The sequence below is a fragment of the Glycocaulis albus genome (genome assembly GCF_014639075.1).
Classification (GTDB): Bacteria; Pseudomonadota; Alphaproteobacteria; order Caulobacterales; family Maricaulaceae; genus Glycocaulis; species Glycocaulis albus.
In genome coordinates, this window is the sequence record NZ_BMFS01000003.1 from 56,851 (window position 1) to 283,852 (window position 227,002).

At 64.1% G+C, this 227,002-nt stretch carries 220 protein-coding genes and 3 tRNA genes (2 of these 223 running past the window's edge); 122 read left to right on the forward strand and 101 right to left on the reverse strand.

From position 1 onward, the window contains the following. Together IEV75_RS04245 and IEV75_RS04250 are read right to left on the reverse strand one after the other, a co-directional pair. On the reverse strand, positions 1-442 hold the beginning of the coding sequence (locus tag IEV75_RS04245; protein WP_188451316.1) for a serine hydrolase domain-containing protein. Its footprint begins 1,556 nt before the window's first position; the window shows 442 of its 1,998 coding nt (coding positions 1-442); the start codon lies at positions 440-442; its stop codon lies off the left edge, out of view. Positions 443-464: 22 nt separating this feature from the next. Further along, a complete protein-coding gene (locus tag IEV75_RS04250) occupies positions 465-2,675 on the reverse strand; it encodes a TonB-dependent receptor (RefSeq protein ID WP_188451317.1) in 2,211 nt (736 codons plus the stop codon). Between the two features lie 311 nt (positions 2,676-2,986). Here IEV75_RS04250 and IEV75_RS04255 point away from each other — a divergent pair, with 311 nt between their 5' ends. After that, entirely contained in the window at positions 2,987-3,631 is a 645-nt protein-coding gene (locus IEV75_RS04255) for a helix-turn-helix domain-containing protein (protein WP_188451318.1), read from the forward strand. A 72-nt stretch (positions 3,632-3,703) separates the two neighbouring features. On the opposite strand, the gene IEV75_RS04260 is transcribed toward IEV75_RS04255, so the two are convergent. Next, positions 3,704-3,793, reverse strand: a tRNA-Ser gene (locus IEV75_RS04260). Between the two features lie 314 nt (positions 3,794-4,107). Between IEV75_RS04260 and IEV75_RS04265 the strand changes: the two genes are divergently transcribed. The 12 genes from IEV75_RS04265 (at position 4,108) to IEV75_RS04320 (ending at position 13,832) form a co-directional block, all read left to right on the forward strand. Further along, entirely contained in the window at positions 4,108-4,779 is a 672-nt protein-coding gene (locus tag IEV75_RS04265) for a 50S ribosomal protein L21 (protein WP_188451319.1), read from the forward strand. 46 nt (positions 4,780-4,825) lie between these two features. After that, positions 4,826-5,095 (forward strand): 50S ribosomal protein L27, encoded by a 270-nt coding sequence (gene rpmA, locus IEV75_RS04270; RefSeq protein WP_188451320.1) that lies wholly within the window; start codon positions 4,826-4,828, stop codon positions 5,093-5,095. A gap of 157 nt (positions 5,096-5,252) precedes the next feature. Next, positions 5,253-5,813, forward strand: a complete 561-nt coding sequence (locus tag IEV75_RS04275) for a GNAT family N-acetyltransferase (RefSeq protein ID WP_188451321.1) — start codon at positions 5,253-5,255, stop codon at positions 5,811-5,813. A gap of 39 nt (positions 5,814-5,852) precedes the next feature. After that, complete coding sequence (gene obgE / locus IEV75_RS04280; RefSeq protein WP_188451322.1) at positions 5,853-6,911, forward strand: GTPase ObgE; 1,059 nt, start codon at positions 5,853-5,855, stop codon at positions 6,909-6,911. Further along, positions 6,908-7,528: a nicotinate-nucleotide adenylyltransferase gene (locus IEV75_RS04285; protein ID WP_188451323.1), complete on the forward strand. Its 621-nt coding sequence runs from the start codon at positions 6,908-6,910 to the stop codon at positions 7,526-7,528. Before obgE ends, IEV75_RS04285 begins: the two co-directional genes overlap by 4 nt. A gap of 38 nt (positions 7,529-7,566) precedes the next feature. Further along, on the forward strand, positions 7,567-8,583 hold the full coding sequence (gene egtD / locus IEV75_RS04290; protein ID WP_188451324.1) for an L-histidine N(alpha)-methyltransferase: 1,017 nt from the start codon (positions 7,567-7,569) through the stop codon (positions 8,581-8,583). Positions 8,584-8,625: 42 nt separating this feature from the next. Then, the gene (gene rsfS, locus IEV75_RS13945; protein WP_188451514.1) at positions 8,626-9,027 is read left to right on the forward strand and encodes a ribosome silencing factor; all 402 of its coding nucleotides are present in this window, start codon (positions 8,626-8,628) and stop codon (positions 9,025-9,027) included. A gap of 7 nt (positions 9,028-9,034) precedes the next feature. After that, positions 9,035-9,502: a 23S rRNA (pseudouridine(1915)-N(3))-methyltransferase RlmH gene (locus tag IEV75_RS04300; RefSeq protein WP_188451325.1), complete on the forward strand. Its 468-nt coding sequence runs from the start codon at positions 9,035-9,037 to the stop codon at positions 9,500-9,502. Between the two features lie 11 nt (positions 9,503-9,513). Beyond that, on the forward strand, positions 9,514-10,725 hold the full coding sequence (locus tag IEV75_RS04305; protein ID WP_188451326.1) for a murein hydrolase activator EnvC family protein: 1,212 nt from the start codon (positions 9,514-9,516) through the stop codon (positions 10,723-10,725). A gap of 15 nt (positions 10,726-10,740) precedes the next feature. Next, positions 10,741-12,036 carry a S41 family peptidase gene (locus IEV75_RS04310; RefSeq protein WP_188451327.1) on the forward strand — a complete coding sequence of 432 codons (1,296 nt, stop codon included), beginning with the start codon at positions 10,741-10,743 and terminating at the stop codon, positions 12,034-12,036. 141 nt (positions 12,037-12,177) lie between these two features. Continuing rightward, a complete protein-coding gene (locus tag IEV75_RS04315; protein WP_188451328.1) occupies positions 12,178-13,338 on the forward strand; it encodes a divergent polysaccharide deacetylase family protein in 1,161 nt (386 codons plus the stop codon). Beyond that, positions 13,335-13,832 carry an RNA pyrophosphohydrolase gene (locus tag IEV75_RS04320; protein ID WP_188451329.1) on the forward strand — a complete coding sequence of 166 codons (498 nt, stop codon included), beginning with the start codon at positions 13,335-13,337 and terminating at the stop codon, positions 13,830-13,832. Before IEV75_RS04315 ends, IEV75_RS04320 begins: the two co-directional genes overlap by 4 nt. Before the next feature lie 59 nt (positions 13,833-13,891). Here the strand turns inward: IEV75_RS04320 and IEV75_RS04325 are convergent, their stop codons facing one another. From IEV75_RS04325 to IEV75_RS04370, 10 genes are all read right to left on the reverse strand, one after another. Beyond that, on the reverse strand, positions 13,892-14,299 hold the full coding sequence (locus IEV75_RS04325; RefSeq protein WP_188451330.1) for a F0F1 ATP synthase subunit epsilon: 408 nt from the start codon (positions 14,297-14,299) through the stop codon (positions 13,892-13,894). A gap of 67 nt (positions 14,300-14,366) precedes the next feature. After that, complete coding sequence (locus IEV75_RS04330) at positions 14,367-15,221, reverse strand: hypothetical protein (RefSeq protein WP_188451331.1); 855 nt, start codon at positions 15,219-15,221, stop codon at positions 14,367-14,369. 121 nt (positions 15,222-15,342) lie between these two features. After that, positions 15,343-16,782: a F0F1 ATP synthase subunit beta gene (atpD, locus tag IEV75_RS04335; protein WP_188451332.1), complete on the reverse strand. Its 1,440-nt coding sequence runs from the start codon at positions 16,780-16,782 to the stop codon at positions 15,343-15,345. A 76-nt stretch (positions 16,783-16,858) separates the two neighbouring features. Beyond that, the gene (locus IEV75_RS04340) at positions 16,859-17,743 is read right to left on the reverse strand and encodes a F0F1 ATP synthase subunit gamma (protein ID WP_188451333.1); all 885 of its coding nucleotides are present in this window, start codon (positions 17,741-17,743) and stop codon (positions 16,859-16,861) included. Positions 17,744-17,772: 29 nt separating this feature from the next. Continuing rightward, positions 17,773-17,919, reverse strand: a complete 147-nt coding sequence (locus tag IEV75_RS04345; RefSeq protein WP_188451334.1) for a hypothetical protein — start codon at positions 17,917-17,919, stop codon at positions 17,773-17,775. Between the two features lie 49 nt (positions 17,920-17,968). After that, the gene (gene atpA / locus IEV75_RS04350; protein ID WP_188451335.1) at positions 17,969-19,504 is read right to left on the reverse strand and encodes a F0F1 ATP synthase subunit alpha; all 1,536 of its coding nucleotides are present in this window, start codon (positions 19,502-19,504) and stop codon (positions 17,969-17,971) included. An 8-nt stretch (positions 19,505-19,512) separates the two neighbouring features. Continuing rightward, positions 19,513-20,073 (reverse strand): F0F1 ATP synthase subunit delta, encoded by a 561-nt coding sequence (locus IEV75_RS04355; protein ID WP_233351742.1) that lies wholly within the window; start codon positions 20,071-20,073, stop codon positions 19,513-19,515. A gap of 201 nt (positions 20,074-20,274) precedes the next feature. Further along, a complete protein-coding gene (locus tag IEV75_RS04360) occupies positions 20,275-20,571 on the reverse strand; it encodes a type II toxin-antitoxin system RelE/ParE family toxin (RefSeq protein ID WP_188451336.1) in 297 nt (98 codons plus the stop codon). Continuing rightward, a complete protein-coding gene (locus IEV75_RS04365; protein WP_188451337.1) occupies positions 20,564-20,818 on the reverse strand; it encodes a type II toxin-antitoxin system ParD family antitoxin in 255 nt (84 codons plus the stop codon). The genes IEV75_RS04360 and IEV75_RS04365 overlap by 8 nt, the downstream gene beginning before the upstream one ends. Positions 20,819-20,882: 64 nt before the next feature. Further along, positions 20,883-23,072, reverse strand: coding sequence for a primosomal protein N' (locus tag IEV75_RS04370; protein ID WP_188451338.1), 2,190 nt, complete (start codon positions 23,070-23,072; stop codon positions 20,883-20,885). Between the two features lie 138 nt (positions 23,073-23,210). On the opposite strand from IEV75_RS04370, the gene IEV75_RS04375 reads away from it, so the two are divergent. The 4 genes from IEV75_RS04375 (at position 23,211) to IEV75_RS04390 (ending at position 26,068) form a co-directional block, all read left to right on the forward strand. Further along, positions 23,211-23,903, forward strand: coding sequence for a DUF484 family protein (locus tag IEV75_RS04375; RefSeq protein ID WP_188451339.1), 693 nt, complete (start codon positions 23,211-23,213; stop codon positions 23,901-23,903). Beyond that, positions 23,900-24,832, forward strand: a complete 933-nt coding sequence (locus IEV75_RS04380; RefSeq protein WP_188451340.1) for a tyrosine recombinase XerC — start codon at positions 23,900-23,902, stop codon at positions 24,830-24,832. The genes IEV75_RS04375 and IEV75_RS04380 overlap by 4 nt, the downstream gene beginning before the upstream one ends. A 305-nt stretch (positions 24,833-25,137) precedes the next feature. Further along, positions 25,138-25,767 (forward strand): hypothetical protein, encoded by a 630-nt coding sequence (locus tag IEV75_RS04385; RefSeq protein ID WP_188451341.1) that lies wholly within the window; start codon positions 25,138-25,140, stop codon positions 25,765-25,767. 4 nt (positions 25,768-25,771) lie between these two features. Next, entirely contained in the window at positions 25,772-26,068 is a 297-nt protein-coding gene (locus IEV75_RS04390; RefSeq protein ID WP_188451342.1) for a winged helix-turn-helix domain-containing protein, read from the forward strand. Here IEV75_RS04390 and IEV75_RS04395 read toward each other — a convergent pair whose 3' ends face one another. Then, positions 26,069-27,586, reverse strand: a complete 1,518-nt coding sequence (locus IEV75_RS04395) for an SLC13 family permease (protein WP_188451343.1) — start codon at positions 27,584-27,586, stop codon at positions 26,069-26,071. 102 nt (positions 27,587-27,688) lie between these two features. Further along, complete coding sequence (locus tag IEV75_RS04400; protein ID WP_188451344.1) at positions 27,689-27,925, reverse strand: zinc-finger domain-containing protein; 237 nt, start codon at positions 27,923-27,925, stop codon at positions 27,689-27,691. A 145-nt stretch (positions 27,926-28,070) separates the two neighbouring features. Between IEV75_RS04400 and IEV75_RS04405 the strand changes: the two genes are divergently transcribed. The 4 genes from IEV75_RS04405 (at position 28,071) to IEV75_RS04420 (ending at position 30,427) form a co-directional block, all read left to right on the forward strand. Then, the gene (locus IEV75_RS04405) at positions 28,071-29,051 is read left to right on the forward strand and encodes an ABC transporter ATP-binding protein (RefSeq protein ID WP_188451345.1); all 981 of its coding nucleotides are present in this window, start codon (positions 28,071-28,073) and stop codon (positions 29,049-29,051) included. A 43-nt stretch (positions 29,052-29,094) separates the two neighbouring features. Continuing rightward, positions 29,095-29,445, forward strand: coding sequence for a hypothetical protein (locus tag IEV75_RS04410; protein ID WP_188451346.1), 351 nt, complete (start codon positions 29,095-29,097; stop codon positions 29,443-29,445). A gap of 119 nt (positions 29,446-29,564) precedes the next feature. After that, the gene (locus IEV75_RS04415; protein WP_188451347.1) at positions 29,565-29,810 is read left to right on the forward strand and encodes a helix-turn-helix transcriptional regulator; all 246 of its coding nucleotides are present in this window, start codon (positions 29,565-29,567) and stop codon (positions 29,808-29,810) included. Then, a complete protein-coding gene (locus IEV75_RS04420; RefSeq protein WP_188451348.1) occupies positions 29,810-30,427 on the forward strand; it encodes a hypothetical protein in 618 nt (205 codons plus the stop codon). Before IEV75_RS04415 ends, IEV75_RS04420 begins: the two co-directional genes overlap by 1 nt. On the opposite strand, the gene IEV75_RS04425 is transcribed toward IEV75_RS04420, so the two are convergent. Further along, positions 30,424-32,472: a potassium/proton antiporter gene (locus tag IEV75_RS04425; RefSeq protein ID WP_188451349.1), complete on the reverse strand. Its 2,049-nt coding sequence runs from the start codon at positions 32,470-32,472 to the stop codon at positions 30,424-30,426. The two genes, IEV75_RS04420 and IEV75_RS04425, sit on opposite strands and share 4 nt — an antisense overlap. A gap of 117 nt (positions 32,473-32,589) precedes the next feature. Here IEV75_RS04425 and IEV75_RS04430 point away from each other — a divergent pair. The 3 genes from IEV75_RS04430 to IEV75_RS04440 all read left to right on the forward strand — a co-directional run bounded on the left by IEV75_RS04430 (position 32,590) and on the right by IEV75_RS04440 (position 33,763). Beyond that, positions 32,590-32,666, forward strand: a tRNA-Arg gene (locus IEV75_RS04430). 84 nt (positions 32,667-32,750) lie between these two features. Continuing rightward, complete coding sequence (locus tag IEV75_RS04435) at positions 32,751-33,095, forward strand: DUF6481 family protein (protein ID WP_188451350.1); 345 nt, start codon at positions 32,751-32,753, stop codon at positions 33,093-33,095. Continuing rightward, positions 33,092-33,763 carry a spermidine synthase gene (locus tag IEV75_RS04440; RefSeq protein ID WP_188451351.1) on the forward strand — a complete coding sequence of 224 codons (672 nt, stop codon included), beginning with the start codon at positions 33,092-33,094 and terminating at the stop codon, positions 33,761-33,763. The genes IEV75_RS04435 and IEV75_RS04440 overlap by 4 nt, the downstream gene beginning before the upstream one ends. Positions 33,764-33,806: 43 nt before the next feature. Here IEV75_RS04440 and IEV75_RS04445 read toward each other — a convergent pair whose 3' ends face one another. Then, the gene (locus tag IEV75_RS04445; protein WP_188451352.1) at positions 33,807-36,323 is read right to left on the reverse strand and encodes a PAS domain-containing hybrid sensor histidine kinase/response regulator; all 2,517 of its coding nucleotides are present in this window, start codon (positions 36,321-36,323) and stop codon (positions 33,807-33,809) included. A gap of 249 nt (positions 36,324-36,572) precedes the next feature. On the opposite strand from IEV75_RS04445, the gene IEV75_RS04450 reads away from it, so the two are divergent. Next, entirely contained in the window at positions 36,573-38,726 is a 2,154-nt protein-coding gene (locus IEV75_RS04450) for an AGE family epimerase/isomerase (RefSeq protein ID WP_188451353.1), read from the forward strand. Positions 38,727-38,735: 9 nt separating this feature from the next. Here IEV75_RS04450 and IEV75_RS04455 read toward each other — a convergent pair whose 3' ends face one another. Continuing rightward, positions 38,736-40,040: a UDP-glucose dehydrogenase family protein gene (locus IEV75_RS04455; RefSeq protein ID WP_188451354.1), complete on the reverse strand. Its 1,305-nt coding sequence runs from the start codon at positions 40,038-40,040 to the stop codon at positions 38,736-38,738. Positions 40,041-40,336: 296 nt separating this feature from the next. Between IEV75_RS04455 and IEV75_RS04460 the strand changes: the two genes are divergently transcribed. The 4 genes from IEV75_RS04460 to pgeF all read left to right on the forward strand — a co-directional run bounded on the left by IEV75_RS04460 (position 40,337) and on the right by pgeF (position 43,779). Continuing rightward, positions 40,337-40,576, forward strand: a complete 240-nt coding sequence (locus IEV75_RS04460) for a hypothetical protein (protein ID WP_188451355.1) — start codon at positions 40,337-40,339, stop codon at positions 40,574-40,576. Positions 40,577-40,640: 64 nt separating this feature from the next. Next, positions 40,641-41,549: an alpha/beta hydrolase gene (locus IEV75_RS04465; protein WP_188451356.1), complete on the forward strand. Its 909-nt coding sequence runs from the start codon at positions 40,641-40,643 to the stop codon at positions 41,547-41,549. Beyond that, positions 41,549-42,997 carry a protein adenylyltransferase SelO family protein gene (locus tag IEV75_RS04470; RefSeq protein WP_188451357.1) on the forward strand — a complete coding sequence of 483 codons (1,449 nt, stop codon included), beginning with the start codon at positions 41,549-41,551 and terminating at the stop codon, positions 42,995-42,997. The genes IEV75_RS04465 and IEV75_RS04470 overlap by 1 nt, the downstream gene beginning before the upstream one ends. Beyond that, the gene (pgeF, locus tag IEV75_RS04475; RefSeq protein WP_188451358.1) at positions 42,994-43,779 is read left to right on the forward strand and encodes a peptidoglycan editing factor PgeF; all 786 of its coding nucleotides are present in this window, start codon (positions 42,994-42,996) and stop codon (positions 43,777-43,779) included. The genes IEV75_RS04470 and pgeF overlap by 4 nt, the downstream gene beginning before the upstream one ends. 16 nt (positions 43,780-43,795) lie before the next feature. On the opposite strand, the gene IEV75_RS04480 is transcribed toward pgeF, so the two are convergent. The 6 genes from IEV75_RS04480 to IEV75_RS04505 form a co-directional block, all read right to left on the reverse strand. Next, positions 43,796-44,098, reverse strand: a complete 303-nt coding sequence (locus IEV75_RS04480; protein WP_188451359.1) for a HigA family addiction module antitoxin — start codon at positions 44,096-44,098, stop codon at positions 43,796-43,798. A 24-nt stretch (positions 44,099-44,122) separates the two neighbouring features. Further along, positions 44,123-44,449 (reverse strand): type II toxin-antitoxin system RelE/ParE family toxin, encoded by a 327-nt coding sequence (locus IEV75_RS14035; RefSeq protein WP_373290509.1) that lies wholly within the window; start codon positions 44,447-44,449, stop codon positions 44,123-44,125. Positions 44,450-44,496: 47 nt separating this feature from the next. Continuing rightward, complete coding sequence (gene xth, locus IEV75_RS04490; protein ID WP_188451360.1) at positions 44,497-45,306, reverse strand: exodeoxyribonuclease III; 810 nt, start codon at positions 45,304-45,306, stop codon at positions 44,497-44,499. Positions 45,307-45,331: 25 nt separating this feature from the next. Next, positions 45,332-45,946: a hypothetical protein gene (locus IEV75_RS04495; RefSeq protein ID WP_188451361.1), complete on the reverse strand. Its 615-nt coding sequence runs from the start codon at positions 45,944-45,946 to the stop codon at positions 45,332-45,334. 328 nt (positions 45,947-46,274) lie between these two features. Next, positions 46,275-48,371 carry a putative bifunctional diguanylate cyclase/phosphodiesterase gene (locus IEV75_RS04500; RefSeq protein ID WP_188451362.1) on the reverse strand — a complete coding sequence of 699 codons (2,097 nt, stop codon included), beginning with the start codon at positions 48,369-48,371 and terminating at the stop codon, positions 46,275-46,277. A gap of 145 nt (positions 48,372-48,516) precedes the next feature. Then, positions 48,517-49,527, reverse strand: coding sequence for an adenosine kinase (locus IEV75_RS04505; RefSeq protein ID WP_188451363.1), 1,011 nt, complete (start codon positions 49,525-49,527; stop codon positions 48,517-48,519). 163 nt (positions 49,528-49,690) lie between these two features. Here IEV75_RS04505 and IEV75_RS04510 point away from each other — a divergent pair, with 163 nt between their 5' ends. Further along, complete coding sequence (locus IEV75_RS04510) at positions 49,691-50,587, forward strand: ATP-grasp domain-containing protein (protein ID WP_188451364.1); 897 nt, start codon at positions 49,691-49,693, stop codon at positions 50,585-50,587. Here IEV75_RS04510 and IEV75_RS04515 read toward each other — a convergent pair. After that, entirely contained in the window at positions 50,584-51,171 is a 588-nt protein-coding gene (locus IEV75_RS04515) for a hypothetical protein (protein ID WP_188451365.1), read from the reverse strand. The two genes, IEV75_RS04510 and IEV75_RS04515, sit on opposite strands and share 4 nt — an antisense overlap. A gap of 55 nt (positions 51,172-51,226) precedes the next feature. On the opposite strand from IEV75_RS04515, the gene IEV75_RS04520 reads away from it, so the two are divergent. From IEV75_RS04520 to IEV75_RS04590, 15 genes are all read left to right on the forward strand, one after another. Further along, positions 51,227-51,700, forward strand: coding sequence for a universal stress protein (locus tag IEV75_RS04520; RefSeq protein WP_188451366.1), 474 nt, complete (start codon positions 51,227-51,229; stop codon positions 51,698-51,700). Between the two features lie 107 nt (positions 51,701-51,807). After that, on the forward strand, positions 51,808-52,368 hold the full coding sequence (locus tag IEV75_RS14040; protein WP_188451367.1) for a NifU family protein: 561 nt from the start codon (positions 51,808-51,810) through the stop codon (positions 52,366-52,368). Between the two features lie 255 nt (positions 52,369-52,623). Then, positions 52,624-53,250: a malonic semialdehyde reductase gene (locus IEV75_RS04530; RefSeq protein WP_188451368.1), complete on the forward strand. Its 627-nt coding sequence runs from the start codon at positions 52,624-52,626 to the stop codon at positions 53,248-53,250. 7 nt (positions 53,251-53,257) lie between these two features. Continuing rightward, complete coding sequence (gene tsaB / locus IEV75_RS04535; protein WP_188451369.1) at positions 53,258-53,914, forward strand: tRNA (adenosine(37)-N6)-threonylcarbamoyltransferase complex dimerization subunit type 1 TsaB; 657 nt, start codon at positions 53,258-53,260, stop codon at positions 53,912-53,914. Next, the gene (locus tag IEV75_RS04540; RefSeq protein ID WP_233351744.1) at positions 53,911-54,354 is read left to right on the forward strand and encodes a GNAT family N-acetyltransferase; all 444 of its coding nucleotides are present in this window, start codon (positions 53,911-53,913) and stop codon (positions 54,352-54,354) included. Before tsaB ends, IEV75_RS04540 begins: the two co-directional genes overlap by 4 nt. A gap of 81 nt (positions 54,355-54,435) precedes the next feature. Beyond that, the gene (locus IEV75_RS04545) at positions 54,436-54,858 is read left to right on the forward strand and encodes a Fur family transcriptional regulator (RefSeq protein WP_127565191.1); all 423 of its coding nucleotides are present in this window, start codon (positions 54,436-54,438) and stop codon (positions 54,856-54,858) included. A 12-nt stretch (positions 54,859-54,870) separates the two neighbouring features. Next, positions 54,871-56,265, forward strand: coding sequence for a tRNA (N6-isopentenyl adenosine(37)-C2)-methylthiotransferase MiaB (miaB, locus tag IEV75_RS04550; RefSeq protein WP_188451370.1), 1,395 nt, complete (start codon positions 54,871-54,873; stop codon positions 56,263-56,265). Beyond that, positions 56,262-57,260 (forward strand): PhoH family protein, encoded by a 999-nt coding sequence (locus tag IEV75_RS04555; RefSeq protein WP_188451371.1) that lies wholly within the window; start codon positions 56,262-56,264, stop codon positions 57,258-57,260. Before miaB ends, IEV75_RS04555 begins: the two co-directional genes overlap by 4 nt. Further along, a complete protein-coding gene (ybeY, locus tag IEV75_RS04560; RefSeq protein ID WP_188451372.1) occupies positions 57,250-57,714 on the forward strand; it encodes an rRNA maturation RNase YbeY in 465 nt (154 codons plus the stop codon). Before IEV75_RS04555 ends, ybeY begins: the two co-directional genes overlap by 11 nt. Further along, positions 57,711-58,622 (forward strand): hemolysin family protein, encoded by a 912-nt coding sequence (locus IEV75_RS04565; RefSeq protein ID WP_233351745.1) that lies wholly within the window; start codon positions 57,711-57,713, stop codon positions 58,620-58,622. The genes ybeY and IEV75_RS04565 overlap by 4 nt, the downstream gene beginning before the upstream one ends. Continuing rightward, on the forward strand, positions 58,622-60,268 hold the full coding sequence (gene lnt, locus IEV75_RS04570) for an apolipoprotein N-acyltransferase (RefSeq protein ID WP_188451373.1): 1,647 nt from the start codon (positions 58,622-58,624) through the stop codon (positions 60,266-60,268). Before IEV75_RS04565 ends, lnt begins: the two co-directional genes overlap by 1 nt. Before the next feature lie 61 nt (positions 60,269-60,329). Next, on the forward strand, positions 60,330-60,749 hold the full coding sequence (locus IEV75_RS04575) for a helix-turn-helix domain-containing protein (RefSeq protein ID WP_188451374.1): 420 nt from the start codon (positions 60,330-60,332) through the stop codon (positions 60,747-60,749). 73 nt (positions 60,750-60,822) lie between these two features. Next, positions 60,823-62,007: a methionine adenosyltransferase gene (metK, locus tag IEV75_RS04580; RefSeq protein ID WP_217980271.1), complete on the forward strand. Its 1,185-nt coding sequence runs from the start codon at positions 60,823-60,825 to the stop codon at positions 62,005-62,007. A gap of 4 nt (positions 62,008-62,011) precedes the next feature. Beyond that, a complete protein-coding gene (gene trmB / locus IEV75_RS04585) occupies positions 62,012-62,701 on the forward strand; it encodes a tRNA (guanosine(46)-N7)-methyltransferase TrmB (protein ID WP_188451375.1) in 690 nt (229 codons plus the stop codon). Between the two features lie 219 nt (positions 62,702-62,920). Further along, positions 62,921-63,691 carry a Bax inhibitor-1/YccA family protein gene (locus IEV75_RS04590; protein WP_188451376.1) on the forward strand — a complete coding sequence of 257 codons (771 nt, stop codon included), beginning with the start codon at positions 62,921-62,923 and terminating at the stop codon, positions 63,689-63,691. A 76-nt stretch (positions 63,692-63,767) separates the two neighbouring features. On the opposite strand, the gene IEV75_RS04595 is transcribed toward IEV75_RS04590, so the two are convergent. Continuing rightward, positions 63,768-64,094, reverse strand: coding sequence for a DUF2794 domain-containing protein (locus IEV75_RS04595; RefSeq protein WP_188451377.1), 327 nt, complete (start codon positions 64,092-64,094; stop codon positions 63,768-63,770). Positions 64,095-64,427: 333 nt separating this feature from the next. Here IEV75_RS04595 and IEV75_RS04600 point away from each other — a divergent pair, with 333 nt between their 5' ends. From IEV75_RS04600 to IEV75_RS04615, 4 genes are read left to right on the forward strand one after another with little or no spacing between them, the layout of a single operon-like run. Further along, positions 64,428-65,195: an ABC transporter ATP-binding protein gene (locus tag IEV75_RS04600; protein ID WP_188451378.1), complete on the forward strand. Its 768-nt coding sequence runs from the start codon at positions 64,428-64,430 to the stop codon at positions 65,193-65,195. Further along, positions 65,192-65,932, forward strand: a complete 741-nt coding sequence (locus IEV75_RS04605; protein WP_188451379.1) for an ABC transporter permease — start codon at positions 65,192-65,194, stop codon at positions 65,930-65,932. Before IEV75_RS04600 ends, IEV75_RS04605 begins: the two co-directional genes overlap by 4 nt. Then, positions 65,929-67,767 (forward strand): Gldg family protein, encoded by a 1,839-nt coding sequence (locus tag IEV75_RS04610; protein WP_188451380.1) that lies wholly within the window; start codon positions 65,929-65,931, stop codon positions 67,765-67,767. The genes IEV75_RS04605 and IEV75_RS04610 overlap by 4 nt, the downstream gene beginning before the upstream one ends. Continuing rightward, entirely contained in the window at positions 67,764-68,801 is a 1,038-nt protein-coding gene (locus IEV75_RS04615; RefSeq protein WP_188451381.1) for a DUF4340 domain-containing protein, read from the forward strand. The genes IEV75_RS04610 and IEV75_RS04615 overlap by 4 nt, the downstream gene beginning before the upstream one ends. A 7-nt stretch (positions 68,802-68,808) precedes the next feature. On the opposite strand, the gene IEV75_RS04620 is transcribed toward IEV75_RS04615, so the two are convergent. From IEV75_RS04620 to IEV75_RS04650, 7 genes are all read right to left on the reverse strand, one after another. Further along, on the reverse strand, positions 68,809-69,540 hold the full coding sequence (locus IEV75_RS04620) for a DUF1223 domain-containing protein (protein ID WP_188451382.1): 732 nt from the start codon (positions 69,538-69,540) through the stop codon (positions 68,809-68,811). Between the two features lie 96 nt (positions 69,541-69,636). After that, positions 69,637-70,356 carry an inner membrane-spanning protein YciB gene (locus IEV75_RS04625; protein ID WP_188451383.1) on the reverse strand — a complete coding sequence of 240 codons (720 nt, stop codon included), beginning with the start codon at positions 70,354-70,356 and terminating at the stop codon, positions 69,637-69,639. Between the two features lie 81 nt (positions 70,357-70,437). After that, positions 70,438-71,283, reverse strand: coding sequence for an EamA family transporter (locus IEV75_RS04630; protein ID WP_188451384.1), 846 nt, complete (start codon positions 71,281-71,283; stop codon positions 70,438-70,440). Continuing rightward, complete coding sequence (ftsY, locus tag IEV75_RS04635; protein WP_188451385.1) at positions 71,283-72,443, reverse strand: signal recognition particle-docking protein FtsY; 1,161 nt, start codon at positions 72,441-72,443, stop codon at positions 71,283-71,285. The genes IEV75_RS04630 and ftsY overlap by 1 nt, the downstream gene beginning before the upstream one ends. Next, positions 72,440-73,774: a tRNA (N(6)-L-threonylcarbamoyladenosine(37)-C(2))-methylthiotransferase MtaB gene (gene mtaB / locus IEV75_RS04640; protein ID WP_188451386.1), complete on the reverse strand. Its 1,335-nt coding sequence runs from the start codon at positions 73,772-73,774 to the stop codon at positions 72,440-72,442. Before mtaB ends, ftsY begins: the two co-directional genes overlap by 4 nt. 58 nt (positions 73,775-73,832) lie before the next feature. Continuing rightward, a complete protein-coding gene (locus tag IEV75_RS04645) occupies positions 73,833-77,027 on the reverse strand; it encodes an efflux RND transporter permease subunit (protein WP_233351746.1) in 3,195 nt (1,064 codons plus the stop codon). Next, complete coding sequence (locus IEV75_RS04650) at positions 77,024-78,178, reverse strand: efflux RND transporter periplasmic adaptor subunit (protein ID WP_188451387.1); 1,155 nt, start codon at positions 78,176-78,178, stop codon at positions 77,024-77,026. Before IEV75_RS04650 ends, IEV75_RS04645 begins: the two co-directional genes overlap by 4 nt. A 222-nt stretch (positions 78,179-78,400) precedes the next feature. On the opposite strand from IEV75_RS04650, the gene IEV75_RS04655 reads away from it, so the two are divergent. Further along, complete coding sequence (locus IEV75_RS04655; RefSeq protein WP_188451388.1) at positions 78,401-80,155, forward strand: autotransporter assembly complex protein TamA; 1,755 nt, start codon at positions 78,401-78,403, stop codon at positions 80,153-80,155. Continuing rightward, complete coding sequence (locus IEV75_RS04660; RefSeq protein WP_188451389.1) at positions 80,155-84,279, forward strand: translocation/assembly module TamB domain-containing protein; 4,125 nt, start codon at positions 80,155-80,157, stop codon at positions 84,277-84,279. The genes IEV75_RS04655 and IEV75_RS04660 overlap by 1 nt, the downstream gene beginning before the upstream one ends. Positions 84,280-84,302: 23 nt before the next feature. Here IEV75_RS04660 and IEV75_RS04665 read toward each other — a convergent pair whose 3' ends face one another. After that, entirely contained in the window at positions 84,303-85,448 is a 1,146-nt protein-coding gene (locus tag IEV75_RS04665) for a hypothetical protein (protein ID WP_233351747.1), read from the reverse strand. A 302-nt stretch (positions 85,449-85,750) separates the two neighbouring features. Here IEV75_RS04665 and IEV75_RS04670 point away from each other — a divergent pair, with 302 nt between their 5' ends. The 5 genes from IEV75_RS04670 to IEV75_RS04690 all read left to right on the forward strand — a co-directional run bounded on the left by IEV75_RS04670 (position 85,751) and on the right by IEV75_RS04690 (position 91,690). Next, positions 85,751-86,317 (forward strand): TetR/AcrR family transcriptional regulator, encoded by a 567-nt coding sequence (locus tag IEV75_RS04670; RefSeq protein WP_188451390.1) that lies wholly within the window; start codon positions 85,751-85,753, stop codon positions 86,315-86,317. Next, entirely contained in the window at positions 86,314-87,408 is a 1,095-nt protein-coding gene (locus IEV75_RS04675; RefSeq protein WP_188451391.1) for an efflux RND transporter periplasmic adaptor subunit, read from the forward strand. Before IEV75_RS04670 ends, IEV75_RS04675 begins: the two co-directional genes overlap by 4 nt. 25 nt (positions 87,409-87,433) lie before the next feature. Next, the gene (locus IEV75_RS04680) at positions 87,434-90,547 is read left to right on the forward strand and encodes an efflux RND transporter permease subunit (RefSeq protein WP_188451392.1); all 3,114 of its coding nucleotides are present in this window, start codon (positions 87,434-87,436) and stop codon (positions 90,545-90,547) included. Between the two features lie 55 nt (positions 90,548-90,602). Further along, positions 90,603-91,409: a hypothetical protein gene (locus IEV75_RS04685; protein WP_188451393.1), complete on the forward strand. Its 807-nt coding sequence runs from the start codon at positions 90,603-90,605 to the stop codon at positions 91,407-91,409. A gap of 74 nt (positions 91,410-91,483) precedes the next feature. Beyond that, on the forward strand, positions 91,484-91,690 hold the full coding sequence (locus tag IEV75_RS04690; protein ID WP_188451394.1) for a hypothetical protein: 207 nt from the start codon (positions 91,484-91,486) through the stop codon (positions 91,688-91,690). 30 nt (positions 91,691-91,720) lie between these two features. Here the strand turns inward: IEV75_RS04690 and IEV75_RS04695 are convergent, their stop codons facing one another. From IEV75_RS04695 to IEV75_RS04705, 3 genes are all read right to left on the reverse strand, one after another. Continuing rightward, positions 91,721-92,584 carry a DUF1295 domain-containing protein gene (locus tag IEV75_RS04695; protein WP_188451395.1) on the reverse strand — a complete coding sequence of 288 codons (864 nt, stop codon included), beginning with the start codon at positions 92,582-92,584 and terminating at the stop codon, positions 91,721-91,723. Between the two features lie 79 nt (positions 92,585-92,663). Then, positions 92,664-93,077, reverse strand: coding sequence for a DUF6691 family protein (locus tag IEV75_RS04700; protein WP_188451396.1), 414 nt, complete (start codon positions 93,075-93,077; stop codon positions 92,664-92,666). Positions 93,078-93,087: 10 nt separating this feature from the next. Then, complete coding sequence (locus IEV75_RS04705; RefSeq protein ID WP_188451397.1) at positions 93,088-93,525, reverse strand: YeeE/YedE family protein; 438 nt, start codon at positions 93,523-93,525, stop codon at positions 93,088-93,090. 145 nt (positions 93,526-93,670) lie between these two features. Between IEV75_RS04705 and IEV75_RS04710 the strand changes: the two genes are divergently transcribed. The 4 genes from IEV75_RS04710 (at position 93,671) to IEV75_RS04725 (ending at position 97,186) form a co-directional block, all read left to right on the forward strand. Next, on the forward strand, positions 93,671-94,018 hold the full coding sequence (locus IEV75_RS04710) for an ArsR/SmtB family transcription factor (protein ID WP_233351748.1): 348 nt from the start codon (positions 93,671-93,673) through the stop codon (positions 94,016-94,018). Beyond that, positions 94,015-94,884 carry an MBL fold metallo-hydrolase gene (locus IEV75_RS04715; RefSeq protein WP_188451399.1) on the forward strand — a complete coding sequence of 290 codons (870 nt, stop codon included), beginning with the start codon at positions 94,015-94,017 and terminating at the stop codon, positions 94,882-94,884. Before IEV75_RS04710 ends, IEV75_RS04715 begins: the two co-directional genes overlap by 4 nt. 151 nt (positions 94,885-95,035) lie before the next feature. Next, complete coding sequence (locus IEV75_RS04720; protein WP_188451400.1) at positions 95,036-95,467, forward strand: protein tyrosine phosphatase family protein; 432 nt, start codon at positions 95,036-95,038, stop codon at positions 95,465-95,467. A gap of 12 nt (positions 95,468-95,479) precedes the next feature. Continuing rightward, a complete protein-coding gene (locus IEV75_RS04725; protein ID WP_188451401.1) occupies positions 95,480-97,186 on the forward strand; it encodes a SulP family inorganic anion transporter in 1,707 nt (568 codons plus the stop codon). A 112-nt stretch (positions 97,187-97,298) separates the two neighbouring features. On the opposite strand, the gene gyrB is transcribed toward IEV75_RS04725, so the two are convergent. After that, positions 97,299-99,719 carry a DNA topoisomerase (ATP-hydrolyzing) subunit B gene (gene gyrB, locus IEV75_RS04730; RefSeq protein WP_188451402.1) on the reverse strand — a complete coding sequence of 807 codons (2,421 nt, stop codon included), beginning with the start codon at positions 99,717-99,719 and terminating at the stop codon, positions 97,299-97,301. Positions 99,720-99,782: 63 nt separating this feature from the next. Beyond that, the gene (locus IEV75_RS04735; protein ID WP_188451403.1) at positions 99,783-101,642 is read right to left on the reverse strand and encodes a hypothetical protein; all 1,860 of its coding nucleotides are present in this window, start codon (positions 101,640-101,642) and stop codon (positions 99,783-99,785) included. A gap of 147 nt (positions 101,643-101,789) precedes the next feature. Between IEV75_RS04735 and polA the strand changes: the two genes are divergently transcribed. Continuing rightward, positions 101,790-104,564 (forward strand): DNA polymerase I, encoded by a 2,775-nt coding sequence (gene polA / locus IEV75_RS04740; RefSeq protein ID WP_188451404.1) that lies wholly within the window; start codon positions 101,790-101,792, stop codon positions 104,562-104,564. Here polA and dapB read toward each other — a convergent pair. The 3 genes from dapB to dnaK form a co-directional block, all read right to left on the reverse strand. Then, a complete protein-coding gene (gene dapB / locus IEV75_RS04745; RefSeq protein WP_188451405.1) occupies positions 104,561-105,394 on the reverse strand; it encodes a 4-hydroxy-tetrahydrodipicolinate reductase in 834 nt (277 codons plus the stop codon). The two genes, polA and dapB, sit on opposite strands and share 4 nt — an antisense overlap. 73 nt (positions 105,395-105,467) lie before the next feature. Continuing rightward, a complete protein-coding gene (dnaJ, locus tag IEV75_RS04750) occupies positions 105,468-106,649 on the reverse strand; it encodes a molecular chaperone DnaJ (RefSeq protein ID WP_188451406.1) in 1,182 nt (393 codons plus the stop codon). Between the two features lie 89 nt (positions 106,650-106,738). Then, complete coding sequence (gene dnaK, locus IEV75_RS04755; RefSeq protein WP_267905766.1) at positions 106,739-108,682, reverse strand: molecular chaperone DnaK; 1,944 nt, start codon at positions 108,680-108,682, stop codon at positions 106,739-106,741. Between the two features lie 252 nt (positions 108,683-108,934). Here dnaK and IEV75_RS04760 point away from each other — a divergent pair, with 252 nt between their 5' ends. The 4 genes from IEV75_RS04760 (at position 108,935) to IEV75_RS04775 (ending at position 111,366) form a co-directional block, all read left to right on the forward strand. Continuing rightward, the gene (locus tag IEV75_RS04760; RefSeq protein ID WP_188451408.1) at positions 108,935-109,588 is read left to right on the forward strand and encodes an alpha-ketoglutarate-dependent dioxygenase AlkB; all 654 of its coding nucleotides are present in this window, start codon (positions 108,935-108,937) and stop codon (positions 109,586-109,588) included. Between the two features lie 86 nt (positions 109,589-109,674). Continuing rightward, the gene (locus tag IEV75_RS04765; RefSeq protein ID WP_188451409.1) at positions 109,675-110,382 is read left to right on the forward strand and encodes a hypothetical protein; all 708 of its coding nucleotides are present in this window, start codon (positions 109,675-109,677) and stop codon (positions 110,380-110,382) included. 109 nt (positions 110,383-110,491) lie between these two features. After that, complete coding sequence (locus tag IEV75_RS04770) at positions 110,492-110,845, forward strand: YMGG-like glycine zipper-containing protein (RefSeq protein WP_188451410.1); 354 nt, start codon at positions 110,492-110,494, stop codon at positions 110,843-110,845. A gap of 149 nt (positions 110,846-110,994) precedes the next feature. Then, positions 110,995-111,366, forward strand: a complete 372-nt coding sequence (locus tag IEV75_RS04775) for a YMGG-like glycine zipper-containing protein (RefSeq protein WP_188451411.1) — start codon at positions 110,995-110,997, stop codon at positions 111,364-111,366. A 67-nt stretch (positions 111,367-111,433) separates the two neighbouring features. On the opposite strand, the gene grpE is transcribed toward IEV75_RS04775, so the two are convergent. Together grpE and hrcA are read right to left on the reverse strand one after the other, a co-directional pair. Further along, positions 111,434-112,096: a nucleotide exchange factor GrpE gene (grpE, locus tag IEV75_RS04780; RefSeq protein WP_188451412.1), complete on the reverse strand. Its 663-nt coding sequence runs from the start codon at positions 112,094-112,096 to the stop codon at positions 111,434-111,436. A gap of 56 nt (positions 112,097-112,152) precedes the next feature. Continuing rightward, entirely contained in the window at positions 112,153-113,223 is a 1,071-nt protein-coding gene (gene hrcA, locus IEV75_RS04785; RefSeq protein ID WP_188451413.1) for a heat-inducible transcriptional repressor HrcA, read from the reverse strand. A 139-nt stretch (positions 113,224-113,362) separates the two neighbouring features. On the opposite strand from hrcA, the gene rph reads away from it, so the two are divergent. After that, on the forward strand, positions 113,363-114,085 hold the full coding sequence (gene rph, locus IEV75_RS04790; protein WP_188451521.1) for a ribonuclease PH: 723 nt from the start codon (positions 113,363-113,365) through the stop codon (positions 114,083-114,085). Between the two features lie 28 nt (positions 114,086-114,113). Further along, positions 114,114-115,304 carry a hydroxymethylglutaryl-CoA reductase gene (locus tag IEV75_RS04795; protein WP_188451414.1) on the forward strand — a complete coding sequence of 397 codons (1,191 nt, stop codon included), beginning with the start codon at positions 114,114-114,116 and terminating at the stop codon, positions 115,302-115,304. A 21-nt stretch (positions 115,305-115,325) separates the two neighbouring features. On the opposite strand, the gene IEV75_RS04800 is transcribed toward IEV75_RS04795, so the two are convergent. From IEV75_RS04800 to IEV75_RS04820, 5 genes are all read right to left on the reverse strand, one after another. Then, positions 115,326-115,643, reverse strand: coding sequence for a hypothetical protein (locus IEV75_RS04800; protein ID WP_188451415.1), 318 nt, complete (start codon positions 115,641-115,643; stop codon positions 115,326-115,328). 71 nt (positions 115,644-115,714) lie between these two features. Beyond that, positions 115,715-116,179, reverse strand: a complete 465-nt coding sequence (locus tag IEV75_RS04805) for a VOC family protein (protein WP_188451522.1) — start codon at positions 116,177-116,179, stop codon at positions 115,715-115,717. A 33-nt stretch (positions 116,180-116,212) separates the two neighbouring features. After that, on the reverse strand, positions 116,213-116,803 hold the full coding sequence (locus IEV75_RS04810) for a hypothetical protein (protein ID WP_188451416.1): 591 nt from the start codon (positions 116,801-116,803) through the stop codon (positions 116,213-116,215). Positions 116,804-116,813: 10 nt separating this feature from the next. After that, complete coding sequence (locus IEV75_RS04815) at positions 116,814-117,713, reverse strand: methylated-DNA--[protein]-cysteine S-methyltransferase (protein WP_217979790.1); 900 nt, start codon at positions 117,711-117,713, stop codon at positions 116,814-116,816. Then, positions 117,700-118,278: a DUF2244 domain-containing protein gene (locus IEV75_RS04820; RefSeq protein WP_188451417.1), complete on the reverse strand. Its 579-nt coding sequence runs from the start codon at positions 118,276-118,278 to the stop codon at positions 117,700-117,702. The genes IEV75_RS04815 and IEV75_RS04820 overlap by 14 nt, the downstream gene beginning before the upstream one ends. Before the next feature lie 189 nt (positions 118,279-118,467). On the opposite strand from IEV75_RS04820, the gene IEV75_RS04825 reads away from it, so the two are divergent. Continuing rightward, entirely contained in the window at positions 118,468-119,217 is a 750-nt protein-coding gene (locus IEV75_RS04825; RefSeq protein WP_188451418.1) for a LolA family protein, read from the forward strand. Positions 119,218-119,512: 295 nt separating this feature from the next. Here the strand turns inward: IEV75_RS04825 and IEV75_RS04830 are convergent, their stop codons facing one another. From IEV75_RS04830 to IEV75_RS04840, 3 genes are read right to left on the reverse strand one after another with little or no spacing between them, the layout of a single operon-like run. Continuing rightward, entirely contained in the window at positions 119,513-119,905 is a 393-nt protein-coding gene (locus IEV75_RS04830; protein ID WP_188451419.1) for a hypothetical protein, read from the reverse strand. 51 nt (positions 119,906-119,956) lie between these two features. Beyond that, entirely contained in the window at positions 119,957-120,190 is a 234-nt protein-coding gene (locus IEV75_RS04835; protein WP_188451420.1) for a helix-turn-helix domain-containing protein, read from the reverse strand. 12 nt (positions 120,191-120,202) lie between these two features. Then, positions 120,203-120,754, reverse strand: coding sequence for a DUF2975 domain-containing protein (locus tag IEV75_RS04840; RefSeq protein ID WP_188451421.1), 552 nt, complete (start codon positions 120,752-120,754; stop codon positions 120,203-120,205). 412 nt (positions 120,755-121,166) lie between these two features. Between IEV75_RS04840 and rdgB the strand changes: the two genes are divergently transcribed. Together rdgB and hemW are read left to right on the forward strand one after the other, a co-directional pair. After that, positions 121,167-121,790 carry an RdgB/HAM1 family non-canonical purine NTP pyrophosphatase gene (rdgB, locus tag IEV75_RS04845; protein WP_188451422.1) on the forward strand — a complete coding sequence of 208 codons (624 nt, stop codon included), beginning with the start codon at positions 121,167-121,169 and terminating at the stop codon, positions 121,788-121,790. Next, on the forward strand, positions 121,787-122,938 hold the full coding sequence (gene hemW / locus IEV75_RS04850; protein WP_233351750.1) for a radical SAM family heme chaperone HemW: 1,152 nt from the start codon (positions 121,787-121,789) through the stop codon (positions 122,936-122,938). The genes rdgB and hemW overlap by 4 nt, the downstream gene beginning before the upstream one ends. Here hemW and IEV75_RS04855 read toward each other — a convergent pair whose 3' ends face one another. Beyond that, on the reverse strand, positions 122,939-124,246 hold the full coding sequence (locus IEV75_RS04855; RefSeq protein WP_188451423.1) for a penicillin-binding protein activator: 1,308 nt from the start codon (positions 124,244-124,246) through the stop codon (positions 122,939-122,941). It lies immediately after the preceding gene. A 180-nt stretch (positions 124,247-124,426) separates the two neighbouring features. Between IEV75_RS04855 and IEV75_RS04860 the strand changes: the two genes are divergently transcribed. The 4 genes from IEV75_RS04860 (at position 124,427) to IEV75_RS04875 (ending at position 129,923) form a co-directional block, all read left to right on the forward strand. Continuing rightward, complete coding sequence (locus tag IEV75_RS04860) at positions 124,427-124,816, forward strand: YraN family protein (RefSeq protein ID WP_188451424.1); 390 nt, start codon at positions 124,427-124,429, stop codon at positions 124,814-124,816. A 163-nt stretch (positions 124,817-124,979) separates the two neighbouring features. After that, positions 124,980-126,545, forward strand: coding sequence for a YifB family Mg chelatase-like AAA ATPase (locus IEV75_RS04865; protein WP_188451425.1), 1,566 nt, complete (start codon positions 124,980-124,982; stop codon positions 126,543-126,545). A 24-nt stretch (positions 126,546-126,569) separates the two neighbouring features. Continuing rightward, a complete protein-coding gene (locus IEV75_RS04870) occupies positions 126,570-128,468 on the forward strand; it encodes an ATP-binding protein (protein WP_188451426.1) in 1,899 nt (632 codons plus the stop codon). A gap of 27 nt (positions 128,469-128,495) precedes the next feature. Continuing rightward, positions 128,496-129,923 (forward strand): AmpG family muropeptide MFS transporter, encoded by a 1,428-nt coding sequence (locus IEV75_RS04875; protein WP_188451427.1) that lies wholly within the window; start codon positions 128,496-128,498, stop codon positions 129,921-129,923. Here the strand turns inward: IEV75_RS04875 and IEV75_RS04880 are convergent. Further along, positions 129,916-132,204: an NADP-dependent malic enzyme gene (locus IEV75_RS04880; protein ID WP_188451428.1), complete on the reverse strand. Its 2,289-nt coding sequence runs from the start codon at positions 132,202-132,204 to the stop codon at positions 129,916-129,918. The genes IEV75_RS04875 and IEV75_RS04880 overlap by 8 nt on opposite strands. A gap of 148 nt (positions 132,205-132,352) precedes the next feature. Here IEV75_RS04880 and mutS point away from each other — a divergent pair, with 148 nt between their 5' ends. From mutS to IEV75_RS04915, 7 genes are all read left to right on the forward strand, one after another. Beyond that, positions 132,353-135,046 carry a DNA mismatch repair protein MutS gene (mutS, locus tag IEV75_RS04885; RefSeq protein WP_188451429.1) on the forward strand — a complete coding sequence of 898 codons (2,694 nt, stop codon included), beginning with the start codon at positions 132,353-132,355 and terminating at the stop codon, positions 135,044-135,046. Between the two features lie 43 nt (positions 135,047-135,089). Continuing rightward, positions 135,090-136,181 carry a DUF2855 family protein gene (locus IEV75_RS04890; protein ID WP_188451430.1) on the forward strand — a complete coding sequence of 364 codons (1,092 nt, stop codon included), beginning with the start codon at positions 135,090-135,092 and terminating at the stop codon, positions 136,179-136,181. Positions 136,182-136,261: 80 nt separating this feature from the next. After that, positions 136,262-139,084: a [protein-PII] uridylyltransferase gene (locus tag IEV75_RS04895; RefSeq protein WP_188451431.1), complete on the forward strand. Its 2,823-nt coding sequence runs from the start codon at positions 136,262-136,264 to the stop codon at positions 139,082-139,084. A gap of 4 nt (positions 139,085-139,088) precedes the next feature. Then, positions 139,089-140,690 (forward strand): murein biosynthesis integral membrane protein MurJ, encoded by a 1,602-nt coding sequence (gene murJ, locus IEV75_RS04900; protein WP_188451432.1) that lies wholly within the window; start codon positions 139,089-139,091, stop codon positions 140,688-140,690. Between the two features lie 104 nt (positions 140,691-140,794). Further along, positions 140,795-141,832: a tryptophan--tRNA ligase gene (trpS, locus tag IEV75_RS04905; protein WP_188451433.1), complete on the forward strand. Its 1,038-nt coding sequence runs from the start codon at positions 140,795-140,797 to the stop codon at positions 141,830-141,832. A 178-nt stretch (positions 141,833-142,010) separates the two neighbouring features. Beyond that, positions 142,011-142,685 carry a copper chaperone PCu(A)C gene (locus tag IEV75_RS04910; RefSeq protein WP_188451434.1) on the forward strand — a complete coding sequence of 225 codons (675 nt, stop codon included), beginning with the start codon at positions 142,011-142,013 and terminating at the stop codon, positions 142,683-142,685. 125 nt (positions 142,686-142,810) lie between these two features. After that, positions 142,811-143,779, forward strand: a complete 969-nt coding sequence (locus tag IEV75_RS04915) for a protein NO VEIN domain-containing protein (protein ID WP_217979801.1) — start codon at positions 142,811-142,813, stop codon at positions 143,777-143,779. Between the two features lie 365 nt (positions 143,780-144,144). Here IEV75_RS04915 and lepA read toward each other — a convergent pair whose 3' ends face one another. Continuing rightward, a complete protein-coding gene (gene lepA, locus IEV75_RS04920; protein WP_188451435.1) occupies positions 144,145-145,953 on the reverse strand; it encodes a translation elongation factor 4 in 1,809 nt (602 codons plus the stop codon). Positions 145,954-146,102: 149 nt separating this feature from the next. Here lepA and IEV75_RS04925 point away from each other — a divergent pair, with 149 nt between their 5' ends. Together IEV75_RS04925 and IEV75_RS04930 are read left to right on the forward strand one after the other, a co-directional pair. Beyond that, a complete protein-coding gene (locus IEV75_RS04925; protein ID WP_188451436.1) occupies positions 146,103-146,564 on the forward strand; it encodes a BLUF domain-containing protein in 462 nt (153 codons plus the stop codon). Between the two features lie 153 nt (positions 146,565-146,717). Next, positions 146,718-147,371 (forward strand): DUF1134 domain-containing protein, encoded by a 654-nt coding sequence (locus IEV75_RS04930; protein WP_233351751.1) that lies wholly within the window; start codon positions 146,718-146,720, stop codon positions 147,369-147,371. Here IEV75_RS04930 and IEV75_RS04935 read toward each other — a convergent pair. The 10 genes from IEV75_RS04935 to IEV75_RS04980 form a co-directional block, all read right to left on the reverse strand. After that, the gene (locus IEV75_RS04935) at positions 147,368-148,705 is read right to left on the reverse strand and encodes an MFS transporter (RefSeq protein WP_188451437.1); all 1,338 of its coding nucleotides are present in this window, start codon (positions 148,703-148,705) and stop codon (positions 147,368-147,370) included. The two genes, IEV75_RS04930 and IEV75_RS04935, sit on opposite strands and share 4 nt — an antisense overlap. Continuing rightward, a complete protein-coding gene (gene pheT / locus IEV75_RS04940) occupies positions 148,706-151,099 on the reverse strand; it encodes a phenylalanine--tRNA ligase subunit beta (protein WP_188451438.1) in 2,394 nt (797 codons plus the stop codon). A 17-nt stretch (positions 151,100-151,116) separates the two neighbouring features. Beyond that, entirely contained in the window at positions 151,117-151,710 is a 594-nt protein-coding gene (locus IEV75_RS04945) for a DUF8453 domain-containing protein (protein ID WP_188451439.1), read from the reverse strand. A 1-nt stretch (position 151,711) separates the two neighbouring features. Further along, positions 151,712-152,794: a phenylalanine--tRNA ligase subunit alpha gene (pheS, locus tag IEV75_RS04950; protein WP_188451440.1), complete on the reverse strand. Its 1,083-nt coding sequence runs from the start codon at positions 152,792-152,794 to the stop codon at positions 151,712-151,714. A gap of 182 nt (positions 152,795-152,976) precedes the next feature. Continuing rightward, a complete protein-coding gene (gene rplT / locus IEV75_RS04955) occupies positions 152,977-153,336 on the reverse strand; it encodes a 50S ribosomal protein L20 (RefSeq protein ID WP_188451441.1) in 360 nt (119 codons plus the stop codon). Positions 153,337-153,380: 44 nt separating this feature from the next. Then, the gene (rpmI, locus tag IEV75_RS04960; RefSeq protein WP_127565111.1) at positions 153,381-153,584 is read right to left on the reverse strand and encodes a 50S ribosomal protein L35; all 204 of its coding nucleotides are present in this window, start codon (positions 153,582-153,584) and stop codon (positions 153,381-153,383) included. Positions 153,585-153,739: 155 nt separating this feature from the next. Beyond that, positions 153,740-155,512 (reverse strand): hypothetical protein, encoded by a 1,773-nt coding sequence (locus IEV75_RS04965; RefSeq protein WP_188451442.1) that lies wholly within the window; start codon positions 155,510-155,512, stop codon positions 153,740-153,742. 164 nt (positions 155,513-155,676) lie between these two features. Continuing rightward, a complete protein-coding gene (infC, locus tag IEV75_RS13950) occupies positions 155,677-156,216 on the reverse strand; it encodes a translation initiation factor IF-3 (protein WP_188451527.1) in 540 nt (179 codons plus the stop codon). Between the two features lie 145 nt (positions 156,217-156,361). Further along, positions 156,362-157,348: a glycosyltransferase family 9 protein gene (locus tag IEV75_RS04975; RefSeq protein WP_188451443.1), complete on the reverse strand. Its 987-nt coding sequence runs from the start codon at positions 157,346-157,348 to the stop codon at positions 156,362-156,364. Next, a complete protein-coding gene (locus tag IEV75_RS04980; protein ID WP_188451444.1) occupies positions 157,345-158,502 on the reverse strand; it encodes a glycosyltransferase family 4 protein in 1,158 nt (385 codons plus the stop codon). Before IEV75_RS04980 ends, IEV75_RS04975 begins: the two co-directional genes overlap by 4 nt. Positions 158,503-158,614: 112 nt before the next feature. On the opposite strand from IEV75_RS04980, the gene IEV75_RS04985 reads away from it, so the two are divergent. After that, entirely contained in the window at positions 158,615-159,370 is a 756-nt protein-coding gene (locus IEV75_RS04985) for an alpha/beta fold hydrolase (protein WP_188451445.1), read from the forward strand. Positions 159,371-159,373: 3 nt separating this feature from the next. On the opposite strand, the gene IEV75_RS04990 is transcribed toward IEV75_RS04985, so the two are convergent. After that, positions 159,374-159,940 (reverse strand): NtrZ family periplasmic regulatory protein, encoded by a 567-nt coding sequence (locus tag IEV75_RS04990; protein ID WP_188451446.1) that lies wholly within the window; start codon positions 159,938-159,940, stop codon positions 159,374-159,376. A gap of 95 nt (positions 159,941-160,035) precedes the next feature. Next, positions 160,036-161,274, reverse strand: coding sequence for a hypothetical protein (locus IEV75_RS04995; protein WP_188451447.1), 1,239 nt, complete (start codon positions 161,272-161,274; stop codon positions 160,036-160,038). 315 nt (positions 161,275-161,589) lie between these two features. Between IEV75_RS04995 and IEV75_RS05000 the strand changes: the two genes are divergently transcribed. From IEV75_RS05000 to holA, 3 genes are read left to right on the forward strand one after another with little or no spacing between them, the layout of a single operon-like run. After that, the gene (locus IEV75_RS05000) at positions 161,590-162,075 is read left to right on the forward strand and encodes a DUF3576 domain-containing protein (RefSeq protein ID WP_188451448.1); all 486 of its coding nucleotides are present in this window, start codon (positions 161,590-161,592) and stop codon (positions 162,073-162,075) included. A 32-nt stretch (positions 162,076-162,107) separates the two neighbouring features. Beyond that, entirely contained in the window at positions 162,108-162,650 is a 543-nt protein-coding gene (locus IEV75_RS05005) for a hypothetical protein (RefSeq protein ID WP_188451449.1), read from the forward strand. Continuing rightward, positions 162,644-163,678 (forward strand): DNA polymerase III subunit delta, encoded by a 1,035-nt coding sequence (holA, locus tag IEV75_RS05010; RefSeq protein WP_233351752.1) that lies wholly within the window; start codon positions 162,644-162,646, stop codon positions 163,676-163,678. Before IEV75_RS05005 ends, holA begins: the two co-directional genes overlap by 7 nt. On the opposite strand, the gene IEV75_RS05015 is transcribed toward holA, so the two are convergent. From IEV75_RS05015 to IEV75_RS05040, 6 genes are all read right to left on the reverse strand, one after another. Next, complete coding sequence (locus tag IEV75_RS05015; protein WP_188451450.1) at positions 163,675-164,580, reverse strand: ParB/RepB/Spo0J family partition protein; 906 nt, start codon at positions 164,578-164,580, stop codon at positions 163,675-163,677. The genes holA and IEV75_RS05015 overlap by 4 nt on opposite strands. After that, complete coding sequence (locus IEV75_RS05020; RefSeq protein WP_188451451.1) at positions 164,577-165,428, reverse strand: ParA family protein; 852 nt, start codon at positions 165,426-165,428, stop codon at positions 164,577-164,579. Before IEV75_RS05020 ends, IEV75_RS05015 begins: the two co-directional genes overlap by 4 nt. Continuing rightward, positions 165,418-166,071 carry a 16S rRNA (guanine(527)-N(7))-methyltransferase RsmG gene (gene rsmG, locus IEV75_RS05025; protein WP_188451452.1) on the reverse strand — a complete coding sequence of 218 codons (654 nt, stop codon included), beginning with the start codon at positions 166,069-166,071 and terminating at the stop codon, positions 165,418-165,420. The genes IEV75_RS05020 and rsmG overlap by 11 nt, the downstream gene beginning before the upstream one ends. Beyond that, on the reverse strand, positions 166,071-167,969 hold the full coding sequence (mnmG, locus tag IEV75_RS05030; protein WP_188451453.1) for a tRNA uridine-5-carboxymethylaminomethyl(34) synthesis enzyme MnmG: 1,899 nt from the start codon (positions 167,967-167,969) through the stop codon (positions 166,071-166,073). The genes rsmG and mnmG overlap by 1 nt, the downstream gene beginning before the upstream one ends. 76 nt (positions 167,970-168,045) lie before the next feature. After that, entirely contained in the window at positions 168,046-169,371 is a 1,326-nt protein-coding gene (mnmE, locus tag IEV75_RS05035; protein WP_188451454.1) for a tRNA uridine-5-carboxymethylaminomethyl(34) synthesis GTPase MnmE, read from the reverse strand. A gap of 10 nt (positions 169,372-169,381) precedes the next feature. Further along, on the reverse strand, positions 169,382-169,621 hold the full coding sequence (locus tag IEV75_RS05040; RefSeq protein ID WP_188451455.1) for a DUF6489 family protein: 240 nt from the start codon (positions 169,619-169,621) through the stop codon (positions 169,382-169,384). A gap of 81 nt (positions 169,622-169,702) precedes the next feature. Here IEV75_RS05040 and IEV75_RS05045 point away from each other — a divergent pair, with 81 nt between their 5' ends. Then, positions 169,703-170,383, forward strand: a complete 681-nt coding sequence (locus IEV75_RS05045) for a dienelactone hydrolase family protein (RefSeq protein WP_188451456.1) — start codon at positions 169,703-169,705, stop codon at positions 170,381-170,383. 198 nt (positions 170,384-170,581) lie between these two features. Here IEV75_RS05045 and IEV75_RS05050 read toward each other — a convergent pair whose 3' ends face one another. From IEV75_RS05050 to hemE, 5 genes are all read right to left on the reverse strand, one after another. Then, entirely contained in the window at positions 170,582-171,211 is a 630-nt protein-coding gene (locus tag IEV75_RS05050; RefSeq protein ID WP_188451457.1) for a glutathione S-transferase family protein, read from the reverse strand. Positions 171,212-171,355: 144 nt separating this feature from the next. Further along, positions 171,356-172,612 carry a transcription termination factor Rho gene (gene rho, locus IEV75_RS05055; protein ID WP_127565091.1) on the reverse strand — a complete coding sequence of 419 codons (1,257 nt, stop codon included), beginning with the start codon at positions 172,610-172,612 and terminating at the stop codon, positions 171,356-171,358. A 346-nt stretch (positions 172,613-172,958) separates the two neighbouring features. Beyond that, positions 172,959-173,405: a protoporphyrinogen oxidase HemJ gene (hemJ, locus tag IEV75_RS05060; RefSeq protein WP_188451458.1), complete on the reverse strand. Its 447-nt coding sequence runs from the start codon at positions 173,403-173,405 to the stop codon at positions 172,959-172,961. Next, complete coding sequence (hemH, locus tag IEV75_RS05065; RefSeq protein WP_188451459.1) at positions 173,405-174,469, reverse strand: ferrochelatase; 1,065 nt, start codon at positions 174,467-174,469, stop codon at positions 173,405-173,407. Before hemH ends, hemJ begins: the two co-directional genes overlap by 1 nt. A gap of 28 nt (positions 174,470-174,497) precedes the next feature. Continuing rightward, entirely contained in the window at positions 174,498-175,523 is a 1,026-nt protein-coding gene (gene hemE / locus IEV75_RS05070; RefSeq protein WP_188451460.1) for a uroporphyrinogen decarboxylase, read from the reverse strand. Positions 175,524-176,076: 553 nt separating this feature from the next. Between hemE and IEV75_RS05075 the strand changes: the two genes are divergently transcribed. Genes IEV75_RS05075 through dnaQ form a run of 5 tightly spaced genes read left to right on the forward strand, consistent with a single transcriptional unit; the run spans position 176,077 to position 179,639 of the window. Then, positions 176,077-176,934 carry a pyruvate, water dikinase regulatory protein gene (locus IEV75_RS05075; protein WP_188451461.1) on the forward strand — a complete coding sequence of 286 codons (858 nt, stop codon included), beginning with the start codon at positions 176,077-176,079 and terminating at the stop codon, positions 176,932-176,934. Beyond that, positions 176,931-177,518 (forward strand): Maf family protein, encoded by a 588-nt coding sequence (locus IEV75_RS05080; RefSeq protein ID WP_188451462.1) that lies wholly within the window; start codon positions 176,931-176,933, stop codon positions 177,516-177,518. Before IEV75_RS05075 ends, IEV75_RS05080 begins: the two co-directional genes overlap by 4 nt. Beyond that, the gene (gene aroE, locus IEV75_RS05085; RefSeq protein WP_188451463.1) at positions 177,515-178,351 is read left to right on the forward strand and encodes a shikimate dehydrogenase; all 837 of its coding nucleotides are present in this window, start codon (positions 177,515-177,517) and stop codon (positions 178,349-178,351) included. Before IEV75_RS05080 ends, aroE begins: the two co-directional genes overlap by 4 nt. Next, a complete protein-coding gene (coaE, locus tag IEV75_RS05090; RefSeq protein ID WP_188451464.1) occupies positions 178,348-178,956 on the forward strand; it encodes a dephospho-CoA kinase in 609 nt (202 codons plus the stop codon). The genes aroE and coaE overlap by 4 nt, the downstream gene beginning before the upstream one ends. Next, on the forward strand, positions 178,953-179,639 hold the full coding sequence (gene dnaQ, locus IEV75_RS05095) for a DNA polymerase III subunit epsilon (protein WP_188451465.1): 687 nt from the start codon (positions 178,953-178,955) through the stop codon (positions 179,637-179,639). Before coaE ends, dnaQ begins: the two co-directional genes overlap by 4 nt. Positions 179,640-179,649: 10 nt before the next feature. Here the strand turns inward: dnaQ and secB are convergent, their stop codons facing one another. Next, the gene (gene secB / locus IEV75_RS05100) at positions 179,650-180,153 is read right to left on the reverse strand and encodes a protein-export chaperone SecB (RefSeq protein WP_188451466.1); all 504 of its coding nucleotides are present in this window, start codon (positions 180,151-180,153) and stop codon (positions 179,650-179,652) included. Between the two features lie 254 nt (positions 180,154-180,407). On the opposite strand from secB, the gene IEV75_RS05105 reads away from it, so the two are divergent. From IEV75_RS05105 to hslU, 5 genes are all read left to right on the forward strand, one after another. Then, positions 180,408-181,091: a Tim44/TimA family putative adaptor protein gene (locus IEV75_RS05105; RefSeq protein WP_188451467.1), complete on the forward strand. Its 684-nt coding sequence runs from the start codon at positions 180,408-180,410 to the stop codon at positions 181,089-181,091. Continuing rightward, entirely contained in the window at positions 181,039-182,265 is a 1,227-nt protein-coding gene (mltA, locus tag IEV75_RS05110; RefSeq protein WP_233351753.1) for a murein transglycosylase A, read from the forward strand. Before IEV75_RS05105 ends, mltA begins: the two co-directional genes overlap by 53 nt. A gap of 6 nt (positions 182,266-182,271) precedes the next feature. After that, positions 182,272-182,829: a Smr/MutS family protein gene (locus IEV75_RS05115; protein WP_188451468.1), complete on the forward strand. Its 558-nt coding sequence runs from the start codon at positions 182,272-182,274 to the stop codon at positions 182,827-182,829. Next, positions 182,826-183,959: a tRNA epoxyqueuosine(34) reductase QueG gene (gene queG / locus IEV75_RS05120; protein WP_188451469.1), complete on the forward strand. Its 1,134-nt coding sequence runs from the start codon at positions 182,826-182,828 to the stop codon at positions 183,957-183,959. Before IEV75_RS05115 ends, queG begins: the two co-directional genes overlap by 4 nt. Before the next feature lie 72 nt (positions 183,960-184,031). Then, a complete protein-coding gene (hslU, locus tag IEV75_RS05125) occupies positions 184,032-185,333 on the forward strand; it encodes an ATP-dependent protease ATPase subunit HslU (RefSeq protein WP_188451470.1) in 1,302 nt (433 codons plus the stop codon). A gap of 95 nt (positions 185,334-185,428) precedes the next feature. Here the strand turns inward: hslU and IEV75_RS05130 are convergent, their stop codons facing one another. Next, positions 185,429-185,932 (reverse strand): L,D-transpeptidase family protein, encoded by a 504-nt coding sequence (locus IEV75_RS05130; RefSeq protein ID WP_188451471.1) that lies wholly within the window; start codon positions 185,930-185,932, stop codon positions 185,429-185,431. Positions 185,933-186,049: 117 nt separating this feature from the next. On the opposite strand from IEV75_RS05130, the gene IEV75_RS05135 reads away from it, so the two are divergent. After that, positions 186,050-186,736, forward strand: a complete 687-nt coding sequence (locus tag IEV75_RS05135; RefSeq protein ID WP_188451472.1) for a response regulator transcription factor — start codon at positions 186,050-186,052, stop codon at positions 186,734-186,736. Between the two features lie 13 nt (positions 186,737-186,749). Here the strand turns inward: IEV75_RS05135 and IEV75_RS05140 are convergent, their stop codons facing one another. After that, positions 186,750-187,541 (reverse strand): SDR family oxidoreductase, encoded by a 792-nt coding sequence (locus tag IEV75_RS05140; protein ID WP_188451473.1) that lies wholly within the window; start codon positions 187,539-187,541, stop codon positions 186,750-186,752. Between the two features lie 165 nt (positions 187,542-187,706). Between IEV75_RS05140 and IEV75_RS05145 the strand changes: the two genes are divergently transcribed. Then, a complete protein-coding gene (locus IEV75_RS05145) occupies positions 187,707-188,261 on the forward strand; it encodes a GAF domain-containing protein (protein WP_217979834.1) in 555 nt (184 codons plus the stop codon). Between the two features lie 6 nt (positions 188,262-188,267). Here the strand turns inward: IEV75_RS05145 and IEV75_RS05150 are convergent, their stop codons facing one another. The 3 genes from IEV75_RS05150 to IEV75_RS05160 all read right to left on the reverse strand — a co-directional run bounded on the left by IEV75_RS05150 (position 188,268) and on the right by IEV75_RS05160 (position 189,861). Then, entirely contained in the window at positions 188,268-188,687 is a 420-nt protein-coding gene (locus IEV75_RS05150; RefSeq protein ID WP_188451474.1) for a response regulator, read from the reverse strand. Between the two features lie 151 nt (positions 188,688-188,838). Further along, a tRNA-Arg gene (locus IEV75_RS05155) sits at positions 188,839-188,915 on the reverse strand. Positions 188,916-189,000: 85 nt separating this feature from the next. Then, positions 189,001-189,861 (reverse strand): metallophosphoesterase family protein, encoded by an 861-nt coding sequence (locus IEV75_RS05160; protein WP_188451475.1) that lies wholly within the window; start codon positions 189,859-189,861, stop codon positions 189,001-189,003. A gap of 282 nt (positions 189,862-190,143) precedes the next feature. Between IEV75_RS05160 and IEV75_RS05165 the strand changes: the two genes are divergently transcribed. From IEV75_RS05165 to IEV75_RS05190, 6 genes are all read left to right on the forward strand, one after another. Then, the gene (locus IEV75_RS05165) at positions 190,144-192,930 is read left to right on the forward strand and encodes a TonB-dependent receptor (protein WP_233351754.1); all 2,787 of its coding nucleotides are present in this window, start codon (positions 190,144-190,146) and stop codon (positions 192,928-192,930) included. 124 nt (positions 192,931-193,054) lie between these two features. Next, positions 193,055-193,408, forward strand: a complete 354-nt coding sequence (locus IEV75_RS05170) for a hypothetical protein (protein WP_188451476.1) — start codon at positions 193,055-193,057, stop codon at positions 193,406-193,408. Between the two features lie 69 nt (positions 193,409-193,477). Next, complete coding sequence (locus IEV75_RS05175; protein ID WP_233351755.1) at positions 193,478-194,131, forward strand: hypothetical protein; 654 nt, start codon at positions 193,478-193,480, stop codon at positions 194,129-194,131. 31 nt (positions 194,132-194,162) lie between these two features. Next, positions 194,163-194,537 (forward strand): heavy-metal-associated domain-containing protein, encoded by a 375-nt coding sequence (locus IEV75_RS05180; RefSeq protein ID WP_188451477.1) that lies wholly within the window; start codon positions 194,163-194,165, stop codon positions 194,535-194,537. Further along, on the forward strand, positions 194,537-194,917 hold the full coding sequence (locus tag IEV75_RS05185; RefSeq protein WP_188451478.1) for a hypothetical protein: 381 nt from the start codon (positions 194,537-194,539) through the stop codon (positions 194,915-194,917). The genes IEV75_RS05180 and IEV75_RS05185 overlap by 1 nt, the downstream gene beginning before the upstream one ends. Positions 194,918-194,991: 74 nt before the next feature. Beyond that, complete coding sequence (locus IEV75_RS05190) at positions 194,992-195,810, forward strand: thermonuclease family protein (protein ID WP_188451479.1); 819 nt, start codon at positions 194,992-194,994, stop codon at positions 195,808-195,810. Positions 195,811-195,816: 6 nt separating this feature from the next. Here the strand turns inward: IEV75_RS05190 and IEV75_RS05195 are convergent, their stop codons facing one another. The 5 genes from IEV75_RS05195 to IEV75_RS05215 all read right to left on the reverse strand — a co-directional run bounded on the left by IEV75_RS05195 (position 195,817) and on the right by IEV75_RS05215 (position 201,007). Further along, positions 195,817-196,710, reverse strand: a complete 894-nt coding sequence (locus IEV75_RS05195) for an RNA polymerase factor sigma-32 (protein WP_188451480.1) — start codon at positions 196,708-196,710, stop codon at positions 195,817-195,819. Positions 196,711-196,914: 204 nt separating this feature from the next. Then, positions 196,915-197,433, reverse strand: a complete 519-nt coding sequence (locus tag IEV75_RS05200) for a CarD family transcriptional regulator (RefSeq protein ID WP_188451481.1) — start codon at positions 197,431-197,433, stop codon at positions 196,915-196,917. Between the two features lie 238 nt (positions 197,434-197,671). Further along, positions 197,672-198,013, reverse strand: coding sequence for a ferredoxin FdxA (gene fdxA / locus IEV75_RS05205; RefSeq protein WP_188451482.1), 342 nt, complete (start codon positions 198,011-198,013; stop codon positions 197,672-197,674). 79 nt (positions 198,014-198,092) lie between these two features. Continuing rightward, on the reverse strand, positions 198,093-198,404 hold the full coding sequence (locus IEV75_RS05210; protein ID WP_188451483.1) for an RNA-binding S4 domain-containing protein: 312 nt from the start codon (positions 198,402-198,404) through the stop codon (positions 198,093-198,095). Next, a complete protein-coding gene (locus IEV75_RS05215; protein ID WP_188451484.1) occupies positions 198,401-201,007 on the reverse strand; it encodes a helicase-related protein in 2,607 nt (868 codons plus the stop codon). Before IEV75_RS05215 ends, IEV75_RS05210 begins: the two co-directional genes overlap by 4 nt. 118 nt (positions 201,008-201,125) lie before the next feature. Here IEV75_RS05215 and IEV75_RS05220 point away from each other — a divergent pair, with 118 nt between their 5' ends. Beyond that, positions 201,126-201,323, forward strand: a complete 198-nt coding sequence (locus IEV75_RS05220; RefSeq protein ID WP_188451485.1) for a type II toxin-antitoxin system VapB family antitoxin — start codon at positions 201,126-201,128, stop codon at positions 201,321-201,323. Further along, a complete protein-coding gene (locus IEV75_RS05225) occupies positions 201,320-201,688 on the forward strand; it encodes a type II toxin-antitoxin system VapC family toxin (RefSeq protein WP_188451486.1) in 369 nt (122 codons plus the stop codon). The genes IEV75_RS05220 and IEV75_RS05225 overlap by 4 nt, the downstream gene beginning before the upstream one ends. Here IEV75_RS05225 and IEV75_RS05230 read toward each other — a convergent pair. Further along, a complete protein-coding gene (locus IEV75_RS05230; RefSeq protein ID WP_233351756.1) occupies positions 201,685-202,488 on the reverse strand; it encodes a DUF3108 domain-containing protein in 804 nt (267 codons plus the stop codon). The genes IEV75_RS05225 and IEV75_RS05230 overlap by 4 nt on opposite strands. A gap of 226 nt (positions 202,489-202,714) precedes the next feature. On the opposite strand from IEV75_RS05230, the gene rpmB reads away from it, so the two are divergent. Next, entirely contained in the window at positions 202,715-203,008 is a 294-nt protein-coding gene (gene rpmB, locus IEV75_RS05235; RefSeq protein WP_127565059.1) for a 50S ribosomal protein L28, read from the forward strand. A 113-nt stretch (positions 203,009-203,121) separates the two neighbouring features. After that, on the forward strand, positions 203,122-204,813 hold the full coding sequence (locus IEV75_RS05240) for an amidohydrolase (RefSeq protein ID WP_188451487.1): 1,692 nt from the start codon (positions 203,122-203,124) through the stop codon (positions 204,811-204,813). A 7-nt stretch (positions 204,814-204,820) separates the two neighbouring features. Here IEV75_RS05240 and cobT read toward each other — a convergent pair whose 3' ends face one another. Next, positions 204,821-206,755: a cobaltochelatase subunit CobT gene (cobT, locus tag IEV75_RS05245; RefSeq protein ID WP_188451488.1), complete on the reverse strand. Its 1,935-nt coding sequence runs from the start codon at positions 206,753-206,755 to the stop codon at positions 204,821-204,823. A gap of 136 nt (positions 206,756-206,891) precedes the next feature. Here cobT and IEV75_RS05250 point away from each other — a divergent pair, with 136 nt between their 5' ends. Continuing rightward, a complete protein-coding gene (locus IEV75_RS05250) occupies positions 206,892-207,158 on the forward strand; it encodes a type II toxin-antitoxin system Phd/YefM family antitoxin (RefSeq protein WP_188451489.1) in 267 nt (88 codons plus the stop codon). Continuing rightward, on the forward strand, positions 207,155-207,535 hold the full coding sequence (locus IEV75_RS05255) for a type II toxin-antitoxin system VapC family toxin (protein WP_188451490.1): 381 nt from the start codon (positions 207,155-207,157) through the stop codon (positions 207,533-207,535). Before IEV75_RS05250 ends, IEV75_RS05255 begins: the two co-directional genes overlap by 4 nt. A 3-nt stretch (positions 207,536-207,538) precedes the next feature. On the opposite strand, the gene cobS is transcribed toward IEV75_RS05255, so the two are convergent. Continuing rightward, entirely contained in the window at positions 207,539-208,534 is a 996-nt protein-coding gene (gene cobS, locus IEV75_RS05260; RefSeq protein ID WP_188451491.1) for a cobaltochelatase subunit CobS, read from the reverse strand. Positions 208,535-208,626: 92 nt separating this feature from the next. Then, positions 208,627-209,253 carry a DnaJ domain-containing protein gene (locus tag IEV75_RS05265; protein ID WP_188451492.1) on the reverse strand — a complete coding sequence of 209 codons (627 nt, stop codon included), beginning with the start codon at positions 209,251-209,253 and terminating at the stop codon, positions 208,627-208,629. 53 nt (positions 209,254-209,306) lie between these two features. Between IEV75_RS05265 and IEV75_RS05270 the strand changes: the two genes are divergently transcribed. Beyond that, positions 209,307-209,576, forward strand: coding sequence for a BolA family protein (locus tag IEV75_RS05270; protein WP_188451493.1), 270 nt, complete (start codon positions 209,307-209,309; stop codon positions 209,574-209,576). Between the two features lie 156 nt (positions 209,577-209,732). Here IEV75_RS05270 and IEV75_RS05275 read toward each other — a convergent pair whose 3' ends face one another. The 6 genes from IEV75_RS05275 to acs form a co-directional block, all read right to left on the reverse strand. After that, positions 209,733-210,875, reverse strand: a complete 1,143-nt coding sequence (locus tag IEV75_RS05275; protein ID WP_188451494.1) for an acyl-CoA dehydrogenase family protein — start codon at positions 210,873-210,875, stop codon at positions 209,733-209,735. Beyond that, entirely contained in the window at positions 210,875-211,900 is a 1,026-nt protein-coding gene (locus tag IEV75_RS05280) for an aspartate-semialdehyde dehydrogenase (protein ID WP_188451495.1), read from the reverse strand. Before IEV75_RS05280 ends, IEV75_RS05275 begins: the two co-directional genes overlap by 1 nt. A gap of 175 nt (positions 211,901-212,075) precedes the next feature. Continuing rightward, complete coding sequence (gene mdh, locus IEV75_RS05285; RefSeq protein WP_188451496.1) at positions 212,076-213,044, reverse strand: malate dehydrogenase; 969 nt, start codon at positions 213,042-213,044, stop codon at positions 212,076-212,078. 120 nt (positions 213,045-213,164) lie between these two features. Then, a complete protein-coding gene (zapE, locus tag IEV75_RS05290; protein ID WP_188451497.1) occupies positions 213,165-214,253 on the reverse strand; it encodes a cell division protein ZapE in 1,089 nt (362 codons plus the stop codon). Positions 214,254-214,413: 160 nt separating this feature from the next. After that, positions 214,414-214,884, reverse strand: a complete 471-nt coding sequence (locus IEV75_RS05295) for a low molecular weight protein-tyrosine-phosphatase (protein ID WP_188451498.1) — start codon at positions 214,882-214,884, stop codon at positions 214,414-214,416. 102 nt (positions 214,885-214,986) lie between these two features. Further along, a complete protein-coding gene (gene acs / locus IEV75_RS05300; protein ID WP_188451499.1) occupies positions 214,987-216,933 on the reverse strand; it encodes an acetate--CoA ligase in 1,947 nt (648 codons plus the stop codon). A gap of 180 nt (positions 216,934-217,113) precedes the next feature. On the opposite strand from acs, the gene IEV75_RS05305 reads away from it, so the two are divergent. The 8 genes from IEV75_RS05305 (at position 217,114) to IEV75_RS05340 (ending at position 225,109) form a co-directional block, all read left to right on the forward strand. After that, positions 217,114-217,851: a creatininase family protein gene (locus IEV75_RS05305; protein WP_188451500.1), complete on the forward strand. Its 738-nt coding sequence runs from the start codon at positions 217,114-217,116 to the stop codon at positions 217,849-217,851. A 51-nt stretch (positions 217,852-217,902) separates the two neighbouring features. Then, entirely contained in the window at positions 217,903-218,898 is a 996-nt protein-coding gene (locus IEV75_RS05310) for a cation diffusion facilitator family transporter (RefSeq protein WP_233351757.1), read from the forward strand. 45 nt (positions 218,899-218,943) lie between these two features. After that, positions 218,944-219,621 (forward strand): FtsZ-binding protein FzlA, encoded by a 678-nt coding sequence (fzlA, locus tag IEV75_RS05315; RefSeq protein WP_188451501.1) that lies wholly within the window; start codon positions 218,944-218,946, stop codon positions 219,619-219,621. A 363-nt stretch (positions 219,622-219,984) separates the two neighbouring features. Further along, positions 219,985-221,766, forward strand: coding sequence for an ABC transporter ATP-binding protein (locus IEV75_RS05320; protein ID WP_188451535.1), 1,782 nt, complete (start codon positions 219,985-219,987; stop codon positions 221,764-221,766). Positions 221,767-221,771: 5 nt separating this feature from the next. After that, complete coding sequence (locus tag IEV75_RS05325) at positions 221,772-222,293, forward strand: GNAT family N-acetyltransferase (RefSeq protein ID WP_188451502.1); 522 nt, start codon at positions 221,772-221,774, stop codon at positions 222,291-222,293. A gap of 70 nt (positions 222,294-222,363) precedes the next feature. Next, the gene (locus IEV75_RS05330) at positions 222,364-222,615 is read left to right on the forward strand and encodes a type II toxin-antitoxin system CcdA family antitoxin (protein WP_188451503.1); all 252 of its coding nucleotides are present in this window, start codon (positions 222,364-222,366) and stop codon (positions 222,613-222,615) included. Between the two features lie 3 nt (positions 222,616-222,618). Next, on the forward strand, positions 222,619-222,930 hold the full coding sequence (locus tag IEV75_RS05335; RefSeq protein WP_188451504.1) for a CcdB family protein: 312 nt from the start codon (positions 222,619-222,621) through the stop codon (positions 222,928-222,930). Between the two features lie 148 nt (positions 222,931-223,078). Next, on the forward strand, positions 223,079-225,109 hold the full coding sequence (locus tag IEV75_RS05340; RefSeq protein ID WP_188451505.1) for a DEAD/DEAH box helicase: 2,031 nt from the start codon (positions 223,079-223,081) through the stop codon (positions 225,107-225,109). On the opposite strand, the gene folP is transcribed toward IEV75_RS05340, so the two are convergent. Both folP and IEV75_RS05350 read right to left on the reverse strand, forming a co-directional pair. Continuing rightward, positions 225,106-225,912, reverse strand: a complete 807-nt coding sequence (folP, locus tag IEV75_RS05345; protein WP_188451506.1) for a dihydropteroate synthase — start codon at positions 225,910-225,912, stop codon at positions 225,106-225,108. The two genes, IEV75_RS05340 and folP, sit on opposite strands and share 4 nt — an antisense overlap. Positions 225,913-225,921: 9 nt before the next feature. Beyond that, the gene (locus IEV75_RS05350; RefSeq protein ID WP_188451507.1) at positions 225,922-226,614 is read right to left on the reverse strand and encodes a CpcT/CpeT family chromophore lyase; all 693 of its coding nucleotides are present in this window, start codon (positions 226,612-226,614) and stop codon (positions 225,922-225,924) included. A 122-nt stretch (positions 226,615-226,736) separates the two neighbouring features. On the opposite strand from IEV75_RS05350, the gene IEV75_RS05355 reads away from it, so the two are divergent. Then, positions 226,737-227,002 carry the 5' portion of a GntR family transcriptional regulator gene (locus IEV75_RS05355; protein ID WP_188451508.1) on the forward strand. The gene runs 532 nt beyond the window's last position, so only the first 266 of its 798 coding nucleotides appear in the window; the start codon lies at positions 226,737-226,739; the stop codon falls past the right edge of the window.

A 227,002-nucleotide genomic window follows, 5' to 3' on the forward strand; every position in this document is an offset into this window, starting at 1 on the left:
GATAGGTGTTGATGTCAGCATCAAGATCGATCAGCCCGTCCTCGACCAGCTGCATGACGGCGGTCCAGGTTATCAGCTTGGAGATCGAGCCGGGGCGGAAGAGCGTGGTTTCGGGATCGATGAGCGCGCCCGTTTCGACATCGGCATAGCCATAGCCGCGCGAGAGCAGGATCTCTCCATCGGCCACCACGGTGATGATAGCCCCGGCTATGTCACCCTGCGCGAGCGCGTATGGCATGAAGCCATCGAGCCAGGTTTCCAGGTCAGCCGGATCGATGACACCGGATGTGGCTGCAGGAACCGCTTCCTGTCCGGGAAGCTCGGGCAGTTCCACCTGCTCGTCTTCGCGCGGATCGACATCCGGCACCTGGGCGCCGGCAGCGGCCAGACCGAGGCTGGACAGCAGCGCAGCGAGCGCGCCCCGCATCGCGTACTTCATCATCGTGTTTCCTTCCCGCCTGGATCTAGCGGCTGACACTCAGCACAAGGCCGACTGTACGCGGCTGGAGAAGCGTGCCCATTACGAACACCGGCACACCCAGCGCATTGGTCATGCGCGTGCCGCTGACATAGACATCCTCGTCGGTCAGATTGCGCGCGTAACCACGCAGAGACCAAGTCCCGTTGGTGATCTCGGCATTAAGATCGACGGAATGGTAGCTGTCCAGCACCATGTAGGTGGCGCTGGCCGGATAGGAGACATTGCGGTCGCCGACCCAGCGCACCCCGCCGCCCACACGGGCATCCCAGCCATTCTGCAGCGCCCAGTCATAGTCGGCCGTCACCGAGTAATTGTAACGTGGAACACCGGGCAGACGATCACCGTTCACGCCGGAGAGGTCGGGAGCGTCGGCGGTCAGCTCCGCATCGGTCAGGCCGGCGTTGAAGCCGAGGCGTAGCCCGTCCGTAGGAGCCACGACCGCCTGAAACTCGATACCGCGTGACCGGGCCGTATCGCCATTGATCAGACCACCAACACCGCCAATAACGCTGCTGAGCTGGATATCCTCCCACTCGATCCAGTAGGCCGTCGCCTCGATAAGCGCGCGTCCATCCCAGAAGTCGGATTTGACGCCCACTTCATAGTTGACCAGCCGGTCAGCATCGACCTGTGGCGGCATGCCCAGAAGGGCCACGTTGGGGCCACCCGGCCGATAGCCGCTGGCGATCCGGCCATAAAGCATGGTCTGGTCGGTGACGTCATAGGTCGCGTTCAACATGTAGGTGAATACGTCTTCCGATGACTCACCGGTGAAGTTGGTGGCTCCGCCCACCAGTGCACCATCAGATATCTGGGCAAAATCCTGCTCGTTGCGAGCAAGCCTTCCCCCAAACCCGACCATCAGCCGGTCGGTCAGATCGAAGCTGGCGTTTCCGAATACCGCATACTCTTCATAAGACGACGGAAGACTGACCACAGCTGCAGGGTGAAGCCCGGGAATGATTACCCCCGCCATGTCGGTGGCCGACACAAACTGCCGGTTTTCACTTTCCTCGTTGGTGTAGAAGGCACCGATCAGCCACTGCCAACGGCCGTCGCCAGCCGATGTGAGGCGGAATTCTTGTGTGTATTTCTCAAGATCAAGGAACAGGTTGAACTCCGACAGGCCTTCTGGCACCGCCCCGCCCGTCAGAAGCGGGAAAATGGTACCGAAAATCCGCGACGCGTCGGTGTCCTGCCGGTTTTGCGTATTCGAGAAACTGGTGATCGATGTGAGACCGGCAAAGCCGAGATCCCAGTTCAGCCGCGCGGCATAATAGCGCTCACGCTTCGCGAACGGTTCAGCAATGATATTGCGGGTCGTGCGCGGACCGCTAATCGTCTCAAGGGTTACCGGATCCAGGTAAACCTGCCCATTATTGGCAGAGTCGATGTCCTGAAACATCGCCGACAGGTTGATTGTGAAATTGGCTGAAGGCTCCAGGAAGAGCGCGACCCTCCCGCCGGTCTGCGTCAGCTCATTTTGATCATTCTCACCAGTAAAAGTGTTGTCGACATAGCCTGGCGTCTCACGCGTGAATAGGCTGGCGCTGAACGCCGCATTGTCGGCCAGCGGCACGTTCACCCGTCCGCGCGCGCCATAGCCCAGCGAGCCGGCATCGGCCACGGAGAACAGCTCGCCAGCCATCTGCACGGAAAGGCCGGAGGGATCGGGAGTGCGCGTGACATAGCGCAAAAGGCCGCCCATGGCGCTGGCTCCATAAAGCGTGCCTTGCGGACCACGCAGGATTTCCACTCGCTCAATATCATTGGGAAACAGATCAAGCGCGAAGGCGGGTGAGCGCGAATAATTCGAGCTGCCTCCCAGCGGCGAGTCGTCAATATGCGTACTGACAGTCGCCCCGGCCCCGATCGGAGCAATACCGCGCAGCGTTATCGATGTCTGACCAGGACTGCCGCCACTGCCGATATTCACGCCGGGAACATAGGCCGCAAAATCCACCAGCGAACCTGCACCGGAGTTGATGAGCCGCTCGCCCGAGACCACGCTGATCGACACCGGAATGTCGGTGATCGCTTCCTCACGCTTTTGCGCGGTAACGATGATGATGTCACGCACCTGCGAGGTGGCGACGGCTTCGTCCTCAGATGCGTCCTGGAAAGCGAGTGCCGGTGCGCAGATGGCCATGGCAGCCGTGCCCAGAAGCCCCGCACGAAGTGAATTCCTGATCATGATATATTCTCCCCTCCTGAACTTTGCGTTCATGGTTGCGCCCTGACAGGATGACTGCCGCAGAATCGGCGTGCGGCGGCTATCAGATCAGGTCTGTGTATCCAAAGTCGGTCCCGATAGGAGAATTGTCAACGAAATTTTCTGATCAGGACATTTATACTCTGCCTGTGGCGTTGGCCCTGTGTCATCCGGGCCTTGTCTCCCATGGCACAACGCCTTTGACAGGACATTTGCAAGTCCCGGATGGAAATCGGTTTTCCGAACCGGCGTGTTCTGGTTATTTTGGGAATCAGATCAATCAGGGGCCCGCAATGAACAATTCTGCCGCCGACACCCACACGACACTCGGTCAGGTCGTGCGCGCCATACGGCAGCGTAATGGCTGGACCCTGAAAGAGATGAGCGAGCGCTCCGGCATCCCGCTATCCACCTTGTCAAAGATCGAGCATGACCGGCTGACCCTGACCTATGACAAGCTATTGCAGCTCAGCCAGCGGCTGAACATCCCGCTGTCGGACCTGTTCAGCGTGCCGGCTCAGGAAAGCGCGCCGGCCACCGCCGGACCGGTGACCGGGCGCCGCGCGAAGGGCACGCTGGACACCGGCATGCGCGTGGAGACGGACAATTACGACTATTTCTATCTGTGCACCGAGCTGCGCAAGAAAAGCATGATCCCCATCTTCACCAAGGTACGCGCCCGCTCGGTGGAGGAGTTCGGCGAGCTGATCCGCCATGGCGGGGAAGAGTTCATCTTCGTGCTTGAAGGCCGCGTGGAGGTGCATACCGAATTCTATGATCCGGTCGTGCTGGAGAAATGGGAATCCTTCTATCTCGACAGCTCGATGGGCCACGCCTACCTGGTCGGCGAAGGATGCGACGAGGCGCTGATCGTGGGCGTGTGCGGCGGGGATGAACGCATCGACGTGGAAAGCCTTGTCCATATCGGCGCGAAATAGACAGGGTGCGGGCGTCACCCGTGCCATAGGTACAATCCGTTACCTATGTCCCGGGGCCGTACAAGCAGTACGTGGCGGAGAGGGAGGGATTCGAACCCTCGGTACCCGTAAAGGCACAACGGTTTTCGAGACCGCCCCGTTCGACCACTCCGGCACCTCTCCGCGAAGCGGCGGAAACTAGCGGCAAGCCTCGCGCCCTGCAAGCGGGGAATGTGCATGAAAAGCGGCTGGCAAAAAGGGGCGGCGGCGGCCCGGTGGGGATCACCGGCGAGCCCTGCTCATGAAGGCGCTGCAGCACGCGCGCGATTGACTCAAGGGCGCTCATAGGTGTAAGTGCGCGCCTCTGTTGCCCGCCTCAGGCCTTGAGTGCGGGCGCTTTGTTTTGACAACGCCATCTTGCAAAGAAGCTGGCGAAGAAAAAGGGCAAGGCTTCCAAAGGGTTTGGGAGATCTGGCCGTAGAAAAGGTGATCAAGAGATGTATGCGGTAATCAAGACCGGCGGGAAGCAGTACAAGGTGGCCGAGGGCGACCGTCTCGTCGTGGAAAAAATCGAGGGCGAAGCTGGCGACCAGGTCGTATTCGGCGAAGTTCTGATGCTGGGCGGCGAAAGCGGCGTGACCGTGGGCAGCCCGCTGATCGACGGCGCGCAAGTGATCGGCGAGCTGGTGGAAGTGCGCAAGGGCGAGAAAGTCATCGTCTTCAAGAAGCGCCGCCGCCAGAACTACCGCCGCACCAAGGGTCACCGCCAGTGGGAAGCCTTCGTGTCGATCTCCGAGATCGTGCTGCCGGGCGCCAAGCCGAAAACAGCTGCCAAGGCGAAGGCCAAGCCGGCCGCAAAATCTGAGGACGCGCCAGCCAAGGCTGCGCCCAAGGCTGCTGCGCCCAAAGCTGCCGCGAAGGCTGAAAAGCCTGCCGAGAAGGCCGCACCGAAAGCCAAGGCAGCGGGCAATGATGATCTGACCCAGCTCAATGGTGTGGGCCCGGCCTATGCCAAGAAGCTGAACGCCGCCGGCGTGACCAGCTTTGCGCAGGTCGCCAGCTGGAAGGCTGCCGATCTGGACGCGCTGGACGCGGAAATCCCCGGCATCAAGGCGAAAGCTGAGACGGGCGACTGGGTGAAACAGGCCAAGGAACTGGCGAAGGGCTAAGCCCCGCGCCGTTCCGATAGCAGACAGAATCTGAGGAGAGCAGACAATGGCTCACAAGAAGGCAGGCGGTTCATCCCGCAACGGACGCGACAGTGAAGGCCGGCGCCTTGGCGTCAAGAAGGCCGGCGGTCAGGCCGTGATTCCGGGCAATATCATCATTCGCCAGCGCGGCACGAAGTATTACCCCGGCGCCAATGTCGGCATGGGCAAGGATCACACCCTGTTCGCCCTTACCGAAGGCAAGGTGGAGTTCAACCGCAAGAAGGACGACCGCATGTATGTGTCGGTCGCCCCGCTTAGCGACGCCGCCGAATAGGGGTTTTCCCACGCTTCAGGCCGGGATCGCCCTTCGCAAGAAAAGGTGATCCCGGGCAGCACTGGCTGCAAAAGCTCTGAGAAGGGAGCGGGATCATCCCGCTCCCTTTTTCGTTGCGCCGGTTTTCCTTCTTCCGGCCAGCGCTCTGGAGGCCGTCATGCTGCAAGGCGCCATGACACCAGACTGGACACGCCCGCTGGAGAGCGAGCGGTTATCCTTGCGCACGCTCACACTGGAGGATGCAGGCTGGATTTCGGCCGGCACGACCAACCGCAAGGTCACCGACATGACCGGGCGCATCCCCTATCCCAACCCGCCTCTGGGCGCCGAGCTCTACGTGCTCACCTGCCGCGCGGCGGAAGCCAACAGAGGCGACAGGGTGCGGGCAATCATCCGCAACGATGACGGGGCCGGCTTGGGGATGATTGGCCTGCATCCACGCAAGGATGACGCATGGGAGTTTGGCTACTGGCTGGCAGAACCCTTCTGGGGCCAGGGCTATGCCAGCGAAGCGGCTGGTCTGTTGCTACAAGCTGCCGATGCGGCCGGCATCACGCCCATCGTCGCCGGGCATTATGCTGACAATGCCGCCTCGGGGCGTGTTCTGGAAAAGTGCGGCTTTGTCTATACCGGTGAAGTGGTCAACGCCTTCTCCAGCGGACGCATGGCATCGGCGCCCTGCCCGCGCATGGTGCGCAACTGCGCCAGCGCGTTATAACCGGACCTCAAAGTCCCATTTTCAGAGTTCACACACCCCATGAAATTTCTCGACCAGGTCAAAGTCTTTATCGCGTCAGGCTATGGCGGGCCGGGATGTGTCTCGTTCCGGCGGGAGAAATATGTCGAGTTCGGCGGCCCCGATGGCGGGGATGGCGGCAAGGGCGGTGATGTCTGGGCCGAAGCGGTCGACGGGCTCAACACGCTCATCGACTACCGCTACAAGCAGCACTTCAAGGCCCAGCGCGGCATTAATGGCGCGGGCGCCAACCGTACCGGCGCCGATGGCGAGGACGTGGTTCTGAAAGTGCCGGTCGGCACGCAGATTCTCGATGAAAACAACGAGGAAGTGCTGGCTGACCTGACCGAGGCAGGGATGAAGGTGCTGCTGGCGCGCGGCGGGCGGGGCGGCAAGGGCAATGCCCATTTCAAGACCTCGCGCCAGCAGGCACCGCGCCATGCCCAGCCCGGCGAAGAAGGCGAGGAGCGCTGGCTGTGGCTGCGCCTGAAACTCATTGCCGATGCCGGACTGATAGGCCTGCCCAATGCGGGCAAATCAACCTTCCTGTCGGCCTGCAGCCGGGCCAACCCGAAAATTGCCGCCTATCCGTTCACCACCCTGCACCCCAATCTGGGCGTGGTCGATACCGGCGAGGGCAAGCGCTTTGTGCTGGCCGATATTCCCGGCCTGATTGAAGGCGCGCACGAGGGCGCAGGCATTGGTGACCGCTTCCTCGGCCATATCGAGCGCTGCGCGACGCTGGTGCATCTGGTCGATGCGGGCGGGGAGGATCCGGTAGCGGCCTATGATGTCGTGCGCGGAGAGCTGGAAGCCTATGGGGCAGGCCTGACAGAAAAACCGGAAATACTGGTTCTCTCGAAGATGGAGACGGTGAGCTCAGAACGTCTGGAAGAGCTGAAGGCGGAGCTGGCAGGCCTGGCAGACGGCGACATTGCCGTGGTCTCGGCCGTTACGGGTGAGAATATGCGTCCGCTGCTATACCGGATCGAGGCGGCCATCGAGGGCAAACGTGCGGCAGACAAGGCCGAGGCGGAACGTCTCGCGCGCGGCGGCGAGGACGATAGCTGGGCGCCATGAACCATACGCCAGTGACGCCACGCTTTGCGGCCGGCAAGGCGGAGACACTCGCTCCGGGCATGGCAGTGGGGCTTTACGGGGGCAGTTTTGATCCGCCCCATGCCGGCCACCGCCATGTGGCCCTGACGGCGAAGAAGCGTCTGGGGCTCGATGCGGTATGGTGGCTGGTGGCACCACAAAATCCGTTGAAGGCAGCTGCTCCGGCGACGCTGGAAACCCGGATCGCGGCGATCTCGGCCCTGATCCCGGAGCCCGGCCATGTCGTGAGTACGATCGAGGACCGTCTCGGCACCCGCTACACGATCGACATTATCCGCCATCTGACGACACGATATCCGCAGGTGCGCTTCGTGTGGATCATGGGGGCCGACGGGCTTGGCAGCTTTCACCGATGGGGCCATTGGCGGGAAATCGCCGCGCGTGTGCCGATATGCGTGATTGCGCGCGGCGGGACACCGCTGAAATGGCGGCTGGGCAAAGCAGCGCGCCAGCTGTCACATGCGCGTGTCCAGCCTTCTGCCGCCACAGCTCTTGTGAAACGCGGCGCGCCGGGCTGGACTTATATTACCGCGCCATTACATGCTGAGGCGTCCTCGCTCTTGCGCCGGGGGCGCTAGCCTCCCCCACCCGAAGCTGACCCCCTCAAAGACCTGCCATGAACGACACATCCCAAAGAACCGGCGAGGCGTCCGGCCTGTCCTTCTATGAGGACATGCATCCCCCGGCGGCCGATTTCCGGGCCGACATTCTGGCGGGCCTGTCGAAACCGCAAAAGGCCCTCCCGCCCAAATACTATTATGACGAGGAAGGCTCGCGCCTGTTCGATGCCATCACCGAGCAGCCCGAATACTATGTGACTGGCACGGAACTGGACTTGCTGCGCGCGATCGGCCCGGAATTGGCGGCGCTGGCAGGCAAGGGGGCGGTTGTTCTGGAGCCCGGTGCCGGGTCCAGCGTGAAAATCCGTACGCTGCTGGACGCGCTGCACAGCCCGGCAGCCTATGTCGGCATGGATATTTCGGGCGATCATGTACGCGCGGCGTGCGAGGCACTGGCCGCCGATTATCCGGGGCTGGAAATCGGCGCGCTCTGCCACGACTTCACGCAAGCGCTCGACATTGACGCCCTGCCTCTGTCGGCAGAAGCGCGCGCGGGGCGCCGTGTCGTGTTCTTCCCGGGATCGACGATTGGCAATTTTGAACTGATAGACGCGCTCGGCCTTCTGAAAACCCTGCGCACCTGGCTGCGCGATGGTGATGCGCTGCTGATCGGCACGGACATGCGCAAATCTTCCGAGACGCTTGAAGCCGCCTATGACGACAAAGCTGGCGTCACGGCCGCGTTCAACCTGAATCTGATTGCCCGGATCAACCGGGAGCTTGACGGCAATATCGATGCAGAGGCGCTGCAATACCGCGCATTCTGGAACCCGTACCGCTCACGCGTCGAGATGTATCTGGAAGCGCTGCGTGACATGCACTTCACGGTTGCCGGCAAGAGCTTCGTGATCCGCAAGCATGAAACCATACACATGGAAAACTCCCATAAATTCACGCTGGACACGTTTCATGACCTCGCAGCGAAAGCCGGCTTGCAATCGCGCAAGGCGTGGGTTTCCGCGCATGAACCCTTTTCCATGCACTGGCTCGAACCGGCGGGCGAAGCGTGCTAGGGTGCTGTCTCTGGTCCAGCCCAACAAACAGGAGCTCCGGCACTGCCCGTCGAACGCCAACGCAATGATACTGCGCCCGCCCCGGTAAGCCTCAAAGGCGGCCGGGAGCAAAGTGAAGCCCTTGAGGCCCTCGTCGTCAAAACGCTTGATGATGACAAGGCAGAGGAAATCGTATCCATCGATCTGACCGGCAAGTCGCCCGTTACCGATTTCGTGGTTATCGCGAGCGGACGGTCGAACCGCCATGTCGGTGCCCTAGCCGACCATTTGCTGCAGGCTCTCAAGGAGAGCGGGCACGCCCACGCAAAGGTCGAGGGCCTGCAGGCTGCCGACTGGGTACTGATTGATGCCGGAGATGTGGTCGTCCACCTTTTCCGCCCGGAAGTGCGCAGCTTCTACGATCTGGAGAAAATGTGGGGCGGGGCGCCGGAAACGGCGGCCTGATCCACACTTGCGCATCGAGATCCGGGCCATTTCCCGTATCCGTCCGGGGCCTGAGCGCAGCCTGGTCGACAGTTATATCGAGCGCGCCAACCATCATGGCCGGTCAACCGGGCTCGGCCCTGTCACGGAACGTGAATTTGATACACGCAGCCTGACCGGCGCGCCGGCGGAGACCCGCGCCCTCACCGAAAACCTGCCATCGGGCGTGGTGATTGCGCTGGACGAACGCGGCAAGCAGATGAACTCGCGCGTATTCTCCTCCCTGCTCGGGCGGGAGCGCGATCAGGGCACGCGCGACATGATCTTTCTTATCGGCGGCGCAGACGGGTTCGATCATGACGCCCTGCCTGCGCACGCCCGGCTGCTTTCCTTCGGACAGATGGTCTGGCCGCACAAGCTGGTCCGGGTCATGCTGGCCGAACAGCTATACAGGGCTGCCGCGCTCCTCGCAGGCACGCCCTATCACAGGGACTGATACATCCGGCCATGTCCGTCCTGTTTCTTGCCATCGCCCTCTTGCAGACCCCGCCCGATCCCCGGGAGATCGAGGCGATGGAAGAAACCGCACGCGAAACCCGCGCGATCAGCCAGGCACGCGAGGCGGAAGCCGACGCGCTTCGCCGGGAGATTGCCGACCTGCAAGCAAGGCTGGTCGAGGCCGGCTCACGGGTTCAGGCGCGCGAGGCCGACGCCGGCGCAGCGGAAGCCCGGCTGGCCGAGCTGGAGGCCGAGGAAAGCAGTCTGCGCGCACGGCTGGCTTTGGAGCGCGAGAGCCTTGCCGACGTGCTGGCAGCCCTGCAGCGGCTGGAAATGAACGCGCCGCCGGCGCTGGCCGTCAGCCCGGATGATGCCAGCGAGGCGGCACGCGCGGCCGGACTGCTGGCGGCGATAGCGCCCGAGCTGGAGCGGCGCGCCAGCGCCCTTCGCACCGATATCGAGGCATTGGCACGCTTGCGCGAGGAACTCTCCGGCCAGCGCGAAACCGTCGAGGCTGCGCGCGATGCGCTGGCCACTGTACGTGCGCAGGTCGAGGCCCTGATCGCTGAGCGGCGCCAGGCAGAGGCCGCCTTGCGGCGCGAGGCCGGGGATCTGGCCAGCCAGGCAGCCCGGATTGCTGCCGAGGCCCGGTCCTTGCGTCAGCTCTGGGAAGAGATCACCCGGCTGGCAGACATATCACCCAGACTGTCACCCTTGCGTGAACGCCGCGCCGCGATGATGGCGGACGTCGCCATGCTGGAAGGTGAAACCCTGCTATCGGCACTGCCGGTGGAAACCGCCGCCGCAGGGCCGGGGTTTGGCGATATGCGCGGGCGCCTCAGGCCGCCCGTGGAAGGGCGTGTCGCCAGCCGTGCAGGAGAGCCCGGCCCTGATGGAATCCGCCGCGACGGGCTCTGGCTTGACGCCCGCAGCGGCGGGCAGGTGTCAGCGCCATTTGACGGCGTGGTGGTTTTTGCAGGACCGTTCCAGAGCTTTGATGCGGTGCTGATGATCAATACGAGTGACGGCTATACCCTTATTCTCGGCGGAATTGGCCTGCTTTATGCTGAGGAAGGGCAAAGTGTGCTGGCGGGAGAACCCGTCGGACTCATGCCGGAGCGTGAAAATCCGCCGCCTCGCCTATATTATGAGGTAAGACGGGGTACCGGTACCGCAGAAAACCCCGAAAACTGGCTGAGAGCCGAGTATCGGGGCCGCTGACAGACAGGACGAGACATGCGCTTGCACATTATCGCTTCGGCCATCGCCTTTGGCATTGGCGCCGCAGCTCTGGCCGTTTCGGCACAGGGTGATGATCGCGGCCGCGACGAGACCTTCCGGCAGCTGGAGTTGTTTGGTGACATATTGAGCCGCATCGAGTCCGACTATGTCAGCGATCCAGACCAGGTCGAGCTGATCGAGGCAGCCATTAACGGCATGCTGGGATCACTTGATCCCCACTCGACCTATCTGAACGCCCAGGCATTCCAGGACATGCAGGTCAGCACACGCGGCGAGTATGGCGGGCTGGGCATCGAGGTGACCTTGCGCGATGACTTTGTCACAGTGGTCTCGCCGATAGCGGAAACGCCGGCGGACCGGGCCGGTATCGAGCCGGAAGACCGGATCATTGCCGTGGACGGCGAGTCCATGATCGGGGCGGGCATTGATGTCGCGGTGGAGCGGATGCGCGGGCCTGCAGGCGAGCCGGTGACGATCACCATTGCGCGCGACGGTGTGGAGCCGTTCGATGTCACCATTGTGCGCGCGATTATCGAGGTGCGGTCGGTAATCTACCGCATGGAGGCAAACAATACGCCCTATTTGCGTATCACCACCTTCAACGAACATACGACCGAGGCTGCGGTACGGGCGCTGAATGATCTGCGCGAGGCCAATGGCGGCCCTCTGCCGGGCCTCATCCTGGACCTGCGGTCCAATCCTGGCGGACTTCTGGACCAGTCGGTCTCGGTCTCCGACCTGTTCCTCAGCGGGGGCGAAGTGGTGTCGACGCGCGGACGCGATCCCCGCAATACCTACCGCTTCAACGCACGCCCCGGCGACGTGCTGAACGGCGCGCCGATCGTGGTTCTGATGAATGCCGGTTCGGCCAGCGCGTCGGAGATCGTGGCAGGAGCCCTGCGCGACCGGGAGCGTGCCGTGCTGCTCGGCACCAACAGTTTTGGCAAGGGCTCCATGCAAACGGTGATCCCGCTGCGCGGCGGCCGTGACGGGGCGCTGCGTCTGACAACGGCACGCTATTACACCCCGTCTGGCACCTCGATTCAGGCGACCGGCGTCGAGCCGGACATCCCTGTTGCCTTCCGCCGTCCGCGCGAAGGCGAGGTCGGCCGGTTCAGCGAGGCCAATCTGCGCAACGCGCTGGCCAATGAGGACGGCGCCGAGAGGCGCGAACGCGAAGATATGGAATATCCGCCCGAAGACTGGCCCGAGGACGAGGACTACCAGCTTCACAGGGCCATAGAGCAGCTTTCCAGCATGATGGAGCGGCGCGAAGCCCGCGCCCAGTGAGCGTTTGCCCGGCGCCAGGGCGGTTACTGCGCGTGCATTAACCTTTCCTTACCCCGGCGCATTGAATGGTCTTGAGTGTCAGCGTGCCGGTGAGCTCTCTTCACCGGCACGCCTTCACCCGTTCAGGCCAAACCGGACACCATGCCCGCCCGCCAGACATCCGCCACGCCGCCCCTGCGCAACCCCCTGATTGCGGCCGCCTGCCTGTTCCTCGTTGCCGGGCTGGCGTTCACGGCCATTGTGTTCCTGGCCCCGGCGCCCGAAGCGGGCACTGCGGCACGCACCGCGCTGGACATGCCGGAGGAGGACGCGGCCCCTGTCGAGGTGGCGCAAGTCCCGGCAGCCAGCCCTGTCATCTTCGCCGAAGGGGAAGCCGACGAGACGCTAAGCCTTCCCGGTGTACGCGAAACACAGGACGTTCTGGGCGGCGAGGTCGAACCCCCTCCGGGCAGCAATGCCGCACGCGCGCTGGCGCTGCAGCGCGCATCGAACGTGCCTTATGATGGGCTCTTCGAGGATGGGCCGGGCGGACCGCTTCCCGTGATCGGGCCAGATGGGCGGCGGCCGTCGACCGCCTATGCGCGGGCTTTCGAAGCTGAACCCGGCACGCCCGTGATTGCGGTGATTGTTGGCGGTCTGGGTGTCAGCGAATCCCTGACCGAGGCAGCGATCGAAAGTCTTCCGCCGGAAATCACCCTGTCCTTCGTGCCCTATGCGCGTGACTTGCAGGCCTGGATGAACCGCGCGCGGGCCGCCGGGCACGAGGTAATGATCGAACTGCCCATGGAGCCGTTTGACTACCCCAATAATGATCCCGGCCCGCATACGCTGCTGGCCGATGCAAGCGAGGCGGAGAACATGCGCCGCCTCCACTGGCTGCTATCGCGGGCCTCGGGCTATTTCGGCGTCACCAACTATCTGGGCGCCCGCCTGTCGGGCTCGGAGGCGGCACTTGCGCGTATCTACAGCGAGGCGGACCGGCGCGGGCTGGCCCTGTTCCATGACGGGGCCGGGCGCCCCGGTGGCGCCCCGGGGGCGGCTGCGCGTGCAGGCGTGCCGCTGGCGCTCGCCGACAGGGTGATTGACGCCGATCCCAGCACCCGCGCCATCGACGCCCGGCTTCTGGAGCTCGAGGCGCTGGCCATCCAGAACGGGCAGTCACTGGGCTCCGGGTTTGCCTACCCTGTTACGGTCGGCGCGCTGCAAAGCTGGGCTGAGGGGCTTGAGCGCCGCGGCTATCAGCTGGCGCCGGCCTCCCATGTGGCAAGCATCCGCGCCGGACGCGCAGGTCACGACACATGATCCGCCCACAGGACCCGGCTGCACTGGCGGCATACCGGCCCAATGCCGGCATTGTGCTGTTCAACCGTGAGGGGCTGACCTGGATTGGCCGCCGCTACCGCGAAACCGGGCAATGGGTGTGGCAATGGCCGCAAGGGGGCATGGATGCGGGCGAAGACCCGCAAGCAGCCGCCTATCGCGAGCTGTATGAGGAGACCGGGATCCGCAGCGACCAGGTCGAACTCCTGGGGTCGATCGGGAACTGGCTCTCCTATGATTTCCCGCCGGAGGTTCTGGCCCTGCGCAAGAAGAACTGGAAAGGCCAGCGCCAGCGCTGGTTCGCGTTCCGCTTCCTTGGCACCGACGCCGATTTTGATCTGACGGCCGTGCCGCCGCAGGAGTTCGAGGCATTCCGGTGGGAGACGCTGGAGCGCGTGCCGGAACTGATCATTCCGTGGAAACGGGCTGTCTATGAGGACGTGGTTTCAGCGTTCTCGAAATTCAGCCGCCCCTGAACGCAAAAGGCCCCTGCTTCACGCCGGGGCCCTTGTCCTGAGTGCCGGGAAGCAGCGCACTAGTGCTTCAGTTCCATCGCGGCCTGCATCGCTTCCAGCTTGGCGATCTCGGCCTCGGCCTGCTCGCGCTCGCCATCGTCACCGGCATCCTTGGCCCGAAGGCGGGCTGCCTCCAGCTTAGCGCGGATATCGGCGGCATCGAGCGTGGCCAGTTCGGCGGTTTCTTCGGCCAGAATGGTCAGGCCCTGGGGCGTCACTTCGGCAAAGCCGCCATGGATGAAAATGCGGCTGACCGATCCATCGCTATGTACCTCGATCGCGCCGGTACGGATCGTCGCCATGAAAGGCGCGTGATCAGGCAGGACACCGAAATCCCCTTCGGTACCCGGCACCACAACCATGTCCACAGCGCCCGAAAACACGCGCGCTTCGGGGGAAACGAGATCGAATTGGAGTTTGTCAGCCATCTGCCATGCCTTTCGTTCGCGGCTCTCTAGCAGGTAAATCCGTGAATGTGAAATCCCGTTCTGCAAGTCATTCCGACGTATCTGCAAAGCAGGCGCGCACGGGTCCGGCGAGGCGCGAGACCAGCGCACGCATGGTCCCGGTACCATTGCCCTCAAACACCACATGAACGCTTGTGTCAGGGTAGAATCCAGCCGGAATGGTCAGCACTTCATGGTCTGCGCCGGGCGGCAAGGGCGGCGGCGGCGGCGGTGTGCCGTCAGGCGGTCCGTAGGGCGAGAGCGGCAATGACATGGCGGCGATATCGTCGACCGCTTCGCGCACTGCCGGACAGGTATCCTCGCGGACGTCACGCGTGCGTATCAGGCTGTCGAGGCGTTGATGGACGATATCCTCGAGGCCAAAACCGCTGACGAATTCGCGGCTGACCGCCTCAGGCGGCACGTCTTGGCCGGCAAGATAGGCCGCGAACGCCGCACCATTGAACGTGTCAGATACAATGGCGTTGATATCGCTTTCAGCGGCATCGAAGAAGGCAGAGCGATAGCGCCACAGGCACCCGTCAGTGTCATCGCTATAGCCGGAACTGACCGGGCAGGCCTGCTCGAAAGCAAAGTAGAGGCCGTACGGGATCCAATAGCTTGTGGAAACGTAGTGCGGGCCTTCAAGGCCAGTGCGCCAGGCCGTTTCGTCCGTGCTCCAGTCGGGCAGGCGAAGTGCCTCGAAGGCCAGCCGGCGGCGCTCGGCTGTCTGTCCGCGCACCCAATACGTGTAGGCGTACCAGAGACTTTCGGTCGAATAGCCGTCATAGGTGGCCGGCAGGTCCGCAGGCGGGGGCGGAGGCGGGGGCGGTACGCTGGCGTCGAGGGCCGCAGTAATGAGAAGGGCGGTGGCGGCCGCGCAGCAGGCAATCAGGCGGATCATGCATATCTCCCCGTCAGACGCACATAGAGCGCCGGGACGGAGCTGATATCAAGCACCAAAAGAAGAGGCCGGCTCCGAAAAGAGCCGGCCTCTGGCTATATTAAAAAGGAGGGCAGATGGATCAGGCGGCTTCAGCGGCCAGTTTCTGCGCCTTCTTCACCGCGTCCTCGATCGTGCCAACCATGTAGAAGGCCGGCTCGGGCAGGTGGTCGTATTCACCGTCACAGATCGCCTTGAAGCCTTTCACGGTCTCCTCGACCGGCACCTGGATGCCCGGCGAGCCGGTGAACACTTCGGCGACGTCGAACGGCTGGCTGAGGAAGCGCTCGATCTTGCGGGCGCGGGCCACGGTCAGCTTGTCTTCTTCAGACAGCTCGTCCATGCCCAGGATCGCAATGATGTCCTGCAGAGCCTTGTAGCGTTGCAGGATTTCCTGCACGCGGCGCGCGGTCTGATAGTGCTCTTCACCCACGATGCGCGGCTCAAGAATGCGCGAGGTGGAGTCCAGCGGATCCACGGCCGGGTAGATGCCCTTTTCCGAGATGGCGCGGTTCAGCACGGTCGTCGCATCAAGGTGCGAGAAGGTGGTGGCCGGGGCCGGGTCGGTCAGGTCGTCGGCCGGCACGTAAACGGCCTGCACGGACGTGATAGAACCCTTCTTGGTCGAGGTGATGCGCTCCTGAAGGGCGCCCATGTCGGTCGCGAGCGTCGGCTGGTAACCCACCGCCGACGGGATCCGGCCCAGCAGGGCGGACAGCTCGGCACCGGCCTGGGTGAAGCGGAAGATGTTGTCGACGAAGAAGAGCACGTCCTTGCCTTCGTCATCGCGGAAATACTCTGCTTGCGCCAGACCGGAAAGCGCCACGCGGGCACGCGCGCCGGGGGGCTCGTTCATCTGGCCGAACACCAGGGCGCAGCGCGACCCTTCGGTGGAGCCGTCATTTTCCTTGGGATCCTTGTTCACGCCGGACTCGATCATCTCCCAGTAAAGGTCATTACCTTCACGGGTGCGCTCGCCAACACCGGCGAACACCGAGTAGCCGCCGAACAGCTTGGCGATATTGTTGATCAGTTCCTGGATGAGCACGGTTTTGCCCACACCGGCGCCGCCGAACAGGCCGATCTTGCCGCCTTTCGCGTAGGGGCAGAGCAGGTCGATAACCTTGATACCGGTGGGCAGGATTTCCGCCTCGGTGGACTGCTCGTCAAAGTCGGGCGCGGCGCGGTGGATCGGTGCGCGCTTTTCGAACGCGACATCACCTGCCTCATCGATCGGCTCGCCGGTGACGTTGAGGATGCGGCCAAGCGTGCCGGGACCAACCGGAACGGTGATCGGCGAGCCCGTATCAGTGACTTCACCGCCGCGCTGCAGGCCTTCAGTGGCGTCCATCGCGATGGTGCGCACCATGCTCTCGCCAAGATGCTGGGCCACTTCCAGAACCAGCTTCTGGTCGCCATTCATGGTTTCCAGGGCGTTCAGGATCGGCGGCAGACCGCCTTCAAACTTCACGTCGACGACGGCGCCCGTCACCTGTGCGATACGGCCCTTGAGATTGCTCATGATCGTCTCAGCCTCTTTTACCAATCCCCTGCCATTTGCAGGAGGTGTTCTTTTGGATCTGGTTGAACCGTTCAGCCTAGACCGCCTCTGCCCCGGAGATGATCTCCGTAAGCTCGGTGGTGATCTTGGCCTGGCGGGTACGGTTGAATTGCAGGTTCAGCTTGTCGATGAGCTCGCCGGCATTGCGCGTCGCGTTGTCCATCGCGGCCATGCGCGCACCCATCTCGCCCGCAGCGTTCTCCAGCAGGGCCGAAAGAACAACTGTGTCGACATAGCGCGGCAGCAGGGCCGTCAGAATGCCTTCCTCGTCGGGCTCGTATTCGTAGATGGCGCCATTGAGGTCCGGCGCCGGCGCATCAGGATCAATCGCCTCGCGCGCGGGGATAAGCGTGCGCGCCTTCGGCTTCTGGCTGATCACCGAGACAAACTCGGAGCTGATCAGCTCGCACACATCAAATCCGCCGGCGTCAAAGAGCTTGCGGACCTCCTCACCCACGCGCGCGGCGAGGGCTGCGGGGCTTGCAGCGTCTTTCAGCTCCATGGCGCTGACGATACGCTCGCGGTGCAGACGCTTCAGGGCGTCAAAGCCCTTCTTGCCAACCGTGATGATCTTCACGTTCTTGCCTTCGCCGATCAGCGCCGCCACACGCTCGCGGGCCAGACGGGCGATGTTCGTGTTGAAACCACCACACAGGCCGCGGTCGGCGCTGAGCACCAGCAAAAGCACGGTGTCAGACTTGCCGGTACCGGTAAGCAGGCGCGGCGTTTCCGGCCCGGCGACAATGCCATTGGCGAGATTGGCCATGACCTGCGCCATTTTCTGGGCGTAAGGACGGGCCGCCTGCGCGCTATCCTGCGCACGGCGCAGCTTCGCCGCAGCCACCATCTGCATGGCCTTGGTGATCTTCTGCGTGGATTTCACAGAGGAAATCCGGTTCCTGAGGTCCTTGAGACTTGCCATCTGCTAATCGCTACTCCCGAACCATCATGTCAGTTCAGGGCCTGGAAGACGGCGCCGCCGATCTGCGTTCCGAACGCGAAGATCAACACCGCGAGGAGGAAGAGCACCAGCACTGTCAGCGCATTGCGCTCGTGCGGTTTCAGCTTCGCCAGCCAGTCCTTGAATTCCTGTATCATGATGAGTGGTTTCGATACTCCCTCAGCTGGAGGTTAGACCGTTAAGCAGCTAGGCCGCGAAGCGGGCCAGGAACGCCTCAAGCGTCTTGACCAGTTCCGCTTCCGAAGCGTCAGACAATTTCTGTTCGGACCGGATGGCGTCCAGCAGCTTGGCCTTGTCGGCGTGCAGATGCTGGAGCAGCTCGGTTTCGAAGCGGCCAATGTCCCTGGTCGCAATCTTGTCGAGATAGCCACGCGTACCGGCGAAAATCACACAGACCTGCTCTTCCATCGACAGCGGCGAGAACTGGGCCTGCTTGAGGAGCTCGGTCAGGCGCTCGCCGCGCGCCAGCAGGCGCTGGGTGGCGGCATCAAGGTCAGAGCCGAACTGGGCGAATGCCGCCATCTCGCGATACTGCGCAAGCTCGCCTTTCATCTTGCCGGCAACCTGCTTCATGGCCTTGGTCTGCGCGGCGGAACCCACGCGGCTGACCGACAGGCCGACGTTCACCGCCGGGCGGATACCTGCGTTGAACAAATTGGTTTCCAGGAAGATCTGGCCATCGGTGATCGAGATGACGTTGGTCGGGATGTAGGCCGACACGTCATTGGCCTGCGTCTCGATGATGGGCAGCGCGGTCAGCGAGCCCGAACCATGGCTCTCATTGAGCTTGGCGGCACGCTCCAGAAGGCGGGAGTGCAGGTAGAACACGTCACCTGGATAGGCTTCGCGGCCCGGCGGGCGGCGCAGCAGCAGCGACATCTGACGGTAGGCGACAGCCTGCTTGGAGAGGTCATCGTACACGATCAGGGCGTGCATACCGTTATCGCGGAAATACTCGCCCATCGCGCAGCCGGTGAAGGGCGCGAGGAACTGCATCGGGGCCGGATCGGAGGCCGTCGCGGCAACGACGATGGAGTATTCCATCGCGCCGTTTTCCTCCAGCGTCTTCACGATCTGGGCGACCGTGGAGCGCTTTTGGCCCACAGCAACGTAGACACAATAGAGCTTCTTGCTCTCGTCATCGCCTTCATTGATCTGCTTCTGGTTCAGGATGGTGTCGAGCGCGATGGCGGTCTTGCCGGTCTGACGGTCGCCAATGATCAGCTCGCGCTGGCCGCGGCCGACCGGGATCATCGCGTCAATCGCCTTGATTCCCGTCGCCATCGGCTCGTGCACGGATTTACGCGGCAGGATGCCCGGCGCCTTGACGTCCACGCGCTTGCGCTCTGCAACGTCTTTGAGCGGACCCTTGCCGTCGATCGGCTCGCCCAGCGCGTTGACGACGCGGCCGAGAAGACCCTTGCCGACAGGCGTGTCCACGATGGAGCCCAGACGCTTGACCGTATCGCCTTCCTTGATGCCCCGGTCATCGCCGAAGATCACGCAGCCGACATTGTCGCTTTCCAGGTTCAGGGCCATGCCCTTGATGCCGCCGGGGAATTCCACCAGCTCGCCGGCCCGCACCTCGTCGAGGCCATAGACCCGCGCGATACCGTCACCGACGGAGAGCACCTGGCCGACATCAGAGACGTCAGCTTCCGCACCGTAATTCTTGATCTGATCCTTCAGGATCGCAGAAATCTCAGCTGCCCGGATGTCCATGGCGGTTCTCAAGCCTCTTTCATCGCCTGTTTCACCCCGTCCAGCTTGGTGCGGAGTGAAGAATCGAACATGCGCGAACCCACCTTCACGGTAAGCCCGCCAATGAGCTCCGGCCGGACCTCGGCCCGGATCTCGACCTCCCGCCCGAGGGCGGTTTTAAGTGCCGTGGTCAGCTCCTTGAGCTGAGTGGCCGTCAGCGCATCCGCGCTGGCAATATCTGCAGTAATGGCGCCACGATGCCCGGCAGCCAGCGCGGCGAAGGCGGCGGTCATGGCCGGCAGATCGCCCGCCCGGCCATTGCGCGCCACCACACCGATGAATTTGGTGCCCAGCGGAGACAGTTTCAGCGCCTTGGCGAGCGCCTCCAGCGCCTTCACCTTGTCGGCAGCCTTGTGCATCGGGCTCGCAACCGCCCGTGCCAGCTCATCTGACTCCTCGAACGCCTCGCCAAGCGCGGCCATGTCAGCCTCGGCCTTGGCCAGCGCCTTGGTTTCAAGGGCCAGATCGAACAGCGCGCGCGCATAGCGCTGCGCGGCTTCGTTTGAAATTGCGTTACCGGCGCTGGTCACCGTTTTTCGCCCGCTCTCTTCTCTGTGGTGAGTGCCAAATCGGGTCCGGCCATAAAGATCAGACCCAAGCACTTGAGATAATGAGGTTTTTCACAAGTCCGCGCCGACAGTGCAAGCCCGGTCCCGTTCAGTCCGGCGCCCACCTAGCACAAGGGTTTGAGGGCGGCAACCTGCCCGCGCGCAAACGGCGCAGGCGGGGCGTCAAGAAAACGCGTCCTGGCTGCTCTGGCGGGTGTGGAGCACTCGAAGGATTTCGATTCCGGCGGGTATGGATTGCCGGTACCAGACGATGTGACGACCGGCCGGATAGCTGAACACGCCGGGGTGAACATCATCGCGGTTGCGGCCCAGACGGGGCATGCCGGCCAACCTAACAAACACAGCTTCAAGCTCGAAAATGTAGCCGTTGCGCTGAGTCCGGCCCCACATCGCCTCGGTGTATAGCGCAATATCACGTAAATCGGCCTTCGCCTCTGTGGAAAGACGGAACTCAGCCACGCTGCTCGCGGTCCAGCTCGGCGATGAAGTCCTTCGCGTTCCAGTCCAGCAGCTCCCCGCGCTCGGCCTGTTGCAAGCCGATATCGATCTGGGCGCGCAGGGCCTCGATATCCTCCGCCTCTGTGCGTTCAGCGCGGATGCGTTCGCGCAGGGCCTCGCGGATCACTTCGCTGGCATTGGAATAGAGCCCGCTCTCGACCTTTTCGCGGACCCATTTTTCGAGCGTTTCGGTGAGCGAGATATGCATGCCTGCCTCCATGATCTGACAGGAATGATACACAAAATGTCAGATTATGTCGCGCTTATGCCACTCACAAAAATGAATACGGCTCGATATCCACCCGCGCCCGGATTGAAGAGGGCAGTTTGAACCGCGCCATCCAGGTCGCCATGAAGGCCGACACATCCACATTGCGCTGCGCCTGCACGAGGAAGCGCCGCCGGTAGCGCCCGCGTACCACGGCCAGCGGCGGTTCGGCCGGGCCAAACAGTTTCACATCATCGCTCAAGGGCGCAGCAGCGGCGGCGATCCGCGCAGTTTCCACCAGCAGGCGCTCGTCCGAGCCGGACATTACCAAAGCGGCCAGCCGCCCGAAGGGTGGCAGGCCCAGCTGCTCACGCATCAGGGCTTCCAGATCGAGGAAGCTGTCCCGGTCCCCGGCCAGAAGCGCCTGTATGGCTTCATGCTCCGGTTCATGGGTTTGCAGCAGGGCCCGGCCCGGCCTGTCGGCGCGCCCTGCCCGGCCCGCCACCTGCACGAGTGTCTGGTAGGTGCGCTCGCCGGCACGCAGATCGCCGCCCTTGAGGCCGAGATCGGCATCCACCACCCCTACCAGTGTCAGGCGCGGGAAGTTGTGGCCCTTGGCAGCGATCTGGGTGCCAACCAGAATATCGATCTCGCCTGCTTCCATGCGCGCGATCAGGTCGCGCACGCCGTTTGGCCCGGCGGCACTATCGGAGGAAAACACCTCCACCCGGGCCTCCGGAAAGCGCAAGGCGGCTTCCTCGGCCACACGCTCCACGCCGGGGCCGACGCTGGTGAGCGAATCAACTGCGCCGCATTCCGGACAAGCCTTCGGTTTGGGCATGGAAAACCCGGTCGTGTGACAGATGAGCCGCCCCGTATAGCGGTGTTCGACCAGCCAGCGGTCGGTATCGGGGCTTTTCATCTTGTGCCCGCAGGCCCGGCACAGGACCAGCGGCGCATAGCCGCGCCGGTTCAGATAGAGCAGCACCTGCTCGCCGCGCGCAATTGTCCCGGCCATGGCGGCGGTGAGCGGCGGTGAGAGCCAGTGGCCAGGCTCGGGCGGATGTTCGCGCAGATCAATCGTCTCGATCTCAGGCAGCACGGCCGAGCCAGCCCGCGCAGCCAGCCGGATATGGCCATAGCGGCCTGCGCGCGCATTGACGAGGGTTTCCAGGCTGGGCGTCGCGCTGGCAAGTATGGTCACAGCACCTTCAATCTTGCCCCGCGCCACGGCGAGGTCGCGGGCGTGATAGGTCAGTCCGTCATCCTGCTTGTAGGTCGGGTCGTGCTCCTCATCGACCACGATCAGGCGCAGATTGCGGTAGGGCAGGAAGATCGCCGAACGCGCCCCAGCAATCAGCCGTGCCCGCCCGGCCGCAATCTCGCGCCAGGCACGGCGGCGCTCCGTCGGGCCAATGGCCGAATGCCACAGCGCCGGGGATACGCCGAAGCGCTCTTCAAACCGGGCGGTGACGGCCTGCGTCAGGGCAATTTCCGGCAATAGCACCAGCACTTGCGCATCGGGTTCACGCCGAAGGAGCTCGGCAATGGCTTCAAGATACACTTCCGTCTTGCCCGAGCCGGTAACACCATCGAGCAGTGCGGCCTGGAACCCCCCGGCGGCGACGAGGCGGCGCAGCTGTGTGGCCGCTGCCTCCTGACCGTCATTCAGGACAAGGCCATCTCGATAGGGGTCGGGCTCCGGGAAGGGCTGGTCGATATCACGGGCCTCGGCACGCAGCGCGCCAGCATCGGCAAGCCCTTTTACCACGCCGGGCGATACACCGGCACGCCGGGCGAGTTCTGCCCCGCTGGCTGGTTCTTGCGTGGCCGCGTCCAGCACGGCCTGACGCGCCGGCGTCATCCGGTCCGGCATCTGGCCCGTGGGGTGGTAGAGCGTCTCGGTGGGTGATGGCGAGAGGCCGCCCCGGCTGCGCAATGTTGCCTGCAGGACGAGGCCCGGATTTTCCGCCAGATAGCGTGCCGTCCAGTCGATGAAGGCGCGCATGGAAGCGGTAAAGGGCGGGGCGTCCAGACGCTCTGAAACAGGTTTCAGGGGCCGGTTGCCACCCGTACCATCGCGCAGGCCCCAGACAACGCCATGGCTGAGCCGCTTGCCCAGCGGCACCACGACATGATCGCCCTCGTTCAGCTCCATGCCTTCCGGCACGGCGTAGTCAAACGCCTCCGGCAAGGGCAGCGGCAGGAGGACTGTCGCGATCTGGGGGGCGGACGGGTCACGATTCGCGCTCATGCACCCATCCTAGCGGGGCCCGGCTCATCATGCAGGTGAGTTAACGCATCTGGAACCGGTCGTGTGCCACTCTGCTGCCCATAGACAAGCGCCCCCGCCAAGAGGGGCCGGCAACAGGATGGATGGACAATGATCGGCATGAAACGCATGCGCAGCAACGCTATGCCAGCAACCCGCAGCGCAGAGGACACGCCGGACTGGCGCAGCGCCATACTGGCCGATCCCTCGCGCGTGCTGGCCGATGGCGAGCTGATGAATGCGCTGCTGGGCGCGCGCCATGACGGGAATGTCGCTGACCTGAACGCAGCTGCCCGCGCACGCCTTCAACGCGAGATCACCCTGCTGAAAGCCGCCAATGAGGATTTGCAGGACATGCTGCGCGGCAATCTGGCCGCCCAGGCGAGCGCCCATGCCGCCGTGATGGGCCTGATGGACGAACCGACACTAGCGGCGCTTGACCGCCGCCTTGCAGGCCATACGGCGACCACGCTGGGCCTTGAGGCCGTGCGGGTCTGCCTTGAGGGCATTACCGCCCTGCCGCGCGCCATAGCGATCCTGCCTGCCGCGCCGGGTCTGAAGGCCGCAATGCTGGGCGAGGCATTCGAACGCCTTGGCACGCCCGACCCGCGCCTGTCCGGGCCGATTTACGGTGTTCAGGCCAGCCGGGTTGCCAGCGAAGCCGTCATCGCACTTGAGGGCCGCGGCTTTTCCGGCGTGCTGTGCCTTGGCTCCGCGCGCCGGGATGCGTTCCGGCCGAGCGATGCAGCAGACCTTGCCCACTTCCTGGCCCGCATTCTCGAACGCCGGCTGGAGGCCCTGCTGCCGCGATGACGAAGACTGCCGCCCCGACGGCCCTGGTGGCCGGGTTTCTGGCCCATATCGAGGGGGGGCGGCGCTATAGCGTCCATACAGTCAAGGCCTATGAACGCGACCTTTCCCAATGGCTCTCCTTCCTGACCGGGCATTTCGGGCGGGCTGTGTCAGCCGAAGATCTCTCCGGGCTTACAGGGACGGACTGGCGGGCCTGGCTGGCCGACAGGCGGCGGGACGGAGCGGGCCCGCGTACGCTGCAACGCGCTCTATCGGCCGTGCGCAGCTTTTACGCCTATGCGCGCACCCGCCACGGGATCGACAATCCGGCACTGGCCCTTGTCGAAGCGCCGCGCGCACCGCGCCGCCTGCCCCGGCCGGTCAGTGAGGGAGCCGCCAAGTCCATGCTGGAGGATGCCGGCTCAGCCCGCGCCGAGACCTGGCAGGGCGCGCGCAACACAGCCGTGCTGGCACTGCTCTACGGGGCGGGGCTTCGCGTCTCCGAAGCGTTGTCGCTCACCGGGCGCGACCATCCGCTGGCCGATGCCCTGCGCATCAAAGGCAAGGGTGGGCGCACCCGTCTGGTACCCGTGCTGAAGCCCGTACGCGAGGCCGTAGACGCCTATATGGCCGCCTGCCCCTTTCCGGTGAGCGCTGAAGCGCCTCTGTTCCGGGGCGCGCGGGGCGGGGCGCTGAATGCGCGCGAGGTACAGCGCTGTGTCGAGCGGATGCGCGGCGCGCTGGGTCTTCCATCGAGTGCCACACCGCATGCCCTGCGCCACGCCTTTGCGACGCATCTGCTGGCCGGGGGAGGCGATCTGCGCGCCATACAGGAATTGCTGGGCCATGCCTCCCTCTCGACCACACAGATCTATGCCGAGGTGGATACCGCACGCCTGTTGTCGGTGCATGCCGCGGCGCACCCGAGGGCGCGGATGGGGGGCAGATAGCGCTCTGTATTCTGCTTCCTTCTTCATCCCGGAAAGCCCTTCAGGGCTTATCCGGAAACCAGCGGGCTATAGAATGCTGGGTTCCGGGTCCCGCCTGCGGCTCGCCCGGAATGACGAGGGGAAGACAGACCGGGCCTGGGCGGCGAAACAGTTTCCCGCCACACCACCCCATGGCCTTCATTTCCCCGTTCTCCGCTCCCCGTATCTTCATCACAAACTTTGCTTTACAAAGTATTTTGATTATGGCACAAGAATGCGTGTGCTTATTCGAATCAGCGCAATGGCCGTGCGAAGGAGTGACAGTGATGAATACCGACCGCAAAACCGCTGCCCATGCCGATCTGGCGTATTTGCGCGAGATGGCGGAAGCTGGCGCAAAGGCGCCCCTTCTCGGCGGGCGTTTCATGGTGTGGTGGGGCGGGCTGACCGGCCTTGTGGCCTTTGTCCACTGGCTGATCATTACCGGCACGCTGGATTTCGGAGCGCAGGCGCTGTGGCCGCTCTGGCTGGGCTATATGGTGCTCGGCTCCGTCGGCAGCGCGGTCCTTGGCTGGTCGCTGCGCAACAAGCCGGGCACCGGCTCGATGGGGAACCGCGTGCAACAGGTGCTCTGGCCGGTGCTGGGGGGATGTATCGGGCTCTATTTCGCCGGACTGGTCGCCGGGATGGCGCTGGGGCTTGTACCGATTGAGCTCGTCAACACGATGATGCCGGTGGCGTTTCTGGCTTATGGGGCGGGATGGATGGTCGATGCGCTGCTGTCGCGTGAGCGGCTGCTGCTGATACCGGCCATCGTCACGCTGCTGGGCGGGTTTGCCGGCGCGGCACTGGTGATGACGCCCTGGGTCTATCTGGTAGCCTCGGCGGGCATGCTGCTGGGCACGTTCATACCGGGCTTCTTCCTGATGGCGAGAGAGCCGCGGGACGTGGTGTAGGGCGATGGCGGATTTCAACTCCTCCGATCTCGATGACGTCATTCACGGGCGCATGCGGCTCGGACTGATGGCGTATCTGGCCAGCGTTGGCTCGGCGAGCTTTGGCGAGCTGAAAGAGCGCACGGGCGCGACCGACGGCAATCTCTCCACGCATTTGAGGAAGCTGGAGGACGCAGGCTATATCGCCATTACCAAGCGCTTTGTGGACCGCAAGCCACGCACCGATGCTGCTCTCACCGATGCCGGGCGCAAGGCGTGGATGGCCTATCTCGATGACCTGAAGAAGCTCGTCGGCGAGTGATCAGGCCGGGAAGACAAACGGCGCGATGAAGCTCGCCAGCAGGGCGATCAGCGGCGCGGCCACCAGATTGATGCGGAACCCGGCCTTGATCATCTGTCCCATGGTGACAGCGCCCGACGCGTAGACAATGGCATTAGGCGCCGTGGCTACGGGGAGCATGAAGGAACAGCTCGCTGCGAGCGCTACGGGCAGGATCAGATGCTCGGCCGGCACGCCTGCCGCGGCCGCCACACCGCCCAGAACCGGCAGGAAAGCGGTTGTGGTGGCAACGTTCGAGGTCAGTTCGGTCAGGAAGACCACCATGAAGGCCAGAATGAGAACGACCACCGGCAAGGGCAATTCTGCCACGATTGCCAGGTGAGAGCCGATCCAGCCGGACAGACCCGTCGCGTCCATGGCCGCCGCCAGCGATAGCCCGCCGCCAAAAAGCACAAGCACGCCCCAGGGCAGGCGCTGGGTGGTTTCCCAGTCCATGAGAGCACGGCCCCGCCCTTCCGGCCCGCCGGCCGGGATGAGAAACATTGCGAGCGCGCCTGCCATGGCGATCTGCATGTCATTGAGGCGAAGTGTGACCGGCAGATTCAGCGCCGAAGACATCCAGGCGAGCAGCGGATTCCAGCCAAAGCTGATATCGCCCATGCCGATCAGCACGCCGGGCAGTTCGCGCCCCATCCAGAGCAGCGCGACGGTACCGAACGCCATCGCCACACGCTTTTCCGGCGTGGTCATGCGCCCCAGCGCCTTCTTCTCCGCGATGACAAGGGCATGGCCTTCGCCCGACCCGGCACGGGACGGGATCTTGAACGCAAAGCGGGTGAGGATGATCCACGCGGCAGGAATGATGAGCGCTGCTGCGGGCAGACCCAGCATCATCCATTCAGGAAAGCTGATCGAGCGCTCTGCGGTGCGTTCCAGATAGCCGATGGCGATGAGATTGGAGGGGGTGCCCACCGGAGTCGCCAGCCCGCCTATCGAGGCCGAGTAGGCAATCGCCAGCGCCAGCGCCGGCGCGAACATTTTTGTGTCGACGCCTTCCTTCTCCACTGCTTCGGCCACTTTCAGGGCGATCGGGATCATCATCAGCGTGGTAGCCGTGTTGGAGATCCACATCGACAATACGCCTGAAGCGATCATGAAGCCCAGAAGCATGAGTGACGGGCGCGAGCCGAAGGCGGCCACCACATTCAGCGCTATGCGCGCATGCAGATTCCAGCGTTCGATACCGAGTGCGACCACAAAACCGCCCAGCAGCAGCATGACGATGGGGTCGGCATAGGGAAAGGCTGCCTCGCGGGCGCTGGCGATACCCAGAAGCGGGAACAGGGCCAGCGGGATGAGGGCGGTTGCCGCAATAGGGATGGCTTCGCTCGCCCACCAGCTCGCCATCAGAAGCGCCAGCGACAGGCACAACCAGGCTTCACTGGAAAGTCCTTCGGGGACGGGGATGAGTTGCAGGCCAATAGCCAGTACAATCCCGGTCACCAGCCCGATGCGGCGCGGTGTCCACGTAATTCTCACCTGATGAACTCCCCCGGATAATGGCAGCGCCTCTTTGGGCGGGCGCGTGTCACAGGTGAGTTAAGCCGGTTTGACTGCCCCAGGGCAACAGGGCGCGGGACGCTAATGCGCGCCTGACCCGGCTTTCAGCACGAAACGGCGGTCGCAATAGCCGCACTCGACGAAGTCATCGTCGCCCATATCGTACCAGACACGCGGATGGCCCAGCGCGCCGCCGCCGCCGTCGCACATCACACGCTTGGATGTGACCTCGATCACCTCAGGGGGCGGGAATGCCGCCGGAACCGCAGACGGTGCCTTCGCCTTCTCCGCAGGAGCCTTTGCGCGTGTACGGGCCATGGAAATCCCCTGATGGCAGTTCAGGCGCGCAGCGGCGTGGACGCCAGTGCGCAAGCCTCTTAAGTTCCCCCATGCTTTAGTTTTAGCCGCTGCGCGCGTCAATCAGCGCCAGCGTGCCCGGCTCACACATCAAGGCCCAAGCCCCATGACCCAGCCTGACCTGCCCGACTATGCCATCATCGCCGAAGGCCTGGAAAAGACCTATGCCGGGTCGAAGAAGCGCGAGCCGAAACAGGCGCTCAAGGGGATTGATCTCAAGGTCCGGCGCGGCTCCATCTTCGGACTTCTGGGGCCAAACGGGGCGGGCAAATCCACCTTCATCAACATTCTGGCGGGCCTGACCAACAAGACCGGCGGATCAGCCAGTATCTGGGGGCATGACATCGCCACCGCGTCGCGTCAGGCGCGCGCGTCGATCGGCGTGGTGCCCCAGGAAATCAATATGGACGTGTTCTTCACGCCCTTCGAGACGCTGGAGCTGATGGCCGGCTTCTACGGTGTGCCCAAGGGGGAACGCCGCTCAGACGAGCTTCTGGAGGTGATGGGGCTTGCCGACAAGCGCAACGCCTATGTGCGCCAGCTCTCCGGCGGCATGAAGCGCCGCCTTTTGATCGCCAAGGCGCTCGTCCACAACCCGCCCGTGCTGGTACTGGACGAGCCGACCGCCGGTGTGGATATCGAGCTGCGCCGCCAGCTCTGGGAATACGTGGTCAAGCTGAACGGGCTCGGCGTCACCATCGTGCTGACGACCCACTATCTCGAAGAAGCGCAGGAGCTGTGCGACGATATCGCCATCATTGATCAGGGCCGCGTTGTGGCCAGCGAACCCAAGCACAGCCTGCTTCGCCGTCTGGACCGCAAGACGCTGATCATCGAGGCGGAAACCGAATTGTCAGCGGTTCCGTCCGGGTTTGAGGAACTGGATGCTCAGCTGCGCGATGGTGCGCTGACCATCACATACAGGGCCGGTCAGACCTCTGTCGGCGACCTCATCGCCCGTTTCAATGAAAGCGGGCAGCGCATCCGCGATCTGCGGACCGAGGAGCCCGATCTGGAAGATGTTTTCCTCGCCCTTACATATAATAGCGGGCAAGCTGCAACGCAGGAGGCCAAGGCGGCGCGCTGACCGGCGCCGCTGACCGGGGGCCAGCTATCCGGGAGAACCGGCCATGATGCGTTTTTTCAAATCCGTCGGGGCCGCCAGCCTGTGCGCCGTCGGCCTGGCGTTCGCCTTCATCGTGATCCTCCATATCCGGCCTGTTTCCCTTGCCGGCTGGATCGTTCTCGGCCTTCTGGCACTCACCGCCTTTGCCGCCGCTCTCATTGCCTATCGCTGGATGATGGGTGCGGAGTTCTATCCGCAAGACAGCGAAGGCAGCCACGGCGAAGGCTATGCGACGGGGGTCGGCTTTGGCCGCGCCTCCCGGCGGCGGCGCGATGAGGACGATGATCCCGATGCGTCCCTGAGGCGTGGCAGCAGCGGGGCAGACGATGCTGGCGGCGAGGAAGGCCTGCTCTGAGGCGTGTTGCCAATCCATGAAATGTTATACATATACAACAAAACGCTTGTGATCTGCATAATATGAGTTTATAGCCTGACCGTCTTTTTGAATCCGGGGTCTGGCGTGAAGGTCCGCTGATGAGTTCGCCCATCTATAACCGCCTGCCCGTGCTGCGCGCCGAGCGCAGCCTGTCGCGCAAGGCGCTGGCCGATGCGGTGGGCGTCAACTTCCAGACTATCGGCTATCTGGAGCGCGGCGATTACAGCCCGTCACTCGAACTGGCCCTCAAGCTCGCGGATTATTTCAACCTGCCGGTGGAAATGATCTTTTCGCTCAAGCCCTTCGAGCCGCTTTCGCAAATCGCAAACAAGGGAGGTCAGTAGTGTCATTTTACATGCGTACCGCCAATGGCCGCACACCCCGGCGCAGCCGCACCTCCATGCGTCTTGCCACGGGGCTCATCCTGGCCGGTTATCCGCTCGGCGCCCTTCTGGCGCTCAATTCCGGCCTTGCCGGCGAGGGCAGCGTGTCCTTCGCGCTCAGCCTGGCGGGGCTGGCCATCATTGCGGTCTCGGTTTTCGCCTTTTTCTATATCGCGCCGTCCTACATGCAGCGGATTATCGGCGAGCAGCTCTGCGAGCTGGATGATCTGGAACGTGATTTGCGCCAGAAAGCCTATGCCTTTGCCTATCACGTGCTGACCGGGCTGGTGGCTGCCGCGATATTCTACCTTGCGGTTGCCAATGACGATACGCGGCTGACCTTGTGGGCGCCCGACAGCTACACGCACTGGAACACCATTTTCTGGGGCGTATTGCTGTACTGCTTTACCCTGCCTACCGCCTATCTGGCCTGGACCATGCCCGATATTTCTGACGAGTTCGCCGAGGAGGAGCTGGAGGCTGAACCCGTCCGCAAGCCCGGCGTGCGCTGGTGGCTCTGGGGACTGATTGTGGCGGGCGGTCTCGCCGGCTTCATCCTGGCCCGGATGATCACCTAGCTTTCTTCGGTAAAGCCCGCCTCGCGGCTGGCGTCGAAACGGGTCAGGCCGGCGCTGTTCATCACCGCGCGCACCTGTGCGGCATAGGCGTCTCCGCTCTCCGCATACGGGCCAATGAGGCTCACCAGCGCCGGACCGGTGACGGCCTCGCCTTGAGCGCGCAGCCGCGCCCGTTCGGCGCGGAAGGCAGCAAAATCGCGATGGGTGTTGAAGACATCGACATAATCGGCAGCCGCCGCGGTGAGCCCGCCAAAGCGGCCCTCACGGGGCGACCGTCCGTAAAGGGCGTTGCGCTCGATGGCGGAACTGCTGGAGCCCCACCCCGTGGCCAGCGCGGCCTGGGCTGCGCCCAGAGAAGGCGGCACGATATCGACGCGCGCCAGCAGATCATCAAGGTCATCGTAACGCCCGCCATAGCGCCGTGCCAGCGTGTCACGCCGGGCCTGCTGTGGCAGGCTTAGCGGAATACCGGCTTCCTCCTGCGCGCGCATGACCAGCAATTGCTCACGTTCTTCCATGACCCGCTCGTTCTGGGCCGCGACCAGGCCAGCGGCCACGCGGGCAAACGTTTCGCGGCGCTCTGCCGGGTCCATCTGTTCCCAGTCCGACGGGAAGCTCTCCAGCCGCACGGCGCGCATTGTGCCGTCGGGCCCCAGTGCCGCCAGCAATTCACGCATATTGACCGGCGAGATGGGCTCCCTGTCCGCATCGCGCTCATTCACGCCGAACGAGACGACAGCGCTGGCCAGCGTGAACCCGATGGCCACGGCAGCAATCATGCCGGCATTGGCCAGATTGCCTCCACGTGCCAGTGGCGGCGCCACATTGAACAGGCGGGCAACCGGTCCTGCGGTCCAGCCCTGGATGACCAGGGAGGCAATCACCACGGCAAAGGCCGCGGAAAAATAGAGGTTCGCATTCTCCACCCCGGCAAGCACCGGGAACGCGCCGAGGAAGATCGGCACCGCGCCGCGCAGTCCCATCCAGCCGATGAAGGCGCGCTCATTGAGCCGGAAGCGCTCCGGCGCCAGACAGATCAGCACCGCTACCGGGCGGGCCATCAGGATCAGTACGAAGGCAAGCCCCAGAGCGGGCAGGGCCACTTCGGCGGCATGGCTGGGCGTGACCAGCAGGCCCAGCATCAGGAACAGCCCGATCTGGGCGATCCAGGCGAGGCCATCTGAGAAGCGGGCGGTGGCTTCGGCCGCCCGGCGCTTGGGCGCAGAGGCCATGGCCACACCGGCGAGATAGGCGGCCAGGAAACCGGATCCGCCAATGACCTCGGCAAAGGAGAAGAGGAAGACCGCACCTGCCGAGGCAAAAATGGGATAAAGCCCGATGGGCAGGCCGATCTTGCGTTCGACATAGGCAATCAGGCGTCCGCCGAACCAGCCAATCGCCGCGCCCGCCGCGATCGCCCAGACAATGGAGAGGGTCGCGACAAGAGGGTCTGGAATGCCCTGCCCGGTCAGCCAGGCCACAAACGTGACCACCAGGATCACGGCCATCGGATCATTGAAGCCGGATTCAGCCTCCAGCGTGGTGGCCACGCGCGGACGGGCCTTGATATCCTTGCCGGCGATCAGCATCAGCACGGCGGCGGCATCCGTGGACGACACGATCGCACCCATAAGCGCTGCCTCGACCCAGCCGAGGCCGAACAGGTATTTCGCGGCGATTGCCGTGATCCCTGCCGTGATGATGACGCCCAGCGTGGCTAGGCTGAGCGCGGGGCGCAGAACACTGCGCAGGCGGCGCAGCTTGGTGCCCAGACCGCCATCGAACAGGATCAGCGCAAGGGCGAGCGAGCCGAACAGATAGGCCGTGTCGTGCGCGTGAAAGGCGATGCCGCCCGGACCCTCTTCACCAGCCAGCATCCCGATGACCAGGAAGATCAGCAATAGCGGAGCTCCGGCCTGCCGCGTGGCGGCAGCCCCGGCAATGGCGAGCAGGACAAGACCTGCCGCGGCCAGCAAGATGAGCTCGGCTGTTTCCATGATGTGTCCGATATAGGCGGTCGGGGCAGGGCAGGGAAGCGCGATCACCGCCAGTGGCGCGGCCGGAGCATATGCCTGCTGCGGGCAAGGGCAGCACGATCCGCCTTTTGAGCGGCGTCAGTCCATTGAATAGTCCCGCCCGCCCCTGTAAGAGAGCGGTTCGACGCACCCGTAGCTCAGCTGGATAGAGCGCTGCCCTCCGAAGGCAGAGGTCACAAGTTCGAATCTTGTCGGGTGCGCCATTTATTTTCGGCAGGTCAGGCCGCGCCGGGCTGATTTGGAGGGGCTAGAATGGCTCCGGCCAGCCGCAACACACTGGAAAGATGATGGCAGGTTTCAAATCTCCCGATTTCAACGAGCGGACAGCGGCGGCGCGCGCCGCCCGGCAGGCTGCGGTCGAGCAATTGCGCAACAAGCCCGCGCCCGATCCGGCCGTACTGGCCGAACGTCAGGCGGCCCGGGCCGCCCGCGAGGAGCAACGCGCAGCCAAGAAGGCTGAAGCTGAGGAGGCCAAGGCCAAAAGAGCCGAGGCGGCCCGCATCAAGGCGGAAGCCGCGCAGGCAGATGCTGCCAAGGCGGCCGCCGAGGCTGCTGTGCCTGAGCGCACCGAAGCGGAGCTGAAAGCGGCGCGCGATGCGCGTTACGCCGCGCGTAAAGCCCGGCAGCGGTGAAACCGCGCGAGCTGATTGGTGAGGCCGAGGTTCCGGGCGGCCCTCCACTGCGGCTGATACGGCACGACAACGCCTTCATCATCATGCTTGATCGCAACGAGTTGATGAGCAGCCGCATGAGCGGCTCTGAAAAGGCGCTTGCCACCCTCACATGCGAGCGCCTGGGCGGGCGCACGGCACCCCGGCTGCTGATCGGCGGGTACGGCATGGGCTTTACCTTGCGGGCCGCCCTGTCAGTGCTGGCCAGCGATGCGCGCCTTATTGTGGCCGAGCTGGTGCCCGGCATTATCGATTGGGCGCGCGGCCCCATGGCCGCCATCACGCAAGGATGTCTGGATGATCCGCGGGTCGATGTCAGGATCGGCGATGTGGCCACGCAAATCACTGACACCCGGCACGGCTATGATGCGATCCTGCTGGACGTTGATAACGGACCGGATGGCCTCACACGCGCGGCCAATGACGGTCTCTACAGCGCCCAGGGCCTTGCGCGGGCGCATGGTGCACTGAAACCGGGCGGAATCCTCGCGGTCTGGTCTGCCGGGCCTGACAGGGCCTTCACGCAAAGGCTCAGACAGACGGGCTTCAATGTCGAGGAGGTGAAGGTGCGCGCCCGTGAGAACGGCAAGGGTCCGATGCACACAATCTGGTTTGCCAGTACGTCCTAAGCGCCGCGCACGCCTCAGCGACCGGGCGGCGACAGCGGAAAGCTCACACGCCGCCTGCCGTGCCGCGAGGCAGGCAGGATGTGTCCCCGGCCTGCGCCTGCTTGCGTCTCGCCGCCGCCAGCTGGTTGATCACCTGCCGCAGGTCATCAATATCAACCGGCTTGGCCAGATAGGCATCTGCGCCTGCGGCCAGACAGGCTTCACGGTCATGGGTCTCGGCAAGCGCGGTAAGGGCGAGTATCGGGGCGCGCGCCCGCAGGCCGGTGCTGGACCGGATGTTTTGGATGGCCTCCAGCCCGTTCATGACCGGCATGGATATGTCCATGATGATCAGGTCAAAATCATGCGTGAGCGCGGCGCGCACGGCGTCATGGCCGTTATCCACGCAGCGGGGTTCTGGCAGGCCCAGCTCCTCGATCATCATCTGCATCATGCGCATATTGACCGGATTATCTTCTGCGATCAGCACGCGCGCGCTTGATGCCGGCGCGGCCGTGCCGGAGCGCCGGACGGTGCCGGAAGCTGCCATGTTGCCGGCCGGCACAAGCGGCAGGGTCACGGTGAAGCGGGTGCCGCGCCCGAGCTGGCTTTCCACTTCAATAGTGCCGCCCATGAGACCGGCGAACTCCTTGCAGATGGCAAGGCCGAGCCCGGCCCCGTCATGCCGGCGTGCGGGACTGGCATCAATCTGGCGGAAGCGGTCGAAGATGATGTCGAGCCTGTCGGGCGCGATGCCCGGCCCGGTATCCGACACAATGAAACGCAGCCGGTCCTCGCCGCAGCGCTCGACGCTGAGCCTCACCGCGCCGCTTTCAGTGAACTTCACCGCATTGCCCAGAAGGTTGATCAGTACCTGCCCCAGCCGCCGGTGGTCGGTGACGAGATCGGCGGGCAAGGACGGGTCAATATCACTGGTAATGGCCAGCCCCTTTTCCATCGCGCCGGCCGTAACGGCATCCATCGCGCGCGAGCACATTGCCGCCAGTGCCACAGGCTCCGGCTCAAGGGTGAAGAGGCCCGCCTCGATCTTGGAGATGTTCAGTATGTCATCGAGAATGGACAACAGCGCCTGACCGGAGCTCAGCACTGTATCGACCATGCGCTTCTGGCGCTCATCAAGGTCCGTACGGGCCAGAATCTGCGACATCCCCAGCACGCCGTTCAGGGGTGTGCGGATTTCATGACTCATATTGGCGAGGAACTCCGATTTCAGCCGGTTGGCGCGTTCAGACTCGTCACGCGCGGCCAGAAGCTCGGCCTCGTTCCGCTTGCGCTCGGTTATGTCCTGAACCACGCCGGCAAGAATTTCATCCTCACCCTCGCCGGTTCGCTCAGCGATGCCGCGAACATGAACTGTCTCGCCATTATCGGGCCGGACGATGCGGTACTGGAAATCGAACGTCCTGCTGCCGGATGCATAAAACGCCCTGTAGGCGGCGTGCAGGCTCTCGCGGTCATCAGGATGCACGAGGGCGGCATGGTCGCGGAAGGAAACGGCCGAGTGCGCGGTATCAACACCGTAGATATTACGCACCTCTTCACTCCAGACATGCATCCGGGTTGCGGGGTGATAGGTCCAGATTCCAATGCCCAGAAGCTCCTGCGCGGTTCGCAGATTGGCTTCCTGCTCGCGCATGCGCCGAGCAGCCTGGCTAAGCTCATGCGCCACCAGCACGCTTTGCGGTTCTGGCGGACGATCGGGAATGACCGGCGCGCCAGCGGTATCGGCGCTGACATAGCCGGTTACATCCTCCACCCGGTTTATGATGTAGCTGACATGGCCGCCAGTTCCCAGAACCGGGGTATTGACCACATGCCACCAACGCTCCTGGAAGCACGGGCCTTGTGCGTCCATTAGCCTGATCGGGTAGCGCAGTACCGCAAGCACGTCTGAGCGCGCCGCTTCGCGCACCCGGCGCAGTGAGGCCTCAAGGCGCGATGTTCCACCGCCATCAAGGTCAGCAGGGTCATCGGGAAAGGCCTCGAAAATATTGCGGCCTATAAGCTCAGCCCGCGTCCGGCCGGTAACAGCCAGATACTCATCGCTGACGGCAAAAATCTCGAAATTTCCCGCGCGCAGGACCACAAACTTGCCGCTTGCCGATTCCAGGACCGAGCGAAAGCTCTGCGCCTCTGCCTCGGCCTGTTCGCGGGCGGCCTTCTCGCTGGCATGCAGGGCGGCACGCTCCTGCTCCAGCCGGATGATATTGGTAACGTCGTGCATGATGGCCAGCCGGGCCTTGCGGCCCAGAAAAGCAACCTCGTGACCGGAAATGTCCATCCAGCGTATATCGCCGGACTTCGTTACGTGGCGCCATATGCCGGGGCGTGACGGGCCGCTGCCGGCCTTGGCGACAACCTCATGCAGCGCGGCAATATCCTCCTGCGGCTTGAGATCCTTTACTGTCAGCCGGAGGAGTTCGCGGGCGCTATATCCATACGTATCGATAGCGGCGCGGTTCACCCGCAGAATGGCAAAGCTTTCAGGGTCAAACACCATCATCGGATGGGGGCTTGTCTCGAAAACGATGTCGCCGTCTATCGATGATGTCGGGGCCATCAGGATGAAGCCTTGCTGCAGCGGGGCAGGACCGGTCTACCGGCTATCGCGTGTGATTCCTGCCGTTTCGACTATGGCTCACAATGCGTAACCGAAAGACAAACCAAGCAGGCCGGCGCCGGCAGGCCCGGACGCAAGCTAGCCAGAGTCGGGCGAAGCGGGCTATGGGCAGACAGCCCGCATGCAGGCGCTGGCAGGCTCGCCCGGCGGCAGGGGAGAAGAGGGGCGTACACATCAATGACTGCGCATATGATCACGCCTTTCATCCTGTGCGGCGGAGCGGGCAGCCGGCTCTGGCCGGTGTCGGACAGCCTGCGGCCCAAACCCTTCCTCAGCCTGCCTTCGGGGCGCTCCATGCTGGCTGAAACGGTAGCGCGTCTGAACGCAGGAACGCGCGGCGATATCGGCTTTCTGCCCCTGACCGCCATCGGGTCGGAGCGCCATGGTGCCCTGCTGCGTGCCCATATGCCGGACGCGTCACTGATACTGGAGCCGGTGGGGCGCGATTCTGCCCCTGCAGTGGCGCTGGCGGCCCTGGCCGCTCCCGCAGGCGCCCTCGTCCTCATTCTGCCCGCAGACCATCATATTGGCCGGCCTGAACGCTTCCTTGATGCCATCGCGCATGGCGCGAAGGCCGCCGCTGACGGGCGCATTGTCACATTCGGCATAACCCCGGACCATGCCGCAACCGGCTATGGCTATATCCGTGCGCCCGGCGGAGGCTCTACGCGTACCGTGCAGGCCTTTGTCGAGAAGCCCGGTATCGCCACGGCCAGAACCTATCTCGCGTCAGGCGAATATTTCTGGAATGCGGGCATTTTCCTGTTCCGGGCGGACGTGATGCTCGGCGAGCTGGCGCAGCATGCCCCACAGATACTCAGTGCGGCACGCGCGGCACTGGCTGAAACGCGAACGGACATGTCCAGCGGGGCGCGCGTCGTTGCACGCGCGGCGTTTGAAGCCGCCCCGGCCATCAGCATTGACTATGCGGTGATGGAAAAGACCCGGCTGGCGAGCCTGGTGCCGGTTGATATGGGGTGGAGCGATGTCGGCGATTACGCGGCGCTCAAAGCGCTCTGCGATACCGGCCCTGACGGCAACGCCGTGCACGGCCCGGCCGTTCTGCAGGACGTGAGAGGCAGCTATGTACGCAGCGAAGGCCCGGTCATCGCGGTAAAGGGCGTCGAGGGCCTCGCCATCGCTGCCACGCGCGATGCAGTCATCGTAACCCGGCTCGACGAGGCGGCCGGCATAAAACCGCTGGTCAGCGCCGCACAGACCATTACCGACCTCTCAGGCGAGGCCACAGGCTGGGCGCGCAACTGGCTGTTTGATGCATGCCTGCCCCTGTGGGCCCGCAATGCCTGGGATGCGGACAAGGGCGGGTTTGTGGAATCCCTTGCGCTGGATGGCTCGCCCCAGCCGGCCCGGGAGCGGCGCATGCGGGTTATCCCGCGACAGATATTCTCGTTTTCCCAAGCCGCACAGCTCGGCTGGGACCGTGGCGAGGCACGCCGGATCGCCATGCTGGGCCTTGAGTATCTTGATGGTCCGGCGCGCGCGCCGTCAGGCGGATGGGTGCACCGCCTGGAGCGCGATGGCACGGCGCTGGACGCGCGGCGCGGGCTTTACGACCATGCCTTTGTCATTCTGGCTGGCGCAGCCGCCTGGCAGGCCTTTGGCGAGCCGCGTGCGCTCGATCTGGCCCGCGAAGCGCTGGACTTCGTGAGGACCTGCATGTCGGACAGCTCCGGTGAAGGGTTTTTCGATCCGGAAATGGCGCCCGATGTGCGCGCAGCGAACCCGCACATGCACCTGTTGGAGGCGTGCCTGGCGCTGGATGCCGCCAGCGGCGGCACCGACGCGCTGGCGTGTGCCCGGGTATGCATTGAGCGCTTTGAAGACAGCTTTTTCCATCCGGCCAGCGGGGCGGTGATCGAGGAGCTGGGTGCGGACTGGTCAAGGGGTACCGGTCCGTGGCGTACCGAACCTGGCCATTGCCATGAATGGGCCTGGCTGCTGGCCGAATACGAGGCGCGAACCGGCCATGACCTGATCAGCTGGAGGCGGCGTCTTATCGGTTTTGCCGACAATAAGGGGCGTGACCGCCGCAGCGGGCTTGCGCACAACAGCGTGGATACGACGGGCGGGATAATCGATGCGAACCGCCGCTTGTGGCCGCAGCTGGAAATGCTGCGCGCACGCCTGCGCCATGCTGACATGGCGGCGCCGGGCGAGACCGGACACCTGCTTGAGCGCTTGCGCGCCACCTATCTGGCTGATGCCTGCCACGGGGGCTGGATGGACGCCTATGACCGGGACGGAAAACCGCTGGCAAAGGACATCCCTGCCAGCATGCTCTATCACATCATGACGGCCATAGGACCGCTGGCAGGCCGCTAGCAGGGAGGCTTACGGCCGGCCCACGCTGGTATAGGACAGGCCGGCTTCCTTCATCTCTGCCGGATCGTAGATATTGCGCAGATCCACCACGACCGGGGATTTGAGTGCCGCCTTCACACGGTCCATGTCGAGCGCACGGAACTCATTCCACTCGGTGATGATCACCACCGCGTCCGCGCCGTCGAGCGCCAGATAGGGGCCGGTCGTGTATTCGACATCTTTCAGCAGCTTTTCAGCTTCCTCGATCCCGGCCGGATCATACGCCCGCACACGCGCGCCCCTGGCTTGCAGGGCCGGAATGATGTCGAGGCTCGGCGCCTCACGCATATCGTCGGTATTCGGCTTGAAGGTCAGTCCCAGCACGGCGATCGTCTTGCCCGAAACATCCCCGCCGCATGCGGCGATCACCTTGTCAGCCATCGCGCGCTTGCGGGTGTCATTCACCCGCACGGTGGCCTCGACGAGCTGCAAGGGCGCGTGCGCTTCCTGCGCCGTGCGCACCAGGGCCAGCGTGTCCTTGGGGAAGCACGAACCGCCATAGCCGGGGCCGGCATGCAGGAATTTTGACCCGATGCGGCCATCAAGGCCGATACCCTTGGACACTTCCTGCACATTGGCGCCCACCGCCTCGCACAGATCGGCCATCTCGTTGATGAAGGTGATCTTCATGGCAAGGAAGGCATTGGCCGCATACTTGATCAGTTCCGACGTGCGCCGCGAGGTGAAGACAATCGGGGTTTCATTCAGGAAAAGCGGCCGATAGAGCTCGCGCATGATGTCGCGGGCGCGCGGGTCCTCGGTGCCCACGACGACCCGGTCCGGGCGCTTGAAGTCGTCAATAGCCGCGCCTTCGCGCAGAAATTCGGGGTTCGACACCACGGCAAAATCGCCGTCGGGGCGTACCTTGCGGATCAAGGCTTCCACCTCGTCGCCGGTTCCTACCGGGACAGTCGACTTGTTCACCACGACCGTGAAACCGTCCATGACCTGCCCGATTTCCTCGGCGGCGGCATAGACATAGGACAGATCCGCATGGCCATCACCGCGGCGCGAGGGCGTCCCGACGGCGATAAAGACCACATCCGCGGCACGCACCGCCTCGGTCAGGTCGGTGGCAAAATCCAGACGGCCTTCGCGCACATTGCGCTGCACCAGCTGGTCCAGACCCGGCTCATAGATCGGCACGCCACCTGAACGCAAAAGCGCGATCTTTTCCTCGTTCTTGTCGATGCAGGTCACCTGATGGCCGAAATCGGCAAAACAGGCTCCAGAAACCAGGCCGACATAGCCTGTACCGATCATTGCCACGCGCATGGGAAGGGCACTCCGTCAAATCTTGCGGTCTTGATCTGCGTAATGCCTGCAATATGCCTGACAGGCAAGGAACAACACCTGAAACCCTGCGGCGGCGCACTGCAACTTTCCGTCACCGGCATGGCGGACAAGTATGCCCGGCAAGAATCGCCGGTCGGCGCACATCGGTCATCAGCAGCCACATGCACAACACATCATACATCAGTTTTTTCAGTAATTTACACTGATACCGGCCATGGCCCGCCACTTGCCAGACCCACGGGGACCTGCCGCTTGCCATACCGGAGACCAAGCCCTTGCACCCGACAGCCGCCCATCGCCGCTCCCGCATCACGCCTGAGGATATCCGCCAGATTGCCTTTACCCTTGTCGAGCGCCACGGCAGGCGCGCGCTGGGCTATGCCTGCGAGGCGATTTCGGAAATGGAGGACAAGGGTGAGACGGAAAGCGCAGCGGCGTGGCGGGCGCTGAAAAGCGAAATCGAGGACGCCCTGACAGGGCGCATCCAGTCGGCCAGCCGGGTGCAATTGCACTAAGCTATGCCATCTGCGGTCTTGACGCTTGCCTTTGCCGGTCTGCGCGCCGAACTATGCAGCTCACATGCTGACCCCTGAAAAAGCCCTTGCCGATCTGGCCGCTCATTTCACGCCCGAACGCACCGCGCCGGGCATGCGTGAGGCGTTGCGGCGCATGATCCCGATTGCCGAGCTGGAACCGCCCGGCGTGGAAACGATCAGCGATCTTACCCTGCCCGGCCCGGCCGAACCGATTCCGGTGCGCGTCTGGGTGCCGTTCGATGCCGCCGAGAACGGAGCGGGTCTGGTCTATTTTCATGGCGGCGGGTTCGTGATCGGTGATATCGACACCCACGCACCGCTCTGTCAGCGCCTTGCCGCGGCCTCGGGCGTCCGGGTGGTGTCGGTCAATTACCGAAAGGCACCAGAACACGCCTTTCCGGCGGCCGTGAACGATGCGCTGGCAGCCTTTGACGCTGTGCAGGAGGGAGCGCTCGCCGGTTACGGGTTTTCACCCGACCGGCTGGCAGTTGGCGGCGATTCGGCGGGCGGCAATCTGGCGGCCGTCATCGCCCAGCACCGGCGGGGAAAAGTGGCATTCCAGCTGCTGATCTACCCGCTTCTGCAATTGCTGGAGATCGAACGCGCCCGCCAGCCCTGGCAGGAAGGTCCGCTCCTGTCGCGCGAAGTCCTCACCCGTATCCGGCACACCTATCTGCGCAGCCTTGATGATGTGCGCGATGTACGCGTTTCGCCCCTGCTGGCCGATGATCTGAAAGGCATTGCGCCCACCTTTCTTCTGGCTGCCGAACTTGATCCGCTCCTCAATGAGGGTGCAGCCTATGCCGACCGGCTGGCCGCCTCCGGCGTGCCGGTGGAAAGGGTGGTGATCAATACCGTGCCCCATGGCTTCCTGAACATGACGCGCATATTGCCGCAGGCGACAGAGGCCATTGTGCGGGCTGCCCGGGCGCTCGACAAAGGTCTGGGCTGATGGCCGCACGCTACCAGCCCGATCCGCGCTTTTCCGCGCTGGGCGGTGAGTTTGCCGATCCGGTGGAGCCCGCCAGCTTCCCTGCAGGCATTGAACGCTGGTGGAATACACGCTGGGCCGGCGCGGTGGGACTGGACGGTCTCGATGCCGCGGCCCGTGCGGCCCATTTCCTCCGTTTCGAGCCTTTGCCGGACAATCAGGAAAAGCCGCTGGCGCTGCGCTATCACGGGCATCAGTTCCGTACCTATAATCCGCAGATCGGGGACGGGCGGGGTTTCCTGTTTGCCCAGTTGCGTGACACCGAAGGGCGGCTACTGGATCTGGGCACCAAGGGATCGGGTCAGACACCGTTCTCACGCACCGGCGACGGGCGTCTGACCCTGAAGGGCGCGGTGCGCGAGCTGCTGGCTGCCGAAATGCTAGAGGCGCTCGGCGTCTACACGTCCAAGACGTTCGCCATCTACGAAACCGGCGAGGCGCTGCACCGGGGCGATGAGCCCAGCCCCACACGCTCTGCCGTGATGACACGCCTGTCGCACTCCCATGTGCGGATCGGCATGTTCCAGAGGCACGCGTATTTCAACCGGCCTGACCTTGTCGAGACGCTGATGGACTATGCGATTGAGCATTTCCACCCGCAGGCGGCCGGCGGGGACACGCCTGCGCGCGCAGCCGGCTTTCTCGAACACACGACCGCCGCCCTCGCCCGGCTGGCAGCGGAATGGATGGCGGCGGGTTTTGTCCACGGCGTGCTCAACACAGACAATCTGGTGGTGACCGGCGAGAGCTTCGATTACGGCCCCTGGCGTTTCCTGCCCTGGTTCGAACCGGGATTCACAGCCGCCTATTTCGACGAGGGCGGGCTTTATGCCTATGGCCGCCAGCCGGAATCAGTCCTGTGGGCACTGGAGCAGCTGGCGGGCGCCCTGTCGCTGGTCGGCGAGGAAGACAGCCTCATCAAGGCGCTGATGACCTTCCCCGACCAGTACCGGGCCGCGCTCTACGAGACCTGGCATCAGCGGCTTGGCATAGCGCCGCTCGGCGGCGAGGCAGACGGCGCTTTCCTGACCGCCCTGTTACGCTTCATGCACCAGAGCCAGCTGCCTTTCGAGGGGGTGGTTTTCGACTGGTTTGGCGGGATTGCCTCGAAAAGCCGCGCGTTTGCCGGACCACGCGGGAAGCACTATCGTTCGCAAGAGTTCGAAGCCGTTCTGGACGGTTTCAAGGCGCGTGATCCGGTTCGCCCCGAGCGCCTGTCCCACCGCTATTTTGCGCAAGACGAGCCAACGGACATGGTGTTCGAGACAATGGAAGCGGCATGGGCACCAATTGCTGCGGACGATGACTGGACCGCGCTCCACGCCCTGCTGGCCGGGGTTGCCGATGCCCGTGAAGCCTATGATCTGGGGCGGGGCCGCAGCGGGTTTCTTGACGGAGCCAATCCATGAGCCGGCTGGAATTTCTCTTCGCCGACAGTCTGGGCGAGGGCATTGTGCATGCCTTCACCACACGCACCGGCGGGGTCAGCGAGGGCCCTTACGGAAGCCTGAACCTCACCTGGTCACGCGGCGACAACAAGGATCATGTCGCCGAGAACCGCGCGCGGGTCGCCCGTGCGCTGGGTGTCACCCGGCTGGTCTTTGCCAATCAGGTCCATGGCGACACCGTGCTTGAGGCCGACGGCATGCCCGAAGGCTGGTCGGTGGGTGAAGGTGACGCTCTCATCACCAGCCAGACCGGCTTTGCGCTATGCACGCAGGTTGCCGATTGCGTGCCCCTGCTCCTGCATGATCCGGTCAACCATGCTATCGGCGCCATCCATTCAGGCTGGCGCAGCACGGTCAAGAACATCACAGCGCGCACGATCGCAGCGCTCAGGCAGGCCTATGGCAGCCGGCCGGAAGATTTGCGTGCGGCCATCGGGCCTGCGATCTCCAAGGCCAATTACCGCGTCGGCCCGGAAGTGCTGGAGGCCTTTGAAGAGCTGTTCGGCAGGCTGGATGACCGTCTTGTCGGTCCCAAGGATGCCGAAGGCGGCGCCGGGCTGGATGTGGCTGAAGCCGTCCACCGCCAGCTCCTGTCGGCAGGCGTGCCGCAAGGCCAGATCAGCCGTATACGCGCCTGCACCTTCGCCGACGAGGCGCGCTTCTTCTCGTCAAGACGAGCCGCGCGCGACGGTCATGCCGGCCAGTTTGGTGGCCAGTGCGGGATCATTGCGCTGAAGGGGTGAAAGCGGGTCAGCGAGGCTATGCTGACTGAAGCGGCGTTGCTTCGGCCTCGATAGCCGCGCCACGCTCCACCTGTGCAAGAGACAGATCGCGCAACATCTGAAGATTCAGCCAGAATTCCGGCGTGGTACCGAACACACGGGCAAGACGCAGCGCCATATCGCCATCGCAGGCCGCGCCCTCCAGAAGCCGCACGACGCGCGCGCGCGGCACGCCCAGCTTCCTGGCGAGCGTGGGTGCCTTGATGGCGTATTCGCCCATGAAATCTTCCTTGAGGTGCTCGCCAACCGTACTGGCAGGAGCGTGGAATGAACGGGGCATGGGGAACCTCATCAGGACGGCAGATCAGTGGTAGTCTTCAAAACGTACATCCCGGGCGTCGCCATTTGCGAACGCAAAAGTGATGCGGAACTGGTCGTTGACCGAAATGGACCATCTGCCCGCCTGATCGCCTTTGAGCTGATGCAGGCGGAAGGACGGCGGAACACGTAGATCCCAAACGTCGGTTGCGGCATGTACCCGTTCAAGGGCGCGCCGCGTCCGCCTGAACAGCTCGGCAGGAAACCCTTTCGGGCAAGAGCCCAGAAAGACAGCTTCTGTGACCTTGTCTGCAAAGCTTATTATCATCCGGCCAGCGCAATCCGTTACACAATGTATCGATGTGCGATACATTGTCAAGATGGTGTACCGCCTTTCGATACACGGGACATGGCGGCGGCCTACCCCAGCTTGAGCGTTACCGGCACATGGTCGGAGGGTTTTTCCCAGTCGCGGGTTTCGTCCCAGATGGTGAAGCCTTCACGGCCATGGGCGGTTGCCGCTGACTGAAGTGCGGGCGAGACCCAGATATGATCGAGCCGGCGGCCCCGGTTGGATTTGCGCCAGTCGCGATTGCGATAGCTCCACCAGGTGTAGATCTTCTCCGGCTCGGCAATCAGCTCGCGCGCGATATCAAGATAGCCGGCTCTGGTGCGCGCCAGCTCCAGACCCTCGGTCTCTACCGGCGTGTGGGAGATGACTTTGAGGAGCTGTTTGTGTGACCAGACATCGTGCTCACGCGGGGCGATGTTGAGATCGCCCACCAGCACCACATCGCCACCCTTTTGCCCGCGCTTTTCCAGATACGCGCCAAAGCGATCCAGAAAATCGAGCTTGTGGGCAAAGCGCGGATTGATGGCGGTGTCCGGCTCGTCCCCGCCCGCGGGGATGTAATAGTTCTGGATCTCCACCCCGTCCACGCGCACCACGTGATGGCGCGCCTCACCCTTGGGACAAACTTCACAATCTTCCAGCACCTCGATGGGTGCGCGCGAGACAGTCGCCACGCCATGCATGCCCTTCTGGCCGGTCACGTGCACATGGGGATAACCCATGTCCTTGAAGGCTTTGGCCGGAAACTGGTCCTCCATGCACTTGATCTCCTGCAGGCAGATCACGTCGGGCTGTGCCATGGAGGCAAAGCGCGCGACCTGGTCGATGCGCAGGCGGACCGAATTGATATTCCAGGTGGCAAGGGTCAGGGCGGCCATCTCGGCACCTCCTGCAGACAATGGATCAGAGGATATTATAGGTGGAACCGGCAACGCCGACCGGCCAGCGGCCGCGCACATAGAGCCGCCAGCGCGCGAGGAAGGGGTGGGTGGGCTCCTCATCCTCAGCCTCGGCCAGCAGCACCAGAACCGCACCATTGGCGGCCTGTATCAGCCCGCCCGCAGCGAGGTTGACGACGCTTTCGTCATACATGTCATCCATGGCGGCGGCGGCTTCGGCTGCCTCACGCGCAAGCTCGCCAATGGACGAGGCCACCAGCGTCAGGGCCGCGTCAAGCCCTTCAGGATCAAGGCGCTCGAGCGCACGCTCGGCCAGCCCCGCGCGCAGCATCTCTTCGGCCTCCCAGGCCAGTGGGTCGGTATCGAGCGCTTCAGCGGCGATGGCCGCATCCTCCCAGCTGCCCAGCGGTGCAGGCTCGGCGTCAGGAAAGCCAAGCCCGTCGAGATAGGCGCGCGCCAGCGTATTCTCGCGCGGATCCAGCCGTTCGCCCAGCCGCGAGAAATAGGCCGGATCGGCAATGCTCTCGGCAAAGGCCCGCGCCTTGTAAAGGAGCGGTATCTCCTCAAGCAGGCGGGCGATCACATCATCGCTGGAATCGGGGGAGTGGGAAGGTGCCATGCCTGCTGTCTAGCGCGCTCACCGGCCCCGGAACAGGGTGAAACGGCAAAAACTATGGCGCCCGATGGTGAGGGGACCATCGGGCGCCGATCCGGACCGCTTGACTGCCACATGCTGCACCGGGAGGGGATCAACCGGTGCGGGCCTGACCCTGGACGGTTTGCGGGGGACGACGCCGTGCCAGAGCGAGCGGGTCAGAGTGCTTGCGGCCCGCATGTGCATTTATGCCACAAGTCAGGGGCGTTGTTCAATTAAATTGTAGAAAGGTGTTGTGCGTGGCGAATGTGCCACAGTCAGGGGCAACCCCGAACCGGCCCTTATGCTGCCTTCAGGCGCTAGCCAGCCGGGTCCTGGACTGGTCGTCATCAGCATAGCGCACAAGGTCTGCCAGCGGCATTGGGCGGGCAAAGAGATAGCCCTGCGCCAGCGTCGCGCCCTGTTCTCGCAGGAAGGCGAGCTGCTCACTGGTTTCAACGCCTTCGGCCACGGTCTGAAGCTTCAGCGCCTTGGCCATGGCGAGGATTGTCTCCACCACGATGCGCGCGTGGGGGTCCTTGGACATGTCGCGGACAAAGCTCTGGTCGATCTTGAACACGTCGAACGGCATGCGGGTCAGGTAGGACAGGCTGGAATGGCCGGTGCCGAAATCATCGATGGCAAAGCCCACGCCGCGCTGGCGCAGCGGCTCGATCTGCTCCAGCACCCGTTCCGGCTGGCGCATGGCAACCGACTCCGTCAGCTCCAGCTCCAGCAGCGAGGCCGGCAGGCCGGTTTCACGCAGCGTGTCGAGCACCGCGTCGGCAAAGCCTTCATCCTCGAACTGCACAGCCGAGACATTGACCGCCACCGGCAGCTCGTAGCCGCGCCGGTTGAGGTCAGCAATCTCGGTGCAGGCGCGGCGCATGACCCAGTCGCCAATCTCACCGATCAGGCCGCATTCCTCGGCTGCCTGGATGAAGGTTCCAGGTGACAGAAGGCCTGCTGTCGGATGGTTCCAGCGTACCAGCGCCTCCACACCGGCTATCGAGCCATCCTTGATGGAGATTTTCGGCTGGTAGAAGACAACCAGCTGGTCATCGCGCACGGCTTCGCGCAGCTCGCCTTCCAGCACGAGACGTTCAAAAGCTGTCTGGTTCATGCTGGCTTCGAAGAACTCGAACGCATTGCCGCCGGAACGCTTGGCAGCGGCCATGGCAAGATCGGCATGACGCAGCAGGGTTTCAGGGTCTGCACCATCACGCGGGAAGACAGCAACGCCGACGGACAGGCCCAAAAACACGCGGTGACCGGAAATCTCGAACGGACGGCGAACAGCATCAATGACCAGACGCGCCACGCGGGCCGCATCAGCCGGATCACGCAAGGCTGGCAGAAGAATGGTGAACTCGTCACCGCCGAGGCGCGCAACCAGTGAGGGCTCTGCGCCATCTTCGCCCTGATGGAGGTCCCAGCCGCGCGCGGTTTCACGCAGACGCCGGGCCACAGCCTCCAGAAGGCGGTCGCCTTCACCCAGACCCAGCGAGTCGTTCACACGCTTGAAGCGATCGAGATCAAGGAACAGGACCGCGCCAGCGGTGCCGGTGTCCTCGGCGCGGCGGGTGACACGCTCGACCTCCTTGCGGAAACGCTCGCGGTTGGGCAGCTCGGTGACCATGTCGACATAGGCCAGCCTGTGGATGCGCTTCATGGAGGCATCAAGGCGGGCAAACATGCGGTTGAAGGCATTGGCGAGCACTTCCAGCTCGTCACCGGTGCGCACGTCGATACGCATGTCCAGCTTGCGCGAGGAGGCAAGGCGCGCCGCCTCGGTCAGCTTGTGGATCGGCCCGAGAGCCGCGCGTACAACATAGGCAACCAGCGGCAGGAAGATGAGCAACGCCACAACACCGACAAGTATCTGGCGCTGGAATATCTCGGCAGCGGGCCGTGACACCGCAGCGATTGGCACATCGATCACGATCGCACCGGCAAGACGACCCTGATGCATGACGGGCTGCGCCACACGGATCAGCTCGCCAACGATTTCCACCCGCGTGTCCACCGCACCCAGTGCGCCATGCACCAGGGCGTCCGAGCTGCGTTCGCCGGGCGCAAACCCGACATCACCGGCACTGACCAGCACATCGCGGCCCGTATCTACAATATAGGCGCCCTGGACATCACCGCGTTCACCGAACGCGCCCAGCCCGGTCGTCAGGCGCCGGGCATCACGCTGGGCGGTCTGTTCGGCCAGGTTGGACGCCAGCACCTGTGACATCAGCTCGGCGTGAGCGAGCGCCGTAACCCGGTTATCGTGTGACTTGGACACATATCCGATACCGGTCATTACCGATGTGGCAGCAATCAGCACGAACGCGCACAACACGGTGAATTTCATCACCAGCGAGCGCATCATGCGTGACAGGGCGTGACGAAGCGGGGCCATCAGTCCTCACGGGGCAAGGCCGCACGGCTCCGGTTGTCGTACCGGATGATGCGGCAGGTCGGCGCAGATTTTCAGAGCTTGCTGAAAATCGCGTTAAACACCCGAATAGACACTGTTAACCTGTTGAAACCGCTTCCGGTAATCGTCAGCTGGCGGCCGGAATGACAAGACCGCGCCGGGCAGCCAGTTCCGCCAGGCTGACCAGCGGGCGGGCGCCGACATGGGAGATCACTTCGGCGGCGGACAGCACGCCGAGACGGCCGCAGGTTTCCAGATCCGCGCCGCGGGCCAGACCCAGCAGGAAGCCGGCCGCGAAAAGATCGCCCGCCCCTGTCGTGTCGACCAGCTTTTCAACCGGGTCGGCAGGCACCCGAACGGTGTCCTCGCCGGAGATGATCACAGCGCCTTTTTCCGAGCGCGTAATGGCGGCAATGCGCGTCTCGGCCCTGAGCTGAGCCAGCGCGGCGTCGAAATCCTCGCTCTGATAAAGGGATTTGAGCTCAACCTCATTGGCGAACACCACATCGACATGGCCCGCGATCAGCTGACGGAAGCTCGCCCGGTGACGGTCGACGCAGAACGGGTCGGACAGGGTCAGCGCCACCTTGCGGCCTGCCTTGCGGGCAATTTCGGCGGCTGACACGAAAGCGGCTTTCGCCTCGTCGCGGTCAAAGAGGTAGCCTTCCAGATAGGTGATGTGCGCCGCCTCGATGCGGGCGGCATCAACATCCTCGCCGGAGAACAGGGTAGATGCGCCCAGGAAGGTGTTCATGGAGCGCTGTGCATCCGGGGTAACGAGGATGAGGCAGCGCGCTGTCGCCGGGCCGCCCTTCAGGGGCGCGGTGGAGTAATCCACCCCGGTCGCGCGCAGATCGTGGGCGAAGATCTCGCCCAGCTGGTCATCGGCCACCTTGCCTATATAGGCCCCGCGCCCGCCAAGGCTCGCCACCCCTGCCAGCGTGTTGGCGGCTGACCCGCCGGACACTTCCTGGCCCGGCCCCATCGCCGCATAGATGGCCTTTGCGCGTTCCTCATCGATCAGCGTCATGGCGCCTTTCTCGATGCCGTGCTGGCCGAGAAAGCCCTCATCGGCGGTCGCGATAACGTCCACGATCGCGTTGCCGACGCCGATAATGTCGAAGCGGGTTGAGGCCATGAGCTGTAATCCTTCCGGTTGCGGTGCGGGCGTGGGCTTAACGCCTGCACGGCACACACTCAAGCCCGCCCGCCGGTTCACACCCGCGCTGCCGCGCCATACTTGACGCCAGATACCGGGGCGCTAGAGCCGGACCGCACGCCAGAGCGAAGCGGGGAATTCCATGCGCGCCTTAGCCTATCTTGTCTCGTCCAATGTGCTCGCTCACCGCCGCGAGGCGCGCAGCGATGCGCACGAGTTCACCGAACAGTTCGCCGCCATTGATGCGCCCTGCCGGGATGCGGGTTTCGCGCTGGAGCCGGCCGTCTGGGACGAGAGGTTTGACCCGAAAGCCTATGCGGGTGTGGTGATTGGCCCGACCTGGGATTACTGGGACAAGACGGAGCGCTTCCTTCAGGTGCTGTCAGCAGCCAGTGCGGTCCGCCCGCTGCTGAACCCGCTCAATGTCGTGCGCTGGAATATGGACAAGACCTATTTGCGCGATCTGGCAGCGCTGGGCGCGCCGGTGATCGAGACGGTCTGGGCCGATCTCGCAACGCGGGACATCATAGAACAGGCCTTCGATACGCTCGGCAGCGACGATCTGGTGGTCAAGCCGGTGGTTGGCGCGGGCGCGTGGCGGCAGGCGCGGGTGAAGCGCGGCGAGCCGCTGCCGGACCTGGCAGAGCTGCCGCCCGGCCGGGCGATGATACAGGCCTTCCTGCCGGCCATTCAGGAAGAGGGCGAGTACTCGCTGCTCTTCTTTGGCGGTGAGTTCTCCCACGCCGTCATAAAGCGCGCTGCCAAGGGCGATTACCGTATTCAGGGCATGTATGGCGGGGTGGACACGCTGTACGCGCCGTCTGCCACGGACATTGCGCTTGCCCGCCAGTGCCTGGAGGCGGCCTGCGCCCATTGCGGTGTAGGGACGCTTCTCTATGCCCGCGTCGACATGGTGCGGGGCGGGGATGGCGCGTTGAAGCTGATGGAGATCGAGCTCATTGAGCCCTATTACTATCCGCGCGGGGCAGCGCAGTGCGGGGCATTGTTTGCGCAAGGGCTGAAAAGGCTTCTGGACTAGCCGAACTTCGCCGGGTCGTAGGGTTTTTCGCCCGATGGACGGAATATCCAGGCCGAATACCCGCCGGTGACACCCAATACCAGGCCGATAAGGCCGATGACGATCTGGCCGGCCGTGAACGCCCAGCCAGCCAGCATGATACCGGCCAGCCCGATAGCGGCGGCCGGCAGAAAGGCTTTCAGCTTCGCCTCCAGCGGCGCGCCTTCGACATAGGCGACGTCCTCATATGCGTTCAGGGCATCATGCAGGGCACGCAGGAAAAGGGCGAAACGGTCAGCCTGGTTCTCCCATTTGAGGATGCCGGTGGAGCGCAGGGAGGAAAAGCTGATCGTCTTACCCCCGGCGCTGACCCGGCAGATGATCTGGGCCGGGTCTTTTGCGCCAATGCCCGATGGCTCCACGCTCAGGCGCACTTCCTCTATCGCGTCTATGGCGATCCGGCGTACCAGAGCGCCGTCCGCCGTCTCCTCGAGCCGGTCCGGCCAGAGCGTGATCTGGCGGGACGGCGAGGCGACGGAACGGCAATCATCCAGCCTGTCGAGCGGTCTGGAACTGCTTGCGGATGGTTTGCGGGGTCTGGCCATGCACGCCAGATGACGCCCTCTTGCCGCGGCGTCAAGAAAGCGTCACGGTCAGGTCATGGCGAACACGAGAAAATTCCTTCTGATCGGTGATGGCAGTGAGGAGTCCGCTGCGGCGGCCCGCTATGCCGCGCACCGGGCGAACAATACCGGCGGCAAGGTGGCCGTGCTGGCGGTCATCGAACCAACAAGCGTCGAGCCATGGCTGGGTGTGGGCGAGACCATGCGCCGCGAGGCGATGGAGGAGGCCGAAGCCGCACTGGAAAGCCTGGCCGAAGACATTGAGGGCGTGACCGGCGAGCGCCCCGAACTGCTGGTGCGCGAAGGCGAGGCCATACACTGCATCCGCAAGCTGATCGAGGAGGATGAGAGCATCTCCATCCTGGTGCTGGGTTCCGCCGTGAAAGGCGATGGCCCCGGCCCGCTTGTCACCTCGCTATCACGCGGGCGCGGCCTGTTCGGCGAGCGCGCCATTCCCGTCACCGTGGTGCCGGGAGATCTTTCCGAAGAGACGATAAAGGCGCTGACCTGACGGGTAACCCTGATGCCTGCAGGGTTGAATGGACGCGCGTTCAAGGCCAAGTGAAGGACTGAACCCGGCACAGCCCTGCCCCGGCTTTGAAGAAGGCGCGACCCGTCATGTTCATCCAGACCGAAACCACCCCCAATCCCGATACGCTGAAATTCCTGCCCGGTCAGGAGATTGCACCGGAAACCCCGCGCGATTTCGCAACGCCCGAAGAGGCGCAAGCCTCTCTGCTGGCGCGCGAGCTGTTCGCGGTCGAAGGCGTGGTGCGGGTGTTTGCCGGGTCCGATTTCGTTTCGGTGACCAAGGGCGAGGGCGTGGAATGGGTCCATATCAAGCCATCGGTACTGGGCGCGATCATGGATGTGCTGCAATCTGGCAAGCCGCTGTTCTCCGGCTCCGGCGAAGAGACTGAGACCGTCTATGAGGGCGAGGCAGCGTCCATCGTGAAGGAAATCCGCGAGGTCATCGACACACGGGTGCGCCCGGCCGTCGCGCAGGATGGCGGCGATATCGTGTTTCACGCCTATGACGAGAAAACCGGTATTGTCAGCCTGCATATGCGCGGCGCATGCGCGGGCTGCCCGTCCTCGACCATGACGCTGAAGAGCGGGATCGAGAACCTGCTCAAACACTATGTGCCCGAGGTCTCGGGCGTCGAGGCGGTGGTGTAAGGGGTTTTTAGTTCCGCAACGCATCCGCGTTGCGATGTTCCGCGAAAAGTCGCGGGCGCGAAGGCCTGTCCCCGGCTTGATCGGGGATTGCCCGCAGCGAAGCCCGGATGGGCTGAGCATCAGGAAAAACTATTCCGGCAACTCGGTTTTTCCAGCGCGGCCATGGCCAGTGCGGGACATGTGGCCTATCTCTTCAAATGACGTTCCGGTTGACGGAACCCTTCAGCCACACTCTTGAAGAAAGGGACCAGAGCCATGAGCGAACTGGTACTGGAAGATCGCCACAAGACGTTGCCCGACCACGCGCTGGACCAGCTGTTCCGCGGCGCGCGCACCTTCTACACGTGGGAGGACAAGGATGTCTCCGACACCACGATCCAGGCGCTCTATGACCTCCTCAAATACGGCCCGACCAGCGCCAACAACTCGCCCGCGCGCTTCATCTTCCTGAAAGGCGAGGCCAAGGAGCGCCTCAAACCCTTCCTGATCCCGTCCAATGTCGACAAGACGATGAGCGCGCCGGTGACGGCCATCATCGCCTGGGACTGGGAATTTCACCAGAAAGTGCCGGAGCTTTTCCCGCATGATCCGGGCGCCAAGGAATGGTTTGCCTCCGATGAAGCACGCAAGGCCAATGGCGTGCGCAATGGCACGCTGCAGGGCGCTTATCTGATCCTCGCCGCCCGTGCGCTCGGCCTTGATTGCGGCCCGATGAGCGGGTTCGACAATGCCAAGGTGGATGAAGAGTTTTTTGCCGCCGACCCGAAAATGAAGCACTGGCGCTCGAACTTTCTGGTCAATATCGGCTATGGAACGACTGAGAAGCTGTTCCCGCGCCTGCCGCGCCTCTCCTTCGACGAGGCTGCGCGCATTCTGAAATAGGCCCTGCATGGCAAACGATACCGCCCTTCGCCCGGTTCTGGTCATAGACACGACCGGGCGCTGGTGCGCGGCTGCGCTCAAGCTGGCCGACGGCCGGATAATCCAGCGCGACGAGGCGATGGAGCGCGGGCAGGCCGAGCGGCTGGCGCCTCTGGTGGGCGAGCTGCTGGATGAAGCGGGCATGGTGCCGGGCGAGCTCTGGCGTATTGGCGTGGCGACCGGACCTGGCAGTTTTGCCGGCACCCGCGCCGGTACAGCCTTCGCGCGCGGACTGGCGCTGGCAACAGGCGCGCAGGCCATCGGCATTTCGAGCCTTGCAGCCATGGCCCTTGAAACCGATCCGGAGGCGCGCGCAATCGTGTTCACGGTGCATGACGCCCGGCGCGGCGAGCTGGTCTGGCAGGTATTCAAGGGCGGCAAGGCCGCGGGCGAGCCTGTCCGCAGCGATGTAGCCGCCGCCCGGGAGGCCTTCGCCGCCACCGGCAGCGCGCTTCTTGCCGGATCGGGAGCAAAGCTTCTCGGCCCGTCTGCGGCCTGGGTGGATCATGCGCCCTTGACGGCCCTGCTGGCGCTGAGCGCAGGCGCGAGCAAGGACGCGCCTCTGCCATCGCCTCATTATGCCCGCCCGCCCGATGCGGCCCTGCCCGGCGGCATCATCCCGTGAGTGCGCAGATCGTTGCAGCCGGACCGGAAAGCGCCGGCCTGCTGGCCGCCCTGCACGCGAAGGCCTTTGATGGCGGGGAGATCTGGGACGCGGATGCCTTTGAAACCCTGCTGGCCGGGCCGGGTGTGGATGCTATTATTGCCGTGCGGGGTGAGGCTCCTCTCGGCTTTATCCTGATGCGCACGATTGCCGATGAGGCCGAGATGCTGACCCTTGCCGTCCTGCCATCGGCCCGCCGCAGCGGCATCGGGCGGGCGCTGGTTGAAGCAGGCCTTCAGGCGTCACAGGAGCGTGGCGCGGCGAGGGCGTTTCTGGAAGTGGCGGTGAACAACCAGGCAGCCATTGCGCTCTACCGGGCATCAGGCTGGGGCAAAGCCGGGCACCGGGCGCGCTATTATCGTGACGGCTCTGATGCGCTGGTGCTGTCGCGGCTGCTCTAGCAGGAATGGACAGATTTGGCCTGCGGGGCTAAGGACAGCGTGACGGCCCTGCGCAGGCGAGCGCTTCATGGAGGCTGACCGATGTCAGATCGCATTGAACAATTGTGCATCGAAAAAGGTCTGCGCATGACCGAGCAGCGCCGCGTGATCGCGCGCGTGCTGTCAGAAGCCGAAGATCACCCGGACGCCGAGGAAGTGCATCGCCGCGCCGCCAGCGTCGACAACCGTATCTCGCTGGCAACGGTTTACCGCACCGTGCGCCTGTTTGAAGATGCCGGCATTATCGAGCGCCATGATTTCCGCGACGGGCGTTCGCGCTACGAGGAAGCCACCGAGGATCACCACGATCACCTTATCGATCTCAAATCGGGCGATATCGTCGAGTTCTATGACGAAGAGATCGAGAAGATGAAGGAAGCCATTGCGCGGCGCCTCGGCTACAAGCTCGTCGATCACCGGCTGGAGCTTTACGCGGTGAAACTCAAAGACGGCGAAAAAGGATAATCGCCTCTACTCATGACCGCCAAACAGACTGAAACGACAACCCGCAAGCGCCTCTTCATCCGCACCTATGGGTGCCAGATGAATGTGTATGATTCAGAGCGCATGCGCGATCTGCTGGTCCCGCTCGGCTATGAGCCGGCAGACGCGCCCGAGGGTGCAGACCTTGTCATCCTCAATACCTGCCATATCCGCGAGAAGGCCGCCGAGAAGGTTTATTCCGAGCTGGGGCGGCTAAAACCGCTCAAAGCGGAAAAGGAAGCCGCGGGCGGGCAGATGACCGTCACGGTCGCTGGCTGCGTGGCGCAGGCAGAGGGCGCTGAAATCCAGCGCCGCGCGCCGGTGGTTGACCTGGTTGTCGGCCCGCAGACCTATCACCGCCTGCCCGAACTGATCGCGCGCGTCCATCGCGAGCGCGGCGAGGCGCTGGAGACCGAGTTCGAAGTCGAGGAAAAGTTCGATGCGCTGGCTGCGCCCAAGCGCCATGTAGAGGGTTTCAGCGCCTTCGTGACGGTGCAGGAGGGCTGCGACAAGTTCTGCTCCTTCTGCGTGGTGCCCTATACGCGCGGCGCGGAGTATTCGAGGCCCGCAGCCCAGATCACCGCCGAAGTGCGCGCGCTGGCAGCCCAAGGCGTGCGCGAGATCACCCTGCTGGGCCAGAACGTCAACGCCTATTCCGGCGAAGCGCCGGCCGGCGAAGAAGCGGGCGGGCGCTGGGGGCTGGCACGCCTGATCCGGCATCTGGCCATGATTGGCGGGATAGACCGCATCCGCTTTACCACCTCGCACCCCAATGACATGGACGAGGATCTGCTGGAGGCTTTCGCGTCGGAAGAGAAGCTGATGCCCTATCTGCACCTGCCGGTGCAGGCGGGCTCTGACCGCATATTGAAAGCCATGAACCGCAAGCATACGGCGGCGGAATATATCGCCCTCATCGAGCGGCTGCGCACGCTGCGCCCGGATATCGCCCTGTCGGGCGATTTCATTGTCGGCTTCCCCGGCGAACAGGAGCGCGATTTCGAGGATACGCTGAAACTGGTCGAGGCGGTGGGCTATGCGTCGGCCTTCTCCTTCAAGTATTCGCGGCGTCCCGGCACGCCCGGCGCGGCCATGGCAGGTCAGGTGGATGAAGCGGTGAAGGCCGAGCGCCTCGCCCGCCTGCAAGCCCTGCTGGATGCCCAGCAGCAGGCGTTCAACGCCTCCATGGTGAGCAAGCGCCTGCCCGTGCTCTTTGAACGTGAAGGGCGCAATCCCGGACAGCTGGGCGGGCGGAGCCCCTATCTGCAGGCGGTCCATTGTGACGGCCCCGCCAGCCTTATCGGCCAGATCGCCATGGTGGAGATTGTCTCTGCCTCGAAAAACGCGCTTGGCGGCCGCCTGCTGAGCGGGGAGAGCTGCGCCGCGTGAGCCGTACCCCGCGACCGAAGCGCACAGAGCGCGCGCCTGCCGAAACGCTGCATTTCGATGAAGCGGCCCATGTGCGCGCGCTGGCAGGCCCCGGCCATGCCAATCTGATCGCGCTGGAGACCGAGCTTGGCGTGCATGTCGAGGCACCCGGGGGCGGGCAGCTATTGCTGTCAGGCGGGGACAAGCGCGCGCGCACCGATGCGTCGCGTGTGGTCCACGCGCTCTATGCGCGCGCCGAATCCGGGCTGGTCATCGACCCTGAAACCGTACGCGCGGCCTGCCGCATGGACGATGCGCCCGCAAGCGCCAGTGACGAAACCATTATCCGCGTGCCGCGCGGGGTCAGTTTTGCCGCGCGTACCAATGGCCAGGCTGACTATGTCCGCGCGCTCAAAGACGAAGATCGCTACGACATGATTTTCGGCGTCGGCCCGGCCGGCACCGGCAAGACGCTGCTCGCCGTGGCGTGGGGTGCGGCCAAGCTGGCACGCGGAGAGATCGACCGGCTGGTGATTACCCGCCCGGCCGTCGAGGCTGGCGAGCGGCTCGGCTTTCTGCCTGGCGATCTCAATGAGAAAATCGATCCCTACCTCTTGCCGATCTGGGATTCTTTACGCGATGCGCTGACCCAGAAGGTCGTCGACAAGATGCGCGAGGAGCGCCGTATCGAAGTGGCGCCGCTCGCCTTCATGCGCGGGCGCACGCTGAACCGGGCCTTCATTGTCTGTGACGAGGCCCAGAACACGACACGCGCCCAGATGCGCATGATGCTGACCCGTCTGGGTCAGGGTTCTCGCATGGCGATTACGGGCGATCCCTCGCAGGTGGATCTGGGCCCGCGCGAACCCTCGGGGCTTGGCGATGCGCTCGACATCCTTTCCGGTGTGCCGCGCATTGCCGTGACACGCTTCACCCGCGCCGATGTTGTCCGCCATGACCTGGTGGGCATGATCGTGGACGCCTATGAGCGGGCGGATGCCAAGCATGGCGGATGACGCGGTTTGCGAGATCGTCATCGAGCACGAGGGCTGGCAGGCGATTGCCGGGCTGGAAGCGCGCTGCACTGAAGCGGTGTCGGCTGCTCTTGCCATGATCGACAAGCCGCGCCGCGGCCCGGCGGTGATCCTTTTCACCGGCGACGAGGTACTGCAATCGCTCAACCAGCGTTTCCGGGGCAAGGACAGGCCAACCAATGTGTTGTCTTTCCCGGCACCGGAATCGGAAGAATATCCGGGCGATATCGCCCTGGCGTTCGAAACCTGTCAGGCCGAGGCGAACACACGCGCCATTGCGCTTGTGGATCATGCAGCCCATCTTGCGGTGCACGGCGTTCTTCATCTTAACGGTTTTGACCATAAGGAAGAGGCTGAGGCAGAACAGATGGAGGCAGTGGAAATCGCGGCTCTTGCCCGGCTGGGCATCGCGGATCCCTATAAAGAACGCATATGAGCGTGATGAGTGACGACCCGCCCAGACGAAGTCTCATGGCCCGGCTGAAAGGCGCCATACACCGGCGCCCTGTTCCCGATCTCGCTGCCAGTCCCCAGACGGACACGCACGAGCCGGGCGGAAACCAGACGGGCCAGACCGCCAACAGGGACCTTTCCTTCAATGTGAACGCGCTGGACGCGCTGCGTGTCGCCGATGTGATGGTGCCGCGGGCGGACATCGTGGCCATGGAAATCGACACCACGCTGGGTGACGCAGCCCGCCTGTTTGCCGAGGCGTCTCATTCGCGCCTGCCGGTCTATCGGGAAACGCTCGATGATCCTGTGGGCGTTGTGCACATCAAGGATCTCATCGCGCATCTTGCCGGTGATCGTGAAGGCCAGCACCCGGAAGACTGGGCATCGGTGAAAATCCTGCCGCAGGTGCGCCGTCCCCTGCTTTATGTCCCTCCTTCCATGCACGCAGCCGACCTGCTGGTGCGGATGAAATCGCGCCGCATGCACATGGCTCTCGTCGTGGACGAGTTTGGCGGCACTGACGGTCTGGTCACGCTGGAAGACCTGCTGGAGCCGATTGTCGGCGAGATAGATGACGAGCACGACGAGGCGGAGGGTCCTCTGATCCGGGCGCGCGGCCCCCATGTGTGGGAAGCCGATGCACGGACCTCGCTTGACGAACTGGCAGACGCGCTGGGCCGTCCCGTCGCCACCGAGGACGAGATAGAGGATGTCGATACGCTGGGCGGTCTGGTCTTCATGCTGACGGGACGCGTTCCGGAACGCGGCGAGGTGATCGCCCATTCCACGGGGCTGGAGTTCGAGATTCTGGATTCCGATCCGCGGCGCATCCGCCGGGTGCGCATCCGTTCGCGCAAGGACGGAGCGGGAGACGCCGGAAACCTGCAGTAATGCGCGCATCCGACATGGCCGCTCATGGCGCGCGGGCCTGTGCAGGTGCGCTGAGCTGGTGGCAAACCGCCAAGGGCTGGCGTATCGGGCTTGCCCTGTTTGTGCTCGGCCTTGCCGCGACGCTGGCCCATGCGCCCTTCCACTCCGCCCCGGCGCTGGTTTTCGCGCTGGTGTTGCTCGTCCTCGCTCTGGACACCGCCCGGACAACCGCCCGCCCCTTGCGGGCCGGCTTCTGGCGCGGCTGGACATTCGCTGCGGGCTATTTTCTCGGCAGCACATGGTGGGTGGCGAACGCCTTTCTGGTCAGTGCCGAGGAGCATGCCTGGCTGATCTGGGCACCGTTGACCCTGCTGCCGGGCGGGCTTGCCCTGTTCTGGGGGCTGGCGGGCAGTGTCTATGCGCGCCTTGCGCCGGACAGTCCGATGCGGATCGGCCTGTTCGCGGTGCTGTTCACCCTCGTGGAATTTGCCCGCTCGGTCATGTTCTCCGGCTTCCCGTGGAATCTGCCAGGTCATGTATTCGAGGCGGGAACACCCGTCAGTCAGATGGCGAGCCTTATCGGCGCGCTGGGACTATCCGCCTTCGTGCTGTTCGCCTTTGCAAGCCCCGCGGCCCTGTCCGGCCGGGGTCACTGGCTGGTGCGCGCGGCGCCGCTGGCGGTGAGCGTGGTGCTGCTGGCAGGATTCCAGGGCTGGGGCAGCGCGCGGCTGGCCGCGGCAGAAGAGGGCCTTACCGGCACGGCCCTTCGCATCGTGCAGGTGAACGTGGACCAGCGCGAGAAGCGCTTTGCCAACCGGCTGCCCATACTGGAGGCCTATCTGGATCTGACCATGCAGCCCGGCCTTGAGGATGTGGATGCGGTGATCTGGCCGGAAGGGGCGATTCCGACCGTCATGCTGGAGGACAGTTCGGTCCTGCTGCGTATCGAGAACACATTGCCCGAAGGCACACGCCTGTGGAGCGGAATTACCCGCCGGGAGCGCTTTCCCGAGGGCGAGCTCTACTACAACTCGCTGGCCGCCCTGCGGATGGGAGACAACCAGGTCCAGATCGAAGCCGTCTACGACAAGGTGCATCTGGTCCCGTTCGGCGAAGGCAATCCGCTGATGGCGCTGACGGGCATGATTGGCTTCCAGACCCTGTCCATGAATGCCCCCTACTACACGCCCGGACCGGGCGCGCAGACAGTTCGCGTGGCGGGCCTTCCCGGCTTTGCGCCCCTGATATGCTATGAGGTGATCTTTGCGCGCTTTGCGCCGCGCGGAGAGGACCGGCCCGGCTTCCTTCTGAACATCTCCAATGACGCCTGGTACGGAAATTCGGCCGGGCCGCGCCAGCATCTCAACCAGGCCCGCTACCGGGCCATAGAGGAGGGCTTGCCGATGGTGCGGTCAGCCTCGCTGGGCGCGTCGGGGCTGATTGATCCCTACGGCCGGGCAGTCCGGCTGAGCGATCCGCAAATGAACGAAACACTTGACATAAACGTGCCTTCAGCGCTCCAACCAGTAGCCTATGCGGTTCATGGAAATTTCCCATGGATTGCCTGTGGGCTTCTACTACTCGGCGGCCTGCAACTTGCCGTTTTCATTGCCTCTGCCCGAAACCAGAGACAGCAACGCCGGAGATTGTTTTCACTTCGATTGTGAAACTCACTGTGGTATTGTTATCAAGGACATGAGGGCTCTGTTTGTTCGAGGATAGTTTGTCATGTCGCCCAACCCGCGAGAACCCAACCCCATAGACCGCCATGTCGGTTCGCGCGTCCGTCTGCGCCGGCAGATGATGGAGATGAGCCAGGAGAAGCTGGGCGAGGAGCTCGGTGTCACCTTCCAGCAAGTGCAGAAATACGAGCGCGGAGCCAACCGGATCGGCGCGGGACGCCTGTGGCATCTGGCGCGCGTTCTCGAAGTGCCCGTGTCCTTCTTCTATGACGGCGCGACCAGCACCGACCCCCAACCCACAGGCTTTGCCGAGGGCGACCAGACGCCGATCGTCAATGATTTCCTGCAATCACCTGACGGGGTCGCGCTGGCACAGGCTTTCTCGAAAATCACTGACCCCAAGGTGCGCCGCCGCGTCCTGGAGCTTGTCCGTTCGCTGGCTGACACCAATCAGGCGGGCGAATAGCGCGGGCAAACAGTAACACGCTTGCGTTCCCGGCCCAGATAGTCTTTAAGCCCGCATATAAAGGAAGCTTTATATGAGGTCGCTTGTGGCGCGTTCATCCTACATCTTTACCAGCGAGAGTGTTTCCGAGGGCCATCCCGACAAGGTCTGTGACCGGATTTCCGACACGATAGTCGATCTCTATCTGGCCAGTGATCCTGTTGCCCGGGTGGCGTGCGAAACCCTGACCACGACCAACCGTATCGTGCTGGCAGGCGAGGTGCGCAGCGCCAATGAGGTGTCCGGCGAGGCGATCGAGGCCGCGGTGCGCGCCGCGGTGAAGGATATCGGCTACGAACAGGACGGCTTCCACTGGGAAACGGCCAAGTTCTCCAACTATCTTCACGAACAGTCCGCCGACATCGCGGCCGGCGTGGACGAAGGCACGGGCTCCTACACCGAAGAGGGCGCCGGCGACCAGGGCATCATGTTCGGTTTTGCGACCGACGAGACGCCCGAGCTGATGCCGGCGCCGATCCTCTACTCACACCAGATCCTGAAAGAGATGGCGCGCCTGCGCAAGACGGGCGCCGTCAAACAGTTCGAGCCGGATGCCAAGTCCCAGGTCTCGCTGCGTTATGAGAATGGCCGGCCGGTAGGCGTGACATCGGTCGTGGTTTCCACCCAGCACACCGCCTCCACCTCGCTCGACGAGGTGCGCGAGCTGGTCCGCCCGGTCGTGAAATCGGTCCTGCCCGAGGGCTGGTTCCCGCCCGAGGACGAGTTCTACGTCAACCCGACGGGCAAGTTCGTCATTGGCGGACCGGACGGTGATGCGGGCCTGACCGGGCGCAAGATCATCGTGGACACCTATGGCGGTGCGGCGCCCCATGGCGGCGGCGCGTTCTCGGGCAAGGACCCGACCAAGGTAGACCGCTCGGCGGCCTATGCGGCGCGCTATCTGGCGAAGAACGTCGTGGCTGCGGGCCTCGCGCGCAAATGCACTATCCAGCTTGCCTATGCCATTGGCGTGGCCAAGCCGCTGGCGGTCTATGTCGACCTGCATGGCACGGGCAATGTCGACGAGGAGAAGCTGGAAAAGACGCTGCCGCAGCTGATGAATCTGTCGCCGCGCGGCATCCGCACCCATCTCCAGCTCAACAAGCCCATCTATGCGCGCTCGGCCGCCTATGGCCATTTCGGCCGCACGCCGGACGCCGATGGCGGCTTCTCCTGGGAGAAGACCGATCTGGTAGACCAGCTCAAGGGCCTTGCCTGACGCCATGAGCGACGCGCAGAACCGGCAGCACCGCCGCCTGTACGGGCGGGCCAAGGGCCACGCCCTGTCAGCCCGCCAGCAGCAACTGGTGGACACGATGCTGCCGGGCGTTAGCTGGCCCGATGAAGGCGGGGTTGACCCGCGCAGCCTGCTGCCGGGTTTTGACACCCATGTGCTGGAAATCGGCTTTGGCGCGGCCGAGCACCTGACCGGACAGGCGGTGCGCGCGCCGCGCACCGGCTTTGTCGGTATCGAGCCCTTCCTCAACGGTGTCGCCAAGGCGCTCGCCGGTATTGAGGAGCACGGGCTTTCCAATGTGCGGGTGAAGCGCGCCGATGCGCGTGATGAAATCGAGCGCATGCCCGATGCGAGCTTCGACCGCATCTTCCTGCTCTTCCCCGATCCGTGGCCGAAAAAGCGCCATGCCTTCCGCCGGTTCGTGCAGGAAGATACGGCAGCGCAGCTGGCGCGTATCCTGAAACCCGGCGGGCGGCTGCGTGTGGCGACCGATGTGCGCATCTATGCGGACTGGGCACTGCCCCTGCTGCTGGAAGCGCCGGGGCTCGACTGGCAGGCGGAGAAAGCAGATGACTGGCGCATCGCGCCGGCCGACCACATCACCACGCGCTATCAGTCCAAGCATCTTGGTGACATCGATCCGGTCTTCATGGATTTCGAGCGCCGGGCGGCCTGACGTGGTTTCTCTGGATGCTCAGCCCATCCGGGCTTCACGCCTCGCATAGGCTCGGACGGGCGGTTGCCCTTGCGGCGCTGTGCGCCGGGCCGCCTGACGCAGCCGCCTTGTCCGGTTTCCCTTGAATCGGACGTATTTCCCCATGATATATAGCTTCAAGCGTGGGTGCCTTCGCACCCGTCCGCTGCCCCTGTTTGCAATGAGGTTAGTGAGACACCCATGAACCAGTTTTCCAGACCCGCCTATGGCGCAGGCTCGCTCGACACGAGCGTCGATGCCGGCCTTCGCAGCTTCATGCTGGGCGTCTACAACAAGATGGCCCTCGGCCTTCTGGTGTCGGGCGCGCTGGCCTTCCTGATCGGCAGTGCGGCCATCCCGGCCCTGACGCAGGCTGTCCTGAGCCCGCCGCTGATCTTCGTGATCCAGTTTGGCCCGATCGCGCTGCTGTTCGGCTCGATGTTCTTCATGCGCAATCCATCGCCCATGGGCTCTGCCGTTCTGTACTGGGCGATTGTTGCCCTGATCGGCTCGGGCCTGTCGGTCTGGGTCGCGCTCGCCATGAGCGGGGTCAGCGGCGAGACCATGTCGGGCACAACGCTGAACATCACGTTCGGCACGATCGCACAGGCCTTTGCCATCACCGCGGCGGCCTTCCTCGGCCTCTCGCTCTATGGCTACACGACCAAGACCAATCTGCAGCCCCTGCGCGTCTTCCTGTTCATGGGCATTATCGGCGTCGTGGCCATCGGCCTGATCAACAGCTTCTTCATCCAGTCCAGCGGCATGGAGCTGATCATCCAGTTCGCCGTTCTGCTGCTGATGGCGGGCGTGACGGCCTGGCAGACGCAGAGCCTGAAGCTGACCTATGCCGAGATCGCCGGCGACCAGCGCTCCATGGCCGTCATGACCAATTACGGCGCGCTGAACCTGTACATCGCGTTCGTGAACATGTTCCAGGTCATCCTGATGCTGCTCGGCAATCGCGAATAGGCCTGATGCCTTTTGCCTTTTTTGAGCAAGAACGCCCCGGTCATCTGGCCGGGGCGTTTTCGTTTTCCCTTCGCCTTTACGCCAGCCGCAGCTTTGCCTTGTCGAAAACCTTGAGCACCTGGGCGAGCTCATGGCCGCGCTTGAGGATCACGCCCGTGGCCGAAACAATCTTCCAGGCGCCCTGCTTTCGCGAATCGGCGGGTGTCTTGACGATGCGGTAGAGGGGAAACTCGGCTGCGTGGCGGAATACGGAAAACTCCGCCCGGTCCTTCAGCCCGTCAATGGCGTAGTCGCGCCACTCGCCTGCGGCCACCATCATTCCGTACACGCGCAAAATCGTATCCAGCTCGCGGCGATCAAACATCACCTTCGGCTCTACGGCGTGCGCATTCAGTGATTTCATATCGGCGTCCGAATTGCGGGTATGAGAAGTCTGCGCGAATTTGCTCCGGCTTACAAAGATTTCATGCGCTGCCACAGTCCCGCCTTATTCCCGCCGTCCGCGCGCCTCACGGCGTCAGCATTTTTATCCGCGCCGGCCGGTTCCGGGCGACAAGCCTGATCTGGATTTCAGCCCCCCCAGCCCCCCGGATCCGGGTTTGCCGGGCTGGCCGGTACACCCCTCCATTTGCACGATATCTGCATATGCGCAGCGCATGAGCCGCTAGCCGCGGCGCGCAAGGCGCGCTATGGGTTTGCATCATCCCTTTCCTGCCACCCAGGTTCTTGCCCGCCCATGATCGACGCGCATGACCTTGTGAAACATTTCGGCCCCACGCGCGCGGTCGACGGCATCAGCTTTTCGGCGCAAAAGGGCGAGGTTGTTGCGCTCCTGGGGCCCAATGGCGCGGGCAAATCCACCACGATGCGGATGCTGACCGGATGTCTGGAACCGGATTCGGGCAGTGCCGCGATTGCCGGCCATGATGCCGTGCGCGCACGGCACGCGGCGCAGAGCGCGCTGGGCTATCTTCCCGAAGGCGCGCCCGCCTATCCGGCCATGACGCCGCGCGCCTTTGCCCGCTTTCATTTGCGGGTACGCGGCTTTACCGGCAAGGCGCTGCACGAGGCGGCCGAACTGGCGCTGGAGCGCGCCCGGATGGGCGAGGCGGCAAACCGGCCCATCGGCATGCTGTCCAAAGGCTTCAAGCGCCGCGCCGCACTGGCAGCCGCGATTGCCCATGATCCCGCCGTCCTGATCCTCGATGAGCCGACCGACGGGCTTGATCCCAACCAGAAGGATGGTGTGCGCGCGCTTATCCGCATGATGGCGCCCGAAAAGACGATCCTGATTTCGACCCACCTGCTGGACGAGGTGGAGGCGATCTGCACGCGCGCGATTCTCATCACGGGCGGACGTATCGTCAGTGATACCACGCCTGCCGGCCTTATCAGCACGGCGCCGGACCAGAGCCTGGCCGGCGCGTTCCGCCAGCTCACCCGTCATAGCGCGGAGCAGACAACGGCACGGCCCGCGCGCAGCCGCAAGGAAACACCGGCATGACCGCGCTGTGGGCTGTTTACCGGCGGGAACTTGCCGCCTATTTCGAAACTCCCCTGGCCTGGGTGTTCCTTACCGCCTTTTCGATCGCCGCACCCAGCTTTGCCTGGCATGTCGGCGGGCTGTTTGAATCGGGCCGGGCCGACCTCACACCGCTATTCGACTATCTGCCATGGCTGCTCATGGTGCTGATGCCCGCGCTGGCGATGCGCGCCTGGGCGGAGGAGCGCGAAACCGGCACGCTGGAAATGCTGCTGGCCGCGCCGATACCGCTCTGGGCTGCAGCTCTGGCAAAGTTCCTGGCGGCATGGACGATCGCCGCCATCGCCCTGACCTTGACCTTCCCCTTGTGGGCTGCCGTGAACTATCTCGGCGACCCTGACAATGCGGCGATTGCCACGGCCTATTTCGGCGGATTGCTGCTGGCTGGCGGATATCTGGCGATCTCGCAGGCCCTGTCAGGCACCACCTCCAATCAGGTGGTCGCCTTCGTGCTGGCCATGGGGGTGTGCCTCATTCTCACCGCCGCCGGCCTGCCGCTGGTGCTGGACGCCGTGGCCTCACGCCTGCCCGGCATGTTTGCCGAGGCGCTGGCGGGCCTGTCCGCGCTGTCTCGCTTTGACTCCCTGCGGCGCGGCGTGATCAGCCTTGCTGACCTCATCTATTTCATATCGCTGATCGCTACCGGGCTTGCGCTTGCCATGGCCCTTATCGACACACGGCGCGGGGGCGGGCGATGAATCCGGCGCGTCTTCTGACCCTTGTCGTTTCCGGTCTGGTGGCAGGCTTTGTGGGCCTGAACCTGCTGGCCAGCCTGTTTGCCGATGGTGTGCGCCTCGATCTGACCGAAGGGCGGCTTTATCAGCTCAGTCCCGGCACAATAGAGGTCATCAACCGTCTGGAAGAGCCTGTAACGCTGGATTTCTACTATTCGCGCGGCGCGGCGGCACGTTACCCGGCACTGCGGGCCTATGGCGCGCGTGTGCGCGAGCTGCTGCGGGGCATCGCGGCGCGCTCGGGCGGCCGCATCCAGCTTTCCGAGATTGATCCCCAGCCCTTCACCGCGGCCGAAGATGCAGCCATCGCGGCCGGACTGGAAGCGGTGCCCACCGAGGATGGCGGGCAGCTCTTCTTCGGGCTGGCCGGCACCAATACGCTTGACCGGAGCCGGATCATTGCCTTTTTCGATCCGGCAGAGGAAGCTCGGCTGGAATACGAGATCGTCCGGGTGATTGCCGAGCTTGAGCGCGCGCGCACACCCGTCATCGCGATCATCTCCTCCCTGCCCTTCGCGCCGGGGCAGGACGGGCGCTCGGCTAATCCCATTATCGACGCGCTGGCACAGACTTATGATGTGCGCTGGCTGGATGAGCGCTTTACCGCCATTCCCGATGCCAACGCGCTGTTCATCCTGCACCCGCCCAACCTGACCGAGCAGCAGCTCTATCTTGCCGACCAGTTCGCGCTGCGGCGCGGCCGGGTGTTTGTCAGCATTGATCCGCTGGCCCATCTGGCGCTGCGCACCGGCCCTGACGGCCTGCCGCCGATCAATGCGCTGCGGACATCACGCCTGCCCCGCCTCCTGTCGCGCTGGGGTGTGGGCTATGATCCGAGCTATACCGCCATGGACCGCGAGCATGGCCTGCCGGTGCAGGTGAACGAGGCTGGCCGCACGCGCACGCGCGCCTATCCGCTCTGGTTCTCCGTGCCGCCTTCAGGGCTGTCACAGGCACTGCCGGCAACAGCCGCCCTGTCGCAAGGGGTCAATGTCGGCTCTCCGGGAATACTGGAGCCGCTGGGCGCGGAGACCGGTTTCACCGTGCTGGCCGCGACGGGGCAGGAAGGCGCGCGCATGGACAGTGATCTGGCGGCGTCTTCGCCGTCGCCGGACGTGCTTCAGCGCGACTACACACCTGACGGCAACGCGCCGCTGGCCCTGGCTGCCCGGCTGAGCGGGCCGATCAGCACCGCCTTCCCCGACGGTCCGCCCACAGGCGATATCCGGCTGGAGGCTTCTGCCCATATCGAAGGACCGGCACAGGCCGAAATCATCGTCATTGCCGACGCGGACTGGCTCGATCCGGCCTTCTATGTGCGGGCAGACGGGATGGGCGGCGAGCAGATGGTGGCCGACAATCTGGCATTCATGCTGAACCTTGCCGATGCGCTGGCGGGTGATCCGGCGCTGGTCAATCTGCGTTCGCGCACCGGATCAGCCCGGCCCATGGTGAGGGTGGAGACCCTGAGGGCGGAAGCCGAGACGCGCTTCCGCGAGCTTCAGGACGAGCTGCGCGCCGAGCTGGCCGATGCGGAAGGCTCGCTGGCGCGCCTGAGCGAGGCGGGAGAGGCCTCCACGCTGGGCGGGGCGGGCCCCGCCAGCGCAGCGCGCGCAGAGGCCCTCCGAGAGCGGATTGTGGCTGCGCGCACGGCTCTGCGCGATGTGGAGCGCGGTTTCCGGCGCGAAATCGTCGCGCTGGAGAACCGGCTGCAATTCTGGACCATATGGATCCCGCCCCTGCTGGTGATCGTGCTGGCCGTACTGACAACCCTCATCCGGCGGAGGCGGCGCAGATGATCCGGTATCGCCTGTTTGGCCGCCGTGCCCGGCGCGCTTTCATCATCGCCGCTGGCGGCTTCACACTTCTGCTTGCGGGCGGGGCGGCGCTGGTTGCCGATGCGCTGCGCGATGCGCGCCCGGACGTATCAGGCCCGGTCCTGCCGGGCTGGAGCGGGATCGCCGGCACAGCCACCGCTATCGAGATCATCACGCCGGACAATCTGTTCCGCATGGAGCGAACAGAAGACGGCTGGACCATGCCGTCGCGCGGGCATTATCCGGTCCGCGCGGAGTATCTGGCAGAGCTTGATGCGGGTCTCTCATCGCTGAGCTATGCAGCGGCGCTGACCAATGACCCCGCCCGGTTTGACCGGCTGGGCGTGGATGATCCGGCCACTGGCGGATCGGGCACCAGCCTGGTCATCACCGACGCGGACGGGAACCGGCTCGCCTCGCTGATCGTCGGCGACACGCGCGGGGACGACCGGCTCTATATCCGCACCGGCAGGCAGGAGCGGGCCTTTGCCGTTCAGGGCAGCCTGCCCGACATTGCCGACCCCGGGCGCTGGCTGGGCCTTGATTTCTTCAATGTCGACCCGGCCCGCATCGCGCGGGCGTTCATCGTGCCGGAAACCGGCCCGGCCTATATTCTCGAGCGTGAGAGCCCGGCCACCCGCAATTTTGACCTGACCAGCCCGCTCAGCTGGCAGCTGATAACGGCCGGCGCGGCCAACGGGGTCGCCAGTGCGGGCGCCCGGGTACGCTTTCGCGATGTGGGCGAGGCCAGCGGTGATGCCGGCGCCCCGCTGGCGCTTCACCGCGCATCGACGTTTGACGGCCTTGTCTATGAATACCGCTTCTACCGCGTGGACGGAGCGATCCGCGCGCATATCAGCGTTGATACCGGCAATCACGATGTGATGGACGAGGCATCCCGGCTGCGCCGGAATGCGCAAGGTTACTGGTTCGAGATCAGCGCGGATGCCTATGAACGCATGACCCGGCCGCTCGAACAGGCCGCGGCACGCTCGGTCACGCCGGTTACCGAGTAGCCAGGCCCTAGTCGTGCAGGCGCGACGCTGCCAGAAGGCGGCCGCCAGACCCATCCTGCACGAGCACCGCAAGGCCGAAACCCTCTGCCGGGCCGGGAAATTCCAGCGTGTAGCCGCCCCCTTGCCAGTCATCGAGGCGCTCAAGCGCGGCCACGGTGTTGTGATGCTCCATACGCGCGCCCTCATTGCGCCCGCCTTCAATGGGAACAACGATCAGTCCGGGACGGTAGGTGACGGCCCAGACCTGCGCCGGTTCAGCGCGCAACGGGCCATCCAGTTCCAGCCTCAGCCGCTCCGGCGATATACGTGCCAGTGATATGGTGCCGGTCAACGGCATGGTCCTGGCCACGCGCCCTGGCACATCATCGCGTGTAAAGCGCAGACGCTCCGGCCCGCCATTGATGACAAAATGAGGCGTGAAGACGCGGCTCGCCTCGCCCGCGCGGATATAATCCTTCTGCCGGTCAGCAAAGGCAGGCTGGGCGAACTGGTCTTCCCAGCCGAACATGTCCCAGTAATCGACCCCGTAAGAGAGCGCGATCACCCCTTCACGCGCCGCAATCTCCCCGAACCGGCGATTGGCTTCCACGCAGGGCGGACAGCCCTGGCTGGTGAAAAGCTCCACCACGACCGGTGTCTCCTCGGAGTGATCCGGGTTGGGCGATTCCCCGATGCCGGCCGGGTAGTGGCCGTCGGCGGCACTCAGCGAAAGGGCAAGAAGGGTGGAAATCAGCATCATGAACTAACTGTAATGCGGGATACTCGCACCTGCACAATCAACTCAGCGTGACCATAGTCAAGAGCGCTGGCGCGAGAGCGCCTCGCGGCGCAACCGCTAGCGCGCGGGCTCTCCAGCTGCCGTGCCGGCGTCAGCGGCGGGTTCACCCTCGCCGCCTTCACCCTGATCCTCGTCATCACCCTCGCCGGGCGCGCGCGCCCATTTCAGCGTGATCGGGATGTTTAGGGCCACAAACACCGCAAAGATCGGATAGGTGCCCAGCAGGCGGAAATTGACCCAGAAGGCCTCGGTCAGGTTCAGCCAGTCGAACATGCGCGCGGAATCCACCACCACGCTGTCGGTGATGTGACGCCAGAGCACTTCGTTCACCGCCGCGAGGAAGATGAAGAACAGCGCCCAGCGGATCGCCAGGATCGTCCAGATGCGCTCTGGCATCTCGAACACCGAGGAGAAGAGCGCTTTCCACACATTGAAGCCGAAGGCGAAGCTGAACAGGATCGTGAACGCAAACAGCAAATTGATGATGGTTGGCTTGATGAAGATGAAGATCGGGTCCTGCAGATAGATCGTCATCGCGCCAAACAGGGTGACGATCACGAAGGTGACCACCAGCATGGGCGGGAAGCGCTTCTGCGAGATCGCCGCATAGGCAAGCGCAATCGCGGTTGCAGCCATGAACAGCCCGGTCGACCAGTAGATCGCGCCCTCGTCCAGCACCCGGTTGGCGATATTATAGCTGATCATGAAGACCGCCGCCGGGCCGACATCAACCAGCAGCCTCGCACCCTGTCCGATTGTCTTGCCGTTGGTGCTCATGGCGGGCGTTCCTGTTCAGCGATGGTGTTGCGGGTAAGAGCCTTGCCTGATTACGTCAGCCTTGGCCAGCCGGATTGGTAGCTAGCCCAGCTGCAGCAGCGCCAGCCCGCCTGCGAGAATGAGCGCCAGCACGCCCCTGCGCAGGCCGAAGGGTTCTTTCAGCACCAGGGCGGCGAGGATCGCGCCGAACACGATGGAGGTCTCGCGAAGCGCAGCCATCGGCGCCACCGGAGCTACCGAATAGGCGTAGAGCGCAAGTGTATAGGTGGCGAGATTGAAGCCAGCGCTTTTGGCGGAGCCGGGAAGCTCCTGCAGCGCTGCGGTTACAAAGCGCCGCCCGCGCCGGGCAATGGCCGTTGCCGACATCGTGACCGCCGAGAGCAGGAAGAACCAGACCGCATAGAGGACCGGGTCTCCGGCGGCGCGCACGCCCGATGCGTCTACCACCGTATAGCCAGCCGTCATTACGGCGGCCGACAGCGCAAAGCCCAGAGCCGCCGCCTTGGGTACGCCATTCCTTTCCGGCCAGGCAAAGGCGACAATCGCGCCGGAGGCGGTGGCAAGGCCGATAATGGCAATCAGGCTCAGCGTTTCATCGAGGAAGAAAAAGGCGAAGAGCCCCGCCATGGCGGGCGCGGCCCCGCGCATCACCGGATAGACCAGATTCATCTCGCCGCGCTGGAAGGCGGCGATGAGGAACATGTTGAACGCCCAGATGATGGCTGCACCCAGGAGCAGGAAGCGCCACACCTCCCACTCAGGAAAGGGCAGGATAATCGCCAATGGCAGGCAGACCGGCACGCACAGGAGAATGGTGACGGCGCGGAAGACCAGCGTATCCTTGGCCTTCTTGGTGAACAGCGTCATCACCGAATGCGCCATGGCCGAGCCGATCATGGCAAAAGCGGCGAGCGCTGCCTCCTCCATCAGGCGTCGAGCCCCGCCAGTGCTCTGGCAAAATCGCGCGCGATAAAGGGCTGGAGATCATCCTCGCCCTCGCCGACACCGATGAAATGGATGGGCAGGCCAAATTTTTCGGCCACCTGCACCAGCGCGCCGCCTTTTGCCGTGCCGTCCAGCTTGGTCATCACGATTCCGGTGACTTTCGCCGCTTCCATGAAGGCTTCGGCCTGCGAGATGGCGTTGGAGCCTACGGTTCCATCTAGCACCAGCACGACATGATGGGGCGCGGCCTCATCGATTTTGGCGATCACGCGCAGTATCTTGCGCAGCTCCTCCATCAGCTCGGCCTTGTTCTGCAGGCGCCCTGCCGTGTCGATGAGGACAGCATCCGCGCCCGTGCGCCGGCCTTCCTGCACGGCATCATAGGCGAGCCCCGCCGCGTCCGCGCCGTGGGGACGGGAGAGAAATTGCGCGCCGGCCCGCTTTGACCAGACTTCGAGCTGCTCTACGGCGGCGGCGCGGAAGGTGTCGCCCGCTGCGGTGATCACGCTCGCACCCTCGCGCGTCATCTTGACGGCCAGCTTGCCGAGCGTCGTCGTCTTGCCGGAGCCATTGACGCCCACGAAGAGAAGCACTTGCGGGGCGGGGCCGGAAATGTCGAGCGGGGCCTGAAACGGCTCCAGCGTCTCGGTGATCACATCGGCGAGCGCCTGACGGATTTCGGTGTCCGTGACATCCTTGTCGAACCGGTCCTTCGCCAGCCGGTCTATGACCTTGGCAGCCGTGGCCGCGCCGAGATCGGCCGCAATCAGCAATTCCTCCAGCTCGTCGAGGGCTTCGCTGTCCAGCTTGCGCCTGGTGAACACGCCGGAGAGCTGGGCAGAGGATTTGGACAGGCCCGATGCGAGACGCTTGAAAAAGCCTTCCGGCTTGGCGGAGGCAGATGCCTGCTGAACCGGCGCTGGCGTGGCGGGCACTTCGGGTGCAGGCGGCGCCATCGCGGGATCTGGCACAGGGGTCAGCGCATCACCCTGCACAGGGCCGGCAACGGGCTCAGGCGTATCCTCGACCGGGGCGGGAGCAGGTGCCTCTTCAGCCGGCGCGGCAGGCTGCTCCGGCGCAGCCTCTTCTGGTGCCGGTGCTTCAGACTTGCTCTTTTTCCTGCCAAAGCCGAACCAGTTCATGCCGCCTCCAGCGGTTCTGCGATGAGATGGGTGCCGTCATGGCCGGTAATCGCCGCGCGTACCAGCGCGCCGGGGCGGGCCGGGCTCTCCATGCGGGCGGGCGCAAAGTTCGCGGCGCGCGCCAGACCATCCTTTTCCACCAGCAGCACCTCTTGCGTGCCCACCATGGCCGCCAGATGCGCGGCGAGCGCCGCCTCGCCCTTCTCGCGCAAGATGCGCGCGCGCTCCTTGATGATAGTGCCATCCACTTGCGGCATGCGCGCCGCTGGCGTGCCGGGGCGGGGCGAATAGGGAAAGACATGCAGATAGGCCAGCTGGCACTCGTCGACGAGGCGCAGCGAGTTTTCAAACATCCCGTCTGTTTCGGTCGGGAAACCGGCAATAAGGTCCGCGCCAAAGGCAATATCGGGCCGGAGGGATTTCAGCTGGTCTGTCAGCGCGATGGCATCGCTGCGCAAATGACGGCGCTTCATGCGTTTCAGGATCATGTCATCACCCGCCTGCAAGGACAGGTGCAGATACGGGCAGAAGCGCTCCTCGCGCGCGATCACATCCATCAGCTCGTCATCGATCTCGATAGCGTCGATGGAGGAAAGCCGCAGGCGTTTGAGATCCGGCACCAGTTTCAGCACCGCCTTGACCAGACGGCCAAGCTTTGGTGTGCCGGGCAGGTCCGTGCCCCAGCTGGTCATGTCGACGCCGGTGAGGACCACTTCGGTATGGCCGGTCTCCACAAGGCGGCGCACCTGGTCGACCACATCGCCCACAGGGGCAGAGCGCGCATTGCCGCGTCCGTAAGGGATGATGCAGAAGGTACAGCGATGATCGCAGCCGGTCTGCACCTGCACATAGGCGCGCGCGCGGCCCTCCAGCCCGTCCACCAGATGCCCGGCGATTTCCTTGACGGCCATAATGTCGCCGACAGACACCGTTTCGCCGCCGGAGATGGCGCTGGCCCGGAAAGTATCGCTTTTGAGCTTCTCCGCATTGCCGATGACCCGGTCGACTTCGGGCATGACGGCAAAGCGCTTCGGATCGATCTGGGCGGCGCAGCCGGTCACGATCATCTGGGCTGCCGGATTGTCGCGCTTCATCCGGCGGATGGTCTGGCGGGCCTGACGCACCGCCTCGTTCGTGACCGCACAGGTATTGATGATGATGGCGCCGGAAAGCCCCGCCTCGCGGGCATGGTCGCGCATCACCTCGCTTTCCCAGGCGTTGAGGCGGCAGCCAAAGGTGACGATTTCCACGCCTTCGGCTCCGCCCTCACGGGCGGGCGCTGCCGGATCGGCAGGCTCAAGGGTGGTGTTATCGGGGCCGGGGGCGCTCATTGCCGGGATAAGTGAGCCTCGAGAGGCCACGGGTCAAGCCGGGTGGTGCGTGCAGCCTCTATTCGGCAGGTTCGGCCTGGGGCTGGACCTCGCGCACCCTCACCCCGCGCAAATCCTCCACAATAAGCACATAGGCTGGCAAGAGCAGGAGGATGAGGGCTGAGGCGAAGAGCAGGCCGATACCCAGCGAAATGGTCATCGGCACCAGGAATTGCGCCTGCGGGCTGGTCTCCAGCATGATCGGCAACAGGCCGAAAGCGGTGGTCAGCGTGGTGATGAGGATGGGGCGGAAGCGCCGGGAGGTGGCCTCCGAAATCGCTTCCGCCGGCGTATAGCCTCGCCCGACATTCATGTTGTAGCGGTCCATCAGCACGATTGAGGCGTTTACCACCACGCCGGAGAGCGCAACCATGCCGAACAGGGAGGGGAAGGACACGTCATACCCCATCAGGAAATGGCCGAAAATCGCCCCGCCAATACCGAAGGGAATGGCAATCAGAATGACCAGCGGCTGCACATAGCTGCCCAGCTGCGTCGCCAGCAGGGCGTACATGATGATGATGGCAAACAGGAAGCCTTGCCCGATGGAGGCAAAATCCTCGGCCTGGTCACGGCCCGCGCCAGACAGCTCCCAGCGCAGCTGCGGAAACTCGGCTACAAGGTCGGCCAGAAGGCGGTTTTCGACAATCGCGCGCGCATCGTCCGGCGTCAGGATGGCCCGGTCGACATCGGCCGTCACCTCGATGACCCGGCGGCCATCCACCGAGTCAATGGCCGTCAAAGACCGCGTTTCGGTGATATCGGCCGCCACGCTCAAGGGTATGGCCGTCCCATCCGGCGCGCGCACACGAAATTGCGACAGATCATCGAGGCTGGTGCGCTCTCCTTGCGGATAACGAACAAAGACCTGCACTTCCTCGCTGCCGCGCTGTATCCGCTGGACCTCCTCGCCGAAAAAGCCCTGACGGGCCTGACGGGCGATATCGGCCGCGCGAAGGCCTGCTGCATCACCAGCCGGAGTCAGCGCAAAGTTCAGCTGGCGCTTGCCCAGCTCATAACCCCCGTCAATGCCGCTCACGGCGTCGATATCGCGCAAGCCGGCAACGAGCCGGTTTACCGCCTGCTCCAGCGTTTCGTTGTCGGGATGGGAGAGCTGGTAGGCGATATCGGGGTTTTGCGGCCCGGCAGAGGCGGTGAAGGTCAGGCGCTCCACCCCGGCCAGCTGGCCGATGCGGGTGCGCCATTCGCGTTCGAGCTCGGTCGAGGAGAGGCGGCGCTGTGAGGAGGGAACAAGGCGTATCTCGATCTGGGCGACATGGGAGGCGATCGAGGTGGAGCTGACCGAGCCTGGACCGCCGAACAGGCTCGTTTGCCCGCCAATCACCGCGGAAATGGACTCAAATACCGGCGCGCCACGCTCTGCATATTCCGCCTGCATGGCCTCTGCCTCGTCCAGCATGCGCCGCGCGGCGGCGTTCGTCGCCTCGAAGGGGGCGCCGGTAGGCAGAACAAGGCTGGCCGTGATGGAATCGGCCTCGATATTGGGAAAGAAGACGAAGCGCACCGTGCCGGTACCCAGCAAGGTGAAGCAGGCAATCAGGATACAAAAGCCTGCAACGGCCACGAGATAGCGCATCCGGCCGGCAAAGCGTGTCCAGCCGCGCAGCACATTGTCCGCAAACCCGGCGACATAGCCGTCCACCCAGTTCTGGATGGAACGCATGGGGCCGCGCGACCAGGTGGAGCCGCCTGCGAGCTGGGTCGGCAGGACGAAGAAGGCGACAATCAGCGAGACGATGAGGATGGAAATCACCAGTATGGGGATGGGCCGGGTGATTTCCCCGAACGTGCCGGTGATGAACACCAGCGGGCCGAAGGCGGCGACGGTGGTCAGCACCCCGACCAGCACGGGCGCGGCCACGCCGGTGACCCCGGCAATGGCTGCGTCCTTGTTGGAACGGCCCTTCATGCGTTCCCGGTCGGTGTTTTCGCCGACCACAATGGCGGCATCGACCACGATACCCAGCACGATAATGAGGCCGAACGTGGTGATGAAATTGAGCGTCACCCCGGCCGCGCCAAACAGGGTAAAGCCCCCCAGAAAGGCAATCGGCACGCCCAGCGCCACCCAGAAGGCCAGGCGCAAATCCAGCAGCAGGACCAGAAGCAGGAAGACCAGGGTGAAGCCCAGAATGGCATTGCGCGCCAGCAGCGAGACGCGGTCACGGAAAACCTGGCTCTGGTCACTGGCGACGCTCAGCGACACGCCCGGCGGCAATACCGCCTGATCCACATAGTCGATGGCCCGCGCCCGCACCCGCAGAAGGTCCTCATTGCCGCGCAGCTGCACATCAACAAGGGCGGCTGGCTGGCCGTTGAACAGGCTGATGAGCGGATCTTCTGAAAATCCGTCCGTAACCGTTGCCACATCACGCACCCGGATACGCGATCCGTCAGGCTGCGCCCGCAGGATAATCTCCTCGAAGGCCTCGCCGGTTTCCGCTCGCGCATTGGTGCGCAGGAGAAAATCCCCGGCCCCTGTGCGTATCTGCCCGCCGGACAGATCTATCGAGGCGGCGCGCAAGGCCTGTGCAACGTCACCAAAGGTCAGGCCATAGGCGCGCAGCGCGTCTTCGGACACGGAAATCGCGATCTCGTAGGGGCGCACCCCGCGCAACTGCACGGTGGAGATGCCGTTTACCGCCATCAGATCGCGCTCGACCTGCTCGGCAGCGCGGCGCAAAACCCCCTCACTGACCGGGCCGCTGAGTACCAGGGTGAGCACGTTCGTCGTTGGCTGGGGGATGCGTATCTGCGGCTGCTCGGCATCGGCGGGCGGAAAGCTCACCAGCGAGTCCACCGCCGTCTGTACGTCGTCGCGTACAATGCGCGGATTGGCAAATTCGCTGATCTCGATCGTTACCGTGCCGACATTCTCCGATGCCGTGGCGCGCACTTCGCGTACGCCATCAAGGCCGATCACGGCCTCTTCCACACGCCGCGTTATGGATTGCTCCACGTCTTCAGGCGTCGCACCGGGATAGAGCACCGAGACGATAATCGTACGCGGGGTGAAGGCGGGAAACACTTCGGTGCGCATGGTCGCCGCGCTGATCGCCCCGCTGAGCAGGAGCAGGATCATCACCAGGTTGGCCGCTACGGGGTTGTCGGCAAACCAGCGGATCAGGCCCGCGCCGGGCAGGCCCTGGTCTGCGGGCGTGTCCGGCGAACCGGAGGGGCGCGCGCCGCTCAATTCTCCCGCTCCGCCATGATGGTGACCGGGCCGGCCAGAACCGCTTCGGGCAAGGGCGAGACGATAACGCCCTCACCGGCGTCAAACGGGGCCGCAAACACCCTGCCGCCGGAGCGATCGAGCACGGTGATCTCTACCGGAACGATCCGACCGCCGCGCACGGTGCGCACTTCAGACAATCCGGCCAGCGCCGAAGCAGGCAAGCTGACGGCCTCGGGCAGGCTGGCACCCTCAATCGAAACATTGGCAAACAGACCCGGGCGCAAATTCCCGGGCTCGTCCGGCAGGACGAAAACCGTGATCAGGCGTGACCTGTCCTCCAGACGCGCGCCCTCGCGCACAATTGTGCCCGTCATGTCAGGCGCGGCGCCCGCCTCGAAACTCAGCCGGACCGTGCGCCCGGTAGCGGGCGCAATGCGGGCCAGCTCTTCCGGGCTCAGCGGCACGGCAATTTCCAGCGCATCAATGGCATAGGCCTCGCCATAGGGCTGACCGGCGCCAAGTGTCTGGCCGAGCTCGATGCGCGCATCGGCAATGCGCCCGTCAAACGGCAGGCGCAGGCGCGTGCGGTCAAGATTGAGCCGGGCCTGCTCCAGATCGGCGCGCGTGGATGTGACCCGGGCGCGGGCCGCCTCAAGCTGGGGCTCCAGCGCGGTCAGCGGCGCGATGGGCTCGCCCGGATAAAGCGCCTCCCATTCCTCGCGGGCAAGGGTTGCCTCGGCTTCCAGACGCTGCAGGGCGCTCTGCGCATCGGCATAGGCTGCGCCGGCGCGGTCCACGGCAAGGCGGTAATTGCGCGGATCAATGACTGCGAGCGTTTCACCGGCTTCAAACCGCGCGCCAGTGCGGGCCGAGGGTGAAACCTCCACCACCTGACCGCCGACTTCGGGCGTCAGGGCGACGATGGCCCGGGCACGCACAGTCCCGGTGGTATTTACCCGCACGCTGTGAGCCTGAACCCGGGGGCGCACGACCTCTACAGGGGCGGCGGAGGCCTCAGCGCCATTGCCGCCTGACGCCGGGGCCGAACTGCTGGCAGCCAGCCAGGCCGTCAGTGCCAGCGACAGAATGATTATTCCAACGATGATGGCCAGCTGCACCCAGCCAAGCCAGCTGCGCTCCTCGTGAAGATCCTGCCGGTCATCGTTCATGGTGACTGTCCGCCCTCGCCGGTTGGGCTTAACCTAGCGCCTTCGCTGCATTTGCACAGTGGGCGCGGCGCCGCACCCACATGAAATTCTGTTCAGCTTGTGTGCGCCTGCGCCAATGGCCGCCAGGCTGCAACCGGTGATGACGCTCACCCGTTGAGGCCATATGATGGCCAGTATTGGGGGGACGCGAAACGGAATGATGAGTTGAGAGCAGTCTTCCCCATGCGGCGGCACATTCTTCTTGCGGCAAGCGCGCTTGTACTGGCTGGCGCTTCGGCGTCGGCCGTGCCGCTGGCGCGCGTCGAAGGTGTGGACGACCCGGCGCTGAACGCGGCCATTGCCCGCATTGTCGGCGAAGCGCCATCCCATTCCGACAATCGCTGGCGCAACCGGGAGCGGGCCCGCGATGCCGGAGAGCAGATACGGCGTTATCTGGACTCGCAGGGCTATTTTGCCGCGCTCATTGACCCGCGGCTCGATGACGATCAGCGCCCCCTGGTACGGGTCCGTCCGGGCGAACGCTTCACCATCAGTACGCTCGACATTCTGTTCGAGACGCCCGCGAACAGTGCGCGCCCGGGCGAGGACATCCGGGCCGCAGCCGGTCTGCACACCGGCCAACCCATGCGTTCGCAGGACGTTATCGATGCGGAAGCGGCTGTCGTGGAGGCGCTGCGCAATAATGGCTGGCCGCTCGCCCGCGCAGGCGAGCATGTATTCACGGCCGATCATCTGGATGCATCGGTCAGCGTGGAGATGCGGTTCGACACCGGTCCGTTCCTGCGCTTCGGCCGTCCGCAGCTCGCCGGCGGCCTGGCCGATATTCGCGAGGATTATGTGGCCAGCCTTGCGCCCTTCAATGCCGGTGATCCGGTCAGTGCGCGCCAGCTCAATGTCTACACACAGCGCCTGCAGGCGCTCGACAGCGTGGCGCTGGCAGAAGCCCGGCTGGCACCGGAAGGGGAAGGCTCGGACAATATCCGCCCAGTCGATGTGCGTATGGAACCCACACCGCGTCACCGCATCCAGCTTTCGGCGCGCTATGCCACCACAGAAGGCGCCGGAGCCGGGGCCGAATGGGCCCGCCGGAATCTGTTCCGGCGCGACGAGACACTGACACTGACCGGGCGCGCGTCAGAGCTCAATACGGGCGGCGAGGCCGCCTTGCTCTTTCCGCACTGGCGCCGGTTTGCGCAGACACTGGAAATCGGCACCGGAGTGGCGCTGGAAAATACAGACGCCTTTGAACAGGATTCCATCAGCGCACGTGCCACACTGTCGCGGCCCGTCACCGATCAGCTGTTTGCATCGGCAGGCCTGTCGGCGCAGATCGCCCGGATCACGGATGCAGCCGGTCAGCGCACGCTGAACTCGGTAACCTTCCCGGTCAGTCTTGCCTATGATAACCGCGACGATGTTCTCGATCCGCAATCGGGTATCGGGGCCGAGCTGGAAATCCGGCCCGGCCTGACATTCGGCGATACCGAAAGCCGGTATGTGCGCGCCGTCCTGGGGGCGCGTACATACTTTCCGGTAAGCGAGCGCTTGCTGTTTGCCGTGCGCGGGCGGGTGGGTGCCCTGTTTGGCGTGGATGCGCAGTCTGTCCCTGCTGATCTGAGGTTTTATGCGGGCGGCGGCGGATCGGTGCGCGGCTATGGCTATCAGGCGCTGTCGCCCCGGGTTATCGGCATCAATACAGGCGAGCTTGAACCGTTTGGCGGGCGCTCGCTGGTGGAAACCAGCGTCGAGGCCCGCTGGCGCTATTCGCAGCGGCTTGGCTTTGTCGGCTTTGTCGATGGCGGCGTGGCCAGCAGCAGTATCGAGCCGGAATTTGACGATATGCGCTTCGGCGTCGGGGCCGGCGTCCGCTATTATCCGGGCTTTGGCCCGTTGCGCGTGGATATCGCGGCGCCGCTGAACCGCCGTCCGGGCGATGCCCCGGTGCATCTCTATATCAGTATCGGGCAGGCTTTCTGATGCCGGTAGTGTCGTCCTTACGCATACGGCTGATCGCCCTGATCCTGGCCTGGACGCTGGGCATTCTCACGCTGCTGGCCGTCGTCACGGCGGGCATTGCGGTCGTCACCCTGACCGGCCAGACAGGCCGCGACCTTGTTGTAAGGCTGGCAGAGGGACGGCAGGTGGCAGGCTATGGCCGGCTGACCATTTCCGGTCTTGAGGGCAATCTGTTTGACCGGCTGACGGCCCGGCGCATCACCCTGTCGGATGAGGAGGGGGTCTGGCTGGAGCTGGAAGAAGCGGTGTTTGAGTGGACACCGGCCGCGCTTCTCGCGAACACGCTCGACATTGGCGAGCTGTCGGTGCAGCGGGCCAGCGTGCTGCGCCGGCCCGTTCGCGAGGAACAGGCGCCCGGCGGGGGCGGTTTGCCAGACCTCGCCGTGAATCTGGAGCGTTTCGAGATAAATGCGCTGTCGCTGGCGGAAGGTGTGGCGGGCGGCGCCGCCACTATTTCGGTTCTCGGCCGTGCAGCCGGGCAGGGAGCGCAGTGGAACGCGCAGCTGGACGCTGACCGGATTGATGCGCCCGGCGACCGGGTGTCTGTGTCGCTCGTCACTGACAGCGACATAACGCTGCGCGCGGATATTGATGCTGCGCCGGGCGGACCGCTGGCGAACCTGCTGCAAGCGGCGGAGCAAGGTGCGACGGCGCGTCTGAACGTGGACGGCACACCGCAGGCAGGCGGCGGCGATATGGTATTGTTCATCGGCGATACCCGCGCCGGCACCAGCACGCTGGAATGGGCCGGGGGCACGCTGACAACAACCGGCGAGGTGAGCGCGCGCGCCTGGGAGAATTTCGCACAGATCGACACATTGGTGGGCGGTGGCATGGAGTTCGCCATCGTGATCCCGCTCGGCGAGGCTGGCATTACCGCGCCGCAGCTTGACGCGGTATCCGGCGAAATCCGCGCGCCCCGCCTGTCACTGACCGCCGCGCGCCAGGCCGAGGGGATTGCCATTCAGGTGCGCGAGGCGGCGGGCCTGGTCAACGCGCTGCTGCCGGAGACCGTGCAGCTTGCCTCGCTCGCGGCGGAAGGGCTTCTCACACCGGCCAGCGGGGACAGCCCGCTTGTATTTGAAGGCAGGATTGGCGCGGAAAGGATAAGCCTGCCCTTCGGGTCCATCGAACGGGCAACAGGGCCGGTACGCGCCGAAGGCCCGCTTGGCATGATCCGCGTGGTGTCATCGCTTCAGACCGCAGGCAGCACCATGGAGCTGGAGGTCGTCCAGACGCTGGCCGGGCCGCAACCCGTTCTTCAGTCCGAGCTGGTCTGGAACAATGAGCAGCGCCAGCTGGAGATCGTCTCCGCGCAGCTGAGCGGCGCTGGCAACCTCGCCGTGTCGGGCCGCGGCAGGGTGGATACGCGCGCTGAACGCATCGCCCTTTCCCTGCGCTATGAGGGTCTCGCTATTGAGCGCCTGACAGAGCAATTATCGGGACGGGCATCGGGCACAGCCGAGTTATCGCTTGGATTTGACGGAACGGGCCGGTTCGCCGCCAGCGGCAGGGCTCAGGGTCTGGGGCGCGAACTGGGCAACCGCATAGGCGGGGAAGCCCGCTTCAACGCCCGCGGAGAACGGCGCGCAGACGGCGCCCTGGCTCTGGAGATGGTCGAGATTGAAGCCCCCAACCTGGTGGCCGAGGCGCAAGGCAATAGCGACGCGCAAGGCTGGGACATCGCCGGGCAAGCTGCCTGGTCGGGTGGTGCGCCGCTGGCGGCCATGGTGCTGGAGGGAACGGCTAGCCTCGCCTTTGAAGCGCGGAATCGCGACGAAACGCTGCGCATCCGCGCGGACATGACGGCGCCGCGCGCCGGGGCCGGTCCGGTGGTCGTCGAGGATGCACGGCTGCGCCTGGAAGGCGAGGGGCCGCCAGACGCATTCGACGGCGCCTGGCGGCTAACCGGCGCTACGGGCACCGGCCCGGTCGATATTGGCGGGCGGGCCTCCCGGGACGGTGAAAGGGCGGACCTCACCGGGATTGAAGGCCGGTTTGGCGGGTTCAATTTCACCGGGGGGCTGCAGGCCGAAGGCAGCCGGGTCGGCGGCGCGCTGCGTGCTGTACCGGTCAACGGTTTCGGCTCGGCTGAAATCGGCTTCCGGCTGGCAGACGGCAATGTCACGGCACGTATCCGGGCCGAGGACATGGTGGGTGAGGACCTGACCTATCTCGACCGGCTGGCGTTTGATGCTGCAGGCCCGGTGGACGATATTGCCTTCACCCTGGAAGCCGAAGGGGCGTACGGCGCGCGCGCCCTTGTGTCGATGGACGGGCACTTACGCTCCGCGGATGCCGCAACTGCGCTCGGATTTTCGCTTATCGGCCGCTATGGCGGCGTGCGCATAGCCACGCGCGAGCCTGCCGATATCCGCTTCGGACCTGACGGCATGCTGGCGCGTCTTTCGCTGGGGCTGAACCGGGGCACGCTGGAGGCGCAGCTGGACGCCAATGATGGCGGGATGGAGATCAGGCTCGATGCCGCTGGTATTCCGGCCATGCTGGCAAGCTATCCTTCCGGCCGCGAGCCGGTCAGCGGCTCCTTGTCCGGCGAGGCGAACCTGTCCCGGACCGCAGGAGCCTGGACGGGTAATGTGCGGCTGGAGGCCGAAAATATCTCGCCACCGGAAAGCCAGCTGCCCGAAGGCGGCGAGATCGCCATAACCGGCACGCTCGCCATGATGCTGGACGAGACCGGAGCGCAGCTGGAAGCGCGGGCGCGCGGGTCCGATCTTCAGGCCACAGCCAGCGTGCAATTGCTCTCCGGCCCTGTTACCGGCGCGGACAGCCTTATGTCACCTGAAACCGGGCTGCGAGGGCGCGCCGACATTACCGGCGAGATCGGTACACTGGCGGCCTTCCGGCTTGCCGAAGGGCAGAGCCTGTCAGGCACGGGCCGTCTCGAGGCGCTGCTGGGCGGCAGTGTCGGCTCTCCCGATCTTGATGGCAGGCTGGATCTTGAAAACGGGCGCTTTGATGATCCGGCTATCGGCATTTCGGTACGCGAGCTGCGCCTGGATGCGCGGTTTGCCGAGGACGGGCTGGAAATTGATTCCCTGCGGGCGCAGAGCGCTGATGGCGGGGAGCTGACAGGCGATGGCAGTTTCAGCCTGGCCGGAGCGCGGCTGGAAGGCCGCGCGGCGCTGCGTTTCAGCGATTTTCTCATTATCGAGCGTCCCGACCTGACCGTTGTCGGCGGGGGGAATGTCACCTTTACCGTCAGCGAAAACCGTATCGAGATAGGGGGCGAGACACGGGTATCGCGCGCAGAAGTGCGCCCGCCGGAGGCGAGCCGCCCCTCCATAGCGCTGGTGGAGGTTACCCACATCAATGCCGCCGGGGCGCGCAGTGACATGGCGCCCATCCGGCAAGGACCGCAGGTCGTTCTGGACTACCGCATCCGCGCGCCGGGCCGCATTTTTGTCCGCGGTCCCCAGTTTGATTCCGAGTGGTCGATGGATGTCACGGCCCGTGGCCCGGCCAACGCCGTGCAGCTGAGAGGACGCGCCACATTGTTGCGCGGACGCGCCGATCTGCTGGGCCGTCCGTTCGAGATGCGCTCCGGCTCGGTGGTGTTTTCCGGCGATCCGATGGATGCCGCCATCAATCTCGTCGCCGCCCGGCAGGCCCGTGAAATCACCGCTGAAATCCGCGTGGGCGGCATCGTCAGCGCACCAGAGATCACCCTCGCCTCCACTCCCAGCCTGCCCCAGGACGAGATCGCGTCACGGCTCCTGTTTGATCAGGGCGCCGGGCAGCTGACGGGTGTCCAGGCGGCCCAGCTCGCTGGCGCCGTGGCCAGCATGTCATCAGGCGGCGGGTTTGACCCGTTCGGAGCGCTGCGCAGCGGGCTGGGCCTCGACCAGCTCTCGGTAAGCTCCAGCCGGACAGGCGAAACGGTTGTCGCGGGCGGACGCTACCTGACCGAGGATGTCTATCTCGAGGTTGAAACAGGCGGCGGCTCCGCCTCGGCCACCACCCGCATCGAATGGGCGTTGACCCAGAATCTCACCCTGCTCTCCCGTATCGCGCCGGACGGCGACACCGGCGTCGCCCTGACATGGCGCCGCGAATACGACTGATGACCGGGACCGGCCCCGTCCGGTCAGGGCGCGCCGTGCGCATACGCTGATGCGCCGGACCCGCCGGCAGGGATGGCGGGGGCGCCGGCGTGGCGGGTTTGGGTTTCAGCCGAGCCGAAAATCTGCTGGCGGATATCGGGCATTGAACCGGTCGCCATGAAGGGCAGGGCCAGCGCCATTGCCACCGAAACGGCAAGTCCGATACCGGCGCGGCCTATGTCGCTCGCCACGTCAAACATGGCCTCGCCCTTGGAGCGCAGGGAAGCCACATAGGTTATCGCGATCTCGCGGCCGGCCAGGAGGCCGAGGAAGACCCAGGTCGTGCTCATCGGCACGTCGTTGAGTTCCTTGAAGTAAAGCAGGATGAAGGCGTAAATCAGATCGACAAAGGTGGCCGAGCGCGGATCGACGGTATTCGTCTTTGTAAGGACGATTTTTTGTATCTCGCCGCCGCGCGTCGCGAAAATGATGCCGTGCAGGGCGACCATCAGCAAGGTGGCAAAGACAACAAGGCCGAGCGAGAAGGTGACCTGGACCGAGCCATCGGCAGCCACCACGGTCTCGCGCGGCAGGAAGATGAAGATGTTGGCCAGGTCCTGCATTAGCCACTGCGACCACAGGAAGGCGGTGGAGCACCATTGGGCGATGAACCAGACCGGCGAGATCGGCCGGCCGCGCGTTCGCGCCACCCAGCGCTCGAAGAAGCGCGCGATGACCAGAAAGACGGCGGCGCCAGCGGCGAACGCCACCAGATAGCCGGCAAAGCTTTTCAGCAACATGGAGCCCAGCACGCCTTCGGTGGAGGCGCCGCCGGTGAGCGTGAAAATTGTCAGCACAAGGAACGTTGTCGAAACCGGTATGCCGAACCGCGTCAAGACGAGCAGGACCAGAGGCGGCAGGACGTGCCACCATTGAATGCCCAGCTCCGGATAAGGGATACGGTTCAGGCGGCCGAACGCGATGTCACCATCATAGGCGAGCCAGCCGTAAATCATCACGGCCACGATGATGGATGACGCGAACGCCCAGAGCAGCAGCCAGGGGCGCTTCGCGTTTGACGAGAGGAATGTCCCCAGCGTCTGGATGACGTCGTTCGCCACAATCGCATACGACGCAAACAGGAATCCCACGAGCGCCAGAAGCGGCACGCCCAGAATGACCATATCCATGCAACAGAGCCTTTACGGGACCAAACGTGCTCGGCGCCGCCCATATCCCAGTTCGTTTGTCAGTGCAAAGAAAAGGGCCCTTCTGGTCCGTTTTCGCGCTGAATCTTCATGAAAGCGTCACGAAGCACGGACGGTAAAAAAAACTTCGCCAACCCCCATTGCACAAGCCTGCCCCGCACGCTAAATAGGCAAAACCGTCCAGACGGTATAGATGCGCTGCACAATAAGCTCCCCCGGCCTCGTTGCAATGCAGCATGCCGTCTGGACGGGCCGAATCCACTGCCTTCAGCCGAGACAAGCCTGTGGCCAACGCCCCGACCAAAGAACCCAGAAGCTCTGCCCGCGACGTCATCCTGGACGCCGCCGAGCGCGTTGTGGAACGCGACGGCGCCGGCCGGCTGACCATTGACGCCGTGGTCCGCGAGAGCGGGTTTTCCAAAGGCGGGGTGCTCTATAATTTTCCCTCCAAGCTGGACCTCATCAAGGGCATGGTGGCGCGCATCGTCGATGCCGTGCACTGCGATGTGGAGCTGGCACGCAAGGAGGCCCGCGAGCAGGGCCACTCGGAGCTGTCCGCGCTTATCCGCACCGCCTGCGAGAAAGAGCCCCATAGCCAGAAATTCATGATGGGGCTGCTGGCGGCCGCTGCCGAGCATCCCGAATTGCTGGACCCGGTCCGCGGCCTGATGACCCAGATGCGCGACGACCTTCTGGCCAATGCGTCTGATCCCGATCTTGCCCGGATCGTCTTTCTGGCGGTGGACGGGCTGCACTTTGCCGACCTGCTCGGCATGGACTTTCTTTCCCCTGATGAACGGGCCCGCGTAGAGGCCCGGCTGGTCGATCTCATTTCGGAGCCCAAGTCATGAAGACGCGCTACCTCCTCCCCACTGCCACCGTGCTGGCCGCCGCCCTTCTGGCGGCCTGCTCCGATGTTGGCGCCACCCCTGAAGAAACGCTGCGCACCGCACGCATCGAGACTGTTGCGGCCCCGACAGGCCTTGCCCGGCGCGAGTTCGTCGGACGGGTCGAGGCGCGATACAGCGTGGATCTGGCCTTTCAGGTTTCCGGGCGGCTGGCCGAATTTGCCATTCCGGAGGGCCAGATGGTCGAGGAAGGCACACTGATCGCGCGCCTGGAAGACCAGGACTATGAGCGCGCCCTGCGCGAGGCCCGGGTCCAGCTGCAGCAGGCCCGCACCAATCTGGAACGTCAGCAGACCCTGCATGAGCGGGGCATTGCGTCGGATGCCGCACTGGAAGATGCACGCACCGCCTTCGAGTTGCGTTCTGTGGCGCTCGACACGATGCGCCAGAACCTGTCTTACGCCACTATCGAGGCGCCGTTCACCGGCCTTCTCAGCCGCAGGCTGGTTGACAACTTCACCACGCTGAGTGCCGGCCAGCCTGTAGCCCGGCTGCAGGATCTGTCCGAACTACGCGTGGCGATTGCCGTGCCCGAAAGCCTGATCGCAACGCTGGAGCGGCCGGACAGTTATACGATATCGGCGCGGTTTCCCTTCATGGCGGAGCGCGAGTTTCCACTCCAGTTCCGTGAGCTGATCGCGGAAGCGGACGCGGCGTCGCAGACCTACAAGGTGATGTTCGCCCTGCCCGATAGCCTTCCCGGCAATATTCTGCCGGGCATGACGGTGAATGTGCGTGTGCAGCTCGACCAGGAAAGCCTGCCAGGCGGTGATGCGGTGCGCATCCCGGTAACGGCGCTGGCGGCCCTGCCCGAGGGCGGGTTTCAGGTCTGGGTGTTCGACCCCGATACCAGCGCGGTCACCGCGCGGCCGGTGCGCACAAGCCGTGTGGAAGGCAATAGCGTACTGGTGCTGGATGGCGTGCAGGCGGGCGAGCAGATCGTCACTGCCGGTGTCAACGCCCTTCGCGAGGGCATGCGCGTGAGGCCCATGAGCTCGTCAGGCGCTATGGCGGCCAACGGCGCCGCACGCTAATCTTCAGACCGGCAGGACAACGACCATGACGGACACTTCCCAGCAGGCGCCGGGCGAACCTGCGCGCACCGATGACGCGTTCAATCTGGCACGGATCTCCATCGAGAAGCCGGTAATCAGCTGGCTGATCATTCTGGCCTGCCTGCTAGGGGGTATCTGGGGATTCAACACGGTCGGCCAGCTTGAAGACCCGGACTTCACCATCAAGGAAGCGATCATCTTCACCGCCTATCCGGGTGCAACCGCAGAGGAGGTGGAAGCCGAGGTAACCGAACTTCTGGAAGCGGCCATCCAGCAGATGGGCCAGCTGCGCATGGTCACATCGAAATCCATGCCCGGCATGTCGGAAATTCAGGTCTCGATCCGCGATGACATTCTCGGCCATCAACTGCCCCAGGTGTGGGATGAGTTGCGCAACCGCGTCGGAGACGCCGCAGCCGGCCTGCCGCCGGGCGCCGCCCAGCCGCAGGTTGTCGATGATTTCGCCGATGTTTACGGCATTCTCTATGCGGTAACCGCGCCTGGCTATTCGGACCGGGAGTGGCGCGACATGGCGCGCAATCTGCGCCGCGAACTGCTAGTCGTCCGCGGTGTGTCGCGGGTGGAAGTGGCAGGGCTGCCCGATGAGCGGATCTATATCGAGATCGCACAGGAACAGCTCGCCCGGCTGGGCCTGCCCTTTGACGCCGTCCTGCAGGCGGTGAGCAATGAAAATGCCGTGGTACAGGCGGGCGAAACGCCCGCCGGTGACCGCCTGTTGCGCGTTACCGTTCCCCAGCGCGTGGACGGTGTGGAAGCGCTGGAGAACATTCTCATCAATCCGCGTGCTTCTGCTGGCGATTTACGCCTGTCCGATATCGCGGCCGTCTCGCGCGCGCCGCTCGAGCGCGAGGACTTCTACGCCTATCACAATGGCGAGCGCGTGTTCACGCTGGGCATAGCCGCCCTGCCCGATGCCAATATTGTCGATGTCGGCCAGCGGGTCGAAGAACGCCTGCGTCAGCTGGAGGCCGACCTGCCCGTGGGCGTGGAGCTGAGCCCGATCTACGAGCAGCACGTGGTCGTCGACCAGGCGATTGGCGGCTTCCTCATCAACCTCGCCATGTCGCTGGGCATCGTCATTGTGATGCTGTGCGTGTTCATGGGCTGGCGGGCCGGCGTGACCGTGGGCGCCACCCTGCTCCTCACCGTGCTGGGCACTCTGTTCTTCATGTCGGTTTTTGACATCACCATGCAGCGCATCTCGCTCGGCGCGCTGATCATCGCCATGGGCATGCTGGTCGACAATGCGATTGTCGTCACCGAGAGCATGCAGATCGATGTGCAGCGCGGCGTACGCCGCCAGATCGCCGCCGAGCGCGCGGTGAAAACCACTCAGATGCCTTTGCTGGGCGCGACGATCATCGGCATCATGGCCTTTTCGGGCATGGGTCTGTCGCAGGATTCCACCGGCGAGTTCATGTTCTCCATGTTTGCCGTCATCGGCATATCGCTGGGCCTGTCCTGGCTGCTGGCCATCACCGTTTCGCCGATGATCGCCTATGCCCTGTTCAAGTCCGAGCGCGGCTCCAAACCCAACCCCTATGGCGGGCGCACCTATTCGGCCTACCGGGCCATTCTCACCGGAGCGCTGCGCCGGCGCTGGCTGACCCTGATGGCACTGATAATGATCACGCTCGTCAGCTTCTGGGGTTTTGGCTTTGTTCGGGCCGCCTTCTTCCCTGATTCCGATACGCCGCTCTTTTACGTCAATATCGAGCTGCCACAGGGGACGGATATTCTGGCAACAGACCGGGCGGTGCGCGATGCGGCAGGCTTTGCGCTGGTGCAGGCGGAAACCGAGGCCGTGACCACGTTTGTGGGACGCGGGGGCACACGCTTCATGCTGACCTATTCGTCCGAACAGCCCAATACCGCCTACGGACAGCTGGTAGTACGCGCGCACTCCACCGATGTCATTCCGGCCCTGTCAGAGCGCATTGTCGGCCATATCCGCGAGACACTGCCCGAGGCCGACGTGCGTGGTGAACGCATCGTCTTTGGCCCGCCTGCGGGTGCCAGGCTGGAAGCGCGCTTTTCCGGACCCGACGCGGACGTTCTGCGCGCGCTGGGCGAGGAGGCGGTCGAACGCCTTCGCGAAACCGGCACCCTTGCCGATGTGCGTCATAGCTGGCGCAACCGGGAGCTGATGCTGGAGCCGGTCATCTCTGCCGACCGGGCGCGGGCCACCGGAGTGACGCGCGAGGATATCGGCGAAGCCCTGCACTTTGCCACCGAAGGCACGCGCGTCGGCCTCTATCGCGAGGGCGATCTGCTGATACCGATCATCGCCCGCGCGCCGCTGGCCGAGCGCGAAAATCCGTCGGCACTGGAAGACCGGCTGATCTGGAGCCCGTCGCAGAACACCTATGTGCCGATCACACAGGCGGTTGAGCGCTTCGAGCTGGTCGCGCGCGACACGCTGATCCGCCGGCGTGACCGCGTGCGCACCCTGACGGTGCAGGCCAATCCGCCCGAAGGCGAGACCGCGGCGTCGGCATTCGGACGCTTCTCCGGCGTGATCAACTCCATCGATCTGCCGCGCGGCTATTCGGTGGAATGGGGCGGGGAGATCGAGGCCAACGAGGAGGCGAACGAGTCACTGGGCCAGGTGCTGCCCCTGAGCCTGATCGTGATGCTGGTCGTCAGTTTCCTGCTGTTCCAGAAGGTCCGCCAGCCACTGATCATCTGGGCGATCGTGCCGATGAGCATTTGCGGGGTGACGGCAGGCCTGCTGATTACCAATATCGCCTTCTCCTTCACCGCGCTTCTGGGTTTCCTCTCGCTCTCGGGCATGCTGATCAAGAACGCCATCGTGCTGGTGGACGAGCTCGACCAGCGCATTGCCAACGGTGACGAGGCCTTCGATGCCGTGCGCGAAGGCTCTGTCAGCCGTCTGCGCCCGGTATTCCTGGCGTCGGCCACCACCATCCTCGGCATGATGCCGCTGATCGCTGATGCCTTCTTCCAGGGCATGGCCGTCACGATCATTGGCGGGCTGGCGTTTGCGACGGTTCTCACACTGGTGGCAGCGCCCGTACTGTACGCGCTGTTTTTCGGTATCCGCGCGCCTCAGCCTGCGTCTTCGCCGAAAGGTTAACGTGTCATAAACGCAATCAGCGCGAGATGGCGGTGAAGCCGGAAGGATTCCCGCCATGCTGATTACCAGCCGCGACCGCCTCGAGCCCCGTTCCGGGGAGCACACCTATACCTTGCGGTTTACCCTGCCGGCCAATCGCGATCCGCTGCAGGATGACGCCCTGGCCGAGCACATAGACAGCTTCGTGCGCCTCTACCTGACCCGGTTTGATGCCCGTTCAACGCGCGCCGCCAGAACCGGACCTTTGCGCTGGATGCTGGTTTCGGGCTCGCAGAAAATGGCCGAGATGGAAAAGGTCCGGGCCGAGCTGGAAGTGACCCTGTTCGGTTCGGGGGATTCCGGCACGCGCGGGCAGGCCATACTGGTAGAGACTCCGGCCGAAAACGAGGATGAAGCCTATATTCCCGCAATGCCCGAGGGCTCTGCGGCCGCGGATCGGCCAGCGCAAGCCGGAACAGTGCCGTGCCCGGCGGACGGCCCTGACGCCTTGCGTGAGGAGCTGGCCGCCTTCCGCGCCGATATGCGCGAAATTGCCGCCAGCTTTCACGGCGCGGATATGGGCGGGACGCTCGATACCTTCCGCGCCGGTCTCGACGCCCTCGCGCAGCGCATGGAAGCGGGCATTTCCGAAGCGGCAGGCCGGGTAGAGGGCGCTGCCGAACGGATCGACATGGCCACGGCCAGACTGCCCGATGCAGACCGTCTCGAACTCGCCCTGACGCGCAATGATGCCTCTGCAGCCCTGATCACCAATGGCCTTCAGGAAAGCCTGAAACTGCTGCTCAAGGCGGTGGAAGGGCTGGAGCGCCAGAATGCAGGCGGGCCAAAGCTGCTCGACCGGCTAGGCCGTGAGGCCGCCTGATCCTCATTTTTTGCTTCAACATTACGGCGAAGTAATGTTAGCCTCTCCGGTGAATGGGGTCTGGGGAGGCAACCATGCGGTTCGTGTTCGGGATTGCAGCAGCGGTCATCATCTGCGCCGGCTGGGCTATCTGTCCGGCTTCATTGCGTGAAGAGGTGACCCGGTCGGTCACACCCGATGCCGAGACAGTCGAGGAAATGCGCGCGGGCGCCGAGGTGATCCTCGCGGCACTGGCCGTCCAGGCGCCCGATCTGGACGAAGACGAGCGCGCCGGGCATTAGGGCCGGCAAGACAGCGCGATATCTGCCTTTCTACACCGCGCTGTCGTACTCGGTTGTATCATCCTCTTCATCGATCGGATCGGTGCGCTCTTCAGGGCGGGCCTTCGGTGGCCAGGGAAACACGGCGCTGGTGCGGGCGGCATAGTCCGCATAGCCCGGACGCGAGGTTTTCATCCCCTTTTCCAGCAAGGGCACGCCTGACCAGCGCAGCAGGGTGAAGGTCAGGAAGGCCGGGCCGATGAAGGACCAGAAGCCAAGAGCCGTTTCCGCCGCAATCAGCCAGATACCCCACCAGGCGCACATCTCGCCAAAATAGTTGGGATGGCGCGACCAGGACCACAGGCCCTGATCCATGACCTTGCCCTTGTTGGCCGGGTTCTCCCTGAAAACCGAAAGCTGCCAGTCGGCAATGGCTTCATAAGCGATGCCGAACACCGCCAGCGCAAAGCCGAACAGGGCCAGGATGCCAAAGCCGGCCGGTACCGCACTGACCTGGCCGAGCTGGACCGGCAGGCAGACAATGAAGAGCAGTATGGCCTGCGGGCCAAAAACGGCGATGCCCGTCGCCTTGTCATAATCCCAGCCGCGCTTGTCCTGCAGCCGGCCGACCAGCGCCTGGTAGCGCTTGTCCGGCCCTTCCCGGCCCCAGCGGTGGAAGAGATGCAGGCCAAGGCGCATGCCCCACGCGATAGTGAGGCCCGCCAGGACCAGCTTGCGCTCCAGCCAGCCATCTCCCGCCATGATGAAGGTCGTCAGGGCAAGGATGACCATGCCGAAGGCCCAGAACGCATCGACAAAGCTCGGATCCTTGATCTTGCGGCTCCACAGCCATAGCCCGGCGAAAAGCGCGGCGATGATCAGAAAATTGATGATCAGGATCAGGGCAAGCGGCATGGCAATCCTCTCAGGACACAGCTGGCTTTGATTACAAAGCTAGCGTACGCCGCCAGGAAGAGCGAGGGGGCGCTTACGTTTAATCGCGTACCAGCCAGCGCCAGCCCGCCATTCCCGCCAGCATGGCGGCTACAAATACCAGAGCGGGCATAGCGCCCGTACCAAGGGCTGTCAGTGCCGGGCCGGGGCAGAAGCCCACCAGCCCCCAGCCGACGCCGAACATGGCAGCCCCGCCCATCAGGCGCGCATCCAGTTTCGTGGCAGTTGGCACATTGAAGCGCTCGGCAAAGAGCGGAGCCGGACGCTTCAGGACAAGGCGGTAGCCAATGAAGACAGTTCCGGCAGCGCCCGCCATCACGAAGGCAAGGCTGGGATCCCATTGCCCGGCAATATCAAGAAAGTTCAGCACCTTGGCCGGGTTGACCATGCCGGACACTATGAGCCCAAGGCCAAAGACCAGGCCGGCTGCAAGAGCGGAGAGAACAACTTTCATGGCGCGCGTCCTATACAAGGTGGCGGGTGACAAAAACGGTGAGAAGGGCTGCGGCCATGAAGACACCGGTCGCCGCCGCAGAACGCAGGGACAGCCTGGCGAGGCCGCACACGCCATGTCCGGACGTGCAGCCCGAACCGATCTGGGTACCAGCACCGACAATCAGCCCGGCCACGGCAAGTAGCGGCCAGCTGTCCGTGACACTGACCTCGGGCATGGCGCCGGTAACGGCGAGCCAGATGAGGGGCGCCATGATGAGGCCTGCCGCAAAGGCGAGCCGCCAGTAGCGGTCGAGACCCGTAAATGGTGCCGGGCCGAGAAGTCCGCCGACTATGCCGGCAATACCGGCGATACGGCCATTGAACGCCATCAGCATCACCGCTGACAGCCCGATCAGAACCCCGCCCGCGAGCGCGGAAAGCGGAGTGAATGCGGTGGGTGTATCCATTTGCGTTTCTGTCCTGTCATGCGGGCGGGGATAAAGGTCACTGCCTCATACTTGTCATTTATCAAAAATGATATATATGTGTTGCGAGCGCAAGCCCCGGCGTGAAATTTCCTTTCCCCGGGGCGTAATGAGAATGGAGCTGGCCATGCAGGCAGGTCTTGATCTTGAGATGGTGCGCGCCCGCGCCGAGGAGGTGTCCGGGCTGCTAAAGCTGCTATCCCACCCGAACCGGCTGCTGGTCGTGTGTGAACTGGCGGACGGCGAACTGCCCGTATCGGCGATCGAGGCCCGCACAGGCGTCGCCCAGCCCAATCTCTCGCGTGATCTCGCCCGGCTGCGCACCGAGGGCATTGTCTCCACGCGCCGCCAGTCGAAACAGATATTCTATTCCCTGACCGATCCGCGCATTATCGCCGTGATGCGGGCGCTGTGTGACGCGTTCGCCCCGGCACCCGGCGCGGCAAATGATTCAAGCAAGGAGTATGTGTCATGACCGGCACGCCCGCCGTCAAAGCCTTTTTCGACGAGCCGACCAATACGGTGAGCTATGTCGTCTCCGATCCGGCCACGAAGAAGGCCGCCATCGTGGACTCTGTGCTCGACTATGACCCGAAATCCGGGCGCACCTCGCGCGCAAGCGCCGATGCCATCATCGCCCATGTCGAGGAACAGGGCCTTGAGGTGCAGTGGCTGCTGGAGACCCATGTCCATGCCGACCACCTCTCGGCGGCGCCGTATCTGAAAGAGAAGGTGGGCGGCACGCTGGCCATCGGATCCTTCATCCGCACCGTGCAGGACGTGTTCGGCAAGGTGTTCAATGCCGGCACCGAGTTCCGGCGCGACGGCTCCCAGTTTGACCGGCTGGTGGAGGATGGCGACACGTTCAAGCTGGGCGGCATCGATGTGCGCGCCATTCATACGCCCGGCCACACGCCGGCCTGCATGACCTATGTCATCGGAGATGCGGCCTTTGTCGGCGACACGCTGTTCATGCCCGACTACGGCACGGCGCGCTGCGACTTTCCGGGCGGGGATGCAGCGGCGCTCTACCGCTCCATCCAGAAGATTTACGCCCTGCCGGAAGATACGCGCATGTTTCTGTGCCATGACTACAAGGCGCCGGGCCGTGACACGTTCGAGTGGGAAACCACGGTCGGCGAGCAGAAGCGCGCCAACATCCATGTCCATGAAGGCGTGTCGGAAGACGCCTTCGTCAAAATGCGCACTGCGCGCGATGCAACGCTTGCCATGCCGACGCTGATCCTGCCCAGCGTGCAGGTGAACATGCGCGCAGGCCACATGCCGCCAGCCGACGATAACGGCACCGTCTATCTGAAAATCCCGGTGGATGCGCTTTAGGAGTAACCCTGTCATCCTCCGGCCACTTCCCTTGTCATCCCGCGCTTTATGCGGGGGACCCATGCCTGAGAGTTGCGGTCTCGCGGAATCTTTCAGGCATGGGTGGCCCGGACAAGCCGGGCCATGACACTGAAACATCAAGGACCCTGCCATGCCCCGTAAAACCCTCACGCCCACGATTTCGGTTGCCGCCCAGCTGAGCGCGGACGAGATCCGCGCGCTGGCCGCTGAAGGCTACACGACCGTGATCTGCAACCGGCCTGATGGTGAGGAGCCAGGCCAGCCGCCTCTGAGCGAGCTGCAGGCCGCGGCGCACGAATCCGGCCTTGCCTTTCACCACATTCCGGTCTCGGGCGGGCAGTTTCCTGAAAGTGCGATTGCCGCCTTTGGCGAGGCCGTCAACACGGCGAACGGCAAGGTGATGGCCTATTGCCGCTCCGGCACACGCTCTACCTGCCTGTGGGCGCTGTCCCAGGCCAGAAAGGCCGAGCCTGCCGCGCTCATCGAGGCGGGAGCCCGCGCCGGCTATGACCTTTCTCCGCTGGCCCCCGCGCTCGCCGCGCGCCATGGCGACAACGCGTAAGGACAGGCGGAAGTGAAGCTCTCCCGCTACCTGCCCATCCTGGAATGGGGCCGGGAATACCGGCGCGAAACGCTGGTCAGCGACCTGATGGCGGCGGTGATCGTCACCATCATGCTGATCCCTCAATCTCTCGCCTATGCCATGCTGGCGGGACTGCCGCCCGAGACCGGGCTTTACGCCTCGATGGCGCCGCTGGTGCTCTATGCCATTTTCGGCACCGGGCGGACGCTGGCCGTCGGGCCGGTGGCCGTCATTTCGCTGATGACGGCGGTCGCCGCGGGCCGCGTCGCAGATGAGGGCTCCATGGGTTATGCCACTGCCGCGCTGACGCTTGCGGCATTATCCGGCGTGATCCTGATGGCGATGGGCGTGTTTCGCATGGGGTTTGTCGCCAATTTCCTCTCCCACCCCGTCATTTCCGGCTTCATCACAGCGGCGGGCCTGCTGATCGCGGCCGGGCAGATGCGCCATGTTCTCGGCACGCAGGCCGGGGGGCATACGGGCGTCGAGATCGCGGCCAGCCTTGTGACCACGATCGGCGAGGCCAATCTGTGGACCCTCGCTGTTGCCATACCCGCCCTTGTCTTCCTGGCGTGGGCGAGAAAGGGCGCAGCGGATCTGCTCTGGCGGCTGGGCCTGCCCCGGTTTTACGCCAGCCTGATCGGGCGCGCCGCGCCCCTGCTGGCGGTCGCGGCCTCCATTGCAGCGGTGAAGCTGTTTGATCTATCCGCGCGCGGCGTGGCGACGGTCGGCGATATTCCGGCCGGTCTGCCGCCCTTCACCATCCCGGCATTTGACCCCGCGCTGATCTCGGCCCTGATAGGTCCGGCGCTGCTCTTGTCGGCGGTGGGCTTTGTGGAATCGGTCTCGGTGGCGCAGACGCTGGCCGCCAAGCGCCGCCAGCGCATCGATCCCGATCAGGAGCTGATCGGGCTGGGGGCGGCGAATATCGGCGCGAGCGTCTCCGGCGGATTTCCGGTAACCGGCGGATTTGCCCGCTCGGTGGTCAATTTCGACGCGGGAGCCGCTACGCCTGCCGCTGGCGCCTTCACCGCCATTGGCATCGGGCTGGCAAGCCTGTTCCTGACGCCCTGGCTCTCTGATCTGCCCGTGGCCGTGCTCGCCGCCACGATAATCGTGGCGGTACTCTCGCTGGCGGATTTCCCGATCATAAAACGCACATGGGCCTATTCGAAAAGCGATGGCGCGGCGATGACCGGCACCATACTCGCCACGCTTCTGGTGGGCGTGGAGGCGGGCATACTCACCGGCGTCGCGCTCTCCATCGGCCTGCATCTCTACAAGACCAGCCGCCCGCATACCGCTGTGGTTGGCCTTGTTCCGGGAACGGAGCATTTCCGCAATGTGGACCGTCACGCCGTCACGCTGGCGCCAAAGCTGATTACGCTGCGCGTGGATGAAAGCCTCTATTTTCCCAATGCCCGCTATCTGGAAGACCGGGTGCTGGAGCTCGCCGCCACGCAGCCCGAAGCCAGGCATTTCGTGCTGATGTGCCCGGCGGTGAACGCGATTGATGCCAGCGCGCTGGAGAGCCTGGAGGTGATCAATCAGCGCCTGAAGGAGGCCGGGCTCTCTTTCCACCTGTCGGAAGTGAAAGGCCCGGTTATGGACCGGCTCAAACGCTCCGGCTTCCTCAACCACCTCACCGGCAAGGTTTTCCTTAGCCAGTACGAGGCGTTCATGGAGCTGGGGGGATAGGTTTTACCACCTCGTCATCCCCGCGCAGACGGGAACCCAGAGCCACTGGCAACTGCCTGAGCCTTATGATCTCTGGACCCCCGCCTGCGCGGGGGTGACGAGAAAAGGTGGCCTAAGCATCCACCTCGGCTTCGAGGGCAAACTCCTGGATGAACTCGCGGCGCGGCTCCACCACATCGCCCATCAGCTTGGCGAAGAGATCGTCCGCCGTGTCGGCTTCCTTGACCGAGACCCTGAGAAGCGAGCGCGCATTGGGGTCCAGCGTGGTTTCCCAGAGCTGGCCGGGGTTCATCTCGCCCAGACCCTTATAGCGCTGGATTTTCATGCCCTTGGCCCCGGCACGGATCACCGTGTCCATGAGCTGCCAGGCGCCGTAAATCACCGTCTCCTCGCCCTTGCGCGAGAAGATCAGCGGGCCGGCATAGTCCTCGGCAATCGCGCCCGCGCGCTCTGACAGGCGGCGCGCATCAGGGCTGGCGAGGATCGTATCGTCGAGTACCACGGCCTCGGTGACGCCGCGCACTTCGCGTTTGAGCACCAGACCGCCTTCAGGCGGCACCAGCCCCATCCAGCCATCCTCGCCCTCGTCTGCGGCGCGGTTGAGCCGCACGGCGACCTTTTCGGCCAGTTCCTGCGTCACCTCCGGGTTCAGTGCGCCTTCCAGCGCGGCGGCCTCCAGCGCGAAAGCAGGGGCGCGGGCGGTCAGGCGTGCGGTAGCCAGTACCACGCCGCGCGCGGCCTTCACCCGTTCGGCAAGGTCCGCGCCGGTGACGATCTCGCCCGTGCCGAGCTTCAGGCTGGCCTCGGCAGAGCCCTCCTCAATGAGGGAGGCGTCCATTTCAGCCTGGTCGGTCATGTAGCGCTCGGAGCGCCCGCGCGTGACCTTGTAGAGCGGCGGCTGGGCGATATAGAGGTGGCCGCGCTCGATCAGCTCGGGCATCTGCCGGTAGAAGAAGGTGAGCAGGAGGGTGCGGATGTGTGCGCCGTCCACGTCGGCGTCCGTCATGATGACGACCTTGTGGTAGCGCAGCTTGTCATAGTCGATCTGGTCGCGGCCAATGCCGGTGCCAAGCGCGGTAATCAGCGTGCCGACCTGATCGGACGAGAGCATCTTGTCAAAGCGCGCCCGCTCCACGTTGAGGATTTTGCCGCGCAGCGGCAGCACGGCCTGATTCTCCCGGTTGCGGCCCTGTTTCGCAGAGCCGCCGGCGGAATCACCCTCGACGATGAAGAGCTCGGATTTCGCCGGGTCCTTCTCCTGACAATCGGCCAACTTGCCGGGCAGGGAGGTAATGTCGAGCGCGCTCTTGCGCCGGGTCAGCTCACGGGCTTTCCGCGCAGCTTCGCGGGCCGCAGCCGCCTCGATGATTTTCGAGACAATGCCTTTGGCCTCTGCCGGGTGTTCCTCGAACCATTCGGAAAGCTGTTCAAACACCGCGCCCTCAACAGCCGGGCGCACTTCCGAAGACACCAGCTTGTCCTTCGTCTGGGAGGAAAATTTCGGGTCCGGCACCTTTACCGACAGCACGCAGGTCAGCCCTTCGCGCGCATCATCGCCGGTAATGGCGACCTTGGCCTTGGAGGCCAGGCCGGAGCTCGCGGCGTAATTATTGATGATGCGCGTCAGTGCGCCGCGGAAACCAGCCAGGTGCGTACCGCCATCCCTCTGCGGGATGTTGTTGGTGAAACACAGCATGTTCTCGTGATAGCTGTCATTCCATTGCAGCGCGGCTTCCACCGTCACCCCGTCACGATCACCCAGGATCACGATCGGTTCGGGGAAGATCGGGGATTTGGCGCGGTCGAGATGCTTCACGAAGGCAGCCACACCGCCATCATATTGCAGGACTTCCTCAAAGGCTTCCGCCTCGCGCTCATCGCGCAGGACAATGCGCACGCCCGAATTGAGGAAGGCGAGCTCCCTGAGGCGGTGGTGCAGGCGCGCACGCTCGAACACGATCTCGGAGAAGGTTTTGTCAGAGGGGAGGAAGCGCACTTCGGTGCCGGTCAGCGGCTTGCCACTGGCACGGCTAGGCGCCTCGCCGATGACTTTCAGGTCCTCGCCATCTTTTGGCTCGCCATGGACAAAGCGCATATGATGCGTCTTGCCATCACGCCAGATGGTAAGGTCCAGCCATTCCGACAGCGCATTCACCACCGACACGCCCACACCGTGCAGGCCGCCTGACACTTTATAGGAATTCTGGTCGAACTTACCGCCGGCATGCAGCTGGGTCATGATGACCTGGGCGGCGGACACGCCCTCGCCCTCATGGATGGCGGTCGGCACGCCGCGCCCGTCATCGGTGACGCTCGCCGAACCATCCGCATGCAGCGTTACACGCACCTCGGTGCAGTGGCCCGCCAGCGCCTCGTCAATGGCGTTGTCGACCACCTCATAGACCATGTGGTGCAGGCCCGAACCGTCATCGGTATCCCCGATATACATGCCCGGACGTTTGCGTACGGCATCAAGCCCTTTGAGGACCTTGATGCTGTCCGCGCCATATTCCTGATTCGTGTTCTCGCTCATGGGTTTTTTCTAGCCCATAGGCGGCCCCTCCGCCATGTTTCACATGACAAAAGAGAGGGGTGTTTATCCGATCTGAAACCGGCGGCGCAAAGCGAGCGCAGAAAGGAATAGCAGCGCAAGCGAACCGATCTGCTGGAGAATGGACAGAAAGCCCAACCCGAACCGGACCAGGAAGGGAACTTCCACCGCATCCAAGCCGGGTGGGCCGTCATTGCCGATGAGGTACTTGATAGGCCCCAGCGCGTTGCTCATGGACAGTTCGATACCCGCCGCAATCGCAGAATGCACGGGCAGGCCGAAGCCGACCGTTACGGGGCCAAACTGGCTACCCAGAGCAAGCAGAATTAGCCAATTGTAGATACCTGCGAAGAGAATTGCTCCGGCACCGAGCCACCAAAGCGAGCGATGCCATGACAGGCCCCAGTCGCTGAAGAAGCCATAAGCCCTTCCAGCGAGCCTCTCACCGAATGGCGTCCCAGCGCTAAGCGCCTTCGCCTGCAATTCAAGCTTATGATAAAGCTGTGCACGCAGGAAATCGCCACGGGGCAGAAGCGCTTGCTTGAGAGTTTGGGCGCCTTGTATGACAGCTTGGATGGCCGCCTCGCCGTTGTCTTTTGCTTCAGCCAACGTTCGTTGCTTCAAGAGCTTCCGCTCACCCAGTTCATCTAGCCAAGGAAGACTGAGCGCTCCTTCAACTCTGGCTCCAGCCCAGATAGAAACAGCATGAAGCCCCTCTTTGGACCACGAGACGCTAGACAAGAACTGCGCGCGCTCAAATCCATTTCGATACTCGGCTTCTTCCGGCAATATCGCGTCGTCAAAACTCACTCGTGACTTAAATACCGCATCACAAAAATCCATTTTGTCAAAAAAACGGGTTGGTATACTGTCTCCGCGCAGCTGGTGGGAAAGACCCGCAATAAATTCCCCTTCAAACTCCGCTCCCTTTGCGACCATCGGCCCGCTTATTTGAGACCCTTCAACATAAATCGACGCAGCAAATTTGGAGAGGGACAAGTTCAACTCACCGCTGACATTTAGCTCCTCCAAATTGACCTCATCATGGAAATGACACTTGATTAAATGACAGTTATTTACAACTTTTGCACGCAAGAGCCAAAATAAATCGAAGAAATCCGATCTATTTATATCGATATTATAAAAATTTCCGTTCTGAGACTCAAATCGGCCAAATATTTTGGATCCACTAATTCTCAAATTAGTCTCATCCCCATGGGATGATATCCACAGAATTTCTGTTAAAAATGAATTAGTCAAACTTATTTTGGCAGAATACTCTGTAGAAAAATGCCACCTGCCAATTAAGCACTCTCGGAATTCAAGATCACCAATAATACATTCTTTTTCGGAATTGTTTAGCAATTTGAAATGGCTGTAGCTCGAATTTAAGAATAAAGCCTCCTTGAACAGCGCGCTGAAATCAGAAACAACCCCAACAAGCTGGACCCGACCATCAAACCCAACAACTCTATCATTCTCTACCCTTATCGAATTTGCAGATGAGGCAGCTATACGCTTTAAAATTTCATTCTTGTGTGTGGCATATTGTTCTGATGATTTACGGTATGGTATTTTTTCCAAATTCAGAAAATGAACAATTTTTCCCTTTGTGTTTTTAATTATTATTTTAGATTTCAATAAATCTTGATCACTTCTAACTTTCATTAAGTTGAAATCTGTTGCCCAGTAATCTTTTACAGTCGCCGGGCGCGAAGCAGACGTTTGATCTCCTTCATAAACGACACTTCCGTCTTTCTCCACATAAACACCCGCCCATGGCCACTTGGGCTGGCCGTTGATCGCCTTCCCCAGTCCCGCCCAGCTAAAGTCCTCCGCTTCCCACGACCTTTGCCAAGCCTCCCGCGCCGAGTCCTTTAGTCTCTGCAGCTCAAAGTCGTCCATTCTTCATCTCTCGCTCCATTCCACATGAAGCTGACACGATTCTCTCAATGGTGGATCGCTCGCACCCCGCCTGATTGCCCCGAAACCTAACCGCGCCTAGTTTGCGGCACGATACTCCCTCGCCCGCTTCCCAAGGACGCAACACCGATGGCCACGAAACGCCCCGTTACCAAGGATTCCCATGTCTATCTGGTGGACGGGTCGGGCTATATCTTCCGCGCCTATCATGCGCTGCCGCCCCTGACGCGCTCTGACGGCACGCCAGTCGGCGCGGTGCAGGGCTTTTGCAACATGCTGTGGAAGCTGCTTGAGGACCTCAAGGGCGAGGACCAGCCGACGCATCTGGCCGTGATTTTCGACCATTCGGCCAAGACCTTCCGCAACGATCTCTATCCGCTCTACAAGGCCCACCGGCCCGAACCGCCTGAGGACCTCCGGCCCCAGTTCGCCATTATCCGCGATGCCACCAAGGCGTTTGACCTGCCCTCAATCGAGATGGACGGGTTTGAGGCCGATGATCTGATCGCCACCTATGCCCGCCAGGCGGCGCAAAAGGGTGCGCGCGTCACCATCGCCTCATCCGACAAGGACCTGATGCAACTGGTCAATGACCAGGTGACGCTCTTGGACCCGATGAAGGTGCGCCGGATTGGCGATGCGGAAGTGCGCGAGAAGTTCGGCGTCGGCCCGGACCGGGTGATCGACGTGCAGGCGCTCGCCGGGGATAGCGTGGACAATGTGCCGGGCGTGCCGGGCATCGGCATCAAGACGGCAGCTGAACTCATCAACACCTATGGCGATCTTGAAACCCTTCTCGCAAGGGCAGAAGAGATCAAGCAGCCCGCACGGCGCACCAAGCTGATCGAGAATGCGGAAAATGCCCGCATCTCCAAGCTGCTCGTCACCTTGAAGGATGACATAGAAACCCCTGATCCATTGGAAGATTTCGGCGCAGCGGACCCGGATGGCGAGAAACTGATCGCCTTTTTGCGCTCCATGGAGTTCCGCACCATCACAAGGCGGGTGGAGGAGGCGCTGGGGGCGGGCCCGGCCGACGAGACCGGCGATGCGACCGCGCCGATTGACCGTTCGGGTTATGCCTGCGTGCAGACGGTGGACGCCCTGAAAGACTGGATCGCACGGGCCAAAGCGGCGCGCGTGATCGCGATTGATACGGAGACCGATGCCCTGTCCGCGACCGCAGCGGGGCTGGTGGGTATCTCCATCGCGGTGAAGCCCGGCGAAGCCTGCTACATACCGCTTGCGCATCTGGGCGGTGACCTTGCCGATGGCGGGGGGAGACCTGAGCAGATCGAGATGGCCGAGGCCATCGGGCTTCTAAAGCCGCTGCTGGAGGACAGGGCGATCCTGAAAGTCGGCCAGAACATCAAGTATGACCTCGCCGTGCTGGCCCGTCAGGGCATCAATATGGCGCCGGTCGATGACACCATGCTGATCTCCTATGTGCAGGAGGCGGGCCTGCACGGGCATGGAATGGACGAGCTCTCCGAGCTGCATCTCGGCCACAAGCCGGTCGCCTTCAAGGAGGTGGCAGGCACGGGCAAGAACCAGAAGCATTTTGGCGAGATCGATCTCAAACGCGCGACGGAATACGCCGCCGAGGATGCCGACATCACGCTTCGCCTCTACGAGCTCTTAAAGCCGGGTCTTGCTGGCAAGGGACTGGCGACCGTCTACGAGACGCTGGAACGGCCCATGCCTGCCGTGCTGGCGAAGATGGAACTGAACGGTATCAAGGTCGATGTCGCGCAGCTTTCCCGCCTGTCTTCTGAATTTGCCCAGCGCATGGCGCAGGCGGAGGAAGAGGCGTTTGAAGCAGCCGGCACGCGCTTCAATCTCGGCAGCCCGAAACAGATCGGCGATATCATATTTGGCGAGATGGGTCTGCCCGGCGGCAAGAAGACCAAGACGGGCGCATGGTCCACCGATGCGAGCGTACTGGAAGAACTGGCCAATGAAGGCCATGCCCTGCCGCGCGCGCTGCTCACCTGGCGGCAATTTGCCAAGCTGAAATCAACCTATTCCGATGCCCTGAAAGAGGCGATCAACCCGCATACGGGCCGGGTACATACCTCGTTTTCGCTCGCCGCAACGACGACCGGGCGGCTCTCCAGCTCCGAGCCCAATCTGCAGAACATCCCGATCCGCACCGAAGAGGGCCGCCTGATCCGCGAGGCGTTCGTGGCCGAAAAAGGCCATGTGCTCGTCGCGGCGGACTATTCCCAGATCGAATTGAGGCTGCTGGCGCATATTGCCGGAGTGGATGCCCTCAAAGATGCGTTCAGGGCGGGGCAAGACATCCACGCCATGACCGCGTCGGAAATGTTCGGCGTACCGCTGGACCAGATGGACGGGGCGACCCGGCGCAAGGCGAAGGCCATCAATTTCGGCATTATCTACGGCATTTCCGCGTTCGGTCTTGCCAATAATCTCGGCATCAAGCGCGACGAGGCAAAGGCCTATATCGAAAGCTATTTCGAGAAATTCCCCGGCATTGCCAGCTATATGGACGCGATGAAGGAAACAGCGCGCGGGCAGGGCTATATCGAGACCGTGTTCGGGCGGCGCTGCCACTTCCCCGGTATCAAGGACAAGAACCCGGCCATGCGCCAGTTCGCCGAACGTCAGGCCATCAACGCGCCCATTCAGGGCTCGGCGGCTGACATTATCCGCCGGGCGATGGCGCGCATGGACGCAGCGATTGAAGACGCCGGGCTGAAAGCACGCATGCTCTTACAGGTGCATGACGAGCTGGTGTTCGAATGCCCAGAAGACGAAGCGGAAAAGCTTATCCCGCTGGTGCAGTCGGTGATGGGAGAGGCGGCGCTGCCTGCGGTCGACCTGTCGGTCCCGCTGGTGGTGGAGGCCAAGGCGGCGCTGACCTGGGGGCAGGCGCACTAGCTCGTCAGCCCCAGCACATCCTCGATGCCGTAAAGGCCCGGCGCCTGCGCGGTCAGCCATTTGCCGGCCTCCAGCGCGCCGCGCGCGAAGATAAAGCGGTCATTGGCCCGGTGGCGGATTTCCAGCTCTTCAAACGCGCCCAGAAACAAGGCCGAATGCTCGCCAATCGCCCCGCCGCCACGAACGGCTGAAAACCCGATCGCGCCCACAGGGCGGGCACTGCCCTGGCGCGGGCGCTCGAAAATCGCCTGAGATGACAGATCCAGCCCGCGCGCCTCGGCTGCCGCCTCGCCAATGGCGAGCGCCGTGCCCGAGGGTGCATCGGCCTTGCGCCGGTGGTGGGTTTCAACGATCTCCAGATCAAACTGTTCAGCGGGCAGAAGCCGGGCGGCTTCACCTGCCAGCCAGCGCGTAACCGCCGCCCCAAGCGAAAAATTGCGGGCATAAAGGACAGGTACGGACGCGGCAGCTTCTTTGAGTGCCGCGACATCGTCCTCACCCAGCCCGGTAACACCGCACACGAAGGGCGGACCGCCGCGCTCGGTAATCTGGCGGGCGAAGGCAGCCGAGGCCTGCGGCGCCGACACATCGATCACCAGATCGGCCGCATCGGCCGCATCGCGCATCGAGACGCTGGTTTCGATGCCTGTCAGGGAGGTGCCCGCAAGCTCGCCCAGATCCGCGCCGAGCATAACCGAATCGTGGCGGACCACGCCGGCAACCAGCTCCATATCGGGCCTGCGCACGATTTCGGCCATGATCAGGCGGCCAAGCCGTCCTGATGCACCCAGAACCGCAATCTTGAGAACCCTGACCTGTGCCGCGCTCAATGCCTGACCTCCCGCCTCATCATCCGACGTGCCATTGCAGGCCTATTCGGTTAGCAGGGGGTGAACGGCGATGTCAGTGCCCGGCGCCGGGGCGGGCTTCGTCATCGCCGCGGACATCGTCCCAGAAGCGCTTGACCTTCCTGAAGAACCCGTCGCTATCGGGATTGCAGCCATCGCCGGACAGTTCGCAAAACTCCTTCAGGAGCTCTTTTTGCCGGTCAGAGAGATTGCGCGGTGTCTCGACAAAGAGCTCGACGAACATGTCACCGCGCGCCCCGCCACCCTTCAGGCGGGCCATGCCCTTGCCCTTCAGGCGCATGCGCCGCCCGGTCTGGGAACCGGCGGGAATGTGCATCTCGGCACGTCCACCCTCGATGGTCGGTGCCTGTATCTCGCCGCCCAGCGCCGCTGTGACCATGGGCACCGTCGCCCGGCAATAGAGATTGGGCCCGTCACGCTCGAAAATGTCGTGTGGCTTCACCGAAATGAAGATGTAGAGATCGCCCGGCGGACCGCCGCGCCCGCCTGCCTCGCCTTCGCCGGCAAGGCGGATACGCATGCCGTCCTCGACACCCGGCGGCACCTGGACCTGAAGCTCGCGGTTCTTGCGCACCCGGCCCACCCCGTCGCAGGCCTGGCAGGGGGTTTCCACATACTGGCCGCGCCCGCCACAGGTCGGGCAGGTCTGCTCCATGGTGAAAAAGCCCTGCGTGCGGCGGATACGCCCCGCCCCGTTACAGGTCTCGCAGGTGATGATCTTGGAGCCGGGCTCGGCGCCGGACGCATCACAGCGTTCGCACGATACCGTTGTCGGCACACGGATCTTGGCATCCTTGCCGTTGAAAGCCTCCTCAAGGGAGATTTCCATGTCATAGCGCAGGTCAGAGCCGCGTGCCGGGCCGGAACGCCGGCGCCCACCACCACGCCCGGCAAAGGCGTCGCCAAAGACCTGTTCGAAAATATCGGCAAAATCGGCTGCGCCGCCAAATCCGCCGGGCCCGAACGGGCCGCCTGCGCCAGCCCCGCCATTCTGGAAGGCGGCATGGCCCATCCGGTCATAGGCGGCGCGCTTGTCGGCGTCCGACAGGATGGCGTAAGCCTCGCCCACTTCCTTGAACTTGGCCTCGGCCTCCGCATCACCCGGATTGCGGTCGGGGTGATATTGCATGGCGAGCTTGCGGTAGGCGCTCTTGATCGCGCCCGCATCGGCGGTGCGTTCAACACCCAGGATTTCGTAATAGTCTCGCTTGGCCATGGTCCGCCGGTCTGAATGCTTGCTGGTATCAGGCAAAAGCCCCGGCCCACCTTCAGGGAGCCGGGGCTGTCAGCATCTACACGCCGTTATCAGGCGCTCTTCTTCTTGTCGTCACCGTCCACTTCGGTGAACTCGGCATCGACCACATCGTCCCCGTCCGGGGTGGTGTCATCAGACCCGGCTTCACCGCCAGCGGCCTGCTGCTGGGCATACATCGCCTCGCCAAGCTTCATGGCCGCCTGCAGAACGGCTTGCGTCTTCTGCTGGATAGCTTCGACATCCTCGCCATCCTTGACCTCTTTGAGCTCGGAAATGGCGGTCTCGATCGAGGATTTGTCCTCTGCGGAGACCTTGTCGCCAAACTCTTCCAGCTGCTTTTCGGTCTGGTGGACGAGCGCCTCTGCATTGTTGCGGGCCTCGGCCAGAGCGCGGCGCTTCTTGTCGGCCTCGGCATTGGCTTCTGCGTCCTTGACCATCTTCTCGATGTCGGCGTCGGACAGGCCGCCAGACGCCTGGATGCGGATCGCCTGCTCCTTGCCCGTCGCCTGATCCTTGGCCGAGACATTCACAATGCCATTGGCGTCGATGTCGAACGTGACCTCGATCTGCGGCATGCCGCGCGGGGCGGGCGGAATGCCGACCAGATCAAACTGGCCGAGCAGCTTGTTGTCTGCCGCCATTTCCCGCTCGCCCTGGAAGCAGCGTATCGTCACGGCGGTCTGATTGTCGTCGGCGGTGGAGAAGGTCTGCGACTTCTTGGTGGGGATCGTCGTGTTGCGGTCGATAAGGCGAGTGAATACACCGCCCAGCGTCTCGATACCCAGCGAAAGCGGGGTTACGTCAAGCAGCAGCACGTCCTTCACATCGCCCTGCAGCACGCCGGCCTGGATGGCCGCGCCCATGGCGACAACCTCGTCCGGGTTCACGCCGCGATGGGGTTCCTTGCCGAAGAAGCCTTTCACGGCCTCCTGCACCTTGGGCATGCGGGTCATGCCGCCAACCAGCACGATCTCGTCGATCTGGCCGGTGGAAATACCGGCATCCTTCAGCGCCGCCTTGCACGGCTCGATCGTGCGCTTGATGAGATCTTCAACAAGAGCCTCGAGCTTGGCGCGGCTGAGCTTCAGATTGAGGTGTTTCGGGCCGGAGGCATCCGCGGTGATGAAGGGCAGGTTCACCTCATACGAGGTCGCGCTTGAAAGCTCCTTCTTGGCCTTCTCGGCCTCTTCCTTCAGGCGCTGAAGGGCCAGCTTGTCCTTGCGCAGGTCAATGCTGTTTTCCTTTTTGAACTCGTCCGCGAGGTAGTCGACAATGCGCATGTCGAAGTCCTCACCGCCCAGGAAGGTGTCGCCATTGGTGGCCTTCACCTCGAACACGCCATCGCCAATCTCCAGGATCGAGATGTCGAACGTGCCGCCGCCAAGGTCATAAACTGCGATCGTCTTCGACTGGTCAGATTTGTCGAGGCCGTAAGCGAGCGCGGCAGCCGTGGGCTCGTTGATGATGCGCAGAACCTCGAGACCGGCGATTCGGCCGGCATCCTTGGTGGCCTGACGCTGGGCGTCGTTGAAGTAGGCCGGCACGGTGATGACCGCTTTCTCGACTTTCTCGCCGAGATAGCTTTCCGCCGTTTCCTTCATCTTCTGCAGGATGAAGGCGGAAATTTCGGCCGGCGCGTATTTCTTGTCGCGCCCCTGTACCCAGGCATCGCCATTATCACCCGGCACGATCTTGTAAGGCACCATGTCGGCGTCCTTCTTGACCGTCGGGTCATTCATGTTGCGGCCTATCAGGCGCTTGATGGCAAAAAAGGTCTGGTCAGGGTTGGTTACGGCCTGACGGCGCGCAGGCTGGCCGATCAGGCGCTCGCCATCCTCGGTAAATGCCACCACGGACGGTGTCGTGCGTACGCCTTCGGTGTTTTCGATCACGCGGGCCTGACCGCCCTCCATGACCGCCACACACGAGTTTGTCGTGCCAAGGTCGATGCCGATAACTTTGCTCATAGTCTTGTTCTCTCCACTTTGTGGCAGGGCGGGGTGCGCGGTCCGTAAACCTTCAAAAGCGTTTGCGGCGGCTCGCCGGTCATCCGCCCCCCGTGCAGCTTGTTGCCTTCGCGTCGTAATTTTCCGTTCGTCGAGCAGGCCATTTGAAAAGACCCCTCGTGATACGGGGCGATTTAGGGAGGCCGGGGCGCAGCCGCAAGGGTCAGGTGCGGTTTGATTCTTCAGCCCTGTCTGCTTTTGCTGCCACACCCGCCACGAAAAGGCTCATAGACTGGCGCCATGACGGCTTACGCAACGACCCGGAATGGATTTCGCCTCCTGCCGGAATATTTTGACCGCGTGCAGCAGGCTGATCTGGCGGCGCAGGTGATGGGCGCCTTGCAGGATGCTCCGCTCTTCACCCCGTCCATGCCGCGCACGGGCAAGCCGTTGAGCGTGCAGATGAGCAATTTCGGGCCGCTAGGCTGGGTCGCGGACCGCAGCGGCTATCGCTATGAGGCGCGCCATCCGGTTACCGGCACGCCATGGCCGGCCATGCCGCAAGCATTGCTGGAGTTGTGGGAAGCGGTATCGGGCTGGCCGGAGCCGCCGCAGGCCTGTCTGATCAATGTCTATGGCCCGCAGTCGCGCCTCGGCCTGCATATCGATGCCGATGAGGATGCGCGCGAGGCGCCGGTCGTGTCGGTGAGCCTCGGCGACCGGGCGCGTTTCCGGCTGGGCGGGCCGCAGCGAAGCAGCCCCACGCGCTCGCTATTCCTTTCATCCGGCGATGTCGTCGTGCTTGGCGGCGCCTCCCGGCGGTTTTTCCATGGCGTGGACCGGATCTATCCGGGCACATCCACGCTATTGTCCGGGCCCTTCAGCCCCGGCCGGATCAATCTGACGATGAGACGGGTGCACACGGGCGGAGGCGCCGGCACGACGAGGTCCTGATATAATTTTTACTGGATCGTTAACTTTTCTCTTCTGGTTGAGATAAATCTATGCCAGCATTCATGAGCTGAAATCGGGGCGGCATCATGAAGACAATATTTCAACTGCTTTGCCTTTTTGCCTTCATTGCCACATCTGCGTGCGCCACCCGTTACGACCAGTCCGGCGCTCCGATCGCGATGTTTGATCTGACAATCGATGCGGAGACCGCGCAGGTGATCGCGCCTTCCCTTAACCCTTCGCGCGCGGCGCCGGGCAATACGCGCGCCCGGGCGAACAATCCCGTGCGGGCGATAACGCTGGTGGCGCATGTGCTGGCCGACGAGGGTGCGGACGCGGACCGGAGGGCAAACGGGCTGATCCCGTTACTCTTCTATGCGTCTGATGCAGCCTGCGACGACTATTTCGCCGTGCTCAACTCGTCGCGGAACGTCACCGTCACCGCACTCGACCTCGCATCCATAGCGTCCATGGGCACGGCCGCGGTTGCGGGAGATGCCAATGAATGGGCCGGCGCGTCCGGGGCATTCGGTGCCGCGCGCCGGTCTCTGGAAAACAACCTGCTATCGCAAACCCAGGTGCCGCTCCTTTATGCCGCCGTGCGGCAGGCCCGCGTGGAACGCAGGGCGGCGATCATGAATATCGAGGGCATGGCCTCGATGTCCGGACAGCAACGGTTGCAGCGCGTGGCCGCCGAGTTCGGTGATTATCACGCCATGTGCGGCGTCGGGTTCGGCATTCAGCAGGTATCGCGCATGATCGCGCAGAGCAGCGAAGAGCCGGACGATCAGTGACGCCCGCTGGAACCGGGCGCGTTCATCGCGCGTATAGCTTTGGCCTGATCTAGTGTCAGAAGGCGGCACCATGAGGGTTAGAGCCGCCGGCAAACAATGGAGGCATCCAATGCGGAAGCTCATGATTATTGCCGTGGCCGCGCCTGCCGTCGTGATGGCGGGCTGCGCCACCAACAACACGGTCCGCGGGGCTGCGGGCGGCGCGGCCGCCGGCGCACTGGCCGGCGCGGTGATTGGCAACAATACCGGCAGCGGCGATGCCCGGCAGGGTGCAGCCATCGGCGCTGTTGTCGGCGGCGCGGTGGGCGCCTATGCGGGCTGCCGCGAGGATGGCGGTTGCCGCTGGAACCAGAATAACCGCAACCATTCCCAGCTCTATTACGACCAGCGGGCCGGCCGGTATTACTATATCGACCAGCGCAGCGGCGTGACCTACTGGCAGAATGGCGAATACCGCGGCTAGTCCCGGTCCAGTGCCTGGCGGTCCGTTATCCCCTTGGCGGAACGCCCGAAAGAAAACCCCGGCGCCCGGCGCCGGGGTTTTTCAATTGCGGAACCCTGAGGCACGCCTGAAAGTTAATCCGTTACAAGCGATCCATGGGAGCAAGTTCAATGACCCGCAATATCCTCTTCGCAGCGGTGCTTAGCGTGCCGCTTCTGGCAACCGCCTGCGCCACGACGCCCGCCGTTCGCGGCGGTGCAACCGGTGCAGCGGTCGGCGCAGCGGGCGGCGCTGTCATCGGCAATAATGTCGGCAGCGGCAATACGGCGGCCGGCGCGGCTATCGGTGCGGTCGGCGGCGCCGTCGTCGGCGCAGCCATTGCCTGCCAGCAGCAGGGCGGGTGCAGCCACAACCCCAACAACCCGCGTCACTCACAGCTCTATTATGACCAGCACAATAACCGCTACTGGTATGAGGACCGCCAGACCGGGAACACCTACTGGCAGAATGGCGAACCGCGCACCCGCGCGCCGCGCCGCTAGGCGGCCGGGGACCGGAAAGTAAAGGGGCGGCTCATGCGGGCCGCCCTTTTTTCATGGGAGTAACGTATCAGGCCTCGACATCAAGGCCGCTGCCGGGCTTCTGGCCCGGCGGCCCCGGTTCCGCAGCCGGCCTGTCTCCGGCCGGAGCGGTGCCTTCCGCCGGACCCGCCGACACCACCACCATCGCCGCACGCAAGGTGCGTTCGCCAATGACATAGCCCGGCTGCATCACGTGGGCGATGCGCCCCTTGGGCTGGTCAGCGGGAATCTGCGCCGCGGCCTGATGCAGGTTCGGGTCCAGCGGATCGCCCGGCTCGGGCGACACACGTTTCACGCCATGGCGTTCCAGCGTGCTCATCAGGCGGCGCTGGGTCATTTCCACGCCCTCGACCAGCGGCTTGACGTTCTCCGGCAAGCTGGCGCGTACATCCTCGCCAAGCAGGCCCAGCGCGCGCTCCAGATTGTCGGCAATGTCCAGCATGTCCCGCGCAAAACCGGTAACGGCATATTCGCGGGTTTCCTTCACCTCGCGGGCGGCGCGCTTGCGGGTGTTTTCCGCGTCCGCCACCGCGCGCAGCAAACGGTCGCGCAAATCATCGAGCTGGGCCTGCAATACCTCCAGACCGTCGTCTCCGGACTGTTCACCGGCATCTTCCGCCGCGTCCACTGTCTCATCTGGCCGGGTGCCGGCCGTGTCTTCGGTTTCGCCGGTCTTGTTGTCGTCACTCATGAAAGGCGTCCTGTCGTCAGTTCTGAGGGTATCGGGTTGACCGACACATAGGGATGCTAGCTGCGCCCGTCGAGGAGGCGTCCCACAAGCTGGGCGGTATAATCGACCAGCGGAATGACGCGTGCATAGTTGAGCCGGGTCGGGCCGATCACGCCCAGCGCGCCCAGTATGCGCTGGTCCCGGTTACGATAGGGGGCGACGATCACGCTGGACCCGGACAGGGAGAAAAGCGGGTTCTCCGAGCCGATGAACAGGCGCACACCCTGCGCCCCGCGCGCCTCGTCTAGAAGGGCGAGAAGATCTTCCTTGCGGTCGATATCATCAAACAGCAGGCGGATGCGTTCCAGATCCTCGCTCGCCTCCACCGATTCCAGCAGCTTGGCCTGTCCGCGCACGATGAGTGAACGGTTTTCCGAGCCGCTCCAGTCGGCCAGTCCGGCCTCTACCAGGCTGGCTGCCGTCTCATCCAGCTGAGCGCGCTTTTCGGCGATCTCGCTCTGGATCGCCTTCAATGCCTCCGACAGCGTGCGCCCGCGAAGCCGGGCCGAGAGATAATTGCCCGCCTCTACCAGTGCCGCAGGCGGCAGGCCCGCCGGGGCCGTCATCAGCCGGTTTTCCACCACGCCGGATTCCGACACCAGCACGGCAAGCACCTCCACCGGCGACAGAGGCACAAATTCCACATGACGCAGCGGCACATCCTGTTTTTGCGTCGCGACCAGCCCGGCCCCGCCGGCGAGGCCGGACAGGAGGGAGGAAGCTTCGGCCAGAAGATCTTCCGGGCGCTTGCCCGCCGAGCCCACGCGCGCATCGATCTCGCGGCGCTCCTCCTCGCCCACCTCGCCAATCTGGAGAAGTCCGTCGACGAACAGGCGCAGGCCCGCATGGGTCGGCATGCGCCCGGCGGACGTGTGAGGCGCGGAAAGCAGGCCTGCACTGGCAAGGTCGGCCATGGTGTTGCGGATGGAGGCCGGCGACAGGTTCAGCCCGCCGCGCTTGGACAGGGTTCGCGAGCCGACAGGCTCGCCGGTGTCCAGATAGGCCTCCACAAGCTCACGGAAGATTTCCCGCGAGCGCGCATCAAGCTCTGACAGAGATGAATTCATCGGCGCATTGGTGTCGGTCATGGCAGCCTTCAGTTAAGCCAGCCGTGCGCGCGCTGCAACGGTGTCGTCGCTTGCGCCGCTATACGTGCGCGGCGCGTGGCTTTCATCGGGATGCCTTTCAGGCTAGGTCACACGCCTGATCACGAACGGAGAGATGATGATGCGTCCTGACAACCGGCCTGCCGATTCCTTGCGCGCGGTCCATTTCGAGCTGGGGGCCGCACCCTATGCCGAGGGTTCGTGCCTTGCGGTGTTCGGCAATACGCGCGTTCTGTGCGCGGCGAGCGTGGAGGAGACCACACCGCCCTGGCTGCGTGGGCGCGGGCAGGGCTGGGTGACGGCCGAATACGCCATGCTGCCGCGTGCCACGCACCAGCGCACGCGCCGTGAGGTCACCAGCGGCAAGCCGTCAGGCCGCACGCAGGAAATCCAGCGCCTGATCGGACGCTCCCTGCGCGCGGTCGTCGACCTGAAAGCGCTGGGCGAACGCCAGATCATTATCGATTGCGATGTGCTGCAGGCCGATGGCGGCACGCGCACAGCGGCCATTACCGGCGCCTGGATCGCGCTGAAATCAGCCTGCGCCTATCTGATGGAAGAGGGGCTGTTGAAGACCGATCCCGTCACCGGGCAGATCGCGGCGGTTTCTGCCGGCATCATCAAGGGTGAGGCGCGCCTCGATCTCGAGTATGAGGAAGACAGCACGGCGGACGCGGATGCCAATTTCGTGCTGACCGCCAATGGCGGGGTTGTGGAGATACAGGCAACCGCGGAAACTGATCCGATGAAGCCGGAGGAGTTCGACGCCCTGTTTGCGCTGGCACGCAAGGGCATTGGAGAGCTTGCCGTGCTGCAGAACGAGGCCCTGAAAGCCCGGCGCTAGTCCGGGACCGGCCGTACGGGGAGGAGCCATGACCGACCGCCGCAACGACACCCGCGCGCCCGTGCCGCGCGACAAGACGAACGATCATACGCATGAGGCCGCGCGTATGCGCCGGGAGTTTCTGACCCAGCGTACCGGCCTGCCGCTCGATCATGTCGGGTCATACTCGTTCGACCCGGGTGTGACCGCCGGAAATATCGAAAATTTCATCGGCGTGGCGCAGGTGCCCATCGGCCTTGCCGGCCCATTGCGGATCAGCGGCGAGCATGTTGACGAAGATGTCTATGTGCCGCTGGCGACAACCGAGGGTACGCTGGTTGCCAGCTATAACCGGGGCATGCGCATTCTGACCGAGTCCGGCGGGGTGAAGACCACGATTCACGAGCGCTTCATGCAGCGCGCGCCGGTTTTCCATTTTGACGATGCCCGCGGCGCACGATCGTTCGCGCAATGGGTCGACGCTAATCTGGATGGGATCCGCACTGCGGCCGAAACGACGTCATCGGTCGCGAAGCTTTCCCATATCGAGCGCTATTCAATAGGGCCGATGCTGCATCTGCGCTTCAATTACGAAACCGGCGATGCGGCCGGTCAGAATATGAGCGGGAAGGCGACACTGGCGGCCTGCCAGTGGATCGCGGCCAATCATCCGGGCGGCGCGCGCTTTACGCTCTCTGGCGCGATGGATACCGACAAGAAGCATTCCCACATCAATGTGCTGCATTCGCGCGGCGCGCGGGTGATCGCCGAGGCGCGCATTCCTGACCGGATATTGCGCGAGCGGGCAGGCGTGGCGGCAGCCGATCTGTTCCGTGCGCGTCTCAATTCGTTTGCAGGATCGGTGATGGCGGGCAGTGCCAATAACGGCATGCATGCCGCCAACGGGCTCGCGGCCCTATTCATTGCCTGCGGGCAGGACGCCGCCAATATCGCCGAATCCCATACCGCCATGACCTATGTGCGCCTGGAAGATGATGGCGAGACCTATTACTGGTCGATCACGCTTCCCGCCCTGATCGTGGCGACATTTGGCGGCGGCACGCAGCTGCCGACGCAAGGCGAGTGCCTGGATGTTCTGGGGTGCCGGGGCAAGGGGAAGGTCGGGCGTTTCATCGAGATCTGCGCGGCAACCGTGCTGGCGGGGGAGATATCGCTGGCGAGCGCGGTCGTGGCGGGGGACTGGGTGGAGAGCCACGACCGGCTCGGCCGCAATCGCTGACCTGCGGGGGCGGTCAGCGTATCAGTTGAAGAGTTCCAGCTGGCGGGCTTCACGGGCGAAGGGGGCGATGCTCGCCGGACCGGCATTCAGCTTGCGGGGCTTGAGCGCGGGCCGTGCGACCGGCACGCTTTCGGGTGCTTCAGCCAGCTCCAGATGCAGGGCAGACGCCTTGGCGCGGATCGCGCCTTCGGGCCGGCCGAGCTTTAGCGAAATACGCTGCAGCGGCAGACCGCGCCGTGCCAGATCGCGCAGTTCACGCTCATCCTCATAGCGCCAGCGCTTGCCCGCATTGCGGGCATAGCCGCCGCCGGAAGCCTTGAGTTTGGACGCATAGGACATGGCAATGCTCCTGTTCTGACTAAGAACATAAGCGGAACATTAACCAAAGTCAAGGGAAGGTGGATAAAATCCTACCAGCTCCCCGTGCTTTCCATGCTGGCCCAGGGCTCTTTCGCGGGCAGGCTTTCCCCCTCCTGCAGCAGCTCGACCGAGATATTGTCCGGCGAGCGTACAAAGGCCATGTGGCCGTCGCGCGGCGGGCGGTTGATTGTATAGCCCATGGATTGCAGGCGCGCGCAAAGCGCGTAGATATCCTTCACCCGGTAGGCGAGATGGCCGAAATTTCGCCCGCCCGTATAGGCTTCAGGATCCCAGTTATAGGTCAGCTCGATGCAGGGCAGGCCTGCGGGGAGGGAGCCGGTTTCGGGCACGCCGCCTGCCGCCTCGATATCATCGGGCGAGCACAGGAAGATCAGGGTGAAGCGGCCCTTCTCGCTCTCCATGCGCCGGACTTCTTTCAGGCCCAGCCCCTCGCAATAGAAGCGCAAGCTCGCATCCACATCGCTGATGCGCACCATGGTGTGGAGATATCTCATCATACGGGCCTTTCGATCTGCTGTACGCCCAGCCTAATCGCTGCTGCCACCATCACCAGCGCTGGCGCTGCTATCGGCGTCCGCGTCCGTATCAGGCCGCACCCGGCGGGCCCATTTGGGCCGCCTTCGCCAGCCGGTTTCCTCCGGGATGGGTTCGCCGCGGGCGCGGGCAAGGGCGTGGGTGAAGGGCTCGGGCGCGCGGGTATGGTGCAGGCGTGCCAGCACGAAGGCAGGCAGAGCGCCAAAGGCGACAACGCCGAAAAACACCGTGAACATGAAGACATAGCCACCACGCCCGGCCCAGTCTGCTGCGCCTGTGGCCCGCCATATCTGGTCATAGATCGCCGGGATGATCACCAGCGCGACCGGGCTCAGCACAATTGCGACCGCGCAGCCCGCAGCCAGGTAAAACGCCCAGCGCGGGGCGAAGCTTTTCACATAGAGGCTTACAAATTCTCCTTCGCTCACTCCGCGCAAAGTTGCCGGCTTGGTGGCGGCACGGTCTGCATACTCCTCGCGCGCATCGGCGCTGAGCGCCCTCAGGCGCAGCAGGCCATAGCCCAGGCATGCAAGGATAAAGACCGCGAAGACGGCAAGGAGAAGCTGAAGCGAGAAATCATACATGATTTCCCATTTAGCGCGTTGCGGCCTCGTAGGCGAGCATGGCGCGCTTACGCTCCAGCCCCCAATGGTAGCCGTTCAGCCGCCCGTCACTCGCCAGCACGCGGTGACAGGGGATGAGCCAGCTGACCGGGTTGGCGCCCACAGCCGCCCCCACGGCGCGGCTCGCTCTTGCGGTGCAGACCTCGCGGGCGATATCGCCATAGGTGGTTGTCTCTCCGGGCGGAATGGCGAGCAGTGCCCGCCAGACCTGGCGACGCCAAGGCGTGCCATAGAGGACGAGAGGGACGGGCCTTGTGCCGCCTTCGCCGAATATAGCCTGCGCATAATGATCTGCGGCCGTGTGATCGACCGTGAAATCCGCTGCCGGAAAGCGTGCTTTCAGATCGGCCTCAGCCTCCGCCTCGCCGCCTTCATCGGCAAAGGCGAGCGCCGACAGACCGCGCGGGGCGATGAGAAACACGCCGGTGCCGAACGGTGTCGGTGCATGGCCAATGGCAAATTCGAGGCCCATTCCGGCGGTGCGGGCATTGCCGGGCGTGACGGCCTCTTCCGCGATGAAGACATCATGCAGGCGCGACGGGCCGGAGAGGCCGGTTTCCAGCGCCGCTTCCAGCACGCTCGCGCCCTCGCGCATCAGGCGCCGGGCGCTGGCATGGGTGAGGGCCGCGATCATGCGTTTGGGGCTCGCCCCGGTCCAGCGGGTGAAGACACGCTGGAAATGGTGGGGCGACAGGCCGGCTGCCTGCGCAATGCGCTCCAGCGAGGGCTGTTCATCCCAGTGCGCGGCGATGAAATCCAGCGCGGCATTGATGCGCGGATAATCGCTGGCGCGCACGGCCAGGGTGGGGTCGGGTGTGTCGGCCAGATGGGTCATGGCACCAAAATGGCGCGCGGCGTCAGGAGGCGCCACCCGTTTCTTGCGCAAGCCTTTGCGGGGTAGCGCGCGCCTTTTCCAGCGCCCCGGCAATCGCGCTGGCCAGATCGCGGCGTTCACGCGGAGAGAGCACCGATCCTACCAGTACATGCTTGCCCATGGCGGTCAGGCGCGGCTGAACATCCGGATCGTCCTCATGGTCCACCACAAGCCGGGTCCAGGCAGAGGGCAGGCGGTAGAGCGTTTCATATCCTGTCGGCCAGCGGCGCATGACATGGATGGCTTCAGGCGTGATGTGGATGCGCTCGAGGCGCCGCCCATCACGGTAATTCAGGCGGAAGGCGAGCCAGACGATCAGCACGTCCAGCCCGAAAAACCCCAGCACCGGCCACGCACCCGCCAGCAGAAAGGCCAGACCTGCCGTAAAGCTGATAACGGCAATCGCGATCATCAGGATGAGAAAGGCCGGGCCTCCCAGAGAGCGGTTGGGCCGCACATGCGCGTCCAAGAGCACATCCTCCCCGGCCTCGAGATGATCAAGGCGGAGCGGGCGGCCATGGGCCTCGACCGGCCAGTTTTCCATGACAGAGCGACGTTTCATGCCGCTCAAGATAGGGCGAAGGCACGATCGAAGCGAGCCGGGCCGGTGCGGCGAATGGCACTGCGCCGGGCTTTTTGCGTTATGGATTGCTGTCGCGCAGATGAACGCAAACGCCTTTCATGGGCCGCAATTTGCTTTTAGCCATAGGGCCGTAGTCATTGTCCCCGGCATGAAGGAAAGGGACCAATAATGCTGACCACGCTTGCCACCGCCCTTGCAGCGCTGTCCACCGGCTGGAGCACGGCGGACGCCGGTGCTGCCACGTTCGATGTGAGCGCCGATACGGGCCTTGCTTTCGCTCAGGAGGCGGAGGAAACGCAAGAGGCCGAAACCCTGCCGCCGCCAGAGGCTGTTGAACAGTCAGGCCGCGGCGAAGCGGTGGAGCGCGCCCGCGCGCTGGAAATTTTCGCCGCGGTTGAAACCCTGCAGGCGCGCTTCCGGCAGGTAAACCCGGACGGGTCTGTCAGTGAGGGCGATATCGCCCTGTCGCGCCCCGGACGTGTGCGCTTTGCCTATGACGCGCCCTCGCCCTTGCTGATCGTGGCTGATGGCTCGACCGTCGCCATTGCCGACAGCGCGCTGGAAACGGTTGACCGCGCACCGATCCGCTCCACACCCTTGCGCTGGCTGCTGGCGCCTGCTTCTGAACTGGAATCCTCCGGCGCGATTGTGGAGGTGGGCCGCTATGACAATCAGCTCTATGTGACGCTGGAAGACCCTGAAGGTGAGGCAGAAGGCCGCGTGACGCTGGCCTTCGCCGATGCCGACCCGGCTGCACCTGCGGGCGAAGTGGCGCTTGCCGGCTGGTATGCGGTGGACGGGATGGGCTCGCTCACGCAGGTAACGCTCGATGAGGTGCGCCTTGGTCAGCGCGTTGATCCGCGCCAGTTCGTGCTCGATGATGACATGTTCTCATCGCGGCGGAGGGGGCGGCGGTAGGCTTATCTGAAACCCCGGACGCGCAGCGATCCGGGGCCTGTTTTCCGCCAGTTCTGCATCAGGTCCCGGATGGCCCTTCGGCCTCCGGGATTTCAAGAGAATATATTCACTGAAACCCCGGAACGCCGAAGGTGTATCCGGGGCCTCCCTCAGGACTATCCTGCACGAGGTCCCGGCTCTGCGCTTCGCTTGGCCGGAATTTCAGAACGCTGTGAGAACCCTACTCCGTCCCGTCATCCTCCGCGCCGGATTCATCTGTGAACTGGAGGAGATCATATCACAAAGTAATTCGCCCTCACTCGAGTGGGCGAGATGAACACTCGAGTATTTCCAAGTCACACGTCACGGCCAGAGTCCTCTGCCGGAGGGTGTCTGGCGGGTAGAGCTCACCAACATACCCAATATTGACAACATACTGATCTTCGAAGCGGTATATTCTGAATAATGCAGTCGCCAAGTCTGCATCTGCGGCGCTCGTTGCATCTTTGTATAAATCCCATGCGCGCAGAATGAGCAGCGCATGATCGCCCGGAATCGCACAGAAAGCCTGAAACTGAAAATCTGCGCCAGGCTCACTGGTGAGCGGCCCGCAAGTTGGGGCCGCGCTCGACGGATCCTGATCCGTCTCCGGTTCTAGCCCACCTGCATTGGCTGCAGCGAGCAGGGCGAGGCTGAGAATGGCGATCATCTGCATGCTTTCCGTCGTGGCACCCCTTGCACCCACTTTATCCTGCCACCCCTACTCCGTCCCGTCATCATCCTCGCCGGGTTCGTCGGTGAACTGGAGCAGGTCGCCGGGCTGGCAATCGAGCTCGCGGCACAGCGCCTCCAGCGTGGAAAAGCGCACGGCCTTGGCCTTGCCGGTCTTCAGGATGGAGAGATTGGCCATGGTGATGCCAACACGGTCGCACAGCTCGGTCAGCGACATGCGCCGTTCGAGAAGCATACGGTCGAGGGTGACGCGGATTGCCATGTCTCGCGCCCCCTAGATCGTCAGCTTCTGCTCGTCGCGCAGGCGCGTTCCCTCACGGAACACTTCTGACAGGACGAGAAGCGCGATGACGGCGATCCAGGCGCCGATATTCAGCCCGAACTGGGGCTGGATGGACACGCCGCTTTCAACCGGGCGGCCAAACACAGTGAAGATGAGCGCGATAATGCCGTGCGCGCCATAGCGGATGATCTGGTAGATCGCGATGGCAATCGCGATGGCGCGCAGATGGCCGGCATTTTCCGGCACGAAGGGATCACCCTCAACGAGGGTGATGACGATGCGGCGCAGCCGGTCGGTGATGAACAAAATGGCAATGATCGCGGCCACGCCCAGCGGCAGCGCGATGACAAAATCAAGCTGAAGGAAGCGCACAAAGCTCTCGGGCAGGTCCGGGCCCATGCCCGTCACGCTGAATATCCCGAAAACCATGAGGGAGAGGGTGACGAGGCTGGCCAGGACCAGAAGGCCCCAGAGCACGATAATCGCCACATCGAGAAAAATTTTCAGAAGGGATGTCAAAAATCCCGGACTTAATGCACGCATCCCTGCCCCTTCTGTGACGTCACACCGGGCGCGATGCTGCCTCCAAGGGGGAAGAGGTCAGACGCACCCGGTGCCGTCATGCTGCCTCACGGCGCCGCCTTACGCGACAATCGGTGACAGCGCCGCAGCCATACCCGCTACAACCGTAGCGACCAGAACCACATTCATGATAGCCGCAAACGGAACGCGGCGGGTGTTGTTTTCGAGCCTGACCATCTTTGTCTCCTTTGAGGTCCAGTGTTATCGATCAACCTTCGGCCTTTGCTCCGGTCATGTGTTCCGCCGGGGCTTTTGCCGTGAGGCAGCGGGGTGTTCCCCTTGCCTCGAAAACACATCTAGCAAGGCTCTCATCGCTTTGCAACAAAAAAATATCGAAAAACGATATGAATTTTTCGAAAGGCGATATGCGTAAATGGATGTAGTAACCATAAAGCGGCTTTTCCGGGAGGCTCCGCTATGGATTCTGGCCAGCCATAATGCGGGCAAGATCAAGGAGATAGCGGACCTTGTCGCGCCCTTCTCGATCACGGTCAGAGGGGCTGGCGAGATGGGTCTGGAGGAGCCGGAAGAGACTGAAAAAACTTTCTCCGGCAATGCGCTTTTGAAGGCGCGAGCCGCCGCCAGAGCCTCCGGAGCGGTCGCGCTGGCCGATGATTCCGGTCTGGAAGTGACCGCACTCGGCGGCGATCCGGGGGTTTATTCTGCCCGCTGGGCCGGACCGGAGAAGGATTTCGGTCTCGCCATGGAGGCGGTTGAGCAGAAACTCGCCGCCTCGGGGAGCGCAGACCGCTCGGCGCGCTTTGTGTGTGTACTGGCGCTGGTTCATCCCGGCGGCGCCGAGCTGGTGTTCGAAGGCGAGGTGAAGGGCGATCTGGTCTGGCCGCCACGCGGGGAGCGGGGCTTTGGCTATGATCCGGTGTTTGTTGCCAGGGGCGAAACCCGCACCTTTGCCGAGATGAATGCAGCAGAGAAAAAGGCGCTGAGCCATCGCGCCGCCGCTTTCGGCAAGCTGACAGACACGGTGTTTGGCGCGTGAGCATATCTTCGCCGGCCGCACTCGGGCTTTACATTCACTGGCCCTATTGCGCGCGCATTTGCCCGTATTGCGATTTCAATGTCTACAAGGCCAGGGGCGCAGACAGCGCCCCTCTGGTTGAGGCCCTGCTGGCCGACATGGCGCGCTGGCGGGAGGTGACGGGTCCGCGCGCCCTCACAAGCGTGCATTTTGGCGGCGGCACCCCATCGCTGATGGAGGCGCGCGATATCGCCCGCGTGCTGGAAACGGCAGAAACCTTGTGGGGGCTGGAGCCGGACGCGGAGCTGGGGCTGGAGGCCAACCCGGCCGAGCGCGCGCGTCTGGCAGATATCGTGAGCGCCGGGATCAACCGGCTCTCGGTCGGCGTGCAATCGCTCGACGATGCGGCGCTGGCGCGGCTGGGACGCGATCACGATGCCCGCGCCGGTCTCGATGCGCTGGAGATTGCCCGGTCTCTGGTGGCGCGCGTCTCGGCTGACCTCATCTATGCGCGGCACGGCCAGAGCCTGAAAGACTGGGAAGGCGAGCTTGCGGCCGTGCTGGCGCTGGGGGTTGATCATTTATCGGCCTATCAGCTGACGATCGAGGACGGCACGGCGTTTGCCCGGCAGGTAAAGCGCGGCACGCTTGTACCGCCGCCCGAAGAGCTGGCCGCAGACATGTTCGAGCTGACGCAAGGATTGACCGGCGCAGCCGGGCTGGAGGCTTACGAGATTTCCAACCATGCGCGCGGGGACGCACACCGCTCGCGCCACAACCGGCTCTACTGGACGGGCGGGGACTGGATCGGGATCGGGCCCGGCGCGCATGGACGAATCGCATCGCATGCCGCTGGCGGGCGCATCGCCCATGCCGCGCCCCTGCGCCCGGCCGATTACATCGCCGCCAGCGGACAGCCGCTGTGCGGCCTTGAGCGGCTATCCGCGCTGGAGGAAGCGCAGGAGCGCGTGCTGATGGGCCTGCGTATCATTGATGGGCTGGACCGGACCCGCCTGCGTAGCCTGACAGGCCATGACATTGACGCGAACGCCGCACAGGCATTGCACGATGACGGCCTGATCGCCATGGACGCAGCGCGCGTGCGCCTCGCGCAGCAGGGCAGGCTCTATGCCGATCGCATCGCCACCATGCTGGCGCCGGACGGCTGATCAGGATTCGCCAGGTTCGATATCCGCGCCTGCAGGGCCGAAGCGCTCGGGCGCCGGATCGAGCACCTCGAACTGTCCGTTACGGATCGTGTAAAGGGCAAGACCGCGTTCGACCGTACCGTCACCACGCAGGCGGAACAGCCCGTCCACACCGAGGAACCCGTTCGGGTCTTCCAGTACCGTGCGGTCAATTGCGCCGGTATTGGCGGCCATCAACGCGGCAAGGGAGGCGGCATCATAGCCAAGCCCGGCAAGCCGGGAGGGCTGCTCGCCAAACGCGCTCTGGTAAGAGGCCTCGAAGCGGGCGCGCATCGCGGCATCCGGGCCGGCAAACCAGCCATTGGCCAGCGCCGGTTCACGCGCGCTGTCCGGATTGCGCCACAGGCCGGTGCCGACAAACTTCACCAGCAAGGGATCAATATCGGCAAACAGCATGGACGGGGCGAGCATGCGCAGATCATCGCCGCCCGCCGGCAGCATCACGACCTGAAACGCTCCGCCCTCAGCCGGCTGCCAGTTCTCGCCCGTCATCGCCAGCGCGCGGCCAACCTCCAGCCGGCCGATTCCCGCCCGCGCCAGACGCCTCGCCGCCTGGCTCATGGAATCCACGCCGCCTGAATAGACCTCCTCGGCCGTGACGGTACCGCCTGCCTCGGCTGCGGCCCGGCGATAGGCCTCACTGACAAGCTGGCCATAGGGGGTGGCCGGAGCGGCGATGGCAAACCGGCTGGCACCAAGCGATGCCGTGTAGGAGACCACCCGGCGCACTTCTTCCTCGGGCGGGAAGCTAAGCAGGTAAACGCCGCCGCCAGCGACACTGGTGTCGGTGGAGAAAGAGATGACCGGCACATTGGCGCGCCGGGCGGGCGCCGACACGGCACGGACTTCAGCAGCCAGAAGCGGGCCGATGATCAGATCGGCCCCGTCGGCGATCACGGCCTCCGCAGCGGCTTCGGCGCCGCGGGCCGTGCCTTCGGTATCCTTGGGCAGGAGAACAATGTTTTCCACGCCGCGTTCAAACAGGGCCAGCTCCGCCCCGCGCAGCAAATGACCCGCTTCGGAGCGCAAGGCGCTGGCCGAGCCGGAAAAAGGCAGCAGGACGCCGACACGGACCAATTCCCTGCCCTCAAGATGGGGCGGCGTGAACGCCAGCCGCTCCGGACTCATCTCGACACCCAGCACGGCCGGATCCGGGGCGGTGCCGACAACAGGCGACGCGGTGCCCTGCTGGACCGAGGGGCCCGGCGTGCCGCTTGTCGCGCCGCAAGCCGACAAGAGCAGCGCCGCACCGGCTACCCAGACCGCCATGCGCGAAAGCCGGGATATTGGCACCAGCGCAGAGCTAGGCAACACTGATTGCGTCATGGATCGTGTCCTTATCACTGCCGCGGCGGGCACTGCGCCGGGATGCGTTTCGCGCCAAAGCTACCGGTGTGACCGGTCAGGGGCAACTGCGGACCTGACTATTCCGGCGGCCTGGAGGGAGTGTTGAAGACACGCGCGCGCCAGAAAGCAGAGCAGCGTGGCCGCCGCGGCGAGTGGCTGGCCGTGGCGGCGCTGGTGCTGAGAGGTTGGCGCATTGTGGGGCGGCGCGTGAAGACGCCGCTCGGCGAGATCGACATCATCGCGCGCAGGGGCCGGGTGCTGGCTTTTATCGAGGTGAAGTGGCGGTCCAGTGAAGCAGGCGCCCGCGAGGCCTTTCATCCGCGCCAGCAGGCCCGGCTGATGCGGGCCGCGGCACTCTGGCGGGCGCGGCGCACCTCACTGGACCGGCTGGCCACACGGTTTGACCTTATCTGTGTATCGCCGGGCCGCTGGCCGCTGCACCTTTGCGGTGTGCTGAGCGCCGACTCAGGCCGGGAAAACGATCTGATTTAGAAGGGTTTGGCAAAAAGTTAATGTGACGCCTTGACGTTTGGGGCAAGTTTGTTCTTTTCTTGTTCTGGATTTATACCGGTCTGTTCAGGCTGTCTGTGGATAAATCGTGAAGGCCACCTACCAAATCTGAATTTGTTCAGTGAATATGTTTTCGGAGGCAATAATGAGCGCTTATACCCATTCTGCCTCGTTTGAAGGCGCTGATGCCCGGCTGGTTGATGTACAGGTACAGATTGCAGGCGGCACGCCGGCCTTCAGCGTGGTCGGGCTCGCCGACAAGGCTGTTGCAGAAAGCCGGGAGCGGGTGCGTGCGGCTTTTGCTGCCATCGGCCTGTCCCTGCCCGGCCAGCGCCTCATCGTCAATCTGGCACCGGCTGACCGGCCGAAGGAAGGCGCGCATTTCGACCTGCCCATCGCCATTGGCATTCTGATCGCCATGGGTGTGCTGCCGCCGGAAGCAGGATCGGAATATCTGGCGATGGGGGAGCTTGGCCTGGACGGTTCCATCTCGCCGGCGCCGGGCGCCCTGCCAGCGGCCATGCTCGCCGTGGAGCAGGAAACCGGCTTCATCTGCGCGCATGATAGCGGGCCGGAGGCGGCCTGGGCGGGCGGTGAGCTTGCTATTCTGGCCCCGGCATCGCTCATCCAGCTGATCAATCATTTCAAGGGCGGACAGGCGCTGGCGCGGCCCCAGCCCGGGGATCTCGTCGAGGGGCCGGGTTTCCGCGACATGCGTGATGTGCGCGGCCAGGAAACGGCCAAGCGCGCACTGGAGATCGCCATGGCCGGCGGCCACAATATCCTTTTCATCGGCCCGCCAGGTTCGGGCAAGTCCATGCTGGCCGAACGCGCGCCGGGCCTCCTGCCCCCGCTATCGGCAAAGGAATTGCTGGAAATCTCCACCGTGCAGTCGGTGGCCGGACTGCTGGAACGTGGCGAGCTTAGCCGGACGCGGCCCTTCCGCGCCCCGCATCACTCCGCCTCCATGGCGGCGATGGTGGGCGGGGGCACGCGGGTGCGGCCCGGCGAGGCCTCGCTGGCGCATAATGGCGTATTGTTTCTCGACGAGCTGCCAGAGTTTCACCCCCAGGTGCTCGATTCCCTTCGCCAGCCGCTGGAGACCGGCGAGATTGCTGTGGCCCGCGCCAATGCGCGCATCACCTTTCCGGCACGCTTCCAGCTGATTGCCGCGATGAATCCCTGCCGCTGCGGCTGGGCGGGCGCGGACGGGCGGGCGTGCGCACGCGGCAAGAATTGCGCAGAGAGCTATCAGGCACGCATTTCCGGCCCGATGATGGACCGCATCGACCTGCAGATCGAGGTGCCGCCGGTCACGCCTTCAGACCTTGCCCTGCCCCCCGCACATGAAGGCACAGCGCAGATCGCCGCGCGGGTGGCGCAGGCGCGCGGCGTGCAGGAAGAACGCGGAGGGCTCAATGCCCGGCTCTCGGGCGAGGCGCTGGACCGGATTGCCGAGCCGGACGCCGCAGGGCGCGAGCTGCTTTCGCGGGCAGCAGAAGCCATGGGGCTGACCGCGCGCAGCTATCACCGGGTGCTGCGCACGGCCCGCACGATCGCCGATCTTGACGGGGCGGACGGGGTGCGCCGCATCCATATTGCCGAGGCCCTGAGCGCACGGCGTAATACGCGCCCGTCCAGCCCGGCGCCCGGGTGGAAGGCGGGCGATGGTGAGACAGAAAAACTGCTCCGGCACTCGACGCTTCGTTAACCTGAAACGCATTAGCGTCACAGGATGACCCAAGCGCTGCCTTCTACTTCTGACGCCCCGCTGCCGGACAATCCGGGTGCCGATGACGCCACCGCGCCGGACAGACCCGGTGTGGCAGCCTTGCGCGGCATATTCGACGCGATGGGCGAGCTGGTGATCGTGCGCGACCGGGACGGGCGGCTGAGCGATGTGAACGGTGCTTTCCTGCGGGCATTCGGCGGCACGCGGGAGGACTGGACCGGGCGATGGTTCGCTGTGGCCCCGGCCTTCGGGGAGAGCGCTTCGCACCGCCGTTATGATGTCGCCATGCGCACGCGTACAGGTCCGGTGTGGATTGAATGGTCCGAAACGCTCACTGCCGACGGATCCATCATTGCAGTTGGCCGCGACGTGACCGAGCAGCGCAGCCTCGTTCAGCGCGAAAGCGAGGCCGCGCGGGGCAAGGGCGTGTTCTTTGCCGCTGTGACGCATGAGCTGCGTACGCCCCTGTCCGGTGCGCTGGGCACGGCACGGCTTCTGGAAGACACCGGGCTGAAGCCGGACCAGGCCGCCTATGTCTCCGCCCTGAAGGCAAGCGCCAGCCATGCCCTGAAGCTGATAGACGACATTCTTGACCTCTCCCGGCTGGAGGCGGGCAAGCTCGATCTGCGCCCGGAGCCGGTCGATCCGTCAAGGCTGGTGGAAGAGGTCTGCGAGCTATTGTCTGAAAAGGCCGCCGAGAAGGGGCTGGCGCTGGCGCACGCGCAAGGGCCGGGCGTGCCGGCACAGATCCGCGCCGATCCGGCCCGCCTGAAACAGATTCTCTATAATCTGGCCGGCAATGCGGTGAAATTCACGCGCGAAGGCGGGGTGCTGGTCACACTCGAAGCGGAGGACCAGAATCTGCGCCTTTCGGTGCGCGATACCGGCCCCGGCATCAACCCGGCCGACCAGGCGCGGCTGTTTGAACAGTTCGAGCGCGGTGCGGCCGAACGCGACAATAGCGCGCCCGGCGCGGGGCTGGGCCTTGCCATGGTCAAACGGCTGGCCGAGGCCATGGATGGCGAGGTCGGGGTCCGTTCCCAGCCCGGCGAAGGCGCGCTTTTCTGGTTCACCTTCAAGCCTGAAACCTTGCAGCGCGCACCGGTTCACCGTCCGCTGGCCGGCCGGCGCATTCTCATTGCCACGCCCTGCGCAATTGAGTCGGACGCGCTGCTCCTGCACGCGGAAACGCTCGGGGCATGGGCGGAAACCTGCAACAATCAGGGTCAGCTGGTGGCGCGCGCGCAGGCTGTGCGCCCCGACATCATCATTCTTGACGATGGCTGGACCGAAGATGCGTCCGCCCTTGCGGCCAGCGGCTGCGCAGGGCGCATTCTCGCGCTGGCCCGTCCGCGCACCAAGGGCCGCTATGCGGGCAAGAACCGTCCCGAAGGCATTGATGGCTGGCTGGTGGCGCCCGTGCGCGCGGGCTCCCTTGCGCGGTTTGCGCTGGGCAAGAGTTCGGGCGACGAAAAGCGTGAGACCAGCCTCGCCGGGCCCGTGCTCGCGGGCTATCGCATCCTGCTGGCGGAAGATGATCCGGTGAATGCGCTCATTGCGCGGACGCTGCTTTCGCGGCTGGGGGCCAGCGTCGTCATTGCCACTACCGGACGTGAGGCCGTGCTGGAGGCGTCACAAGGCGGATTTGATGCCGCGCTGCTGGACCTTCGCATGCCCGAGCTCGACGGGCGGGACGCCGCTGCGCAAATCCGCGCCCTGCCCGGCGAGCCGGGCGCTGTGCCGCTGGTCGCGCTGACCGCGAACGCGACGGAGGCCGACCGCGATGCGTGTCTCGCTGCCGGAATGGACGCCTTCCTCGCAAAGCCGGTGGACCCCGATGATCTGGCAAGCGTCCTCTCCGGCTTGTGCGGCGGGCAAAACCGGGCAAGGCTGAGCGCGTGAGCCCACGCCTGCCGGAGCATTGCATCCATGACTGATACCAGCGCCGCCGGTTCGGGACGCCGCAGTCTTCTGGACTCGGTGATGGCGCTGGGCTGGCGGCGGTCGGCCGTCATGCTGCTGCTGGGCTTCGCCGCCGGGCTGCCCATTCTGCTGGTCTTTTCCACCCTGTCGGCCTGGCTGCGGCTGGAGGGCGTTTCGCGCACCGAGATCGGCTTTTTTGCCTGGGCAGGCATGGCCTACACATTCAAATTCATGTGGTCGCCACTGGTGGACAGGCTGCCCTTACCACTTCTTGACAGGCTGCTGGGGCGGCGGCGCTCGTGGATATTGCTGGCCCAGATTATTGTCATCGGCGCGATATTGCTCGCCTCCTCAGCCACCCCCTCGACCGGGCTTTTCGTCATTGCGCTCGCCACCGTGATGATCGCATTCGGCTCTGCCACCCAGGACATTGCACTGGACGCCTGGCGGATCGATGTCGCCGAGGACGAATATCAGGCGCTGCTGGTAGCGATTTACCAGTGGGGCTATCGCTTCGGCATGATCGCCGCAGGCGCGGGCGCGCTGGTGATGGCCGATTTTGGCGGGTTTTCCTTTGCCTATACGGTGCTCGCCGGCCTCATGCTGATCGGCGTGGCAGGCGTGTTTCTCGCGCCGGAGCCAAAACGCCCGGACGCGCTGGGTGGCGGCAGCGAAGCCATTGAGGGCGCGGTGAAGGGCAACCCAGTGGGGGAGGCGGCTGCCTGGCTCTACTCGGCCGTGGTCGCGCCATTTGTTGATTTCATCGTGCGCTATCGCTGGATCGCGCTGCTTATCCTCACCCTGATCGGTGCCTACCGGCTCAATGATTTCGTACTCGGCTTCATGGCCTATCCCTTCTATGTGGATATGGGCTATACGCTGTCCGAAATCGGCGCTGTTTCAAAGGTTTACGGCGTATTTGCCATGCTGGGCGGCGCCATGCTCGCCGGCATTGCCGCCACGCGCTGGGGTGTCTATCCGGTGCTGATGGTGGGCGCGATCATCAGCGCGGTATCCGCGCTGGCCTTCACCTGGCTGGCGCTTGTCCAGCCGACCGGCGAGATCACGCTGGTCAATGGGGTGGCCATGACGCCCTGGCCGCAGGAAAAAGACCCGTCCATTCTATTTCTGACGCTGGCCATCACGGCAGAGAACGTGGCCGGCGGCTGGGCTGGCACAGCCCTCATCGCCTATATGTCGAGCCTGACCAACCGGGCCTTCTCGGCGACGCAATACGCGCTCTTCAGTTCTTTCTACGCGCTGCCGGGCAAGCTCTTTGGCGGGTTTTCCGGCATCATGGTGGACTCTCTTGGCTATGCCAATTTCTTCACCACCACCGCCCTCATCGGCGCGCCAGCGGTATTGCTGGTGTGGATCGTAATGCGCTGGCGGGCCGCGCGCGAGGTCGCCGCCCACAAGCCCCAGATCAGCTAGCGCTCACCGCGCTCTTCTCCGCCGACAGGTCATGCGCAGCCAGGGCCGCGAGGGTGAGGATATCGGCCACGCCCGCACCGAGGCGCGCGATCTGGACCGGCTTTTCCAGACCCACCAGCATCGGGCCCAGAACGGTTGCCCCGCCTGCGGCGCGTAGCAGCTTGGTGGAGATGGAGGCTGAATGGATGGCCGGCATGATCAGCACATTGGCCGGGCCGGTCAGGCGCGAGAACGGGTAAAGCCGGGTATGGTCAGGGTCGAGCGCCACGTCAGCGTTCATCTCGCCCTCGTACTCGAAATCGGGATTGCGCGCATCGAGCAGGCGGACCGCCTCCTGGATTTTCTCCGAGCGCTCCCCGGCCGGATTGCCAAAGGTGGAGTAGGAAAGCAGCGCCACGCGCGGCTCCACCCCGAAGCGGCGCGCGGCGGCCGCCGCCTCGCACGCCATGTCGGCCATGGCTTCAGCGCTTGGAAACTCGGTGACATTGGTGTCGGCGATAAAAAGCGTGCGGCCGCGTGAGAGCACGAGCGACATGCCCATCACCCGCTCGCCGGGCTTGGGGTCCAGCGCCATCTGCACGTCCGCCAGCGCTTGCGCATAATTGCGCGTGGTGCCGGTGACCAGGCCATGGGCATCGCCCAGCGCCACCATGCAGGCGGCAAACACGTTGCGGTCATTATTGACCATGCGCTGCACGTCGCGTTTGAGATAGCCCTGCCTTTGCAGGCGGGCGAACAGCCAGTCGGCATACACCGCATTATGATCTGACAGGCGCGCATTGACGATCTCGATCCCGTCTTCAGGCACGCCGACAAGGCGCATATTGGCCCTGGTCGTTTCCTCCCGGCCGACCAGCACCGCCTTGCCGAGGCCTTGCGTCTGGAAGGCATGGGCGGCGCGGATGACGGTCGGCTCCTCGCCTTCGGCGAAGACAATCGTCTTGCGGTCGGCCGAGCGCACTTCCTCGTGCAGGGCCTGCAAAATGGCCGCTGTCGGATCGAGGCGCTGGGCGAGGGTCGCCTTGTAGGCCTCCATGTCCGCGATAGGGCGGCGGGCAACGCCTGAATCCATCGCGGCCTGCGCCACATAAGGGGGCACATGGCTGATCAGGCGCGGATCGAACGGGGCCGGGATGATATAATCCTTGCCGAAGCTCGGGCGTGATCCGTGATAGGCGGCCGCCACCTCGTCGGGCACATCCTCTCGCGCCAGCTCGGCCAGTGCGCGGGCAGCAGCAACCTTCATTTCCTCGTTGATCGTGCGCGCGCGCACATCCAGCGCGCCGCGGAAGATGTAAGGAAAGCCCAGCACATTATTGACCTGATTGGGATAATCGGACCGGCCTGTGGCCATGATCGCGTCCGATCGCGCCTCACGCACCTCTTCAGGCGTGATTTCGGGGTCCGGGTTCGCCATCGCGAAGATGATCGGGTCGGCGGCCATGGATTTCACCATGGCCTTGGTCACTGCACCTTTCACCGACAGGCCGATAAAGCAGTCGGCCCCGTCCAGAGCCTCTTCCAGCGTGCGGCGGTCCGTATCGGCAGCATGGGCCGATTTCCACTGGTTCATGCCGTTGGGACGGCCCTTCCAGATGACGCCCTTGGTGTCACACAGGATGGCGTTGTCATGGGCAACACCCATGGACTTGATCAGCTCCAGCACGGCAATGCCGGCCGCACCCGCCCCATTCACGACGACCTTGAGGTCCTTGATGTCGCGGCCCGAAAGCTCGCAGGCATTGATAATGCCGGCCGCTGTGATGATCGCCGTGCCGTGCTGGTCGTCATGGAAGACGGGAATGTCGAGCAGTTCGCGCAGGCGCTCCTCGATGATGAAGCAGTCCGGCCCCTTGATATCTTCCAGATTGATGCCGCCGAACGTGTTGCCAAAGCGGCGTACGCATTCGACGAAGGCTTCAGGGTCGTCTTCCTCGACCTCGATATCAATGGCGTCGATATCGGCAAAGCGCTTGAAGAGAACAGCCTTGCCTTCCATCACCGGCTTGGAGGCGGCCGGCCCCAGATCACCCAGTCCCAGAATCGCCGTGCCATTGGAGATGACGGCGACGAAATTGCCCTTGGAGGTGTAGTCATACACCGCATCCGGATTGGCGTGGATCGCCTTTACCGGCGCCGCGACACCAGGGCTGTAGGCCAGCGAGAGATCACGCTGGGTTGCCATGGGCTTGGTCGCGCGCAGGGCGATCTTTCCGGCCGGTGCCTGGCGGTGAAAGGCCAGGGCTTCTTCGTCATCCACGCGCGGCTTGCGATCAGTCATGAGGGGTCCGTCATCTGGGTCGGGTTGGAGGCTCCGGCCAAGCCTAGACGCTCCGCCACCCAAAGCGAAAGCCTGTTTAGCCAGCGCAAAAGACACAGGCTCTGGCCTCGCCCCTTGCGGGCAGGAGGCGGAGGGTTAATTTGGCGCCATGAGCCCGGACGCCAGCGCCCCATCCGATATCGCCAGCCGCACCTTCCCCAGCGCGGAAGGGGCGACGCCCATGATGGCGCAATTTCTCAGCCTTCGCGCGCAAGTGCCTGCTGAAGCACTGCTTTTCTACCGGATGGGCGATTTCTACGAGCTGTTCTTTGATGATGCAGTGCGCGCCGCGGCGGCGCTGGACATCACGCTGACAAAGCGCGGCGAGCATCAGGGCGAGCCGATCGCCATGTGCGGGGTGCCGGTCCACAACGCGCAAATCTATCTGTCCCGCCTGATCCGGGCGGGCTTCAAGGTCGCCATTGGCGAGCAGGTTGAAGACCCGGCGGAAGCCAAGAAACGCGGATCGAAATCCGTGGTCGAGCGCGCCATCACCCGCATCGTCACCCCGGGCACTTTGAGCGAGGATGATCTGCTCGATGCGCGCAAATCCAACCGGCTGGCCGCTCTGGCACGAGGCGCCGCCGGAGACATGGCGCTCGCCTTTGCCGATATTTCCGACGGCAGTTTCGGCTCGATCCGGCTCGAGCCCGGCGATATGGAGGCCGAGCTTGCCGCCCTGCAACCGGCTGAATTGCTGGTGCTGGATGATGATGCGCGCACGCTGGCGCCGATCCTGGCCGGCACCACGATCACGGCGCGTCCGAAGGCCAAGTTCGAAGCGGGGTCTGCCGAGCGGCGGCTGAACACCCATTTCGGCACGCTGAGCCTTGAGGGATTTGGTGATTTCTCGAAGGCGGAGCTTGGCGCGCTGGGCTGTCTTCTGGACTATCTGGAGCTGTCGCAGGCCGGGGCGGCGCCCAAGCTTGCCCCGCCGCGCCATTTTGAAGCCGGGGGCTGGCTCGCCATCGATCCGGCGGCGCGGGCAAGCCTGGAGATCGACCGCACCCTTCAGGGTCAGCGCAAGGGCTCGCTGCTGGATGCCATAGACCGCACGGTTACCGCGCCGGGCGCGCGCCTTCTGGCCGAGCAGCTTTCACGCCCGTCCGCAAGCCGGGCCGGGATCGAGGCGCGTCTTGATGCGGTGGCCTTTCTGCACGAGCAGGCAGGTTTGCGCGATGCGTTGCGCGACAGCCTGAAAAGCGCGGGCGATCCGGCGCGCGCCCTGTCCCGGCTGTGCCTGGAACGCGGAGGGCCACGCGATCTGCTTGCACTGGCGCGCGCCCTGAAAGAGGGCGAGCGGATCAATGCCGCCTTCGCGCGACTTGGCCGTGACAGCCTGCCCGCCGCGATTTCAGGTGCACTGGAGGCGATATCGCTCGCCGCCCGGCCCGAACTGGCAAGCCTTGTCGACCAGCTCTCCCGCGCGCTGGTCGAAGAGCCGCCCTTGCTGACACGCGATGGCGGCTTCGTGGCGCAAGGATGGGATCCGGCGCTCGATGAGCTGCGGACCCTGAAAGACCAGTCGCGCCGCGTCGTGGCGGGCCTGCAAAAGACCTATGCCGATCAGACCGGCATTACGGGTCTGAAGGTGAAGCACAATAATGTGCTGGGTTATTTCATCGAGGTCAGCGCGCGCCATGGCGAGACAATGATGGGGGTGGAGCCCTTCATCCATCGCCAGACCATGGCGAATGCCGTGCGCTTTACCACCACGGAGCTGGGCGAGCTGGAGTCGAAAATCGCCTCTGCCGGCTCGCGCGCCGTCGCGCTGGAGCTGGAAATATTCGCGCAGTTCTGCGGCAGGGTCGAAGGCCTTGCCGATGCCATACGGGCAGCCGGCGAAGCACTGGCCGCGCTGGATGTGTGGGCGGCTGCCGCGCACTGGGCCGTGGAGACGGGCGCGTGCAGGCCCGAGATCACGGACGGGGCGGAGCTCTTCATCGAAGGCGGGCGCCATCCGGTGGTGGAGCAGGCCCTGACCCGGACGGGCGAGGCGCGCTTCACCCCGAATGACTGCCAGCTGGATGCAGACGGCAAGGCCGCCAGGCGACTGCTGCTGGTCACGGGGCCGAACATGGCCGGCAAATCCACCTTCCTGCGCCAGTGCGCGATCATCGTCATCATGGCGCAGGCGGGCCTGTTCGTTCCCGCACGAACGGTCAGGCTGGGACTGGTGGACCGATTGTTCTCGCGCGTGGGCGCCGCCGATGATCTGGCGCGCGGTCGCTCCACCTTCATGGCGGAGATGATCGAGACGGCGGCCATACTCAATCAGGCCACCCCGAAAAGCCTGGTCATACTGGACGAGATCGGGCGCGGCACCTCCACCTGGGACGGGCTTTCCATCGCCTGGGCCACGGTAGAGCATCTGCATGCGGTCAATCGCTGCCGGGCGCTGTTTGCCACGCACTACCACGAGCTGACGCGGCTGGCCGACGAGCTGGACGCGACCGGCAATGTTTCGCTGAAAGCGCGCGAGTGGAAGGGCGAGCTGGTCTTCCTGCATGAGGTCGGCAGCGGTCCAGCCGACCGTTCGTACGGGGTAGAGGTTGCACGTCGTGCCGGCCTGCCCCATGCAGCGGTGCGCCGGGCACAATCCATCCTGTCAAAGCTGGAGTCCGATGGCAGCCCGGCAGCGGCTCTGGCCGAACTGCCGCTGTTTTCGGCGCAGGCGCCGGCCGCGCCGCCCAAGCCATCGAAGGCACTGGAGCGCCTCAAATCCATTGATCCCGATGCGCTGAGCCCGCGCGAGGCGCTGGACGCGCTCTATGCGCTCAAAAATCTGACCGAAGAAGACTGAACGCCAGACTGGCGATACCCCGCATTGCAAAGAGGAGACCGGCATGGTCTGGGCACTGAGCATTGATCGCAGCGACATCACGAAGGCCAGCCTGGTGGAGGAGGCCCCGCGCCCCTTGCAGGCCGGCGAGGTGCGCCTCGCCGTGCGCCGTTTTGCCCTGACGGCCAATAATATCACCTATGCCGCCTTTGGTGAGGCGATGGGCTATTGGCGTTTCTTTCCGGGCGCAGACGGGGGCGGGCGCCTGCCGGTCTGGGGATTTGCCGAAATAAGCGAGAGCCGCCGCGAGGGCCTGAAAGCCGGTGAACGGGTCTATGGCTATCTGCCTGCTGCCAGTGAGCTGATCGTCACGCCGGGCAAGATCCGCCCCGAAAGCTTCGTCGACTTCGCCGCCCACCGCGCAGAACTGCCAGCGGTCTATAACCGCTATGAGCGCTGCGCCGCGATTCCCGCTTACGACCCGGCGCGAGAGGCCGCCCAGATGGTCTTGCAGCCCCTGTTTCTCACATCCTTCCTGATCGATGCCTGGCTGCGCGATGCCGAGTTCTTCGGCGCACAGCGGATCGCCCTGACCAGCGCGTCGAGCAAGACGGCGCTGGCGCTGGCATTCCTGCTAACGCGCAGCAAGCCCTCGGGTTTGCGCATCGAGGGGCTGACCTCGGCGCGCAATGCCGCCTTCGTGGACGCCAGCGGGCTTTATGATGATGTCATCGCCTATGAGGACATCGGGTCGATGGACCCGGAACCGGCGCGGCTGATCGTCGATTTTGCCGGCTCGGCAGAGGTGAACCGCGCGCTGCACACCCATGCGGGGGAAAGACTGAAAGCCAATATCCGCGTTGGCGGGGCGCACTGGGATGACAGCACGCCCGCACGGGGCCTTCCGGGCCCGAAGCCGGTCTTCTTCTTCGCACCTGACCATGCCCGCGACCGGATATCCCAATGGGGGCCCGACGGGTTCGCCAGGCGGCAGGGCGAGGCCTGGTCCAGCTTCGTGTCTGCGGCGGACACTCTTCTGGCCTGGCGCAGCCTTGAAGGCGCCGAAGCGGCACTGGACGCCTACGGGGCACTGGTGCAAGGCGAGGTGCCGGCCCGAGAGGCGCTCGTGGTGGAGGTGGAGGTGAAGGAGCGCTAACCCACCGCGCTTCCCCCACTAAAGCACATAAAACAAAAGGATGGCTGACGGACGCTCCCGAAAAGCGTAAGACGCTCCCCATGCGCTTATCTGCCCTTCCCGCCTCACTTGACGGCCTGCGCCTGCGCGCGGAGCTGGCTGCTGCCACCCGTGAGGGATGGGAACAGCCTGCCGCACGTCAGGCCGGTATCGGCCGGCTGAAGAAATTCATAACGGCCGGGCGCGCCCATGCCGCCAGCAAGCTGGACGGCAGAGGCGGCGGGCTGGAGGCAGCGCGTGCGCTTTCAGGCGTGATGAATGCAGCCATCCGCGCCCTGTTCGATTCGGTTGCCACCGATTTCGACGAGGCGGGCGCCACCGCGCCGGGCCTTGCCGTGTGCGCTCTGGGCGGGTGGGGCGCAGGCGAGCTCGCCCCGCAATCGGATATCGACCTGCTCTTCCTCACCGGCACGCCGCCACGCGAGGGCGCCGAGGCGATCGTGGAGCGCATGCTCTATGTTCTGTGGGATTGCGGGCTCAATATCGGCGGCGGCGCCATCCGCACCGTGGATGAAGCCCTGGCGCTGGCGGCCGATGACGTCTCGGAGCGCACAGCGCTTCTGGATCTTCGCTGGGTATCTGGCGATGAGCGCCTGGTGAGCACGCTGCGGCTGAAATTCGACCGCGCCCACCGGGTTCAGGAGGCCATTGCCCCCTTCATCGCCGCCAAGCTGTCCGAGCGCGATACGCGCGTCGACCGGCAGGGCGATAGCCGCTATGCGGTCGAGCCCAATATCAAGGACGGCAAGGGCGCATTGCGCGACCTGCAAACCCTGCGCTGGCTGGCACAAGTGCTCTATGGCAATGACGCCATGGAGCGCTGGGTGGCGAGCGGCCTTCTGACCGTGAAGGATGTGGAGCGCTATCTGCGCGCGGAAGACTTCTACTGGGCCGTGCGCTTCCACCTGCACACGCTCAATGGCCGCAAGGATGACCGGCTCACCTTCGACACCCAGCCGGAGATTTCCGCATTGATGGGCTATGCCGACAGCGAGGAGACGCTGGGCGTTGAAGATTTCATGCGCGACTATTTCAAGCGTGCGATTGATGTCGGCGCGCTGACACGCCTTGTCTGTGCCAAGCTGGAAGCCGATGAGCTGAAAGACCCGCCTTCAGGGATTGGCCGCTTCATGCCCGCAGACGGCGTGCAGGAAGCCGATGCAGCCCTGGAGGAAGCCGGCTTCGTGATCCGTTCAGGACGGCTGGCCTTTGCCGACCCGTCCCGCGTGGAGGAAGACCCGGTCCTGATGCTGACCCTGTTCGAGCTGGCCGCCGCGCGCCATCTCGACCTGCATCCGGATGCGGTGGCCCTTGTCTCGCGGTCTCTGCGCCTTGTGGACGAAAGCCTGCGGCAGGACACGCGCGCGGCACGCAGCTTCTTCGCCATCCTTCTGGAATCCGACGATCCGCGCATGACGCTGCGTGCGATGACCGAGGCCGGCCTTCTGGGCGCCTACATCCCCGAGTTCGGGGATATCGTGGCGCGCACCCAGTTCAACATGTATCACCGCTTCACGGTAGATGAGCACACGCTCAATGCGCTCGGCCTTCTACGTGAGATCGAGCAGGGCAAGCTGATCGCGGATCACCCGCTGGCGACCCGCATCTTCCCGGAAATCGCCCACAGGCGCGCCCTGCATCTGGCCGTGCTGCTCCACGATACCGGCAAGGGCAATGGTGATCAGTGTATCGAGGGAGCCGAGCGGGCACGCAGCGCCTGCGAGCGGCTTGGGATCGAGGAGGCGGAAACAGAGCTGGTGGCCTGGCTGATCGCCAATCATCTGGAGATGAGCGATGCAGCCCAGCGCCGCGATCTTTCCGATCCGCGCACCGTGCTCGATTTCGCCGGCCGCGTGGCCAATCTGGAACGCCTGCGCCTTCTGACCGTGCTCACTGTGGTTGACATCCGCGCTGTGGGCCCGGGTGTCTGGAATGGCTGGAAGGCACAGCTTATCCGCGACCTCTATGAAGCCACAGCCGCCGTGCTGGCGGGCGGCGAGCGCGCTGACGAGGAGGAGGCGCGGGCACGCCTGCATGCGCGCGCCGACCGGGCCCGCACCCTGTTCCGTAACGAGATGGAGCGGATCGATCCCGGTTTCGGCCAGCGCTGGATCGCCAGCCTGGATGACAGTTACTGGCTGTCCTTTGCCGAAAGCGACCGCCTGCGCCACGCCGCCTTTGTCCGCTCGGCAGAAAGCCGTGGACGCGAGGTAGCTTGCGGGGTGCGGGTGGACAAGCGCCGCTCGGCGGCCGAAGTGCTGATACTGGCGCCCGACCGGGACGGACTGTTTGCCGACATCGCCGGCGCACTCGCCCTGGCCGGAGCCAATGTTGTCGGCGCGCAGGTGGCCACGACCAGCTGGGGCGCGGCCTTTGACGTATTCTACGTGCAGGAGCAGGGCGGCAAGCCTTATGGCTGGTCGGACCTGCCAGCGCTCGACCGTCTGCGGGCAAGCGTGGAGGAGGCTGCGCGCACCGGGCTCGGGGGCGAAATCGTCATTCCGGCACGGCGCGTGGCGCGGCGCGAGGCGGCTTTCACCGTCAGCCCTTACGTCAAGCTGGAAGGTCAGGCAGCCGACGGCGCACTGGTGATAGAGGCGTCGGGCCGTGACCGGCCGGGCCTTCTGCACGATCTTGCGCGTGCGGTCACAGATCTGGGGTTTTCCATACAGGCCGCCCGCATTGATGGTTACGGCGAACGGGCGGTGGATGTGTTCTACGTGACCGAACAGGGGCGCAAGATAAGCGATCCCGAAAAGGAAAAGGCGCTCGTCAGCGCGATGATGGCCGAGCTCGGATCGGGCGAAGCCGGGGCCAGCGGGGCACCGTCACGCCTGCGCGCCGAAGCCAGCGCGGGACGCTGACACGATGCGGCTGTTGCGCAATCTGGGGGTTATCAGCATTCTCACGCTGGTGAGCCGCATCGCCGGACTGGCGCGCGAGATTCTCACCGCCGCCAGGCTGGGTGCCGGGCCGGTTGCCGATACCTTCTTCCAGGCCATGACCATTCCCAACACGTTCCGGCGTGTCCTGGCCGAAGGGGCATTCAATGCGGCCTTCGTGCCGCTTTATGCCCGCGAGCTTGAGGACAAGGACCGGGCGGAGGCCGACCGGTTTGCTTCCGAGGCCCTGTCCTTCATGGCGACGTTTACCGCCCTTCTCGTGATCGCCTTCCAGGTGTTTGCGCCGTGGCTGGCCTATGTCTTCTTTCCCGGGCGGATAGGTGATCCCGACGGCATGATGCTGGCCGTCCTGCTGTTGCAGATCATGATGCCATACCTCCTGGCCATGGTGGTGACAGCGCTCATTTCCGGCGGGCTGAACAGTAACGGCCGGTTCGCAGCGGCTGCCGGGGCGCCGGTCCTGCTCAACATCGCCATGATAGGCGTTCTGCTGTTCGATCTGGGTCCGCCCGAAGAGCTGGTCATCTGGCTGGCCTTCTCGGTGACGGCGTCGGGTGTGCTGCAGGTGGCCCTGCTGTGGACGGCAGCGATGCGTGCAAAGCTGCGCTTACGCCTCCTGCCGCCCAAGCTGACCCCGCGCGTGAAGCGCCTGATTGCGCTTGGCATACCTGGCGCGCTGGCCGCCAGCGCCATGCAGGTCAATGTCGTCGTCACCTCTTCCATCGCCACGCTGGAAGAGGGAGCGCGTTCCTGGCTGAACTATGCCGAGCGGCTCTATCAGCTTCCGCTGGGCATGATCGGTATCGCGATGGGCATCGCGCTCCTGCCCAATCTGACGCGGCGCGTACGTTCGGGTGACGAGGCGGGCGGGCATTTCGCCATGAACCGGTCGATCGAGATTGCTCTGGCCCTTACCCTTCCGGCATCCTTCGCCTTTCTGGCGATCCCCGAGCTGATAACGGCCGGGCTTTACCAGCGTGGCCAGTTTACCACGCTGGATACATCCAATACCGCCATCGCGCTGGCGATCGCAGGTCTCGGCCTGCCCGCCTTTGTGCTGGTGAAGGTATTGGCGCCGGGCTTTTTCGCCCGTGAGGACACAAAAACCCCGATGCGCTTTGCGCTCGCGGCCGTGGCGGTGAATTTCGTGTTTGCGATCACATTGTTCTTCGGCGGGCTGGGTTTTGTCGGGCTGGCCATCGCCTCCAGCCTTGCCGGATGGGTGAATGCGGGCCTGCTAGCCGTCACGCTGCGCGCACGCGGGCTTCTGGTCATTGACGCCCGCCTTGTCCGAACCGTGCCAAAGCTGCTGCTGGCCTCGCTCATCATGGCGGCAGCGGTCTGGGTGCTGGCGCGGGTCCTGCCACAGGGCGTGGCAGGCCTTTTTCCCATGCTGGGGGCGAGCTTCCACACGCTGATCACGCTCTTGCTGGTCGCCGGGCTGGGCGCGGGCCTGTTCGGGGCTGCCTGCCTGGCCCTTGGCGCAGTGCGGCCTTCCGAATTTGCAGAGGCACTGAAGCCACAGCGGGCCACCAAATCCCTGCCCGCAGGCGAGGATAATCCCTGACAGGCGCGCGGCGCGCTTGAGCCTTGCCGCAGGCGCCGCTAAACCGGCGCCCTTGCGGGTCATTTCCCGCGCCCTGTTGTTCCCGTCATTCGAGTATCCAGCCCATGAGCGACACCCCGACCGATTACAAAGGCCCTGAGCGCATCCTGTCCGGCATGCAGCCGACGGGCGCGCTGCATCTTGGCAATTATCTCGGGGCGCTGAAAAACTGGGTGGCGCTGCAGGAGCGCGGTGTGCCGTGCTTCTATTGCGTGGTGGACATGCACGCCATGACCATGCCGCACGATCCGGCCGCGCTGCCCGATGCCGTGCGCAATGTGGCGGCGGCCTATCTCGCCGCAGGCGTGGACCCGGCCCGCAGCGCGGTCTTTGCCCAGTCATCGGTGCGCGAACATGCGGAGCTCGCCTGGATATTCAACTGCGTAGCACGCCTGGGCTGGCTGGAGCGCATGACCCAGTTCAAGGACAAGGCGGGCAAGGATGCCGAGCGCGCGAGCGTCGGCCTTTTCACCTATCCTGTCCTGCAGGCGGCCGACATCCTCGTCTACAAGGCGACCCATGTGCCGGTCGGCGAGGACCAGAAGCAGCATCTGGAGCTGTCGCGCGACATCGCCGCGCGCTTCAACCGTGATTTCGGCAAGGGCGAGGCGGTGTTCCCGCTGCCTGAACCCGTCATCATGCCCGATGGCGCGCGCATCATGTCGCTGAAAGACGGCACGGCGAAAATGTCCAAATCCGATCCCAGCGACAATGCCCGCATCAACCTGGCGGACGATGCCGACACGATCGCCCGCAAGATCAGGAAGGCCAAGACCGACGCGGACGCCCTGCCCGCCAGCATCAAGGAGCTGGAGGGCCGTCCGGAAGCGAGGAATCTGGTCGGCATCTATGCGGCCCTGACCGGCAAGACCAGCCAGAGCGTTCTGGATGAATTTGCCGGGCAGGGATTTGGCGTGTTCAAGCCGCGCCTGGCCGAAGTGGCGGTGGAGTATCTTGCTCCCATCGCGGACACCTATGCGCGCCTCCTCTCCGATCGGGCCGAGATTGACCGTATCCTTGCCGCCGGAGCGGAAAAGGCGCGCTCTGTGGCAGAGCCTGTCATTGCCGAAGCGCGCGACCTGGTGGGCTACTGGCGCGGCTGATCGCCGCCATGGCGTGAAAATTTACCGGCAGAGCTTGCGTATTGGCCCGGCGCGGACCACTTCTTGGCGTCAGGGGCTGGTGAGCTATCGCGGAGCGTTCACAAAATGGCCCCCGGGCAGCGTTCACACGCGCCCGATGATGATTGCTCCGCCAGAGGCCCTGTTGAACGGAATGTCCATGACCCGCCCTGCCCCCCGCACCACCTTCTCCCACGCCCATTTCCTTGCAGGCGCTGTCTCGGCAAGCGCCCTTCTTCTGGCCGCCTGCGGCGACTCCGTGACGCCTGCCGGTGATGAGGCTGCGCCGGAGGGCGCGCCCGTCCAGCAGGAAACGGCACCGGCCAGCAACGACAGCGCCGCGGCGCCTGAAATCATTGCGCCTGAAGTCCTGACCGGCTGGGTGCGCACCCCGCCGGGCGGGCGCGACGTAACCGCCGGTTATCTCACCTTGCGCGCGGGCGCGGAGGACGACCAGCTTGTCGGCGCGAGCTCGCCCATAGCCGCGCGCATTGAAATTCACACCATGGAGGATGATGGCGAGGTGATGCGCATGCGCCAGGTCGAGGCTGTCGACCTGCCGGCCGGCACGGACGTCTCGCTGGCTCCGGGCGGAGATCATCTCATGCTGTTTGGCGTCGATACCGCCTCTCTTGATGGCGAGGCGGAACTGACGCTGGAATTTGCCAGTGGCGCCACCAGCACGGTGCGCCTGCCCCTGAGCGCGTTTGCCCCGGAGGAAGATGCCGGAACCGCCGATCCGCACGCCGGGATGGATCATGGCGATGCATCCGAAGACGCGCATCATGGCGGCGATTATCACGAACCCGCACCGGAAGAAGACGCAGGCGAGTAGACACGCCAGCTGAACGCATAACGCCGCCGGAGATCATCCGGCGGCGTTTTTGTGTGGGCCTGTTCTCCGCCACTGCCTTTCGCTAGAAACGTAGCGAGACACTACCAGATGTCGCGGGGGAGTGAGTGGCCGATCAGACGCAAGTCGGAACGAATTGGAGCGATGCAGAGCTCGACGCCATAATCGGCGACTATTTCCTCATGCTCGCAGCAGAGCTATCGGGGCAACCCTACGTTAAGTCGCATCATGCCAAGGCCCTGATGGAGGCTATCGGTCGGACCCATCGCTCCGTCGAGTTTAAACATATGAACATCTCGGCGGTTCTAGGCGAACTCGGCATGCCGACCATCCGCGGCTACCGCCCGAAGCGGAATTATCAGAACGCGATTTTTGATGCGGTGGACCGCTATGTCACCGCTCACCCCGAAGTTTTGGATTGGGGCGGGGTGGGAGTGGGCCTCGTGCACACCGCCTCCCACGTACCCGAAGAAGCCGGACTTTTCGGAATGCATGAAGCGTCGGCGATGTTTGTGCACGAAGAGTCCTTCCCGCCGAGACGCTCCCCGGAAGATGCCAAAACTTTCGCGAGGCCTGAACCGCAGACGATTGTCATCGACGACAGCCCGCCAGTACCCGGCGCGCCGAGAGCGCCGCGTCCACCGGGCCTTGAGCGTCTCGTGCGCAAGTTCGATCCTGTTACACGAGACTTCCGCAACCGCCAGCTCGGCCTTGCTGGCGAATCCATGTTGGTCGACTTCGAACGCCGCAGGCTGGAGAAGCTCGACCGTCCAGATCTCGCTAGAAAGGTGCGCTGGGTGTCGCAGGAGGATGGTGATGGCGCTGGCTACGACATCCATTCCTTTAACGCACGCGGCGAAGATCGCTTGCTGGAAGTAAAAACAACGCGCGGGCCGCGCACGACGCCCTTCTTCCTCACGCGCAATGAGGTTTCACTGGCTGAGGAAAGACCGGATAGCTTCCGGCTCTGCCGGCTCTACGAGGTTGCTCAGGCGCCACGCTTGTTTCGCGTGAAGCCGCCACTCGACTCTAACCTCACGCTGGAGCCGGAAGCGTGGCGGGCGTCGGTAGGTTAGAAATTGACCCTTTATGGAACATAGCCGTAGGGCATTGCGTTTCGCGTTGCAGTTGCGTTTTAGAGTTTTTACTATTTTCCCTCAGCGAGCGACGTTCGAGGTTACAAGATCAATGCACTCTGATCGCGAGAGATTCCGTGGCTGGCTGAACGCAGCTAACCAGTGCCTACTTCGAGACTATCTGATCGATTTCCATGATGCGGGACTCGAATCGGATGACCTTGAGCGATACTTCGCAGCTTTCGAAATGCCGCACGAATTCGTGCAATTCTACGCCTATAAGTACGACCTTCATTGGTTTGATGAATATACGGGCACAGTGGGTCCGATGAGGCGAATTTTATGAAAGCCTCTCGCGGCAATTCCTAATCCCCATCCATCTTCAGCGCGGCGATGAAGGCTTCCTGCGGGATTTCGACCCGGCCGAACTGGCGCATCTTCTTCTTGCCGGCTTTCTGCTTGTCGAGAAGCTTGCGCTTGCGGCTGGCGTCGCCGCCATAGCATTTGGCCGTCACGTCCTTGCGAAGCGCCGAGAGGGTCTCGCGCGCAATCACGCGCCCGCCAATGGCCGCCTGGATCGGGATTTTGAACATGTGCCGGGGGATGAGGTCTTTGAGCTTCTCGCACATGCCACGCCCGCGCATTTCGGCGCGCGCGCGGTGCACGATCATGGAGAGCGCGTCGACCGGCTCCTCATTGACGAGGATCGACATTTTTACCAGATCGCCCTCGCGGTGCTCGATGAACTGGTAGTCGAAGCTGGCATAGCCCTTGGTGACGGATTTCAGCCGGTCATAGAAATCGAATACCACCTCGTTCAAGGGCAGCTCATAGACCAGCATGGCGCGGCTGCCGGCATAGGTGAGCTCCTTCTGGATGCCGCGCCGGTCCTCACACAGCTTCAGGACGCCGCCCAGATATTCATCCGGCACGAGGATGGTCGCCTTGATCCACGGCTCGGCGATGGTGTCTATGCGGACCGGATCGGGCATGTCGGCCGGGTTGTGCAGGTCGATCACCTCGCCATCAGTCATCTTGATCTTGTAGATCACGGACGGTGCGGTAGTGATGAGGTCTACATCATACTCGCGCTCCAGCCGCTCGCGGATGACCTCGAGGTGAAGGAGCCCCAGGAAGCCGCAGCGGAAGCCAAAGCCCAGCGCGGCGCTGGTCTCCATCTCGAAGCTGAACGAGGCGTCATTGAGCGCCAGACGCTCCACCGCGTCGCGCAAATCCTCGAAATCATTGGCATCGACGGGGAAAAGGCCGCAGAAAACAACCGGAATGGCCGGCTTGAAGCCCGGCAGCATGGAGGAGGTGGGGCGCTTTTCCTCGGTGATGGTGTCACCGACGCGCGCATCGCGCACCTGCTTGATCGAGGCGTTCAGGAAGCCGATTTCGCCGGGGCCCAGCGAGTCCACATTGATCTTGGTGGGGCGGAACACGCCCACGCCGTCCACATTGTAGTTCGCGCCGGTGCCCATGAGGCGCACGCGCATGCCTTTCTTCAGCGTGCCCTCATGGATGCGCACAAGGCAGATCACGCCGAGATAGGCATCATACCAGCTGTCGACCAGCAGCGCCTTCAGCGGCGCGTCCGGATCGCCCGCCGGCGGCGCGGGCAGGCGGTGAACGATGGCTTCGAGCACGTCCTCAATGCCAAGGCCGGTCTTGGCGGAGATTTCCAGCGCATCATGCGCCTCGATGCCGATCACATCCTCGATCTGGGCGCGCACCCGGTCGGGTTCGGCGGCCGGCAGGTCGATCTTGTTGAGGACCGGCACGATTTCCAGATCGACCTCGATCGCCGCATAGACATTGGCCAGCGTCTGGGCCTCGACGCCCTGGGCGGCGTCCACAACCAGCAGCGCGCCTTCGCATGCCGAAAGGGAGCGCGAAACCTCATACGCGAAGTCCACATGGCCTGGCGTATCGATCAGGTTCAGGACGTATTTTTCGCCGTTGCGGGCGGTATAATCCAGGCGCACGGTCTGCGCCTTGATGGTGATGCCGCGCTCGCGCTCAAGCTCCATATTGTCGAGCACCTGCTCCTTCATCTCGCGTTCCGTCAGCCCGCCTGTCACCTGAATCAGGCGGTCGGCCAGGGTCGATTTGCCGTGGTCGATATGCGCCACGATGGAGAAATTGCGGATGTTGGCGGGATTGGTGCTCATGGGCGGGGAAGTAGCACTGCCGGGGCCTTGCGCCAAGCGTATTAGGCGGCGCAGCAGGCGGGACTTTAAATCGTCACGATTTAAGGCTTATCTGTTGCCGGGATCGGGTGTGACAGGGGGCGGCGCAAGCCGACCCGATAAGGACATACATGAATATTTCACGCCTTGTTTATATCAGCACGGCCCACCCGGACCTGATGCTGGCTGATCTCGACAGCATTCTGGAGACGGCACGCACGCGTAATGCGGCCGAAAACATTACCGGACTGCTGGTGTTCAACGGTTTCAACTTCATGCAGCTGCTGGAAGGACCAGCGGAAAGTGTGGAGCGCATATTCGCCTCCATCTGCAATGACGGGCGCCATACCGGCGTGGTCCGTGTCATGTCCGGCGAGACAGATGCACGGGTGTTTGGCGACTGGGCGATGGCCTATGCCCGAACCGGTTCGGGGAGCGGGGCAGGCGCGTTCGCGCTGACCACGGATGCGCTCAAGGCCTACCTGCCCGAGGAGCTGCCGACCGATCTGCACATGCTGCTGGTCAGCTTCAACACCATGTCCGCCTTCGATGTGCGCCCGCCGGCTGGCGAGGACGTTCAGCCCGCGCAGTAGCGGAACGAACCGGGCAGCTCACGTATTGTTTCTCCAGACCTGGCCCGTCATCTGTCCTTAATCACGCCTTAACCGGGGCGCAGCATGGATGGTTGCGGGGCTGACAGGTGGCAGGCCCGCTTCCGGCCCTGCCTGTCCTTCACGGAGATTGCCATGATGCGCCTTTCCACGATTTCCAGCCGCCCGGCGCGGCTTGCCGCCATCGCTGCAGCGTTGAGTCTTGTCATGGGCGCGTGCGCCACTGCGCCCGCGGGCAATGCACAAGCCCAGACCGGACAGCAGGATGCAGGCGAGCCGGGCGCGCAGGCCGCAGGCGAACGCCAGACCTATAACAGCACAGAAATAGTCGAGGCGGTGTCAGACTTCTTCGGCGTGACAGCTGAAGCTGCCGGGGTGCTGGTAGAGCGCATTTTCGCCGATCTGGGCGAGCCGGTCGGCTATATCATTGGCGAGGAAGCCTCCGGTGCGGTCGGTGTCGGCCTGCGCTACGGGCAGGGCGACATGGTGCTGCGCGGCGACACCGGCACGCAACGCGTCTACTGGCAGGGTCCGTCGGTGGGGTTTGATGCCGGCGGCAATGCGAGCCGGGTCTTCACCCTGATCTATGATCTTGAAGATCCCGACCGCATCTATCAGCGCTTTCCAGGCGTTGAAGGCACCGCCTATTTCATCGCCGGCCTTGGGGTGAACTATCAGCGGGCCGATTACATCACCTTGGCCCCGATCCGGTCCGGCGTCGGCTTCCGCGCAGGCGCCAATGTCGGCTATCTGGCCTATTCGCGGCGCCGCAATATCCTGCCCTTCTAGCGGCCGGAGACGGGTTTCAGACTGACAGCCAGAATTACGGCTGCCAGGCTGCATAGCCCCAGAAACCCCAGCGCATATCCGGCACCGAAACTGAATGCGGTGCCGGATGCCGCCCCCATGATCAGCAGCAGGACGCCAATTACCGTGTTGGATACGGCCGTGTAGTGCGCGCGCGTTTCCTCGCTTGCCAGATCAACCAGATAGGTGGACCGGCCCAGACGCACGCCCTCATGGGCGAGCGATAGCAGGAACACGGCGCCGGCATAGAATACCGCCATCTCCGCCAGCGGCAGGCCAAGGAGCAAGGCGGCCAGGACGCACCCCGCGACAAGAGCCGCCAGCAGGCCTGCACCGGCCATGACCAGCCGGCTGGACGCGTCTGCGGCCCGGCCCCAGACCCAGCCGCCCAATGCGCTGGCCAGCGCACCGGCCAGCAGAAAGCCGCCAAGGCCTGACAGATCCGCGCCGGACTGTTCCTGTGCAATGGCAACGTAGAAGGGCGTGGCGAGCGCAGTGGATATCAGAAGCGCACGGACAAGGAGGAAATTACGCAAATCCGGCTCCCGCCAGACAAGGCCGAGTTGCTCCCTTACCGCGTCGAACGCGTTGACGCCGCCATCGGTCGAGCCCGGCGCTTCGGCGAGCAGGAGATAAAGGCCCGCCGCCAGCAACCACAACCCGGCAGCCACGCCCAGCAAGCCGGCAAAGAACAGTGCGCCCGGCTCGCTGCCATTGGCTTCCATGATCATCAGCCAGACGCCCAGCCCGCTGGCAGCGGCACCGCCGAGGCTGGCACCGTACCCGGCCACCGCGCCGCGCCGGGCTTTTGAAACCGTCTTGCCCAGCACATCCTTGTAGGACACCGAGGAGACGCCCCGGCTGAGCGCAAACAGGGCGAGCGTTACCAGCACGCCAAGGCCGAGCGGCCAGCCTTCCAGTGTCAGCGCGCACAGCGCCATCAGCACAAGGGCAGCGGCCTGCCCGGCAGAGCCCAGAGACCAGAAGAATTTGCGGCGCGGCCGCTGGCGGATGATGCGGGCGATGAAGAGCTGGGGTAGCAGAGCCAGAGCCTCGCGCACCGGCGAGAGAAGGCCGACGATCACGGCAGGCGCACCCAGAGCGGTCACCATCCAGGCGAGCACGATCTTGGGGTCCATAAGCCGGTCGCCGGTCTTGGTCAGGGACAGGACCAGGGCCGAAAGGACGAAATTGCGCGGCTGGTGCGCGCAGGCCTTGTCGGGGATGTCAGCGCACATCCGGCCCTCATCCTCATCGCGGAGGAGGGCATAGACGGGCCGAGCGGCCTTGTCGGCAATGTCTCCTGCCTGGTCCAATCAGCCCCTCAGCCTTGCGCCCTGCTTCTCTGCCGCCGCGACTATGCGGCTGGACACCGCTTCGATTTCTGCGTCGGTGAGGGTCTTGTCAGACGGCTGGAGCGTGACCTCCACCGCCAGCGAGACATGGCCCTCTGGCACGCCCTTGCCCGCATAGCGATCAAAGAGTGCGACATCGGATATAAGCTGTTTGTCGGCCCCGGCCAGCGCGCGCAGGAGATCGCCTGCTGCGGCCTCCTCCGGCACCAGGAAGGCGAAATCGCGCCGCACGGGCATCAGGTCGCTCATGGCCAACGCCGGGCGGGATTTGAGCGCCTTCGCCTTCGACGCGGGAATGGCATCCAGGAAGATTTCCGCTGCGAGTACGCGGCCTTCGACGCCCAGGCTCTTCAGCACGCCGGGATGGATTTCGCCAAACTCCGCGAGGACATTTTTCGGGCCCAGCCGCAAGACGCCCGACCTTCCGGGGTGCCACCAGCTGCGTGCCTCCGGCGCTGCCTGCAGATTGGCCACCGGCGCGCCGGTCGCTTCAAGAAGGGCCAGCGCATCGGCCTTGGCATCAAACACGTCCGGCTGGCCTCCGCCCGTCCAGTCGCGCGGCGTGACGGTCTGGCGAACAATAGAAACGACCGTTCGTTGGCCTGTGGGGGAGTCATCGAGATATATCGGTCCGGCTTCAAAATAGCGCGGATCCTCAAGCCCCTTGTCGAGACTTTTCTGCAGAGCTGTCAGCAGGTGAATGAGCGCTGACGGGCGCATCACATTGAGCTCGGACGAGATCGGATTTGCCAGCTTCAGCCCCGCGCCATGCCCGCCGAACAGTGCCGCCTCGTCCTCATGGCAGAAGGACCAGGTGACAGCTTCCTGATAGCCCCGGTTTGCGGCGGCGCGGCGCGCGGCGCGCACCCGGTTCTGCATCGGCGTTGCAGGCGCCTCGAAGCGTCCGGCCGGGCGCTTCAGGCTGGTGGCAGGCAGGCGGTCATAGCCCTCGATACGGGCCACTTCCTCGATGAGATCGGCGCCTTGCGTGCAGTCGCGCCGCCAGCTTGGCACGCTGACCGTCCAGACCGGCGCTGACCGGTCCACGCCAAAGCCCAGAGCGGTGAGGATGCCCGCAATACGGTCATGCGACATGTCGAGACCGGTCAGGCGGCCGACACGCACTGGATCGAACTGGATCGGCGCCGGGTCGGCAGGCACTTCTCCAGCCACATAGACGTCAGACGCCTCCCCGCCGCACAGCTCCAGGATCAGGCGGGTGGCCAGTTCCAGACCCGGCAGGACCGAGCCCGTATCCACGCCGCGCTCGAAGCGATAACGCGCATCGGAGACAATACCCGTTTCACGACCGGTCGTTCGTATATTGGACGGATCGAACCACGCGCTTTCGATGAACACATCAACGGTAGTGCCCGAGCAGCCGGAATACTCGCCGCCCATGATGCCGCCAAGGCCGAGACACCTGGTATCATCGGCGATCACGCAATGGTGGGACTGCGGGTCATACTCCCGGCCATCCAGCGCCTCGAACCGGTCTGCCTCGCCATGCCCCATACGCGCACGAATGGTCGTGCCGATCTTGGCAAGATCATAGACGTGAAGCGGCCGCGCCCGCTCCACCGAGATCAGATTGGTGATATCGGCCAGCGTGTTGATGGGACGAAGGCCGATGGCTTTCAGGCGCTTTTGCAGCCATTCCGGCGACGGACCATTCTTCACACCCTTGACCACCCGGCCCGCAAACACGGGGCAGGCTTCCGGCCAGGCCGTTTCGATTGTCACCGGGCAGGGAAAACTGCCTTTCACCGGCTCGATGGCGGCGTCCTTGAATGTGCCCACACCGGCCGCGGCTAGATCGCGGGCAATACCGTGCACGCCCAGCCAGTCGGGCCGGTTCGGCGTCACTTCAAAGTCGATGACAGGATCATTGAAGCCCAGCGCCTCGGCGGCCGGTGTGCCGACGGCCCAGTCGCCTTTCAGATCGGCAATGCCGTCATGGTCCTCGCCGGCTTCCAGCTCCTTGGTGGAGCAGAGCATGCCATGGCTTTCCACGCCGCGTATCTTTCGTGGCTTGGCATCGAGCGCGAAATCGAGCCCGGGAATATACGCGCCCAGCGGCGCATAGATCGCGGTCATGCCGGCGCGGGCATTGGGCGCGCCGCAGACGATCTGCTTGACGCCGTCGACCGTTTCCACCGTGCAGACGCGCAGCTTGTCCGCGTCCGGGTGCGGTTCGGCGGCTTTCACATGGGCGACCGTGAACGCAGCCAGCCTGTCAGCCGGATTGTCGATATGCTCGATCTCGAGACCCGCCATCGTCATCGCGTCAGCGATCTCGGCAAGGCTCTTGTTCGTCTCAAGATGTTCCTTGAGCCAGGAAAGGGTGAATTTCATGACAATCGCGCTCGCACTTAAAGGCCTTGAGCGCCAATGCGCTCGAACAGATCATAATCGGGTGCGGGACAGGCCCGGACGCTGTGCGCCCCGGCCCCGACGCCGCGTGTTTCAGCAATCCAGCACCGTTCAAAAACCGAGCAGTAGCACACCGATACATCCCAACTCGTCCACTCCGCCCCCAGCGCAGCGCCCTGCTCGGAGCTGAGCGCCCCGGCGGGCCAGTGGAAGCTGATCGCCTCGACCGTCTCACCGGCTGCAACCACCCGGCCGATCATCGTCGTCCAGGACAGGTCGAAACCTTCGGGCAGCAGCTCGATGATCGGCGCAATGTCCTCACTCGGCTGACCCAGCCGCGTCAGGCTGACTGACGAGATGATCGCCGGGCCGACGCCCGCATTGCGTATACGCAGGCCGATGGAGGCCATGTCGCCATCGCGGGTCTGGAAGCCATCGATCTGGATTGCGGGCAGAACGCTTGCGTGCTGCTGGGCCCGCATGACGCGGGCCTGGTCCCAGCTGACATACAGTGCTGCCACGCCGACAATGATGGCCGTGATCGAACCGACGGTTTCAAACCGCAGCCGGGCGCGGGAGGGTTTGCGTGCCATCTCAGCTGAGCCCCGTTGCCAGATTCGCCTGCAGAAGCGGCGAGAAGCCATAATGGGAAAGCCAGCGCGGGTCCGGCTCGAAGAAGGGGCGCAGATCGCTCATCCCGTATTTCAGCATGGCAAGACGGTCGACCCCCATGCCGAAGGCAAAGCCCTGATAGACATCCGGGTCCAGCCCGCACGCCCGAATCACGTTCGGGTGGACCATGCCGCAGCCCAGAATCTCCAGCCATTTATCGCCAGAGCCGACCTTTACCGCGTCGCCGACGCGCTCATAGCGCACATCCATCTCCGCGCTCGGCTCGGTGAAAGGGAAGTGGTGGGGACGGAAGCGCACCTCCACCTCATCGGTCTCGAAAAAGGCCGCGATGAAGTCGATCAGGCACCCTTTGAGGTGACCCATATGGGTGTCCTTGTCGATCACCAGCCCCTCAACCTGATGAAACATTGGGGTATGGGTCTGGTCCCAGTCACAGCGATAGACCCGGCCCGGCGCGATGATACGCACCGGCGGCTCTGAATTCATCAGCGTGCGGATCTGCACCGGCGAGGTGTGGGTGCGCAGGAGCCTGGCCGTGCCGTCCTCGCCCTTCTCCATGAAGAAGGTGTCGTGGGTGTCGCGCGCGGGGTGATCGGCGGGGAAGTTCAGCGCGGTGAAGTTATGAAAATCATCTTCCACGTCCGGGCCTTCAGCGACGGCAAAGCCCATATCGGCGAAGATCACGGCGAGCTCTTCCATCACCTGGCTCACCGGATGCAGCGAACCTTTCGGCTCGCGCGGGGCAGGCAGGGTGATGTCCACGCGCTCTGAGGCCAAAGCCGCATTGAGCGCGTCCGCCTCAAGGGCGGTCTTTTTTGCCTCGATAGCGCGGGTGAGGCTGTCTTTCAGGCCGTTGAGCGCCGGGCCGAACACCTTGCGTTCATCAGGGCTCATGGAGCCGAGATCGCGCATTTTCAGGCTGACCTCGCCCTTCTTGCCGAGCGCGGCGACGCGCACCTCTTCGAGCGCAGGAATATCGCCTGCAGCGTCAATCGCAGCCATGTAGCGCGTGTCCAGCGCCGCAAGATCATCAAGTGTCGTCATCGCTCGTCCCGTTTCGTCGGTGCGGCCTGCCGGGGCCATATGGATATCAGCCGGGTCTTAGACCTTTTTGGCGGCGGGGTTCAAACCCTGGCGCGAGGCAGACAGACAAAAGCCCGCCTGCGAGGCTCGCAGGCGGGCTTTCCTGATCCGTTGAGGGCTGGTGGCCAGCCCGGACCTGCCACTTACGCCTTGAGAGCCGAACGCGCCTGGTCAGCCAGGGCGGTAAAGGCTTCGGGCTCACGAATGGCGATATCGGAGAGCACCTTGCGGTCAAGCTCGATACCGGCCTTCTTGAGCCCGTTCATAAACGTGGCATAGGTCAGGTCGTTCAGGCGGGCAGCGGCATTGATGCGCTGGATCCAGAGCGAACGGAAATTGCGCTTCTTGGCGCGGCGGTCGCGGTAAGCGTACTGGCCGGCCTTCTCGACTGCCTGATTGGCAGCACGGAACGTGTTCTTGCGGCGGCCATAATAGCCTTTGGCGGCCTTGATCACCTTGCGGTGACGGGCGTGGGTAGCGGGTCCTGAGGAAACGCGAGCCATGATGTCAGTCCTTCAAACGTTGGGTGTACGTACCGGCCAGCGCGTTAGCGGCTGTAGGGCAGGTAGTGTTGTTTCACGATCTTCGCGTCAGGCGCCGCCAGAGTGTCGGTGCCGCGCTTCTGGCGGATTTGCTTGGGCGTCCGCTTGATCATGCCGTGACGTTTGCCGGACTGGGCGGCCAGCACTTTGCCGGTCCCGGTCACCTTGAAGCGCTTCTTGGCGCCGCTTTTGGTCTTCATCTTCGACATTTCGGTCTCCTGATATGGGTGCCGGGCGCTGGCGCGCGGCGAGCCGTTAAACGGCCAGCAGGCATGTCGTGGGCCTGACTGACCGGACGAAAGAGCGCGTGGTTATACGCAAGAAGGCGCAAAACGCAAGCGTCTGGCGCCTTCCCCGTACATAATCAGCGCGGCAGCTCTTCGGTCGTGATGTGAAGGCGCGCCGGGGCCGGTTCGGACCCGTACGTGCCGGCATATATACGATAGAAGCCCGGCTCGCCGTCCAGGCTGAGACCGGCATTCAGGCCGATCGACCCGTCATCATTGCAGCGCCATGTGCCGTCAGGCAGCTGCACCGCCAGCGTCGTGTCACGCTCGGCATCGAAATAGACCGCAAACGGTGCGGCGGAATCCGGTGCCCAGTTGATGACCAGGCTCGGCTCGCGGCTGACATAGCCGACACAGTAATCGGTAGAGCGGAAACCGGCCTGATAGGCCCGCAGCGGCCCGCCGGCCTCAAGTTCGAGCTCGTAGGGTACGCTGCCGGAGGCCGGGTCAAGGGTGAAGGCGCCAAAACGCGGGTCGAGCGAGGGGTCCACACGCGTCGATACCGCCTCCGGGCCAAAGCCCGTTTGCGAGATGTAGACCGTGGCCGTGGCCGTTTCTTCCGGTGAGAAGGTCGCGGCATAGATGTCGTAAACGCCGTCAGGGCCGTCATCGACTGTCACGCCGGGATTGAGGTCGCCTGCGCCATCATCATTGCACCACCAGCCGCCATCCGGCCCGTTGACCAGAAGCAGGGTGTCGGCATCGCTCCCGGCGGAAATGAAGAGCGGCTCGCCATTGCCCGTCCAGGTCAGGCGCATGGTGGGTTCACGCGTGATATAGCCATAACAATAGCCCTCGATCACGGTGTGGTCTGCGAGCGCCTGATCGGCGCGCACAGGACCGCCAGCCTCCACACCCATCGCGAACGGATTGGGCGAGAAGCCCGCGCGCAAACGGTGTGCGCCGTGATGGGGCTGTCCGGAGACGTCCACCGAGTTGTCGACACCGGCATAGCCGATTTCCGAAACGTGCAAGGTGGCGGTCTGCGCACCCGCCTCGCTGAACGTGCCGGCCCAGATCAGATAGTCGCCCGATTGCGGTTCAGAGAAAACGACACCCGGGTCAAGATTGCCCGCGCCGTCATCATCACAATGCCAGCTTCCGTCGGGAGCCAGCACGGCGATGGTGCCATCGCGCTCGCTCTCGGTGGAGATATAAAGCTGATAGCGCCCGGCACGGTAGGTCAGGCGGGCGCTCGGCGCCTCTGCGCCAAACCCTGTGCAGCTGGAGCCAAGCGGGCCAAAGCGCACATCGCCGCCCTGCGCAACCTCGATGCTGGCGGGATCATCGCGGAAACCGGCGCGCAGGGACAGCGATGCTCCCGCCGGCGCCTCTGCATTGACCGTGCGGGCAAACGGGTTGGCATCCGAATAGGCAAGCTCGGAGATGTGCAGGGCCGCCTCCGGATAGCCGATACCGGCCGAATAGGTGGCCACCCATATTTCGTAACGGCCGCTGGAGGGGCTTTCGACCGTAACACCGGGATTGAAGCCGCTTGCCCCGCCATCATCATCACACAGCACGTCGCCGCCGGGCGTGCGCACAGCCAGAGCCGTGTCGGCCTCGGACGCGGCCGATATCATCAGATCAAACACATCGCCGGCATCCTCGTAGGTGAGAACAAAGCTCGGATCCTCGGTAATGAAACCCACACACCCCGAGCCGCCGAGGCGCGAAGCGCGCATGGCGCCGCCTGCCTGCACAGCAAAGGTGCGTGGATCCTCGGGAAAGCCCGCAGAGAGCGTGACCGAACCGTGGCGGCCTTCAGCCGTTCCGGCCGGTGTCTGGCTGACAGCCTGCGGCGCGGCGATGGCTGCAGCCAGCACGCCGAGAGATACGAGATATTTCATGAGGACCCCCTTATGGACGCTGCGCGTTCGAATGCGACGGCAGCGACACTAGGCCCAACAAGGGGGGCGTGCCTAGCCGCAAAAAAGCCGGCAGCGCGGGCCCGCTACCGGCCTTTTGCAGATTTTCCAGACTGACAGCCCGAAACCGTCATGGGCAAAAAGCCCTAGCGCGGCGCCATCACCATGATCATCTGACGGCCTTCGAGCTTGGGCTCGAACTCCACCTTGGCAATATCGCCAAAATCGGCCTTGACCCGGTCAAAAATGACCATGCCGCGATCCTGGTGCGCCATTTCGCGGCCCCGGAAGCGCAAGGTGATCTTCACCTTGTCACCGTCCTCGAAGAAGCGCCGCATCGATTTGGTTTTCACCTCGTAATCGTGCGTGTCGATATTGGGACGCATTTTTATCTCTTTGATATCCTGCGTCTTCTGCTTCTTGCGGGCCTCCGCCTTCTTCTTCTGCTCGGCATATTTCAGCTTGCCGAAATCGGCCAGCTTGCAGACAGGCGGGTTGGCGGTCGGTGACACTTCGATAAGGTCGAGTCCGGCCTCGGCCGCAGCATCCAGCGCGGCCTCGATAGGCATCTCACCTTGTTTTTCGCCATTTTCGTCAATCAGGAGCACTCGCGGTACGCGAATGTCTCCATTGATGCGCGGCCCGTCCTTCTTGGCAGGCGGCGCGGCGTGGGGGCGTCGGGCTATGCGTCTTCTCCTGTTACAGCGCCGGACCGGGGAGCCAAATCGTGCTCCCGCTCCCGGCAGACAAAACTCTTCAACGGTGTCAACGCGCGATATCGCGTTTCCGATGCATGCGCATATCGTGAGATGGCTGGTAAAATCAAGACATTCAGGCCGCTTCCGGGCTACGCGCGAAACCGCCCGCCACACGCATGGACTGCACGGCTTCGGCAACCGAAATCTGTGCAAGTGTCGGGGCGTGCATGAGAATTACGCTTTCAGGGCCGCGCGGAGAGGCCATGTGAGGCGCCTCGGCACCTGGATGAAACATGACAGCCGGTGAGCCGGCGGCGACGAGAAGGTGCAAAAGGTCCACATCCTCGCCGAAGGAAAAGCTTGCTTTCCGGCCGAGCCCGGCCAGCTGGACAAGGTTGGCACGGCCCGTGAGGTCGCGCGCGCCGGGTGTGACGTGCGCGATATAGCGGCCAATCTCGCGCGTGGACGGGCCACCTACCATGACCGGTTCCACACCCTGCTCCTTGAGCGCATGGGCCAGCGAGGCCCAGCGCTCCTTCGGCCAGCGGAAGGCGGGCTGGAATTCATCGCCTGCAGGCGCAAACAGGGCATATCGGCCCTGAAGCCCGAAATAGGCCGGCTCCAGCGTGCGCGAGCGCTTGGCGACAAAATCCACCCAGTCCAGCATGGGAGGCGGCGCCTCGCCCAGCCGGTGGCCGGTACGGCCAATGCCGGCCCGGCCAAGCTGATCGGCAATCTGTTCGGACGGGTGATCGGGTGATTTGGGATCCGGCGCGCTGTCAATCCACTGGCCGCGTGACAGGCGCATCGCGCCCTTCAGCTTGCGGGCCGCGTCCGACGCACACAGATCGTAGACGAAATCAAACTTGGAGGCGCGGGCAAGCTTGACGCGCTCGATAAACCCTTTCTTCGCGGTCTCGCGAAGGGTTGTCTCCACCGCGTTGAAATAGGGGCAGTATTTCACCAGGCCTTCATATTCCGGCGTGGTGAGAAAGGTGATACGCGCCTTGCGATGATGCTCACGGATCAGGCGCGCAGCCGCCATCATGCGCACGGTTGCACGCAGATCGCCCTCATGGACGACCAGTACCTGTTCCTTGGGCGGCTCGTGCTCAATCATGGGCGATAGTCTAGAAGTTCCCGGTATACCCGCAAGGTCGATCCCTGCAGCGCCTCGCGCGAATAATGGGCGATAACACGTTGGCGCGCCAAATGCCCGCGCATTTTTTTTGTGGCGGGGTCAAGCTCGAGTACAGTCTTGAGCCGCGCGGCAAGTTCCCCGGCATTGCCGGGCGCAAACAGCCAGCCTGTTTCGGTGCCGGCAAGGATTTCCAGCGGGCCGCCATGCGCGGCCGCGATAACAGGACGTTCCATGGCCATGGCTTCGGCAAGGGTGCGCCCGAAAGCCTCCGGCTCGATGGACGGCGTAATGACAATATCAGCTGCCATATAAGCGGTGGCCATGTCAGACAGATGGCCCGGCAGGACCAGGGCGACCCCCGACCGGGCAGCGTGTTCGCGCAACTGGTCCACATAGCCGTCACGCCCCTGCGCATCGCCGGCGCACACCAGAACAGGCGCGGGGCCGGGCAGGCGGCCGGCAAGCGCGGCCACCGCATCAATGGCCAGAATCTGCCCTTTCCAGCCCGTCAGGCGCGCAGGCAGGAGAATGAGGGGCGCCTCGCGCCCGTCCAGCCAGGCGGCACGCAACCCCTCCACCTGCAAAGGGTCTGCAAGGGCCGGGTCGAGCCGGGACAGGTCAACGCCGCGCGGAATGACATGCAGGTGAGACAGGTCTGGCCGCTTTTGCGCCAGCACGGCGGCATGCTCGGCCCGCACGTGATCGGCGATGAAGTGCGAGTTGGCGATGACGGCATCGCCGCGTGCCATGGCCGAATTGTAAAGGCGTTTCAGGCCCGAGCGCGCATTATAGGTTCCGTGATAGGTAGTGACGAACAGCGTCCCCGTATCGCGGGCGGCCCACAGGCCGCTCCAGGCAGGCGCGCGGGAGCGCGCATGGATGATGTCGACCCCGCGCTCGCGCACGATCGCGGCCAGCCTGCCGGCATTGGCCCGGATCGTCAGCGGGTTCTTGGTTTTCATGTCGAGGCGCAAGAGCTCTCCACCTGCCGCCTGCAGCTCGTCCTCCAGCCGCCCGCCAAGGCTGGCCACAAGCGCTTGCCCACCAGCAGCATTTATCGCCTGCGCGACATCGATGGTGGTGCGCTCGGCACCGCCCGCTTCAAGCTCGGGAATAAGCTGGAGGATCTTCATGAACGGGTATTTTCCAGATCAATGTGCGGCAAGGCGGTTGAACCATCCGGTCCGGCTCATAATGATGGTGCAGGCAGGGCGCAAACGCCAGAACACATGCAAAGGCTCCCCGATGCCGCAATATCTTCACCGCAAGGATGGATCACGCCTCGCTTATAAGCGCCATGCCGGCAAGGGGCCGGGCGTTATCTGGCTGGGGGGCCTGCGCTCGGACATGGAGGGCACCAAGGCGCTCGCCCTGGACGGCTGGGCAAAACGTGAGGGCCGCGCCTTCGTGCGCTTTGACTATTTTGCCCACGGCCAGTCCGATGGAGACTGGCGCGCGGCGCGCGTCGGGCTGTGGCGTGAGGACGCGCTTCAGGTCATTGACTCGCTTGGCAAGGGGCCGCTGATCCTTGTCGGATCGTCGATGGGCGCCTGGACCGCCCTGCTGGCGGCATTGGCGCGGCCGGAGCGTGTCGCGGGGCTGGTCCTGATCGCGCCAGCGCCGGATTTTACCGAAAGGCTGATGTGGGCCGGGTTTTCAGACCATGTCCGCGAAACCATCATCACCCGGGGCGAATGGGCGCAGCCATCTGAGTATGGGGAGCCGCTTGTCATCACGCGCGGACTGATCGAGGAAGCACGCCAGTGGTTGCTCATGGATGGGCAGATCGGCTTTGAGGGGCCCGTACGCATATTGCAGGGCATGGCCGATACCGACGTGCCCTGGCAGCATGCGATGGCGCTTGCCGGCACACTGACCTCGAACGACGTGTCCGTCCATATCAGCAAGAGCGGTGATCACCGCCTGTCCACACCTGCCGATATCGAAAGGCTGATAGCCAGCGTCGACGCGCTGTGCACAACTCTCGAAAGCGCGGGATAAAAGCTAGAAGCGGAAGGCCGATTCAAAGCGCAGCTGCGGCGTACGGCGGTCAGCCTCCTCGCCAAACACGTCTTCCTCCGGCGAGGTGAAGCGGAATTCACCGCCAATGCGCACCCGGTCGGTCAGGGAGTAGAACGCACCCGCGCTCACATCCTGAAGCTCGAAGGACTGGCCGCGCATGCGCTGGGAAATGCCCAGCGAAATGCCCCAGCGTTCGCCGGCGGAAAAGCGGAACTGCTCGGCCTGCTCTCCCCACACCGAGGCCATCGTGCCTGCAGGCGCCATGGTGAAGCGCTGCTGCCAGGCTGTTGCAGAGGCCGTGGGGCGATCCGGGACCGACAGAAGGGCGGCCTCGCGGCGGGCCTCTTCCTCACGCGCAGCCCGGGCCTGCTCGGCCTCTGCCTGTTCGGCAAGGTCCTGAAGACGCTCAAGCGAGGTCAGATCGGAAAACGCCGTGCCGCGCAGATTGAAGCCGTCGGACGCCCCCGCATCCTGTGCGAGCGCAGACGGTGCGATGGCAAGGGCCATCACAACCGGCAGGGCCGACAGGACTGACAGGCGAAGGCGCATGGCGTTCTCCGATACTCGAATATCCCATATACGCCAGCAATGCGGCAAACCCAACAGGGTTGCCCTGGATGAAATGCGAATTCGCCCGGAGCGTGTCAAAAGCGCAACCCTGCTTCGAGGAAAAGGCGTGCGCGTTCGCGTGTACGCGTGATGCGTGCACCGCCGGACAGTTCAGCTTCACCGGACCGGGTGTGCGCAATGCCGGCACCCAGAATGAGCCCGGACTCAAAATAGCGCGAGGCTCCGGCCAGCACGCTTCGGCTGTGGGCGTGAACCAGGCCAGAGCGCGCCTGTGACATTTCCAGGCTGAAGAGCCAGTCACCGCTTTCGTAAGCGAGGCTTGCCGCTTGCGCGCTGTAGCGGGCGCCGGAAACGCCGTCATTGCTCAGTAGGGTGCTGAGCCCGGCCGTCCAGCCCCCCTGGGAGCGGACCAGGCGCGCCGATACCGCCCACGGATCGTCAAAGAAGGCGCTGTCGGCGCCCGTGGCGCGCCCGTGCGACAGGCCAAGCCCGGCCGTCCAGCGCACGCCGGTGGCGGCAAAGCGGTGATCGAATGACAGGCCAAGCTCGGCAATGTCGCGCACGCTGGCTGCGGCGAGCGTGCCCGGCTGGCGGGCGGGCCGGCAAAAACTCGCCCCGCACACATCCCCATCAGGGGTGAAGGAGGCAGAGGCGCGAAAGCCCGCGAGCCGGACACTGCGCAGCACGAGCTTGGGCGCATGACCGGACAGCGTATTGGCGGTGGAGGCCAGATTGCGCCCTGACGGGTCGATGCGCGCGGCATCGGCGCGCATCAGCCAGAACGCACCGGGCAGGGGCTCGCTTTCCAGCGCTGCCGCGCCCGGTCCGTAGCCGCCGCGGATCTCGACAAGACCGCCGCGCCAGTAGGCAAAGGCGGTTTCAACAGCCAGGGCCGGATCATCACCGGAAATGCCAGGCACAGCTGCAAACCCGGTAAAGGCCCCGACCGGGGCCAGCCCGCCCGCATCGAAACAGTCTGCCGCGCCCGGCGGGCAATGGCCGGTGGTCTGTGCCAGGCCGGCCCGGCCGGAATCGCGGCGCAACACCAGCCCGCCGGCAAAGCCCACCCGGCTGGTGTTCTCAAGAATACGTTCCGCTGTGTAATCAAGCCGGACTTCCCCATAGGGGCCGGAACGGGCAGCACCGGCGCCGGCCGGCGCGAGCACAATATCGGCGCCCAGCCGGATATCGGTATCAAACCAGGGAGTGCGCTCCTGCGCGGACGCTGGCAATGCCGGCAGGGCGAGAGCCAGAATAGGCGCGGCCGCGAGAATCCTGAAGGCCCGAACATGAGCGCGAAGCGCTGGTATCATGGCTCTTCTCTCGCGGCCTCGCCGTGGCGCCCCCGCTTTCCCCCGGACGCGCGCTGACAAGATGCGGGAGGCCTGTCGGCGCGGTCAAGCTGCCGGAACGGTGTCCGGCAGGCTTGCCGCCTGAACTGTCACAAGAGTGCAACGGTATTGATGATGCGGGGCGGCACGGTACGCGCGCTCACATCGCTCTGGCCACGGTGTGAACGCATGCTATAGAAGCAGGAGACGGGTTGCGCTTGCCTCCGCTCTGGTCTTTTGTGGCGGCTGGCAGGATGCGCCCATATAAGCATTGTCTATTTCCCGGAGGTTTGCCCCATGCTCTCACGGCCGCTTGTAACGGTTCTGAGTATTGTCGCCGTCGCCAGCATGGTGGCCGGCTGCGCATCCCGCTCGAGCACCGAGCGCGAAAATCGCGGATTTTTCGGCGGCCTGCTCGGCAGCGGCACGCAGGCGGACGGGCCCGACGCGGGCATTGGTGTCAACGCCTATCTCTGGCGCGCCTCGCTGGACACGCTGTCCTTCATGCCGCTCGAGCAGATCGATCCGTTCGGCGGCGTTATCATCACCGACTGGTACGCCAACCCGGAAGCCCCCGAAGAGCGCTTCAAGGCGACGGTCTATGTGCTTGACAGCCGCCTGCGCGCAGACGCGCTGAGCGTCCAGCTTTTCCGTCAGGCCCGCGATCCCTCGACGGGCGACTGGACCGATGTGGTTGTCGATCAGGGCACCCGCATCCAGGTGGAAAATGCCATTCTGACGCGGGCCCGGCAGATGCGGATTTCCCAGCTCCCCGGCTCCTGACCGGGCAGGGATGGCGCGAGGACGGACAGGCAATGCGTAAAGTCCCGGTTTCAGTTCTGACTGCCGCCGCCTGTCTGGTGTTGTCGGCGTGTGGCTTTCAGCCTCTCTATTCGGGCCGGGCCATCGAGACACTCGACAATGTCACGGTCAGCGTCTCTGGCGATGAGCGCCTGTCCTATCTGACCGAATCGGCGCTGCTCGAACGGGTCGGGGTCTCGCAGGGCGAGGCCGGCACCCTTTCGATCACGCTGCGGACAGCCCAGCAGCCGCTTGGCCGGTCGACGGAGGGCCAGGCCACGCGGGTGGCGCTGAACATCCGGGCGAGCTATCGGCTTTCGGGCGCCAATCCGCTCAGTGGGCGCGTGACCGAGCGCGTTGTCTTTGAAACGCCGCGGGAGCCATACGCTCTTATTGCAGCCCGGACCAATGCCGAACGGCGCGCCGCGGAAATCGTCGCCGACGCGATTGTCCGCGACATACTGGCGGGCCTTCGCCAGCAAGGGTCTGCCCGCACACGCCCGCAGACAGTTCCGGCCGGGAATGAGGAGCCGGACATGGATGAGGGGCCGTGGTGAAGCCGTCTGGCGGCTCTATTGACCGGCTTTTGAAGTCGCCGCCTCCCGAGATGCGTGTCTTCGTGATCTTCGGCCCGGATTCCGGCCTGGTAAGGGAGCGCGCGCAGATCCTGTCCCAGGCCATTGCCGGCGACCCCGATGATCCTTTCAACGTCACCCGGCTGAGCGATGAGGACATAAAGTCGGACACCGCCGCGCTTGCCGATGCGATGGCGGCCATGTCCATGATGGGCGGAGAGCGCCTGGTACGGGTGCGCCTTTCGGCGGACAGTGCGCCGGTGGCGCGCTGGATCAGCGAATTCGAGGCCGGGTCCATGCCTGCAGAAGGCCGGCTTGTGGTCGAGGCGGGCAATCTCACCAAGGCCTCGAAACTGCGCAAGGCCGCCGAGGACGGCAAACGGTCTGCGGCCATTGCCTGTTATGAGGACAATGCACGCGACCTGATCGCCCTTGCCGAGGAAAGCTTCCAGGCTGCAGGGCTGTCCCTCGCCGGAGAGGCACGCCACGCGCTGGCAGGCATTCTGGAGGGCAATCGGGAGCTGGCCCGCTCCGAGATAGAAAAGCTGATGCTTTACAAGGGCTTCGATGGCGGGGAGGTGACGCTGGAAGACCTGGCGGCGATTTCCACCGAAAGCGGCGATGCCGCACTCGACAAGATTGTCGATGCCGCTCTTTGCGGCGAGCCGGGCGAGGCCGACCAGCAATACCGGCGTGCGCTTGATTCAGGCGCCAGCCCGGTAGCCATTGTGCGCGCCCTGCAGCGCCGGATCGACCAGATAGAACGCTATCACCAGCTGGGCGGGGACCAGGCGGCCCTTGCAAGGGCGGGCGCACCGCGTTTTGGCCCGCCCGCGCAACGCTTTCAGGCGGCCGCAAGGGCCTGGACCCGGACGCGGATAGCCCGAGCGCGCGATATCGCGTTTGAAACCGAGCGCGCCATCAAGCGCTCCGGCTCTCCGGCTGAAGCGCTGGCAGGCGAAACCCTGTTACGGCTCGCCCGCGCAGCATCACCGCAAAGGACGCGCTAGCGCGAAGACAGCCGGCGGCACAGATCGTCGAGCTGTTCCAGCGTGGAATAGCGCACGCGGATTTCGCCAGCTTCCCCGCGATGGGAAATTTCGACATCCAGGCCAAGACGCTCGGCGAGATCGGCTTCAAGGGCGCGCGTATCGGCGTCCTTCTGGGCCTTTTCCAGTCCGCCACCACGCGCCTTGCGCTCAGGAGCGTGTTCCTTTCGGGCCAGCGCCTCGGCGCCGCGCACGGACAGGCCGCCCGCAATGATCCTCTCTGCGAGGGCAGACGGGTCGCCCGCCGTGGCTATGGCACGCGCGTGGCCTGCGGACAGGCGTCCGGCCTCGAGATGGTCGAGGACGGGCTCGGGCAGGGCCAGAAGGCGCAGCGTGTTGGCGATGTGGGCACGCGACTTGCCGACTGCGCGGGCGACATCCTCCTGGGTATGGCCAAAAGCCTCGATCAGCTGGCGATAGCCGCGCGCTTCCTCCACTGCATTAAGATCCTGGCGCTGCACGTTCTCGACAATGGCGATTTCCAGCGTTTCACGATCGGTAAACTCACGGATGACAGCGGGAATCTCATGCAGGCGGGCACGCTGTGCAGCACGCCAGCGGCGCTCGCCGGCCACAATCTGGTAGTGCCCGGTCTTACCGGGCGCGGGGCGCACCAGAATGGGCTGCAACACGCCGCGTTCGGCGATCGAGGCGGACAGGGCAGCCAGCTCGTCCTCGGAGAAGCGCTTGCGCGGCTGATCGGGATTGGCCTCGATCAGATCAAGCGCAAGCGGCTTCGGGGCGGAACCGGACGCTTGACCGGAGCGGCTCTCATCTGCACGCAGGCTGTCTGCTTCCTCGCCTTCACCCAGAAGCGCGGAAAGGCCGCGGCCGAGGCCGCGCGGGCGTTCCTGCGCGCTCATGCCGGCACCGCTTCAGCGGGCCTGCGCTCCTGACGGACGAGCTCGCGGGCGAGCCGCACATAAGCCTGGGAACCGGGGCAGGCGAGATCGTAGAGCAGGACCGGCTTGCCGAAGGACGGCGCCTCGGAAACGCGCACATTGCGCGGTATGACCGTCTCATAGACCCGGTCACCGAAATGGGCGCGCACATCGGCGGCCACCTGGCTGGAGAGATTGTTGCGCCGGTCATACATTGTCAGCACAACCCCTTGAATAGTCAGGCTTTTATTGAGGTTGCCACGCACCAGATCGACCGTTCGCATTAGCTGGGAAAGGCCTTCCAGGGCAAAGAACTCGCACTGCAGCGGCACCAGCACGGAATCGGCCGCCGTCATCGCGTTCACGGTCAGCAAGTTCAGGGATGGCGGGCAGTCAATGAGGATATAGTCGCAATGGGTAGCCCGTGCCCCCAGGAAGCGGCGGAACTTGTCGACCGCATGGCGCAGCCGATAGGAACGGCGCGGCGCGGCCGACAGCTCCAGCTCGGCGCCCGACAGATCCACATCGGACGGGATTATGCCAAGACCGGGCACGGCGGTGTCGACAAGGGCCTCTTCGATGGGCCGCTCATTGACCAGCACGTCATAGCTGGTGGCCTTGCGCTCGGTGCGCGGTACACCCAGCCCCGTGGAGGCGTTTCCCTGGGGATCAAGGTCGAGCACGATCACGCGCTTGCCGATGGCCGCCAGAGCCGTAGCCAGATTGATGGCTGTTGTGGTCTTGCCGACTCCGCCCTTCTGATTGGCGATGGCAATGACTTTGGGCGCACCGGCGCGCGGCGCTGTATCGGAACGGGGATCAACGGACACGGCTCAGCCTTTCAATGCGGATAATGGCGGCTTCATCGCTGGTAATGCTTGGATGAAGGCTCGCTTCGAAGTTCCAGCTTTTACGCGCGGCGGTCAATTCCTCCGCATGCCGGGCACCCTTGGGAATCAGCGCAATTGCGCCGTTTTCCACATATGGTGCCATCAGACCCAGCAATTTCTCCAAAGGCGCCACCGCGCGGGCCGTCACGACATCACATACCGGCACCGGTTCGAGCGCCTCGACCCGGTCACAGATGACGTCTGCAACGGCCTCCACCCCCGTTTCGGCGAGCACAGCACGCAGAAAGGCCGCCTTTTTGCCAATCGATTCAACCAGGGTGACGCGACCGCCCGGAACCGCACGCCCGGCCAGCCCGAACGCAATTGCCACGCCCGGAAACCCGGCGCCCGCCCCGATATCGAGCCAGCGGCTCGTCCCCGGCGGGGCCAGATCCACAAGCTGCCAGCTATCGAGCGCGTGCCGGAACCAGAACTCATCCAGTGTCGCGCGGCCGACAAGGTTGGTGTGGGCGGACCACTCCGATAGCAGGCGCCGCCAGATGATAAAGCGCTCCAGTGTTTCACGTGAAACACCGGTATCCGCCCGAAAGGCCTCGGCGCCGTACGTCCGTTCGTGACTCATCAGACTGCCCGGCGCCGGTCCAGCCGCTTCACGCTGGCCAGCAGCGCTGTCAGCGCGCCTGGCGTCACGCCTTCAACCCGGCCGGCCTGGCCCAGCGTCGCCGGGCGGGCGCGCTCCAGCTTCTCGCGCACCTCGTTGGAGAGGCCGCCAACCGCGCGATAATCAAAGTCGGCGGGAATACGCACGCCCTCATCGCGGCGGAAGGCCATCACATCGGCTTCCTGCCGGTCCAGATAGCCGTAATACACGGCCTCGTTCTGCATCTGCGCAGCAATCGCTGGTTTGAGCGCCGCCACGTCCGGCCAGACCCGGCACACCGCGTCCCACCCCACCTGCGGATGCGCGGCAAGCTCCATGGCGGAACGGCGCTTTCCGTCCTGATTGATCGAGAGGCCCGCCCTCGCGGCCTCCGCAGGGGTGAGCGTCAACCGTTCCAGAAGCTCCCGGGCGGTCGAAAGGGCCTCAGCGCGCGCCGCGAACGATGTTTCACGTGAAACACTCGCCGCGCCGAGACTGATCGCAAGAGGTGTGAGACGCTGGTCGGCGTTGTCGGCCCGAAGCGACAGGCGGTACTCTGCCCGTGAGGTGAACATGCGATAGGGCTCCGTCACGCCCCGCGTGATGAGATCATCTATCATCACACCGATATAGGCCTGCGAACGGTCCAGCGCGAAGGGCGCGGAACCGGCAGCGGCCAGCGCGGCGTTGAAGCCCGCCATCAGCCCTTGGGCGGCGGCCTCCTCATATCCCGTCGTGCCATTGATCTGACCAGCCAGCCACAGACCGGGCAGACGCTTCACGCCAAGCGTGGCATCCAACTCGCGCGGATCAACATAGTCATACTCGATCGCATAGCCGTAGCGGCGGACCTTCACCCGCTCCAGCCCCGGAATGGTCTGCAGGAAAGCGTCCTGGATATGGTCGGGCAGGGAGGTCGAAATACCGTTGGGATAGACGGTGTCATCGTCCAGCCCCTCCGGCTCCAGGAATATCTGGTGGCTGGTACGGTCGGCAAACCGCACCACCTTGTCCTCGATTGACGGGCAGTAGCGCGGGCCACGGCCGGCAATCTTGCCGCCATAGACCGCCGAGTGACCCAGATTCTCCTCGATGATCTTGTGAGTCTGAACGGTCGTGCGCGTGATCCCGCAGGCGATCTGCGGAACCGTGATCCGGTCATTCAGGAAAGAGAAGGGCGTTGGCACATCGTCGGCGGGCTGCATGTCGAGCCCCGCCCAGTCAATCGTTGAGCCGTCGAGCCGCGCGGGCGTGCCTGTCTTGAGCCGGCCCATGGAGAGGCCCAGCCCGTAGAGCCGGTCAGCCAGGCCGATAGAGGGCGCATCGCCCACGCGCCCCGCCGGAATACGCTCATCGCCGCGATGGATGACACCTTTGAGGAAGGTGCCGGTCGTCAGCACCACTGCGCCAGCACGGTATTCGCGGCCTTCGGCGTCCACGACGCCACTGCACACGCCGTCCGCCACCCGCAAATCCTCAGCGGCGGCTTCAACAATGTGCAGATTGTCCTGAGCGGCCAAAGCGGCCTGCATCGCCTGGCGATAGAGCTTGCGGTCAGACTGGGTGCGCGGCCCGCGCACGGCCGGGCCCTTGGAGGCGTTCAGCATGCGGAACTGGATACCGGACGCGTCCGTGACGCGCCCCATAAGGCCGTCCAGCGCGTCCACTTCACGCACCAGATGGCCCTTGCCGAGCCCGCCAATGGCCGGGTTGCAGCTCATCTCGCCAATGGTCGCCGCCTTGTGGGTGAGGAGCAAGGTTGCCGCGCCCAGACGCGCAGCCGCGCTCGCGGCCTCGCAGCCTGCATGGCCACCGCCGATCACGATCACATCCCATTGGCGTTGCGCGGCCTCAGCCGGCGTAAGCAAATCTCTGGTCATGGCTTTCTTTGGTCCGGCCCAGCCCGCCGGGGAGCGCGTCCATACCTGATCGGCGGCGCCAAGTCGAGTTACCGGCCTATTTGCCGATGCAGAACTGGCTGAACACGCGGTCCAGCACGTCCTCGATATCCACCGCACCGGTAAGCTCGCCCAGCGCGCGGATTGCCCGGTTCACTTCTGCGCCTGCCAGCTCCGGGCGCGAGGCCAGAAGCGATAACGCCTCCTCCAGCGAGCCAAGGGCCCGCTCAACGAGCTGTCGATGGCGGGCACGCGACAAGGGCGCCGCCTCGGCCCCGCCCAGCCTTGCTACCAGCTCGCCGTCCAGCCAGGCGTTGAAAGCTTGCAGGCCCACCGCCTGCGTGACTGAAACCGCAAAGCTGGCCACGCCCTCCGGCACGGCAAGGACCGCGCTTCCCAGATCGGTCTTGTTCAGCAGCACGGCATCGCCGGGGCGCAGCATGGCGATGTGTGCCATATCCAGCGTTTCACGTGAAACGTCGATCATGAGGCAGCGCATGTCGGCGCTCTCGGCCCTGGCGAGCGCCCGGCGCACGCCCTCGGCCTCGATCGTGTCGGATGCTTCACGCAAGCCGGCGGTATCGGCCATGTAGACGACGAAACCGGCCCGTATCAGGCGCACTTCGACAATGTCGCGTGTGGTGCCGGGAATATCGCTGACGATGGCGGCCTCGCGATTGGCCATATAGTTGATAAAACTGGACTTTCCGGCATTGGGCTCGCCGATTACCGCTATCGTGAAGCCGTCGCGTATGCGCTCCCCGCGATGGTTGTCGGCGAGATGCGCGCGCATGCTGGCGCACAGGGCCTGCAGAGGCGGGCCTGCCCGCTCCGACAGGCCTTCGGGTACATCATCCTCGTCGGGAAAGTCGATTTCACCCTCAATGGCCGCGAGCGTCTCGATCAGCGCCTCGCGCCACTCGCCATAGAGCGAAGCCAGAGCGCCGCCCATCTGGGCCAGCGCCTGCAGGCGCTGCGCTTCGGTCTCGGCGTCAATCAGGTCCGCCAGACCTTCGGCCTCTGTCAGATCCATCCGGCCATGGGCAAAGGCGCGCCGTGAAAACTCGCCCGGTTCCGCCGGGCGCAAACCTTCGGCCATGAGGGCCTCGATGAGCGCCGCGATGACGGCGGGACCACCATGAATGTGAAACTCGGCAACATCCTCGCCGGTAAAGCTAGCAGGGCCGGGAAACCAGAGCAGCAGCGCCGTGTCTATGGTCGTGCCGTCAGGGCGCGTCAGTGCTCTCAGCGCGGCACGCCGCGGCGCCGGCAGCCCGTCCGCCAGAACAGAGAGAACCCGGCCTGCATCCGGCCCGGAAGCGCGCACCACGGCAATGCCTGCGCGCCCGGCACCACTCGCCAGAGCGAAAATCGTATCGGTCATGGCGCGGCGTCTAGCTGCCGGACTTGCCGCCAGCGGCCTGGTTCATCAGCGACATGAACTGTTTCTGCCATTCCCCACCCATGCTCATCCAGTTGCGCATAAGCGCATCGGGTTCAAGCGCCTCGATATTCGCACTCATCCGCTTGCTCATTTCGCCGACGAGCTGTTCGTTGAGCGGAGTCACGTCGGGCAGACCGAAAAAGGCCCGCGCCTCGGCCGGGGTGCAGTCGATTTCGATATTGACCTTCATGCCTGCCTCGTCTTGGTTCGGGGGATGGTGCCTTGTGCGCCGACCATAAGCCGCTCCGCGCCGGAAGCCAAAGGAGACAACATGTCCGCCGAAACCCTTACCATTTCCACCAAGGACGGCAGCTTCGGCGCCTATGCGCGCGGGACAGGCCCCGCCATCATCGTGATCCAGGAAATCTTCGGCATCAATCAGGTGATGCGCGATATCTGCGACGATCTGGCCGCCAGCGGGTACCGGGCCATCTGCCCCGACCTTTTCTGGCGGATCGAGCCAGGCATCGAGCTGACCGACCAGACGGACGCCGAATGGAAGCAGGCTTTTGATCTGTTTGGTAAGTTCGATCCAGACAAGGGCGTCGAAGACATCGCGGCCACCATCGCCCATGCGCGCGGCGAGGGGGCAGCGAAGGTTGGTGCCGTCGGTTACTGCCTGGGCGGGCTGCTGGCCTATCTCACGGCGTGCCGCACGGACTGCGATGCGAGCGTCGGCTATTACGGCGTCGGCATCCAGGACCGCCTGGGCGAGGGCGGCAAGATCACCAAACCCCTGCTGCTACACATTGCCGGCAAGGACCAGTTTGTGCCGCCGGAGGCGCAGAAGGCCGTTATGGACGGGCTGAAATCCAATCCTAACGTGGAAATGCATCATTATCCGGAGCGCGACCACGCCTTTGCCCGCGTCGGCGGTGCCCATTTCCATCGCGGCGACGCCGAAACGGCCAATAACCGCACCATGGCGTTCTTTGACAAGCATCTGGGGTAGGGGGCTGGGCTGGTCATCAGCCACCTTATGCGGGTGGACTGTCTTATGTGCGGCTTGCCTCTCCACCGGGGTCCCCCGCCCCGACGGGGGACCCATGGGAAAAACCCAGTGCGTGGACATGGACCCCGGCTCAGGGGCCGGGGACCCGGATATGGTTCTTAGCTTTCGCCGGAATGACGAAGGGCGAAAGACCTAGCCCTATTCCGCGCTTGCCTTTTGCCAGCTTTCCAAGGCCGTCAGCCGCTCCCAATAGGCCTGTATGGCGGGTGGCGCGTCTTTCAGCTGGCGGATAATCTTCAGTAAATACAACAGGTAACCGACTGATATGTCGGCAGCCGTAAAGCGGTCAGCGGCCAGCCAGTCGCGGCCTTCGAGCCCGCGCGTCGCGATCAGCTGAAGATGCTTTTCAACTTCCTTCTTGGCCCAGCGGGCGATGCCCTCATTGCGCTGGGCTTCGGGCAGGAGGGTGGTATGGGCCAGCAGCAAGTTCACCGGCATGCCCAGCGAGCCCTCGGCATAGTGCAGCCATTCCAGATAGCGCGGGTAACCGGATTCAGACGGGTCCACACGCAAAGGCGTCGGGCCGTATCGATTGATGAGGTATTCCAGGATCGCAACCGATTCCAGGATCACCGTGTCACCGTCTTTCAGGGCCGGGATTTTCTGTAAGGGGTGGATCTTGCGGTATTCATCGCCGCCCACATTGCCCCGGTCAAAGGCCACACGCTCCAGCCGGTAATCCAGCCCCATCTCCTCCATCGCCCAGCGGGCGCGGATGGAACGGGTCATGGGGGCGTGGAACAGGATCAGGTTTGCGTCGTGGCTCATCGCTTCAAGCTCCAGATCAACAAAATGGACCTGACCTCCCGAAGAACCAGCCAGATCAGAACCAACGTAAGTCTGCTCATGAGAAACACCTTTCTGAACAACGCGTCCAGAGTGAGGTGATTTGAATGGGGGGTGGCTAAAGCCCTACGTATTCATCGAGTCGAAGAACTCGTCATTGGTCTTGGTTTCTTTCAGTTTGCCAAGCAGGAAGTCGATCGCGTCCTGCGGGCCCATCGGGTTGAGGATGCGGCGCAGCACATAGGTCTTGGCGAGATTCTTCTTGTCGACCAGCAGCTCCTCTTTCCGGGTGCCGGATTTGAGGATGTCGATGGCCGGGAAGACGCGCTTGTCGGCGACTTTCCGGTCAAGGACAATCTCGGAATTACCCGTACCCTTGAACTCCTCGAAAATCACCTCGTCCATGCGGCTGCCGGTATCGATGAGGGCGGTCGCGATGATCGTCAGCGAACCGCCTTCCTCGATATTGCGGGCCGCGCCGAAGAAGCGCTTCGGGCGTTGCAGGGCGTTGGCATCCACACCGCCAGTCAGCACCTTGCCGGAGCTTGGCACCACCGTGTTGTAGGCGCGGCCAAGGCGGGTGATGGAATCCAGAAGGATCACCACATCGCGGCCATGTTCGACCAGACGCTTGGCTTTCTCGATCACCATTTCGGCGACCTGGACGTGGCGCGTGGCCGGCTCGTCGAAGGTCGAAGCGATAACCTCGCCCTTCACGGTACGCTGCATGTCGGTCACTTCCTCCGGGCGCTCATCGATGAGCAGTACCATGAGGTAGCATTCCGGGTGATTGGTCTCGATGGCGTGGGCGATATTCTGCAGAACCATCGTCTTGCCCGTGCGCGGCGGGGCGACGATCAGCGCGCGCTGGCCCTTGCCGAGCGGTGCAACGATGTCGATCACGCGGCCCGTACGGTCCTTCTTGGTCGGGTCCGGGTTTTCCATGATGAACCGGCTCTCGGGATAGAGCGGGGTCAGATTGTCGAAATGGACCTTGTGCTTGGCCTGATCGGTGGGCTGGAAGTTGATCGCGTTGACTTTGAGAAGCGCGAAATAGCGCTCGCCATCGCGCGGCGCGCGAATCTCCCCGTCCACCGTGTCGCCATTGCGCAGGCCGAATTTGCGGATCTGGTTGGGCGACACATAAATATCGTCCGGCCCGGCCAGGTAGTTGGCCTCTGGCGAGCGCAGGAAGCCGAACCCGTCCTGCAGCACTTCCAGCGTGCCGCCGCCATGAATCTCCACGCCTTCCTCGGCCAGCGCCTTCAGGATCGCAAACATCATGCCCTGCTTTCGCAGCGAGGCGGCGTTCTCGATATCGAGGCTCTCGGCGAGCTGGAGAAGGTCTGCCGGAGACTTTTCCTTCAGCTCCTGCAAGGACATGCGCCGTCCATCAGGGGTCGGCGTTGCGATGTCGTCGAGATCGGTTTCGGGGGTGTCGTTCTGGTCGGTCATGGGGAGATCTTTTTGTAGAGCGGACGGAATAATGAACAGCCGGGGCCGGGAACGGCCGTCAAGATAAGCAGCCATGCCTCTGGACCAATGCCCCGGCATGTTCTGCTGGTTCCTGGCCCGCGATCGCCAGCTGTGAGGCCTGCGTGCGGGTGCTGATGTGTTCTCGAGGGCGTGCACATTGGCAAAGCGGTCCGCCTGCAACTGCACGATAAGGGGGGAAGCCGTCCGCAAGCGGCCGGTTACCGGCTAGGCGTGACACATGGCCGGGCCGGCGTCAAGCAAAAGGCTTCAGTATCGCCAGAAGCACAATGATGATCACCGCAATCGCCGGGACTTCGTTCATGATGCGCCAGAATTTCTCGCTGCGCGGGCGTTCCCCCGCGGCAAAGCGTCTTGCGCTGGCAGCGTAAAAGCCGTGAATGCCGGACAGCGCAATGACAAACGCCAGCTTGGCATGGAACCAGCCCTGGCTGAACAGGGCAGGGTTAGCCGCGATCATCAAAACGGCAAAGAGCCAGACCGCGACAAGCGCCGGGCCCATGATGATGCGATTGAGGTTCTTTTCCTGGGTGAGAAGCGCCGCCTCCAGCTCCCCGCCAGGCTGTGCCGTGTGGTGGTACACGAACAGGCGCGGCAGGTAGAGCATGCCGGCCATCCAGAAGATCACGGCTATGATGTGCAGGGCCTTAAGCACATCATAATGGGGCAGGAGGAAATCCATCAGGCGGCCTCGGGCTTGCTTTCCGCTGATTTATAAACCGCTTCGCGGCAGGGGCAGCGGCCAAATTCAGCCGGGCATACTGGCGTGCCTCCAGGCGGCTTCAGCCCAACCGGGCCGTTGAGTGCCGAAACCACCAGGCCGGCCAGTGCCTTGATGAAATCCGGCGTTACGCCCAGAGCCGGCACGCGCGCATAGCCCGCTGCGCCGTGCTCATGCGCCAGCTCGGCATATTCCTCGTCCAGCTCCACGAGTGTCTCGATATGCTCGGACACAAAGGCGATCGGCGAGAGGATGATGTGTTTTCCCTCCTTGGCCGCCTCTTCCACCGTCTCTTCGGTCGACGGCCCAATCCATTCAAGCGGGCCGACCTTGGACTGGAAACAGGTGATGTGGTCGCTCAGCTCCGGCAGTAGCGCGGTTACCGCCTTCACCGTCTCCTCAACCTGCCACTGATAGGGGTCGCCGCGCTGGATCGTCACCTCTGGCAGGCCATGGGCGGAATGAAGCACGCGCACATTCTGCGGCCTTCCCGCCTTCTCCCAGGCTTCGCGGATCAGACCGGCATGGGCGGCGATAAAATCAGTCTCGCGCGGAAAACAGCATATCGTGCGGCCTTCCGGCCCGCCTGCATCCCGCCAGGCTTTCAGCGAGCTCGCGGTCGTCGTTGTCGAGAACTGCGGATAGAGGGGGAGCAGAACTATTTCGTCAGCGCCCCAGGCCTTCACCGCCTCCACAGCCTCATGGGTAAACGGGTGCCAGTAGCGCATGGCGAGAAAACAGCGGATCTCATCGCCGGGCAGGGCTTTATTGAGGGCTGCCGTGAGCGCTTCGGCCTGACGGGTGGTCTCCGGCACGATGGGTGAGCCGCCGCCCATCTTGGCGTATTCTTTTGCTGCCTTGGGCCCGCGCGTGGTGGAAATAAGCCAGGCGAGCAGTGGCCGGACAGGCCACGGCGCATAGATGATAGCCGGATCATTGAAAAGATTGCGCAGGAAAGGCTTCACGCTGTCCTGACCATCCGGCCCGCCCAGATTGAACAGTACGACAGCGATTTTGCGGCTCATGACTGCCTCCGGCTTGGCTTGACGCGCGCTACTGCCCGCGGATGAGCGCCAGCAGCTCGCTTACATGTTCAGGCGGCACATCAGGATTGATGCCGTGTCCGAGATTGAAGACATAGGGCCGCCCCCTCCATGCGTCGAGCAAACGGCTGACCTCCGATTTCAGCGCCTCACCGCCCGCCTTGAGCACTGCCGGATCGAGCTGACCCTGCACGGGCATCGAGCGCGGCAAGTTCGCTACAGCCCACTCGGTATCCAGCCCGTGATCGGTGGCTATGGCGTCAATCCCGGTTTCTCCGGCATAGCGCACATAGTGCGGGCCGGCCCCTTTGGGAAAGCCGATGACCGGGGCAGTGATACCGGCAGCGCGCAGCCGCTCCACAATGCGCCGCGTCGGCGCGATGACCACACGGTTGAACAGGGGCGCAGGCAGGCCTTCAGCCCAGCTTTCGAAGATTTTCAACACATCTGCGCCGGCCTTTGCCTGAGCGATGAGATAATCAGCCGTCGCATCGGCAAGGTTGGCGAGGAGCCGGTCAAACGTCTCTGGCTCGCTCCAGGCGGCGGTGCGCGCCTTCCAGCGGTCTTTCGATCCACCGCCCTCAATCATGTAGGTCGCCACAGTCCACGGGGCGCCGGCAAAGCCAATAAGCGTGCAGCTGTCAGGCAGGCCTGCGCGCACGCGTTTCAAGGTCTCACACACCGGTGACAGCCGGTCGGCAGCCCCTTGCGGCCCAAGAGCTGCCAAAGCCTCGAGACTCATTGGCGCCAGGCGCGGGCCCTCACCCTTCTCAAACCAGACCTTCTGGCCCATGGCATGGGGGATGAGCAATATGTCGGCAAAGACGATGGAGGCATCGAAGCCGTAGCGGCGGATGGGCTGCAGCGTCACTTCGGCAGCCGCTTCCGGGCTCAGGCAGAAGGCAATGAAATCAGGCTGCTGCGCACGCACGGCCCGGTATTCGGGCAGGTAGCGGCCCGCCTGCCGCATGAGCCAGACCGGCGGTGTCTTCAGGGTCTCTCCACCCAGAACCTTCAAAAGTGCGCGTCCGGTCATGGACCACTACCCCTTCATATGATCGGATCCTGCCAGCCAGCACCTGGCGGGGGGCCTGGGTGATTTCTTCCATACCTTTTTCTTTTAATGGAAAAAGAAAATTTGGGAGGAGATGAGTCGTAGGCCTGTCAGCATCGTGGAAAACGCTGTTTCCTTACCGTGTTATCCGCAGATTTCACACCCTGTGGGCAAATCTGCCGCACTGGCGGACATGCGCGCTGTGTTGATTTTGCGATTAACCCAAAATTCATATTGTTTAACAATTTATTAAGCTGGCAGGCCGGCCGGGGATAGAAGATGCAGCTATCAGGGTTATGCCGGGCAGCTCCACACGCCATGCTTTTGCGCCGGGCGTGTTATGCGCCGTCGTGGATGAGCGGGGATGGGCTGTGCGTGAATCCGGGCTGCACCGGAGTCGGGGCTGCGCGCCCGGCATTAGCGGGGACAGGCTGAGCACGTTGCCGACAACTTGTTCACAGGCCGGGCGGAACGGGCTAACGCTTGATCTGACACCCGACGGGACCGGGACCAAACCGCCTTCAGGAAGGATACCATGCCAGCTTCCCAGCGCGCGCCGGACATAAAGACCTATTTTCATGTTCACATGATCTCCGATTCCACGGGTGAGACACTGATGAGCGCCATGCGCGCATCGGCCGCCCAGTTTGAACGGGGCCAGCCAATAGAACATCTCTTCGCGCTGGTGCGCTCGCCGCGCCAGATGGACCGGGCGCTGGAGCATGTGGCGGCCTTTCCGGGTGTTGTCATGTACACCGTGGTCAATACCGAGCTGCGCGAGGCTCTGGAAACACGCTGCGCGGAGCTTTCCATTCCTGCGATCGCCCTTCTTGATCCGATCGAGACCACGCTCTCAGCCTATCTCGGCGCGCCCATGACGGGCCGGGCCGGTGCCCAGCGTACGCTCGATGCGGATTACTACAGGCGTATCGAGGCGATGAATTACTGCATGGCCCATGATGACGGGCAGGGTGATGATCTGGCGAGCGCGGATGTGATCCTGCTGGGCATCAGCCGGACCTCGAAAACCCCTACTTCTATTTATCTGGGCAATCGCGGTGTGCGGGCAGCCAATATTCCGCTGGTGCCCGAAACACCCCTGCCACCCGATCTGTTCTCGCTGAAAAAGCCCGTTCTGGTAGGGCTTTATGCCACGCCTGAGCGGATAATCCAGATCCGGCGCAACCGGCTCCTGAACCTGAATGAGGACCGCTCGACCGAGTATGTTGATGAAGGTGCGGTCAAGGACGAGCTGATTTTCGCCAAGCGCCTGTTTGCACGCCACAATGTTCCCTCGATTGATGTCACGCGGCGATCCATCGAGGAGACAGCGGCCAAGATCATCAATCTTCTCACCGAACACCGGGGCAAGATGTCAGGGGGCAAGCCATGACGGAGCTGGTACTGGCCTCCGGTTCGGCATCAAGGCGCGCCATTCTGGAAAAGGCCTGTGTTCCCTTCACCATAGATCCGGCCGATATCGATGAAGGCGCGGTGAAGGCGCGATTTGCCGGAACGCCGGCCGCGCTCGCGCTGGAGCTTGCCCGGCAGAAGGCACTTGCGGTTTCGCCGCGCCAGGCGGGGAAACTCGTGCTGGGCGCCGATCAGGTGCTGGAATTCGAGGGCCGGGCCTATGACAAGTCGCGCGATCATTCAGAGGCCCGTGCGCGCCTAGAAATGTTGCGCGGCAAGGCTCATGCGCTTGTCGGCGGGCTGGTACTGGCGCGCGATGGCGAGATTGTCTGGCAGCATCAGAGCCGTTGCGAGATGCAGATACGCGAGGTCTCCGATGCCTTTCTCGACCGGTATATGCGAGAGGCCGGGCCGATCCTGACTGCGGGCGTGGGCGGTTACGCCTATGAAGGCCTCGGTGCCCAGCTCTTTGAGCGGGTTGAGGGCGATTTCTTCGCGGTTCTGGGCCTGCCACTCCTGCCCTTGCTCGGTGCCTTGCGCCAGCACGGTGTGCTTGAGCCATGACCGGGCCCGGTCTGAAAGCCGGAGTGGCCGGCTGGCCGGTCGCCCACTCGCTCTCGCCGCTGATGATGGAGGCGTGGCTGGCCGATGCCGGCCTTGCCGGGAGCTATGAACGCATTGCTGTAGAGCCTGACGCGTTTGCCGCCACCGTGTCGCGCCTGCGCGATGAAGGGTATTGCGGGATCAATGTCACCCTGCCGCACAAAGAAGCTGCGCTCGCTCTGGCCGATGAGGCAAGCGAGGGCGCGCGCGCCTGCGGCGCGGCGAATGTTCTTATGTTTGGCGCCAGCGGTGTATCGGCTGACAACACCGATATTGCCGGCGTCCGGGCCGCGCTTGATGAGGCGGGCTGGCAGGCGGGAACGGGCCCTGTAGTACTCATCGGTGCTGGCGGAGCGGCACGGGCAGCGCTTCATGTGCTCACGGCTGACGATACGCCGGTCCGGATCATAAACCGCAATACGGGCCGGGCGGCACAGCTTGTCCGCTCCATGGGCTGCGCGGCTGAAGTTCACGCGCTGGCGGACGCAGGGGCAGCGCTTGAGGGCGCGCGCCTCGTCATCAACGCGACCTCGCTTGGCATGACCGGCCAGCCTGCCCTGACCTTGCCGCTCGACATTCTGCCCGCCAGCGCGGCCGTCTTCGACATGGTGTACGCACCGCTCGAGACGCCCCTTCTGAAGCAGGCGCGGGCGCGCGGGCTGAAGAGCGCGGACGGGCTTTCCATGCTGATCGGACAGGCCCGCCCGGCCTTCGAGATGTTCTTTGGCCAGCCGGCGCCTGCCGGTACGCCGGTCAGGGCCATGCTGGAGGCCGCGCTGGAGGTCCGCACATGATTACCGTCGCGCTGACAGGCTCCATAGGCATGGGCAAAAGCACGACCGCCTCGCTGTTTGCGGCCGAAGGCATACCCGTCTTCGATGCGGACGCAGCGGTGGCCGACATGTATGCGCCAGGCGGCGAGGCGGTGACACCGCTCAGCATGGCCTTTCCAGATATTGTGGCTGACGGGTGTGTGAACCGGGACAAGCTGAGCGCTCATCTGAAAAGGCAGCCGGACGATTTCGCGCGCCTTGAAGCCATCGTGCACCCGCTGGTAGCCGCCCGCCGCGCCGCTTTCCTGGAACAGGCCCGCGCTGACGGCGCCTGGTGTGTGCTGTTCGACATTCCGCTCCTGTTCGAGACGGGGATGGAGGCCCATGTCGATGTGGTCGTGGTCGTGTCGGCCCCCGCGGACATCCAGCGGACACGGGTGCTCGCCCGCGACGGCATGCATGCTGAAAAGCTGGACATGATATTGTCCCGGCAGACCCCGGATGCGCACAAGCGCGACCGGGCCGATTTCGTCATCGACACATCAAAAGGTGTGGATGATGCCCGCCATCAGGTGCGCGCCATTCTGGATGCCTTGCGCAAACGCCGTCAGAATCCCGGCCCATGAGAGAGATCATTTTCGACACCGAGACCACAGGCCTCTACCCGCTCGAGGGCGACCGGGTGACCGAGCTGGGCTGTGTGGAGGTCTTCAACATGATCCCCACCGGCCGCGAGTTTCATGCGCTCATCAACCCTGATCGCGATATTCCTGCCGAGGTCACCGCGATCACCGGGCACACGCGCGAAATGCTGCGCGACAAGCCCCATTTTGAAGAGGTGGCACAGGACTTCATCGACTTTGTGGGCGATGCGGTGATGGTAGCGCATAATGCGCCCTTCGACCGCGGCTTCATCAATATGGAGCTGACGCGCGCCGGCCTCGACCCCTATCCCGACAGCCGCTTCAAGGATACGGCGGCCATGGCCCGCGAGCGCTTTCCAGGCTCGCCGGCCAATCTCGATGCGCTGTGCAAACGCTTTGATATCTCGCTGGAAAGCCGCACCAAGCACGGCGCCCTGATCGACGCCTACCTGCTGGCCGAAGTCTATCTGGAGCTTAATGGCGGGCGCACGCGCGCGCTCGACTTTGCCGGGCTGGAGGGCAGAGACCGTACGGTACGCTATGCGCCGCGTCCGCCGCGCCCGGCGGCGCTGCCGCAGGCCAGCACAACAGAAGAGCGTGCCCTCCATGCGGCGTTCGTTGCCGAGATGGGAGAGGCACGCATCTGGAAAAAATTCGGCGTATAGACGGCCCTGATCAGGCGTTGCCGGCCGGCGGGTTTGCAGCGCCACCTTGCGCGCGCTGGGCCAGCTGCTGGCGGTAGAGGGCCGCAAAGTCCACCGGCTCCAGCATCAGGGGCGGGAAGCCGCCATTCTGCGTTGCGCTGGCGACGATCTCGCGGGCAAAGGGGAAGGTCAGGCGCGGCGCCTCGACCAGCAGGAAGGCTTCACGCGCCTGCTCGTCCATGCCGCGGATCTGGAACAGGCCAGCATAGCTCAGCTCGCACACAAACAGGGTCGCGTTTTCACGCTGCGCCTTTGCCGACAGCAGAAGTTCCACCTCGAAATTCTCGCTGTCCAGGGCGCGCACGCGCACATCAATCCCCAGATCGATATTGGGCTGGGCCGCACTGCCGCGCAGCGTGTCCGGCGCGCCGGGGTTTTCAAAGGAGAGGTCCTTCACGTACTGCCCCAGTATTCTCACGCTCGGCCCGGCGGGCGGGTTGGCGCTCTGGTCGGGTGTGTTGGGGGTGTCAGCCATGATCGGTGCAAGCTCCTGTGGACGTTTACCGGCTTTTTGTATCGAAGTGCCGGCAGCAGGGCTGGAATGTGCCCGCTTCCCTTTGCAAGGTCTGGGCGGGTAGCATGGCGCGCCCTGGCGGGCAAGCCGGTGTTCGGTGGCGCCCTGTCAAACCGCAGCCTGCATTGCACGGGCTGACCTGAGTGGCCTGACGGCCTATATGGTTAGGCAGGGACGGGCACAGATACCGCCGGAGCCCGGTGGCAAAGAGGTGCATGCGCGTGGAATTGTTGCAGATACTCTTTTTCGCGGGCCTTGCCGTGTTCATCGGCATAAGGCTGTACATGGTGCTGGGCCGCCAGGTCGGGCGCTCGCCCGAAGAACATGCGCGTGAAGAGGCCGAAAAATCTGTCGCCCGCGAGGCGTCTGTGCCGGCCCGCGAAACGGCCGGTATCCAGGATGCATCCGCGCCGGCGGCAGCGGCGCTGAGCGCCGTTGATGTCGAGGAGGCCGCCTATGATGGCCTTGAGGCCATTGCGGATGCCGACCCGGGCTTTGACGCGGCAGAGTTTGTCCAGGGCGCTCGCGCGGCTTATGGCATGATTGCCGGCGCGTTCGCGCGCGGGGATGTGGATGCTCTCGAGCCATTGCTGGCTCCGCGCGTGATGAAAGCCTATCGCGAGGCGATCGAGGCGCGCGCCGCCAAGGGTGAAACCCTGACGACCGAGATTGACCGCATCAAGGAAACGCGGCTGCAGGAAGCTTCCCTTAACGGGCCCAAGGCCAAGATCAAGGTGCGATTCGTCGCCGAGATCGCCCATGAGACCCGCGCTGCCGACGGCAGTGTGGTTTCAGGCGATATCGCGGCGCTGCACCCGGTAGCGGAGATCTGGAGCTTTGAGCGCGATGTCACGAGCGACAACCCGAACTGGCGGCTTTCCGCCGTGCGCCCGGCCTAGTGCGCTTGCGGCGCTCTGTCTGACCCTTGTCCTGACAGCCTGTGCCAGCGTGCCGGACGCGCCCTCCACGGGCCCGCGCCCGCCTGCTGCGTCTTCGCTCGATCTGCGTGTTCTGCCAGGCTTCGATGCGCTTGAAGGCTGGCAGACCCATGATGCGCGTGCTGCCCTGTCCTCTTTCGGGCAGAGTTGCACCGCGATCCTGCGCCGGCCCGCCGACAGGCCCCTGAATGACCGTGCACCCCATGCGGGCCGTGCCGGCGACTGGCATGATGTGTGCCGCGAGGCCTTGTCGCTGCTCGCCGGCAATCTGGATGCCCGAAGCGCCCGGCAGTTCTTTGAGGCCCGCTTCCGCCCTGTGGCCGTTGGCGGCGAGGGCCGCCTGACCGGCTATTACGAGCCGATGGTCGAGGCGCGCTACTACCCTGATCCGGAATTTTCCATGGCAATACGGGCGCGGCCGGGCCTGTCTCCGCGCGGGGACATGTCCCAGCTCATAGCCGGTCTGGATGCAGCCCGGTTCGGCGGGGCGGACGAGGCGCGCCCGCGCGCCGAGATCGAGGCGATGAATATCGGTGTGCCGCTGGCCTGGGGGCGGCCGATAGACGTGTTTTTCATGCAGATTCAAGGCTCCGGACGCCTGGTCTTTGATGATGGCTATCAGCGCCGCGCGGCCTTCGCGGCCCATAACGGGCACCCTTATGTGTCTATCGGGCGGCTGCTGCTGGACCGGGGCGAACTGCCGCCGGGACAGGCATCGAAACACCATATCGAAAACTGGCTGATCCGTAATGGCCCGACCGCCTGGACACCGCTGTTCAACGAAAATCCGCGCTATGTGTTCTTCGACCTGCAGGAGATTGCCGATCCGGGTGCCGGCCCGATGGGATCGCAAGGTGTACCGCTGACGCCGATGGCGAGCCTCGCCATTGACCCGGCCTTTCATGCCTGGGGCGTGCCGGTCTTCATACAAGGGGAGGTGTCCGGGCAAGGACGCTGGAACGGGCTGGTCATTGCGCAGGATGCCGGCGGGGCGATCACAGGGCCCGTGCGGGGTGACCTTTTCTTTGGCTGGGGTGACGAAGCCGGACAGACAGCCGGGCGGCAGAACAGTTTTGCCCGCTGGCACCTGCTCTTGCCGAGCCATCTCGCAGCGCGCCTTGCGCGCACCTCATGAGGGGTCATGGCGGGTCCGAGGCGCACCCTGACAGCGGAAGAGCGTGCCTTGTGGCGCAAGGTCTCGCGCACGGCGCGGCCGCTGCCGGGTGAGCGTGCGCGGGTTGCACTCCCATCCTCTGCGGAGGATTTTGCAAGCCTGCTCAAGCGGCCTTCGGGAAGTGCAATTGGCGCCCTCAACACCGGCGCAGCGCGCCCGCCTGTCGAACGCGGCGGCGAGCGCAAGGTACGCCGCGGGCGCGTGGAGATTGACGCGCGCATAGACCTTCACGGCGAAACCGCGGCCCGTGCCCGCCAGATGCTCCTGGCCTTCCTGTCGCGCGCGGCGATCAAGGGTCATCAGACGATTCTCGTGATAACCGGCAAGGGCGCGGGCATGCGGGCCGAGGATACGCGCCGGTTCGAGCCATGGCAGGCTGATGCGCCTTCTTTGCCCGGCGTGTTGCGCCGGTCGCTCCCCTTATGGCTTGCCGAGCCGGAGTTCTCGGTGCTCGTCAGCGGCTATGCGTCAGCCCATGCGCGCCATGGCGGCTCGGGGGCCTTCTATGTCATGCTGCGCCAATGAGCACTGCCAGCCTTAGCGAGACGGTGCGGGCGATGGCCCGCGAGGCCGGATTTGACGGCGTGCGCATCACCCGCGCCGATACGCCCTGGGAGGCGGGAGACCGGCTTCGCGCCTTCGTGGAGGCGGGTCATCACGGCAGTATGGGCTGGATGGAAGACACGCTGGAGCGGCGTGTCCACCCCACTGCCATGTGGCCGGAGGCCCGCTCGGCGGTGGTGGTGGGGCTCAATTACGGGCCGGACCATGATCCGCTGGAGGATCTGAAGAACACCGGCCGCGCCGTCATTTCGGTCTATGCGCGCAACCGGGATTATCACGATCTTCTCAAAAAACGCCTCAAACAGATGGCCCGCGCCTTTCATGGCGAGACGGGCAAGGGCGTGAAGGTCTTTGTCGATACCGCGCCGCTGATGGAAAAGCCGCTCGCGGCCCTTTCCGGTCTGGGCTGGCAGGGCAAGCATACAAATCTGGTCAGCCGGGACTGGGGCAGCTGGCTGTTTCTGGGCGTGATGCTGACCGAGGCCGAGCTTGAGCCCGACGCGCCGGAAACCGATCATTGCGGGTCGTGCCGGGCCTGCCTGGATATCTGCCCCACAGACGCGTTCCCTGCACCCTACAGGCTCGATGCGCGCCGCTGCATCTCCTATCTCACCATCGAACACAAGGGGCCGGTACCGCGCGAATTCCGGGCCGCAATGGGCAACCGCATCTATGGCTGCGATGATTGCCTGGCGGTGTGCCCCTGGAACAAGTTTGCCGCGCGCACGGCCGAAACCGCCTTTCATGCCCGCGCCGAGCTGGAAGCACCCTTGCTGGCGGAGCTTTCGCGGCTGGATGATGCCGGGTTCCGGGCCTTCTTCACGGCCTCGCCCATCAAGCGCATTGGACGGGACAGGTTTGTACGCAATGTGCTGATTGCGCTCGGCAATGATAGCGGTGCGGCGGCGCTGGACGCGGTCCTGGCACGGCTGGATGATGAGAGCGCGCTGGTGCGCGGCGCGGCGGTCTGGGCCCTGTCGCGCCTGGATGCGGCGCGCTTTGAAGCTGAACGTGAGACGCGGTTGCCGGCCGAAACGGATGGGGATGCCGCCGCCGAATGGACGCGTTCAGATGCAGGCGCAGGCGGCTGAAGGGTTTTCCCCGGTGCAGGCACTGCCTACATGAGCGCAGGTTTCATTTCTCCCAGACTGCAAGGACCGCCCATGACCGATCTGTCGCCGCGCGAAATTGTTTCTGAACTGGACCGGCATATTATCGGCCAGCATGAAGCCAAGAAGGCGGTGGCTATCGCGCTGCGCAATCGCTGGCGCAGGAAGCGTGTTGATGAACATTTGCGCGCCGAGATCACGCCGAAAAACATCCTGATGATCGGCCCGACCGGGGTCGGCAAGACGGAGATTTCAAGGCGTCTGGCCAAGCTTGCCGGCGCGCCTTTCCTGAAGGTGGAGGCTACCAAGTTCACCGAGGTCGGCTATGTCGGGCGCGATGTTGACTCCATCGTGCGTGATCTTGTCGAGATCGCGATCTCGCTGGTACGCGAACGCCGCCGCGAGGAAGTGCGTCCGCGCGCGGAGGAAGCGGCTGAAAAGCGCGTCCTGGACGCGCTGGTCGGCCCCGGTGCCAGCACGACTACGCGCGACAGCTTCCGGCGCAAGCTTCATGCCGGGGAGTTGGCCGACAAGGAGATAGAGATCGAGCTGGTTGATGATGCCAACCCGTTGCAGGGGCTGGACCTGCCGGGCATGGGCGGTGTCGGCATGATCAATCTGGGAGACATGCTGGGCAAGGGCATGGGGCGGCGTCGCAAGACTATCCGTACCACCGTGCGGGAGGCCTATGATCCGCTGCTGCAGGAAGAGGCTGACCGGCTTCTCGACGACAGCCAGATCCAGGCCGAAGCGGTAAGACTGACCGAGAATGAAGGCATCGTCTTTCTGGACGAGATCGACAAGATTGCAGCCCGTTCCGAAGCGCGCGGGGCCGATGTGTCCCGCGAAGGCGTACAGCGTGACCTCCTGCCCCTGATCGAGGGGGCAACCGTGGCCACGAAGTATGGCCCGGTGAAGACCGACCATGTGCTGTTCATCGCCTCGGGTGCGTTTCACGTGACCAAGCCGAGCGACCTGTTGCCGGAGCTTCAGGGCCGTCTGCCGATCCGTGTCGAGCTGAAAGCCCTGACCCGCGATGATTTCCGCGCCATACTGACCGAGCCGGAAGCGAGCCTTGTCACCCAGTATATCGCCCTGATGGCCACGGAAGGGTTTGAGCTAAGCCTTGATGACAGCGCGATCGGGGCGATTGCCGATTATGCCGCGGAAGTGAATGCGAGCGTGGAGAATATCGGCGCGCGCCGGCTGCACACCATTCTGGAGCGCCTGGTGGAGGAGATCAGCTATACGGCGTCTGACCGTTCGGGCGAAACGCTGGTGATCGATGCCGATTACGTGCATGAGCGCGTGAAGACGCTGGCTTCGAACGCCGATCTGTCGAAGTTCATCTTATAGGCCGAACGGCGCTTTTCCCTCGTCCTTCGAGACGCTTCGCTGCGCTCGCCCTCAGGACGAGGGTGGCAACCCGCACCAAATTCGCGTTTCGTCCCCTAAGCCTGGATTTCCAGCGTGCTGGCTGTGGTCATGTCCCTTAGCAGCTCCAGAAGCTCATCGCGCGCCAGCGCGATGCAGCCCTCGGTCGGCTTGTAATCATCGCTGGCGCAATGCAGGAAAATCGCCGACCCCATGCCCGGCACGGGCGGATTGTCGTTATGGCCAAGCACCACAACGACATCATAAAGCCCGTCCTGGCGCGTCATCACCTCGTGGCTCGCCGGCCAGGGGAGGCGCACCGGCCGGTTATAGGCGGGATCGGCGGGCGCATCGCACCAGCCATCATCAGGCCGGATCGGCTGCAAGGGCAGCGCGGTTTGCGGTTTCTCCAGCCTGTCCGGGCGCCACAGGGCGCGCCGGACAGGCCAGATGCCTGCCGGGCTGGCCCCGTCCCCTTCGCGCTTGTCATGGGCTGGAATGACGCCTGAACGGCCAAGCGCGCAGCGCAAGGTCTTGCCTCCAGCCCGCAGCTTGCCACCGGTGTGTGCAACGATCTTCATGGCTTAAGCTTGGCGCGGTGATGCGCCCGAAGGCAAGCGGCGGCAGGCAGTTGGCGTGAGCGGGCAACGCGCACTATGTATGCTTACTGCGCCTATCGCATGGAGGTTTGACCCGTCATGGCCGGTGAAAAGACGGTTCTCATTATCGATGACGACACGGACCTGCGCGAGGCGCTTGCCGAGCAGTTTGCCCTGGAAGACGGGTTTGCCGTTCTGACCGCTGCCAATGCCGGTGAGGGTATGGAGCGGGTGCGGCGCGACAATCCTGATATTGTCATCTTCGATGTCGGCCTGCCTGATCAGGACGGGCGGGATGCCTGTGCCGCCCTGCGCGAGGAAGGCGAGAACGTGCCGATCATACTTCTGACCGCGCAGTCGGGCGATGAGGACCATGTAAAGGGTCTGCAGTCCGGTGCCAGCGACTTTCTGGCCAAGCCGATTGCCTTCCGGGTCCTGCTGGAACGGGTACGCACCCAGCTGAGGCGCTATGAGTCCTCTGAGGATGCTGTTCTCAATATCGGGCCTTACGTGTTCACGCCCGGCATGAAGCAGCTGGTCAATCAGGAAGGCAAGCGTATCCGCCTGACCGAGAAGGAAACCAGCATTCTGAAATATCTCTACCGCGCGGGCGGCCAGCCCGTGGCCCGCGAGGAATTGCTGGACCGGGTGTGGGGCTATCACCGCGAGGCCAACACCCACACGCTGGAAACCCATATCTACCGGCTGCGCCAGAAGATTGAGCCGGACCCGGGCAAGGCGCGCCTGCTGGTCACCGATACGGGCGGTTACCGGCTTCAGGCCTGATTACCAGGCCTGATCACATGGGGCGGCCGAGCTTTTCGATCAGCATGCGGCGCAGCTTGCGCATGCCGCCAACCCAGCGGTCGCGGTCCTGCCCCTTGGTGGCGACATAGCCGGGCGTGTTTTCGTGTGTCATGACGAGGAAGCGCCGGTCTTCCATGGCCTTGAGAAGTATCTGCGCGACCTCCTCCGCTTCGAGATAGCCGCCCAGCCCTTGCGCTCCGCCTTCAATGCCCTCCACCAGGGGCGTTCTGACCCCTTCCGGGCACAGGCAGTGGACGTTCAGCCCCTCATCACCATGGGTGATGGCCAGACACTCGGCAAAGGAAACGGCAGCGGCCTTGGTGGCTGAATAGGGCGCATCGCCGATCTGGGCGAGCAGGCCGGCGGCCGAGGCCGTTATCACGAAATGACCCTGCCGGGCGGCGATTTTGCGGGCAAGATGGCGCGCGGCAAACACGCTTCCCATGACGTTGACCTGCCAGCACAGGTTCCAGGCCGCGTTGGGCGCATCGCCTGCACCCCATCCCGGCCCGTCGGTCACGCCAAGGCCCGCATTGGAGATGTAGACATCAACCGGGCCCAGCGTACGCTCGACCTTGTTGATGAAGCGCACCAGGGCGGCCTCGTCGCCGACATTGACCGCCTCACCGACACCGCCAAGGGCCTTGCCTGCATCGGATGCGGCAGTGGCGTTCAGGTCGGCAATGGCGATGCGGGCGCCGCGCGCATGCAGGGCCTTTGCCACAGCAAGCCCGATACCGCTGGCGCCGCCCGTCACGATGGCCGTTTTGCCGCTCAGATCCATTTACTTTCTCCTAACTCTGGTCTGCAGTCAGACTAGACGGTGCAGGCCGGTTGGCAATCATGGCCGCCGGTGCCGGTCAGCTGCGGGCTGCTCCGGACTGTTTACGGTTGAGCAACCTTCCACCTATAGTGTTGTTCACTGAATCAGTTCACTGGATTTATTACATTGTCTGTTGAGTTCCAGCGTCTCGCAGCGCTGCGCGCCTGCGCCATACTCGATACAGAACCGCATCCGGCATTCGACTGCCTGACGCGTGCGGCAACGCTTGCGTTTGACGTGCCGATCTCGCTCATTTCCCTCGTTGACGCGGAGCGGCAGTGGTTCAAGTCGGCGCTCGGGGTCAATGTCCGTGAAACGGCCCGTTCCATCTCGTTCTGCAGCCATACCATTGAAGGGTTTGAACCCATGGTGGTTCCCGATGCTGCGCGGGACCGGCGCTTTGCCTGCAATCCGCTGGTAACGGGCGCGCCGCATGTGCGTTTTTACGCCGGTGCACCGCTTATCGAAGCGGATGGCTATGCGCTCGGCACGCTGTGCATTCTGGACACAAAGCCGCGTACACTGTCCGCCGGACAGCTGCGCCTGCTGGGACATATGGCTGACGCTGTCATGCACGCCATTGAGGCGCACCGGCAAAAGCTGGAGCTGAAGGAGCTGATGCGGCGGCTCAAAGGGCACAGCTCGGAGAGAGCCGCCGAAACGGTGGCGCGGCGGGCCTGAACCGCTTCAGGCCGCGGCAGACACTGTTGCGCCCACAATCGCGCAGACGATCAGGAGGGCTGCCTCATACTCCTCCACGCTGTGGGGCTTGCGCACGCTGGAGGCGACATTGGGAAACTGGCTGGAGGCCGGTCCCAGGCGCGAGACATCACCTGAAAACACGATGACGGGAATGGTCCGCCACTCAGGCGATTCCAGCAGGCGCTCCAGTATCCAGATTCCATCCTCACCGGGCAGGCGCAGATCCAGCACGACGCAGTCCGGCAGCGGGCCATCCGCCAGTTTTGCCAGTGCCTCGTGCCCGCTGGCGGCGCGCGCCACCGTGCACTCGGGCGATTTGCGTACCAGCATGCCGGCAAACAGTTCTGCTTCGGTATCGTCATCCTCGACCAGAAGTATGCGTGCCGGATGTGTGGTGCTGCCCATGGGTGATCCGCCCTGCAAGCCCTTTGAGCCAAGCCTAGGGGCGGAAGGCGCGTCCCGGCAATCCCTAATTGCGTGCTGCAGCGCGAATTCCGGCAGGATGCCGCCCGCGCTCAACGGCGCGGCGGCCAGACCCCGGGAAGCCGGGAAAGAATGGTGTCCCCGACAGGATTCGAACCTGTGGCCCCCAGATTAGGAATCTGATGCTCTATCCTGCTGAGCTACGGGGACACTGGCGCGGACATTAGCCAATGGCGCCCGGCCTGTCATGACGGATGTCGCACAGGCGCGGGCGGCCGACGCCCCGGCAGGCAATCTATTGCGGCAGGGTGAAGCTGTAGTCGTGACGGGAAAGCGGCTCCAGATTGCCTGTTTCGTAGGTATCGACCCGGACCTCGCCGCCCTCCAGCACAGTAAACACGCGATACATCGGCGTGTGGTGCGTTTCATCGGGTATCTTGGTGCGTTCCAGCGCCGGGATGTGAAGATAGTGGACGTGGCCGATCTGACGGGAGTGAACGGTCCGGTCCATGTCCATGTGCAAATCACCGGAAATCACGGCCGCAAGATTGGCCTGACCGACAACTTCCTGAAAACGCGGATTTTGAACCCCCTTGTCGGCGTCTTCCGGGTACACGCCTGCCTGGGCAGCATGAACGACCAGGAAGACGGGCCGCGGCGCGGCAGCCGCGATCTGCTCCACTATCCAGTCAATGCCGTCATCGTTGAAGTCCCGGCCAAAATCGGGAGAGGCGTGCACCATGACGACCGGCCCCGGATCACGCACATAGCTCGGTTCGGTAATGTCCGGATTCCACTGGCGGGCAAATTCGAGATAGCGCTCGACAGTGTCGTTATGCTCTTCATTGCCCATGATCGGATAAAATGGCCGGGTCAGTGATTGCAGGGCCGGCGTGACATTCTCGTACTGTATCCCGGTGCCCTTGTGGGCGATATCGCCTACCCCGACCACAAAATCGATACGCCCGGATTCCGCCAATGCATTGACGTCCACAACGGCCGCTTCCACGCCGGGAAACAGGGCGCACGGTTTGGGCTCGGCATCGCCCAGAACCGCGAAGCGGAGCAATACCGGGTCGTGGGCGTTGTCCTGCGCGACGGCTCCGCCCGCCAGTGCCAGCGCCGCGATGAGCGCGGCGGCAAATCCCTTGATCATCTTGCTTTCATTCCCTGAGTTGCGAAACCGGCCGGCAGCCGCACCAGACCTTGCCCGGTTTCTGTGACAGAGGCGTGAATCGGCGCTTCACTGCCGGAGCAGGGGCCAGATGCTGCCTCCCGTCATCAAACCGACGCGCATTCGTGACCCCGCCGTCATCGAAACATCACCAAGACTTCACCGATCCGTGACCGGCGTGTCACCGGGCCTGTGTCTAACGCCTCTGAACCGGATGCATGAGTGCAGCCCGGCTTTTTGACGTTATTCAGGGGGACTTCACCGATGACGATACGCAATCTGCGCCTGTCGGGCGTATCTGCAGCCGTGCTCGCACTTGGCCTCAGCGCGATGGGCGCCGATGCGCTTGCCCAGCATCAGCTCACCGGCCGTGTGGTCGATGAACGCGGCAATGGCCTTCCGGGCGCCCGTGTCAGCGTACCGGAGCTGGGCCTGACCACTTCGACCGACCGCCGTGGCGAGTTCACCTTCCTCTCCCTGCCTGCAGGCGAGGCCCGGCTCGAGGTCAGCTATCTCGGCCTGCCGCCTGGCGTAAGGGGTGTCAACATCTCGGCCAGCGACATCAATACGGTCACGTTCACGCTTGCCGACTCGGCCGATGGCGTGGAGCGTATCATCATCACCGGCCAGATCCTCGATTCGGCCGCGCGGGCCCTGAACCAGCAGCGCACCAATAATGCCACCACGAATATCGTGTCGGCTGACTCCATCGGCCGCTTCCCCGATGCCAATATCGCCGAGGCGCTTCAGCGCGTGCCGGGCTTTGCCGTGGCGCGCGACCAGGGCGAAGGCCGCTTCATCAATCTGCGTGGCGCGCCGGGCGATTTCACCGGCATTTCGGTGGACGGAGTGCAGATCGGATCGCCCGACCCGACCACACGCGCGGTCGATCTGGATACCATCCCGTCCGACATTGTCGCGGCGCTGGAAGTCTCCAAGACCCTTCTGCCCAACCAGGACGCGGATTCGATTGCCGGTTCGGTCAATCTGGTGACACGCTCGCCATTCGACCGGCCAGGCCTGAACATTTCCGGTCAGGCGGGTCTCAGCTATAACGAGTTCGGCGACGGCAATGACCGGCGCGCCTCGGGCACCATCTCCAACACATTTGGCAATGACCGTTTCGGCGCGCTGCTCTCGGCGAGCTATTCGCGCACTGACCGCCAGGTCGACAATATCGAATCCAGCTGGATTATCGAGGATGTGGCGGGTCAGGACGTGTTCCTGGTCGATGAGCAGGAGTTCAAGGACTATGACACGGTGCGCGAACGCACCGCGCTCACCGGCTCGCTGGAATTCCGCCCCGATGATGCAAACCGCTTCTTCCTTACGGGCAGCTATTCGCGCTTCCGCGATGATGAATTCCGCAACACGCTTCTCATCATCTATGCCGATGGCGATCTGCAGCCGGGCGCCACGGACGGCAATGCCACCTGGAACGAGTCGCGGATCGAGAAAGAGCTGCGCCACCGTATCGTGCAAAACGAGATCACCACGATACAGGTGGGCGGCGAACATCTGATCGGTGGCGGCGAACTGGATTACTCGCTCTCCTATGCACGCTCCGAACAGTTCAACCCGCGCCGTGCCCAGTTTCTGTTCCGCTCCTCGATCCGGCCGGATCTGAGCTATGACTTCTCGAACGCCGACAGCCCGGCCCTGTCGCTGTTCACGTCCGGCGAGCACCTGGACCTTTCCGGCTACGGGTTCCGCGAAAACGTGTTCCGCGGCCAGACGACCGAGCAGGACGAGATCGCCGCACGCATCAATTATGCTTTCAGCGGCTCCTTCCTTGCCAACCCCACCGAGTTCCGCACCGGCGCAGCCGTGCGCAGCCGTGAGGTCACCAACGATAATGAGCAGTATCGCGACCGCCGCGGCAGCGCCAACCCCGGCCAGCCGATCTCGGCCTTCCTGAGCACCGAGCGCTCGCAGAACTTCAGCTATTTCCTTGGCAACAAGTATGATCCGTCGGCTGTGACCGCTTACTGGAATGCCAATGAAGCCCAGTCTACGGACGCAGCCTCTCGCCGGGTGCCGCAATCCACCACGGCGGACTATGGTGCCGAAGAGCGCATTTATGCCGCCTACGGCATGGCGACGGTGGAAGCCGGGGCCACCCGGATCGTGGCAGGTGTGCGTGTGGAGCACACGCAGTTCGAGGGCTCCGCTCCCTTCATCGATGACAACGAGAATATCAGCATCAACCGCGTCAGCCGGGATTATACCAACTGGTTCCCGAACCTGACCGTGCGTCATGAGTTTTCCGACAATCTGATCGGCCGGGTCGCCCTGACTCGCGCGATCAGCCGTCCGCGCTATCAGGATGTGGTGCCGCGGGTGGAGGAAGGTGACCGCAGCTCGCTGCCGGTCAGTGTCAGCCGTGGCAATCCGGACCTGCGCGAGACCATGTCGAACAATTTCGATGCGGGCCTTGAATACTATTTCACCCCGCTCGGCCTCGCCGCGGTCAATGTGTTCTACAAGGATCTCGAGGACTATGAGTTCACCCTCGTCCGCAACGGGACGTATGACGGGCTCGCGGCAGAAATCTCGCAGGCGGAAAACGCGCCGGACGGGTATATCCGCGGCGTGGAGCTGACCTACCAGCAGCAATTCACCTTCCTGCCGGGCCTTCTGTCCAATACGGGCGTGTTGGCGAACTACACCTATACGGATGCGGAGATCACGCTGGCTTCGGCCATCTCGGGCAGCCGTACACGCATCCTGCCCGGTCAGTCGGATACGACGCTGAACCTTGCGGTCTTCTATGAAACCGAGCGTTTCAGTGCCCGCCTGTCCTGGAACGACCGCTCCGACTATCTCAATGAGGTCAATGGCGAGGATTCACGCCTCGACATTTACTGGGAAGGCCGCAGCCAGCTCGATTTCTCGGCCAGCTATGATGTGAATGAGCGGCTGGGCGTGTTCTTCGAAGCGAAGAACCTCACCAATACCGAAGGTGTGCGCTATGCGGGCGATCGCAGCCGCGTGATCGAGCGCGAGGCGTTCGGTTACACGCTGTTTGGCGGTCTGCGCTTCAACTTCTAGGGTACGAAACCGGCAGTTGGCCATGAAAGGGCGCGGGAAACCCCCGCGCCCTTTTTTGCTGTCCTGCGCCGGGTAACCGGCATGTGACTGGAAATTTGCGGCAACACGGCGCTATATGGTGTCCATGCGCGCTTTTATCGCCAGTCTTGTGGTTCTCGCCTTTGCCGTTACCGGCACGGCCAATTGCGCGCTGGCGCAACCGGCTGCCATACCGGCTGAAAACGCTGCGATGCCCGCCGCCCACCCGCCCTGTCACGAACCGGCGGGCGAAACAGTTCAGCCAGACCATGCCGCCGTTCACGGTGAAGATGACTGCACGGGTGGAGCCGCCTGCATTGATTGCGCCCTTGCCGCGGGCCTGACGGCGGATATGGACCCGGTCAGCGGGTTCGCCCTGCAGGGGGCGCCGCGCCTGTTTGTGGTCAAGACGGCCCGCACCGGGCCTATCGCGCACGACCCGCCCCCTCCCCGGGCCTGATCCTTTCCCTCGTATGACGGCGGGCGTCCCGCGCGCCGATGGAATGAATCAGACGGGAAGGACAATCTCTTGAAACAGTACGCAATTACGGCTGCAGCCCTGATGCTGGCTGTGGCGCTTGCGCCACCCGCGGCGCAGGCAAGGCCTGTCTCCTATGAGGGCGGGCGCACCTTCATCGCGGAGCACGACCGGAGCATGAGCTCTGTCTGGGCGCATTATACGCCGCATCACCGCTACTCGATCGGTTATCGCGGTGAATGGCATCGCGATGATGATCACGCCTTTCATGGCGCACAAGTCACGTGGCTCGCCAGGCGCTGGTTCGGCGAGGATTATCAGGCCAATCTCTATCTCTCGGGCGCTGCAGGCCTTGCCTATGGTGTAGACGATAACCCTGCCGGCACTGGACCCGCCGGGTCTCTGGGTGTCATGGCCGACTGGGAAACCCGCCGCTGGTTCGTCTCCTACATGGCCAGAGGTTTTTCCGGAGAGACGACCGGGCAATCGGCCATGCAGGCCGCGCGGCTGGGTGTCGCTCCTTACATCGCCAATTACGGGGCCTTGCACACCTGGCTGATGGTGCAGGTGGAGCACAATCCGGAAGCGGAAAACCCGGTGGGCGTGACGCCGCTGGTGCGCTTCTTCCAAGGGCCGCTCATGGCCGAAGCCGGCTGGTCCGTGACCGATGACCGGCCCTTCCTTCAACTTCAATACCGCTTCTGAGGCGGTTTCGCTTTCTGACGGAGAAAATCTCATGTTCATTCGTAAAGTCTCACTTGCCCTCGCCCTGTCGGTAATGCCCGCGCTGGCGGTCATGCCTGCGGCCACGGCTCAGGAGATCACGCTGTCCGATAGCCAGATCACGCCTGACATGCGTGCCGCGCTTGATGAAGGCGGTTCCCTGGTCGTTGTCGATGTGCTGGGCGCGGTGTGCGATTTCTGCGCCCTTGCCATGACACGCACATTCGAGCGCCGCGACGAGGTGGCCGCCGCGACGGTCGATCTCGACGCCAAGACACTCACCTTCGTTGTCCATGAAGGCCGGACGCTCGATGATGCCACCATTACGGACCTGATCCGCCGCGCGGGCTATCAGGCCAATGGCATCACCCGGCCGGAGGCCGTGTAATGCGGCTGGCCATTCGTGAGACAGGGGCGCCGGTGCTGGCGCTTTTCGCCAGCCTGTCGACGCTCATATGCTGTGCCCTGCCAGCCTTGCTGGTGACCATAGGAGCAGGCGCGGTGATGGCTGGGCTTGTGGCCAATGTGCCCGGGCTGGTTGCGTTTACCGCGTGGAAGGGGCCGCTGTTTGCCTTGTCGGGTGCATTGCTGCTCGGTGCGTTTGCCATGCGCTGGTTCACCCGTAACGCACCGTGCCCGGCTGATCCTAAGCAGGCGGCAGCGTGCACGCGCATGCGGCGCTGGGGCGGCATTGTGCTCGTTGTGGCGGCGATTGTCTGGACGGTCGGTTTCTTCTTTGCCTTCTTTGCTGCGTCGCTGTTTTTCTAGCGCCGTTACCCGTTTGCGCTTCACGCCGGTATTGTGTCCTGCAAGACTGGCGTGGAGCGGAAAAAGGGGTGGCCATGGGGTGGTGGCGATCAGGTGCAGCCGGGCTGGCGCTGGCCCTCGCGGCAGCATGTGGCGAGACTACGCCGCCTGCGGGTAGCGAGCCGGACATGCCCGGTGCGATTGCCGGTGGCGCACAGGCGCTGAGCGCTGACCGCCTCGTTGTGTGGACAGAGGGGCGGCGCGAGGAGGTGCGCCTTGCAGGCATAGCCGCGCCGCGTGCCGAACCGTCCGCTTCGCTGGCCCGTGAGGCTCTGCAGGCGCTTCTCGACCAGGCCGGTGAGGATTTGCGGCTGGAGCCTGCCGGGCCCGGCCGCAACCGGCATGGCACCCTGATAGCCGAAGCGTCCGGACCTCAAGGCAGCCTTCAGGATGCGCTGATCTCTCTGGGCTGGGTGATGACCGACAGCCATGGCGATCACACAGGGCCGACACCCTCACGCCTCGTCCTGGAGGAAGCGGCCCGCAATGCAGGCCTTGGCGCCTGGGCGCATCATGATCTCAGGGTGCACGGGACAGATCCCAATGCGCTGGCGCCCTGGCTCGACAGCGTGCAGATTGTCGAGGGGCGGGTCATCTCCACCGGTCAGGCGCGTGACGGGCGCATATATCTCAATTTCGGAACGGACTGGCGCACCGATTTCACTGTACAGGTGATGCGCCGTGACCAGCGCCGTTTCGAGGCGCAGGGGGTCGAACTGCGTGCGCTGGAAGGCGCCGTGGTGCGGGTGCGCGGATGGTTGTTCGAGGAGAACGGTCCGATGATCTCGCTCGATCACCCCGAGGCGCTTGAGATGGTCAATGCCCCCGAGCCCGCCCGCCTGCCGGGGCGGTGAGGGGGTCTAGCCCGCAGGAACCAGCCCGGCCTCTTCAGGATCGCCCACAATCTCGGTCAGGGATTTTTTCAGCTTCATCAGTGCCTGGTGTTCGATCTGGCGTACGCGCTCCTTGGAAATGCCGAGCTCCTCGCCGAGCTTTTCCAGCGTGACGGATTCCTCGGTGAGGCGGCGCTGGGTGATGATGTGGCGTTCGCGCTCGCTAAGCCGGCTCATGGCCTCACTGATCCAGCTCTGGCGTGCCGCTGTATCGCGCGCATCCATGACCGCTGCTTCCGGGTCGGGCCGTTCGTCAGCCAGCAAATCCTGCCACTCGCCTTCGCCTTCCTCGGTGAAGGGCGCATTCAGCGAGCGGTCAACGGCGGCCAGGCGGGCAGCCATGGCGTCGACATCGTCCTCACCCACTTTCAGTGCTTCGGCTACATAGGCGCGGTTTTCCGGCGTCAGGGCGCCCGAGCTGACATCGCTGATCAGGGCGCGCAGGCGGCGCAGATTGAAAAAGAGGGATTTCTGGGCCGCGGTCGTCCCCGTGCGCACGATCGACCAGTTGCGCAGCACATAGTCCTGTATGGAGGAGCGGATCCACCAGGTCGCATAGGTGGAAAAGCGCACGCCGCGTTCGGGCTCGAAGCGGGCCGCGGCCTGCATCAGGCCGATATTGCCCTCCTGCACCAGATCCGGGAAAGGCAGGCCGTACTGGCGGAAGCGCGCGGCCACCGCGATAACGAGGCGCATATAGGCGCTGGTCAGCTTGTGCAGGGCGCGCTCATCCCCTTCCTCGCGCCAGGCGGTCGCGAGCGCCAGCTCCTCCTCCCGCTCCAGCAGCGGTACGGCCATGGCCGCTTTCATGAACTGGCGGTCGGGGTCTGCGCTGCGGCGGGCAGGGGCTGGGCTGGGCATGGACGCTACTCCGTCAAGGCCGGCATCAGGTTTTCATCGGTCTTTACGGTGATGCCCCTTCACCGGATCACAAATATGCCTCATTTCGTGCAGGTCCGCCCCGCCGGCGGAGCAGGGACCGGTGCCGGTCTGTGGCCCGCAACAGAAAACGCCCCGCCGGTGAGGGCGGGGCGTTATTCATAATCTGCAAGAAAAAGCCGGAGCCTAGGCCGCTTTCTTCTGCAGCGAGGTCGACAGGATTTCGAGCGCCTTGTCGCGGTCCACCTTCTCGACGGCAGCAACCTCGCGGACCATCCGGTCGAGCGCGGACTCATAAAGCTGGCGCTCGGAATAGGAGGGTTCGGGCTGGTCTTCATGCCGGTGCAGGTCGCGTACGACCTCGGCGATGGAGATCAGGTCGCCGGAATTGATCTTGGCTTCATATTCCTGGGCGCGGCGGCTCCACATGGTGCGCTTGACCTTGGCCTTGCCGCGCAGGGTTTTCAGGGCGTCGGCCAGCACCTTGTCATTGGCCAGCGGACGCATGCCCGATGCGATGGCTTTGGCCGTAGGCACGCGCAGTGTCATCTTGTCCTGCTCGAAGGAAACGACATAGACCTCGATATCGAAGCCTGCCACGGTTTCCTTTTCCACCCCGGTCACGCGGCCTACGCCGTGTGCCGGATAGACGATGTAGTCACCTTTTTTGAAGGTCTTGTTGTCATTGGCGGTTTTCTTGGTCATCGACACTCTCTTGGCCAGCGCGCACGGACCTTCAGGGCTGATAATTGTCAACAGCACTCCCTCCGGTCGAAACCGGGGAAGTGATGATTAAGACAACAGATCAGATCAACGCAGTTTCCCTGAGGGGTCCGCTTCAGGCGCGGTTATCGAAGGCGCACAAGCTACCACAATCGTGACAGAAATTCAATTGCTGCGTTTGCGAATGTTTAACGAGTTCGCCACAATAGTAAAAACAAAGTTAATCGCCAGAGCCCGGCTTGTCGGAAAAGTATTTGTCGAGCTTGCCTGAAACCGTCTCAAATTCAGCGGCGTCGGCGGGCGGGTCCTTGCGGACGGTAATGTTCGGCCACGCAGCCGCATACTTTGAATTAAGCGCAAGCCACTTGCCGTCAGGATCATCTTCAGTGTCCGGCTTGATCGCTTCTACAGGACATTCCGGCTCGCACACGCCGCAGTCAATGCACTCGTCGGGATGAATGACGAGCATGTTCTCGCCTTCATAAAAGCAGTCGACCGGGCAGACTTCCACGCAGTCGGTGAACTTGCAGCGTATGCAGGCATCGGTGACGATATAGGTCATGACAGAGTCGGGTTTCCGGTTGGCGTGCGAGGCGGGCAGGCAGCGCGCCGGAGATGGAACCCGCAGCCGTGTTTGTCAATCACGGTCCTGCGATATCCAGCGTCCGGTATAATGTTCTCGCCTCTGATGCGGGCCCGCGGCGCTCGCCGACGGTGCAAACCTCGACGCGCAAGGGCGCAGGCTTTAGCGGCAGGGTGAGAATGTCTCCGGGCTGAATGGCGTGGGCCGGTTTGGTCAGGCGGAGGATCTGTCCATTGCGCTCCAGCCTGATACGGCCCTTTTCAATCAGGCCAGCCGCCAGGCCCCGCGATTTCACGAACCGCGCCCTGAAAAGCCAGACATCCAGGCGCACTTTCTGTACCGGCGCATCGTCCGGCAATGGCTGCGTCATGATGGTCCCGCCCGCTTTGCCCTGGAGGCTGCCTGCTGGCGGCGGGGCTTTCTGCTGCTGCGGGTGCGGGGTCTCGCCGCCGTCTGCGAGAGGTCCAGTTCGGCCAGCCTCGCAAAGGGGCTGAAGGCATCGGCAGGGGCGGCAGGGCGGGTCGTGCCTGCCGGCTTGCGGCGCGTCTTGCGGCGGGCGGCCCAGAGGTCTGGCGCTTCACCGCGGGCTTTTTGCACGCGAGTATAGCCAAGCGCGCGCACCACCTCCTCCAGCCCTGAGGCAGGAAGGCCCATAAGGGCCATCATGCTGTCATCCAGCGCGAACCAGCCGCGCGGATGCGCCTTGCGGGCCTCGCGAATGGCATCGGCCAGCCGTTCGAGCATGTCGATACGAACGGCCAGTGATCCGCAAACCAGATAGCCCGCCGATGCCATCTCGTTTGCGGAGCGGCCCGGCGGCGCGGTTACGCATACCCGTCCGGGTGCCGGACGGAAGCGCCCGTCCGCATCGCCGCTGTGCACGGCATGGAACAGCGTGTTGAGGCTGGCCGCGCGCGGCTTGAGCATGGCTGGCAGGAACACGGCGTGCTCGCCGATGCGGACCCCGGCACTGCGCAGCTGACGGCGCTCATGAGCGGAGAGCTGGGCGATGTCAGCGGCCAGCTCATGGCGGGGCATGGCGCCGCCGGCCTCGACAAGCCGCCAGCCAATTCCGCGCGCCAGCCCGTCAAGACCGCAGGCGGCTCCGGTCCGCAGTTTTAGCGCCAGAAGGCCCTCCAGATGGGTCGCGGCCTCGTCCGCCACATGACGCTGCAGGCGCTGGACTGCGCGGGTAACCGCTTCGGGCGCTCCCAGCTCGCCGCCAACCAGCACGACATCCGGGTTCAGCCGGTCAGCCGACCGGGCCAGCTTTCCTGTCCGCTCGCCCTGCCAGACCAGATAGCCATCGCTGTCCAGCTCCAGATCGGCGGCCTCGGCCCGCGCAAGCGCGCCGAGGCGGCGATTGATTTCCGGCCGGACGGCTTTCAGCGCGGCGCCGGTGACCGCGCGCTGCGCCAGCGGGCCGCCCGCATTGTCGGCGGCAAAGCGCAGGCCTTTCAACCGGCCGACGAAATGGCCTTCCACGGTCACCTCGCCGCGATGGTCCACCCCCGCTGCCAGATCGGCCTTCTCGCGCAGGCCGCGGACCAGCGCCGATGTGCGCCGGTCGATGAAGCGGGTCATCAGGGCCTCGTGCAGAGCGTCGGAGAGGGCATCCTCCACCTCGCGCGTGCGCGCCTGCCAGTGTGCGGGATCCCTTGTCCAGCCGGGCCGGTTGGCCGCATAGGCCCAGGTGCGCACATGGGCGAGGCGCTGGGACAGGACAGCCACATCGCCCGCCGTGCCGGCGACCCGCGCGAGCTGGCCATCTAGCCAGGCATCGGGCAGCACGCCCTCGCGGCTCATCAGATAGGCATAGATCTGGCGGGCGAGGCGGGCATGTTCGTCCACGGTTGTCTTGCGGAAATCGGGTATGCGGCACACATCCCACAATGTTGTCAGACCGCCCTGCGCCCGTGTCCAGCCGCGCACCTCACCGTCTGAACTCAGGGTTTCGAGCACCTGCTCGTCCAGCGCGCCGCGCACGCGCTCCAGCCCTTTGGCCGGGGATGGTCTTGCCAGCGAATTGCGCAAGGCTTCCAGCGAGGAAAAGTCCAGCGCGCCATTGCGCCAGGTGAGCTTGGTGACCGGGGCAAATTCGTGGTTCTCGACCGCCTGGATGGTCTCGGCGTCGAGCGCGCGCGCGTCGCCGGTCTCGCCGAATGTGCCATCAGAGCGGAAGCGGCCTGCGCGCCCTGCAATCTGGCCGATCTCGTCGGGACGCAGACGCCGGCGGCGATGGCCATCAAATTTGGAGAAGGCGGCAAAGGCGACATGGTCGACATCCATGTTGAGCCCCATGCCAATGGCGTCGGTGGCGATGAGATAATCGACTTCGCCTGACTGGTAGAGCTCTACTTGCGCATTGCGGGTGCGCGGGGAGAGCGCGCCCATCACCACAGCGGCGCCGCCGCGCTGGCGGCGTATCAGCTCTGCAATGGCGTACACATCTTCTGCCGAGAAGGCGACGATGGCTGAGCGGCGCGGCAGCTTGCCGAGCTTTTTCGGTCCGGAATAGGTCAGGGTGGAAAAGCGCTCGCGTTCCACTCTTTGCGCGTCGGGCACCAGCCGGGAGAGCATGGGCGCCATGGTGGACGCGCCCAGAAGCATGGTCTCCTCGGAGCCGCGCGCATGCAGAAGCCGGTCGGTGAAGACATGGCCGCGGTCCGGGTCAGCGGCGAGCTGTATCTCGTCAATGGCCAGGAAGGCGGGCTTCAGATCGAGCGGCATGGCCTCGACCGTACACAGAAAATAGCGCGCGCTTTTCGGCACGATCTTTTCCTCGCCGGTGATGAGGGCAGCGGAGCCTGGCCCCCTGGCCTTGACCACGCGATCATAAAGTTCGCGGGCAAGCAGGCGCAAAGGCAGGCCCATCACACCGGAGGACCGCCCCAGCATGCGTGTCAGGGCAAGATGGGTCTTACCGGTATTGGTGGGGCCCAGAACGGCCGTGATCTCGCCTTGCGTGCGCATGCCGCCTCGCTTTCACGCCCCAAGATAGGGTGTAGCGGGGACGGGTTTAAGGGGCGATGGCAGGCATGGTTTTTGGCATCATTTGGTGCTAGCATGCGTTCATCCAGGGAGATCAGCCATGCGCGCGACCGTAAATCTCGACGATCAGCTGCTCGAGAAGGCTGCGAAGCTCACCGGCATTGAAGAGCGCGCCGCCCTTGTCCGCGAAGCGTTCAAGGCGCTGATCGAGCGTGAGAGCGCGCGCCGCCTGGCCCGTCTGGGCGGGACGCAGCCGGACCTGCGGCCCGTTCCCCGGCGGCAGGGCGAACCTGCTTGATCCTCGTCGACACATCGGTGTGGGTTGACCATCTGCGTTCCGGCGAACCGCATCTGGCTGGCCTGCTGATGAAGGGGCAGGCCGTGTGCCATCCCTTCATCATCGGTGAGCTGGCGCTGGGCAATCTGGCTGACCGGGCGGACATTCTGGCTGATCTGGAAAACCTGCCCGCCGTGCCGCAAGCATCGGACGGCGAAGTGCTCCGCCTTATTGATGCGTACAGCCTTGCTGGCAGTGGTATCGGCTATTTGGATGCCCATCTTGCGGCGTCGGCAAAGCTGGGAGCGTTGCAGGGCTTATGGACCCGCGACAAGCGTCTGGCGCGGGTCCTTGACCGGCTCGGCCTGGCTGTGGATTTCGCCTAGCCGCCCACGCGCAGATGCGTGGCGCTTATGGTGAGATTGCCGATGCGGGTATTGGCGCGGTAGCGCACCGGAACCCAGATATCACCCTGCTGCGCGAGCCACATCACGACCGGACGGGCCGTATCGTCCTCGGTCGGGCGCTTGCCTTCCTCATAGCCGCTGATCGGCTCGACATAAGCACGGCACACCAGTGCCGCGCCGCGGTAGGCGCGCGTCGACACATCCGACATGCCGCCATTTTCCAGCCGCAGGTTATAGCGTGCGCGCCCGTCAAAGATCGGCACGCGGCCCGAACAGGGCTCGCCATTGGCAGCCATTGGGGCCGTCAGCATCATGTTGAGAATGCCCGAAATCGGGTCGATGGCGCCGGTGCGGTCTTCATCGCTGGCCGCCGGATCCCCCATGGAGCCGAAAGGCGGGTTGATGTCGGGCACGGCCATGCCGCCGACGAAGTTCACTGCCACGATGCGGCCCTTGCCGCTGGCATGGTTGAGGTGCTGGTAACGCCAGGGATCAAGCCCGTCCTCACGCACATAACCCGATACGCCTGCCTCGATATTGGTATCGTCAAACCAGCGCAGGAGGCCGCCGGACTGGAAGGTGGCGGTGGCAGAATAGGTCTCGCCCGGCCAGACGGCATTAATGGAGATATTGGCCACCGGAATCATCAGATAGGAGCCGGAATACTGCACGAACAGGCTGTCGGGCGGGGCTGCCAGCCGTTCGCCGGTATCCGCGCTCGCCGGCAAGGCAGGCAGAACAGCAAGAGCCGTCATGGCCAGAAGGGCTTTCATTCGCATCAGGGTCGCTCCAGCAGGGTCGTTTGACCGGTATTCTATCGCGTTCATGACCTGTCTGCACGATGAACGCGGCAGCGGTGTGGCACAGCTTGCACATGACGCTGCCATATACAGGCCCGGCTTGACGTATCAGGCCCTCTCGGCTAACACCCGCGCTCCCGCGCCGGAGGCTTCTTCGGCGTGCACCGTATTCCTGAACGCGACTTTGCAAGAAAAGGTGGAAGCCATGGCGCGCCGCTGCGAACTGACCGGGACCGGCCCGATGTCCGGCAACAACGTGTCCCACGCCAACAACAAGACCCGCCGGCGCTTCCTGCCGAACCTGATCGATGTCACGCTGGCGTCGGAGGCTCTGGGCCGCGCGTTCAAATTCCGCATCGCGGCGAAAGCCCTGCGCAGCGTTGACCATGTGGGCGGGCTCGATCCGTTCCTCCTGAAAGCCCGCGACGAGAACCTGTCGGCTGGCGCGCTGAAAGTGAAGCGCGAGCTGAAAAAGGCCCAAGGCGAAGCGGCGGCCTAAGCCCTCCCTTCCTGCCTTAGAAAGATCAAGCGCCCGTCTCGATTGAGGCGGGCGTTTTCTTTTTGCCGCCAACCGGCCTAGCTTGCTCCTTCAAGCGCTTGCAGGAGGGCAGCATGATCCGCACCACAACACTCATGACAATCGTTTCTGCGGGCCTTCTGGCGGGCTGTAATGGCACGTCCGGTGATGATGCCGCCAGTACCGTGGCGGCGGAACGCATTTTCACAGGCGGCACCATCCATACCGGGCTGGGCGATACGGTGGAGGCCGTCGCCGTGCGCGATGGCCGCATAGTCTATGCAGGCGATGGCGCAGGGCTGGCAGGGTTTGAAGGCAGCGATACCCAGACCGTCGATCTGGACGGCGCCACCATGTTTCCGGGCTTTACCGACTCCCATGCCCATCTTATCGGGATTGGCCAGCGCGAGCGCACGCTGAATCTCGAGGAGACGGCCTCGATCGCCGATCTGCAGGCCCGGGTCTTGGCCTATGCCGAAACCAACAGCGAAGGCGTGGTGTTCGGGCGCGGCTGGATCGAGACGCACTGGCCGGAGGCGCGCTTTCCGAGTGCCGCTGATCTTGACGCGGTGGTCTCTGACCGGCCCGTCATCCTGATCCGCGCCGATGGGCATGCGCTGGTGGCCAACAGTGCCGCGATTGAAGCAGCTGGCGTCACCGATGCCACGCCTGATCCCGAAGGCGGGGCGATATTGCGTGATGAGGATGGCCGGGCGACCGGCATGATCATCGACACTGCCATGGCCCCGTTCCGCGCGCTTTTGGGTGAACCCTCCGAGGCTGAACGGGTGGAGATTTACGCCGCCGCCGCGCGCGTGATGGCAAGTTATGGCTGGACGGGCGTCCATGATATGAGCGTGCCCTACGGCGATGTGACAATCCTGGAACGGCTCGCCGATGAAGGCCGCCTGCCGCTTCGCGTGCATGTCTCCGCCAATCCGGGTGATTATGAAGATGTCGCGGCCAATGCTCCGCGCCGCCATGAGAGCGGACGGGTCACCGCGCGCGCGGTGAAGCTCTATGCAGACGGCGCGTTGGGCTCTCGCGGCGCCGCGCTCATCAACCCTTATTCTGACGATCCGGCGAACCGTGGCCTGATGCTCATGCAGGCCGACGCGGCGGGCGCGATGATGGATGATGCCCTGCGTGACGGGGTGCAGCTGGCCATCCACGCCATTGGCGATCTGGGCAATCGCTCTGTGCTGGACTGGGTGGAGGCCGCTTATGCCCGTGTGCCGGTGGAGGAACGCGCGATTGCGCAGCCCCGCTGGCGCATCGAGCATACGCAAGTGGTCAGCCCCACGGACCTGCCACGTATTGCCGAGCTGGGCTTAATCGCCTCCATGCAGCCCTCCCACGCCATTGGTGATCTGCACTTTGCGCCTGCGCGGCTTGGCCTGCAGCGCCTGTCAGGGGCCTATGCGTGGCAGGACATCATGGATAGCGGTGCGGTGATCGCGGGCGGGTCTGATGCGCCCGTTGAGCGCGGGGAGGCGCGTATCGAGTTCTATGCCGCCACTGTGAGGCGCGATCTCGACGGGTTTGCCGACCCTCAGACCTGGCACCTCGAACAGGCCTTAAGCCGGGAGGACGCGCTGCGCCTGTTTACCGTGAATGCCGCCCATGCCGCCTTCCGCGAGGACGAGCTTGGCGTGATTGCACCGGGCATGCTCGCCGATTTCTCTGTCTTCGATATGGATCTGATGACGGCCGATGATCTCGATCTGCGCCACGCCCGGCCCGTGATGACGGTGATCGGCGGAGAGATCGTCTGGCAGGCGGAGTGAAGCGGGCCTAACGCACACCACGCCCCGTATCCGCGCTGACGGCGCGCTTCAGTGCAGACAGGCCATCGCCTGAAGGCTTGGGCTGTTGCTGGCGCGGCTCGCCCTTGGCGCGGCCGCGCGGCTTCTCGTCAAACAGGCTGGCGAGCTGATCGGTCATCGCCCCGGCGAGCTGCTCCACATCGACAATGGTGACAGCGCGCTTGTAATAGCGGGTCACGTCGTGGCCGATGCCGATGGCGAGGAGTTCCACCTCGGAACGCGTCTCGATATGGCGGATCATCTCGCGCAGATGTTTTTCCAGATAGGCGGGTGAATTGGCCGACTGGGTACCGTCATCGACCGGTGCGCCATCTGAGATGACCATCAATATGCGGCGCTGTTCGGGCCGCGCCAGAAGGCGCTTCCACGCCCATTGCAACGCCTCGCCGTCGATATTCTCTTTCAGGAGGCCATCGCGCAGCATCAGTCCCAGATTGTTGCGCGTGCGCCGCCAGGGCGCATCCGCCCCCTTGTAGATGATATGACGCAGATCATTCAGGCGCCCCGGATTTGGCGGCTTGCCGGCGGCCAGCCAGTCTTCCTTGGAGCGTCCGCCCTTCCATGCGCGGGTGGTAAAGCCCAGAATCTCGGTCTTCACCCCGCAGCGCTCCAGCGTACGGGCCAGAATGTCGGCGCAGGCCGCCGCCACGAGGATCGGCCGCCCGCGCATGGAGCCGGAATTGTCGATGAGAAGCGTCACGATGGTGTCGCGGAACTCGGTATCGGTCTCCTGCTTGAAGGAGAGCGGCAACATCGGGTCCATGATGACGCGCGGCAGGCGGGCGGGATCGAGTATCCCCTCTTCCTGGTCGAAGGCCCATGACCGGCTCTGCTGGGCCATGAGCTTGCGCTGCAGCCGGTTGGCGAGGCGCCCGACCGCGCCTTCAAGCCCTTTGAGGTGCTGGTCGAGCGTGCGCCGCAGGCGGGCCAGCTCCTCGCCCTCGCACAGCGTGTCGGCACCGATCACCTCGTCATGGCGGGTGGTGAACACCTTGTAGGCATTGGGATCATCGCCGCGTGGCGGCACCCAGTTCGGCCGGGCGGCCTCCATGGTGTCGCCGGGCTCGTCCTCGGCATCAATGCGGGTCTGGCTGTCCTCTGCAAAGGAAATGTCTTCCTCGTCAGCGGCCGTGCCGGACGCGTCGGAGCGCTCCTGGCTGTCTTCGCCCTCGCTGCCCTCATCATCGTCGCTATCGCCGTCTTCGGGCGGGTTTTCGAGACCGGAATCCTCCGTCTCCTCGTTCTGGTCCTCTTCCGCCTCGTCACCCAGCTCGTCAGCGAGATCCAGATCGCGGATCACCTCGCGCAGGGCTTTTGCAAAGGCGCGCTGGTCCTGTGCAGCTTCGGCCAGCTGGTCCAGCGCCTCTCCGGCGGCGGCTTCAATATCCTCGCGCCAGACCTTCATCACGCCCTTGGCGGCGTCGGACGTAGCGGCGCCGGTTATGCGCTCGCGCACCAGCATGGCCAGCGCTTCGGACAAGGGGGCGTTCTGGCGATCCTCGGCCTGCTGGAAACCGGAGCGCTGGTAGCGTTCCTCCAGCATGGCATTGATGTTTTCGCCCACGCCCTTCATGGCGCGTGCGCCCAGGGCCTCGCAGCGTGCCTGCTCCACCGCATCGAATATGCGGCGCGCCTCGCTGCCGGGCGGCAGGGCTTGCGCATGGGCATCAATGTCATGCAAGGCGCGCTTCAATGCCAGCGCATCGGCCTTGCCGCGCAGGCGGGCGGCCTCCAGGGCACCTGGTTCTGGCGACAGGGCGGGCAGGATTGCCTTGTTACCGTTCAGCGCCGCCGTATCGCCCGAGAACGCCACCTCCAGCTCCCGGTCGCGCGCCATGGCCCGCGTTGCGGCGGTGAGCGCGCGCTTGAAGGTTTCAGATGGTGTATCGGAGGAAGAGGTCATGGCCTCTAAACTAGAGGGGCTGCGCCGCGAGGCGAAGGGGGTATGTGTGCAAAGCCTGCCAGCGCGATTTTCTGGACATTTCCGACAGACTTAGCTAAGTTGGCTAAGTCTGGTTAGCCAAGTGAAGGCCGCCGCCATGAAATATGTCACGATACATGAAGCCAAGACCCAGCTATCGCGCCTGATCCGCGAGATCGAGGCAGGAGGCGAGATTGTCATTCGCCGCGGCAAGGAGCCGGTGGCGCGCCTGATCGCGGAAAAACCTGTCACCAAGCCGAAGCGCAAGCCCGGCCAGTGGGCCGATCTGCGCCTGAGTGCGGAGGAGAATGCACTGCTCGTCGCCCCCATGACGGAAGAGGAGCTAGCGGACTGGTATGGCAGTGAAGAGGACGTGAAAGCTTGAGGCTGCTCTGCGATACGCACAGCTATGTCTGGTATGTCACCGAGGATTCCAGTCTTTCCTCTGCAGCACGCGCGGCTATCGATACCGGTGATCCGGTAGTCAGCCTCGCCACGGTGTGGGAAATCGCGATCAAGGTAGGTGCCAAAAGCCCGCCCGTAATGGCGAGCATACTGAAGCGGATCCGCTCAGATGGCCTTGCAGACGGTTTCGAGCTTATCGGTATCGACATGGAGGACCTTATTGTCGCCGGGCTGATGCCCCTGCACCATCGCGATCCATTCGACCGGCTTCTCGCGGCGCAGGCCCGCAATGGCGACATGCCCGTTGTCAGCTCTGACCGTGCGTTTGACGCCTATGGCGTGAAGCGCATCTGGTAGACCTCAGGCCGCCCGTCCGGGGCTGGTTCCCTTCACCGGGCTTTCGGCGAGGGTTTCGCCAAACACGCGCTGGTAGAATTCGGCCACGATGGGGCGCTCCAGCTCGTCACACTTGTTGATGAAGGTCAGGCGGAAGGCGGTGCCGACATCGCCGAAAATGGCGGTGTTCTCGGCCCAGGTGAGCACGGTGCGCGGGCTCATCACAGTGGAAAGATCGCCATTGATGAAGGCTTCACGGGTGAGGTCAGCCACTTTCACCATGTCCGCGATCCGGGCCTTGCCCTCTTCGCTCTTGCCATATTCGCCAAGCTTGGCTTCGACGATGGCCCGCTCGGTCTCCGAAGGGAGATAATTCAGCGTCACCACCAGCGACCAGCGGTCCATCTGGCCCTGATTGATCTGCTGGGTGCCGTGATAAAGCCCGGTCGTGTCGCCCAGCCCCACCGTGTTGGTGGTGGCAAAGAGGCGGAAATGCGGGTGCGGGCGGATGACGCGCGTCTGGTCCAGCAGGGTGAGCGAGCCGGAGGCCTCCAGCACGCGCTGGATGACGAACATCACATCGGGGCGGCCGGCATCGTACTCGTCAAACAGAAGGGCGACGGGGCGCTGCACGGCCCAGGGAAGAATGCCTTCCTGGAACTCGGTCACCTGCTGGCCGCCGCGCAGCACGATCGCGTCCTTGCCGACCATGTCGATCCGGCTGACATGGCTGTCCAGATTGACCCGGATCATCGGCCAGTTCAGGCGAGCGGCCACCTGCTCGATATGGGTGGATTTGCCCGTGCCGTGATAGCCTTGGACCATGACGCGGCGGTTGAAGGCAAAGCCGGCCAGGATGGCGCGCGTGGTCGCCGGATCGAACACATAGGTCTCGTCAATCGCGGGCACGTGCTCGTCGCGCGTGGAAAATGCAGGCACGGCAAAACCGGGATCAAAGCCGAACAGGGCTTTGCAGTCGGCAGTGGTATCGGGCTTGGCGGCAATGAGCGTGTCGGTCATGTCGGTCCGGTCTTTGTCAGCAAACAGGCGTCTTCCCTGCTAACTAGCGCGCATGCGCAGCATTGGCCAGCGGCGGGGCGCTGTGCAAGGCCTCACGCCATCCCGGCGCTTTTGAGGATCTGGTAGCTGGCCACCACGCGCTGCAGGGCTTCCTCACGCGAGCGGTCACCGCCATTGGCATCGGGGTGATAGGCGCGCACCAGTTCGGCATAGCGCTTGCGGATATCGCCCTTGGCTGCATCGGCCTCCAGCCCCAGCGCATCAAGCGCCTTTTGCTGGAGCCGGCCGAGCTGAGGCCCTTTGGGGGCAGCGGTGCCGTCCGCATGGCGCGGGGGCGGGCGTTCGCCGAACAGGGAAAACGGGTCGACGAAGGCGGATTGCCAGTCGGTGCTGGCACGCTCGGCCTTGGCCCTGGCAGTCCCGCCTGCGCGGAAATTCCAGGTCGGCCGGTGACCCCAAGCCGCACTGCGGGCATAGGCCTGGGCCGTGCCTTCGCTCATGCCTTCGAAGAAATTCCAGCTCTTGTTGTACTCGGCGGCGTGCTTCTGGCAGAAATGATAGTGCTCGTTCAGCCGCTCGCGCGATTTGGGCGCCTTGGCGGTCGCGTGTTCGTTGCAGCGCGGATATTCGCACAAGGTCACGTCCTCGGCCGGCTTGCCGCCGGGCGGACGGATGCGGATATCCTTGAAGCGCGGGCGGTATTTGAAGCCGGAATCCATGCATAGAAGTATGGTGCGGTGCGGGTTATCGGGCAATGAAGGATACAGGTGAAATGACAGAAACCAGACGGCGGATCGAGGACAAGCTGAAAGCGGCGCTCGCTCCGGCCCAGCTCGAAATCATTGATGACAGCGCATCCCACGCAGGTCATGCCGGGGCAAGACCCGGCGGGGAAAGCCATTTCACCGTTGATATCGTGTCTGAGGCCTTTGCCGGCAAAAGCCGTATTGCCCGCCACCGGCTTGTCAATCAGGCGCTAAGCGAAGAGCTTGCCGGGCCGGTGCATGCGCTGGTGATCCGGGCGAGAGCGCCGGGGGAGTAACCTCACCGCGTTTCACCGGCGAAAGCCGGTGCCCAGTCTTTCCGGATCCCGGCTTGCGCCGGGAAAACGCAGAATTGGATCCCAAGGGACAAGTGGCCTTGGGTTCCCGCCTGCGCGGGAACGACGAGAACAACAGGAATGACGGGGGAAGCCCCGCTATAGCCCCATCTGCTTCACCGCCAGATCGCGCATGATTTCTTCAGAGCCGCCGCCAATCGCCATCACCTTTACCTCGCGATAGATGCGCTCGATCGCCTGCCCGCGCAAATAGCCCGCCCCGCCGAGTATCTGCATGGCCTCGCTGGCGCAGAACTCCGCCGTGGTGGAGCCCAGCACCTTGACCTTGGCAAGCTCAGCGGCGGGCATTTCGCCCTCATTCATCGTCCAGGCGATGGCGCGCAAGTAAGCCTCCAGCGCGTCTATGCGCATGCTCATATCCGCGATCTTGTGGCGGATGACCTGATGTCTGATGAGCGGCTTGCCGAAGGTCTCGCGTTCCTTGGCCCAGCCAATCGCATCATCAAGGCAGCGCTTCGCCATGCCAAGGCACCCGGACGCCAGCGCAAGGCGCTCGAAATTGAAGTTTTCCATGATGGCAAGGAGGCACAGGCCCTCCTCACCCAGCTGATTGCCTGCTGGCACGTAGCAATCATCGAAATGGAGCGTCGCCGTGTCAGACGCCCACCAGCCCATCTTGTTCTTTATCGGCGTGCGGTTGAAGCCTTGTGACCCGGCCTCGACCAGAAAGAGCGAGATGCCGCCAAAGCCCTCGCTCCCTGTGCGCGCGCCGACCACATACCAGCGTGCCTTCATGCCGCCGGTAATGAAGGTCTTCTCGCCTGAAATGCGCCAGCCTTGGCCATCGCGCACCGCGCGGGTTTTCATCCGCGACAGGTCAGAGCCGCCCGACGGCTCGGTCATGGCGAGTGCGCCGCCTTCACGCCCGGAAATGATTTCGGGAAGCACGGCGCGCCTGATCTCTTCAGACGCCAGCTTCGCGATGGGCCCGGTCATGATATTGCGGCAGCCGAGTGAGGCATTGACTCCGCCAGCGCCGGTATAGGCCAGCGTTACGCCGCTATCCATGCGCATGAAGGCGTCGTCAAAGCCGAGCCCGCCATAGGCCTCGTCAATGCCGAAGCCGAACAGGCCCAGCGCGCCGGCTTGTCTGTGCAGCTCCCAGGGGAAATCACCCGCCTCGTCCCACTCATTGGCAAAGGGGGCGATCTCGCGCGCCACGAAGGCTTCCACAGATTCCCGGAAAGCCTTGCGTTCGGCTGTATCGAACGGGTTCTGCATCAGGCTTTCACGATACCCTTGTTCAGCAGCAGTTCGGCGATCTGGACAGCGTTGAGGGCGGCACCTTTGCGCAAATTGTCCGAGACGATCCACAGGGCGAGGCCGTTTTCGACCGTCGGGTCTTCGCGGACGCGGGAGACGAAGGTGGCAAACTCGCCGACGCATTCGACGGGCGTCACATAGGCGGGCTCTTCCTCGTCGGCACGGTCGATCAGCATGATGCCGGGCGCTTCGCGCAATATGGTGCGGGCCTTCTTCGCGCTGATCCCGTTTTCAAACTCGATATGGGCGGCCACGCAGTGGCCGACAAAGACGGGCACGCGGGCGCAGGTGGCAAAGAGTTTTATCTTCGGGTCGAGGATTTTCTTGGTCTCGACCACCATCTTCCACTCTTCCTTGGTCGAGCCATCCTCCATGAAAACGTCGATCTTCGGGATCACGTTGAAGGCGATCTGCTTGGAAAAGGCCTGCGGCTCAATGGGATCGTTCACATAGATGGCGCGGGTCTGGCGCCACAGCTCGTCCATGCCTTCACTGCCGGCCCCGGAGGTGGACTGGTAGGTGGCGACCGATACGCGCTTTATCACGGCCACATCGTGCAGGGGCTTCAGGGCCACAACCGTCTGGATGGTGGAGCAGTTCGGGTTGGCGATAATGCCCTTCTTTATGCCGCCATCGAGCGCATCGGCGTTCACCTCCGGCACGATGAGGGGCACGTCAGGGTCCATCCGCCAGGCCGACGAATTGTCGATCACAATTGCGCCTGCCTTGGCGATTTTCGGGGACCACTCTTTCGACACATCCCCGCCTGCGCTCATCAGGACGAGATCGACCTTCGAAAAGTCGAACGTCTCCAGATCCTTGCATTTGAGGGTCTTGTCGCCATAGCTCAGCTCGGTGCCGACCGAGCGGCGCGAGGCGAGGGCGTGAACCTCGCCAGCCGGGAACAGGCGCTCGGCCAGAATGGTGAGCATTTCCTTGCCCACCGCGCCGGTTGCGCCAACGACTGCGATATTGAGTGCCATGGGGTGGTCCTTGCTTTTCCCTCGTCCTTCGAGCACCACGTGGCCGAGGGATGAGGGTATGTGCGTTGCCCTCATCCTTTCGGAACGCGGTGGCGCTCGAAGCGCGAGGGCATCAATGCTCTTTGCAGGCATGGATCCCCCGGACCGCTACGCGGCCGGAGGATGACAGGTGTGGCTACGCCAGGCTCGGATCGATCTCCTTGCAGGCCTTCACCAGGCCCTTCACGGCATCGACCGAGTGATCGAACATTTTCTGTTCGTCGGCATTAAGGCTGATCTCGACGACTTTTTCCGCGCCGCCAGCGCCAATCACCACCGGCACGCCGACATACATGTCGCTCACGCCGAACTGGCCGGTCAGGTGCACCGCGCAGGGCAGTACGCGCTTCTTGTCGTTGAGATAGGACTTGGCCATGGCAATCGCGCTTTCGGCGGGCGCATAGAAGGCCGAGCCATTGCCCAGAAGCTGGACGATCTCACCGCCGCCCGAGCGGGTGCGGTCCACGATGGCGTCGATCTTCTCTTGCGTGGTCCAGCCCATCGCAATCATGTCGGGCACCGGGATGCCAGCCACGGTAGAATAGCGCGTCAGCGGCACCATGGTGTCGCCATGCCCGCCCATCACGAAGGCGGTGACGTCTTCCACCGACACCTTGAACTCTTCAGCCAGGAACCAGCGGAAGCGGGCCGAATCCAGTACGCCCGCCATGCCGACCACCATGTTGTGGGGCAGGCCGGAAAATTCGCGCAACGCCCAGACCATGGCGTCCAGCGGATTGGTGATGCAGATCACGAAAGCGTTCGGGGCATATTTCTTGATGCCCTCACCGACGGCCTTCATCACTTTCAAATTGATGCCCAGAAGGTCATCGCGGCTCATGCCGGGCTTGCGCGGCACACCGGCGGTGACGATGCAGACATCGGCGTCTGCGATCGGGGAATAATCTTCCACCGAACCGCCAGAGAGATGACTGTCCTTGCCGAACACGGGGCTGGCTTCAGCGATATCGAGCGCCTTGCCCTTGGCTGTGCCTTCGGCAAGGTCCATCAGGACGACATCGCCCAGTTCCTCGCGCGCGGCGATATGGGCAAGCGTGCCGCCGATCATGCCGGCGCCGATAAGGGCAATCTTCTTGCGGGCCATGAGCCTCTCCTCGTCTGAATGGGAGCGCCGTTACGGGTGAGTGCTGCGGCGCAAAATCCGATGGCCGCGTGTCTAGCGCCGCATGAGGATTTCCGCAATGTCCCCGCGCCGCAAGGCAGCTCAGCCAGCCGGGCTGCGCCGTTCTGCCGCCAGATATTCCGCGCTCTGCATCTCCATCAGGCGCGAGGCCGTGCGCTCGAACTCGAACGCGCCGTCACCTGCCGGGTAAAGCTGTTTCGGCGGAGCTTCAGCGCTCATTACCAGCTTGGCGCGTGTATCGTAGAGCGCATCGATCAGGGTGACGAACCGGGCCGCCTCATTGCGCCGGGCCGGTGACAGCACCGGCACATTGTCGATCAGGATGGTGTGGAAGGTGTCGGCCAGCGTCAGATAGTCGGCCGCGCCAAGCGGGCGGTCGCAAAGCTCGGTAAAGGTCAGCCGTGCAACGCCTGCGGCCTCGCGCTTCACCTCCAGTCTGCGCCCCTGGATCGTCAGGGTGCAGCTCTGCGGGCGCGCGCCGAGGGTCAGCCGGTCAAAGGCAGCGTCCATGGCGTCGTCGGCCTCGTCTCCCAGCGGGGTGTAATAGACGGGCGCAGCGGTAAGGCGCTCCAGCCGGTAGTCGCGCCCGCTATCGAGGCGTTTTACTACCAGACGATCCTCGATCATGGCGATGAAGGGTTCAAATAGCGGGCGGTTGAGCCCGTCCTTGTAGAGGTCTGACGGGTGCCGGTTGGAGGTGGCGATGACGACCACCCCTTTCTCGAACAGGCGTTCGAACAGGCGTCCAAGGATCATGGCATCGGCCACGTTGGTGACCTGCAGTTCGTCAAAACACAAAAGCCGGGTCTCGCGGGCGATAGCGTCCGCCACGGCGATCAGGGGCTCACCCTTCTTCGTTTCCCGCTCGCGGGCGATGCGGGCATGCACGTCCTGCATGAAGGCGTGAAAATGTGCGCGGCGCTTTTCCTTCAGCTTCACCGCGTCGTGGAACAGGTCCATCAGCAGCGATTTGCCCGTGCCCACCCCGCCCCACAGATAGAGACCCTTCGGCGGCAGCGGGGCCCTGCGGAACAGGCCGGACCTGCCGCCATTCCATGTGTCGATCCGTGCAGCGAGCTGGTCGAGCTGGCGGGCAATGGCGCGCTGGCCGGCATCATCGGTCAGCCGCCCTTGCGCGATACCCTGCTCCAGCGCCAGCGACGGCTTCACGCCGGGCCTTTCAGCACAAGCGCGACAAGGCCAGCGGCCGCCAGCGAGAAGCTGATGGCCGTGGCCAGGATGAAAAGGGCCGGGCGGCGGATGGTGCGCATGGATTTCGTTTAGCGCGCGCCGGGCAGCGATGCCAAGGGTGGCAATGTTGCGCCGTTCCTCAGACGCGCCGGATGAGGCCGTCCACACCCTTCTCGATCAGGTCAAGCGCATGTTCAAAGGCGGCCTCATCACCATAATAGGGATCAGGCACGTCGCGCCCGGCAAGGCCCACCGACCAGTCCATGAGCATGGAGACCGGACGGTCTTCCAGCCGGCGGACATCGCGGGCGGTGACGAGCCATCGCTTGTGACCCGCATCCATGCCGATAATGTGGTCGAAGCGGGCAAAATCCTCATCGCTCAGGGCGCGGGCGCGCTGATCGGCAATGTCGTAGCCGCGCCTTGCGGCGGCCTCAACGGCACGGGGATCGGGCGCTTCGCCCGCATGCCAGTCGCCCGTGCCGGCGGAATCAAACATCATCGGCTTGTTCAGCTTTGCGGCCATGATCTCGGCCACGCCCTGCGCCATGGGCGAACGGCATATATTGCCCGTGCAGACAAAGAGGACGGAGACGGTCCTGCGGTTCATGGCGTTCCTTTTCAACCCCTCGAGAACGCGAATGGATGGCTGCCAGCCTATCGCGGCAGACAGGGGCTGCCAGCCAAAGCCGTTCTTTGGGTTAGCGCGGGACTAACCAGCGGCCTTTGCCCGCCCCTCAATGAGGGCTTCCACTACGCCGGGATCAGCGAGGGTGGAGGTGTCACCCAGAGATCCCAGCTCATTCTCCGCGATCTTCCTCAGGATGCGCCGCATGATCTTGCCTGAACGCGTCTTGGGCAGGCCGGGCGTAAACTGGATCACATCCGGGCTCGCGACGGGGCCGATTTCCTTGCGCACCTGATCTTTCAGGGCCTTTTCCAATGCCTCGCTGGCGGCAACGCCTTCGTTCAGCGTCACATAGCACCACACGCCCTGACCTTTGATATCGTGCGGATAGCCAACGACCGCCGCCTCGGCCACGTCGGCGTGGAGCACCAGCGCGCTTTCGATCTCGGCCGTTCCCAGCCGGTGGCCGGAGACATTCAGCACATCATCAACCCGGCCGGTAATCCACCAGTATCCGTCCTCGTCACGCCGCGCGCCGTCGCCGGTGAAGTAATAGCCCGGATAGGTGGAAAAATAGGTGTCGAAGAAGCGCTGGTCATCGCCGTAGACGGTACGCATCTGGCCTGGCCAGGAGCCCAGAAGCACCAGATTGCCCTCTGCCGCGCCGCTATCAGGCAGGCGCTTGCCCTCATTATCCACCAGGGCGGGCTGAACACCGAACATGGGAAAGCCTGCCGAGCCGGGCTTGAGATCGTGGGCGCCAGGCAGTGGCGTGATGAGATGGCCGCCGGTCTCGGTCTGCCACCATGTATCAACGATAGGACAATGCCCTTCGCCCACCGTCTTGTGATACCAGCGCCAGGCTTCGGGATTTATGGGTTCGCCCACCGTGCCGAGCAGGCGCAGCGAGGAGCGGTCATGTTTCGTCACCGGATCATCGCCGAGACGCATCAGGGCGCGGATGGCGGTCGGCGCAGTGTAGAAAACCGAGACTTTGTGTTTTTCAATCACCTGCCAGAAGCGTGAGGCATCCGGCCAGGTCGGCACGCCCTCAAACATCAGGCTGGTCGCGCCGTTCGATAGCGGTCCGTAGACGATATAGGAATGACCCGTCACCCAGCCGATATCGGCGGTGCACCAGAAAATATCGCTCTCTCTGGCATCAAAGGTAAGCGCGTGGGTCATCGTGGCCCAGAGCAGATAGCCGCCTGTGGTGTGGAGTACGCCCTTGGGCTTTCCGGTGGAGCCGGACGTATAGAGGATGAACATCGGATCCTCGGCGCCCATGGGTTCCGGCTCGCAATGGGCATCCACCTGGATGGACAGGTCGTGATACCAGTAATCACGCCCCTCCTCCCAGTGCACGTTCGCGCCGGTGTGCTTCACGCACAGTACGCGCTTGACGCCCGGTGCGCTTTTGAGCGCTTCGTCCACATTGTCTTTCAAGGGGATGGCCTTGCCGCCGCGCACGCCCTGATCGGCGGTGATGACGAACTCGCTCTGGCAGTCATTGATCCGGCCTGACAGGGCTTCGGGCGAAAACCCGCCAAACACCACTGAATGGACCGCGCCGATGCGCGTGCAGGCCAGCATCGCGAAAACCGCCTGCGGGATCATGGGCATGTAGAGCGTGACCCGGTCGCCCTTCTTCACACCCAGCATTTTGAGCACGTTGGCAAACCGGCACACATGATCGTGGAGCTGGCGGTAGGTGATCGAATGGTGATGGGCGGGGTGATCACCCTCCCAGATCAGGGCCGGCTTGTTGGCGCGGGTTTCCAGATGCCGGTCAATGCAGTTGACCGAGACATTGAGAATGCCGTCCTCGAACCAGCGAATGCGGAAATCTTGCCTGTTGAACGAGACGTCTGAGATTTTTTCCGGCCGCCTGATCCAGTCCAGCCGTCCCAGCTCCTCGCGCCAGAAGGCTTCAGGCTCCTGGACAGAGCGCGCATAGCGGGCCCTGTAACGCTCGCCACTCATGTCCGAGGCGGAGAAGCTGGAGGCTACCGGAATGATCTCTTCGGACATGGCGTTTCCTCTGGATAGCGGCAAGCACGGTCAGGGCGGAGCTTGGCCGATTGGGTCTGCCCCCTGCAAGCGCGCAGTCCATCTGATGGCTTTTGTGCGCCCCGCCCCTTGCAAGACGGGCTGTGATCGGCTGATCTCCCTCGCGAATATTGACCCCTCGTTTGCGGGAGACATACCGGCATGCAGCTCAACCAGGCCAGCTGGCCCGAAGTCGAAGCCTATCTGAAAAAGTCCAAGGGCATTGTCATCCCGATTGGCTCTGTCGAGCAGCACGGGCCCAATGGTCTTCTGGGTACCGACGCGATCTGTCCTGAAGTGATCGCGAAAGAAGCGGGCGACGAGGCGGGCTTTCTCGTTGGCCCGACCTTCTCGGTCGGCTCTGCCCAGCACCACTTGGGCTTTACCGGCACGATCACGCTGCGGCCCACCACGATGATTGCCGCGCTCAATGACTGGATCGACAGCCTGCACCGGCACGGTTTCAAGCGTATCTTCTTCCTGAACGGCCATGGCGGAAACATCACCACCATCGATGCGGCGTTTGTGGAAAGCTATGCGGCCTGGTCGCTGGATGGCGAGGCCTGCCCCTACAAGCTCAAACAGACCTCATGGTGGATGTTCGACGAGGTGGCGCAAGTCTGCAAGGAGCTGTTTCCTGAAGGCGATGGCAGTCATGCCACGGCGTCCGAAGTTGCCGTCACCTACTATGCCTACCCGCAGGCAGTGAAAGATGTGGTGATGACACCCAAAACCGCGCCCGAGGGGCGGTTCACCGACGCGGCAGATTACCGCAAGAACTTCCCCGATGGCCGGATCGGCTCTGATCCCTCGCAGGCTACGCCTGAAAAGGGCAAACGCATTGTGGAGGTGGCGAAGAAAGCCCTGATCCGCGAGGTTGAGGCCTATTTCGCAAGCTGATGCCCGCCCGGACCGCGTGACAGGACGCGTCCTGGCGCCTATATCGGCGCCATGAACGCGCCCGTACAGAACCCTGCCGAAGTGACGCCGCAAGCCGGGCCGGGCCGCGTGGAACCGGCCCAGTCCCAGCGTATCAACGCGATGGCGACGGCGCTTTCGGTCGGCGTGGCGCTTGTTCTGGTTGGCGCCAAGCTGGCCGGCTGGATGGCATCGGGTTCCATTGCCCTGCTGGCGAGCTTTTTCGATTCCCTGCTGGATCTTGCTGCCTCGGTGACGGCGTTCCTCGCCGTGCGCTATGCGGCCCGCCCGGCTGATAACGAGCATCGCTTCGGCCATGGCAAGGCGGAAGCCTTTTCCAGCCTGCTGCAGGCGGTTCTGGTCGCAGCCTCGGCCATCTTTCTCTTCGTGGAGGGCGGGCGCCGGCTTGTCGATCCGCAGCCTGTGGAGGCGGGGATATGGGCGCTGGCGGTGATGGTGCTTTCGCTGGTGCTGACGCTCGGCCTGATCCGCATGCAGACGCTTGTCATTAGGCGTACCGGCTCGATCGCGGTCACCGGTGACCGGGCGCACTATTCAGCCGATCTGCTGTCCAACCTTGCCGTGATGGGCGGGATTGCACTGGCTGTCTTCGCCGGGCTGGAGCGGGCTGACCCGGTGCTTGCCCTGTTTGTCGGCGTGCTGCTGGCGCGCTCTGCCTTCAATCTGGGCCGCGACAGCGTGAACCAGCTGCTCGACCGGGAGCTGCCAGACGAAACGCGCGCCCATATCGAGGCGCTGCTGACCGATGATCCGCGCGTGCTGGGCGTGCACGAGCTGCGCACGCGCGCAGCCGGTCCGCTCATTCATATTCAGGTGCATATGGATCTGGAGCCGTTCCAGACCCTGAAAGAGGCCCACGATGTGGTGGTGGCGGCCGAGCTGAGGGTGCTCAGGCACTATCCGGCGGCGGACCTGCTGATCCACTCCGACCCGAAAGGCTATGGCGAGGCGCACGGGCGCGGCTTTTTTGATGCCGACCCCGAACCGCATGATGGCGGGGCGCGCTGAATACGCGCTTAAACCGCCGTGCGAAGCGCATTAGCGTTTGCTTCGATGTTCATTCTGCACCACTGGCCTCTTGATCCCTGGTCCCGGCAGGCGCGCCTCGCGCTGGCGGAGAAGAAGTGTGCCGTGGAGCTGCGCTTCCAGCGTGTCTGGGAGCCGGAAGATGCGTTTTTCGATCTCAATCCGGCGGGTCTCACCCCGGTTCTGGAAGATCGGTCTGGCGAAACGCCGCTGGTCATTGTGCAGGCCGATGCCATCCTCGCCCATCTCGAGGAGACCCGGCCAGAGCCGCCGCTTCTGCCGTCAGATCCGGCAGGGCGTGCCGAGGTACGCCGTCTGGTGAGCTGGTTCGACCGCAAGTTCGATGCCGAGGTGAACGCCTATCTGCTGCATGAGAAGCTGGAAAAGCGCATGCAGAATCTCGGCTCTCCCGATGCCGCCATGATACGGGCGGGGCGCGACTATCTACGCGCCCATCTCGACTATATGAGCATGTTGCTGGAGCGCCGCGACGGGCTGGCGGGCCCTCGCTACTCCATGGCCGATCTGGTCGCGGCGGCGCATCTGTCGTGCGTGGATTATCTCGGCGATGTGCCCTGGGACAGCTTCCCGGCGGCGAAAGCCTGGTATGAGCGCATCAAGTGCCGCCCGGCTTTCCGTTCGCTGCTTGACGACCGCCTGCCGGGCCTGCCGCCTGCGCGCTGGTATGCCGATCTGGATTTCTGAGGGCGCGCGAAACAAGCATCTAGGAGGATGCGGCCCGTGTGCCCTCACCGCCACACCTGTTAACCACATTGCCACAGTTTTGCGTGTCAGCGCTTGGCCCGGCTGTCTTGCGGGTGTAACAGGCTGGCCTCGCTGACGGCATACGCCGCCCTTCCGGAGGTCTCGTCCGACCATGCGATCTGAAATCTGGAGCGCCCTCACGCGCACGCGGTAGCGCGGACAAAGGGGGCACCGGGACTGGCGGCCGAGAGGCTGCTGTTCTGCGTAACGCTTCTCCCCTGCCGCACTTCACGCTTCCATTTCAGACCTGCCTTGTCCGCGCCCGGCCACCGGGCCATGCGGGCTTCAGCATTCGAGACGATCATGACCGGACATTTTGACGATGATGACGCGCGCGCGCCGCGCGTGCTGTCCAATACCGCCGTCCTGGCCTTTCTCTGGCGCCAGTGGATGCGCCGCCCGTGGTTCTTTGCCGCGCTGGTGGGCTTCACCCTCATCGCGACCACCATCGATGTCTTCATTCCGGTGGCGGCCGGGCGGCTGATCGACACCATGACGGGTACGGGCGATGGCCGGCACTGGGCTGCATTTGCGCTGTTTCTGGGGCTCGCCATTGCCTTCAACGCTATGCGCCAGATTGCCGTGCGTTTCGAGATACGCTTCTCAAGCGCCAACATGGCCGACATGACGACCGAGTCTTTCGCGCGCGTGCAGCGCTTTGCGCTCGACTGGCATGCCAACACATTTGCCGGCTCGGTGGTGCGCAAGATCACGCGCGGTATGTGGGCCTATGACACGATCACGGCGACGCTGTGGTTCGGGCTGATCCCGTCTGTCCTCGTCATGGCGGGGCTGGGTGTCTACATGCTTTTTACCTGGCCGCTGGTCGGGCTCTACGCCCTTTGCGTCACCGCGCTGTTCATCGTGGCGTCGGTCCTGATGTCGGCGCTCTATGTGCGCCCGCAGAATATCCGCTCCAACCGGCTGGATTCCGAGCTGGGCGGCGCGGTGGCCGATGCGATGTCCGGCATCGCCACGGTCAAGGGGTTTGGCGCCGAGGACCGCGAGGACCAGCGCTTCCACGCGCTGGCCTGGCGCTGGCGTGGGGAGGTGAAAAAGACCTGGCTGCGCTTTGTGAACACCTGGCTGGTGCAGATCATCGCCGTGCTCGCCCTTCAGACGGGCCTGACAGGCCTGCTGATCGGGCTTTGGCAACGCGGCGAAGCCAGCCCCGGCGCGGTGGTGTTCGCCATCACCGCCTTCATGCTGATGGCGGGCTATATGCGCCGCTTCGGCGAAGAGGTGCAGAATGTCCAGCGGGGCCTCGACGAGATCCAGGATATTGCCGCCTATGCGCGGCAGGAGACGCAAATTGCCGATGCGCCCGGTGCGCCGGACTTCGTGCCCGGTCCCGGGGCCATCATTTTCGACCGCGTGCGCTTCACCTATGCCGGGCAGAACAGGCCGCTCTACGAGGATTTCTCACTGGAGATTCCCGCGGGCGAGAAAGTGGCTCTGGTCGGCCCGACGGGCTCAGGCAAGTCCACTTTCGTGAAGCTGGTCCAGCGGCTCTATGACGTTGATGCGGGTTCGATCCGCATTGACGGTCAGGATGTGCGCGAGGTGACGCAAGGCAGTTTGCGCCGTTCCATAGCTCTCGTGCCGCAGGATCCGGCCCTGTTTCACCGCTCGATTGCGGAGAATATCGCCTATGCGCGCCCGGATGCGTCGATGGACGATATAATCGAGGCAGCGAAGCGCGCCCGCGCGCACGACTTCATCACGCGCCTGCCAGCGGGTTATGACACCCTGGTGGGAGAGCGCGGGGTGAAGCTGTCGGGCGGGGAGCGTCAGCGCGTCGCGATTGCCCGGGCGGTGCTGGCCGATGCCCAGATCCTCATCTTCGATGAAGCCACGTCCAGCCTCGACAACGAGACCGAGCGCGAGGTGCAGGAGGCGATGGCAGATGTCATGGCGGGGCGCACCGCCATCGTCATCGCCCACCGGCTGTCGACCATTCGCGACGCCGACCGGATTCTGGTCTTCCACGAGGGCCGGATCGTGGAGCAGGGCACACATGGCGAGCTGCGCGCGCAAGGCGAGGGCGTCTATGCCCGCCTCGCGGCGCTGGCGGCGGCGGAGTAGGGGCGATGCTGATCAGACCTGAGACCCAGCAGGACCAGGCGGATGTCCATGCCCTCACCTGCGCCGCCTTCCAGCGTGATGACGAGGCAAGACTGGTTGATCTGTTGCGCGACAAGCATGGCGAGGAGGCGATATCGCTGGTTGCCGAGATACCCGGCAGCGGGCTTGCCGGGCATATCATGCTCTCGCCCGCGCCCATCGTCGACGAGGCAGGCCATGTGGTCAGCAACGGGCTGGCGCTGGCCCCTGTCAGTGTGGACCCGGCCGGTCAGCGCAGCGGTGTCGGTTCGGCGCTCTGCCGCTCTGCGCTCTCCTGCGCGCAGGCACGCGGCGCGCCTTATGTCGTGCTGATCGGCCACCCGGCATACTATCCGCGCTTCGGCTTCGTGCCGGCCGGACCGCTGGGCATAAGATGCCCTTATGAGGGCGTGCCCGAGGAGGCGTTCATGATCGCACGGCTCGACCGCCCGGCCATGGAAGGCGTCAGCGGGCTGGTACGCTTTGATTCCGTGTTCGAGGGGTTGTAACGCTTGAGAGCTGACAAAGCCCTGCTCGCATGTGTATAATCATGCGCATATCGAAGCTTGGAGGTTTGTCATGGCTGGTCCGGCAAACAAAGCCCGCGTCAACCTGACGGTGGAGACACATGTGCTCGAAGCGGCGCGCGCCCTCGGGCTCAATATCTCGCATGCTGCTGAGGACGGGTTGAAGCGCGCAATTCAGGAAACTCAGGCGGAGCGCTGGAAACGCGAGAATGCTGACGCCCTGATGGCACACAACGCGCGTATTGAGCGGACCGGCACGCTGCTGTCACCGGAATGGGCGGCAGGCCTATCCGGGAAGGACTGAGAATTGCCGCGTCAGTTCGATGTTCACCGCGTGCCGCTACCGGGCGTGCCGTTTGTGGTCGTCGTTCAGTCCAGTCTTCTGGCAGACCTTGCCAGCTGTGTTGTCATTCCGCTGGTTCCTGTCGCCCAGTCCGCGAGGGAGGCCGTCCCGCGCCTGAAACCCGGCATCGACGTCGATGGCGTTACATACACACTGGTGACGACGGACATGGCGGCTTTGCCCGTCCGCAGCCTCGGACCGGCCGTAACCAATATCGAAGAGACATCACGCGGAGCCATTCTCGCTGCGATTGATCTTCTGATCTTCGGCGTCTGACGGAAGCCAAAGCCAGATCATTTCCCTTATCACGGGGAAGCTGCTATAGCGCCGCGCTGTATGGGCGCCGGAGCCAATCCGCGTCCCCGGAAATTTTGTGGCGCGCCGCCAGACCCGTTTCTGAGCGCGCGCCTGGCGAGGCCTTTTCATGACGCTGCCTGACACCATCCATCCCGCGCTGCGCGCAGCGCTGGCGCGCAAGGGCTATGAGACGCTCACTGACGTTCAGGGCGCGGTACTGGCAGATGATGCTTTCGGGCAGGACTTGCTGGTCTCGGCCCAGACCGGCTCCGGCAAGACGGTGGCCTTTGGGCTTGCGATGGCGCCTGATCTTCTGGGCGACAACGAGAAGCTGCCCTTTTCGCAAAGCCCGCTGGCGCTGGTGATTGCGCCCACGCGCGAGCTCGCCCTGCAGGTGCAACGTGAGCTGGGCTGGCTTTATGGCGATGCGGGCGCGCGCATTGCCTCTGCGGTCGGCGGGATGGACCCGCGGGCTGAACGCCGGGCCATGGAGCGCGGCGCGCATATCATTGTCGGCACGCCGGGACGGCTGAAAGACCATATCGAGCGGGGCGCGCTGGATCTGTCTTCCATTCGCGCCATCGTGCTGGATGAAGCCGATGAGATGCTGGATTTCGGTTTCCGCGAAGACCTTGAATTCATTCTGGGCTCTGCGCCGGAAGAGCGCCGCACCCTGCTGTTCTCGGCCACGGTCTCGAAAGAGATCGCGCGCATCGCCCAGACCTATCAGTCCGATGCGGTACGTATCTCCACGATCAGCCAGGGCAGCCAGCATGCCGACATTGCCTATGTCGTGCATGCGGTGGCACCGCGCGACCGGGAAAATGCGGTCATCAACGTGCTGCGCTATCATGGCGCGCCGCGCGCCCTGGTCTTCTGCGGTACGCGCGAGGCGGTAAACCGTACCGCAGCGCGCCTTGCCAATCGCGGCTTTGCCTCGGTGGCGCTGTCGGGTGAGCTCAGCCAGGCTGAACGCACCAAGGCGCTGCAATCGCTGCGTGATGGCCGGGCCACGGTCTGTGTGGCGACCGATGTCGCCGCGCGCGGGATCGACCTGCCCGGTCTCGATCTCGTCGTCCATGCCGATCTTCCCAATAATGCCGAAACCCTGCTCCACCGTTCCGGGCGTACTGGCCGCGCCGGCGCGAAAGGTATCAGCGTGCTGGTTGCCGGGTTCAACCAGCGTGGCCGTGCGACGCGCCTGCTTCGCGATGCGCGCCTTGATGCGCAATGGACGGAGGCGCCGGACGCCGATGCCGTCCGGGCGAAAGACCGCGAGCGCTTGGGCGAGCACCCCGCTTTTATTGGCGAGATTGATGAGGTCCGGCTGGCCGAGGCGCACGAGATCATTGAGCGTTTTGGTGCTGAGCGCGTCGCGCTGGGCTTCCTGGCTGAGCTCGAACGCCGCCTGCCTGCACCTGAAGAGCTGGGGGCGGATACCGGTCCGGTTCGGCGCGAGGAGCGCGGGCCGAGGGAGCGCAGCGAACCGTTCGAACGCCGGGAGCGGCGTGAACGTACCCCGCGCGCCGGGTTTGAGGACAGTGTCTGGTTCGAGGTGGATATGGGCCGCCGGCAGCGCGCCGAGCCGCGCTGGCTGGTGCCGATGATCTGCCGTCTGGGCGATGTCACGGGCCGTGATATCGGCGCGATCGATATCGGCGAGGTGGCGACCCGGTTCGAGATCACCGGTCCGCAGGTCGAGCACTTCGAAAAAGCGCTCCTGGCGCCGCGCGAGCGCGACCAGAACGTAGTGGTCCGCCGCGCAGGCGATACACCCTTGCAGCCGGCCAATCCGGATGCGCCCCCGGCCCGCCAGCGCCCGCCGCGTGATGCGCGCCCCGGCAAGCGCGAGCGCTTTGCCCGCAAGGCCGACCGCGATGAGGACGCGCTCTATGAGGACAAGCCGCCCGCGCCGAGTGTGAACGTGAGGCCGCTGCGCGAGGGCAAAGCGGCGGATGGAGCGCACAAGGGGCCGCATAAGGCCGGCAAATCCTATAAGGGCGATAAACCCTTCAAGGGGGACAAGCCTTTCAGGAAGGACAAGCCCGGCAAGGACGGCAAACCGCAGGCCGGCAAAAAGCCCTACAAGGCCGAGGACAGGTCTGGCGGCGACCAGACCCTGAAGCGTGTGAAACGCAAGCCGCGAAAAGAGAGCTAGCCAGACGCCTGTATGGCAGCCCGGACTTTCAATGCCTGTGCCGTTTCGCGCACATCATGCACCCGGATCATTGCCGCCCCTGCCTGCGCGGCATGCAGGGCGGCGGCAATCGACCCGCCAAGGCGCTGGTCTGCAGGCGCATCATTGTCCAGTGAGGCGATGAAGCGCTTTCGCGAGGCCCCGAACAATATGGGGAAGCCGAGGCCTGCAAGGCGCGGCAACGCCCCCATCAGTGCGAGGTTGTGCACAAGCGTCTTGCCAAAGCCGATACCGGGATCAAGCCAGATATTTTCACGTGAAACGCCTGCCTTCATGGCCGCCGCAGCGCGCGCCAGCAGGAAGGCTTCAACCTCGCCCGCCACATCGTCGTAATGCGGATCTGCCTGCATGGTGCGCGGTTCACCCTGCATGTGCATGAGGCAGATCTGACAGCCCAGCTGCGCCGCCACGCCGAGCGCCCCGGGGCCCCCAAGCGCAGTCACATCATTCCACATCGACGCGCCCGCCTGAATGGCGGCCCGCGCCACGCCCGGCTTCATCGTATCGATGGAAAGTGGCATATTTGTACGGGCGAGTTCCTCGATAACCGGGATCACGCGGGCGAGCTCGTCAGCTTCGCTGACGGGCTCCGCGCCCGGCCGTGTGCTTTCCCCGCCTATGTCCAGCCAGTCAGCGCCGGCCTCTACAAGTGCGTGGCCATGCGCGATGGCGGCTTGCGCGCTGGCGTGGCGTCCGCCATCGGAAAAGCTGTCAGGCGTCACATTGACGATGCCCATGACGAGGGGGCGAGGGCGCTGTGTCATGGCGAGGTGTCAGCCCTCATCAGAGAGACGCCGGAAGGCGTAAGGGTAGGGCGCGCCGGGCAGCGAAAATACGCGCTGGTGGTCCATCGTACTGCCCCATTCGCGGTAGGTGAAGAAGCTCTGATGGCCGCGCAGGCTGGCGCCGAAGCGCATTGCATCCCCGGATTCGGCCGGCATAACGCAGCTCTCGATATCCACGGCGAAATAATAGCCCGCATGGGCTGGCGAGCGGGCCTCCATCCGACAATTCTCAGGATAGCCGATGAGGTCCGCCCCGGTGAGGGAGGCAAACGCGCCCTCTTCGTCCGCCCGGCCTGCAAAGCTGTCAGGATCGCGCAACTCGAAAAGGTCAAAACCGGCGAGCATGCCCGCATCATCCTCGCGCAGCACCCAGATGCGCTGACGGCTGACGGGGCCGTCCTCCGCGCCGGAGCGCCACTCCACATAGATCACGTGCCCGCCAAGCCCGGGTGCCTCAACTTGTGTATGGGCAGCGTATTGCAGGTCCAGCCATTCTTCTGCGGTTCCAGGCTGCGCTTCACGCCACTCTTCCGGCGCGTTTTCGTATTGCTGGGCGTTGGAAAAGCGCCCCGTAAGAAAGCCGCTCCCATGGGCCGCGCTGCCATATGCCGGCTCAGCCTCCGCTTCCGGCGGGGTGTCCGGCTCTGCGAAGGCAAGGGCGGCAAGCAAGAGCGCGATCATGGCAGGTCTCCATAGCAGGCGGCCCATTCCAGCCTCCCGCGCGCCATCGTGCAAGGTCCGGCGCGGTGCGGTGCGCAGGCACAATCCTGAGAATGGCTCACGTGCGGCGCCCGGTGTGTGCTATGAGCGCGTCTGAAGCCGAGCTTTGGGGAGCCGCGCCCTTGACCGCAGGGTCTGACGATATCAGCCAGGAAACATCTGCGCCGCGCTATGTGTGGCTGGCAGAGACGCTCAAAAAGCGCATCGCCGCCGGTGACCCTCCGGTTGGCAAGCTTCTGCCGACCGAGCATGCTCTTTGCGAGACCTATGATGTTTCCCGCCACACGGCACGCGAGGCGCTGCGCCTGCTGGCGGAAGCCGGGCTGATCGTGCGAAGGCGCGGAGCCGG

Coding starts and splice junctions, on each gene's coding strand:
- IEV75_RS04250 (WP_188451317.1), bottom strand. CDS start 2,675: ATGATCAGGAATTCACTTCGTGCGGGGCTTCTGGGCACGGCTGCCATG.
- IEV75_RS04255 (WP_188451318.1), top strand. CDS start 2,987: ATGAACAATTCTGCCGCCGACACCCACACGACACTCGGTCAGGTCGTG.
- IEV75_RS04265 (WP_188451319.1), top strand. CDS start 4,108: ATGTATGCGGTAATCAAGACCGGCGGGAAGCAGTACAAGGTGGCCGAG.
- rpmA (WP_188451320.1), top strand. CDS start 4,826: ATGGCTCACAAGAAGGCAGGCGGTTCATCCCGCAACGGACGCGACAGT.
- IEV75_RS04275 (WP_188451321.1), top strand. CDS start 5,253: ATGCTGCAAGGCGCCATGACACCAGACTGGACACGCCCGCTGGAGAGC.
- obgE (WP_188451322.1), top strand. CDS start 5,853: ATGAAATTTCTCGACCAGGTCAAAGTCTTTATCGCGTCAGGCTATGGC.
- IEV75_RS04285 (WP_188451323.1), top strand. CDS start 6,908: ATGAACCATACGCCAGTGACGCCACGCTTTGCGGCCGGCAAGGCGGAG.
- egtD (WP_188451324.1), top strand. CDS start 7,567: ATGAACGACACATCCCAAAGAACCGGCGAGGCGTCCGGCCTGTCCTTC.
- IEV75_RS04305 (WP_188451326.1), top strand. CDS start 9,514: ATGTCCGTCCTGTTTCTTGCCATCGCCCTCTTGCAGACCCCGCCCGAT.
- IEV75_RS04310 (WP_188451327.1), top strand. CDS start 10,741: ATGCGCTTGCACATTATCGCTTCGGCCATCGCCTTTGGCATTGGCGCC.
- IEV75_RS04315 (WP_188451328.1), top strand. CDS start 12,178: ATGCCCGCCCGCCAGACATCCGCCACGCCGCCCCTGCGCAACCCCCTG.
- IEV75_RS04320 (WP_188451329.1), top strand. CDS start 13,335: ATGATCCGCCCACAGGACCCGGCTGCACTGGCGGCATACCGGCCCAAT.
- IEV75_RS04325 (WP_188451330.1), bottom strand. CDS start 14,299: ATGGCTGACAAACTCCAATTCGATCTCGTTTCCCCCGAAGCGCGCGTG.
- IEV75_RS04330 (WP_188451331.1), bottom strand. CDS start 15,221: ATGATCCGCCTGATTGCCTGCTGCGCGGCCGCCACCGCCCTTCTCATT.
- atpD (WP_188451332.1), bottom strand. CDS start 16,782: ATGAGCAATCTCAAGGGCCGTATCGCACAGGTGACGGGCGCCGTCGTC.
- IEV75_RS04340 (WP_188451333.1), bottom strand. CDS start 17,743: ATGGCAAGTCTCAAGGACCTCAGGAACCGGATTTCCTCTGTGAAATCC.
- IEV75_RS04345 (WP_188451334.1), bottom strand. CDS start 17,919: ATGATACAGGAATTCAAGGACTGGCTGGCGAAGCTGAAACCGCACGAG.
- atpA (WP_188451335.1), bottom strand. CDS start 19,504: ATGGACATCCGGGCAGCTGAGATTTCTGCGATCCTGAAGGATCAGATC.
- IEV75_RS04365 (WP_188451337.1), bottom strand. CDS start 20,818: ATGCATATCTCGCTCACCGAAACGCTCGAAAAATGGGTCCGCGAAAAG.
- IEV75_RS04370 (WP_188451338.1), bottom strand. CDS start 23,072: ATGAGCGCGAATCGTGACCCGTCCGCCCCCCAGATCGCGACAGTCCTC.
- IEV75_RS04375 (WP_188451339.1), top strand. CDS start 23,211: ATGAAACGCATGCGCAGCAACGCTATGCCAGCAACCCGCAGCGCAGAG.
- IEV75_RS04380 (WP_188451340.1), top strand. CDS start 23,900: ATGACGAAGACTGCCGCCCCGACGGCCCTGGTGGCCGGGTTTCTGGCC.
- IEV75_RS04385 (WP_188451341.1), top strand. CDS start 25,138: ATGAATACCGACCGCAAAACCGCTGCCCATGCCGATCTGGCGTATTTG.
- IEV75_RS04390 (WP_188451342.1), top strand. CDS start 25,772: ATGGCGGATTTCAACTCCTCCGATCTCGATGACGTCATTCACGGGCGC.
- IEV75_RS04400 (WP_188451344.1), bottom strand. CDS start 27,925: ATGGCCCGTACACGCGCAAAGGCTCCTGCGGAGAAGGCGAAGGCACCG.
- IEV75_RS04405 (WP_188451345.1), top strand. CDS start 28,071: ATGACCCAGCCTGACCTGCCCGACTATGCCATCATCGCCGAAGGCCTG.
- IEV75_RS04410 (WP_188451346.1), top strand. CDS start 29,095: ATGATGCGTTTTTTCAAATCCGTCGGGGCCGCCAGCCTGTGCGCCGTC.
- IEV75_RS04415 (WP_188451347.1), top strand. CDS start 29,565: ATGAGTTCGCCCATCTATAACCGCCTGCCCGTGCTGCGCGCCGAGCGC.
- IEV75_RS04435 (WP_188451350.1), top strand. CDS start 32,751: ATGGCAGGTTTCAAATCTCCCGATTTCAACGAGCGGACAGCGGCGGCG.
- IEV75_RS04445 (WP_188451352.1), bottom strand. CDS start 36,323: ATGGCCCCGACATCATCGATAGACGGCGACATCGTTTTCGAGACAAGC.
- IEV75_RS04450 (WP_188451353.1), top strand. CDS start 36,573: ATGATCACGCCTTTCATCCTGTGCGGCGGAGCGGGCAGCCGGCTCTGG.
- IEV75_RS04455 (WP_188451354.1), bottom strand. CDS start 40,040: ATGCGCGTGGCAATGATCGGTACAGGCTATGTCGGCCTGGTTTCTGGA.
- IEV75_RS04465 (WP_188451356.1), top strand. CDS start 40,641: ATGCTGACCCCTGAAAAAGCCCTTGCCGATCTGGCCGCTCATTTCACG.
- IEV75_RS04470 (WP_188451357.1), top strand. CDS start 41,549: ATGGCCGCACGCTACCAGCCCGATCCGCGCTTTTCCGCGCTGGGCGGT.
- pgeF (WP_188451358.1), top strand. CDS start 42,994: ATGAGCCGGCTGGAATTTCTCTTCGCCGACAGTCTGGGCGAGGGCATT.
- IEV75_RS04480 (WP_188451359.1), bottom strand. CDS start 44,098: ATGCCCCGTTCATTCCACGCTCCTGCCAGTACGGTTGGCGAGCACCTC.
- IEV75_RS14035 (WP_373290509.1), bottom strand. CDS start 44,449: ATGTATCGCACATCGATACATTGTGTAACGGATTGCGCTGGCCGGATG.
- xth (WP_188451360.1), bottom strand. CDS start 45,306: ATGGCCGCCCTGACCCTTGCCACCTGGAATATCAATTCGGTCCGCCTG.
- IEV75_RS04495 (WP_188451361.1), bottom strand. CDS start 45,946: ATGGCACCTTCCCACTCCCCCGATTCCAGCGATGATGTGATCGCCCGC.
- IEV75_RS04500 (WP_188451362.1), bottom strand. CDS start 48,371: ATGGCCCCGCTTCGTCACGCCCTGTCACGCATGATGCGCTCGCTGGTG.
- IEV75_RS04505 (WP_188451363.1), bottom strand. CDS start 49,527: ATGGCCTCAACCCGCTTCGACATTATCGGCGTCGGCAACGCGATCGTG.
- IEV75_RS04510 (WP_188451364.1), top strand. CDS start 49,691: ATGCGCGCCTTAGCCTATCTTGTCTCGTCCAATGTGCTCGCTCACCGC.
- IEV75_RS04515 (WP_188451365.1), bottom strand. CDS start 51,171: ATGGCCAGACCCCGCAAACCATCCGCAAGCAGTTCCAGACCGCTCGAC.
- IEV75_RS04520 (WP_188451366.1), top strand. CDS start 51,227: ATGGCGAACACGAGAAAATTCCTTCTGATCGGTGATGGCAGTGAGGAG.
- IEV75_RS14040 (WP_188451367.1), top strand. CDS start 51,808: ATGTTCATCCAGACCGAAACCACCCCCAATCCCGATACGCTGAAATTC.
- IEV75_RS04530 (WP_188451368.1), top strand. CDS start 52,624: ATGAGCGAACTGGTACTGGAAGATCGCCACAAGACGTTGCCCGACCAC.
- tsaB (WP_188451369.1), top strand. CDS start 53,258: ATGGCAAACGATACCGCCCTTCGCCCGGTTCTGGTCATAGACACGACC.
- IEV75_RS04545 (WP_127565191.1), top strand. CDS start 54,436: ATGTCAGATCGCATTGAACAATTGTGCATCGAAAAAGGTCTGCGCATG.
- miaB (WP_188451370.1), top strand. CDS start 54,871: ATGACCGCCAAACAGACTGAAACGACAACCCGCAAGCGCCTCTTCATC.
- ybeY (WP_188451372.1), top strand. CDS start 57,250: ATGGCGGATGACGCGGTTTGCGAGATCGTCATCGAGCACGAGGGCTGG.
- IEV75_RS04565 (WP_233351745.1), top strand. CDS start 57,711: ATGAGCGTGATGAGTGACGACCCGCCCAGACGAAGTCTCATGGCCCGG.
- lnt (WP_188451373.1), top strand. CDS start 58,622: ATGCGCGCATCCGACATGGCCGCTCATGGCGCGCGGGCCTGTGCAGGT.
- IEV75_RS04575 (WP_188451374.1), top strand. CDS start 60,330: ATGTCGCCCAACCCGCGAGAACCCAACCCCATAGACCGCCATGTCGGT.
- metK (WP_217980271.1), top strand. CDS start 60,823: ATGAGGTCGCTTGTGGCGCGTTCATCCTACATCTTTACCAGCGAGAGT.
- trmB (WP_188451375.1), top strand. CDS start 62,012: ATGAGCGACGCGCAGAACCGGCAGCACCGCCGCCTGTACGGGCGGGCC.
- IEV75_RS04590 (WP_188451376.1), top strand. CDS start 62,921: ATGAACCAGTTTTCCAGACCCGCCTATGGCGCAGGCTCGCTCGACACG.
- IEV75_RS04595 (WP_188451377.1), bottom strand. CDS start 64,094: ATGAAATCACTGAATGCGCACGCCGTAGAGCCGAAGGTGATGTTTGAT.
- IEV75_RS04600 (WP_188451378.1), top strand. CDS start 64,428: ATGATCGACGCGCATGACCTTGTGAAACATTTCGGCCCCACGCGCGCG.
- IEV75_RS04605 (WP_188451379.1), top strand. CDS start 65,192: ATGACCGCGCTGTGGGCTGTTTACCGGCGGGAACTTGCCGCCTATTTC.
- IEV75_RS04610 (WP_188451380.1), top strand. CDS start 65,929: ATGAATCCGGCGCGTCTTCTGACCCTTGTCGTTTCCGGTCTGGTGGCA.
- IEV75_RS04615 (WP_188451381.1), top strand. CDS start 67,764: ATGATCCGGTATCGCCTGTTTGGCCGCCGTGCCCGGCGCGCTTTCATC.
- IEV75_RS04620 (WP_188451382.1), bottom strand. CDS start 69,540: ATGATGCTGATTTCCACCCTTCTTGCCCTTTCGCTGAGTGCCGCCGAC.
- IEV75_RS04625 (WP_188451383.1), bottom strand. CDS start 70,356: ATGAGCACCAACGGCAAGACAATCGGACAGGGTGCGAGGCTGCTGGTT.
- IEV75_RS04630 (WP_188451384.1), bottom strand. CDS start 71,283: ATGGAGGAGGCAGCGCTCGCCGCTTTTGCCATGATCGGCTCGGCCATG.
- ftsY (WP_188451385.1), bottom strand. CDS start 72,443: ATGAACTGGTTCGGCTTTGGCAGGAAAAAGAGCAAGTCTGAAGCACCG.
- mtaB (WP_188451386.1), bottom strand. CDS start 73,774: ATGAGCGCCCCCGGCCCCGATAACACCACCCTTGAGCCTGCCGATCCG.
- IEV75_RS04650 (WP_188451387.1), bottom strand. CDS start 78,178: ATGAACGATGACCGGCAGGATCTTCACGAGGAGCGCAGCTGGCTTGGC.
- IEV75_RS04655 (WP_188451388.1), top strand. CDS start 78,401: ATGCGGCGGCACATTCTTCTTGCGGCAAGCGCGCTTGTACTGGCTGGC.
- IEV75_RS04660 (WP_188451389.1), top strand. CDS start 80,155: ATGCCGGTAGTGTCGTCCTTACGCATACGGCTGATCGCCCTGATCCTG.
- IEV75_RS04665 (WP_233351747.1), bottom strand. CDS start 85,448: ATGGATATGGTCATTCTGGGCGTGCCGCTTCTGGCGCTCGTGGGATTC.
- IEV75_RS04675 (WP_188451391.1), top strand. CDS start 86,314: ATGAAGACGCGCTACCTCCTCCCCACTGCCACCGTGCTGGCCGCCGCC.
- IEV75_RS04680 (WP_188451392.1), top strand. CDS start 87,434: ATGACGGACACTTCCCAGCAGGCGCCGGGCGAACCTGCGCGCACCGAT.
- IEV75_RS04685 (WP_188451393.1), top strand. CDS start 90,603: ATGCTGATTACCAGCCGCGACCGCCTCGAGCCCCGTTCCGGGGAGCAC.
- IEV75_RS04690 (WP_188451394.1), top strand. CDS start 91,484: ATGCGGTTCGTGTTCGGGATTGCAGCAGCGGTCATCATCTGCGCCGGC.
- IEV75_RS04695 (WP_188451395.1), bottom strand. CDS start 92,584: ATGCCGCTTGCCCTGATCCTGATCATCAATTTTCTGATCATCGCCGCG.
- IEV75_RS04700 (WP_188451396.1), bottom strand. CDS start 93,077: ATGAAAGTTGTTCTCTCCGCTCTTGCAGCCGGCCTGGTCTTTGGCCTT.
- IEV75_RS04705 (WP_188451397.1), bottom strand. CDS start 93,525: ATGGATACACCCACCGCATTCACTCCGCTTTCCGCGCTCGCGGGCGGG.
- IEV75_RS04710 (WP_233351748.1), top strand. CDS start 93,671: ATGCAGGCAGGTCTTGATCTTGAGATGGTGCGCGCCCGCGCCGAGGAG.
- IEV75_RS04715 (WP_188451399.1), top strand. CDS start 94,015: ATGACCGGCACGCCCGCCGTCAAAGCCTTTTTCGACGAGCCGACCAAT.
- IEV75_RS04720 (WP_188451400.1), top strand. CDS start 95,036: ATGCCCCGTAAAACCCTCACGCCCACGATTTCGGTTGCCGCCCAGCTG.
- gyrB (WP_188451402.1), bottom strand. CDS start 99,719: ATGAGCGAGAACACGAATCAGGAATATGGCGCGGACAGCATCAAGGTC.
- IEV75_RS04735 (WP_188451403.1), bottom strand. CDS start 101,642: ATGGACGACTTTGAGCTGCAGAGACTAAAGGACTCGGCGCGGGAGGCT.
- polA (WP_188451404.1), top strand. CDS start 101,790: ATGGCCACGAAACGCCCCGTTACCAAGGATTCCCATGTCTATCTGGTG.
- dnaJ (WP_188451406.1), bottom strand. CDS start 106,649: ATGGCCAAGCGAGACTATTACGAAATCCTGGGTGTTGAACGCACCGCC.
- IEV75_RS04760 (WP_188451408.1), top strand. CDS start 108,935: ATGACGGCTTACGCAACGACCCGGAATGGATTTCGCCTCCTGCCGGAA.
- IEV75_RS04765 (WP_188451409.1), top strand. CDS start 109,675: ATGAAGACAATATTTCAACTGCTTTGCCTTTTTGCCTTCATTGCCACA.
- IEV75_RS04770 (WP_188451410.1), top strand. CDS start 110,492: ATGCGGAAGCTCATGATTATTGCCGTGGCCGCGCCTGCCGTCGTGATG.
- IEV75_RS04775 (WP_188451411.1), top strand. CDS start 110,995: ATGACCCGCAATATCCTCTTCGCAGCGGTGCTTAGCGTGCCGCTTCTG.
- grpE (WP_188451412.1), bottom strand. CDS start 112,096: ATGAGTGACGACAACAAGACCGGCGAAACCGAAGACACGGCCGGCACC.
- hrcA (WP_188451413.1), bottom strand. CDS start 113,223: ATGACCGACACCAATGCGCCGATGAATTCATCTCTGTCAGAGCTTGAT.
- rph (WP_188451521.1), top strand. CDS start 113,363: ATGCGTCCTGACAACCGGCCTGCCGATTCCTTGCGCGCGGTCCATTTC.
- IEV75_RS04795 (WP_188451414.1), top strand. CDS start 114,114: ATGACCGACCGCCGCAACGACACCCGCGCGCCCGTGCCGCGCGACAAG.
- IEV75_RS04800 (WP_188451415.1), bottom strand. CDS start 115,643: ATGTCCTATGCGTCCAAACTCAAGGCTTCCGGCGGCGGCTATGCCCGC.
- IEV75_RS04805 (WP_188451522.1), bottom strand. CDS start 116,179: ATGAGATATCTCCACACCATGGTGCGCATCAGCGATGTGGATGCGAGC.
- IEV75_RS04810 (WP_188451416.1), bottom strand. CDS start 116,803: ATGTATGATTTCTCGCTTCAGCTTCTCCTTGCCGTCTTCGCGGTCTTT.
- IEV75_RS04820 (WP_188451417.1), bottom strand. CDS start 118,278: ATGAAACGTCGCTCTGTCATGGAAAACTGGCCGGTCGAGGCCCATGGC.
- IEV75_RS04825 (WP_188451418.1), top strand. CDS start 118,468: ATGCTGACCACGCTTGCCACCGCCCTTGCAGCGCTGTCCACCGGCTGG.
- IEV75_RS04830 (WP_188451419.1), bottom strand. CDS start 119,905: ATGATCGCCATTCTCAGCCTCGCCCTGCTCGCTGCAGCCAATGCAGGT.
- IEV75_RS04835 (WP_188451420.1), bottom strand. CDS start 120,190: ATGGCAATCCGCGTCACCCTCGACCGTATGCTTCTCGAACGGCGCATG.
- IEV75_RS04840 (WP_188451421.1), bottom strand. CDS start 120,754: ATGCGTGCATTAAGTCCGGGATTTTTGACATCCCTTCTGAAAATTTTT.
- rdgB (WP_188451422.1), top strand. CDS start 121,167: ATGGATGTAGTAACCATAAAGCGGCTTTTCCGGGAGGCTCCGCTATGG.
- IEV75_RS04855 (WP_188451423.1), bottom strand. CDS start 124,246: ATGGCGGTCTGGGTAGCCGGTGCGGCGCTGCTCTTGTCGGCTTGCGGC.
- IEV75_RS04865 (WP_188451425.1), top strand. CDS start 124,980: ATGAGCGCTTATACCCATTCTGCCTCGTTTGAAGGCGCTGATGCCCGG.
- IEV75_RS04870 (WP_188451426.1), top strand. CDS start 126,570: ATGACCCAAGCGCTGCCTTCTACTTCTGACGCCCCGCTGCCGGACAAT.
- IEV75_RS04875 (WP_188451427.1), top strand. CDS start 128,496: ATGACTGATACCAGCGCCGCCGGTTCGGGACGCCGCAGTCTTCTGGAC.
- IEV75_RS04880 (WP_188451428.1), bottom strand. CDS start 132,204: ATGACTGATCGCAAGCCGCGCGTGGATGACGAAGAAGCCCTGGCCTTT.
- mutS (WP_188451429.1), top strand. CDS start 132,353: ATGAGCCCGGACGCCAGCGCCCCATCCGATATCGCCAGCCGCACCTTC.
- IEV75_RS04890 (WP_188451430.1), top strand. CDS start 135,090: ATGGTCTGGGCACTGAGCATTGATCGCAGCGACATCACGAAGGCCAGC.
- IEV75_RS04895 (WP_188451431.1), top strand. CDS start 136,262: ATGCGCTTATCTGCCCTTCCCGCCTCACTTGACGGCCTGCGCCTGCGC.
- murJ (WP_188451432.1), top strand. CDS start 139,089: ATGCGGCTGTTGCGCAATCTGGGGGTTATCAGCATTCTCACGCTGGTG.
- trpS (WP_188451433.1), top strand. CDS start 140,795: ATGAGCGACACCCCGACCGATTACAAAGGCCCTGAGCGCATCCTGTCC.
- IEV75_RS04910 (WP_188451434.1), top strand. CDS start 142,011: ATGACCCGCCCTGCCCCCCGCACCACCTTCTCCCACGCCCATTTCCTT.
- lepA (WP_188451435.1), bottom strand. CDS start 145,953: ATGAGCACCAATCCCGCCAACATCCGCAATTTCTCCATCGTGGCGCAT.
- IEV75_RS04925 (WP_188451436.1), top strand. CDS start 146,103: ATGAATATTTCACGCCTTGTTTATATCAGCACGGCCCACCCGGACCTG.
- IEV75_RS04930 (WP_233351751.1), top strand. CDS start 146,718: ATGATGCGCCTTTCCACGATTTCCAGCCGCCCGGCGCGGCTTGCCGCC.
- pheT (WP_188451438.1), bottom strand. CDS start 151,099: ATGAAATTCACCCTTTCCTGGCTCAAGGAACATCTTGAGACGAACAAG.
- IEV75_RS04945 (WP_188451439.1), bottom strand. CDS start 151,710: ATGGCACGCAAACCCTCCCGCGCCCGGCTGCGGTTTGAAACCGTCGGT.
- pheS (WP_188451440.1), bottom strand. CDS start 152,794: ATGACGACACTTGATGATCTTGCGGCGCTGGACACGCGCTACATGGCT.
- rplT (WP_188451441.1), bottom strand. CDS start 153,336: ATGGCTCGCGTTTCCTCAGGACCCGCTACCCACGCCCGTCACCGCAAG.
- rpmI (WP_127565111.1), bottom strand. CDS start 153,584: ATGTCGAAGATGAAGACCAAAAGCGGCGCCAAGAAGCGCTTCAAGGTG.
- IEV75_RS04965 (WP_188451442.1), bottom strand. CDS start 155,512: ATGAAATATCTCGTATCTCTCGGCGTGCTGGCTGCAGCCATCGCCGCG.
- IEV75_RS04975 (WP_188451443.1), bottom strand. CDS start 157,348: ATGATTGAGCACGAGCCGCCCAAGGAACAGGTACTGGTCGTCCATGAG.
- IEV75_RS04980 (WP_188451444.1), bottom strand. CDS start 158,502: ATGAAGATCCTCCAGCTTATTCCCGAGCTTGAAGCGGGCGGTGCCGAG.
- IEV75_RS04985 (WP_188451445.1), top strand. CDS start 158,615: ATGCCGCAATATCTTCACCGCAAGGATGGATCACGCCTCGCTTATAAG.
- IEV75_RS04990 (WP_188451446.1), bottom strand. CDS start 159,940: ATGCGCCTTCGCCTGTCAGTCCTGTCGGCCCTGCCGGTTGTGATGGCC.
- IEV75_RS04995 (WP_188451447.1), bottom strand. CDS start 161,274: ATGATACCAGCGCTTCGCGCTCATGTTCGGGCCTTCAGGATTCTCGCG.
- IEV75_RS05000 (WP_188451448.1), top strand. CDS start 161,590: ATGCTCTCACGGCCGCTTGTAACGGTTCTGAGTATTGTCGCCGTCGCC.
- IEV75_RS05005 (WP_188451449.1), top strand. CDS start 162,108: ATGCGTAAAGTCCCGGTTTCAGTTCTGACTGCCGCCGCCTGTCTGGTG.
- IEV75_RS05015 (WP_188451450.1), bottom strand. CDS start 164,580: ATGAGCGCGCAGGAACGCCCGCGCGGCCTCGGCCGCGGCCTTTCCGCG.
- rsmG (WP_188451452.1), bottom strand. CDS start 166,071: ATGAGTCACGAACGGACGTACGGCGCCGAGGCCTTTCGGGCGGATACC.
- mnmG (WP_188451453.1), bottom strand. CDS start 167,969: ATGACCAGAGATTTGCTTACGCCGGCTGAGGCCGCGCAACGCCAATGG.
- mnmE (WP_188451454.1), bottom strand. CDS start 169,371: ATGACCGATACGATTTTCGCTCTGGCGAGTGGTGCCGGGCGCGCAGGC.
- IEV75_RS05040 (WP_188451455.1), bottom strand. CDS start 169,621: ATGAAGGTCAATATCGAAATCGACTGCACCCCGGCCGAGGCGCGGGCC.
- IEV75_RS05045 (WP_188451456.1), top strand. CDS start 169,703: ATGTCCGCCGAAACCCTTACCATTTCCACCAAGGACGGCAGCTTCGGC.
- IEV75_RS05050 (WP_188451457.1), bottom strand. CDS start 171,211: ATGAGCCACGACGCAAACCTGATCCTGTTCCACGCCCCCATGACCCGT.
- rho (WP_127565091.1), bottom strand. CDS start 172,612: ATGTCCTTGCAGGAGCTGAAGGAAAAGTCTCCGGCAGACCTTCTCCAG.
- hemJ (WP_188451458.1), bottom strand. CDS start 173,405: ATGGATTTCCTCCTGCCCCATTATGATGTGCTTAAGGCCCTGCACATC.
- hemH (WP_188451459.1), bottom strand. CDS start 174,469: ATGAGCCGCAAAATCGCTGTCGTACTGTTCAATCTGGGCGGGCCGGAT.
- hemE (WP_188451460.1), bottom strand. CDS start 175,523: ATGACCGGACGCGCACTTTTGAAGGTTCTGGGTGGAGAGACCCTGAAG.
- IEV75_RS05075 (WP_188451461.1), top strand. CDS start 176,077: ATGCCAGCTTCCCAGCGCGCGCCGGACATAAAGACCTATTTTCATGTT.
- IEV75_RS05080 (WP_188451462.1), top strand. CDS start 176,931: ATGACGGAGCTGGTACTGGCCTCCGGTTCGGCATCAAGGCGCGCCATT.
- aroE (WP_188451463.1), top strand. CDS start 177,515: ATGACCGGGCCCGGTCTGAAAGCCGGAGTGGCCGGCTGGCCGGTCGCC.
- coaE (WP_188451464.1), top strand. CDS start 178,348: ATGATTACCGTCGCGCTGACAGGCTCCATAGGCATGGGCAAAAGCACG.
- dnaQ (WP_188451465.1), top strand. CDS start 178,953: ATGAGAGAGATCATTTTCGACACCGAGACCACAGGCCTCTACCCGCTC.
- secB (WP_188451466.1), bottom strand. CDS start 180,153: ATGGCTGACACCCCCAACACACCCGACCAGAGCGCCAACCCGCCCGCC.
- IEV75_RS05105 (WP_188451467.1), top strand. CDS start 180,408: ATGCGCGTGGAATTGTTGCAGATACTCTTTTTCGCGGGCCTTGCCGTG.
- mltA (WP_233351753.1), top strand. CDS start 181,039: ATGTCACGAGCGACAACCCGAACTGGCGGCTTTCCGCCGTGCGCCCGG.
- IEV75_RS05115 (WP_188451468.1), top strand. CDS start 182,272: ATGGCGGGTCCGAGGCGCACCCTGACAGCGGAAGAGCGTGCCTTGTGG.
- queG (WP_188451469.1), top strand. CDS start 182,826: ATGAGCACTGCCAGCCTTAGCGAGACGGTGCGGGCGATGGCCCGCGAG.
- hslU (WP_188451470.1), top strand. CDS start 184,032: ATGACCGATCTGTCGCCGCGCGAAATTGTTTCTGAACTGGACCGGCAT.
- IEV75_RS05130 (WP_188451471.1), bottom strand. CDS start 185,932: ATGAAGATCGTTGCACACACCGGTGGCAAGCTGCGGGCTGGAGGCAAG.
- IEV75_RS05135 (WP_188451472.1), top strand. CDS start 186,050: ATGGCCGGTGAAAAGACGGTTCTCATTATCGATGACGACACGGACCTG.
- IEV75_RS05140 (WP_188451473.1), bottom strand. CDS start 187,541: ATGGATCTGAGCGGCAAAACGGCCATCGTGACGGGCGGCGCCAGCGGT.
- IEV75_RS05150 (WP_188451474.1), bottom strand. CDS start 188,687: ATGGGCAGCACCACACATCCGGCACGCATACTTCTGGTCGAGGATGAC.
- IEV75_RS05160 (WP_188451475.1), bottom strand. CDS start 189,861: ATGATCAAGGGATTTGCCGCCGCGCTCATCGCGGCGCTGGCACTGGCG.
- IEV75_RS05165 (WP_233351754.1), top strand. CDS start 190,144: ATGACGATACGCAATCTGCGCCTGTCGGGCGTATCTGCAGCCGTGCTC.
- IEV75_RS05170 (WP_188451476.1), top strand. CDS start 193,055: ATGCGCGCTTTTATCGCCAGTCTTGTGGTTCTCGCCTTTGCCGTTACC.
- IEV75_RS05180 (WP_188451477.1), top strand. CDS start 194,163: ATGTTCATTCGTAAAGTCTCACTTGCCCTCGCCCTGTCGGTAATGCCC.
- IEV75_RS05185 (WP_188451478.1), top strand. CDS start 194,537: ATGCGGCTGGCCATTCGTGAGACAGGGGCGCCGGTGCTGGCGCTTTTC.
- IEV75_RS05190 (WP_188451479.1), top strand. CDS start 194,992: ATGGGGTGGTGGCGATCAGGTGCAGCCGGGCTGGCGCTGGCCCTCGCG.
- IEV75_RS05195 (WP_188451480.1), bottom strand. CDS start 196,710: ATGCCCAGCCCAGCCCCTGCCCGCCGCAGCGCAGACCCCGACCGCCAG.
- IEV75_RS05200 (WP_188451481.1), bottom strand. CDS start 197,433: ATGACCAAGAAAACCGCCAATGACAACAAGACCTTCAAAAAAGGTGAC.
- fdxA (WP_188451482.1), bottom strand. CDS start 198,013: ATGACCTATATCGTCACCGATGCCTGCATACGCTGCAAGTTCACCGAC.
- IEV75_RS05210 (WP_188451483.1), bottom strand. CDS start 198,404: ATGACGCAGCCATTGCCGGACGATGCGCCGGTACAGAAAGTGCGCCTG.
- IEV75_RS05215 (WP_188451484.1), bottom strand. CDS start 201,007: ATGCGCACGCAAGGCGAGATCACGGCCGTTCTGGGCCCCACCAATACC.
- IEV75_RS05220 (WP_188451485.1), top strand. CDS start 201,126: ATGCGCGCGACCGTAAATCTCGACGATCAGCTGCTCGAGAAGGCTGCG.
- IEV75_RS05230 (WP_233351756.1), bottom strand. CDS start 202,488: ATGCGAATGAAAGCCCTTCTGGCCATGACGGCTCTTGCTGTTCTGCCT.
- rpmB (WP_127565059.1), top strand. CDS start 202,715: ATGGCGCGCCGCTGCGAACTGACCGGGACCGGCCCGATGTCCGGCAAC.
- IEV75_RS05240 (WP_188451487.1), top strand. CDS start 203,122: ATGATCCGCACCACAACACTCATGACAATCGTTTCTGCGGGCCTTCTG.
- cobT (WP_188451488.1), bottom strand. CDS start 206,755: ATGACCTCTTCCTCCGATACACCATCTGAAACCTTCAAGCGCGCGCTC.
- IEV75_RS05250 (WP_188451489.1), top strand. CDS start 206,892: ATGAAATATGTCACGATACATGAAGCCAAGACCCAGCTATCGCGCCTG.
- cobS (WP_188451491.1), bottom strand. CDS start 208,534: ATGACCGACACGCTCATTGCCGCCAAGCCCGATACCACTGCCGACTGC.
- IEV75_RS05265 (WP_188451492.1), bottom strand. CDS start 209,253: ATGGATTCCGGCTTCAAATACCGCCCGCGCTTCAAGGATATCCGCATC.
- IEV75_RS05270 (WP_188451493.1), top strand. CDS start 209,307: ATGACAGAAACCAGACGGCGGATCGAGGACAAGCTGAAAGCGGCGCTC.
- IEV75_RS05275 (WP_188451494.1), bottom strand. CDS start 210,875: ATGCAGAACCCGTTCGATACAGCCGAACGCAAGGCTTTCCGGGAATCT.
- IEV75_RS05280 (WP_188451495.1), bottom strand. CDS start 211,900: ATGGCACTCAATATCGCAGTCGTTGGCGCAACCGGCGCGGTGGGCAAG.
- mdh (WP_188451496.1), bottom strand. CDS start 213,044: ATGGCCCGCAAGAAGATTGCCCTTATCGGCGCCGGCATGATCGGCGGC.
- IEV75_RS05295 (WP_188451498.1), bottom strand. CDS start 214,884: ATGAACCGCAGGACCGTCTCCGTCCTCTTTGTCTGCACGGGCAATATA.
- acs (WP_188451499.1), bottom strand. CDS start 216,933: ATGTCCGAAGAGATCATTCCGGTAGCCTCCAGCTTCTCCGCCTCGGAC.
- IEV75_RS05305 (WP_188451500.1), top strand. CDS start 217,114: ATGCAGCTCAACCAGGCCAGCTGGCCCGAAGTCGAAGCCTATCTGAAA.
- IEV75_RS05310 (WP_233351757.1), top strand. CDS start 217,903: ATGAACGCGCCCGTACAGAACCCTGCCGAAGTGACGCCGCAAGCCGGG.
- fzlA (WP_188451501.1), top strand. CDS start 218,944: ATGTTCATTCTGCACCACTGGCCTCTTGATCCCTGGTCCCGGCAGGCG.
- IEV75_RS05320 (WP_188451535.1), top strand. CDS start 219,985: ATGACCGGACATTTTGACGATGATGACGCGCGCGCGCCGCGCGTGCTG.
- IEV75_RS05325 (WP_188451502.1), top strand. CDS start 221,772: ATGCTGATCAGACCTGAGACCCAGCAGGACCAGGCGGATGTCCATGCC.
- IEV75_RS05330 (WP_188451503.1), top strand. CDS start 222,364: ATGGCTGGTCCGGCAAACAAAGCCCGCGTCAACCTGACGGTGGAGACA.
- IEV75_RS05340 (WP_188451505.1), top strand. CDS start 223,079: ATGACGCTGCCTGACACCATCCATCCCGCGCTGCGCGCAGCGCTGGCG.
- folP (WP_188451506.1), bottom strand. CDS start 225,912: ATGACACAGCGCCCTCGCCCCCTCGTCATGGGCATCGTCAATGTGACG.
- IEV75_RS05350 (WP_188451507.1), bottom strand. CDS start 226,614: ATGATCGCGCTCTTGCTTGCCGCCCTTGCCTTCGCAGAGCCGGACACC.